The sequence below is a fragment of the Maribacter sp. 4U21 genome (assembly GCF_002742365.1).
Classification (GTDB): Bacteria; Bacteroidota; Bacteroidia; order Flavobacteriales; family Flavobacteriaceae; genus Maribacter.
Map to the genome: position 1 here is coordinate 1 of NZ_MDGN01000018.1, position 175,597 is coordinate 175,597.

132 protein-coding genes, 1 rRNA gene, 1 other RNA gene and 1 pseudogene are annotated in these 175,597 nt (G+C 39.4%); 79 read left to right on the forward strand and 56 right to left on the reverse strand.

The genetic code is table 11. The features are described 5' to 3' along the window. Positions 1 to 141, reverse strand: a pseudogene (locus tag BFP77_RS03180) (IS1595 family transposase); the annotation flags it as partial. A gap of 56 nt (positions 142 to 197) precedes the next feature. Between BFP77_RS03180 and BFP77_RS03185 the strand changes: the two are divergent. The 4 genes from BFP77_RS03185 to BFP77_RS03200 all read left to right on the forward strand — a co-directional run bounded on the left by BFP77_RS03185 (position 198) and on the right by BFP77_RS03200 (position 12,563). Then, positions 198 to 722, forward strand: a complete 525-nt coding sequence (locus BFP77_RS03185; RefSeq protein ID WP_099572627.1) for a class I SAM-dependent methyltransferase — start codon at positions 198 to 200, stop codon at positions 720 to 722. A 253-nt stretch (positions 723 to 975) separates the two neighbouring features. After that, positions 976 to 7,764, forward strand: a complete 6,789-nt coding sequence (locus BFP77_RS03190) for a type I polyketide synthase (RefSeq protein WP_099572628.1) — start codon at positions 976 to 978, stop codon at positions 7,762 to 7,764. 73 nt (positions 7,765 to 7,837) lie between these two features. Then, positions 7,838 to 11,815, forward strand: a complete 3,978-nt coding sequence (locus tag BFP77_RS03195; RefSeq protein WP_099572629.1) for a non-ribosomal peptide synthetase — start codon at positions 7,838 to 7,840, stop codon at positions 11,813 to 11,815. Next, positions 11,781 to 12,563: a 4'-phosphopantetheinyl transferase family protein gene (locus tag BFP77_RS03200; RefSeq protein ID WP_099572630.1), complete on the forward strand. Its 783-nt coding sequence runs from the start codon at positions 11,781 to 11,783 to the stop codon at positions 12,561 to 12,563. Before BFP77_RS03195 ends, BFP77_RS03200 begins: the two co-directional genes overlap by 35 nt. Positions 12,564 to 12,587: 24 nt before the next feature. Here BFP77_RS03200 and BFP77_RS03205 read toward each other — a convergent pair whose 3' ends face one another. The 3 genes from BFP77_RS03205 to BFP77_RS03215 all read right to left on the reverse strand — a co-directional run bounded on the left by BFP77_RS03205 (position 12,588) and on the right by BFP77_RS03215 (position 19,651). Further along, entirely contained in the window at positions 12,588 to 13,385 is a 798-nt protein-coding gene (locus tag BFP77_RS03205; protein ID WP_099572631.1) for a glycosyltransferase family 32 protein, read from the reverse strand. Positions 13,386 to 13,818: 433 nt separating this feature from the next. Beyond that, a complete protein-coding gene (locus BFP77_RS03210) occupies positions 13,819 to 14,463 on the reverse strand; it encodes a PKD domain-containing protein (RefSeq protein ID WP_143751836.1) in 645 nt (214 codons plus the stop codon). Next, the gene (locus tag BFP77_RS03215; protein ID WP_180272299.1) at positions 14,405 to 19,651 is read right to left on the reverse strand and encodes a PKD domain-containing protein; all 5,247 of its coding nucleotides are present in this window, start codon (positions 19,649 to 19,651) and stop codon (positions 14,405 to 14,407) included. Before BFP77_RS03215 ends, BFP77_RS03210 begins: the two co-directional genes overlap by 59 nt. Positions 19,652 to 20,117: 466 nt before the next feature. Here BFP77_RS03215 and BFP77_RS03220 point away from each other — a divergent pair, with 466 nt between their 5' ends. The 3 genes from BFP77_RS03220 to BFP77_RS03230 all read left to right on the forward strand — a co-directional run bounded on the left by BFP77_RS03220 (position 20,118) and on the right by BFP77_RS03230 (position 26,247). Further along, positions 20,118 to 21,662 (forward strand): FAD/NAD(P)-binding protein, encoded by a 1,545-nt coding sequence (locus BFP77_RS03220; protein ID WP_099572634.1) that lies wholly within the window; start codon positions 20,118 to 20,120, stop codon positions 21,660 to 21,662. Positions 21,663 to 22,042: 380 nt separating this feature from the next. Further along, the gene (locus BFP77_RS17450) at positions 22,043 to 25,729 is read left to right on the forward strand and encodes a PQQ-dependent sugar dehydrogenase (protein ID WP_099572635.1); all 3,687 of its coding nucleotides are present in this window, start codon (positions 22,043 to 22,045) and stop codon (positions 25,727 to 25,729) included. Then, a complete protein-coding gene (locus tag BFP77_RS03230) occupies positions 25,726 to 26,247 on the forward strand; it encodes a hypothetical protein (RefSeq protein WP_099572636.1) in 522 nt (173 codons plus the stop codon). The genes BFP77_RS17450 and BFP77_RS03230 overlap by 4 nt, the downstream gene beginning before the upstream one ends. 158 nt (positions 26,248 to 26,405) lie before the next feature. Here BFP77_RS03230 and BFP77_RS03235 read toward each other — a convergent pair whose 3' ends face one another. The 9 genes from BFP77_RS03235 to BFP77_RS03275 form a co-directional block, all read right to left on the reverse strand. After that, positions 26,406 to 27,587, reverse strand: coding sequence for an OmpA family protein (locus BFP77_RS03235; protein WP_099572637.1), 1,182 nt, complete (start codon positions 27,585 to 27,587; stop codon positions 26,406 to 26,408). A 122-nt stretch (positions 27,588 to 27,709) separates the two neighbouring features. Beyond that, on the reverse strand, positions 27,710 to 28,051 hold the full coding sequence (locus BFP77_RS03240; RefSeq protein ID WP_099572638.1) for a hypothetical protein: 342 nt from the start codon (positions 28,049 to 28,051) through the stop codon (positions 27,710 to 27,712). 76 nt (positions 28,052 to 28,127) lie between these two features. Further along, a complete protein-coding gene (bshA, locus tag BFP77_RS03245) occupies positions 28,128 to 29,267 on the reverse strand; it encodes an N-acetyl-alpha-D-glucosaminyl L-malate synthase BshA (protein ID WP_099572639.1) in 1,140 nt (379 codons plus the stop codon). 17 nt (positions 29,268 to 29,284) lie between these two features. Next, positions 29,285 to 32,194: a glycoside hydrolase family 3 N-terminal domain-containing protein gene (locus tag BFP77_RS03250; RefSeq protein WP_099572748.1), complete on the reverse strand. Its 2,910-nt coding sequence runs from the start codon at positions 32,192 to 32,194 to the stop codon at positions 29,285 to 29,287. A gap of 95 nt (positions 32,195 to 32,289) precedes the next feature. Then, the gene (locus tag BFP77_RS03255) at positions 32,290 to 32,772 is read right to left on the reverse strand and encodes an ABC transporter ATPase (RefSeq protein ID WP_099572640.1); all 483 of its coding nucleotides are present in this window, start codon (positions 32,770 to 32,772) and stop codon (positions 32,290 to 32,292) included. A gap of 23 nt (positions 32,773 to 32,795) precedes the next feature. Next, positions 32,796 to 33,587 (reverse strand): (Fe-S)-binding protein, encoded by a 792-nt coding sequence (locus BFP77_RS03260; protein WP_099572641.1) that lies wholly within the window; start codon positions 33,585 to 33,587, stop codon positions 32,796 to 32,798. An 11-nt stretch (positions 33,588 to 33,598) separates the two neighbouring features. After that, positions 33,599 to 34,924, reverse strand: coding sequence for a (Fe-S)-binding protein (locus BFP77_RS03265; RefSeq protein WP_099572642.1), 1,326 nt, complete (start codon positions 34,922 to 34,924; stop codon positions 33,599 to 33,601). A 3-nt stretch (positions 34,925 to 34,927) separates the two neighbouring features. Next, positions 34,928 to 35,893, reverse strand: a complete 966-nt coding sequence (locus tag BFP77_RS03270; protein WP_099572643.1) for an MlaD family protein — start codon at positions 35,891 to 35,893, stop codon at positions 34,928 to 34,930. Positions 35,894 to 35,950: 57 nt separating this feature from the next. After that, positions 35,951 to 37,267: an N-acetylmuramoyl-L-alanine amidase family protein gene (locus BFP77_RS03275; RefSeq protein ID WP_099572644.1), complete on the reverse strand. Its 1,317-nt coding sequence runs from the start codon at positions 37,265 to 37,267 to the stop codon at positions 35,951 to 35,953. Between the two features lie 81 nt (positions 37,268 to 37,348). On the opposite strand from BFP77_RS03275, the gene BFP77_RS03280 reads away from it, so the two are divergent. After that, positions 37,349 to 40,141, forward strand: coding sequence for a putative LPS assembly protein LptD (locus BFP77_RS03280; protein WP_373604813.1), 2,793 nt, complete (start codon positions 37,349 to 37,351; stop codon positions 40,139 to 40,141). Positions 40,142 to 40,151: 10 nt separating this feature from the next. Beyond that, positions 40,152 to 40,532, forward strand: coding sequence for a RidA family protein (locus BFP77_RS03285; RefSeq protein WP_099572645.1), 381 nt, complete (start codon positions 40,152 to 40,154; stop codon positions 40,530 to 40,532). Between the two features lie 261 nt (positions 40,533 to 40,793). Here BFP77_RS03285 and BFP77_RS03290 read toward each other — a convergent pair whose 3' ends face one another. From BFP77_RS03290 to BFP77_RS17565, 4 genes are all read right to left on the reverse strand, one after another. Beyond that, the gene (locus BFP77_RS03290; RefSeq protein WP_099572646.1) at positions 40,794 to 41,645 is read right to left on the reverse strand and encodes an N-acetylglucosamine kinase; all 852 of its coding nucleotides are present in this window, start codon (positions 41,643 to 41,645) and stop codon (positions 40,794 to 40,796) included. Between the two features lie 84 nt (positions 41,646 to 41,729). Continuing rightward, positions 41,730 to 42,731 carry a type I glyceraldehyde-3-phosphate dehydrogenase gene (gap, locus tag BFP77_RS03295; protein ID WP_099572647.1) on the reverse strand — a complete coding sequence of 334 codons (1,002 nt, stop codon included), beginning with the start codon at positions 42,729 to 42,731 and terminating at the stop codon, positions 41,730 to 41,732. A 23-nt stretch (positions 42,732 to 42,754) separates the two neighbouring features. Further along, positions 42,755 to 43,741, reverse strand: a complete 987-nt coding sequence (pfkA, locus tag BFP77_RS03300; protein ID WP_099572648.1) for a 6-phosphofructokinase — start codon at positions 43,739 to 43,741, stop codon at positions 42,755 to 42,757. Positions 43,742 to 43,910: 169 nt separating this feature from the next. After that, the gene (locus tag BFP77_RS17565) at positions 43,911 to 48,332 is read right to left on the reverse strand and encodes a translocation/assembly module TamB domain-containing protein (protein WP_257212844.1); all 4,422 of its coding nucleotides are present in this window, start codon (positions 48,330 to 48,332) and stop codon (positions 43,911 to 43,913) included. A 104-nt stretch (positions 48,333 to 48,436) separates the two neighbouring features. On the opposite strand from BFP77_RS17565, the gene tsaD reads away from it, so the two are divergent. Then, entirely contained in the window at positions 48,437 to 49,462 is a 1,026-nt protein-coding gene (tsaD, locus tag BFP77_RS03310) for a tRNA (adenosine(37)-N6)-threonylcarbamoyltransferase complex transferase subunit TsaD (protein ID WP_099572750.1), read from the forward strand. A gap of 15 nt (positions 49,463 to 49,477) precedes the next feature. After that, positions 49,478 to 50,188, forward strand: a complete 711-nt coding sequence (locus BFP77_RS03315) for a 16S rRNA (uracil(1498)-N(3))-methyltransferase (RefSeq protein WP_099572650.1) — start codon at positions 49,478 to 49,480, stop codon at positions 50,186 to 50,188. Positions 50,189 to 50,198: 10 nt separating this feature from the next. Here BFP77_RS03315 and BFP77_RS03320 read toward each other — a convergent pair whose 3' ends face one another. Next, positions 50,199 to 50,963 carry a DUF1223 domain-containing protein gene (locus BFP77_RS03320; RefSeq protein WP_099572651.1) on the reverse strand — a complete coding sequence of 255 codons (765 nt, stop codon included), beginning with the start codon at positions 50,961 to 50,963 and terminating at the stop codon, positions 50,199 to 50,201. 115 nt (positions 50,964 to 51,078) lie between these two features. Here BFP77_RS03320 and BFP77_RS03325 point away from each other — a divergent pair, with 115 nt between their 5' ends. From BFP77_RS03325 to BFP77_RS03355, 7 genes are all read left to right on the forward strand, one after another. After that, on the forward strand, positions 51,079 to 51,729 hold the full coding sequence (locus BFP77_RS03325; protein ID WP_099572652.1) for a DUF4159 domain-containing protein: 651 nt from the start codon (positions 51,079 to 51,081) through the stop codon (positions 51,727 to 51,729). A gap of 3 nt (positions 51,730 to 51,732) precedes the next feature. Then, a complete protein-coding gene (locus BFP77_RS03330) occupies positions 51,733 to 52,833 on the forward strand; it encodes an AI-2E family transporter (RefSeq protein ID WP_099572653.1) in 1,101 nt (366 codons plus the stop codon). Positions 52,834 to 52,840: 7 nt separating this feature from the next. Beyond that, positions 52,841 to 54,028 (forward strand): THUMP-like domain-containing protein, encoded by a 1,188-nt coding sequence (locus BFP77_RS03335; protein ID WP_099572654.1) that lies wholly within the window; start codon positions 52,841 to 52,843, stop codon positions 54,026 to 54,028. A 415-nt stretch (positions 54,029 to 54,443) separates the two neighbouring features. Then, positions 54,444 to 57,686 carry a SusC/RagA family TonB-linked outer membrane protein gene (locus BFP77_RS03340; RefSeq protein WP_099572655.1) on the forward strand — a complete coding sequence of 1,081 codons (3,243 nt, stop codon included), beginning with the start codon at positions 54,444 to 54,446 and terminating at the stop codon, positions 57,684 to 57,686. A 4-nt stretch (positions 57,687 to 57,690) separates the two neighbouring features. Next, positions 57,691 to 59,421: a RagB/SusD family nutrient uptake outer membrane protein gene (locus BFP77_RS03345; protein ID WP_099572656.1), complete on the forward strand. Its 1,731-nt coding sequence runs from the start codon at positions 57,691 to 57,693 to the stop codon at positions 59,419 to 59,421. 219 nt (positions 59,422 to 59,640) lie between these two features. Then, the gene (locus BFP77_RS03350) at positions 59,641 to 62,979 is read left to right on the forward strand and encodes a VCBS repeat-containing protein (protein ID WP_099572657.1); all 3,339 of its coding nucleotides are present in this window, start codon (positions 59,641 to 59,643) and stop codon (positions 62,977 to 62,979) included. Between the two features lie 67 nt (positions 62,980 to 63,046). Then, a complete protein-coding gene (locus BFP77_RS03355; protein WP_099572658.1) occupies positions 63,047 to 64,576 on the forward strand; it encodes an FG-GAP-like repeat-containing protein in 1,530 nt (509 codons plus the stop codon). A 49-nt stretch (positions 64,577 to 64,625) separates the two neighbouring features. On the opposite strand, the gene BFP77_RS03360 is transcribed toward BFP77_RS03355, so the two are convergent. Both BFP77_RS03360 and BFP77_RS17570 read right to left on the reverse strand, forming a co-directional pair. Further along, entirely contained in the window at positions 64,626 to 65,345 is a 720-nt protein-coding gene (locus BFP77_RS03360) for a dienelactone hydrolase family protein (RefSeq protein ID WP_099572751.1), read from the reverse strand. Positions 65,346 to 65,527: 182 nt separating this feature from the next. After that, a complete protein-coding gene (locus tag BFP77_RS17570; RefSeq protein WP_099572659.1) occupies positions 65,528 to 74,221 on the reverse strand; it encodes a T9SS type B sorting domain-containing protein in 8,694 nt (2,897 codons plus the stop codon). 141 nt (positions 74,222 to 74,362) lie between these two features. On the opposite strand from BFP77_RS17570, the gene BFP77_RS03370 reads away from it, so the two are divergent. Both BFP77_RS03370 and BFP77_RS03375 read left to right on the forward strand, forming a co-directional pair. After that, positions 74,363 to 75,484, forward strand: a complete 1,122-nt coding sequence (locus BFP77_RS03370) for a PQQ-dependent sugar dehydrogenase (protein ID WP_099572660.1) — start codon at positions 74,363 to 74,365, stop codon at positions 75,482 to 75,484. A gap of 6 nt (positions 75,485 to 75,490) precedes the next feature. Further along, a complete protein-coding gene (locus BFP77_RS03375) occupies positions 75,491 to 75,892 on the forward strand; it encodes a c-type cytochrome (protein ID WP_257212845.1) in 402 nt (133 codons plus the stop codon). Between the two features lie 7 nt (positions 75,893 to 75,899). On the opposite strand, the gene murQ is transcribed toward BFP77_RS03375, so the two are convergent. Both murQ and BFP77_RS03385 read right to left on the reverse strand, forming a co-directional pair. After that, on the reverse strand, positions 75,900 to 76,715 hold the full coding sequence (murQ, locus tag BFP77_RS03380; RefSeq protein WP_099572661.1) for an N-acetylmuramic acid 6-phosphate etherase: 816 nt from the start codon (positions 76,713 to 76,715) through the stop codon (positions 75,900 to 75,902). Between the two features lie 2 nt (positions 76,716 to 76,717). Further along, on the reverse strand, positions 76,718 to 77,467 hold the full coding sequence (locus tag BFP77_RS03385; RefSeq protein WP_099572662.1) for a DeoR/GlpR family DNA-binding transcription regulator: 750 nt from the start codon (positions 77,465 to 77,467) through the stop codon (positions 76,718 to 76,720). 204 nt (positions 77,468 to 77,671) lie between these two features. On the opposite strand from BFP77_RS03385, the gene nagB reads away from it, so the two are divergent. The 8 genes from nagB to acs all read left to right on the forward strand — a co-directional run bounded on the left by nagB (position 77,672) and on the right by acs (position 89,153). Next, entirely contained in the window at positions 77,672 to 79,606 is a 1,935-nt protein-coding gene (gene nagB / locus BFP77_RS03390; RefSeq protein ID WP_099572663.1) for a glucosamine-6-phosphate deaminase, read from the forward strand. A gap of 50 nt (positions 79,607 to 79,656) precedes the next feature. Further along, positions 79,657 to 81,186, forward strand: coding sequence for a glycoside hydrolase family 10 protein (locus tag BFP77_RS03395; protein WP_099572664.1), 1,530 nt, complete (start codon positions 79,657 to 79,659; stop codon positions 81,184 to 81,186). Then, the gene (locus BFP77_RS03400; RefSeq protein WP_099572665.1) at positions 81,170 to 82,441 is read left to right on the forward strand and encodes an MFS transporter; all 1,272 of its coding nucleotides are present in this window, start codon (positions 81,170 to 81,172) and stop codon (positions 82,439 to 82,441) included. The genes BFP77_RS03395 and BFP77_RS03400 overlap by 17 nt, the downstream gene beginning before the upstream one ends. A gap of 2 nt (positions 82,442 to 82,443) precedes the next feature. Continuing rightward, positions 82,444 to 84,015: a glycoside hydrolase family 3 protein gene (locus BFP77_RS03405; protein ID WP_099572666.1), complete on the forward strand. Its 1,572-nt coding sequence runs from the start codon at positions 82,444 to 82,446 to the stop codon at positions 84,013 to 84,015. Between the two features lie 15 nt (positions 84,016 to 84,030). Further along, entirely contained in the window at positions 84,031 to 85,107 is a 1,077-nt protein-coding gene (locus tag BFP77_RS03410) for an anhydro-N-acetylmuramic acid kinase (protein ID WP_099572667.1), read from the forward strand. Between the two features lie 30 nt (positions 85,108 to 85,137). Beyond that, complete coding sequence (locus BFP77_RS03415; protein ID WP_099572668.1) at positions 85,138 to 85,398, forward strand: DUF4212 domain-containing protein; 261 nt, start codon at positions 85,138 to 85,140, stop codon at positions 85,396 to 85,398. A 121-nt stretch (positions 85,399 to 85,519) separates the two neighbouring features. Beyond that, on the forward strand, positions 85,520 to 87,214 hold the full coding sequence (locus BFP77_RS03420) for a sodium:solute symporter family protein (protein ID WP_099572669.1): 1,695 nt from the start codon (positions 85,520 to 85,522) through the stop codon (positions 87,212 to 87,214). Between the two features lie 31 nt (positions 87,215 to 87,245). Beyond that, positions 87,246 to 89,153, forward strand: coding sequence for an acetate--CoA ligase (gene acs, locus BFP77_RS03425; protein ID WP_099572670.1), 1,908 nt, complete (start codon positions 87,246 to 87,248; stop codon positions 89,151 to 89,153). Between the two features lie 18 nt (positions 89,154 to 89,171). Here acs and BFP77_RS03430 read toward each other — a convergent pair whose 3' ends face one another. Continuing rightward, the gene (locus BFP77_RS03430; protein WP_099572671.1) at positions 89,172 to 90,389 is read right to left on the reverse strand and encodes a multidrug effflux MFS transporter; all 1,218 of its coding nucleotides are present in this window, start codon (positions 90,387 to 90,389) and stop codon (positions 89,172 to 89,174) included. Between the two features lie 106 nt (positions 90,390 to 90,495). On the opposite strand from BFP77_RS03430, the gene udk reads away from it, so the two are divergent. From udk to BFP77_RS17230, 9 genes are all read left to right on the forward strand, one after another. Beyond that, positions 90,496 to 91,110: a uridine kinase gene (gene udk, locus BFP77_RS03435; RefSeq protein WP_099572672.1), complete on the forward strand. Its 615-nt coding sequence runs from the start codon at positions 90,496 to 90,498 to the stop codon at positions 91,108 to 91,110. Beyond that, on the forward strand, positions 91,110 to 91,445 hold the full coding sequence (locus BFP77_RS03440) for an FtsB family cell division protein (protein WP_099572673.1): 336 nt from the start codon (positions 91,110 to 91,112) through the stop codon (positions 91,443 to 91,445). The genes udk and BFP77_RS03440 overlap by 1 nt, the downstream gene beginning before the upstream one ends. A gap of 165 nt (positions 91,446 to 91,610) precedes the next feature. After that, complete coding sequence (locus BFP77_RS03445) at positions 91,611 to 92,384, forward strand: ParA family protein (RefSeq protein WP_099572674.1); 774 nt, start codon at positions 91,611 to 91,613, stop codon at positions 92,382 to 92,384. Next, positions 92,385 to 93,290, forward strand: a complete 906-nt coding sequence (locus BFP77_RS03450) for a ParB/RepB/Spo0J family partition protein (RefSeq protein ID WP_099572675.1) — start codon at positions 92,385 to 92,387, stop codon at positions 93,288 to 93,290. Between the two features lie 127 nt (positions 93,291 to 93,417). Beyond that, on the forward strand, positions 93,418 to 93,918 hold the full coding sequence (locus tag BFP77_RS03455; protein ID WP_306475410.1) for a DUF5683 domain-containing protein: 501 nt from the start codon (positions 93,418 to 93,420) through the stop codon (positions 93,916 to 93,918). 2 nt (positions 93,919 to 93,920) lie between these two features. After that, the gene (gene dapB, locus BFP77_RS03460) at positions 93,921 to 94,622 is read left to right on the forward strand and encodes a 4-hydroxy-tetrahydrodipicolinate reductase (protein WP_099572676.1); all 702 of its coding nucleotides are present in this window, start codon (positions 93,921 to 93,923) and stop codon (positions 94,620 to 94,622) included. A gap of 108 nt (positions 94,623 to 94,730) precedes the next feature. Then, positions 94,731 to 96,449 carry a signal peptidase I gene (gene lepB, locus BFP77_RS03465; protein WP_099572677.1) on the forward strand — a complete coding sequence of 573 codons (1,719 nt, stop codon included), beginning with the start codon at positions 94,731 to 94,733 and terminating at the stop codon, positions 96,447 to 96,449. A gap of 6 nt (positions 96,450 to 96,455) precedes the next feature. Further along, positions 96,456 to 97,085, forward strand: a complete 630-nt coding sequence (locus BFP77_RS03470) for a WbqC family protein (RefSeq protein WP_099572678.1) — start codon at positions 96,456 to 96,458, stop codon at positions 97,083 to 97,085. After that, positions 97,078 to 97,401, forward strand: coding sequence for a DUF6122 family protein (locus BFP77_RS17230; protein ID WP_099572679.1), 324 nt, complete (start codon positions 97,078 to 97,080; stop codon positions 97,399 to 97,401). The genes BFP77_RS03470 and BFP77_RS17230 overlap by 8 nt, the downstream gene beginning before the upstream one ends. On the opposite strand, the gene BFP77_RS03480 is transcribed toward BFP77_RS17230, so the two are convergent. From BFP77_RS03480 to BFP77_RS03510, 7 genes are all read right to left on the reverse strand, one after another. Beyond that, positions 97,375 to 98,352, reverse strand: coding sequence for an endonuclease/exonuclease/phosphatase family protein (locus BFP77_RS03480; protein WP_180272300.1), 978 nt, complete (start codon positions 98,350 to 98,352; stop codon positions 97,375 to 97,377). The genes BFP77_RS17230 and BFP77_RS03480 overlap by 27 nt on opposite strands. A 56-nt stretch (positions 98,353 to 98,408) precedes the next feature. Beyond that, positions 98,409 to 99,287, reverse strand: coding sequence for a rhomboid family intramembrane serine protease (locus BFP77_RS03485; RefSeq protein WP_099572681.1), 879 nt, complete (start codon positions 99,285 to 99,287; stop codon positions 98,409 to 98,411). 3 nt (positions 99,288 to 99,290) lie between these two features. Continuing rightward, entirely contained in the window at positions 99,291 to 100,034 is a 744-nt protein-coding gene (locus tag BFP77_RS03490; protein ID WP_099572682.1) for a rhomboid family intramembrane serine protease, read from the reverse strand. Then, positions 100,035 to 101,891, reverse strand: coding sequence for a DNA mismatch repair endonuclease MutL (gene mutL, locus BFP77_RS03495; protein WP_099572683.1), 1,857 nt, complete (start codon positions 101,889 to 101,891; stop codon positions 100,035 to 100,037). It lies immediately after the preceding gene. A gap of 2 nt (positions 101,892 to 101,893) precedes the next feature. Continuing rightward, on the reverse strand, positions 101,894 to 102,190 hold the full coding sequence (locus tag BFP77_RS03500; RefSeq protein WP_099572684.1) for a riboflavin synthase subunit beta: 297 nt from the start codon (positions 102,188 to 102,190) through the stop codon (positions 101,894 to 101,896). A 119-nt stretch (positions 102,191 to 102,309) separates the two neighbouring features. Then, entirely contained in the window at positions 102,310 to 102,795 is a 486-nt protein-coding gene (ribH, locus tag BFP77_RS03505) for a 6,7-dimethyl-8-ribityllumazine synthase (protein WP_099572685.1), read from the reverse strand. Further along, complete coding sequence (locus BFP77_RS03510) at positions 102,795 to 103,562, reverse strand: tetratricopeptide repeat protein (RefSeq protein ID WP_099572686.1); 768 nt, start codon at positions 103,560 to 103,562, stop codon at positions 102,795 to 102,797. Before BFP77_RS03510 ends, ribH begins: the two co-directional genes overlap by 1 nt. A gap of 124 nt (positions 103,563 to 103,686) precedes the next feature. Between BFP77_RS03510 and recF the strand changes: the two genes are divergently transcribed. From recF to BFP77_RS03525, 3 genes are read left to right on the forward strand one after another with little or no spacing between them, the layout of a single operon-like run. Further along, positions 103,687 to 104,766, forward strand: coding sequence for a DNA replication/repair protein RecF (gene recF / locus BFP77_RS03515; protein ID WP_099572687.1), 1,080 nt, complete (start codon positions 103,687 to 103,689; stop codon positions 104,764 to 104,766). Between the two features lies 1 nt (position 104,767). Then, a complete protein-coding gene (locus BFP77_RS03520; protein ID WP_099572688.1) occupies positions 104,768 to 105,187 on the forward strand; it encodes a hypothetical protein in 420 nt (139 codons plus the stop codon). Beyond that, entirely contained in the window at positions 105,187 to 105,483 is a 297-nt protein-coding gene (locus tag BFP77_RS03525; RefSeq protein WP_099572689.1) for a DUF721 domain-containing protein, read from the forward strand. The genes BFP77_RS03520 and BFP77_RS03525 overlap by 1 nt, the downstream gene beginning before the upstream one ends. 81 nt (positions 105,484 to 105,564) lie before the next feature. Here BFP77_RS03525 and BFP77_RS03530 read toward each other — a convergent pair whose 3' ends face one another. Both BFP77_RS03530 and BFP77_RS03535 read right to left on the reverse strand, forming a co-directional pair. Next, positions 105,565 to 105,984 (reverse strand): nucleoside-diphosphate kinase, encoded by a 420-nt coding sequence (locus BFP77_RS03530; protein ID WP_099572690.1) that lies wholly within the window; start codon positions 105,982 to 105,984, stop codon positions 105,565 to 105,567. A 48-nt stretch (positions 105,985 to 106,032) separates the two neighbouring features. Then, positions 106,033 to 107,055 (reverse strand): alkaline phosphatase D family protein, encoded by a 1,023-nt coding sequence (locus tag BFP77_RS03535; protein WP_099572691.1) that lies wholly within the window; start codon positions 107,053 to 107,055, stop codon positions 106,033 to 106,035. 74 nt (positions 107,056 to 107,129) lie between these two features. Here BFP77_RS03535 and BFP77_RS03540 point away from each other — a divergent pair, with 74 nt between their 5' ends. Genes BFP77_RS03540 through BFP77_RS03550 form a run of 3 tightly spaced genes read left to right on the forward strand, consistent with a single transcriptional unit; the run spans position 107,130 to position 109,842 of the window. Then, a complete protein-coding gene (locus BFP77_RS03540) occupies positions 107,130 to 108,146 on the forward strand; it encodes a DHH family phosphoesterase (protein WP_099572754.1) in 1,017 nt (338 codons plus the stop codon). Then, on the forward strand, positions 108,143 to 108,703 hold the full coding sequence (gene gldI / locus BFP77_RS03545; RefSeq protein WP_099572692.1) for a gliding motility-associated peptidyl-prolyl isomerase GldI: 561 nt from the start codon (positions 108,143 to 108,145) through the stop codon (positions 108,701 to 108,703). The genes BFP77_RS03540 and gldI overlap by 4 nt, the downstream gene beginning before the upstream one ends. Beyond that, a complete protein-coding gene (locus BFP77_RS03550) occupies positions 108,703 to 109,842 on the forward strand; it encodes a peptidylprolyl isomerase (protein WP_099572755.1) in 1,140 nt (379 codons plus the stop codon). The genes gldI and BFP77_RS03550 overlap by 1 nt, the downstream gene beginning before the upstream one ends. A 55-nt stretch (positions 109,843 to 109,897) precedes the next feature. On the opposite strand, the gene BFP77_RS03555 is transcribed toward BFP77_RS03550, so the two are convergent. Beyond that, the gene (locus BFP77_RS03555) at positions 109,898 to 111,355 is read right to left on the reverse strand and encodes an aminoacyl-histidine dipeptidase (RefSeq protein ID WP_099572693.1); all 1,458 of its coding nucleotides are present in this window, start codon (positions 111,353 to 111,355) and stop codon (positions 109,898 to 109,900) included. A gap of 68 nt (positions 111,356 to 111,423) precedes the next feature. Here BFP77_RS03555 and BFP77_RS03560 point away from each other — a divergent pair, with 68 nt between their 5' ends. From BFP77_RS03560 to BFP77_RS03575, 4 genes are all read left to right on the forward strand, one after another. After that, positions 111,424 to 112,485, forward strand: coding sequence for a DUF3810 domain-containing protein (locus tag BFP77_RS03560; protein ID WP_257212847.1), 1,062 nt, complete (start codon positions 111,424 to 111,426; stop codon positions 112,483 to 112,485). Between the two features lie 197 nt (positions 112,486 to 112,682). Continuing rightward, positions 112,683 to 115,634, forward strand: a complete 2,952-nt coding sequence (locus BFP77_RS03565; protein WP_099572695.1) for an amidohydrolase family protein — start codon at positions 112,683 to 112,685, stop codon at positions 115,632 to 115,634. A gap of 28 nt (positions 115,635 to 115,662) precedes the next feature. Beyond that, a complete protein-coding gene (locus BFP77_RS03570) occupies positions 115,663 to 116,955 on the forward strand; it encodes an amidohydrolase family protein (RefSeq protein WP_099572756.1) in 1,293 nt (430 codons plus the stop codon). A gap of 223 nt (positions 116,956 to 117,178) precedes the next feature. Further along, the gene (locus BFP77_RS03575) at positions 117,179 to 119,584 is read left to right on the forward strand and encodes a penicillin acylase family protein (RefSeq protein WP_099572696.1); all 2,406 of its coding nucleotides are present in this window, start codon (positions 117,179 to 117,181) and stop codon (positions 119,582 to 119,584) included. A gap of 149 nt (positions 119,585 to 119,733) precedes the next feature. On the opposite strand, the gene BFP77_RS03580 is transcribed toward BFP77_RS03575, so the two are convergent. The 12 genes from BFP77_RS03580 to BFP77_RS03635 all read right to left on the reverse strand — a co-directional run bounded on the left by BFP77_RS03580 (position 119,734) and on the right by BFP77_RS03635 (position 130,381). After that, positions 119,734 to 120,144 (reverse strand): hypothetical protein, encoded by a 411-nt coding sequence (locus BFP77_RS03580; RefSeq protein WP_099572697.1) that lies wholly within the window; start codon positions 120,142 to 120,144, stop codon positions 119,734 to 119,736. A 633-nt stretch (positions 120,145 to 120,777) separates the two neighbouring features. After that, positions 120,778 to 121,968: a molybdopterin molybdotransferase MoeA gene (locus BFP77_RS03585; RefSeq protein ID WP_099572698.1), complete on the reverse strand. Its 1,191-nt coding sequence runs from the start codon at positions 121,966 to 121,968 to the stop codon at positions 120,778 to 120,780. 1 nt (position 121,969) lies between these two features. Next, positions 121,970 to 122,737: a sulfite exporter TauE/SafE family protein gene (locus BFP77_RS03590; RefSeq protein ID WP_099572699.1), complete on the reverse strand. Its 768-nt coding sequence runs from the start codon at positions 122,735 to 122,737 to the stop codon at positions 121,970 to 121,972. Next, positions 122,721 to 123,794, reverse strand: a complete 1,074-nt coding sequence (moeB, locus tag BFP77_RS03595; RefSeq protein WP_099572700.1) for a HesA/MoeB/ThiF family protein — start codon at positions 123,792 to 123,794, stop codon at positions 122,721 to 122,723. The genes BFP77_RS03590 and moeB overlap by 17 nt, the downstream gene beginning before the upstream one ends. A 92-nt stretch (positions 123,795 to 123,886) precedes the next feature. Then, complete coding sequence (locus BFP77_RS03600) at positions 123,887 to 124,483, reverse strand: NTP transferase domain-containing protein (protein ID WP_099572701.1); 597 nt, start codon at positions 124,481 to 124,483, stop codon at positions 123,887 to 123,889. Continuing rightward, a complete protein-coding gene (gene moaC / locus BFP77_RS03605) occupies positions 124,467 to 124,937 on the reverse strand; it encodes a cyclic pyranopterin monophosphate synthase MoaC (protein ID WP_099572702.1) in 471 nt (156 codons plus the stop codon). The genes BFP77_RS03600 and moaC overlap by 17 nt, the downstream gene beginning before the upstream one ends. 2 nt (positions 124,938 to 124,939) lie before the next feature. Beyond that, positions 124,940 to 125,923, reverse strand: coding sequence for a GTP 3',8-cyclase MoaA (gene moaA, locus BFP77_RS03610; RefSeq protein ID WP_099572703.1), 984 nt, complete (start codon positions 125,921 to 125,923; stop codon positions 124,940 to 124,942). 65 nt (positions 125,924 to 125,988) lie between these two features. Continuing rightward, a complete protein-coding gene (locus BFP77_RS03615; RefSeq protein WP_099572704.1) occupies positions 125,989 to 126,405 on the reverse strand; it encodes a molybdenum cofactor biosynthesis protein MoaE in 417 nt (138 codons plus the stop codon). Continuing rightward, the gene (locus tag BFP77_RS03620) at positions 126,405 to 126,647 is read right to left on the reverse strand and encodes a MoaD/ThiS family protein (RefSeq protein ID WP_099572705.1); all 243 of its coding nucleotides are present in this window, start codon (positions 126,645 to 126,647) and stop codon (positions 126,405 to 126,407) included. The genes BFP77_RS03615 and BFP77_RS03620 overlap by 1 nt, the downstream gene beginning before the upstream one ends. 1 nt (position 126,648) lies before the next feature. Continuing rightward, positions 126,649 to 128,919 carry a xanthine dehydrogenase family protein molybdopterin-binding subunit gene (locus tag BFP77_RS03625; RefSeq protein WP_099572706.1) on the reverse strand — a complete coding sequence of 757 codons (2,271 nt, stop codon included), beginning with the start codon at positions 128,917 to 128,919 and terminating at the stop codon, positions 126,649 to 126,651. 16 nt (positions 128,920 to 128,935) lie between these two features. After that, positions 128,936 to 129,400 carry a (2Fe-2S)-binding protein gene (locus BFP77_RS03630; RefSeq protein WP_099572707.1) on the reverse strand — a complete coding sequence of 155 codons (465 nt, stop codon included), beginning with the start codon at positions 129,398 to 129,400 and terminating at the stop codon, positions 128,936 to 128,938. Between the two features lie 186 nt (positions 129,401 to 129,586). Then, positions 129,587 to 130,381: a DUF6503 family protein gene (locus BFP77_RS03635; RefSeq protein WP_099572708.1), complete on the reverse strand. Its 795-nt coding sequence runs from the start codon at positions 130,379 to 130,381 to the stop codon at positions 129,587 to 129,589. 76 nt (positions 130,382 to 130,457) lie between these two features. On the opposite strand from BFP77_RS03635, the gene BFP77_RS03640 reads away from it, so the two are divergent. From BFP77_RS03640 to BFP77_RS03730, 19 genes are all read left to right on the forward strand, one after another. After that, the gene (locus BFP77_RS03640) at positions 130,458 to 131,267 is read left to right on the forward strand and encodes a TrmH family RNA methyltransferase (RefSeq protein ID WP_099572709.1); all 810 of its coding nucleotides are present in this window, start codon (positions 130,458 to 130,460) and stop codon (positions 131,265 to 131,267) included. A 48-nt stretch (positions 131,268 to 131,315) separates the two neighbouring features. Continuing rightward, positions 131,316 to 132,548: a M48 family metallopeptidase gene (locus BFP77_RS03645; RefSeq protein WP_099572710.1), complete on the forward strand. Its 1,233-nt coding sequence runs from the start codon at positions 131,316 to 131,318 to the stop codon at positions 132,546 to 132,548. 44 nt (positions 132,549 to 132,592) lie between these two features. After that, the gene (locus BFP77_RS03650) at positions 132,593 to 134,797 is read left to right on the forward strand and encodes a RelA/SpoT family protein (RefSeq protein ID WP_099572711.1); all 2,205 of its coding nucleotides are present in this window, start codon (positions 132,593 to 132,595) and stop codon (positions 134,795 to 134,797) included. Positions 134,798 to 134,845: 48 nt separating this feature from the next. Beyond that, complete coding sequence (locus BFP77_RS03655) at positions 134,846 to 135,301, forward strand: Fur family transcriptional regulator (RefSeq protein WP_099572712.1); 456 nt, start codon at positions 134,846 to 134,848, stop codon at positions 135,299 to 135,301. Between the two features lie 15 nt (positions 135,302 to 135,316). Further along, a complete protein-coding gene (locus BFP77_RS03660) occupies positions 135,317 to 136,588 on the forward strand; it encodes an adenylosuccinate synthase (protein ID WP_099572713.1) in 1,272 nt (423 codons plus the stop codon). A gap of 96 nt (positions 136,589 to 136,684) precedes the next feature. Further along, complete coding sequence (locus BFP77_RS03665) at positions 136,685 to 137,470, forward strand: 3-keto-disaccharide hydrolase (protein WP_099572714.1); 786 nt, start codon at positions 136,685 to 136,687, stop codon at positions 137,468 to 137,470. A gap of 9 nt (positions 137,471 to 137,479) precedes the next feature. Next, positions 137,480 to 138,940, forward strand: coding sequence for a Gfo/Idh/MocA family protein (locus BFP77_RS03670; protein ID WP_099572715.1), 1,461 nt, complete (start codon positions 137,480 to 137,482; stop codon positions 138,938 to 138,940). Positions 138,941 to 139,228: 288 nt separating this feature from the next. Further along, entirely contained in the window at positions 139,229 to 142,240 is a 3,012-nt protein-coding gene (locus tag BFP77_RS03675; RefSeq protein ID WP_257212848.1) for a PVC-type heme-binding CxxCH protein, read from the forward strand. A 7-nt stretch (positions 142,241 to 142,247) separates the two neighbouring features. Further along, the gene (locus BFP77_RS03680; RefSeq protein WP_099572717.1) at positions 142,248 to 143,231 is read left to right on the forward strand and encodes a ThuA domain-containing protein; all 984 of its coding nucleotides are present in this window, start codon (positions 142,248 to 142,250) and stop codon (positions 143,229 to 143,231) included. Between the two features lie 67 nt (positions 143,232 to 143,298). Further along, a complete protein-coding gene (locus tag BFP77_RS03685) occupies positions 143,299 to 144,993 on the forward strand; it encodes an OstA-like protein (protein ID WP_373604817.1) in 1,695 nt (564 codons plus the stop codon). A 7-nt stretch (positions 144,994 to 145,000) separates the two neighbouring features. Then, positions 145,001 to 146,182, forward strand: a complete 1,182-nt coding sequence (locus tag BFP77_RS03690; protein WP_099572719.1) for an aspartate aminotransferase family protein — start codon at positions 145,001 to 145,003, stop codon at positions 146,180 to 146,182. Positions 146,183 to 146,279: 97 nt separating this feature from the next. After that, positions 146,280 to 147,683, forward strand: a complete 1,404-nt coding sequence (locus BFP77_RS03695; RefSeq protein ID WP_099572720.1) for a tetratricopeptide repeat protein — start codon at positions 146,280 to 146,282, stop codon at positions 147,681 to 147,683. An 18-nt stretch (positions 147,684 to 147,701) separates the two neighbouring features. Continuing rightward, entirely contained in the window at positions 147,702 to 148,616 is a 915-nt protein-coding gene (locus tag BFP77_RS03700) for a DUF368 domain-containing protein (RefSeq protein ID WP_099572721.1), read from the forward strand. 13 nt (positions 148,617 to 148,629) lie between these two features. Then, positions 148,630 to 149,649, forward strand: a complete 1,020-nt coding sequence (locus BFP77_RS03705; RefSeq protein ID WP_099572722.1) for a DUF368 domain-containing protein — start codon at positions 148,630 to 148,632, stop codon at positions 149,647 to 149,649. After that, on the forward strand, positions 149,621 to 150,385 hold the full coding sequence (locus BFP77_RS03710) for a shikimate dehydrogenase family protein (protein WP_099572723.1): 765 nt from the start codon (positions 149,621 to 149,623) through the stop codon (positions 150,383 to 150,385). The genes BFP77_RS03705 and BFP77_RS03710 overlap by 29 nt, the downstream gene beginning before the upstream one ends. 157 nt (positions 150,386 to 150,542) lie before the next feature. After that, positions 150,543 to 152,651 carry a DUF349 domain-containing protein gene (locus BFP77_RS03715; protein WP_257212849.1) on the forward strand — a complete coding sequence of 703 codons (2,109 nt, stop codon included), beginning with the start codon at positions 150,543 to 150,545 and terminating at the stop codon, positions 152,649 to 152,651. 38 nt (positions 152,652 to 152,689) lie between these two features. Then, a complete protein-coding gene (locus tag BFP77_RS03720; protein ID WP_099572724.1) occupies positions 152,690 to 153,208 on the forward strand; it encodes a DUF3124 domain-containing protein in 519 nt (172 codons plus the stop codon). A gap of 1 nt (position 153,209) precedes the next feature. Continuing rightward, positions 153,210 to 153,824: a MarC family protein gene (locus BFP77_RS03725; protein WP_099572725.1), complete on the forward strand. Its 615-nt coding sequence runs from the start codon at positions 153,210 to 153,212 to the stop codon at positions 153,822 to 153,824. Positions 153,825 to 153,844: 20 nt separating this feature from the next. Continuing rightward, the gene (locus BFP77_RS03730) at positions 153,845 to 154,165 is read left to right on the forward strand and encodes a hypothetical protein (RefSeq protein ID WP_099572726.1); all 321 of its coding nucleotides are present in this window, start codon (positions 153,845 to 153,847) and stop codon (positions 154,163 to 154,165) included. Positions 154,166 to 154,210: 45 nt separating this feature from the next. Here BFP77_RS03730 and rny read toward each other — a convergent pair whose 3' ends face one another. The 4 genes from rny to BFP77_RS03750 all read right to left on the reverse strand — a co-directional run bounded on the left by rny (position 154,211) and on the right by BFP77_RS03750 (position 156,593). Next, positions 154,211 to 155,779, reverse strand: a complete 1,569-nt coding sequence (gene rny / locus BFP77_RS03735) for a ribonuclease Y (protein WP_099572727.1) — start codon at positions 155,777 to 155,779, stop codon at positions 154,211 to 154,213. Positions 155,780 to 155,827: 48 nt separating this feature from the next. Continuing rightward, positions 155,828 to 155,936: non-coding RNA, 6S RNA (gene ssrS, locus BFP77_RS03740), on the reverse strand. 59 nt (positions 155,937 to 155,995) lie between these two features. Further along, a complete protein-coding gene (locus BFP77_RS03745; RefSeq protein ID WP_099572728.1) occupies positions 155,996 to 156,289 on the reverse strand; it encodes a cell division protein ZapA in 294 nt (97 codons plus the stop codon). A gap of 13 nt (positions 156,290 to 156,302) precedes the next feature. Then, on the reverse strand, positions 156,303 to 156,593 hold the full coding sequence (locus BFP77_RS03750) for a hypothetical protein (protein ID WP_099572729.1): 291 nt from the start codon (positions 156,591 to 156,593) through the stop codon (positions 156,303 to 156,305). Positions 156,594 to 156,783: 190 nt separating this feature from the next. On the opposite strand from BFP77_RS03750, the gene BFP77_RS03755 reads away from it, so the two are divergent. Genes BFP77_RS03755 through BFP77_RS03765 form a run of 3 tightly spaced genes read left to right on the forward strand, consistent with a single transcriptional unit; the run spans position 156,784 to position 161,612 of the window. Continuing rightward, positions 156,784 to 158,475, forward strand: a complete 1,692-nt coding sequence (locus tag BFP77_RS03755; protein ID WP_099572730.1) for a M23 family metallopeptidase — start codon at positions 156,784 to 156,786, stop codon at positions 158,473 to 158,475. Between the two features lie 5 nt (positions 158,476 to 158,480). Further along, positions 158,481 to 160,946, forward strand: a complete 2,466-nt coding sequence (locus tag BFP77_RS03760; protein ID WP_180272301.1) for a TonB-dependent receptor — start codon at positions 158,481 to 158,483, stop codon at positions 160,944 to 160,946. A 9-nt stretch (positions 160,947 to 160,955) separates the two neighbouring features. Then, positions 160,956 to 161,612, forward strand: a complete 657-nt coding sequence (locus BFP77_RS03765) for a hypothetical protein (RefSeq protein ID WP_099572731.1) — start codon at positions 160,956 to 160,958, stop codon at positions 161,610 to 161,612. Position 161,613: 1 nt separating this feature from the next. Here the strand turns inward: BFP77_RS03765 and BFP77_RS03770 are convergent, their stop codons facing one another. Continuing rightward, a complete protein-coding gene (locus tag BFP77_RS03770; protein WP_099572732.1) occupies positions 161,614 to 162,762 on the reverse strand; it encodes a cysteine desulfurase family protein in 1,149 nt (382 codons plus the stop codon). Positions 162,763 to 162,876: 114 nt separating this feature from the next. Between BFP77_RS03770 and BFP77_RS03775 the strand changes: the two genes are divergently transcribed. After that, the gene (locus BFP77_RS03775; RefSeq protein ID WP_099572733.1) at positions 162,877 to 163,380 is read left to right on the forward strand and encodes a hypothetical protein; all 504 of its coding nucleotides are present in this window, start codon (positions 162,877 to 162,879) and stop codon (positions 163,378 to 163,380) included. A 9-nt stretch (positions 163,381 to 163,389) separates the two neighbouring features. Here BFP77_RS03775 and BFP77_RS03780 read toward each other — a convergent pair whose 3' ends face one another. After that, the gene (locus tag BFP77_RS03780) at positions 163,390 to 163,932 is read right to left on the reverse strand and encodes a Smr/MutS family protein (RefSeq protein WP_099572734.1); all 543 of its coding nucleotides are present in this window, start codon (positions 163,930 to 163,932) and stop codon (positions 163,390 to 163,392) included. 61 nt (positions 163,933 to 163,993) lie between these two features. Between BFP77_RS03780 and BFP77_RS03785 the strand changes: the two genes are divergently transcribed. From BFP77_RS03785 to BFP77_RS03795, 3 genes are read left to right on the forward strand one after another with little or no spacing between them, the layout of a single operon-like run. Beyond that, the gene (locus BFP77_RS03785) at positions 163,994 to 164,299 is read left to right on the forward strand and encodes a DUF2752 domain-containing protein (protein WP_099572735.1); all 306 of its coding nucleotides are present in this window, start codon (positions 163,994 to 163,996) and stop codon (positions 164,297 to 164,299) included. 16 nt (positions 164,300 to 164,315) lie between these two features. After that, positions 164,316 to 164,642: a CCC motif membrane protein gene (locus BFP77_RS03790; RefSeq protein ID WP_099572736.1), complete on the forward strand. Its 327-nt coding sequence runs from the start codon at positions 164,316 to 164,318 to the stop codon at positions 164,640 to 164,642. 11 nt (positions 164,643 to 164,653) lie between these two features. Beyond that, complete coding sequence (locus tag BFP77_RS03795; RefSeq protein WP_099572737.1) at positions 164,654 to 164,965, forward strand: CCC motif membrane protein; 312 nt, start codon at positions 164,654 to 164,656, stop codon at positions 164,963 to 164,965. An 86-nt stretch (positions 164,966 to 165,051) separates the two neighbouring features. On the opposite strand, the gene rocD is transcribed toward BFP77_RS03795, so the two are convergent. Further along, positions 165,052 to 166,329, reverse strand: a complete 1,278-nt coding sequence (rocD, locus tag BFP77_RS03800; protein WP_099572738.1) for an ornithine--oxo-acid transaminase — start codon at positions 166,327 to 166,329, stop codon at positions 165,052 to 165,054. 248 nt (positions 166,330 to 166,577) lie between these two features. Between rocD and BFP77_RS03805 the strand changes: the two genes are divergently transcribed. From BFP77_RS03805 to BFP77_RS03820, 4 genes are all read left to right on the forward strand, one after another. After that, the gene (locus BFP77_RS03805; RefSeq protein ID WP_099572739.1) at positions 166,578 to 167,747 is read left to right on the forward strand and encodes a mechanosensitive ion channel; all 1,170 of its coding nucleotides are present in this window, start codon (positions 166,578 to 166,580) and stop codon (positions 167,745 to 167,747) included. A gap of 158 nt (positions 167,748 to 167,905) precedes the next feature. Next, complete coding sequence (gene rlmD / locus BFP77_RS03810; RefSeq protein WP_099572740.1) at positions 167,906 to 169,318, forward strand: 23S rRNA (uracil(1939)-C(5))-methyltransferase RlmD; 1,413 nt, start codon at positions 167,906 to 167,908, stop codon at positions 169,316 to 169,318. Position 169,319: 1 nt separating this feature from the next. After that, entirely contained in the window at positions 169,320 to 169,826 is a 507-nt protein-coding gene (locus BFP77_RS03815; RefSeq protein WP_099572741.1) for a DUF6452 family protein, read from the forward strand. Beyond that, positions 169,807 to 170,568, forward strand: coding sequence for a DUF6048 family protein (locus BFP77_RS03820; protein ID WP_099572742.1), 762 nt, complete (start codon positions 169,807 to 169,809; stop codon positions 170,566 to 170,568). Before BFP77_RS03815 ends, BFP77_RS03820 begins: the two co-directional genes overlap by 20 nt. A gap of 232 nt (positions 170,569 to 170,800) precedes the next feature. On the opposite strand, the gene BFP77_RS03830 is transcribed toward BFP77_RS03820, so the two are convergent. After that, complete coding sequence (locus BFP77_RS03830; RefSeq protein WP_099572743.1) at positions 170,801 to 171,985, reverse strand: THUMP domain-containing class I SAM-dependent RNA methyltransferase; 1,185 nt, start codon at positions 171,983 to 171,985, stop codon at positions 170,801 to 170,803. A 90-nt stretch (positions 171,986 to 172,075) separates the two neighbouring features. On the opposite strand from BFP77_RS03830, the gene BFP77_RS03835 reads away from it, so the two are divergent. Both BFP77_RS03835 and BFP77_RS03840 read left to right on the forward strand, forming a co-directional pair. Next, entirely contained in the window at positions 172,076 to 172,747 is a 672-nt protein-coding gene (locus BFP77_RS03835) for a ZIP family metal transporter (protein WP_099572744.1), read from the forward strand. Further along, positions 172,748 to 173,170 carry a DUF4268 domain-containing protein gene (locus BFP77_RS03840; protein ID WP_099572745.1) on the forward strand — a complete coding sequence of 141 codons (423 nt, stop codon included), beginning with the start codon at positions 172,748 to 172,750 and terminating at the stop codon, positions 173,168 to 173,170. Between the two features lie 101 nt (positions 173,171 to 173,271). Here BFP77_RS03840 and trhA read toward each other — a convergent pair whose 3' ends face one another. The 3 genes from trhA to rrf form a co-directional block, all read right to left on the reverse strand. Continuing rightward, positions 173,272 to 173,904 carry a PAQR family membrane homeostasis protein TrhA gene (gene trhA / locus BFP77_RS03845; RefSeq protein ID WP_099572746.1) on the reverse strand — a complete coding sequence of 211 codons (633 nt, stop codon included), beginning with the start codon at positions 173,902 to 173,904 and terminating at the stop codon, positions 173,272 to 173,274. Between the two features lie 46 nt (positions 173,905 to 173,950). Further along, complete coding sequence (locus BFP77_RS03850) at positions 173,951 to 175,300, reverse strand: amidohydrolase family protein (RefSeq protein ID WP_099572747.1); 1,350 nt, start codon at positions 175,298 to 175,300, stop codon at positions 173,951 to 173,953. Between the two features lie 97 nt (positions 175,301 to 175,397). Next, a 5S ribosomal RNA gene (gene rrf / locus BFP77_RS03855) occupies positions 175,398 to 175,509 on the reverse strand. Between the last annotated feature and the right edge of the window lie 88 nt (positions 175,510 to 175,597).

Below are 175,597 nucleotides of genomic sequence, written 5' to 3' on the forward strand. Positions count from 1 at the left end.
TACCTGCGCTGCGACATGGTTACATTTGACGCATTTGAAACCCTCTTTCCATTTGATCCCGGCGAGATACTCCTTGCAGTCCAGATCCGTTTTGAAGCGATCGGAGAACTCTAGAAGGTTTTGACCCTTGAAAATATCCATATAAACCCTATATTTATTGAATTCAAAAGTATGAATTTATCTACTGACCTCTACAAATTTTAAAAGAAAGTAACCAATTTAACACCCTAGTTGAAATAGGAACCGGAGACGGGAGCGTATTGCATTTTTTAAGTTCTAAAATTCCTGAAATGATTAGAATGGTCGGCATTGATCTTAGTGAAATTCAAATAACGGCCGACATATCAAAATATAAAGAAAATCCTAAACTTGAGTTTGTTGTCGCAGATGGATTTCAATGGGTAGAACAGAACGGAAAATCAAATATGATTTTTGTTACCTTCAGAGGCGTATTGGAGTACTTTACCCAACAACGACTTCAGGGTTTTTTTAAGAAACTGGACTCGTTGGGAAACATACTCTTTTTTGCCGTGGAGCCCAATACACTTAGCCATAATTTTAATAGCAACCCTAATTCTGAAATCTATGGAAATGAATCTGCATTTTCGCATAATTGTGCAAAGCTTTTTGAGGATGCCGGATTTAGCGTATGGCATCTATCCAAAAGAATAGAGAGCGAACATCCAGATGTAACCTGTATTATTGGGGCCAAAAATTTTTAGCGAAATAAATACTCACAACAACTAAAGTTCTGCTGATTTACACTGATTTCTCTTGAAATTATTATTAATTTATAGTAGCACATAATTCGCCTTGTTAATGCTACATTTTCTTCTTATTAACGATTTTTTGAGGTATTCATACGATTATTATAATTATTTTGAATTCCCTACATTAACTTTACCAATGGTTTGAAGTTTTCATTTAATTGTTAATCAGCACGTACACGGACAATATTTTTAATACACCCTTTACATGGAGGCATCTCAAAAACAAATTTTAACATCATATAGCGAACTTAATAACACCGCTACATACTACCCTAACAAAACGCTTCATGATTTAATAAGCCAACAGGCCCTAAGTACACCACAGCGCATTGCCATAGAGTTTAAAGAACAGAAATTAACTTTTCTGGAATTAGAACATCGCTCTAATCAGCTTGCAAATTATCTAGTAGAACAAGGAACCAAAGAAGGAGACCTAATTGGTGTATGTTTACCCAGATCAAGCGACATTGTTATTACATTTTTGGCCATTATGAAATGTGGTGCCACATACATTCCATTGGACCCTGCGTATCCAATAGGACGTTTGGAATTTATGTTAGTAGATGCCAGAACTAAGTTTTTGTTGACAACAACCGGGTTAGCGGAAATGTTTTCTTTGAAACACGACAAAATTATCTATAGTTCTTCGTCACAAGAAATTCAGAAACAACCCAACACGCCTACTAAAATAAACGTAACGACAGACACGAACGTGTATATCATTTACACATCCGGTTCTACCGGAAAGCCAAAAGGTGTACCTATAAACCATATGAATTTAGTAAACTTTCTTTACAGTATACTAAAAGAACCTGGAATAGAAAAAGAGGATAGGCTTTTGGCTATTACCACCTTTTCATTCGATATTTCAGGTTTAGAAATTTATGCGCCTTTATTAAAAGGTGCTTGTGTTGTTATGGCAGATAACAATACTGTTGTAGATAATAAATTACTTTTAGAGATTCTTGAAAAAGAAAAAATTACAATTCTCCAAGCAACTCCTACGACATGGCAAATGATTTTGGACGCCGGATGGGAGCAATCTCTAAATTTAAAAGCCTTAACGGGTGGCGAACCTATTTCGAAAAAATTATCTGAAGAACTGCTAAAAAAATGTACTTCGTTATGGAATATGTACGGCCCAACAGAAACTACCATATGGTCATCCGTTAAGAAAATGGCTATAGAAGATACAACCGTTACCATAGGTAGACCTATTGCAAATACGTTTATCTATATTTTAAATGAAATGGAAGAATTAGTACCTCATGGTACTGTAGGAGAAATAGTAATAGCTGGAGATGGTACCGCAAAAGGATATTGGCAAAGGCCAGAACTCACTAAAGAAAGATTTATTACTAACAAGTTTGAAACAAAAAATGGAAAACGACTGTATAAAACAGGTGATTTAGGAAAAATTCTGTCTAATGGAGAAATCGAATGTCTTGGACGTATAGACCAGCAGGTGAAAGTACGAGGGCACCGCATAGAACTTGGAGAAATAGAAGCTGCAATAGATCAAATTTCTAGTATTCAAAAGTCTATTGTAACCGTAAATACTTCTCTGACAGGGCATCCTCAATTGGTGGCCTATATGACTACGAATAGCCTCGTAAACGACATGCCAGATTTACGCAAAAAACTCGGTAATCTACTTCCAGATTATATGGTTCCATCTTTTTTTATTCGCATAGACGAATTTCCAAAAACCGCCAATGGTAAAATAGACAGGAAATCCTTACCCGAGCCCAAATATGAACGACCAGAATTTTTGCCTCCCTTAGTTAATGCTACCACAAAAGAAGAGAAAATAATAGTTAAAGTTTGGCTTGAAATACTGCGGGTTCAGGCAATAGGAGTAGATGATAATTTCTTTGAAATTGGTGGAACATCAATACTAGGTCAAAAAACAGTTGCAATACTTCAGAAAGAATTAGAAGTAAGCATACCCGTGACTAAACTATATCAATTCCCAACTATTCGAAAGCTGTCCGAATATTTAAAAATTTCTAAACAATCTAACAAAAAACAAAAAATATCTAAAGTCAAGAATATATCTGGTAAGCTAAAAGATATTGCGGTGATAGGAATGGCCGGTAGATTTCCTGGTGCCAAATCCGTCCAAGAACTATGGGAAGTATTAAAAGAAGGAAAGGAAACTACTTCATTTTTTACAGCGGACGAATTAGATATACATATTCCAGAAGCGCACAGGAACGACCCATTATACGTTGGAGCAAGGGGTATAGTACCGTCAATAAAAGGATTTGATTCGAAATTCTTTGGATTTAATCCTAAATTGGTCTCGGCCATGGATCCCCAGCAAAGGTTGCTACTGGAGGTATCATGGGAAGTACTGGAACAAACGGGCTATTTACCTAGACACTATGATGGAAGTGTAGGTATTTATGCAGGTTGCGGTACAAATACATACTACATAAATAATGTAATCCCAAATAAGGAATTACTAGAACAGGTAGGGGAATTTCAGGCGACTACTGTAAATGACAAAGATTATATTGCTACCCGAACCGCGTACCACTTAAACCTAAAGGGACCTGCAGTAAGCGTTCACTCAGCCTGTTCCACCTCTCTTCTTGCCATAGCAGAAGCTGTAGAAGCACTTAGGAACGGGCAATGCGATGTAGCGTTGGCAGGGGCAGCAAGTGTTACATCACCTATGAACAGCGGTCATTTATATCAAGAAGGATCTATAAAAACACCTACCGGACACTGTAATCCGTTTGACGAAAATGGAAAAGGTACCGTATTTAGTGATGGTGCTGGAGTTGTACTTTTAAAAAGTTTGGAAAGTGCCAAAAAAGATGGTGACACCATTTATGGCATCATAAAAGGAATTGGCTTGAGTAACGATGGAGGTGATAAGGGTAGCTTCACCGCTCCTAGTGCCGAAGGCCAGGCAAGCGCAATAACTAAAGCTTTGGATGACGCTAATGTTTCTCCCTCAGAAATAAGTTATGTGGAAGCCCATGGCACCGCAACACCAGTAGGTGATCCAATTGAAATAGAAGGCCTTGAAATGGCATTTGGGCAACAAGAGCGAAAAAACTACTGTGCCATAGGGTCAATAAAAAGTAATATGGGGCATCTTACCTCTGCTGCGGGAGTTGCTGGTTTCATAAAAACCATTTTGGCAATGCAGCATAAACAAATACCGGCCTCTCTAGGTTATAGCAAACCAAATCCACTTATCGATTTTGAAAATAATCCGTTTTTTGTAAATAGTAAGTTAAGCAATTGGGACATTTCGGGGACTAGGAAAGCAGGGGTTAGTTCTTTTGGTGTGGGAGGTACCAACGTACATGTAATAGTTGAAGAATACCAACAAGAAAAAAAAGAAACTGATGTAGGCCGCCCATTGCAATTACTAGCATGGTCCGCCAAATCTGAGCATAGTTTAACAGGGTATCAAAAAGTATTGGCGGATTATTTAAACACTTCGCCCAACATTCCGCTAGCGGATATTGCTTATTCCTTAAACGTGACACGGGATGTATTTAACACTAGAAGTATTTTGGTGGCAGGCCAAACTGCAGTGGCAGCAGAGAAGTTATTAATCGAGAACAACCGGGACGTCAAAAGCAATACGCTTAGAAATATTCCTACTGAACTTGGTTTTCTATTTCCGGGGCAAGGTTCCCAATTCCTGCAAATGGGAAAGGAACTTTATGACAATGAAAAAGTATTCAAAGAGGCTGTAGATCATTGCGCACAGCTTTTAGAAAATGAGTTAGAATTAGATATACGTGATATCATTTTTCCAAAAGAAAACAGCACTGAGGCAGAGAACAGGTTAAAGGATACCCAATTTACGCAACCTGCTTTATTTGTGGTCGAATATGCACTTGCACAACTTTGGATGAGTTGGGAAATAAAACCTAGCTTTCTATGCGGCCATAGTATTGGTGAATTTGTAGCTGCCCATATAGCAGGTATCTTTACCTTGGCAGATGCCTTACACTTAATAACCATACGAGGAAAGCTGGTAAGCGAACTTCCGGGAGGTAGTATGCTATCTGTACGCGCAGCTGCGAATAGTTTAGGTACATTACCGGATACCCTATCTGTTGCTGCCATAAATTCTGATAATCTGTGCGTTGTCTCCGGTCCGGACAAAGCAATTACGGATTTTGCAATAGTGCTGAAAGAGAAAAGTATAGCTAATATGCTTTTAGCAACAAGCCACGCGTTCCATTCGACTATGATGGACCCCATCTTAGGTACATTTGAACAAGAAGTTAGAAAAGTTACCTTGAATACACCAAAGCTACCCATGATTTCTACGGTTACGGGTACTTGGTTAAGCGATGCAGATGCGACAGATCCAAAATATTGGACAGGTCATTTACGCGCCGCGGTACGTTTTTCGGATGCCATGGACACGGTAATAGGAATGGAAGAAGATGCCATACTACTAGAAATAGGTCCGGGGCGAGCGCTAACTACGCTGGCAATCCAAAAAAAGGGAGCAAAACCACTTACGGCAATACCAAGTTTGTCTGTTCCCAAAAAAGATGAGAATTCATATCATACCGTATTAACTGCGTTAGGACAATTATGGTTAAATGGAATAGAGCTGGACTGGAAAGCATTCAATGGTACACAATCCAGAGAAAAAGTAGTACTTCCATCTTATGTATATGACCGAAAACCTTGCTGGATAAAACCTCCAACAAGTGAAATGGCAATGGCAAACCTGCCGACTGAAACAACTATGGAACAAAATAATCCTGTAGCACTTAATACGGCAATCACAAACAATACTGTACAAAACGAGCTTACAAATACTACTTTAAACCCAAGTATTACCATTATGAGAAAGAATACTATCCTTGAAAAAATAGCGGAAATAATATCAAAAACCTCAGGAATAGATTTAGAACCAGCGGACAACAATTATAATTTTTTAGAACTTGGTCTAGACTCATTGGTGCTAACACAAATGGCATCTACTTGCAAGAAAGAATTTAACACTGCAATAACCTTTCGCCAATTAAGCGATGAACTAAGCACTCCGGAACTTTTAGCCACATATTTAGATGAAACCTTACCAAAAGATAGTTTTGCCCCGATACTGGTTAATGCTCCAACTCATCTCAACACGACTACCGCAGCTCCCGTTCAAACAGCTCCGATTGCGCAAACCAATATGGCACCCGTTATGCAACAGCCAGTAATGATGGCCAATCCTAACAATAATACGGCATTGGGCCTTATTTCTCAACAGCTACAATTACTGGGACAGCAACTTAATCTATTACAAGGTAACGGGGCTATACAAAATGTACAGGTATCGAATAACGATTCACAAGTACAACAATCACAACCAATAGTAACAGGAGATAACTCAATGCTACGCCCCAGTGTGTCAGCCACCCCTACTGACGAGCTATCAGAAGAAGAAAAAATAGAATTAAAAAAACCCTTTGGCGCATCTCCAAGGATTGAAAAAAAATCTACACAAGTAGATGGAAGGCACCATGCTTTTTTAAATAGCATCATACAACGCTACAATAAAAAAACCGCAGGTAGTAAAGCCTATTCACAGAGACACCGCGCCCACATGGCAGACCCAAGGGTAGTTTCTGGATTTAAACCAGCGACTAAAGAATTGGTATATCCCATAGTTATTGAAAAATCTTCAGGCAATCGCCTATGGGATTTAGATGGCAATGAATATATTGATGTTTTAAACGGATTTGGCGCAGGCCTTTTTGGCCATCAGCCAGATTTTATTAAAGAAGCCTTGCATAAGCAAGTGGACCTTGGTTTTGAGGTTGGTCCCCAACATCCGCTCGCTGGAGAGGTGTGCGAATTACTTTGTGAATTTACGGGCCACGACCGTGCAGGTCTTTGCAATACGGGGTCAGAAGCTGTGCTTGGAGCGGTTCGTATTGCAAGAACAGTTACCGGGCGTTCACTAATTGTAACCTTTGCGGGGTCTTATCATGGAATAAATGATGAAGCGCTCGTCCGAGGTTCTAAAAAACTAAAAACGTTTCCAGCAGCAGCTGGTATTCTTTCAGATTCTGTCCAGAACGTTTTGGTTCTGGAATATGGAACAGAAGAAAGCTTAAGGATAATAGAGGAACGCGCTAACGAGCTGGCAGCAGTTCTAGTGGAACCGGTACAGAGCCGAAGACCCGAGTTTGTACCTATAGACTTTCTGAAAAAGGTTCGCGAGATAACGAAAGCATCAGAAACCGTTCTTATTTTTGATGAGATTATAACAGGTTTTCGAATGCACCCGGGCGGTACCCAAACATTGTTTGATATCAAAGCAGATCTTGCTACCTATGGTAAAGTTATAGGGGGTGGTATTTCTATTGGAGCCATATTGGGAAATAAAGATTTGATGGATGCACTTGATGGTGGGTTTTGGCAGTATGGCGACGACTCTTTTCCAGAGGTAGGTGTTACCTATTTTGCAGGCACTTTTGTAAGGCATCCTTTAGCGTTGGCCACTACAAAGGCTTCTCTAGAATATATGAAAGAACAAGGACCATCGCTCCAAAAAAGACTTTCGGAAATGACGGAAGGCCTAGCCCTTGAATTAAATTCCAAATTCCAAAAGCGACATTTGCCTATTCAAATAAATTATTATGGCTCTTTATGGAGGCTGAAAATAATGGAAGATATCCCTTATTCCGAATTGTTATTTGTTTTATTGCGCGAAAAAGGTATTCATATTATGGATGGTTTCCCATGTTATATGACCGTGGCGTTCAATAATGAGGACATTAAAAAAATTATTGACTCGATTATGGAAAGTATCGATGAGCTTACGGATGTCGGTATATTTGAGATTAAGGATAATGGAAGTGTTAGGAAGCATTCAGCTGATTCTTCTATAAAATCATTAAATACGCCTCCCACAAAAGGAGCTAAATTAGGCATGGACGAATCTGGTAATCCAGCTTGGTTTGTAGCGGATGAAGAAAAAAATGGGTCTTACGTTAAAATCAATGTGTAGTGTACCTGGTGAATACCTGTTGATTAATTATATAACATACCCAGCGCTAACCTATATATAAACCAAACATAGAATGCAAAATAAAATTGCTTTTGATCCATTTGCAGGTCCTATCATAGAAAAAATTATTCCTATTGTCCAAGCTCAAGCCGAAGTTTGGATCGCATGTGCGATGGGAGGCGAAGATGCGAACAGGGCTTACAATGAATCTGTTTCACTTATTATCAAAGGTAAACTAAATACAATTGCCCTAGAGGATGCCCTTCTAAAATTGGTGGTTAGACATGAGGCTTTAAGAGCAACATTTAGTCCTAATGGTCTTTTTATGATGGTTTTTGAGGAAGTTCCAACTAAACCTTTTCATAAAGATATTTCAGGACTTAGCGCTGCAGACCAAAGTAAGGAGGTGAAAAATTATTTGTCCAAAGATGCCCATCATACTTTTGATTTGGTTAAAGGACCATTATTTAAAGTTGGTTTATTAAAACTTTCTGAGCTAGAACATCAATTGATATTAACAGCACACCACATTATATGCGATGGTTGGTCTATGGGTATTATGCTCGAAGAACTAGGTAGTTTTTATTCCGCCAATATATTAGGTAAAATACCAAATGTACCACATCCAGAAACCTTTAGTTCCTACGCAGAAGAAGAACAAGAATTCATAGCCAGTGCCGCATATAACCAAACAGAAAACTACTGGGTCAAACAATACGAAGGTTCCATACCAACAGTGAACCTGCCAACAGATTTTCCTAGACCAGAATTACGTACATTTAAGAGTAATCGCTTAGATTTTGCTATTGATAGCTACTTAGTCAGTGAATTAAAAAAAGTTGGAATTAAATCAGGGGCTAGTTTTGTAGTGACCTTAATGGCTGCTTTCGAGGTCTTCCTTTATCATCAAACAGGTCAAGATGACTTGGTTTTAGGTCTCCCAGCTGCTGGCCAGTCCCTTAGTGGAAAAAACCAGCTAGTTGGACACTGCGTAAATTTACTTCCCTTACGAAGTAAGATTAATGCTAGTATGCCATTCAATACGTACTTAAAAGCTCGAAAAGTTAAAGTTTTCGATGCCTATGAGCATCAACAGTTCAGTTTTGGCCAATTACTACAAAAGCTTGCGGTTGCAAGGGACCCTTCCAGAGTGCCATTAGTTCCGATTATGTTCAATATTGATATGGGTATGGCCAACGCAGTTGGGTTTGAAGGTTTAAGCTACAAATTAAAGAGTAATCCAAGAGCATTTGAAGCATTTGAACTTTTTTTAAACGCCACGGGTACAGAAAATGAACTCATTTTAGAATGGGCATATAATACTTCCCTTTTCAAACCAAGTACCATTGAGCAGATGATGGCTTCCTTTAAAGAAGTCCTAAATGCCATTGTAGCAGATCCAAGTATAGAGATTGGTAATATACTAAAGGTTGATAGTGCTGCATATTTGGATTTAAATAATACGAAAGTCTTCTTTCCTCAATTGCCCTTGCACGAACTATTGGAAAAACAATCGCGAATAACTCCTTTAAAAACTGCTATACAATTTGGCGACCAGGAAATTTCCTATGAAGATTTAGAAAAACAAGCAAATCAAACTGCTAACTATTTAATGGCACAAGGTGTCGCTAAAGGAGATTACGTAGCTGTGTCGTTACCAAGGTCTATTGAACTTGTGGTAACCTTGATGGCAATAATGAAAAGTGGGGCCGCCTATCTTCCATTAGACCCGAATTACCCCAATAAGCGACTAGAATTTATGTTGGAGGATTCCGAGGCAAAGTACTTAATTACCACTAAAAACTTAGCTGCAGCACTAAATTCTTCTTCCAAAAAACTATTATTAGAAACGATTATTGCAGACCTACCAAATTATACCAACAAGTTAGCACCAATAAAAATAACTAATAACGAAATAGCCTATTTATTATATACCTCTGGTTCTACCGGCAAACCTAAGGGCGTACCGGTAACTCATAAAAATCTGGTTAATTTTCTTTTCAGTATGTTAAATGAGCCCGGTATAGAAGAAACGGACAAGCTACTTTCCATAACAACCATATCCTTTGATATTGCAGGGCTAGAATTATATGTCCCTTTATTAAAAGGGGCTAAGCTAGTATTAACAACAGAAGAAACAGCAAAGGACAGTCGTTTACTATTAGAGCTACTACATCATGAAGCAATTACCGTGATGCAGGCAACACCAACGACATGGCAAATGTTATTAGATGCTGGCTGGAAGGAACCTTTACCTCTTAAAGCACTTTGTGGAGGAGAAGCGATGCCATTGGTCCTAGCCAAAAACATATTAGAAAGGGTAGATGAACTTTGGAATATGTATGGTCCCACAGAAACTACCATTTGGTCTTCGATAAAGCAAATTTCAAAGTCAGATAATCTAATTACCGTTGGGCAACCTATTGCCAATACACAAATGTATATCTTAAATGAGCAGGGCCAGTTAGTGGATGCAGAAAAGACAGGAGAACTCTGTATTGCAGGAGATGGTGTAGCCAAAGGATATTGGAAAAGACAAGACCTAACGGATGAAAAATTTATAGTAAATCCAATAGAATCTGAATTAGGACCAGTGCTGTATCGAACTGGAGATTTAGCAAAACTACTCCCTTCCGGAGAAATTCAGTGCCTGGGAAGAATAGATCAACAGATAAAAATAAGGGGACATCGTATTGAACTTGGTGAAATTGAACAAGCCTTGGATTCTCTAGAAGGAATAGAATCTTCAGTAGTTTTATTCCATGAAGATAAGTTAGTAGCAAATATTTGTACTACCATAGGAGATACCGCAAAGTATGAAGGCCAGCTTACTAAGTGGAAGGAAATCCTTAGAAACCAGTTACCAATGCACATGGTACCACAACAGTTCAATATGGTTTCTGAATTCCCAACCACGCTCAATGGTAAAATTGATCGCAAAAAACTGGCTGAAACCTTACCAAAAGAGAATCTGAAAACCGGATTTACCATACCAGCTAGCGCATCTGAAAAAATTATAGCAGAGGTATGGAAAAAATGTCTCAAACTTGATAAAATCGGCGTGGATAGCGATTTTTTTGAGCTTGGAGGTCATTCTGTTATAGCAGTACGGGTCATGACCATGTTGGAAGAAAAAACAGGAAACAGATTGCCTTTGGTAGCATTATTAAAACACCCGACAGTAAAAAAATTAGCTGCCTATATGGACAGTGAGTTTATTGTTTGGGATTCGTTAGTACCCCTTAAACCGGAAGGAACCAAGCCTCCATTATACATTGTACATGGAGCGCACCACAATGTATTGATTTTTAATGAACTGGCGCAAAACCTTGACAAAGACCAACCGGTCTATGGCCTACAGGCAAGGGGTTTAGATGGTGTTGCAGAACCACATGATTCCATGTACCAGATGGCTACGGACTATCTGGCGGAAATTATGAAGTCAAATCCAGATGGTCCTTATGCATTGGCAGGTTTTTCGCTGGGAGGAACCATTGCTTTTGAAATGGCTAGGCAATTAAAAGCCATGGGCAAAGAAGTTAAAATGGTTGGGGAATTTGACACGTACGTATTTCCCGATTATTATTATGAGAGCCCTATTAAGAAAAAAGTAGTTGATATTTTCTACATTTTAGGTAAAATAGTCTTTGTCACTTTTAACATGTTTACCAGTAAAAAGAACTTTAAGAGAAGAACCGGTCTATTTATGCTACACATAAAGGGAATATTTTTACGTTTAAAACATGGTAAAGAAAAGCAACATGAAATGCAATTTCATCGTGTTCTAAAAATGGAGCAAAATCATCTAAAAGCTACGGGCAATTATGTAATAAAACCACAAGATATTGTAATTGATTTATTCAAGGCAGAAGAGCAAATTAACTTTGTACACGACAACAAATTTCTTGGTTGGAAAAATATGGCGACCAAAGGTATAAGGGTACACATGGTTCCAGGAAATCATATAGACATGTTTGACAAAGGAAACGTAGAAGTATTTGCCAAAAGCCTTCAATATGTATTGGACAACCATAACGCTGAAAGTGTATAGTAGATTACTTTGCGCAACTATTGATACTCCAACCGAGGAGGTAACCGGTACGTTTACAAATACTTCAAAAATTAGACTATTCCAGGTAAAGCTCGCTGATTATATTGACTTTTTTCATTACTTACAAAATCATTTAAACGAGGCGGAACTAAAGCGGAGCCAAAAATATCATTTTAAAAAAGACGAACATAGATTCGTTATTTGCCGAGCTTTACTAAAAATTTCACTTGCTGCGCATGTTGGACTGTCCGTGGGTGAAATCACCATAGCTGCAGGTCAAAATAAAAAGCCCTACCTCCCCTCTCACCCAAAGGTATTTTTCAACGTCTCGCATACCAACAAGTACGCACTCATTGCAATAAGTGATGCCTTAGTTGGTGTTGATGTTGAGAGAATAGATAGGGAATATGATTATTCTGAAGTTGTGCCCACTGTATTCAATGATACCGATAGTTATAAAATAGCGTTTGCAGTCGATAAACCATATACCTTTTTTAAACTTTGGACCCGTAAAGAGGCTGTGGTAAAGGCGACCGGCAAAGGCATTGGTAAAAATTTCAAGGAAATCCCTGCCAGTGATGGAAAGCATATTTTACCTTCGGCACTTTTATCTAATGTACAAAATCTATCCGTACTTAGTTTTGATATGGGTAACGAACACCTTGCTTCTATTGCACTTGAAGGTACTAAAGACTCTTATGAAACGATACACTTTTCTAAATTACCTCAAGTAGATAGTGCTATTTAACAGGAATAGGTGTAATTATAATACTTACTTGGTATTGGATTTTGCCTCTATCTTTTTAAAGAACTGAAGCATCTTGTTCAACAAGGGATTTTTCACTAGCCTGTTGGTAAACTTGACACCTAAAATATTTTTAATTTTTCTCCTAATCCTAGAAAATTTGGGGAGCCAAGAACTATTAAAGTGATGTACCGTATAGGTATTTTTTGAAATATAGAATTTTCCGTCTCTAAAATCTTTAGGACTAAAGTAATCATATGGAAATAGGTACAAACAACTAGAATCGCTCAACACCGAGGACAGATTGTTTAATTCGTTATCATCCATAACTTTTACATCCCTGCTCTTTTGTACGCTCTTTTTAATTACAGCGGGAAGTACTGTTAAGTCGTAACTCCCATCGGGTAACACAAAAGATTTATCCGAATAATAATTTACACAATGGGTAACCCATTCAGCATTTTTCTCTGCGCCAATAATAGCTGCTTCAATGATAACCCCTGTTTTAGAATACTCTTCACCTATAAAATACGGCAAGTGCAGTAAGTTGTTAAAATTTTTTAGGACCTCTACGTCTAAATCCATATAAATTCCTCCATACTGCTGTAAAGCGAACATGCGAACATAGTCAGCAGCAAAGGCATATTTCTTTTTTTCAAAGGCCTGCTCCGCAAACTTATTCTGAGAAAGATTTATTTTGTTGGTATCCCACAAAATGAATTCATATTCTGGAAGCAACTTTTTCCATGATTGCAAATTACGCTTGATATCTACAGGAAATTCATCTCCACTCAACCAACAATAATGGATTATTTTAGGTATCATTAGTATCTAATAATTGTATTGGTATTTATAACTACTGCGCAAAACCTCAGCCTCAAAAATTTTTAAACTATACTTATTCGTACTCTTCTAAATTAACACAATAGTAAAGGTTTGGTTTACTCAGAATCACTATTTTCTGAACAAACTATTAACATTTAAATAAAAAAAAATAGCAGGTTCCTATTAATTTTATGACTTACTTATCTTGAGTTGATAAACCAAATATTTTTTGTTCTTTAACCATAATCCAAATTTCCCCCTATATAAATGTGTTCTACGCAAAATGTGATATAATCCAATACTTAAAACATTAAAAGTATGGCCAAACTAGAGTTTTTTTAATTTGTTTGGCCAGTGTTTCATTGCACTATTGAATTCTACACTACTTCAAAAAAACTTTTTCAGGAGACTCATTTACTTTTATTAATCTTAGTTATTTCCTAATAATGAGTCTTTTAGAAATAGGATCGTTATTGTTAAACATAGCTGTAATAACGTATATCCCGTTCCTGTAAACATTCACCGGTATACGCATATCGTTTTGAATCATTTCTTCTCGTGTAAATTGCCTAACCAGCCTACCTGAGGAATCATGAAGCATAAAACCTAGGATAATACTCGTATCAAAGTTATCCTCCATAATAATTTGAACAGCCTCCGTTGATGGATTCGGTGTTAGGATAAATTCAAATGATACCTCATCAGTAGGTTCATTTTCCGTTACTACCGAAATTTCAATGCTATCTGTAGCATCTAAACCTTCTGCATCGGTAACCGTTAACAAAACAGTATAAGTTCCGTCTGTAGTAAACGTATGCGTTGGGTTTGCTTCCGTTGCGATTTCACCGTCCCCGAAATCCCAAGAATAACCTACCACTTCAACATCATCGGTAGATTTATCCCCAGTAAAGTTGACTTCCAAAGGAGCTTGCCCTTGTATGATATCGGATGTGGCTATCGCAATGGGTGCCTCATTAGAAACCATAGGCTCCGTTACCGTTATGGTCACTGTCTCACTATCAATAAGTCCATCTGCATCGGTAGTTGTTAAAACAACCTCGTATGTTCCTGAATTCACAAAGGTATGTACTGGATTTACTTCTGAGGAAGTTCCTAACAGTCAATACAACAGTGTAGGTATCGGCCACAGTAAAGGTATGTGCCGGATTGGCTAGAGTAGAACTTGTTCCATCACCAAAATCCCAAGCATAGCCGACTACAACATCGTCATCGGTTGATTGGTCGCCCGTAAAGTTTACCTCAAGCGGTGCTTCACCCTGCATTACATCTGCACTTGCGACCGCTACCGGAGCAGTATTAGCTGCTACTACAATAGTGATACTTGCCGTATCTTGAAGTCCGGCATCGTCAGTTACGGTGAGTTCTACAGTATAGGTGCCCGCTGAAGCAAACGTATGTATTGGATTTTCTACCGATGCGTTGTTACCGTCATCGAAATCCCAAGCATGGGATAGTATTCCTACATCATCAATCGATTGGTTACCCGTAAATGCGACTTCTAATGGTGCGATACCACTAATAATATCTGCACCTACTACTGCTTCTGGCGCACCATTGACCGTGACCACTATACTATCACTTTCGTTCGTATAGCCGTCACCATCCGTTATTGTCAGCGTCACATTATAAGTACCACCTTGAGTATAGGTATACGCAGGATCAATATCTGTAGAGGTAGCACCATTACCAAAGTCCCACAGATACGCTTGAATATCATTTTTATCATCAGTAGACAGATTACCTGTAAACTGTATAGCCAGAGGAGCGTTACCACTGGTAACATCTGCGCCGGCAACTGCCTCTGGCTCGAAACCTGTTGGTCTAAAACCCCATTTCTGTGCGTTACTACCATCCGGCAGCAGTACAGCAATATTTCCATCGGGCTGTATGCCAAGATAGTGTCCGCTTAACTTGCTTATTAAATTGTAGCTACCATTTCCAGCATCCACAATTTCCCATTGTTGTACATCACCGCCATTCCCTATATATTGCCAAACATTGGTATTTGGTGCTGTACTTGCGAATTCTATATCCAAGTACTTATCGGTTGTGTGACCCGTACGGAGTTGATAAAAACCAGCTCCAGCAAATTCTAATACCACATGTTCGTTGTCAGCACCTGAGTAAGCACCTTGCCTTACGTTCTCCATTAGAGCATCAATAGCACTTGGGACTTGAAGCGTTTCTCCACTTTCGACATTTACCAAACGATATATACCTAATGGAGGAGGTGCAATAGTACCACCATCGTCATCGGAATTATTACCCTCTACCAGTACCTCAAAACCAAAATAGTCTGGATCGCTTCCTGAGGATACTACAGCTACTAGTATTTCAAAGAACTGAACACCGTCTAGATCTTGGTCGTCCAGACCTGTGACGGTCACTTGCTGCGGTGTATCCCAATTGGCTGCCGTAAAGGTCAGTTGTGTTTGGGACAATGAAAACTCATCACCATTTTCACTTGCGGAAAGATTCAAAATAACATCTGAAGATGGAGCACCTTCCAGCACAACGGTAAAGGTATCAGTGCCTCCTTCTTCTGAGGTGGACAGTACCGTAGGGCTCACCTCGATACCAAAAGGCACGGAAGCTTGTGCCTCCCTAAACTGCCATTTTTGTGCATCGCTACCGTCTGCTAAGAGTACTGCGATATTACCGTCTGCTTGTATTCCTAAGTAGTGTCCACTAAGTTTGCTTATGATATTGAAAGCACCTTCTCCAGCATCAACGATCTGCCATTGTTGTACATCACCTCCGTTGGAAGTGTATTGCCAAACGTTGGTATCCGGGTCAGTACTTGCCAAAGCAATATCCAAGTATTGATTTGTGGTGTGCGCCATACGCAGTTCGTAATACCCACCTCCCGAAAACTCTAAAGCTACATGTTGAAAATTAGCTGCCGTATAAGGTCCGTGGCGTACGTTTTGACTTTGGGCAATACCTCCGGTAGGCACCTGAAGCGTTTGTCCGCTCCCTACGTTCACTAGTCTGTATGTACCCAAAGCAGGAGGTGCTTCTGCCCCGCCATCGTTATCGGCATTAGTTCCTTCAACGATTTCCTCGAATCCGGCGTAGTCCGGATCACTAAGTGTATCGTCTACACTAATTGTTATTTCAAAATTTTGAACACCGTCCACTTCTACATCGTCCAAACCTGTTACTGTGACCGATTGAGGAGTATCCCAATTGACTGGTGTAAAAGTGAGTTGCGTCTCGGATAGTGAAAATTCGTCATCGTTCAAAGTAGCAATGACCGTAAGCACTACATCAGCCGATGGAATACCTTGTAATACCACCGTAAAGGTATCCGTAGCGCCTTCCTCGGAAGTAGATACAATGCCCGGTTCAACCACTAGACCAAAATTTGTGGAAGGTCCTGTTGCCCTAAATTCCCAACGTTGCGCATCACTATCGTCTCCAGTGAGTACTGCAATATTGCCGTCTGCCTGAATACCTAAATAATGTCCGCTTAACTTACTTATTATATTGTAACTACCATCTCCGGTATCAATTATTTGCCACTGCTGTACATCACCACCATTGGCGATATATTGCCAAACGTTCGTGTCTGGATCTAAACTTGCAAATTCTATATCTAGATATTTATCGGTTGTATGTCCCGTTCTTAGTTGATAATATCCATTACCCGCGTCCTCAAGTACAACATGTTGATAATCGTCTCCAACATAAGCACCCTGACGGACGTTCTCCATTATAGCATTACCAGCACTCGGAACTTGAAGGGTCTGTCCGCTCTGAACATTAACAAGCCTGTAGGTACCTAAAGCCGGTGGATTAGCTAATGGCTGTAACCCATTTATCCAAGCCTGAAGTAGCGCTACACCTTCTGTATCTATAATCCCTTTTGCCAATGGCGGCATCATAATTCCCGGGTCTTTACTATTGGTACGATGAAATAACTGAGAATTGGCTGCATCTCCGGGAATCAACACTCTCTGTCGCGAATCAAATCCAGGAATATCCCTACCAACGGCCGTTAAGAGTCCGGTTTGGGCCAGACTATTTAAAGGTCTTAAATCAAAAGCCGCATTATTTCCGGTTGCCGGTTGGTGACAATACGCACAATTGTTGTCCAGATAAGAACGCGCCCTTTCGTCCAGTGTAAAATTGATATCATCCGCTATTGGAGCGTGCGTATAATAAGACAGTGTATTGGCATCGGTGATTGTTTCGTCCAATATGCCCAGTTCACTCAGGGTAACTAGTTGGTTGCCAACTGTACCTCCTTTAGAGGAATAATCCAAATCCTTGTTCAAGAATCGTGTTCGAGGACCCAAACTACCACCAAGAGCAGGATTGTGACAGGCTATACATTGTGAATTTGAAGGATAGAGCCAACTTACTGTTTTACTCCCCCCACCGCTCGTCTGTACTGTAATGTCGACGTTGTCCCCGGTTGTCATGTCCACCAATTCTGCGTCGCTTTCATCGGGCAACCACTTATAGGTTAAAAAATAAAAGGTTCCGTCCGTTCCTTTAATAGAAAACCTTGTTTCAATTTTTCTAGTAATCGATAGATCATCCTCATCAGTGGGGTAATCAAAATGTTTCACCAATACAGAACCAACAGGAAAATCCCAAATTCCATTTTCCGACCACGCTATGCGCTCTGCATCCGTATCGTGACTACCATCATTAGGTATGGCCATAAATCGCGTTTTAATACCACCGTCGGACCAGAAAGGATCCACCATATCATAAGGTATGAAACCTTCAGAAACAGTTAAGCTTGGTAAATCAGAAAAAACACCTGTTTGCGATAACAAGGCAGGCGCAGCATTTAAGGCTAATGGTGATTTCAAACGATATAAATTAACGTTATCCCCATATTTTAAAAAATAGAGTTCCCCTTGTTTATCCTGACCAAAAGAAATAGCCTCGCCCGGATCAAAAGTACCCAGTAATTGCTTAGCACCAGTTGCAGTGTCCACATTCCAAATTTCGCTTCCAGTTCCAAAATCCGTGCAAATATAATCACCAACTAAATCAGGAATATTTGAACCTCTGTATACATATCCTCCAGTTATAGAATTGGCTTCCGATCTTTGAAACTCTACCAATGGCATAGTAGGCATCATATTCTGATACATAGTAACATTACAAGGCGTACCTGATTGTACTGGGATAGTAAAAGGCTCTGTTGCCTCAAACAAAGGCCAACCATAATTATTGCCGGCCCCCAATACGTTAATTTCTTCATGTCTATTTTGCCCTACCTCACCAATATAAAAAGTTCCGGTAGCACTGTCTTTTGTTAAACGGTGTGGATTTCTATGCCCCATGGAATAATACTCCCTAAATATAGAACCTGAGGGAACATCCTGAGCGTTAAAAGGATTATCGTTGGGAATAAAATAACCAACCCCTGAAATCTCATCTCCATCACCAGCTCCAGCGCCAGGAGAAGCCAAAGTCCTTATTGGAGCGCTACTTTTAGTTGTATCCATATCCACATCGATACGCAAGACACCCCCATCCATACTTCCAGCGATATCTTGGGCACTTGAATACGTGGCTTGATCTCCAGTAGTAATGTAAAGAAAGCCATCATCGCCAAACTCCATACCACCCCCTCTATGGGTGGTGTTGTACATTTGACGCCTATACATCAACACCCTAGAGTTAGGAATAGGAAGCATGGTAGTAGGGTCTACTTCAAATTTTTCTAAATGAATGTAATTGGAATGAAAGTTTTCAACACTACAAAAGAAAGCTGCATTGGTGTATAGCGTATTATCCCCAGTTTCAGATACCGTAGTGTAGTACATGAACATTTCATTCTTGCCAGCAGTTCCAAAATCAGGATGGATGGCCAAACCCAAAAACCCCCCATCACGAACCTCGCCCATGGTCTGATCTCCAACTTCATCTACTAATTCTATAATTTCATTCTTTACTGTTGCGTTATTATTATCATCGATCCAAAAAATGGTGCCGTCCAATTCAGCGATCACAATTCTTTGCTGCCCCGGTACAGGAACAAAGGCAATGGGGGAATCAAATTGTAAATTTGGGAAAGCAACCTCATAAGCATCCGCCGTGGTACCGCCCGTTGGAAAGGAGGTATCAGTGGCCAAATCAAATGATTCCGGTGTCGTGAGACCCGGCCCAATGAACATAGGTCCAAAACTCATAAAGGCAGCTACCGCACCAACAATGGTTGTCGTTAGTAGTGCATTTTTAAAAGTGGGTAATTTTGAGGAGTAATTTTTCTTCATCATAGCATTGTTAAAAGAAAATAGCATTCTATTTTGGACTTACAAAAAAAGTACAATAGAACCAGCAGACAGATTAATCTCGTTAAATAACCTATATATACGTTTAATTTCAATGGTGCAAATTTACTGCAACCAAAGGGTTAACGGAAACAAGGAAATCAAAAAACAAATGACTTATTAACAATATTATCAAGATAACTACGCTGGTCTTGAAAGAACTGCATATTTACGGGTACTACCTCTGGTTTTTAACCACTTTAAACAGATTTTGTTCTTATAAACTAAAGAACGTATGTAAGAATAATACTAGAAGACTCTACTTATTTTTTAATGTAGCCAAGGCACTAAGTTTTTGAAAATAGTAGATAAACGATAAATCTGTTTATTTGGTCATAAAAAGAACCAAAAACACGGGGAGTAACCCATTATTTTGTCATTTTTACATTTTAATAATCAATATTGCAACTCCATGTCAACAAAAATCGCATTTATCGGTGCCGGAATAGCCACAAGTTATACCTTAATTCCCTTCTTGGAAGAATTGAGCAATGACGTTTCAAAAGAAAAAATCACACTCTATATTATCGATAAAAGCAATGATTTTTTCAAAGGGATGCCCTACGGAGAACGCTCTGGAAAATCAGTTTTATTGATTCAGGATTTAAAGAATTTTATATCTGAACCACACCGAAGTCACTATAAAAAATGGCTTAACACTAACATTAACAAGCTTTTAAAAGAATTTTTAATCAACGGAGGTGAATACGCCAAAAAATGGGTTGATCACAATAAGATTGCTATTGAAAATGGGGATTGGGATGACCTATACGTTCCAAGATTCTTTTTTGGTCGTTATATACACAAAGAGGTCGTACAAAGAATTGAGGTCTTAGAGGCAACGGGCAGGTTAACACTCCAGTATATTCAAAAAGAAACTATTTCTCTATCGAAGAACAATGATAGTTTTAGACTTACCTTTTCCGATAATAGCGAAATACAGGCTAACAAAGTGGTTCTTTCCATTGGTTCACTTCCCTATAAAAAATTATACAATAAAGATTCTAGAGAAATTCTCAACACCCTTTATATCGATTCACCTTATGGCAAAGGTATGGAGCAGAATATGGCAAAAATAGCTCATTTCATTCAAGAACGGGAAAAGAATAACCTTCATACCAAAATTGCGGTTTTGGGAGCAAATGCCAGTGGGTTGGAGATGCTATACAAGATTTGTGACAAATTGCCTATAGATGAATACCGCACTTCGTTCAAAACACTTTCTTCACACGGAATAATGCCGGACGGGACTTTTGACCCCGTTAAAGCTAAAACGTTCAAGGCTAATCATTTGGAAGCACTTTCAGAATCAGAAATACTTACTGCAGAATTAATTGCTGAGGCCGCCCATAAAGATATAGACAGCGCAGAAAAACAACAGCTAGGTGCAGCTACCACCGTAGGCATAATATCTCAAGGTTTTGGAAGTCTATTGTCAAAATTAAGTAAAGAGCAACTACTTGATTTTGCTTGCTTCCATGGCAACCAAATCGGAAGAAGACAACGTTGCGCTGGCAATCATTACCTATCTGTAGTAGCCGATTTAACGGAGAAAGAAAGGTTTATACATATCAAGGGTAGGTTTGTTAACATCACCGAAAACACCGACGGCCTAATCCTTAACTACAAACCTACTGAAGCTGAATCCGAGTCCGCAGTGAGTTCGGAAACTTTTGATCTGATTATAAACTGCTTAGGGAGTATTAATCTAGCTTCTGAAGGTTTAACTCCGTTTTTAAGTAATCTAATCAATGATGGATTATGCAAACCAAATGCCTCTAATATTGGATTCCAAGTAGATGACCGTATGCAAGCATCTGAAAATCTATTCGTTGCTGGCCCCTTGCTAGCAGGAAACCAAATCGAAGATCGAATTTTCTGGCATTTAGAACACTGTATACGAATTATCTGGTCTAGTTCGGTGCTTTCAAAGAATTTAATAGCCAGTCTCAACTAGTGCCTTATTTAATATTTTTCAATCGAAATTAACTTTTCTGTTCAATACTATTCCAATACAAACTCTTTCTGTAATTTTCGTCTTGTAAAATTTTACAATTCAATAGCGGGTTGTTAATGATTTAATTTTAGTTTTCTATCGATTTCTGGTATAAAACATTATTATTTATAGCTCTAAGCAGTAAAACTTAACTATTTTGTATAGAGCTGATTTAAACGTTTTTCAGAAGCTGAATAAGCTCAATTAAAATTAGCGTCAATTTTCTATTTAGCTAATTAAAATTTACTTACTATTATGATTTTCAAAAATTTATGAAGATACATTTATGTGGCGAATTCAAAATTTAACTACATATATTTGCATTCCAAAAATTCGCCTACATGCTTTTATTATCCCCAATACAGGCTAAAACCCTTAATAACCTATTATTTATTGTGGTTATGTTCAACATTACCTATTCTCAAATAGGCTATCAGGAAGCCTACCCTAACCTATCATTCAATTTTCCAGTAGAAATTCAAAATGCATCCGATGGCTCAAATAGAATGTTCGTAGTGGAACAGTCTGGTTTGATCAAGGTTTTTCCAAATGATCAAGGTGTAACCAATGGGCAAGTAAGTACCTTTTTGGATATTTCACAAAAAATCGCCTATAATGCAGGTCAGGAAATTGGTCTTTTAGGTCTGGCTTTTCATCCAGATTTCGTATCCAATGGGTACGTATATGTATACTATATTGATGAACCCAGTAATTACAGAATCAATGTCGTAAGGTATCGGGTAAGCGGTGCCAATGCGAATTCAGTGGACACCTCCTCTGAAACTGTAATTGCTCAATTCACTAAAAACCAGGGAGAATCGAATCACAACGGTGGTAAAATTGCCTTTGGTCCGGATGGCTACCTCTATATTTCTATTGGTGATGGTGGTGGTGGTGGCGACCCACAAGGAAATGCCCAGAATTTAAATACTGTTTTTGGAAGTATTCTACGTATTGATGTAGATATAGATGGTAGCAATCCTATTGAAGAAAATCCAGAACTACCTAACGGTAATTATGAAATTCCTTCCGACAACCCGAGGAGGGGATTATCGGGTCTGGATGAGCTCTATGCCTGGGGCATTAGAAATACATGGAAATTTTCGTTCGATGAAACAGGGAGATTGTGGGGAGCGGACGTTGGACAAAGTGCTTTTGAAGAAATTAACCTTATAACGAACGGCGGTAATTATGGCTGGAACCGATTTGAGGGCAATTCCGATTACCATTCTAATATTTCATTGACCACTTCACCTGACACTAAACCTGTTTTTACATATGGTCACGGCAATGGGGACAAATCAATTACGGGGGGGTACATGTACCGTGGTAGTTTAAGCTCGGCTTCCTTGGTGAACAAATACATTTATGCAGATTTCCTTACTGGGAGAATTTGGGCCTTATCCTATAACGCTTCGGATGGCTCTGCAAGTTCTGAATTACTTTTTAGAGCCAATGGACAGGCTATTTCATCTTTTGGAGAGGATGAATCTGGAGAACTTTATTTTATTGGCTACGGTGCCAATGCCAAACTTTTTAGATTGACCGAAACCGTCAGCGAACCGGTAACCAATGTCGTTAACGGCGTGGGGGGCTGGCAAGGAGTTGCCAATGGTACCGATGGCCCTGTAACAACCATTGCGAGTGACAATAACGACACCAAATATATCGGCGGAAATTTTAGCCTTGCGGGAGAGCTCAACGTTTCAGATTTAGCGGTAATCTCACCAGACGAACAATGGGGCATCCTAGGTCCGGGGAGCAATGGAACCATAAACGTGCTTGCAATCGCTCCTAACGGAAATGTATTCGTGGGTGGTGAATTTACGGAAATTGGTGGTGTAAACGCTAATAACATCGCGTTTTGGAACGGGTCTAGCTGGTCGGCAATGGGTTCAGGGACAAATGGTGAAGTACAACAGTTAAAATTCGACCAGAACGGCGGTCTATTCGTTGCCGGTGTATTTACCACAGCAAATGGAATTACTGTTAACAATATTGCCAGATGGCAAAATAATTCGTGGTTTGCACTAACCGATAGTGCAACAAACCAGTCCGGAACGAATAACGAAATACGATCATTAGCCATCGATGATGAAAATAATCTTTACGTGGGTGGAAATTTCGATAACGCGGGGGGCATAAGCGCATCAAGAATCGCTAGTTGGAACGGAAGCAATTGGACAGGAATTGGGGATGGAACAAGTGGTTTCGTTCAGGCAATTACAGTAGGCGGAGATTTTTTATATGCTGCAGGTAATTTTGCTTTAGCAGGGAATACTACGGTAAACAGAATAGCAAGATGGAACCTGACAACATCTACTTGGGAAGCTCTGGGCAATGGATTGAGCGGAAGTGTAAATGCATTGGAATGGGATGGTGATTTTATATATGTAGGAGGTGATTTTGAAACGGCAAGCAACACTGAAGATATTAATTTGATTGTTAACAACGTAGCTCGGTGGAACCCCGGTTTAGGCTGGCAAGCACTCGGAACCAACACCCAAGTGGGCGTGAACGCTAGAGTAAATAGTCTTCAATTCTCCAATACTGATAATGAGCTTTTTGTAGGTGGCAGTTTTACTACAGCCGGTGATAGCCAAGCTAATAACATTGCTATTTGGAGTGAACAGTTTTGTTCTGAAAATAGTATCATACCAGAATATCAAGTAAATGGGGTCTGGGATAGTGGAAATGACACATTAACAATAACCTCTGGAGATACACTAACCTTAAGTATATTACCCAACGATACAGAATTTACCATTACACTTCCTAATGGAGAAACCTTTCCCAACGATTATGACCTAGGAGCAGTAAGTACAGACATGGCCGGCACCTATATCTTCACGTCTGCACAAGGTTGTACGGAAAGTTTCAATTTAATTATTAATGGAAACCCAACAGAGGAAGAAGATTCGGACAACGATGGCATATTTAATAATGATGATCTGTGCCCTGACACTCCATTAGGAGAAACGGTTGATGCTAACGGATGTTCGCCTTCTCAATTGGACGATGATAACGATGGTGTTTCCAATGCTGATGATATATGCCCCAATACCGCCGCCAATGCATCCGTAGACAATTTTGGATGTAGTTCTGCGCAAAAAGATATAGATGAGGACGGCGTTAATAATGCCAATGATCTGTGCAACGATACACCATCAGGTGAAACCGTAGATGCAAATGGGTGTTCGGGGTCTCAGCTTGATACAGATGGTGACGGAGTAAATAACAGTAATGATAATTGTCCTAATACGCCTGTTGGAGCAATCGTCAGTTCTGATGGATGTGAAATAACCGCATTACCATTAGATCAATTTTCAATAACGTCTAATGGAAATTCTTGTGTGACTACCATTGATGGAATAATTAATGTGGTTGCCAAGAGCACTGGTATTTATACGGCTCAGTTAATAACAAAAGATGAAAGTGATAGCTTCCAATTCACTGATTCGTTAGAAATTGAGGGATTAGTTCCAGGCGAATATACCCTTTGTATTACCGTCCAGGATTATTCGGATTACGAAAATTGTTCTAAAATAATAATTACGGCACCACAACCATTAACAGTGGAGTCTTCGATTAATAATGAAATCGAATTAAATAGTGTTACGCTTAAAATGTCTGGCGGAGCTACATATTCCATTTCTATAAATGGTAAAACCATAGAAACTGAGGATAACGAAATTACACTGGCGCTAACTAAGGATATAAACACTATTCGGGTAAGTTCCGAAATAAATTGCCAGGGTATTCATGAAGAAATCATTGCTTTGGATAATGCGGTAATGGCATATCCTAATCCAGCTACGGACTTTGTAACTATAGACCTAAGGAACATAGACTCCGAGACTGTCCGTATTACTATGTATGCAGAGTCCGGAGCACAATTATCATCGAACTTATTTAATACCGCAGCAGGAACCGTAACTTTAAAAACATCTCATCTGACGAAAGGAATTTATTTTATAAGGGTGAAAAATGATGTTATGGATAAATCTCTTAAACTAATCAAGTTATGAGGAAAGTTCGGTTTTTTTTGATTCTAATCTTAGCAGGTGCCTGCGGATTACATCAAGATTTGGTTGATGCACTCGTAGGACTTGAGGACGTGGAAATGTTATTTCCTGAAAATGTTCCTGAATGTACGGAGGGTACTGTTTTATCGGAAACTCAAAGTGAGGTCGTGTTCAGATGGTCCAATAATCAAGAAAATGTAACCTACCAAATAAATCTCACCAATCTAATTTCAGACTCAACGGAGCTATTTCATAGTAATAATACCGAACTACCCATTATTCTAGAACGAAGTATCCCCTACTCTTGGTTCGTTGCAGATTCCTTATCGAATAATCCAAGAAGTGAGGTCTGGACCTTTTACAATGCAGGTCCCGGGGTAGAATCCTTTATTCCTTTCACTGCTGAGGCCATAGCACCGGCACAAGAAGCTATTATTGAAACAGGATCTTCAGTAAACTTAATTTGGATTGCTAATGATTTAGATGAAGATGTCGCTGAATATGATGTTTACTTTGGTTAAAATGAAAATCTTCGTTGACTACAACAATCCGTGACCAATAGTTTTTTAATGATATCCCCATAATATCAGGTAACACCTACTATTGGAAAGTTATTACAAGGGATTTTATAGGTAATGAACAAATTCTGAGATATTCCGTTTTCAGGTCGAATAAGCTTCTAGTAGTTCAAAATTATAAATTCTGATCTTCTATTGATGCGGTGTTTTTCTTCAGTACAATACGTATCATCATCGCATTCGTTTAACAGTTTACGCTCTCCGTAAGCTTCGGAAACCAATCTTTCAGGAGCAATTCCAGAAGCAATTAGGTATTCCTTGGTCTTATCTACACGCTTTTGCGACAACCAATCGTTGTAATTTGAGCTTCCTCGGGAATCCGTATGTGATGCTATTTTCAATTTTAAAGTTGGAGTTTCGTCAAAAATTTTGACAAGAGAATCAAGTACATTTTTCGACGTTTTATTTAAGAACGAGGAGTTAAGGTCAAAATACACATATCCCAAATCATTAATACGATTCGTGATGTCTAGCTTTCTTTTATTTTCAGCGTCAACTTTTTCTTTTTCTGCTGCCGCCAGTGCTGCACGCTCCTTTTCCTCTTTCAACCTTTCAGCAAGCAGACGCTCTTCTTTTAATCGGTTTACTTCGTTTATAGAATCTTGTTGTCTTTGCTTTTCCTTTTCAATAGCGGCAAGTAACTCTAGCTTTTCTTCACCTCTTTTTGATAATCCTTTCTCTATACCAAACTGATAAACAACTCCAGCGGCATGCTGCAGATGGTTGGTAACGTTAATCTCGTTACCCATAGACCATTTACCTGTTGAATTGAGATCTAAACCCCATCTATCTGAAAACCATGTCCTAAAACCAACAACGGCATTATATGTGCCTCTAGGCTGGTCATTTGCATCGGTATATCCCAATCCAATACCTACATAGGGGTCAAACCAACCCGTTTGACCAATAATCTTATTTAAATCATAGGTTAGCCTGGCATCCAAACCTAAATAGTCCCTATCCTGGGTATTGACCAAGCCATCTATGATTTTTCCTTCCTTATACTTGTTGTAAGAACCTATAGCTTCTATCCCTAAGCCATTTTTAAAGTATCGTCCAATACTTATCCGAGAAGGATAAGGCAAAAGGTTCCATTCATCGGAAACATTGAACAGACCGTCAAAAACGTTTCCAGAATCATCAATGGCATTATAACCAAGACCAATTATCCAGGAACTTTGAACGATGCTGTCTTTAGCAGTTATTTGAAGGTTTTCTTGACCTGTGGCAAGGTTTATAACACCAACAGTCAGTATTAATAGGAGAAGTGAGGAAGTCTTCATAGTATAAAATTGGGTTTAAATTGTAAAATTACTTCTACAAAACGGAAGTGCCAAAATTATAACCGTGTAACGTAAGAATATTCGTTAGATAGATGAAGACAACTAATTTATCGTTATCCTACCTATTCTAAAACTATTTTTTTCTCTCTAATTGGAAGTTTATAGATACTGAAGGGACTAACCACAGCTTCAATTGCAGTCTTTTTTCTAATGCGTTTCTTTTTAAATACCAGCTCTTTATCTGTTTCTTTCTTCAAAACTAATGCAGGAGCTTGGGAATAAGCTTCGCCCGCACACCAAACAATGAGGTAGTCCTTGGTGAAATCTACAACCGGAACGGGAAGTCCAGGTTTTCGTGTTCTATTGATTTTGGCAAAAAAAGAGCTCAATGCTTTTTGATTTTTTATAGTCAACAATTCCTCAGCTACTGCTCCGCTATAGTTGTCCTGAATAATTAGTTCCATCTCTAATGGGTTTGAAATAGTTTGCGACTTACAGGAAAATAACACCATAGAGGTCAATAACAACAGAAGTATAGGCCTAGACATTTTTCAATCGTGCTTTGTAAGCCCTTTCATATACCTCTTCATAACGGGGTAATACTTTAAGGATGTCAAATTTTTGGGCTTCATTGACAGCATTCTGCTTAAAATTCTTTAAGGTTTCATCTTTTCCTAGAATTACCAATGCATTTTCAGCCATGTCCTCAATATCTCCGACATCACTTAAAAAACCTGTAACACCTTCCGTGTTCACCTCTGGGATTCCACCAGCATTGCTTGAAATTACCGGGGTCTTATTTATCATAGCCTCTAGTGCTGCTAGCCCAAAACTCTCTGATTCCGAGGGTAATAGAAATAAGTCGGAAAAGCACAGGATTTTATCGATTTCATTGCTGTTCCCTAGGAATATGACACTGTCCGAAATACCCAGTTTTTCGCATAAGATTTCGGCGCCGGCCTTTTCTGGACCGTCGCCGACCATTATTAGTTTAGACGGAATGGTCTTCTGTATCTTATGAAAGACCTTTATGACATCCGGAATACGTTTAACTTTTCTAAAATTACTGATGTGCGTTACTATACGTTCGTTATCTCTAGCCATATTGGTTCGCTGGCAATCAGTAAAAGAAGTACTGTACTTCTTTGCATCTATAAAATTTGGTATCACTTCAATCTCGCCCTTGATGTCAAAAATTTCTAATGTACGTTCTTTGAGGTTTTGTGATACAGAAGTTACAATGTCAGATTCATTGATACTAAAGGTAACCGCGGGTTTATAAAAAGGGTGTTTTCCTACCAAAGTTATATCGGTTCCATGCAGTGTGGTAACCATTGGCACGTACATACTTTCTTCCTCCAACATTTTTTTCGCCATGTAACCTGCATAAGCGTGTGGAATTGCGTAATGCACGTGCAACAAATCTATATGATGCAGTTTAATGGTATCTACCAGCTTACTAGAAAGTGCCAACTCATAAGGTTGGTACTGAAAAAGAGGGTATTCAGGAACGTGTACCTCGTGAAAAAAGATATTATTGTTCAATAATTCTAAACGAACAGGTTGTTTGTACGTTACAAAATGAACCTCGTGCCCCCTATTGGCTAGAGCTATACCAAGCTCTGTGGCAACAACACCACTACCTCCAAAAGTAGGGTAACAAACAATAGCTATTTTCATAGGTACAAAATTATGATTTAATTTAATATTGAATCATAAATAGCTTGTTGAATTCTAGTTCTTAAGCCAGATTTAACTAATAGTGTATTGGAAGCCGTTGGGTAGGTTCTATTTGAAAGGAAAACATAAACAATTTCCTCCTCAGGGTCTGCCCAGGTATACGTACCCGTAAATCCGCTATGTCCAAAACTCTTTCTTGAAACGCAACCGCAAGTAGGCCCGCTATTCTCTAGTTGTGGTTTATCAAAACCTACGCCACGTCTCACATTTTTATCGCAAAAGTAACAGGTGTTGAACTTTTTGACGGTTCTAGACCTAAAGAATCTTGATCCCCCGTAATAACCCTCCTGAAGGTACATCTGCATAATTTTCGCTACGTCATTAGCATTACTGAATAACCCTGCATGACCACCTACACCGCCCTGCATTGCCGCTCCCATATCATGAACATATCCATGAACAGTTTGGTAACGATAGTATTTATCCTCCTCAGAAGGAATGATTTTGTTTTTAGGAAACTTCTCTAAGGGATTATAACTCGTATGTTGCGCACCTAGTTTATCGTATAGAAAGTCTGACGTGAGTTTGTCCAAACGTTGACCATACGTATCCTCTATATATTTTTTCATTACATAGTAAGGCACATCGCTATATCTATAACGATTGGATTTTAAGTCTTGACGTCCTATACGGTTATAGATAGAATCTTTATATGTGTCCGTTAAATACAAGTTTTCTGCTACCTTATAAGAAAAGCCAGGTGTAGGAACTTTTCTGTAAAATTCCTCTGAAGGTTGTCTCTTTTTATCCAAGGTTCTCACATAAAAAGGAATCCATGCCGGTAATCTTCCGTAATGCGATAGAGCCTTTAAGACGGTAACATTTTTAATTTCCGTATTGGAATAATCCGGAACAAGTTCTTCAAAAGTATCGTTCAATCTAATTTTGTTTTCTTCGTCCATCTTCATGACCATGGGCAATGTGGCCAGGATTTTGGTTAGAGATGCCAAATCATAAACATCGTCCTCCTTAACCTTTCGGTTGGATTTATAGGTAGGTTTTCCAAAACTTTTGTTATATACAATTTTACCTTTTCTTGCCACCACTACTTGAGCACCAGGGTACATTAAACTATCTAGACCATTTTGCACCAAATGGTCTATTTTAGACAGCTTTAAAGAACTGAAACCAACTCTTTCCGGTATGCTATATCCCAAACGTTTTAAGGATTTTAATTGGACACCCGTTCCTGCCGGAAACTCCATATTTGTTGAAACTGGCAGTTTACCAACTGCTGGTATGGCTCCAAATAATAATTCGGCGGTTTTCTTTTGTGACAAACCACTATTTTGATACGACATTACCACTGCGTCTATATTCTGAAAGGTCGCCACTTCCTTCAGTGCATAGGGCTTTGCAAAAACACAAAGGATTAGATTAGAAAATCTAAGATTGGAAATTTCCTGCAGCCAAGCCAACTCTTTTTTAGAAAATTCGTATCCTTTCCAAGGACTCTCATTACTCTTATGATGTCCTATAATCACCAAATTATAGTCCGCCAATTTCGTCTTTAAGGTCGTTATATTCTCCCCGTTCACTTCCGTTACCTTTGCGTATTTATTTAAGCTCCTCAAAAATTCATCGTTGGGAGCATCACCAAATTTTACGTAGGCTATCTTTTTGTTTTGTAAATTTTGTATTCCTAATAAGTTGAATTTATTTTTTACTACCGTAATCGCATTTTCTATTGCCTCTTCGTATATCAAATCATCTTTCAAAGAATTTAAGTCTTGATATAGATTCGCTATTTGAATAGGTCTATAATTGTTAAGCCCAACCTTATATTTGGCCATCAATATCTTTTTAACGGATAGCGCTAGGCGTTGTTCGCTTATTTTTCCCTTATTATAAGCCTGTACAATTTTTTCTTTGGCGTCCGCTACGCTCTCTGGCATTAAGAGCATATCGTTACCAGCTATGAACGCTGCGAGCTCTACCTCGCCATCCACTCCGTATTTGGTGGCTCCTTTCATATTTAGAGCATCGGTAAAGACAAGTCCTTTAAAACCCATTTCTTCCTTTAATATTCCAGAAATTATCTGTTCTGACAAGGACGATGGCAAACCTTCTTTTAATTCCATCGACGGCACCTCCAAATGAGCTACCATGATACTACTAAGACCTTTCTTGATTAATTTTTTATAGGGATATAGTTCCACACTATCCAAGCGTTCCCTTGAAAAGGGAATTACCGGCAATGCATGATGGGAATCTACGGCGGTATCTCCGTGTCCTGGAAAGTGTTTTCCACTGGACAGTACTCCAACGCTTTCCATTCCTTTCATAAAAGCAATTCCTTTTGCAGTAACCGCCTCTCTGTCTTCACCAAAAGAACGATTGCCAATAATTGGATTCTCCGCATTGGTATTGATGTCAATATCAGGAGCAAAATTAATATGTACCCCTAAACGTTTGGCATGCTTCCCAACTTGACGTCCTACTTTTTCTACTATTTCGTCATTTTGAATAGCTCCCAATGTCATATTCCAAGGAAACGCATAAGTGGAATCTAAACGCATTGCTAATCCCCATTCCGCATCCATACCAATAAGAAGTGGTGTTTCTGAGAGCGATTGGTATTCATTACAGAGTTTAGCCTGTCTATTTGGTCCTCCTTTAGAAAATATGACACCTCCTATATGATGGTTCTTAATCAACTCCTTAATACGGTCCGTGCGCTGGTCACTTTCATCCGAAGCTACACTCACCATGAACAATTGACCTATTTTCTCGTCTAGGCTCATGGCATCGTACCTATCATTTACCCAAGTAGCCTGTAAAAGACTGTCAGTAGTAACCAAGGGGTTCTGGGCAAAAAGCCCTTGAAATTCTAAAAAGAAAAATAAACAATAAAGATAGGGGCGCATAGGTTTTACGTGTATGGAGATAACTAAAAACCATGAAAAATATTGCATTTCATCGATATAACCTAATAAATACGGTCATTAACCGCTTTGAAACTTTAAACAAAACGGGCGTGCCAACTTTCTGAAGCAGGTACCTCCCAATGCTCTTTGTACTCACCCTTGGTAGCTACCAAATTATTGAAGACTATGGTATTTTTAGAAATGGACTTCTGTTTGGCCATGGTCTTGAAATCCGTTAATTTTTTATAGGCCACAAACTCCCCTTGTTTATAGGATACGTTCATTTTGTCCAATAACTCCACGCCATACTTCTTTTCCAATTGCTGGATAAAATGTACTGAAGCATCAATAGAACAGCCTGTAGCCGATTGGGAACTCTGGTCAAGGGCAATTACGATAAACCTATTGTACCGTATTTCGTAACCTGCATTCAAATCGTTACCGTGTGCTGACCAATTTTGGATAAAAGCATCTAGCGCCCCCGTTATTTCGAGTAATTCGTTTTCTTTAAACGTTCTACTGGCCTGATATATCCATATTCTTGAAGAGTCGGGTAACGTATTAAAATCTACTAGCATTGATGATGTCTATTAACGAGTGGTTATAAATCTTGTGCAGTGGCAATAAGTTCAGCAATATCCATCACTGTAATCTCACCTTCCTTTTCTTTATTCTTAACGCCGTCCGTCATCATCGTATTACAGAAAGGACACCCAGCCGCTATAATTTCAGGTTTTGTTTCTAAAGCTTGTTCCGTTCTTTCGATATTAACATCTTTATCACCCTTTTCGGGTTCCTTGAACATCTGAGCCCCTCCGGCACCACAACAAAGACCTCGTTTTTTACAGTTCTTCATTTCCACGAGTTCTGCATCCAACTTACGGATTAAATCCCTTGGTGCTTCGTAAACATCATTTGCCCTACCCAAATAACATGGGTCATGAAAAGTGATTCTTTTTCCTTTGAAGGTACCACCCTCCAATACCATACGACCGTCGTTTAAAAGGGATTTTAAAAACTGGGTATGATGCACTACTTCATAAGATCCTCCAAGCCCGGGATATTCATTCTTTATCGTATTAAAGCAATGGGGACAAGCAGTGACCACTTTCTTTACGCCATAGGCATTCATTACTTCTATGTTAGTTACAGCCTGCATCTGAAACAAAAACTCGTTTCCTGCTCGTTTGGCCGGGTCTCCGGTACAACTTTCCTCAGTTCCCAATACCGCAAATGAAATACCTGCATTATTCAATATCTTCACAAAGGCTTTGGTAATCTTCTTTGCTCTGTCATCAAAACTTCCTGCGCATCCAACCCAAAACAACACTTCTGGCTGTTTACCAGCAGCGAATAGCTCCGCCATTGTGGGTACTTTTAGTTCGCTCGACATATTATAATTTTTTAAGATTCCTGACTCCAGTTGAGTCTATCCATCTGATTAAAAGGCCATGGGGCGCCATTATTTTCAATATTCCCCATCATGTTGTTCAAATCGGAAGGCGCTGCTGACTGCTCCATGACTAAATACTGTCGCATATCCATAATGATTGAAAGTGGGTCTATACTCACAGGACAAGCTTCAACACAAGCATTACATGAGGTACAAGCCCAAAGCTCTTCCCTTGTAATATAATCGTCCAAAAGCTGCTTTCCGTCATCCTTGAACGTTCCTTTGTTCAAATCTATATTCTTCCCAACCTCTTCCAGACGGTCCCTAGTATCCATCATAATCTTCCTAGGCGATAATTTTTTCCCTGTTTGGTTTGCAGGACATTCACTTGTACAACGACCACACTCGGTACAGGTATACGCATTCAACAATTGAACCCAATCCAAATCCTTTACATCCGAAGCTCCAAATTTCTCAGGAACGGGAGCATCTTCTGCAGGAGCTGCAAAAGGGTCCGCAGAGGGATCCATCATAAGTTTTACCTCGTTCGTAACAGCTTCTAAATTCTTAAATTGTCCCTTGGGCCTTAGTTTGCCATAATACGTATTAGGAAATGCCAATAGAATATGTAGATGCTTTGAATAGTACAAATAATTAAGAAAGAAAAGAATTCCGGATATATGCAACCACCAAGCAATCCTTTCGACCAAAATAAGGTTTGCTTCCGACATTCCCTGAAGTAATGGAGCTATTAAAGCACTTACTGGAAAAGCCCCAGCCTGGACATAATGTGCCGAACCAAGTTGCTGTAATTGAAAATCGGCCGCATTCATGGTCAAAAAAAGCAGCATTAGTACCACTTCTATGTACAGAATAAGATTACCATCTTTTTTTGGCCATCCCTCCATTTCTGGCTTTAAAAAACGTTGTAACCTTATTACATTTCGTCGTATCCAGAAAACTACTACGGCAATAATTACCAGTAAGGCCAAAATTTCAAAAGATGCGATTAGAAAATCATAGACTTTACCCAAACCGGCAAATATTCTGTGTGTTCCAAAAAGTCCATCAATGATGATTTCCAGTACTTCAATATTTATGATTACGAATCCTACGTAAACAATAATATGCAAAATACCGGGGATAGGACGGACAACCATTTTTGTTTGACCTAATGCAATTTTCGCCATATTTTTCCAGCGTAGCGGTTTGTTATCACTAACATCTACGTCCTTTCCAAGAAAAATATTACGTTTTAACCGTCCGACATTCCTTGCAAAATAGCCTATCCCGAATACCAGAAGAATCGCGAATATCACATTTGGTAAATACTCCATAAATTAGTTTTCTATTTTTTGAGCTGGATCGTCCTCAGGAACTTCGTATTCTTTCTGTTTCTTACCGAATACCGATACGTTCACATAGCGCTTGGGATTTAGCCTAAAATCTTGCAGCAGCAAATCTAGTTCTCGTGAGGCACTATTAAGGTTTGAGTATAATTCCTTATCGTTCATTAACTTACCCAAAGTACCATCACCCTTTTCTATTTTAGCCATCACTTTATCCAGATTGGCTACCGTTGATTCTAGACTAGATAGTGTCCTTGCTAAACCGGCATTATTTAGGGAATCGGATAGTTTGGCAAAATTAGCGGTAAGGGCCTCAAAATTTGTTAACGAGGCATCTAGTTTGCCTTCGTTGTTTTTTAAGATGGAATTCAAGGTCTGTGCACTACCATTTAGGCTGGCCATAAGGTCGCTTAATCCGCTTATTGCTTTCTGCAAGTCTTTCTTGGTTTTGGTGTCCAAGACATTGTTCACGTTCATCAATACCGAATCAGCATCAGTGACCGCAGATTCGAATTTTCTAAACAAGGGGGTTAATTTTTGCTGAGCAAGCTCTGTTAGCCCTGGACGTGTATCTGTTTGTAAGGTATCTCCCGATGTAGCGTTCGGAGAACCATCGAAAATAGGTGTTATCTGTAGCCCCTTGCCACCAATGATTCCTGTGTCATAAAGCTCTACCCTACTATTCTTTGAAAATTCGAATTCACTACTCACTGTAAACGTCACCAGTAAATTGCCTTGAGTATCAATGAACTTGATATCATTGACCTTACCAACGCCGAAACCGTTGATGGATACCACCGTACCTGCCTGTAAACCACCTACATTTGGATAAACAGCGTAAAGCGTTCTACTATTGTCAAAAAGAGGTGTTGATTTCAAATAACTGAATCCTAAAATAAATAGAAGAATGCCTCCTACTACGATAACACCAGTTTTAAGTTCCCTAGATAATTTCAAGCAAATAGATTTATGGTTACTAACAAAATTAGGAATAATTATTACACCAAAGTGGGTTTATTGTGCAACCTGTTTCAACGCCTCTTGAACTGAAATTCGTTCTCCGTCCTTATAAGCAACTATGTAAGCACTTGGATACCCTTTAATCGCAGCATTAGACTTCAGCATTTCTGCTTCTCTATGAGAAGCGGTCTCACCGTATAGATACCTGTATAAATTCTTATACGGCTCTTTGGAAAGCCTACCGAGCCCATTAAAATTAGCTGGGATTAAATCAAGGTTCTTTCCGCTTGCCATTAACTGAACTTTAAAAACTACAGTTGTGCCCCGCTTTTCAGAAACTACTTCTTTAAGGTCTTTTGACGTCTCTTTATTAGCAATGACGGGAGTAGGCATTTCTGGTTTTACCTCTTTGACTTCGCCGACTACCTCGGGTACTTCGTTCGGTTGTGATGGCGCGAGCTCTTCTGCTTTTTTAATTTGGGCCTCCTCTTTTACCTCGGCAGCTATTTCTTCCTGCTTTACAGCTACTTCGGTAGCAGGTTTATCCTCAGCAATAGTAGTTTCTTCCGCAATAACGCTAGGTGCCACATTGTTTTGCGTTTGCTCTTTATAATTTAATATAGCATTGGCAATTGCCGTTCCCATTTCTTCTTGCCCTTTTTTAGAGTTCAGGTAAGCGCCCTCATCCTTATTGGTCAGAAAGCCTGTTTCCACTAGTACACTTGGCATAAAAGTCTGGTGCAGAACTATAAAACCAGCCTGCTTTACTTTCCTGTCGGTCCTTTTCAATTTTTTTGAGAAGTTGTCTTGGATAATTTTAGCCAACGCTATACTCTGGTCCAAGAACTCTTCTTGCATTATGGTTAGACCAATGACCGACTCTGGTGAGTTGATATCATAATCCGCGTACCTAGTTTCGTAATTGTCCTCCAAATAGATTACCGAGTTTTCCTTTTTGGCGATCTCAAAATTCTGTTTGTTGGCATGTAATCCCAGCACAAATGTTCCCGCTCCATGAGCATCGGACGAATGCGAATCACAATGCACGGATACAAAAAGGTCTGCATTGGCCCTATTGGCGACCTCACCTCTAACAAATAAGTCAATAAAGGTATCGTCCTTTCTGGTATAAATTACTTTTATGTCCTTATTAGCACTCAAAATTTCACCAACTTTCAGTACTATGTTGAGTGCGATATCCTTTTCTAAGTATCCATTACCCAGATTACCTGGATCATGCCCTCCGTGTCCCGCATCTAAAACGACCACAAAAGGATCATCAGTTCTGGTGGCGTGCCCTGGGTTATGAAAGGAAGATACAAGTAAGAAAACTACGATAAGAAATAAGGTAGATAGCTGTTTAATTTTCATATTCCTGTGGGTTTCGAACGCCCTTGTCATGGTTAAAATTATGGTAATACCCTGCGAAGGGAATAAAAAATATATGTAAGTTTGACATCTGAAACCAATGGCTCATTGGACCACCAAACCTTTACAAAAATAGGATATATAGCCTTGCAATCAAATAAACAGTACTTACTTTTCCTGTTATTCCTTTTTGTTGGTGTAATATCATTGCAGGCTCAAGAGGATAAAATTGTACCGCTCCCTATTAAAGCACAAAAGGATACGATTATAGCGCCACTATTCCCCGTACCTGCAATGAGAGCCAGTGTAGCTGCCGATTCACTGGCCATTGACTCCCTGAATAATAAGCCGCCACTACTTCTTGATAAGATTACCTATAAAGCAAAAGACTACGTAAAACTCAGTCAAAAAGAGAACAAGATATACCTATACAACGAGGCAGAAATCTATTATCAGGACACCGAATTAAAGGCAGGTATTATCATAATGGACTATGTTAAAAACGAGGTTTATGCCGGCCGTATGGTTGATTCCTTGGGGAATTACACCCAACTACCTTATTTTAAACAAGGCTCAAATATCGTTATTCCAGATTCCATTCGCTTCAATTTCGACACTCAGAAAGCTTTAATATGGAACTCGCGCACAGAGCAACAAGCAGATGCCGGAGCCTTAGGTGGCGATGCCATGAAAGTTTATGCGGAAATCACTAAAAAGGAGAACGATTCCGTCTATTTTTTAAGTGAAGGCAAATTAACGACCGCATCCGATACCATAAATCCCGACTATTATATTAGGGTTCGTAAAGCTAAATTTGTACCCAAGAAGAAAGTAATTGCAGGCTTTAGTAATCTATACATATCGGATGTACCCACCCCGATTGCAATGCCATTTGCATATTTCCCCCTGTCGGTCGGGAGATCGGCCGGTATATTGATGCCTAACTTCGGTAACGACCCTAATACAGGCTATTTTTTACAGGACATGGGCTACTATGTTCCTTTGGGTGATTATGCGGATGTTACCTTTACCGGGGATTTCTATACTAACGGAAGCTGGGGTGTCAGGGCTACATCTATTTACACGAAGAGATATAAATATCGAGGAAACATCAATTTTAGATACGAAAACCAAGTTAGAAGTCAAAAAGGCTTCAGTGATTATAGCTTAACGCGGAACTACAACATTCAATTCTCGCATTCCCAAGATACAAAAGCGAGTCCAAATTCCAGATTCTCAGCATCTGTGAACCTAGGAAGTAGCGAGTTTTTTAGAAATTCTTTGCAACAACGAAATTTACCGAACACTCAAAACAATACATTGTCCTCATCCATATCGTATTCTAAGACCTTTCCGGCGTATCCTTCCGTGAATATGAGTTTAACAGCTACGCATTCGCAACTTACATCCCCCACGTCCACGGCTACTAATACGGATAATATAACTATGACATTGCCCACATTGCAAGCTAGTATGGAGCGGATTTTTCCTTTCGCAAAGCGGGATGGTATAAAAAAAGGGCTTATCCAGAACATAAACTTTCAATATGATCTAAACGCCCAAAACCGTCTTACGACCAACGATGAGGACTTCTTAACAGGGCGTATGTTCGATAATGCACGTGTGGGAGCAAGACACCGTATACCGATTAGCACCAATTTTAAAGTGGCAAAATTTTTCAGTGTGAGTATGGGTGCAAGCTATGAGGATGTTTGGACCTTAGAAACGTTTGACAGAAGTTTTGATGCGGAAACAAACTCGGTTGCCATAGACACTGTTAGCGGCTTTGACCGCTATAACCAATATAATTTCAGTGCCAGTATAGGTACAACAGTTTACGGTACCTTTAATTTTGGGGAAGATAAAAAGATACAAGCTATAAGGCATGTGATGCGCCCCTCCCTAAGTTATGGCTATGCTCCGTCTTTTGAGCAGTTTTATGACGAATACATTGATGGAAATGGAGAGGTTGTTGAATTCAGCAGATTCCAAGGAACATTGAACGGAGCACCGAGATTGGGTAAATCTAACAGCTTTAATTTTTCTCTGGCCAACACGCTTGAAGCAAAAGTAAGAGACAAGGACTCCACCAAATTAGAAGCGAAAAAGGTCCCGATATTAAGTAATTTTAATATCACTACAGGTTATAATCTAGAATCGGATTCCTTACGACTCAGCCCGTTAAATATTAATGGAGGCACCAATATTCTTGACAATAAAATGTCCATCAACTTTGCGGCTAGCCTTGACCCTTATGCCATAGACAATAATGGAAGGCGAATTAACACCTTTAATGTGGATAATGGTGGAAGTCTTTTAAGACTAACTAGGGCCAATGCAAACATCACCTACTCCATTAGTAGTGAAATGTTCGGTAAAAAAGATAAGGATAAGGAGGAGGAAGAAGAGGAAACGGATCCTTTTGATTATGTAGCTCAAAGTGGTGGACGAACCGATGACCTATTTGGACGCGCAGATAGTTTCTCCGATAATCCCGTTAGGAGGTCTAAAAAGGATGATGATATCGAAAATCCTATTTTCGGGACCAAGATACCCTGGAATTTTAGACTTGCATATTCTGCGAACTTTACCAACTCTGCCAGACAGAACGAATTTAGTAGTCACTCGCTGATGTTCTCCGGGGACATAGAGCTTTCCCCCCGTTGGAAAGTTGGCGGCTCTTCTGGTTACGACTTTAAAAATCAAGGATTTACCCTGACTCAATTACGGTTTGAGCGAAACTTGGGTAGTTTTAATATGCGTTTTAATTGGACACCCTTTGGGCAGTTCAAAAGATGGTACTTTTTTATAGGAATCGACGCTTCCATATTAAGCGACTTAAAGTGGGAAAACAGAAGTCAACCCATAAGAAATTAACAATACAAGTATGAAAAAAATTATAAACACAACAAAAGCGCCTGCCCCAATAGGTCCTTACAATCAAGCAGTTCTTAGCGGTAATACGCTCTATATTTCAGGACAAATACCGTTGAATCCTGAAACAGGATTATTGGTCCAAGGAGATATCAAGGAAGAAACCAAACAATCCATGGAAAACTTAAGGGTAATATTGGAAGAGGCGAAAATGAGTTTTGAGAACGTAGTAAAATCTTCGATTTTTTTAAGCGATATGAATCAATTCTCAGAGGTGAACGAGGTATACGGCACCTACTTTAAGGCAGATACTGCCCCGGCCAGAGAAACCGTTGAAGTAGCGAATTTACCAAAGTTCGTGAATATCGAAATTTCTATGATTGCAGTTCAGTAGTTAATAGTTAGTAGTTAGTTGTTAGTTGTTAGTTGTTAGTTGTTAGTTGTTAGTTGTTAAAATAAGATGTTCAGCTCTAACTACCATCCTTTCAATTTCGTTGAATAGTGAGAATTTAAATTTTAAAAATTTATTTCATTAAGTTCTTACAGGTAAACAACCTCAGAGTAGGCTCACAAGACATTGGAAGCAAACTCTACATTATTTCTTTGCAAGGGTCAAGGGTCGAAAGGATTATAAGTCTAGCTTATCAAGTAAAAACTACATATTATCCCGGTGAAACTCTACTAAACCTTCAATAGGTCGTTGTCTTATAACACCTACAATAAGATCGTTTCGTTTTAAGACGTTGATCAATTCTTCTTTCAAGTAATGCGCTATGCTACCAACAAAATTGATGGGCACTTTGGTAGCCAATTCAAATTGCATGACGTAATTATTGATAAATTGCTGAAATCCCTTATCTATTACCCCCTTTGAATAAGGATGATCTTTATTCTCAATTAAGAACCGTGCAAAAGTAGCAAGGTAGGTATTGGGGTTGGGCTGTTTGTACAGGTTTTCTTTAATAACATCCGCTTCAAGGTCGTATTGTTTAGCAAATTTTAGTCCTAAATCCTGAGGCATTTTGTGGAAATAATAGTCACGTATAAGTTTACGACCAAAATAATTACCACTGCCATCATCCATTGGAATATAGCCTAAGGAAGTTACTTTCTGAAATAACTGATGACCGTCATAATAGCTACAGTTGGATCCCGTACCTAGAATACAAACTATACCTTGGTGACCTATTTTTACTGTTGCGAATATAGCGGCATAGGTATCTTCCTTCACTTCGGCCTTTGCATTGGGAAAGAAATCACTGAATATATCGCGAAGGAACTTTTTCATACGATCTGTTCCGCAGCCTGCACCATAAAAATAGAGATGAGATACCTTCTCTTTGTTTTTAGAAAGCTCAAAATTGTTCGCCAAACGATCCTCGATTACCTCTCTAGTTAACACCTCCGGACTAAGTCCTAAAGTCTGTGTCAAAAAAAGCTGATTACCCTTATCATCCAATGCTATCCAATCTGACTTGGTTGCGCCACTATCAACAATTAAAACCATATGCTCATCTATTTAAAAAAGAATCCTGAAAATAAGGAAAAAATACCTCATTTTCAGGAAAATTCAATGTTAACTTTTTAGGTATTATAATGTATTAACGTGTTGAATCAAATCAACCATTTTGTTGGAGAAACCTGCTTCATTATCATACCAGCAGATCAACTTAAAGAACTTTGAGTTCAATTCTATTCCAGCGCCAGCATCGAAGATACTCGTTCTTGCATCGCCGATAAAATCCTGAGATACCAAAGCTTCTTCGGTATACCCTAAAACACCCTTTAATTCTCCTTCAGAAGCTGCTTTGAATGCCTTTTTAACTTCTTCGTATGAGGTCTCTTTTTCTAAACGTACGGTTAAATCAACGACAGATACATCTGCGGTTGGAACCCTAAAGGCCATACCTGTAAGTTTCCCCTTTAATTCTGGAATTACCTTGGTTACGGCCACTGCCGCACCTGTAGATGCCGGAATTATGTTTAGCATAGCACTTCTGCCACCTCTCCAATCCTTTTTGGAAGGACCATCAACAGTCATTTGTGTAGCCGTAGTCGCATGAACCGTGGTCATAAGAGCCTCTTCGATTCCGAAAGCATCATTCAATACTTTGGCCATAGGAGCTAAACAGTTCGTAGTACAAGAAGCGTTCGATACAATAGTATCGGAAGCTTTTACACCTTTGTGGTTTACACCCATAACAAACATAGGGGCATCTTTAGAAGGAGCAGAAATAACTACCTTCTTAGCACCACCATCTATGTGATATTGAGCAGTTTCCAGCGTAGTAAATATACCAGTACATTCCGCTACGGTATCCGCTCCAACTACATCCCATTTTATGTTCTTAGGATCTCTTTCTGCAGTGATACGGACTGTTTTTCCGTTAACTACTAAATGACCGTCCTTCACCTCAACAGTGCCGTCAAAATGTCCGTGAACGGAGTCATATTTAAGTAAGTAGGCCAAGTGCTCTACATCCAATAAATCGTTGATAGCAACTACATCTACATCACCTCTTTTTACTGTTGTTCTAAAAACCAGTCTCCCGATTCTACCAAATCCGTTAATTCCTATTTTTAAGTTTGACATTTTCTTGTTTTTATAAATTAAAATTATGTTGTCATTATTTCTGAAACCCTAATAAGTTCCTTGTCAATTTTTGTATGTCCTTTTATTGCCTTATTAATTGGTGTCAATATCAGCTTATTGTCCTGGACACCAACCATTAAGCTTGTTTTTCCTTCTAAAAGCGCTTCTACAGCCTTAACACCCATTCTGCTGGCTAAAACCCTATCGTAACAAGAGGGCGCTCCACCCCGTTGCATATGTCCTAATACTGAAACACGTACATCGTAGATTGGCAAATGCTCCTCTACATACTCCTTAAGTTCAAAAACGTTCTTTCCAGATTTATCACCTTCCGCAACAATAACGATACTTGAAGACTTACCGGACTCCTTACTCCTTTTTAAGGACTCAAGTAAACGATCCAATCCCAAGTTTTCTTCCGGTATTAATATTTCCTCAGCTCCTGCCCCTACTCCTGCATTTAATGCAATATGGCCTACATCCCTACCCATTACCTCAACAAAGAATAAGCGATTGTGTGAACTCGCCGTATCCCTTATCTTATCAATAGCCTCTACAACGGTATTCAATGCCGTATCAAAACCTAAGGTAAAAGTGGTTCCGAAAATATCGTTGTCTATAGTCCCAGGTATTCCTATTACGGGAAAGTCGTATTCTTGGTTGAAAATCATTGCTCCTGTAAAGCTACCATCACCACCTATTACAACAAAGGCATCTATACCTTCTTTGACCAACTGATCATAAGCCTGTTTTCTTCCTTCGGGATTTCTAAAATCTTCACAACGAGCCGATTTTAAAATAGTACCGCCCTTATTGATTATATTGTTAACGCTACGAGCGTCCATTGGCTTAAAATCTCCCTCTATCATCCCTTGATAGCCTCTATAAATTGCAACGCAATCTATCTTTAGATAAGCACAGGTTCTAACCACTGAACGAATGGCCGCATTCATACCGGGAGAGTCCCCACCAGAGGTCAATACCGCTATTTTCTTGATTTTTGTTGACATGAAAAAAATTAAGCCATCGAAATTACTAAAACTTATAGCAATAAAGAAATTTTACTGGCTTGCTTTTGGAACGAAAACGATAGAAAAGACTTTCATTACGTTATTTTAACGGTCAAACAACGATTCCTAACAATTTCCTAACCAAAAGCGACGTTTTATTACAATAAATTTATTGAATTGACTTAGGCTTTGCGTAAAAGTTAAGAAGACTATCCCTCCCCATGACGGTTGGAATTTGTAAGCTATCTTTTGGTATTTTCTTTTTTTCGACCTCGCTCCCTTGCTCCTTTTTTCGAAGTATTTTTCGAAACAGTTCCTTAAAACTATTGAAGTCTACCTCATAGGATAACCCTGCCCCTTGTGTAGAACCCTGTTGATCCGGTAAAAATGTTTGGATTTCGCTCTGACGGCTAAAAAATTTAGCGCTTAAAGTTCCTTCCTCGTTTAACAACACTTGTATTTCAAAATCCCCCGCGACAAGCGTTTCACTAGAAGCTCCTACCGGAACCCCTACTTTTCCATTAAACAGTACTCTGTCACTTATCTGGGTCGAAACCGTTACCCCAATACGATCATCTGTTTCTATAGCGGCGTTCCTATCCTGGAGACCCTGTTCATAGGAAAGGCCAAAATTCAATTTATCATCGCCCCCTCCTAGAATAGAATTAAGTATACCGGATGCACTTTGCACTAAATTCCCGGTAATGGCTTGCTGATTGATACCACTTTGATCATTAACAAAAGTTCCCTGAGCCAATAAGAATATGGCATTCTTTTCTTCCACTGTTGGGTCTTGCAATCTGTATTCCAATTCGGATTGTACAATGGAATTGGTGCCAGGGAAATCTATTCCAAAATCAATATCCGGATTTTCCAGTTCACCCGTTAATTTGATGACTACATTGGTCGGAATCCTTCTGGTAAACCCTTGGTCATCCAATAGAGGAGCGGGGTTGGCATTTAAAGCATAAACCGCCTCCATACTAAGATTGGCCTCCAATGGTTTTTGGTCCCAATTAATGGTACCCCCAGGTTTCACGGTAAACTTTTTATCAATAATACCTCCAAATTTATAGTTGAATTCTCCCGTTACTACAACAAAGTCTCCATACATCTCAAACTTACCATTGGTGTTGATCTGTATCAAAATAATACCTTCCCCAGTACCTTTCAATGAACTTCCCGTTTTGGTGTCCGTAACTATTTCTACCTCAGCTTCGGGCGTTACATCGAGATTAAATTCTAGCTCTAGTCCCTGATAATCTTTTAGTTGGCGTTGCTCAGCTATTGTTTTAAGATCGTTCTTCTCGATAAAATTGATGAAGGAATAGTCCCCAACACTAGCTACATCGCTCAAAGGTATTTTTAAAGAGGTACCCCTTGCGGTTTCTCCATCAACATCTATGTTCAATGCAGTCGTGGGGCCATAAATACGCCCGGTACCGTTAAGATAACCCGTGCCGTAATACAGGTCACCTTCCTCAAAATCTTTATTAAGGATAAGGAAACGATCATTGTTTGTATCTACGTTTAGATTAAGCACCCAATTATCAAAATAACTATGAGAAATGGTACCGTCCAAAGTAGCTTTTGTGCTATTGTACACATCTTGTAATGCTATATTTTCAAAGTTAAAGGTCTGATTTTCTAGTCGCACCCGTGATCTTGGACCAAAACCATAATCAACATTGAGATAAGGAATCGCGATACCCGCATCATCCAGGGTCAAAAGACCATTAAAATCAGGATTGTCCACCTCTCCCATAATATTGACCCTGCCGGACATATCTCCTCGAATATTATCTATAACACCTTCTCCCAAAGGGCTAAAAGGTTCTAAATCAAAATCATTGAAATTAGCGACCAAATTGGCCGTTGGCATTTTATTCGTATTATCCAACTTACCTACTGCGGCAAATTTTTCGACCCCGTTATCTGAAAGTTGAGAATTTACCTGAAACTCCGTTAAATCTCTATTACCCACAATACTAATAGCCAAATCTCCCAAGCTCATTCCGTTGATTCCAAAACCTTCAATATTAAGATTGGAAGAAGGTAAATAAATACCATCCTTTTGCAGCACGTTGAGATTTCCGTTGACCTCGCCCTGCAGTTTAAGGCTGTCTATGACCGGGGTTATTTTATTCAGGGAAACTATCTTAAACTGCAATTGCAAATCTTTGTAGGTAGAATCTGCCAATTGTCCTCTTAACCGTATCTGTTCTCGTTGCTCATTGTTCATTACGATTTCTTGTATGGTAATACTATCCAATGAGCGGTTTAAAATAACCTTGTTCTTGGAATCCCCGTCCTTATTAAGGACCCAAGTATTCCCCTTAAAGCTTACATCCGAGGTCTTTAGACCGATGACGGACTTGTTTTCTTTATTAAAAGTGTGATAAAAGTTTAGATTGTAACTATCATTGAACTCGCTTCCTCCTTTAAATTCTGATCTAAAGAATAAGGTATCTTTTAAGGTGGTATTGATGAGATTAAAATCCTTTAAATTATAATAAGGCGTATTTAGGTCACTTACGGTAACATAGGTGTTGAACAACGGATTCTTATTATCGATTTTAACTTCTATATTATCCGCACTGTTCCCGAATGCCTGTATACTCGGGGATTCAAAATTAAGTTTAAAATCTCCCTCATCCGCAACTATTTTACCTTTAATAAAAGTATTAGGGTCAAACTTTACTTCCGGAAAAAAAACATCGACTATTTTGTTATATATTTTAAAATTGAAGGTGAGGTTCTGACCGTCCGATATTTGAAAAGGTCTATAATTGGTATAGATACTACCCAAGGAATTCTGTACCAATTTCCCTAGCTCTTTTACTCTAAAATTGCCTTTCATAAACCCGGTTATGATATCGGGAGAATTAATTTTTATGATGCGGGTATTTGGGTTCTCAAAAGAGGAGGTCACCGAAAAATCATCAAAATAATATGTGTCGTTGGCATTCTGATAGTTAGTCTTACTGAAGTTGATATCACCCACGATATTGTCTAAAGTGGTTCCATTGATGTTCATGTCCACATTGCCTTTAAATATGGAAACACTGTCGTTGATAAAGTTCAATTTCTTAAAATCAGCATAGGCTACCGCCGCTTTGAAATTAAAGTTATTCCTAGTTTCACCAAAGTCCGCCAACCCTTTAAAATCGAACTTAATGTTCTCATCATTACTACTCAAAGACCCATCGAACAACTGTTCTTTTAGAATACCGGAGACTTTTAAATCCTTATAATTGTATCTGTTAAATTCAATGCTATATATCTGTCCTATAACCTCGGTGTTCAGTTTTTCTTTTACAAAACCTTTACCCTCCACATTAAAATCAAGACTGGTTTTTCCTAGACTTTTACTGTCCACGAAATCACCGAGGTCAAAATCTATCAAAGAAACAAAGCCTTTGTAGGCCGCATTATCTATGTTATTGAAGTCGGTTATCACCATATCGGCATAACTACTACCAACGGCGGTATTGAGATTTACTTTGGCATCGATGGATGAATCTGTTATCAATGCATTTCCTCTAATGGTAAACTGTCCCAATTTACTAAACGTAGAAGGCAAAGATTTACCTATTAAATTGGGTAACAATGCATTTAATTGATAGTAACTACTTGTTACGTTCTTCATCTTGGCATCTAATATGAAGCTTTTCTGTTTGTTGAAGAGGTTTTTGAAATTAAAATCCCCGCGAATACCCGTATTATCCGAAAACAAGAATAAATCGTCCGTATTAAGGTCATTAAGAACACCGTTGATATTTGTTGTTAATGTGGCTATTTTGCCTTTACCGAACTCGTTATAAATTAAATTGATTTCATCAAAAGCAACTACAGATTCTTGAAAAACTGCCTCTACGTTGACCTTATTTAGGAAATCCTTGAAATCTTCTCGGTTATAGTTAAATATTAAGTTGCCTTCCAGATTAGACAAGGGCGTTCTTATATGTAAAGAATCAAAACGCATTTGTTGCTTGGTATATTTAAAATCTGTCTTTAGCCGCTCTACCTGTAGTCCCCGTTTACTGTAAAAGGACATTTCGTCTATATCTGCAGAAACTTCTGGACCCAGTATTTGAAAGTCGTTTGCCTGTATGTTTAATTTCTTGAACAACAGTACCTCGGCATTCTCAAGATTATCGTCTATATATTGAAATTTACTACGCTTTATATCTACGGAAGAAGAAGAGAAGAAAAACGGCGGAGTTTCTGGATCCCTGGGTTTGCCATCGTCCAATTTATCTATAAATACTTCCAAATTGGTATTACGTTCGCCGTAGTAACTTTTAAGTTTAAAGTGAAGGTCATCAACATCGATATCTCCAAATTCCAATTTTCCTTTAACAAGGTTGCCAACACTGAGAATTGATGTTTTAAGTTCGCTAACGTAAAAAAGTGTGTCTTTTTGATAGTCTTCGATATAGACACCTCTTAAGGCGGTATCCCATGTAATTAGCGATACTCTTAACTTTTCAATATTAATATTGGTGCCAAATTCTTTGTTTATAGTAGTGGTAGCATAGTTTGCCAATCTGGTCTGCACCACTTCAAGGGAAAGTATTATGGTACCCAAAACACATATCAATATCAGCACTAACAAAGTCCTGATGAGTATTTTCCTTAGTTTTTTGATAGCGCTTTATGTTTTACCTTTATCATCCAATTTTTATTCCAAAAATGCTAGAAAGCAAAAATATTTATATCCTCGCCATAGAATCTTCTTGTGACGACACTTCGGCTGCAGTACTTCAGAACAATATTGTGCTAAGTAACGTGGTTGCCAATCAGAAAATACATGAGGAATATGGAGGTGTGGTTCCGGAGCTCGCGTCCCGTGCACACCAACAAAATATAGTTCCCGTAGTAAATCAAGCTTTGGCTAAGGCAAATATCGATAAAAAACAGTTATCAGCCATAGCATTTACAAGAGGCCCGGGTCTAATGGGTTCACTTTTGGTCGGGACCTCTTTTGCGAAATCCCTGGCATTAGGTCTGAATATCCCATTAATCGAGGTAAATCACATGCAAGCCCACATTTTGGCGCATTTTATTAAGGAAGAACACATGGCTGCACCCAGTTTTCCATTTTTGGCATTGACCATTAGTGGAGGGCATACCCAAATAGTCAAGGTAGAGGACTATTTTAAAATGGAAATTCTTGGTCAAACATTCGACGACGCCGTTGGAGAAGCCTTTGATAAAAGTGCGAAAATCTTAGGATTACCCTATCCAGGAGGACCCTTAATAGACAAGCACGCTTCTAAGGGAAATGCTTTGCGTTTCGAGTTTCCCCAACCAAAAGTGGATGGTGTGAATTTTAGTTTTAGCGGACTAAAAACAAGCATCCTGTATTTCATTCAAAAGAAAACAAAAGAGGACCCCAATTTTATCAAAGAAAATCTAACGGACATTTGTGCCTCCATACAGTATACCATAGTAAAAATATTGATGAGTAAACTTAAAAAAGCGGTGAAGCTAACGGGTATAAAGCAAGTTGCCATAGGTGGCGGGGTATCCGCTAATTCTGGAATTAGAAGGGCCTTACAAGAAGTAGAGGAGAATTTAGGGTGGGTAACCTATAGTCCTAAATTTGAATACTGCACGGACAACGCCGGTATGATAGGAATCGTAGGGTATTTAAAGTTTTTGAACAAGGATTTTTCGGCACAGCATATTACTGCGAAAGCCAGATATATTATCTAATTAAAAAAAGAAATTATGCAATTGTTTTTCAACGCCGAATTGACCAAAACCACCACAAGTTTTGAATTTGATGCCTTGGAGAGTAAGCACGTCATTAAAGTGCTTAGAAGAAAACGTGGTGACCAATTGCAGATCACCAATGGAAAGGGCAATATTTTTGAGGCAACTATAACCGATGACCACGTTAAAAAGTGCACCGTTACCATAACCAAGGTATCACATACCATTCCCAGAAAGTATTGGCTACATATGGCAGTTGCTCCAACAAAAACAAACGAGAGATTTGAATGGTTTTTAGAAAAGGCTACTGAAATTGGCGTAAATGAAATAACACCCATAATCTGCGAAAGGTCCGAAAGAAAAACAGTGAAAACAGAACGCTTAAAGAAGGTGGTGCAAGCTGCTATGAAACAGTCTTTTCAATCCTATTTGCCAAAAGTAAACGAACCCATTTCCCTTAAAGCATTTTTAGAACGTCCAAAAGAAGGCTTACTGTTTATTGCACATTGCGAAGATGATGTAGAAAAGTATGAACTTAAAAGAAGGGTGGCGCCAGACAAACCGGTAACCATCTTAATTGGGCCTGAAGGCGATTTTAGCTCTCAAGAAATCAAACAAGCCACTACGAATGGATTTCTACCCGTTTCCATGGGTAGAAATAGGTTGCGAACAGAAACGGCCGGCATCGTAGCATGCGCTACCATAGCCATGATTAACAATGGCTAATTGCCAAGGGCTAACTTAGCTCCTCCCGTAATATCAAGATTATGGTCCTGTACCAGTAGAAAGACAGAACTTTATCTTTACTTGTAACCATATCTGGAATCAAGACAGCACCTTCTCCATTTTCAACTGTTAAGGGAATTGTCTTCTCGCCTACTACTATGTTCGCGTTTTTTAGACTTCTATTTCTATTCTCACCCCTTTTTACCTGAGTAATACGTTCATTCAAAACCGTAACAAGTCGTAATTCCTTATCCTTCAAATTACCCTCAACTTCGTAACTAAAAACAAATTTATCATCTACCCTTTTCCCTTGAAAACTGATCGGATTTATTTGCTCTAGGTTCTTATACGAATCTATTTTATTAATGATTTTCGTTTTATGAGACCCTACGAGATGTTCCTTACCGTTAATGACCAATTGCAGTGTATAATTACTTCTACTTCTAAACTTGGTATTATAATTGCGCTGTTTTTGCGTATAATCACTTGAGCTAAAAGGGTCTTCCCAGCCGATGTAGTTCCAATAATCTACGTGATAGGAGAGCGCCAGCACATTGTCCGGATATAGATTTTGAACAACGTGCAGAAATGCATCAGCTGACGGACAACTAGAGCATCCCTGAGAAGTGAAAAGTTCTAAGACCACAAGACCGTTGGCCGCTTCAGACCTTTTCCATTCCTTCGTAAGAGTAGCCGCTTTTTCTGTATTGTAATCTTTAAAAGCCATTAGCACAAGTACTAAACTAAATATGACCGGAAGTATTAATTTTCTCATAACTGAATATTTAAAACTTGAACTATTTTAAAGCACTGGTCCAATTATCAACCGTACTTTTGATTTGTTTCAAAGTGATTATATGTAAATTTGATAAAGGATTATTCGAACGGACATGAAACACCTTACAGCCATTTGCATTTTTTGGCTTTCATTTATGAATTCGACAACAAATGCTCAGGATATTGCAATTTTAAAATATCCCGGTGGTGGGGACTGGTACGCCAACCCTACTGCTTTACCAAATCTTATTAAGTTTTGTAATGCCAATATCGGAACACAGATAAATGAAAAACCCGGAACTGTAGAAGCAAACAATAGTCTCATTTTTCAATACCCACTGTTACACATGACAGGACATGGCAACGTGGTATTTAGCGATGTTGAAATTCAAAACCTTAGACAGTATCTTTTAGGAGGCGGCTTTCTTCACATAGATGACAACTACGGAATGAAGCCTTACGTAATAAGGGAAATCGCTAGATTATTTCCGAGCAAGTCTTTGGAGGAATTGGGAGCCGAACATCCCCTATTTTCTCAAGAATTCAAATTCAATCAAGGGCTTCCCAAAATTCATGAGCACGACGGTAGCAGGCCACAAGCGTTAGGTATTTTTCATAACGATAGATTGGTGCTCTTACTTACGGTTGAGTCAGACCTGGGTGATGGCTGGGAAGATCCAGCTGTACATAACGATTCCGAAGAAGTTAGAGCTAATGCGCTGAAGATGGGAGCCAATATAATTTCCTATGTTTTTAAAAGTTAAACTATGACATCGAAAATTATTGCCAATGGCATATTAAAAGCAGTCGGGATTATTACTGGGGTTTTACTTCTTTTATACTTCCTCTATATCATTCGCTCCGTAATAGCATATTTGGCAATAGCAGCAGTGATCGCTTTGATAGGAAGACCTATTGTTATATTCTTGAGAAGAAAACTAAAATTCCCGAACATTTTAGCCGTTGTCCTGGCCATGCTTATTATGGTAGGGGTTTTAGCAAGTATTGTGGCCTTGTTCATACCTCTGATTTCCGAACAAGGCAAAAATTTATCCCTTCTAAATATAGATGAACTTCAGGATAGCATCAATAAATTGTATGACCAAATAACCCAGTATTTAGGGCTATCTTCTGAGGTGGTGGAAGATGTTATTGAAGATGCGAAAATTGAGAAAAATATCCTGGAGGGACTAGACCTAGGGTTTATACCAGATTTTTTGAACTCGTTTTTAGATGTTTTAGGAACAGCAAGTATTGGTCTATTTTCAGTTTTATTTATTTCTTTCTTTTTTCTTAAGGACAGTAAACTTTTTCAGAATGGACTTTTAACTTTTGTTCCAAAAACAAAAGAAGGAGGTACTATCAATTCAATAGATAAAATAAACAATTTACTTTCCAGATATTTTCTGGGTCTTCTCCTTCAGATATTTATTTTGTTCGTTATCTACACCATAGTCCTTTTGATTGTAGGTATTGAAAATGCAATAGTAATCGCTTTCCTATGTGCCTTATTTAATATCATTCCTTATATAGGGCCAATTATTGGAGGGGTTATTATGATTATGTTGACCATGACCAGTAATCTTGGTTCGGATTTCAGTACTATAATCCTTCCGAAAACAGGCTATGTACTCATAGGGCTGGTCATTGGTCAGTTAGTGGATAACTTTTTCTCTCAGCCTTTAATTTTCTCCAATAGTGTTAAATCACATCCGTTAGAAATATTCTTGGTGATTATCATTGCCGGACTTCTCTTTGGTGTGGTAGGGATGATAGTTGCCGTTCCAGGTTATACGGCTATTAAGGTTATTTTAAAGGAGTTTTTATCGGATAATAAAATAGTCAAATCCCTTACCCGGAATTTATAGCGTTAGAGTGAATTTAAACTTACTTAAACCGGAAGTACAAGACTATATAGAGGATCATCTTTATGACGATGTTACCAAAATAGTGCTCAAAAAGTCGCCCTTCCCAGGCTGTACATCACCAGAAATAGCGGTGCAAATTGAAGCAAAATCTAGAATCGCCAAGAAGCTGCCTTCTTGGTTTCACGAGAAAGGAATCTACTACGCCAACAAATTGAACCTATCACAGACTTCTTCTGAAGCTACGGCAACGTACAAGGCGAATATTGTAAAGGGTGAAACCCTGTTAGATTTAACCGCAGGTTTCGGGGTAGATAGTTATGCATTTAGCAAAAAAATAAATCAGGTTTGGCATTTAGAGAAGAATACGGAGCTTTCTCAAATTGCTACATATAATTTCAAAGTATTAAATGCAAACAATATTAAGTCGATACCGGAAGATGGTCTAAATTTTTTAAAAAAGACTAATCTCGTTTTCGACCACATTTATCTAGATCCTTCAAGAAGAAATGATTCCAAGGAAAAAGTTTTTTTCCTCTCCGATTGCGAACCGGACGTCACCGAACACTTAGAATTTCTTTTCACCAAATCCAATAACATACTCATAAAGACCGGACCATTATTGGATATTAAGGCGGGGCTAAATCAACTCAGGTATGTAAAAGCGATCCACGTAGTAGCATTGCATAATGAGGTTAAAGAAGTCATTTGGGAATTAGAAAAGGGCTTTACTGGCCAACCTCTTATCAAAGCCGTCAACTTAAGAAAAAATAAGAGCGATACCTTCATATTTAAGGAGCAGGAAGAGAAAGATGCGTTAGCTTATTTTTCTTCACCCTTAAACTATTTGTACGAACCTAATGCAGCCATACTGAAATCAGGCGCTTACAAATTAATCGGTGATCGTTTTAACATCAATAAGATTAGCCACAATGCTCATTTATATACCTCCAAAAGTTTAAAAGAGTTTCCAGGAAGAAGCTTTAAGATACTTAAAGTCTTGTCCTATAATAAAACTGAACTAAAGAGATTTCGTTCTACAAAAGCCAATATTACAGCTAGAAATTTCCCTGAATCCGTTTCGGAAATAAGAAGAAGATTAAAAATAAAGGATGGTGGAGAGAACTACCTCTTATTTACCAAAGATTTAAATGAAAGGCTTATTGTAATATGCTGCATCAAGACGGCTTCTTTCTAAAGCGGATGAAGCGGTAAAAAATTAACATAAAATTTCAAAAAAAATCAAAGCGCTCTATAACGTTATAGTAGGGTATACTCAAACGTTATAGAGACACCTAAAAGGGCCTTAAATGAATAACACTTTATCCGGTAATTGTTAAAAAAAGTAAATTGTCAAAATGACAATATTCTCCTTCCGAAATAACAAAAACTTATATTTTACAGGCACTACAGTGGTAATCCAATAAAATTTTAAGATATTATCCATATACCTCCATCATAAAAAATCAGTTGAAGTTGTCACTATTTTCACTTAATTGTATTATCATTATACTAAATTTTGTTTTTTTTAACACATCTGAGTGGTCAACAGATGAAGAAAAAATGACAAAATTTTAAAATTTTATTTTTAAACTAACAAACAACAAAAGATTATGAATCAAGAACATGATTACAAATCGGTAAAATCCCGAAGAAGAGGATTTCCTCTTAAAATGGGTCTTTTATCGATGCTCATTTGTCTAGGTGCTCAATTAGCGCAGGCAAATGAAGGAACTATTTTTCTTAACGAAACGCTTGACGTCAAAATGCAGTCCACGGTCACAGGAACAGTTACTGATGAAACGGGATCTCCATTGCCTGGTGCTAGTGTAGTAGTAAAAGGTACCACTAACGGTACACAAACTGACTTTGATGGTAATTTCACCTTGGACGTAAATGGTGACGCCACATTGATATTCAGTTATATTGGTTTTAAAAGTCAAGAAATTGCAGTTAGTGGTAATAGCGTCGTGAACGCGACTCTTTCAGAAGATGCAGCTGCATTAGACGAGGTTATTGTAACGGGTTATTCTACTCAAACTAGAGGTGACTTAACAGGTTCCGTAGCGTCTGTAGATATTTCAGAAGCTACAAAGCAACCACTTGTTAACGTAGCGGAGGCCCTAGAAGGTAGGGTAACTGGGGTAACCATTACCAATGCAGGAACGCCGGGTGGAAATCCAGTAGTACGTATAAGAGGTTTTGGTACGCCTAACAACAATAACCCGCTTTATATCATTGATGGGTTACAGACCACTGACCCTGGTATTTTGAATAACATAAACCCTGCGGATATCGCACAGATGAACGTTTTAAAAGATGGTGCAGCATCTATCTATGGTGCAAGAGCTTCTAACGGTGTAATCATTGTTACTACAAAAAACGGGGCTTACAATCAGAATAAACTATCTGTAAACGTTGAATTTTCTTCTGGATTTGCTACGGTAGCAAACCTTCCTGACCAAGTAAATGCACAACAACTGGGAGATGTTATCTTTGAGAGTAAAGTTAATGACGCCATCAGAACTGGAGGCGATGTAAACGCTGTTACACATCCGCAATACTTTCCTAACGGAGGTGCTCCTACAGTACCATCGCAATTATTAGGGGTTAGTCTTCAAGGTACTGGTGAAGCAGTGACGGCTGTTGTAAGACCAGGCGGTACAAGATGGTTAGAAGAAATTTTTAGGGTTGCGCCAGCGCAAAATTTTAGTGCTACCATTTCAAACGGTAACGAAAGCGGTAAATACTCTTTCAGTGCTGGTTACATCAATAGAGACGGTATTCAATTAAATACGGGCTTTAAAAGGGCACAACTTCGTTTTAACTCCGAGTACAAAATCGGTGACCGCCTTACCATAGGTGAGCATGCCAATTTATCCTTTAGTAACCAAAGAGTAGGTAATGTTACCGAATTGGCCCTTCGCATAAGTCCACTTGTTCCGATCAGAGATAGTGAAGGAAGATTTGCAGGAACTTACAATAATGCAAGGGGTCTTTCCAATGCGGAAAATCCGGTGGCAATATTGAATAGGGATGCGGACGATTTCAACAAGCAGACCCGTATTTTAGGAGATGTTTACGCTAATCTAGAATTGGCAGACGGTCTAAATCTAAAAACGGTCATAGGTGGAGATATCAGCCTTAACAATCTTCGCGATTTTAGAGCTACTGACCCAGAATCTGCGGAACCAAGAGCTACGAATAGTTTAAGAGAGCGTAACGCCCAATTCTATAATTGGACATGGACCAATACCTTGAATTATGTTAAAACTTTTGGCAAACACAATGTTAACGCATTATTAGGTTATGAGGCCAACAGTGTTACCGGTAAATCCTTAGAGGTATCCGCAACGGGCTTCTTGTTTGAGACACCGGATTTTTATCAATTAAGTAACGCGTCTGGTGCGCCAATTGTTAATCCTGGTGAAACTTTCGATTTTGAAAACACCTTATCTTCGATATTTGGTTCTGCCAATTACTCTTATGATAATAAATACCTAGTTACCGCTACGGTTCGTAGAGATCGATCTTCACGTTTCTTAGGAGATAACCAAAGTGGTATTTTCCCTGCCTTCAGTGCCGGTTGGATCATGAGTAACGAAGGCTTCTTCCCAGAGGATGGAATTATGAATAGATTAAAGCTTAAATTTTCTTGGGGTGCATTAGGTAATCAAGAATTACCTGTAAGCAATCCTACACAGAATATTTCTTCGCTGAACAATCAGCAGGCAAACTTTGCTTTTAATGGAACCGGGACAGCGGCAACTGGCGCTATTCTTTCTCAGGTAGGTAATCCTGATTTGACCTGGGAAACGAGTGAAACCTTAAATATTGGTGCAGAAATGGGCTTTTTTGATAATGCCTTGACCATGTCAGTTGAATATTTTAAACTGACCACTAATGACCTCATTGCACAAGATTTTACGGTTATTGGAGATACGGCTATTGATGCCAACCCTCCTTTTGTAAATTTAGGTTCGGTAGAAAATACTGGTGTAGATTTCAGCATTGCTTACCAAAATCAGGCAAATGATGATTTCAGCTACGGTGCTGCATTGAATATATCTACTTATAAAAATGAAGTTACGGAACTGGCAAGTGAATTTCAGTTAGGAAATGGTTTTAGAACGGGTGTTTTTAATAGAACACAAGTAGGTCAGCCATTGGCATCTTTCTTTGGTAGGGTCGTAGATGGTATTTACCGTTCAGAAGCGGAAGTAGCTGCAGGGCCAGACCAGGGCTTTCCAAATGATTTGGCCGGTGTGGGTCGTTTAAGGTACCGTGATTTAAATGGGGACAACGTTATCAACGATGACGACAGGGATTTTATCGGAAATCCGCACCCAGATTTCACTTTAGGTCTTAACTTAAATGCGAATTATAAAAATTGGGACTTTAGCGCATTTTTCTCTGGTCAAGTAGGAAATGATATCTACAACTTTGACAGAATCTATACCGATTTTGGAACCTTCCCTGACGGTAGCAGAAGTACGAGAGTGTTAGATTCTTTTAATCCAACGACTAACCCCAATGGTAACGCACCAGCCTTAAGCTTTGCTGTTTTGAACAGTGAGACGAATCCGAACTCCTTCTTTGTAGAAGATGGTTCTTTTGTACGTTTAAAAAACCTCTCTATTGGTTACAGCTTTCCAAATACTTTAACCGATAAGTGGGGAGTAGACAACGTTAGGTTATATGTAAACGCCACAAACCTATTTACGATTACGGGCTATAATGGGCTAGACCCAGAGATACGTCCAGGTAACGTTAATAATGGTTTAACTATTGGTGTTGATAATAATACCTTTCCTTTGTCTAAAATATTCTTATTTGGAGTTAATTTAAAATTGTAAAAAAATGAAAAAGAAATTTATTTATGTCCTTGCCGCTTTTGTAGGATTATATTCCTGCGGTGATGACTTTTCAGAGACCCCAGCAGTGGGTGCACTAAGTGATGATGCCTTGGCAAACACCACCGGTGTAGATTTATTGCTTACGGGAGCGTATTCCGTATTAGATGGGCAAAGAAATAATAGCCCTGGAAATCAATTTGGCGTTAGTGGCGATAATTGGTGGACGGATGTCATGTCTGACGATGCACACAAAGGAAGTAACGATGCAGATCAAGAAGAGCTGTTTCAAATGGAGACCAACGACATCAGAACTGGAAATGGGTACTTTAGATCTAAATTTGCCGCCTTGTATGCAGGGGTGAATAGAGCAAATGCTGCGCTTAATGTAATACAGAACATCGACACGAGCACCTTGCTGGAAGCGGATGTGACCAAACTAGCACAGCAAGAGGGTGAAGCTCGATTTTTAAGAGGTCACTATTATTTTGAATTGACCAAAATATATGGAAACGTTTCCATTATTTCAGTAGAAAATTTTCAAGAGTTGGCGTTTAATCAGCCTAATACTGGTCCGGCATGGGATCAAATCGAGTCAGATTTTCAATTCGCAGTTGATAATTTACCTGCTACAAGGGCAGATCAGCCGGATGCAGGAAGACCAACAGCCGTAGTTGCTAAAGCTTTCTTGGGAAAGGCTTTGTTATACCAACAGGATTTTGGTCCTGCACTGACACTTCTTAACGAGGTAATCAATAGTGGTGAGTTTGCTTTAGCTCCCGAATTCTTGGATAATTTTACTTCTGCCGGCGAAAACGGTCCAGAATCTGTATTCGCTATTCAGTTCGCAGCTGATGATGGTTTTTCTTTCAATGGAAATATTGGAAGTACACTGAACTTTCCAGGTGGTGGTCCTTTCGGTTCTTGTTGTGGTTTTTATCAGCCGACTATTGATTTGGCCAACGCCTTTCAAGTTGATGCTGATGGTTTACCATTCTTGGGCACAACGGACATACCTGTTTTCAAAAATGACTATAACATTCAGTCAGACGAAGCTTTTGACCCGGACACTACCACTCCTGTAGACCCGAGATTGGACTATACGGTAGGAAGACGGGGGATAGACTATAATGGTTTTGGAGTACATGTCGGAAAAGAGTGGATACGCGCAGCTCCTATTGCTGACATCTCCGGTCCTTATCTTCCTAAAAAGAGCGTGTATCAAGAAAGCGAAGTAGGTGTAAGCCGCGGTCAAGGAGACTGGGGACAAGAACGTTCTGGAATCAACTATAACATCATGCGCTATGCCGATGTACTTCTAATGGCAGCAGAAGCTGCGGTTGAGACCGGTGATTTAGCTACGGCTTTAAATTATGTCAACCAAGTTAGAAATAGAGCCGCTAATACCTCCGTGGTACAAGCTGTGGACGGAAGTGGTCCTGCCGCAAACTATGTGGTAGGTCTTTATCCTTCTTTTCCAGATGCGGAGTTTGCAAGACAGGCAGTGCGATACGAGCGCAGAATAGAATTGGGTATGGAAGGTCATAGACTTTTTGATTTAAGAAGGTGGGGCGTTACCACTACCGTATTGCCGCAGTATTACACCAATGAAACCAGAGTTATCGAAAACTTTGGTCCAAAGGTATTACCGTACCAAGCCACATTTGATTTAATTCCAATTCCGGTAGATGCTATTGATTTAAGTCAAGGCGTACTTACCCAGAACCCGGGGTATTAAATTGAAGTAGTTCATTAAATTTCAAAATTACTTGGACAGAGCGTTATCATAACGCTCTGTCCTTTTTTATAGCATTCCTACTTAAGTACATTATCACAGCTATTATACCTGCCATATATTTTTCTTTTAACTGCGTTTAACATACATTTATACGTCAATTATCCGCTAAGGATACCGAACTTCAATCACGATTTTATCTTAAATATGATACATATCGCTATGCGAAAAATACATCTAGGTTTTCTATTCTTGTTCATACTGGTAATTCTTTCCTGCAACCAAGAGGAAAAGAAATTATTTACAAGGATTTCCTCAAATGACACCAATATTCAATTTAACAACAACATCATAGAAACGGACAGTTTCAATATCCTCAATAGCGAGTATATTTTTAATGGGGGCGGTGTAGGAATTGGCGATTTCAATAATGACGGTAAGCCAGATATATTTTTTAGTGGCAACCAGGTAGCGAATCAACTTTATTTAAACGAAGGAGACTTCTCCTTTAAAAATATATCGAAAAAAGCAAATATCCAGGCAGAAGATAGCTGGAATACAGGTATCGCCGTTACAGATATTAATTTGGACGGCTTTTTGGATATATATGTGTGCTCTGCCATGCTTCCTTCCGACGAAGAGCGCAAAAACCTACTTTTCGTCAATCAAGGTTTGGATAAGGATGGCGTACCCATTTTCAAGGAAATGGCCGAGACATATGGAATTGCTGGTAGCGCAAATAGTATGGGAGCAACTTTTTTCGATTATGATAAAGACGGGCTTTTAGACCTCTACGTCCTTAATAACGTTGATATACATTTGCTTCCGGCCAACTACCGTAAAAAAATAACCGACGGAACCGCAGATAGCAATGATCGGCTGTATAGAAATAATGGGGATGACACTTTTACGGATGTAAGTAAAGAGGCTGGTATTCTGATAGAGGGTTATGGACTTGGCTTAGCAATAGCCGATATAAACTATGATGGCTGGCCAGACATTTATGTAAGTAACGATTACTTGAGTAATGACCTACTCTACATCAACAATAAAAACGGAACGTTCTCCAATAAAATCAGTACTGAAATAAAGCACCAAAGCAAGTTCTCTATGGGGAACGACATCTCCGATTTCAATAACGACGGTTATGTAGATATTATCACCTTGGATATGCTAGGAGAAACAAACCAAAGAACAAAAACTACGATTCCCAATACCAAATACGCCAACTATATATTTAATGACAAATTTGGCTACGAATACCAATACACTCGTAATATGTTACAGAAGGGAAATGGTCCTGATGTTCCTTTCAGTGAAATAGGCCTCATGGCCGGGATTGCAAGAACAGATTGGAGCTGGTCTCCCCTGTTTGCTGATATGGACAATGATGGCTACAGAGATCTTTTGATAACCAACGGATTTCCTCGAGATATTACGGATTTAGATTTTGGGGATTTTAAATTTAATGTAAGTCGATACTTAAATGAAAGTCAAATCCTAGATTCCATACCACAGATTAAAATACCTAACTATGCTTACCAGAACACTGGCAAGCCTAAATTTAAAGATGTTAGTAAAGATTGGGGACTAGACATCCCATCATTTTCTAACGGAGCGGCCGTAGTAGATCTGGATAATGATGGTGATTTGGACTACATTGTCAATAATATAAATGATAAGGCATTTGTTTTCAGGAACAACAGCAATGAAGTCAAGGAGAATAAAAATAACTTTTTAAGAATCTCTTTATCTGGTCCAGAAAAAAATCCTTCGGGAATTGGAACGAAAATAGTGGTTCGTTTAAATGACGGCACATTCATGTATCACGAGCATTATTTAAGTAGAGGTTATATGTCCACCATTGAAGAGGGTATTCATTTAGGACTTGGCAACAAAAAGGAACCGACCGCTATAGAAGTAGTATGGCCCGATGGAAAATATCAAAAATTAAATGACCTAGAAAAGAATTCATTTATTAAAATAGATTACGCCTCATCTGGTTCTATTTCGCCAGAACTATTGAAATTTCCGTTGGTTCCTAAAAAAGTACAGCCCTACTTTACTGAGGTTTCGAATATGGTCGGAGTTGACTTTTTACACCAAGAAGAAGATATCGTAGATTACAGCGTTCAACGCATACTGCCACATAAACTTACCCAAAACGGTCCAACGATTGTCAACGGAGACTTGAACAACGATGGCTTGGAAGATTTCATTGTGGGTAGTTCAGCTGGGTATTCGCCAAGCATATTCTTTCAAAATAAAAATGGGGGATTTAATGAGAAACCCCTATTTAGAGAGGAAAACCTTTTAACGTATGAGCAGGAAGGAATGGCGCTGTTTGATCTAGAAAACGATGGTGACCTCGATTTATATTTAGTTTCGGGAAGCAACGAATTTATGGTCAAGGATGATGAATTTTATACGGATATCCTGCTGATAAACGATGGTAAAGGAAGTTTTAAAGTGGCACCTAATTTGCACCCTAGAATAAAAGGGAGTGGTTCGGTTGTTAAAGCCATGGATTTCGATAAAGATGGTTACACGGATCTTTTCGTTGGAGGTCGTACACCCTTTGCGAAATACCCCTTGCCAGAAAAAAGCTATCTACTTAAAAACAATAATGGAAAACTGACAGACGTAACCGAAACAGTGGCTCCTGAGTTTAAGGAACTAGGTATGATTACCGATGCAGTTTGGAAAGATATTACCGCAGATGGCTTAGAGGATTTAATCGTAATAGGTGAATTTATGCCCATTACCATATTCCAAAACGAGAAAACCGGCCTTAAAAAGCTAGAGAATACTGGCTTAGAAGAATTATTGGGTTGGTGGGAAGTTATTGAGGGCGCAGATTTTGATAACGACGGCGATATAGATTTTGTTGTTGGTAACATGGGATCCAATAATCAATACCAACCGTCAAAAGAACGACCTGTTCATCTCATTGCTAAAGATTTTGATAACAATGGCAACATAGACCCTATACTATTTGCTCATAATCGCAGGGACTTCAATGACAATACCTTTGAATCTTTTCCTGTACATTTTTGGGGCGACCTTTACGGACAAAGCACACTTTTCCGATCAAGATTCAATTCTTACAAAAATTATTCAAAAGCCAATCTACAAACTTTATTTTCGAAGAAAGAACTAGATGGAGCACTCACACTAACGGGCAATTATGATAAGAGTATCTATATAGAAAATTTAGGCGAGGGTAATTTCTCCTACAAAAGCCTACCTTGGCAAGCACAAATAGGTCCAGTGAACGACATAGCAATTTCAGATTATGATTCAGATGGATATTTGGATATGTTGTTGGTTGGAAACGACTATGGCAATGAAACCTTTGTAGGGCGATACGATGCCCATAACGGACTATTTTTAAGGGGTAATAATAAAGGAGGTTTTGAGGCAATAGAAAGCAAGGAGAGTGGTTTTCTAGTTCCTGGAGACGCCAAGAACATAGTTTTAGTCAAGAGTGCAAATAGAGGCAAACCGTATATCATAGCCACTCAGAACAGAAATAAGCTCCTCGTTTTTCAGAAAAAATAGGCTTCACGATTATATTGAAAGTAAATATCAGTTTTAAAAATTACCAATTCTAAAAGTATTAAGAACAATGGGGTTTATTTTTTCAGAAAACATATATTCATATTGTTTTCTATTTCTTATTCTTTTTGGTTCGTGCGCTCCTAATGAGGAAAAAAGGGCATCCGAACTATATACCACGCATTGTGCTAGTTGTCATACATTACCGAATGTAGCAGATTTACCCAAAAATGTATGGGAGGAAGGTGTCCTGCCAGAAATGGCGGCGAGAATGGGCGTTATCTACGAGGGAAATAATCCGTATTTAAATCTTTCCTTTAAAGAGCAAGAGGCAAGAATGAAATCGGGCGTTTATCCGGCCAAACCTAAAATTTCCATGGAGGATTGGGATAATCTTAAGAGCTACATCCTTTCAATGGCCCCAGATTCCTTAATCAGTAATAAAACCAAGGCTCCTAAGGAGCTTGTACAGTTTCAAACTAAACAGGTTAACTTGGATAATAGAAAAGGAACCTTCGTCACTTTTCTAGAGTTCAACAAGAGTGATAAGAGCATTACTACTGCGGATTTGAATGGAACGGTTAACAAACTGAGCGCTCAGTCTGATAGCGTAAGTCAAACGTATCAAACAAAGAAAGCGATAACCTCCTATGTTGAAAAAAAGGAATTTTCCTATACCACCAGTGTAGGCTATCTAAATCCTTCGGAAATAGCTAGAGGCTACCTTGAGATATCAAACATAAATACAAATCATCGGCTACCTTTTACCTTACATAGACCGGTGCATACTTTAGTAGAGGATCTTAATGGAGATGGACGGGATGAAATAGTGATTTGTGAATTCGGACATTTGACCGGAGCGCTATCCCTTTTTGTAAAACAGGACAGCTTAAATTATAAAAAAGAGATACTCTTGGGTGTTCCTGGAACTACACGAACCATAGCAAGGGATATGAATAACGATAATAAGTTGGATTTGGTGGTACTCAGTTCTCAGGGAAGAGAGAGTATAACCATACTTTATCAAAAAGACAATCTTACATTTGCCCCCGAAACCGTTATACAATTTAATCCTGTATATGGTTCAAGTTGGTTTGAGCTTGTGGATTTTGACGGTGACGGTGACGACGATATACTTACAGTTCACGGAGACAACGGAGATAAGAGCTATGTCCAAAAACCTTATCATGGATTACGAATACATCTAAACAACGGGGAAAATAAATTTGAGGAACATTTTTTCTATCCACTGAACGGAGCTACCAGATTAGTCACCAATGATTTTGATGAGGATGGCGATTTAGATATAGCTTTATTAGCTACTTTTCCTGATTACGAGCATAAACCTAAATCCAGCTTTGTCTATTTGGAAAATTTGGATACAGAAAAATTTCGTTTTCAAGATTTCACTTTCGAGGATGCCAATTTAGGGCGATGGTTACTGTTAGATTCTGGGGATGTTGATCAAGACGGGGATGAAGATATTATACTAAGTGCTTTTACGTACGGTTTTACTCCGGTTCCCGAATACTTAGCAGATATTTGGGACAATAGTGATACGGATATCTTGATATTGAAAAATAATTTATATCAGAATTGATTCTTTAGTCCGTTGTTTCCTGTAAAGAAGGCTCAAATTGACTATAAAATCAATTTCCCGGTAACTTCTGCGCTACAAACCAATCATACAATTCTTCAGTATCATAAGCTTTGATCCAGGAATTATGACCTATCCCAGGATACTTGGTGAACCGAATGTCATATCCCATTTCTTTGAGTTTGTCAACCATTGTTTCAGATTCCGTAACAGGAATGGATTTATCTTCTTCACCGTGAAATACCCAAATGGGCATATCTTTATTTATCCAAGAAGCATAAGGCACAGGCGTCATACCACAAACTACGGCCATTGCCGCAAAAGTCTCCGGGTACTGCACAGCGAGTTCCCAAGCGGCACCACCTCCCCTACTTAAACCGGTTAAATATATTCTTCTCTTGTCCACTTTATTATTGGCGACAACAGTGTCCAAAAGCTGCTTTACCGCCCTGGTATTCCACCATTTTTTTTGATACGGATTTTGTGGAGCTAAAATTAAAAAAGGGAATTTTTTTCCTTGCACAATAAGCTTTGGAGGTCCATTTCTTTTAATGGTGACCAAACTATCGCCAGATTCTCCACCACCGTGCAAGAAAAGAAGAATTGGGTATTCCTTATCGGGTTCTTCCAGATAATCGTCAGGGTAATATAAATAATAACTCAGGTTTTCCTTGATGGTGGTTTCCATCTCCTCATCCACTAAATTTGGTTTAACTTGGGAAGCGCAGCTGGTTACTATCAGCACGATTAAAATATACCTTGAAAAATCCATTAATGAATTTAAATTTATTTTTGGCTCCAATATAAAGAAATCCGTTGGTTCTTTCTCCTTTCTATGTAGAATATGCAAATAGCCATTTCATAAAGCTTAGGTGTCTTTTTCATTCCCGAAAACACACAAAAAAGGAGGCTCTTTATTTGAGCCTCCTTTAGTATATTAAAAGATTCGTTTATCTATCTGTACAGTGTAAAATGCCCAACATAACGTTGTTGGCTTTTATCGTTGGCATTAACAACGTACCAATAATCTCCTGTTGGTACTTCCTTGCCCTCATACGTACCATCCCAATTGGTAATTTCATTAAGAATAGCCACTACCCTTCCATACCGATCATAGATTTTCACTTCTATGTTCGGAAAGAACTCCCTATTTTCCAGTGACCAAACATCGTTCAAATTATCTCCATCTGGTGTAAAGAAATTAGGTATTTCCAACATACCCGTAAATTCAAAGGGCACTTGAACCATGGCAACACAACCATTGGAATCTACCACTCTAACATTAACCACACCACTATCATTAGTAGTAAATACGGTTTCTTCTCCATAAGACTCACTATTGAAGAAATACTCATAACCACCAAATCCACCCTCGGCAAGTGCCGTTAGTTCATTAGGACCTGTTTTTGTCGCCGTCAGCACCAATGGGTCATACGCATCAATAGTGAATTCCACAAAGTTGGTACAACCATTTTGATGATATATATATACCGTATGATCACCAGCTGGCAAATCGCCCCAAGTATTCTCAACTCCTGCATTGGCGGTAATGGGGTCGGTAGGGTCCAAAGGATCCAAAGCGAACATTAAATTAGACATTAGGCTATTATCCAATACCTGAACGGTTACCGTACTGTTCGGAAAAATTCCTTCACAACCGTACTCTACTATTGGCTCTGCGGTTAAATCAACACCTATTTCTATAGTGAATACTGCGGTAGACAGGCACAAGTTAGCGTCTTGCGTGTATATGGCATAGGAAGCTCCTCCTTGCAGACCAGATATAACTTGACCATTATAAGGTGCAAAAACACCAGTGCCTGTTTCATCAATAGGATCTATCATCTCTATTTTATATTCAAAATACGGAGTAGGGCTTACAATTGGGTCTACAAAAGGTGTTCCTCCTGTAATATCAAAAATCACGGTTCCGTCATTAGCACCTATACATAATTCTGGTGTTGTCTGGATATTGACTATTTCTACCACATCCGGCTCTGTAACCGTAATAAAGTCTTTCTCAAAACAGCCATTTTCATCTTGAATCAATATCTCATAAGTACCCGCAGCAAGTCCATCAAAAGTGTAACTTCCCGGGTTGGTTGGCTCACTAAAGAATTCATTAAAATTAGGACCTATTGCAAATTGAATTAAGCCTATGCCTCCTGATAATACCTCAACGGTAATCGTTCCGTCTTGTTCACCATTACAGCTTGCAGGCGTAGGACTAGCATCAAAAGTGATGGGTTCTGGTCTTACAATTTCAAACGGCCCAGCAATATCCATACAGGTTGCCCCACTGGTGACAGCGATGTAATATGCCGTTCCAGCTGGTAAGCCTTCAAATGTTCCGTTCGGTTGAGGGCCCCTAAAAAGAGTTGCCGAAGCAGCCGGATTAAATGCATCTACGGGATCACCAACGTACAAATAAAACAAATCATCACCAACGCCACCATTTACGAAGGACTCTATTCTACCGTCCAATTCCGAAGCACAAGAAATATCATCCGGTAAATTAGGCAATAGGGTTATTCCCGTAGCATTGGTCATTGTTATACCATTTGACCTTACTGGTGAACATATACTCAATGTTGTAACTTTTCTAACATCGAATTGATAGGTTATTCCTTGAACGCCTGGAATTAAAACCGAGGTGCCCGCCATAGTTTGGTAAGGTCCTACCACTACACCATTTTCTACCGGTGCATACTCATAGTTAAATGAAGGGTCAGGATTTTCAATAGATAATCTCATTTCACCGTCGCCGCCACAACCCGGCACCCTAGTCTGCACCAATAAAGGGGCTACTGGTAATGGTGGATCTACAAAATAGGGCTCCGTAACGTATAGACAATCAAAACTTGACGATACTTCTATAGCGTACCATCCGGCACTTATAAAACCACCGCTTGTGCCAATGAAGGTTGGCGAATTCTGAAGCCCGCTGCTAGAAACTACATCCGTACGGTCATTACTATTTAAGTATAATAATCTATAGTTGTATCCAGCTCCAGGAAATCCACCGGTAGCACCAGCTATAGCGGAAAGTGCATCACCAGTGGTTGTATCATAAGCTTCTAAGACAGCATTATTTCCGTTTGGACAATCCAAACCTTGGGGCTCGCGAATACCAGCGTCAATTTGTGGTACCTCTTCCAATTCAATATCTACACTATTAATACAACCTTCTATATCCCTAATCTCAACTTGATAAAAACCGAATTCTAATCCCGTAAACTCGTTCGTATTTGAAAATGGGACTACTTCAGTAGTATGCGTAGCACCACCATCGGTACTGAACAATAATCTATAGTCGTAAGGGAAAGTATCCCATCCGCCTTGCCCAATAGCTTCTATCTCACCGCTATCATTACCACAGCCAACATTTCCGACAGGGGTCGCAGTCACTATTAAATCACCGTTAGGAGTTCTAATGTTAGCTACATTACTGTCGTTAGAACAAAATGGCATAGCATTAGCAACTACCTCTACTATTAAGTTGCCACCTGGAAGTCCCGTAATTCTGGCTTCATCACCATTGATATCGGGAAAATCCGTAGTCGCAAAATTACCTGTCGTTATCGGGGTAGATTTGGTGGTATCATCGGCCATATACACTGTATAGGAATAGTTACCTACATAATTGGTTACCTCTATAAATAATTCTCCATCGTTTCCTGGTGTAAAACAGCTTACCGGTTTGGCTTCCGTAATAGAAACAACTGGTTGTTCCGGTTCCAGCACCGTATGCGCGGGTAATGGATAGGTACAACCTCCTATATTATCCGTTATTTCAAATAAGTAGTCTCCAGATGCCGGCAAGAACACATCTACATAGTTATTTCCAGAAGTATTTGTAACCGGAGAAACAGGAGTCACTGAAACCGTAGAAATTGTAAAATCCGTTGTTCCAACTACTTGAATACGCACCCGCTCATCATCTCTACAGTTCAAAGGGTCTACCTCTATAATAGAAGGAACCACATCGGTTGGTGGATTTATCGTCGGTAAATCAAAGGTAGTCCTACAACCATTGGCGTCTATGGCGTATACGGTGATGTTCTGCGAAACTCCGGTATCCACGATTTCAAACATATGACCTGTAGCGGTATTCCCAATTTCATAATTCTCAAATCCAGTTATACTAAATTGATAATCCGTATTTAGCGTTCCAGTTCCCGGATTTGTAATAGTTACTACAATATCTATTGAACTAAATCTGTTGGCACCCGGCTCACAAGAAAAATCCGCTGCAGTAGCAGAGATCGTGAAGTCTAGAGGTTCAGTAATAGTTACATCTACCTCATGGGTACATCCTTTATCCGAAATCACTTGGGCGATATAGTTCCCAGGTGGAAAATTGTCAAATGATCCCGAAGTGTTGGTGAACAATGCCGTTGGCGATGGAGGTAGCGGAAGACTTCCAGAATAAATATTATATGCAGTAATACCATCGATATCCGTTCCCGGTGCTAAGGTGATATTGATACTACCATCGTCTGCACCATTACAGCTTACATTTGTTGCGCCATCATCTACAATCAAAGGTGCAGTAGGGATGGTACTAATGATATCCTCTACGAGAAAGGTACAATTATTCGTACCATCAGTAACCTGATTATCAGTAACCAAAACCTGATATTCTCCAGCCTCTATACCATTAAATACGCCGGTAGCGTTATTGGTTATGGCAACCCCGAGGTTATCCTGTAGTTCAAAATCAAAATCCCCACTACCGCCATTTGCAGTTATGGTAATGATACCATCCGGGTCTGTACAATTGGGTTCAAAACTAAATCCGCCCGAAGCCGATAATACTTGAAAAACCTCTGGCTCCGAAAATCCTGTACAGCCGTTCGCATCTATGACATCAACTCTATACGTTCCAATGCTCCCTACCGTAAACACAGCTTCCCATCTATTATCCCCGGCATCGAAAACACCAGATTGGGTCAACCCTCCAAGAGTAAAGCTAGGCGTATCTATATTCGCGGGCATATGAACCTCAATAGTAAAGGTTGCCGCTAAAACATCGCACTGATTACTAACATCAAAAGTTGGTGGTGGTAATGGTGGGTCTTCTGTAATTACCGCAGCCGAAATTCTATAGGCACAATTTCTGGAATCCCTCACCCAAATGTCATAATCTAGACCTGGAGCCGGAGCGCCTGGCAATATTACGGTGGATGCATCAGTAAAATCATCCGTAGGGTCACTCGGGGTAAGTGTTCCATCCTCGTCCACAGGATTTCCTGAAGGCACATAGGCATATTCATAAGGACTGCCCACAGCAAATGGAGTTCCGCCGCTACCACGAACGGTTAACTGACCATCGGCATTACAATTGGCATTTGTATTTTCAATAACATCTACCCTAGGTTCATTTAATGTTGCAACAGCATTGGCTCCGTCTGAACAATCGGTCCCGTTATCATATACCAGAATACTATATGCCCCTTCGGGTACTTGATATGTTCCCGTAGTCGAAGCGGTAGTTTCCGCTATGAAAAGGGCCCCAGTATCCGTATTCCTAACCTCTATATCATAAGGTCCAACGATAGCTGTTCCACTGATTACATAGTCCAAGTCCACCAAATTACCTGGAATACAGGAAGCATTGTCTATGGTCAGTGCCACATCTAAATCCGAAGGTCCGTCAGGAACCTCGATAACTTCTTGGTAAATACAGTTCGTAGCCGTATCAACCACCTCCACCGTAAATGTTTCTCCAAATTGAATATTACTGAAGCAGTATCTTCGTACTGGAGGAGCTCCACCTAAGGATATGTAGGTAAATGGAGAAGCACTGCCATCAACCACCCTAATATCGAAAGGACCTGTTCCCCCTGTAATATCTACACAATACGTGAAACCACCAGGAGTACAAACTAAAGGTAAAGTTGTGTTGTCCGGTATGATGTTCACTGCCGTACTTCCAACAGTTACCAAATCGGTTGTACTACAACCTCTAGCGTCAACGGTGATAACATTATAGTTACCGGGAACTATGGCTACATCGTACATATCAAGTGGATATGTCGTAGCACCGTCTGTAGTGATTCGTGTGATTTCTGTTCCAAGCGCATCTTCAACGATATATGTATATTCTGGAACACCATTGCTTACACCCGTAATTTGAATCCCACCAGAAACTACACTGGCGCTACAAGAAGCGTCCAATGGCAGTACAGTGGCATCCGGAGCTGGGTTGGTATCCGGCGCAATGACAACGTCTACAATTCCCGGTATTAAACAGCCCCTACTATCTTTTACAAGATACTCGTACGTTCCCACGGATAACCCGGAGTACACGGTTTGGGAAGAATAAGTAAATGCACCATCATCTCCCACTCCGTATGTAAGACTTCCATCTGGTCCAAATTTTATTTCGAACGGTGGAATACCTCCGGTAGCATCCGGCATTATTTGAACGAAACCACTATTAGGGTCACCACAGCTAGTACCTGTTGCGTTGTGTGTCGCAACAATATTAGTAGGCTCATCAAATGTTATGGGTTCAGACGTATCCGTACAAGTATTATTGTCTACGACAGAAACGGTATAGTCCCCATGCTCGCCGAAAGGAACGGTATAGGTAAACGTGTCCGATGGTAATGGTAACCCAGTAAAACCAAGTACTGCAATGCCATCCTTTACTATCGTATATGACGTATTGGACAAATCACTTATGTCCCCACCTGAAATGGCTATTCCCAAAGTTCCGTCACCCGCACATGGTATCTCATCAACAATGCTAAGTGTTACGTTTATAGCAGGTGGAATGGTAATCGATACTTGATTTGTACAATTATTATCATCCTCTACCTCAACGGTATAAGTTCCAGGAACTAGATTATTAAAGGTTGGACTTGCTTGAAGTGGTCCATTATTAATTCGATATTCATGACCGGGTCCGCCACCAGAAGACGTTGCGGTTACCGAACCATTATTAGTAGCCGAAAAACATAAATCCGAACTAACGACACTAATTGATGGTGGTACTCTTTCTTCTAAATCGAAAGTAAAGGTCGATGTACAACCTTCTGAATCTTCAACAGTTAGGGTATAAACATCAGATGGGTCTAAAGCATCGGTAGCTTCCGTTAAATTTCCGAAAAATCTACCTGATTTTGGTCCCACGGTGAGGCCAGAAGGGTATTCCAAACTGTATCTATTACCTCCCCAGCCACCAGTGGCGATGGCCTCTACCCTACCGGTATTATTATTATCACAGGTCATTGGGCTAACCGCACTCCCACTTAAATCCAAAATTGCCGCCTCGTTAATATCAAAAGAGGAGGTATCTGTACAACCGGTATCCGCATCCGTAACGGTAATAGTATATGTTCCTGCCCCGGACAAGGGTAAGTCTATCTCTGCATCGTTTTGAGGTCCCCCTGTATAAAGTCCGCCATTGATATCGTAGGTATAATTATTGGCAAAACCATCCACTATAAAAGTACCTGTGCCATCAGTAGCACCATTACAGACTCGTAAATCTCCACCGGATTTTACTCTTACTCGAATAGAACTGAGCACCGCTGGACTAAATCCTTCTGTATAAATACAACCGTTAGCATCCGTTACCTGAAAAATATAGGACGTACTTGTACTAAGACCTGTTATAACATTGTTGGTATTGTCCCCGTCCCCATCAAAACCAGGCGTGGGACTAATGACTTCATATCTCACTATGGCCGCATTTGACGTAGGTGTCAACGTAACGTCAGAAGTACCTGCCGCACAATTGACATTGCTCTGGATAAAATCAATATCCGTTGGTGGGTCAACGTCAAGTATATCTATAGGTGTCAGTTCTAAACGGCATCCCCCGCCATCTCTAATAATAGGCGTATAGGTTCCTGCCGATAAATTAGGATATGAGGTAATGGTGGTAAAATTAACTCCATCAATACTGAATACATAACCACTACCGGAACCACCAGAAAATGGTCCAACAAAATCGATTTGTCCTCCAATGGTTCCACCAGAACCGTCACAAGTTACGTCAGAAATTTTATTTGCCCCACCAGAAATTGCACCTACATTGGCAACGGTCACACTTGGCAAGTCCAAAGTACATTCAAAACCACCCTGTTGGTAACGAACTTCAATGTCATTATAACTACCTGCAGCAACCGATATTTGAGGCGTGGTAACCCAAGGGTCTCCAGTATTAACGCGATAGGACAGATTATAGCCTCTTGCGTCGTTCACCGTAAATTCAATCTGCGCACCTCCGTTACTGCACGTACCGTCAATACCACTTACATTTATATCCGGAGGCAGCAACTCCTCTACGTTAGAAGATGCAGAAATAGTACATCCGTTACTATCCGTTATAATAAAGTCATAGGTTCCAGCGGCGCTAACCGTATGCGTAGTCGTACCTGTATTACTTACTGCATCACCGAAAGATGGTTGAACGGGACCTCCATTAACGGTAAACGTATAAGGCGCTGAACCACCACTAGCATTCAATGTAATATCTACACTAGAAATTGTAGCACAACCAAAACTGCTATTAACCTCCGTGGAGGCATCCAAAGCGTTTAACCCGGCACCGATGATGATTTGGTTTCCGGAAGTGTCCAGACTTTGTCGTGGAGGATCTATCCCGTTCAAAGGGTCACCTGTACATTGTTGTGTTTCTACCTGAACGGTATACGTTCCAAAACCTACGGCAGAAAATGTATACGGATTGTCAGGTATAAAAGCGGTAAATTCTTGGGCTACACCACTAGAATTAAGGAGCGTATATTTATAGGGACCTGGAACATTGTTCGCAGTTACCGTTATACTACCCGTATCCCCGCTACATTGGGCATCTATAAAAGTTGCTTGGATATCAATATCCAATTGGTCAATTGTTATGGGTTCATAAGGATACTCACAGGTATTAGCGGTATTTCGCAACCGTGCCAGTATGTTGTATGTCCCTGAGGTAAGGTTATCAAAAATTGGTCCCTGCCATGAAGTACCTCCATCAATGCTAAATTCGTAAGCACTAGACAGGTTGGTAATCTGAATTCTTCCAGGTACCCCGCAAATATTATCCTGCTTAACAACGGTTTGGGTAATGGTACTCTTCTTTACTTTAAAATAAAAAATCTGACCATCTGCTACTACTCGGAACTCCGCTCCGGTCGTTGCTGGTACTGTACTTGCGTCTAAAGAAAAAGTTTGACCCGAGACCAAAGAATTATAGCAGGACCCGGTATTTGGACAATCCTCATTGATATCTGGAGTACAGCTCCCGCCTAAAACTTCCCAAGAAACAGAACCGTAAGGTCCTCCGGAAAGGCTTATTGTTCGATCATCGAAATCTCCGCATAGATTAAATCGGGCAACGGTAAATCCATTATCACTACAACCTACCTCTTCATCGGCACCTTGTATGATAGTCGTAAACATTGCTGGCGCTAGAGTACTATTCTCTTCATTGGTAAAAGAATAGTTGCTTGTGGCGGTATGTTCTTCACCTGTATTTGTATTCGAAGATGTCTTTTCAACAGCTTTTTCAAGCACATTTACAGCTTCAACAAATAGTACGGGAACATTTGAGTTTGCTATAGCTGTGGAACCGATTACCGATAAAACTACCAGTAATAGTGTATACAGCGTATACCTCGGTTTTTTTGAGAGCATAGGTTAAGTCGAGTTTTGGTAAAAACAATGAAGACTTGGGAATCCTCACTATTCTTTGGTGTAATTGTTTCTACTTATAAATTCTATTTATCTTTAAACAAATATTTTCATTACCATATAACATATTTCTAACGTAGACCTATGAAAAAAAGTGTCCTCTGTCTTCATATTTTCGTTGTAATGCTTAATTTTTCTTGTGGGCAAAACATTGAAAATAAAGTATTTACCCCTGAAACGATTCCATTTACAAGCGTGTTGTACGTCGATGAGCTACAGGTACCATGGGGCTTTACCTTTCTTCCTGAGGGAGGAATGTTAATTACAGAGAAATCAGGAAAATTAATCCATTTTTTAAGTGGAAAAAAGACGATTATCGGTAATATTCCTGAAATTTATCAGAGAGGTCAAGGTGGATTATTGGATGTTGAACTACACCCAAAATACAATGAAAACGGATGGATATATCTTACTTATGCTTCTCCAGAGGGGGATGAAAAAGGCGGTCATACCGCCCTAATGCGTGCCAAAATTAAGGACAATGCCTTGGTAGAAAAACAGCTATTGTATAAGGCGGGTCCTAATACCACAAAAGGACAACATTTTGGTTCTCGGATAGTCTTTGATGATAAGGGATATCTCTATTTTTCCATTGGTGAGCGTGGTGCCAGGGATGTAAATCCACAGGATATTAAAAGAGACGGTGGTAAAATATACAGATTGTTTGATGATGGACGTATTCCACCGGACAATCCCTTCGTAAATGAGAAGGGTGCAAAAACCGCGATCTACAGCTACGGACATAGAAATCCACAGGGATTGATAAAACATCCTGAAAACGGACAAATATGGGACCATGAACACGGACCCAGAGGTGGCGATGAAATTAACATCATTAAAAAAGGTGCAAACTATGGTTGGCCCTTAGTAACCTATGGCATTAATTATAGTGGAACTACAATTACGGACAAACAGGAGATGCCGGGTATGGAAGGACCGATTCACTATTGGGTTCCGTCGATAGCTCCAAGCGGAATGGCGTTTGTGACTTCGGACAACTATCCCGGTTGGAAGGGCAGTTTATTGGTCGGTTCCTTGGCATTTCAGTATTTGGAAAGATTAGAAATCGAGGGCACTAAGGTTATCCGTAGAGAAAAATTACTTGAAGGAGAAGGAAGAGTACGTGCGGTAGAACAAGGACCGGATGGTCTAATTTACGTTGCCGTAGAAGGTAAGGGCATCTATAAACTTGTTCCTAAATCATAACCTTCAATGAAAGCTACCATAACCGTGTATTTTTTAGTGGTAATATCCTTGGGATTTTCTCTTGTTCAAGAGTCACAATTAAAAGAAAGTATGCAACGTGGAAGTGAAATCTATGCGGATTTCTGCGTTACCTGTCATTTAGCCAACGGCGAAGGTGTGTCTCACGTTTTCCCTCCTTTGGCCAATTCAGATTACTTGGTCAAAAATAGGACTGCAAGTATTAAAGGAGTGAAATACGGACAGCAAGGAGAGATTACCGTCAATGGTGTAACTTATAATAGCGCTATGACGTCTTTAGGCTTAACGGATGACGAAGTTGCCGACGTGATGAATTTTGTCCTCAACTCTTGGGGAAATACCTCCGATAAGATGGTTACCACAGCAGAGGTGAGTGCAATTAAAAAATAAGGTGAATCTACTTTTTCCTACCCGCCTCTAAAGCTCTTTTAACGGAACCATGTTTCTTTAATAATTTTTCAGCTTCCCCATAGGTAACGCCTAAACCTTCCACGATATATCTGGTGCCTCTATCCACAAGCTTGTCATTACTAAGCTGCATGTTCACCATTTTGTTTCCTTTTACCCGACCAATACGTATCATTAGAGCGGTAGAAATCATATTAAGCACTAATTTCTGCGAAGTTCCACTTTTCATTCGTGTACTACCCGTTACAAACTCCGGCCCCACGTTTACCGCTATTGGAATATCGGCCAACTGGGCTAATGGAGAGCCTGGGTTGTTGGTAATACCTCCGGTCAAAATACCTCTTTCTTTCGCATCTTTAAGTCCTCCTATAACATAAGGTGTTGTACCTGAGGCTGCTATTCCTACAACCACATCGTTCGTAGTAATGGCATGTTCTTCCAAATCCAACCAAGCCTGCTTTGTATCATCCTCTGCGTTTTCTACTGCCTTTCTAATGGCAGTATCTCCACCAGCTATTAATCCCACCACGCGTTCGTGCGGCATTCCAAAAGTTGGCGGAATTTCCGAAGCGTCGAGAATACCCAAGCGGCCACTCGTTCCTGCCCCTATGTAAAACAGCCTACCTCCTTTTTCAAAACGATTGCTTAGTTCATCCACTAAAAGAGTAATTTGAGGTATGACTTCAGCCACTGCATGCGCTATTTTCTTGTCCTCATTGTTCATATTAACCAAAATAGTATTGGTATCCATGAGTTCCAAATCATTATGATTAGAAGGAGTTTCGGTAATCTTTTTGTAAGCCATGTTTATAGTATTCTAATATCGTTGTTCTTAAAAGCGGTAAGCAGCTTATCTTCCGGAGCGAGCTCCGTAATCATGGTATTAATCGTGTTGATGTCACAGGTTTTATAGCGATGTTGGGAATTCAATTTTTCAGAAATCGAAAGCAAGACCGTTTTTTTTGATGCCTTGATAACCGCCTTTTTGATTTGAACAATATCCCAATCAAATTCCGTAAGACCATACAGCGCATCTACATAACCGGTACCTATGAAAGAATAATCTACACGAATTTCAGATAAGTTATGTATGGCGTTTGCGCCAATTGAAATCTGTGCCTCTTTAGCTATCTGTCCGCCAATGGATATTACCGTAACGTTAGGTTTATTGGAAAGCTCCATAGCCACGGGTAAACTGATGGTAAAACAGGTAAGGTGTAAGGTATCTGGAATAAGTCTTGTCATTTCCAAACAAGTAGTACCACCATCGATAAAGATAACGGCACCGTCTTTTAACATGGTAATCGCTTTTCTTGCAATCGTCGTTTTATCCTCTAGTGCGTATATATTATTGTTTCGTGCACTGTTGGTAGTAAAACCCAAAGAAATTGCTCCCCCGTGAACTTTCCTTAACTTTTTCTCCGCATCCAATTCTTTAACATCCCTCCTAACGGTATCAATAGAAACATCTAGGGTCTCTGCAATGTCCGTTAGAAGAATTCTGTTGTGCAGTTCAACTTCGTTCAAAATAGTCTGCTGTCGTTCTTCTTTTAACATTTCTGGGGTCTTGTTCTTTACACTTATGCAAAGATAATCAAATAATTTACTTGCAGTTTTATACAGTTCTATGTAAACAAATGATTAAATTATTTTTAAATAAAGCAAAAAACAGCAATTTAAATGGCAAAAAACAGCAAAATTTAAATTTATTGCCTATATTTGCCTGAATTTGATTTATAACTAATCCGTTACGTATCTGGCATGAAAAGTATTGAAACTAAAGACCGTATTGCTATTGCTTATCAACCTGTAGGCCAATTCGAGGAGACTCGCTTTGAGAAAATACACAATGTAATTTTTTCGGATTCTAACGAGGCATCCATTAGAGTTGCTGAAGAAATAGCCGACCTCATCAGAAAAAAACAGGCACAAAATAAAAATTGCGTACTGGGTTTGGCCACAGGCTCCTCCCCTATTCGTGTGTACGAAGAACTTGTACGCCAACACAAAGAAGAGGGTTTAAGTTTTTACAACGTAATCACCTTTAATTTAGATGAATACCTACCCATGGAGAAAAGTAATATACAGAGTTACTATTACTTCATGCACGAGCACTTGTTCAATCATGTAGATATCCCTTCTGAAAATGTTTATATCCCGGACGGTACCGTTTCCAGTGATGAAGCAGTGGCTTACTGTCTCTCATACGAAAAGAAAATCAAGGAATACGGCGGACTCGATTTTCAACTCTTGGGAATTGGGCGTACGGGCCATATCGGTTTTAACGAACCAGGGTCTCATTTTAATTCCGGAACCAGGGTAATTACCTTAGATCACATCACCAGGGTTGATGCCGCACCATCATTTCTTGGGATTGACAACGTTCCGAGAAAGGCCATCACGATGGGAATTGCGACCGTAAGAAAGGCCAAACGTATTATGCTTCTAGGTTGGGGGGAGAATAAGGCAGGAATCATTAAAAAAACGATTGAGGGCACCATATCATCACAAGTTCCAGCAACCTATTTACAGGAACATAAGAACTGTACGTTTGTTTTGGATAAAGGAGCGGGAAGCGAGCTTACTAGAAACAAGACACCTTGGTTAGTGGACACTTGCGAATGGACAGAAGAGCTCATTTCAAAAGCTATAGTCTGGCTTTGTGAAAAAACCGGGAAGACGGTTTTGAGTCTAACCGACAAAGACTATAACGATAATGGTATGGCCGACCTATTGGCCTTGGAAGATTCTTATGATTTGAATATAAAAATGTTCAATAAGTTACAACATACCATCACAGGTTGGCCGGGAGGCAAGCCAAACGCAGATGATAGTAAACGTCCGGAAAGAGCTACCCCTGTAAAAAAACGTGTAATCATATTCAGCCCACATCCGGACGATGATGTCATATCCATGGGAGGAACTTTTGATAGGCTTGTAGAGCAAGGCCACGATGTGCATATTGTATATCAGACTTCCGGAAATATTGCCGTATCGGATACCGATGCACGAAAGTATGCCGAAATAGCCATGCAAATAAATCCCTCTGAAAAAGCACAGAAAATTATTGATGATATCTCTCAAAAAAATGAAAGCAAGCTAGATTCTAAGGAAGTAAGGCGGTTAAAGGGAAATATCAGAAGAGGGGAGTCTTACGCCGCAACGAGGTATATGGGACTAAAAGATGCCAATGTGCATTTCTTGGACCTCCCCTTTTATGAAACGGGTACCATCAAAAAAAATAACCTGTCCGAAGATGATATCATCCTTATGATGGATGTTATACAACAGATAAAACCGCATCAAATTTTTGCCGCAGGCGACCTTGCGGATCCACACGGAACACATAAAGTATGTTTAGATGCTGTTTTGGAAGCTATGAAAAGATTAAAGACTGAATCCTTTATGGACGAATGTTGGCTATGGCTGTACAGAGGCGCATGGCATGAGTGGGACATCAATGAAATTGAAATGGCCGTACCCATGAGCCCTAGCCAGGTTATGAAAAAAAGAAATGCCATATTCTGCCACCAATCGCAAAAGGACGGGGTAATGTTCCAAGGTGATGATTCCCGTGAATTTTGGATGAGGGCAGAAGAACGCAACAGGGATACCGCAAACAAATACAAAGCACTCGGAATGGCTTCTTATGCAGCTATGGAAGCATTTGTAAGACACAAGTTCGATTCAGAATAAAACCATTTTAAAAGGCTTATTTTAGCGATTAAATAGGCCTTTTTTATACTATGTCAAGACATTTTCAACTCCTTCTTTTCTTCCTAAGCCTTAGTTCCTGTGGTATTTTCAATTCTTTTGAAAAAAAACCAAAAAGAGAGTTCAGGGGAGTCTGGATAGCTACCGTGGTCAATATTGACTGGCCCAAAAACGGTAATGACAATGCTGAAAAACAAAAGACAGATTTTTTGAACATACTGAACTTTTACCAACAACTGAATTACAATGCCGTAATTGTACAAGTAAGGGCGGCCGGCGATGCGTTCTACCCATCTGAGTTTGCTCCGTGGTCTAGATTCCTGACAGGGCTTGAAGGTAAGAAGCCAGATTGGAGCGAGAACAATTTGGAGTGGATGATCTCAGAGACCCATAAAAGAGGTATAGAATTTCACGCGTGGCTCAACCCATATCGCGCTACTTTCGATGAGGATTTTGAGGTATTGAGTGAAACCCATGACTATTGTACCCATCCGGAATGGATGGTGCATTACGGTAAGAAAAACTACTATAATCCAGGGCTTCCAGAGGTAAGAGCCCACTTTTCGAAAATTATTGCCGAAATAGTCTCAACTTACGATATAGACGCCATTCATTTTGATGATTATTTTTACCCTTACAAAATAACAGATGTGGTTTTCGATGACTCTTTGGCCTTTAAAACCCATGCTCTAACAAACCAGTCATTAGACGACTGGAGACGTAGCAACATAGATTCCCTGGTAAAAGAAACGCATCGGACTATAAAATCCATTAAACCGTGGGTGCAATTTGGAATTAGTCCGTTCGGTGTTTGGAAAAACGATACAACCGACCCCAGAGGCTCCGACACCAAGGCCGGGCAAACCACTTACGAAGACCTCTATGCAGACCCCTTACTTTGGATGGAGGAAGGTTGGGTAGATTATTTGGCCCCACAAGTGTATTGGAGTATGGAGCTTCCCGTGGCCTCGCACAGAAAAATTGTAAACTGGTGGGCGAAAAATAATCATAATACCAATCTTTATATCGGTAACGGAGCTTATAAAATTAGGAATAACAGTGATGAAGCTTGGGCAAATAAAAAGGAACTACCGAACCAATTTAAACTGGCCAGGGAGATTCCCGAAATATCGGGAAATATCGTATTTAGCGCAAAATCGTTACTGAACAATAACCCTGATGTAACAAAATACATCAAAAGAAAACTATACAGTGAACCCTCCCTTACCCCTATCGCCGACAAAACCAACGAACCACCTCAGACTGCAAAACTAATGCTGCAATCACAAGATTCGGAAAATGTAAATTTTACGATTATTGACCAAGAAAAGTATCAATATGTCCTATGGTATACATCCGGACGAAACGTAAAATCTGAATATCCTATAGAAAAATTACAGGGGAAAATGCTGATTAACGAGAAATCTAAAATTATACAAATTCCAAAAAGTAATTTAAGGGGAAATTATTTTGCCCTATCATTTTTAGACAGATATGGAAGGGAAACCAAACCAGTTGTTTTACATTTAAAGGAAATTCTTCACGATGATTCAAAAAAATAAATGGGCATGGGCATGGGTCCCGTCACTATACTTCGCGCAGGGCTTGCCTTACGCTCTGGTGGTAACGGTATCCGTTATTATGTATAAAAGACTGGGTTTTAGTAATTCTGATTTAGGGCTATATACTAGTTTGTTGTATTTACCATGGGTAATTAAACCTTTGTGGAGTCCGTTTGTGGATATAAAAAGTACCAAACGAAATTGGTTTTTGGGAATGCAACTTTTGGCCTCGGTAGCACTTTTAGCTATCGGATTAACATTGCCTACAAACATTTTTTTCGTCACCAGTTTAGCGTGTTTCTGGATGGTGGCCTTTGCATCCGCAACGAACGATATTGCTACAGATGGTTATTACATGATAGGCCTTACGGAAGACAAACAGTCCTTCTTCGTAGGGATGCGGAGTGTATTCTATAAGCTGGCCAACGTTACGGGCCAGGGACTTCTTGTAGTACTAGCAGGATTTCTCGAAAACGAATATGGAGATAATACCAGGGCATGGTCATATACTATGATATGTGCAGGCTCAATTATGTTACTCATGACGCTGACCAACTTCATCGCTACGCCAAAATTTGAAAATTCTGATGCCATAGTCCTAGACAAACCAAAGGGTTTCTGGGAGGTCTTTGTTTCCTTCTTTAAAAAACCCGGAATGGGAATTGCCATCACATTTATTCTTTTCTTTAGACTTGGTGAGTCGCAATTGGTTAAAATGGCCTCTCCCTTTCTATTGGACCCGACGTCCGTTGGAGGCTTGGGATATAGCACTTCTGAGGTGGGAACAATTTACGGGACCATAGGTGTTATATTTTTGACCGTTGGCGGTATTCTAGGTGGTATTTTAATATCAAGACATGGTTTAAAAAAATGGATGCTACCGATGCTTATTTCCCTCAACGCTCCAAATGCACTTTACGCACTACTAGCAATAACTGGGACCACAGAGGCCTGGGCGGTAACCGGTACCGTAATCGTGGAACAGTTTGGTTATGGTTTTGGAATCGCAGGCTTTATGGTATATCTCATTTATATAGCAGAAGGGAATTCTAAAACTTCGCACTATGCCCTAGCCACCGGTTTTATGGCCTTAGGAATGATGTTGCCAGGATTAATAAGTGGTTTTATGCAAGAGTGGCTTGGCTACGACGGATTCTTTATTTGGGTAGTATTAGCTGCCCTACCTGCGTTTATTTTATTGAAGTTTATTAAATATCCCCCGAATTTTGGCAAGGCCAAAGTAGAAGCGAACTAGTTATGATGGATTTTATTAGTGCGAAAAGACAACTTTCATTAGAAGAAAAAGTAGGACAACTCTTTATGCCGGCCGCATTTATAAATGATACGGAAGCGGAAATACAAGAGCTCGAGACCCTGATAAAGAAACATGCCATAGGAGGAATCTGCTTTTTTCATTCAAGAGCTAGTGCGGCCACCAACTACGAAGGAAAAAAGCCCGTTGTATATAACGACAATAGCCTAGCGGTTCTAAAAACGCTTATCAACAGATATCAAAGGCTTTCAAAATATCCTCTATTAATCGCTATTGATGCGGAATGGGGACTGGCCATGCGCGTGGAAAATACCGCCCAATACCCTTATGCCATAACGCTCGGGGCAATCCAAGACGATGTATCGTTACTATATGAAGTAGGAAAAAATATTGCCCAAGATTGTAAAAGCGCCGGCATTCACTGGAATCTTTCACCTGTTGCAGATATCAATAATAACCCGGATAATCCCGTAATTGGTTATCGTTCTTTTGGAGATGACAGGGAGCGTGTCACCTCAAAATCCATCGCCTATGTGAAGGGCACCGAAAGTGAGGGAGTGTTAACAAGCATAAAACACTTTCCCGGTCATGGAGATACCGCAACGGATTCGCATTTGGGGCTACCCGTAATTAATAAATCTAAAGAGGAATTGCTTAAAAACGAACTCTATCCGTTTCAAGAATTAATAAATGAAGGAGTAGATAGCGTTATGGTAGGCCATTTATCCGTTCCTGCGCTTGCCAACGGAGAAAATATACCTTCAAGCATTTCAAAAAAAATCATTAAAGGCGTACTAAGAGAAGAAATGCAGTTTAAAGGCGCAGTCATTTCCGATGCCCTGAATATGCATGCTGTCTCCAAAAACTATCCTATACCTGGCGAGTTGGAATGGTTGGCCTTTGACGCCGGAAACGATGTATTATGTTTTGCGGAGCATACCAAAGAGGGTATTGAAAGGATATTGACCGAAGCCAACAGTAATCAAATTGATGAAAGTTTTGAACGTGTTTGGAAACTGAAGGAAAAAGCCATAAAAAATCTAAAAGACCACAACAATAACTCCGCCCCTTATTGGTTGGCCAAAAACCTTAATTACGCAATCGCGGAAAAATGCCTGACCATACTCAAGGGCTCGGACAAGGATATTGCTGAATTTAGAACTACGGATTTCTGTACCGTAACCTTTAAACGCTTTGTAGAAAATGAAACCCGCTCAGAAATCCTAGCGTCTTTAGCTTTACTGGAATCGGAGGTTTCGGAAGAAAATGAAGTACTGCTATTGTTAACACCCCCTAATGTAAAACCTGCTAACAATTTTGGTTTTTTTACTGAAGAAATCGATTTTATCAACAACTTAATGGATGAAAAAAAAGTAGTACTCTATCACTACGGAAATCCGTATGCGCTACAACACTTTAAATTTGACAAATCATTGGTAACTGTGGTGGTATATCAAGATTTTACTGAATTTCAAGAAGTGGCCACTGCCCATTTTTTAGGCAAGACCAAAGCACTTGGTAAATTACCTTTTAAATTAAAAACTAACGTAATTTAAATAGCCCTGACTCATATGAAAAATTATAAAATTCTAGGATTAATGTCTGGCACTTCTTTAGATGGGTTAGACCTTGCCTATTGCCATTTAGAGGAAGTGAACGAGGAATGGCAATTTAAGATTAAAAATACTAAAAGTGTAGACTACACCCAAGAAATGCAGTTGGCGCTCAAAGATTCCATTCATTTATCGGCGGAAGGTTTACTAGAGCTTCATAATACCTACGGTTCTTGGCTCGGCGAACAGGCAAAGAATTTCATCGACGAAGCAAATCTGGAAGTAGATTATATTGCTAGTCACGGACATACCTCCCATCACAGACCGGAATTGGGGCTAACTTTTCAAATGGGTTCGGGTCAGCATTTGGCCAATGCCTCCGGGGAAAACGTAATATGTGATTTTAGAACGAACGACCTGGCCTTGGGCGGTCAAGGAGCCCCCTTGGTACCCATTGGGGACCAACTTTTTTTCAGCGCCTATGATTTTTGTCTAAATCTGGGGGGTATTGGCAATATTTCATTTCAACTAAAAAATAAGCGTATTGCCTATGACATTGGTCTTGCTAACATGATATTAAATTATATTACACGAAAAATTAACCTGGATTATGACAACGGCGGCGAAATGGCAAAGGCAGGAAAAATTAATTCTGCCATGCTAATTGATTTAAATAATCTAAGATATTATGCACTGCCACATCCAAAATCTATAGGTTATGAGTGGTTTTTAGAAGAAGTAGCGCCAATCGTGGACCGAACAAAAGATAAAATGGAAAATCTTTTACATACTGCGATACATCATATTTGTGAAAAAGTTGCGCAACAAATACAAATCAACTCCAAAAAGGACGCACAACGCGTCTTGGTTACCGGTGGAGGGGCTTTAAATACGTTTCTTATTGATGTTCTAAAGGAAAAATTAGGAGACCGGACCGCCGTAGTTGTCCCAGAGCCAATTTTGATAGAATTCAAAGAGGCACTCGTATTTGCATTGATGGGTGCCTTGAGGGTAGAACGACAGATAAATGTCCTAAGTTCGGTCACCGGAGCAAGGAGAGATTCTTCCAGTGGAGTAATTTATCTTCCCAATTAAAGTATTTTAATTAAATTATAATAAAATTAAATGTTAGAAAAACAAAAAAAGGCAACAGCCTATTGGAAAGAAAACGTGAGATATCTTTTTATACTGCTGACCATTTGGTTTTTAGTTTCATACGGGGCAGGTATTCTATTTAAAGAGGCTTTGGACGGTATAAGACTAGGAGGCTTTAAACTAGGTTTCTGGTTTGCACAACAAGGATCTATATACGTCTTCGTCATATTAATTTTTGTTTACGTCCGGTTGATGAACAAACTCGATAAAAAATATGGTTATAACGAGTAGTTGACGGTCAGCAAAATAAATAATAATCAGCGAAGATAGAGGATACGAACCTCGAACAACCCACTTAAAGGCGCCAACCAAAAACGAATTATAAGCAACAACCAACTAAACCAATACCATTATGAGTGTTCAGACCTGGACGTATTTACTTGTCGGAATAACCTTTGCTCTTTACATAGGAATAGCAATATGGTCAAGAGCCGGCTCTACAAAGGAGTTTTATGTAGCTGGTGGTGGGGTATCCCCATTGGCCAATGGTATGGCTACCGCAGCGGATTGGATGTCCGCGGCTTCTTTTATTTCCATGGCCGGAATTATTGCTTTCGCCGGATATGACGGTTCTGTTTATCTAATGGGTTGGACCGGAGGTTACGTACTTCTAGCGCTACTCTTAGCTCCTTACCTTCGTAAATTCGGAAAATTCACCGTTCCTGATTTTATCGGTGACCGGTACTATTCTAAAACGGCGCGTATCGTTGCTGTTATTTGTGCGCTTATCGTCTCCTTTACTTATGTCGCAGGACAGATGCGAGGCGTAGGCGTGGTATTTTCCCGTTTTCTTGAAGTGGACATAAATACGGGTGTCATCATTGGAATGGTTATCGTATTGTTCTATGCAGTTCTTGGTGGTATGAAAGGAATTACATATACCCAAGTAGCGCAATATTGCGTGTTGATTTTCGCTTTTATGGTGCCCGCTATTTTTATTTCAATCCAAATGACCGGTAATCCTGTTCCACAATTAGGCATGGGCGCTACGTTATCTGATGGTTCGGGAACTTATTTATTAGATAAACTGGACGGACTTTCTACAGAACTCGGATTCAACGCCTATACCGATGGTTCAAAATCCGTAACCGATGTCTTTGCCATTACCTTGGCCCTGATGGTAGGTACGGCCGGATTGCCACATGTCATCGTTCGTTTTTTCACGGTAAAAAGAGTAAAGGATGCCAGAAAATCGGCAGGACTGGCACTTTTGCTAATCGCGATTTTATACACTACGGCACCTGCTGTTGCCGTGTTCGCCAGAAACAATATGATCAATACCGTAAGCAATAAGGAATATAGCTCCATGCCAGAATGGTTCAAAAACTGGGAAACTACAGGTTTACTGAGTTTCACCGATAAGAATAATGATGGAAAAATTCAATATGTGGCCGATACGGAAAAAAATGAACTAATCGTGGATAGGGATATCATGGTATTGGCCAACCCGGAAATTGCCAATCTACCCGCTTGGGTAATTGCGTTAGTGGCAGCTGGGGGCCTCGCTGCGGCATTATCTACGGCGGCCGGGTTATTACTAGTGATATCGGCATCCGTTTCACATGATCTGATAAAAAAAGTTTTTCGTCCTACTATTTCAGAAAAGGGAGAACTCTGGGCAGCAAGAGGAGCAGCTACCGTTGCCGTAGTCATTGCCGGATATTTCGGAATAAACCCGCCCGGTTTTGTCGCGGCAGTAGTAGCCCTGGCATTTGGGCTAGCGGCAGCTTCCTTCTTTCCGGCTATTGTGCTCGGCATCTTTTATAAAAAGATGAACAAAGAAGGAGCTATTGGAGGAATGGTCGTGGGCATTGTATTAATGCTGTTCTATATGACCAAGTTCAAATTTGGCTGGTTCGGTGGTGGAACGCAGGCAGATTGGTGGTTTGGCATATCACCCGAAGGCTTTGGCAGTATAGCCATGTTAGCCAATTTCATTGTTGCGGTGGTTATTTTACAATTCACCCCGAGTCCACCTGAAAATGTACAGGATATTGTAGAAAATATAAGAATTCCAAGTGGTGCAGGTGAAGCATCCGACCATTAATTATTATTTTAGTTGAAACCTTTGTTGAAAGATGAGTAATTACCATATAAAACACTTAGAAGAATACTATCAAGTATACCGCAAATCGGTCAGGAACCCTGAAGCATTTTGGGAAGAAATAGCCGAGGAACATTTTGTTTGGCGCAAAAGGTGGAACACCGTACTGAGCTGGGATTTCTCCAAACCTGAGGTAAAGTGGTTCGAAGGCGCACAGTTGAATATTACTGAAAATTGTCTAGACCGTCATTTACCGACGCGAGGCAGCAAAACAGCTATACTTTTTGAGCCTAATGACCCAAAAGAAGAAGCAGAACACATCACCTATCGTCAGTTACATGAACGGGTCTGTAGAATGGCGAACGTACTTTTGGAAAAAGGCATTAAAAAGGGAGATCGTGTTTGTATATATCTACCCATGATTCCAGAGCTCGCGGTATCCGTTTTAGCCTGTGCACGCATCGGTGCCATACATTCGGTTGTTTTCGCGGGATTTTCGGCAAATGCACTGTCTACGCGTATCAATGATTCGGACTGCAAGATGGTCATTACCTCTGATGGATCTTTTAGAGGTGCAAAAACCATCGATTTAAAAGGAATCGTAGATAAGGCGCTTGAAGATTGCCCAGGTGTAAATAATGTATTGGTAGCAAAAAGAATCAATAGCACTATTGCCATGAAAGAAGGTAGGGATGAATGGCTGCAACCTCTATTGGATGATGCCTACGCCGACCATGTTGCTGAGATAATGAATGCGGAAGACCCTTTGTTCATTCTATATACTTCCGGGTCTACTGGAAAACCAAAAGGAATGGTGCATACAACCGCCGGTTATATGGTGTATACGGCATATACGTTTAAAAATGTTTTTCAGTACAAAGAACAGGATGTGTACTGGTGTACAGCGGATATAGGCTGGATTACCGGTCACTCCTACATTGTTTACGGACCTCTGGCCAATGGAGCTACAACGGTAATGTTCGAAGGTGTCCCCTCCTACCCTGATTTTGGAAGGTTTTGGGAAGTAGTCCAAAAACACAAGGTTACCCAGTTTTATACCGCACCGACCGCCATACGGGCACTAGCCAAGGAGAACCTGGATTTTGTAGAGAAATACGACCTGTCCAGTCTAAAAGTTCTAGGTTCGGTCGGGGAACCTATTAATGAAGAAGCATGGCATTGGTACAATAACAATGTCGGGAAGAAAAACAGTCCTATTGTAGATACATGGTGGCAAACAGAGACTGGTGGTATCATGATAACACCTATACCCTATGTAACACCAACGACCCCTACCTATGCCACACTACCCTTTATTGGTATACAACCTGCACTAATGGATGAGCATGCGCAGGAAATCAAAGGCAACCAAGTAGACGGTAGGCTTTGCATTAAATTCCCATGGCCTTCCATGGCACGTACGATATGGGGTAATCATGAACGCTACAGAGACACCTATTTTTCAGCTTATGAAAACATGTATTTCACCGGTGATGGTGCCCTAAGGGATGCCGTTGGTTATTATCGGATTACCGGACGCGTAGATGATGTCATTATTGTATCCGGTCATAATCTGGGAACAGCACCGATAGAAGATTCCATCAACGAACACCCGGCTGTGGCGGAATCTGCAATTGTAGGGTTTCCGCATGACGTTAAGGGAAATGCACTTTATGGTTATGTGATTTTAAAGGAAGTAGGAGAAGATAGAAATAGGGATAACCTGAGAAAAGAAATCAACCAACAAATAACGGAACAGATAGGGCCTATTGCCAAGCTCGATAAAATTCAATTCGTGCCTGGATTACCTAAGACCCGAAGTGGTAAAATCATGCGCCGTATTCTGCGTAAAATAGCCAGTAAGGATACCTCCAACCTAGGAGATACGAGCACACTTTTAAATCCGGAAGTGGTCAAGGAAATTATGGATAATGCACTTTAACTTAAGAGATAATTCGAATCAATTATTGGCTTGCAACTGGTACTTTTTACGATTTGCAAAAACAATAAATATCAAAAGTGCCAATAATCCACAGCTACCAAGTCCAACAAAAAGTGGCCATACCGTATCTTGTACAAAACTACCAACATATAAGGAAATTGGTATGGACAGGATGGTGGATATAAATCCGGTTATCGCTGCGCCTATTCCGGCAATATGTCCAATAGGCTCCATTGCAATGGACCTTAGGTTGCCCCACACAAATCCAAGACAGAAAAACAAAAAAGAAAGAAACAGCACCAAAATACCGATACTAGGGTTGGCTTTACCCCAAAAGACCAGCACATAACTTAGTGCAATAAAGGTAAAACCGGACAATGCGAACAAAGCCAACTTTCGCATCCCGAATCGAAGCACTAAGGTGCCGTTTAAAAATGTAGATAGACCAATCGCAATCGCGAGGCCCGCGAATATATAAGGGAAGGATTCCTTCAACTGATATTGGTCTTCAAATACATGTTGTGCCGAGCTTAAATAAACGAGAAAGGAACCCGTAATCAAACCTGAAATTATGGTGCAGGACACGGTTTCCTTGTGCTTAAAAATCTCCTTGGTGCCTACTAAAAAAATAGCTCCGGTAAAAGGAACCTTATATTCCGGCTTTAGCGTCTCCGACTGTCTTTTCCAAAACCAAATCCCGATTAAAAGCGCAAAAAATAATTGCATGTAGAATATGGCCTCCCAACCCATACTGTCCAGTATCAATTTGCCAATAGCCGGGGCAACGACCGGAATTAAAATAAAAAACGCCGTAACAAAAGACATGATGCGAGCCATGTAATCACCGCTGTAAGTATCCCTGATGATGGAAATACTAATGGTTCTAGGTGCGGAAAGGCCAATGCCCTGTATAATACGTCCTACTACCATCCACTCTAAAGAAGGTGCCAAGACACATAGCATACTTGCCAAGGCAAATAAGACAAAACCAAAATAAACTACTGGCTTTCTACCATAACTATCAGATAAAGGACCGAAAAACAATTGACCAACACCAAGACCCAGAAAAATCATGATAATAAGTAACTGATTGTCGGTGGGATCTAAGCTATTGATAGAAACCCCAATCTCCGCAATAGCAGGTAATAGCGCATCTATAGCTAGTGCTACAATAGACATCAAAGAAGCCATTAAAGCTATAAATTCAAAATTTGGTCTTACCTGTTCTTTTTGCATTGGGCAAAAGTAATTCTAAACCCTTGAAAGGAGTTACAAAAGTTCATTTTTAAGTTTAGTAGAAAATTGTAGCGTTAATCTGTATTTTTGTTCAAAATAATGTTGGATGCTAATTATAGGAATTGCAGGTGGCACGGGTTGCGGAAAGACCACTGTGGTAAATCAAATCATCAACGAACTTCCCAATGAGGAAGTCGGTGTTATTTCCCAGGATTCCTATTATAACGACCTCTCTCACCTGAGCCTCGAGGATAGAAGAAAAACCAATTTCGACCATCCAAATTCTATTGACTTTGCTCTATTAACAGAACATCTGAAAAAACTGAAATCGGGAGAATCCATTGAGCAACCGGTTTATTCTTTTTTGGAATGTAATAGAACAAAAAAAACGATTCCCACCCATCCTAGAAAGGTTATGATCGTAGAAGGCATTCTGATCATGACCAATCCAGAGATTAGAAATATGTTCGACATAAAGATTTTTGTTCATGCAGATACGGACGAGCGTTTAATACGAAGATTAAAGCGAGACGTGAACGAACGCGGTTGGAACCTGGACGAAACCTTAGAAAAATACCAAACTGTAATCAAACCCATGCACGACCAATTCATTGAGCCTACAAAAGAATACGCTGATATCATTATTCCTAACAACAAATACAATACCGTCGCCGTGGAAATAGTGCGCAGTATCATTAACGAAAAATTAGCAGAGAACTAATGGGTTTGAAAGAACTTAAAGAGAAAAAATGGTTTAAGGTACTTACCAATATGTATGTATTGGTGCTTACCGCCTTTGTTATTTGGATGGTATTTTTTGACACCAATTCCCTGCTCATTCATCTAGAACTAAGGAAAGAGATTAAAAAACTGGAGAAGACACAGGACTTCTTAAAAAAAGAGATCAGTAAAGACAAAAAAATCATCGAAAAGCTATCGGACGAACAAGAACTCATGAAATTCGCAAGAGAGGAATATTATCTTAAAAAGAAGAACGAGGAAATTTACCTTATTGAATATCAAGATAGCTTAAAAGCTTCCAAGGAGAACCAATAGTCCTACTTTCAGCTTTGAAAAGACCACTTTTAACACTAAGTAGCTAAGGGCTAAACGTTTAACATCGTTTTTGGAAAAACACATCGGTTATTCACCTAGTGTTAACAAAATCCTTTCCCATACCCCGTAAATAATCGTATTTTTACAACCTAACTTACTATTAACATGAGCAAGATTATTGCTATTGCCAATCAAAAGGGTGGCGTAGGTAAAACTACTACCACCGTTAACTTAGCTGCCTCGCTAGGTGTGTTAGAGCAAAAGGTATTGTTAATCGATGCAGACCCCCAAGCTAACGCCACTTCTGGCTTAGGTATAGACGTGGATGGTGTCGAATTAGGCACGTATCAACTATTGGAACATACCAAAACGGCCAGGGAAACCATCATACAGACGACTTCTCCAAACGTAGATTTGATACCAGCGCACATAGATTTAGTGGCCATCGAGATTGAGTTGGTGGATAAAGAGGAGCGGGAATACATGATGAAGAAGGCTATTGTAGACCTTAAGAAAGATTATGATTATATTCTTATAGATTGCGCCCCATCGCTTGGCTTATTAACCTTAAATGCGTTAACGGCGGCGGACTCGGTAATCATACCGATACAGTGCGAATATTTTGCATTAGAAGGTCTGGGGAAATTATTAAATACGATTAAAAGCATACAACGCCTACACAATCCTGAATTGGATATTGAAGGCATGTTATTAACGATGTACGATTCAAGGCTACGCCTATCGAATCAGGTAGTAGAGGAAGTTCGCAAGCATTTTGGCGATATGGTTTTTGACACCATCATACAACGAAATGTACGATTGAGCGAAGCACCGAGTTATGGGGAAAGTATTATAAAATATGACGCTTCTAGTAAAGGAGCAACAAATTACCTTAACATGGCCAATGAGGTAATAAAGAAAAACAAGCAGACAGTTTAAATGGCAAAAGCTACTAAAAAACAAGCATTAGGAAGAGGACTCTCGGCCTTATTGAAAGATCCGGAAAATGATATTCAATCCGCTACGGATAAGAATGCGGACAAGGTAGTGGGGAATATCATTGAATTGGATTTAGCCCTAATTGAAGTGAATCCGTTTCAACCCCGTTCAAATTTTAACGAAGAAAATTTGCAGGAGCTGGCAACTTCTATTCGGGAACTAGGCGTTATTCAGCCTATAACGGTTAGGAAATTAAGTTTCAACAAATATCAATTAGTCTCTGGAGAACGAAGATTTAGGGCTTCTAAATTGTTGGGTCTAGAAACTATCCCAGCATATATTAGAATTGCCAATGATCAGGAATCCTTGGAAATGGCCTTGGTAGAAAATATTCAACGCCAAGACTTAGACCCTATAGAAATTGCACTTTCATACCAGAGGTTGATAGACGAAATAAGTTTAACCCAAGAAAAACTTAGTGAACGTGTCGGAAAAAAGAGATCTACCATTGCCAATTATCTGAGGCTTCTTAAACTAGACCCCATCATACAAACAGGTATGAGAGATGGATTCTTAAGTATGGGTCATGGACGAGCACTTGTAAATATTGATACGACCCAAGATCAAATAGCACTGTACGAAAAAATAGTAGGTCAAAATCTGTCCGTAAGGGATACGGAAAATGCCGTAAAGCGTTTCAAAGCTGATAAAGAAGAAGGGAAGGCCGTACCAGGGGTAGAAAAAACAACACCCAGTTATGTACACAAGGGGATGAAGGAATTGGCAGCACATTTGGCCGTTCCTGTAGATATTAATACTTCTGGAAATTCCAAAGGAAAAATAACCATACCTTTTAGATCTAAAGAAGAATTTGAAAGGTTAATTAATCTTATTACGGGTGAATAGGCTCTTAATAACTATAATTATTTTCTGTACTTTCTCTCAATCGATTTTTTCTCAGGAGGGTAATGAAGCAGAAATTCCATCTGAATCAGACAGTTTAAAAACCAATCTTAGACAAAGTGGAGTCATTATGCAAGACTCCTTATTCAAAAAGAAAAAAGTAATAAATCCGTTAGCCCCCAGTAAGGCGGCCTTCTATTCTGCCGCTATTCCAGGACTTGGTCAAATCTATAACAAAAGATATTGGAAAGTCCCTATCGTTTGGGGTGCTATCGGTGGTAGTATTTACCAGTATACCTTAAATAACAATAATTATCAAAGATTTAGAACGGCATTTATAAGAAGACAGGCGGGTTTTACGGATGATGAATTTAATGGAGAAGGAGAATTTCAATTTTTTGACTCGGATGTATTGGAAAATCAGCAGGAGCGATTCCAAGAAAACCGTGATCTTTGGTTGGTTGTTTCCATTGCGCTATATGCTTTGAACATTGTCGACGCCAATGTAGATGCCCATTTAAAACAATTTAATATAGATGATAATTTAAGCTTTGATTTTGAGCCGTATTTAGACCTGAACCCAATTACGAATGACCCTAATTACGGTATGGCACTAACCATTAAATTTTAAGAATGAAGATTGCGCTTTTCGGTTACGGGAAAATGGGGCAGATGATAGAACGGGTAGCACTCGGCAGAAATCATGAAATCACTGCTAAGATTGATATAGATACAACAGAAATCGATTTTTCCAATATAGACGTGGCTATTGATTTTAGCATGCCCGGAGCAGCGTTCGGAAACATTACTAAATGTATTGAGAATAATGTTCCCATTATATCCGGCACCACCGGTTGGTTAGACGATTATGACAAAGCAGTGCGTATTTGCAAAGAAAAAAAGGGTGCGTTTATCTATGCTTCTAACTTTAGTTTGGGCGTAAACCTTTTTTTTGAACTCAATGCCAAACTTGCAAGGATGATGCATCCACAAAAGCAGTACAACGTAAGTTTAGAAGAAATACACCACACCCAAAAATTAGATGCGCCTAGCGGAACAGCCATTACACTAGCAGAAGGTATCCTAGAGAATTCTGATTATAATGGATGGAAATTAGATACCGAAGAACCCGATTATATTCCTATACGATCAAAACGTATCGGAGACACCCCAGGAACCCACACGACGCAATATCAAAGTAAGGTAGATAGTATAGAGATAAAGCATACGGCCCATAATAGAGAAGGTTTTGCGGAAGGAGCGGTCATTGCGGCTGAATGGATTATTGGGAAAACCGGAATTTTCACTATGCAAGATGTGTTAAACCTTGGTTAAAAAAAGTAACTATTTTTACATTTTAAGACCTATGCGCCAATAACGTTTTCGATAATTTGACGAAATTTTCCGAAACGTTTAGTAGCCAAAAACTATAAAAAGATATTTATGAACGGTACCCAATGGATTATTTTTATTCTGATTGTCCAGGTCATCCATTTTTTAGGAACATGGAAATTATATGTAAAGGCAGGTAGAAAAGCTTGGGAGGCAGCTATTCCCGTCTACAACGCCATTATCTTAATGCAAATTATAAACAGGCCCAAATGGTGGGTCATATTATTATTCATTCCCATCATTAACCTTCTTATGTTTCCTGTAATCTGGGTAGAAACCATTCGCAGCTATGGAAGAAACAGTCTGTTGGAGTCTTGGCTAGTAGTGTTTACCTTAGGTTTTTACATCTATTATGTAAATTATGCCCTAGATATAAAATATATTGAAAATAGGAGCTTACAACCTAAAACAGCTTTAGGAGAATGGGTAAGCTCTATTGTTTTTGCAGTTGTTGCCGCAACACTGGTACACACCTATTTTATTCAACCCTACGTCATCCCAACAGGTTCCTTAGAACGAACGCTAAGAATAGGTGATTTTCTCTTTGTGAGCAAGTTTCATTACGGCGCTAGAACCCCGATGACCACGATTGCCGCGCCAATGGTCCATGACACCCTGCCTGTGGTTGGAGTTAAATCCTATCTGAACAAGCCGCAACTCCCCTATTTTAGGCTACCCGGATTTACAAAGGTAGACCGGAATGATATTGTAGTTTTTAGTTGGCCTGCGGATACCGTTCGCATATTCTTCAAAAAGGAAAAAGGTGTCAAAAAACCGATAGATAAAAAGTCCAATTATGTAAAAAGATGCGTAGGTCTGCCGGGTGATTCCCTAGAAGTACGTAACGGTTTTGTTTTTGTAAACGGAAAACAGTTAGACCTCCCCGGAAGTGCAAAAACCCAATACGACTACATGATTTACAGCTCTAAAGGAGTATCCTCTAGACTACTGGATAGGTTAGGCGTTACAGAATTCACTAGAAGATACCTGTCCAATCCGCTGAACCAAGAACAGGCTCAGGCCGTAAATCAGTATTTATTGGGCTATAACCAAGCGGAAAACGGTCAATTAGAACTGTATACCAAAGGCGGAGGTATTCCTGCAAATACCATTAAAAAATATGGTCTTGCGTTAAGAGAAGTTACCGATAGACAAAGACAAGCTACCTTAACCGCTGAGATGGTAGATGCTTTACGCAAGGAGACAACCATAGACTCTGTAGTGCAACAAATAAGTCCAAAGGGTAAGAGAGGCGTGAATCTGTTTCCTCAAAGTCCGGACTATCCATGGAACTACAGTCAAATGGGTAAATTATATATTCCGCAAAAGGGCGCTACGGTGGCCCTGAACCTTAAAGTCCTTCCCCTCTATAAAAAAATTATAAGGGATTATGAAAAAAATGAAATCAGAGTTTCCGGAAACCAAATAAGCCTTAACGGCAAGGTAGTGGACTCTTATACCTTTAAACAGGATTACTATTGGATGATGGGGGACAATCGTGATCATTCAGAAGATAGCAGGGCTTGGGGCTATGTGCCAGAGAATCATATCGTAGGCACCCCTATTTTCCTATGGATGAGTTTTGATAATTTTGTAGATAGTAAAGGTAACCCTAACGGTCCTTTAGAATGGAAACCAAGATGGGACCGGATTTTCACGACCGTAAATGGCGAGGGTCAGTCACAGTCTTATCTAAAGTATTTTCTAATATTATTAGCGGCTTATTTCGTCGGTAATTGGTTCTGGAAAAGAAAAAAATCGGAAAAGTAGATTTTTATGAAACTACTTCATCCAACGTATTTTCCGAACATTGCCTCTTTCAGTGTTTTACTATCGGATGATATTACATGGGAAGCTTTTGACAACTATCAAAAACAAACCTTTAGAAACCGGACCCATATTTGCACGGATAGAGGTTTACATGTACTAAGCATACCCATTGCCCATACAAAAGACGATAGTGGCAGACAAAGCTACCAAAACGTGAAAGTGGACAATACCTATCCTTGGCAACGCCAACATTGGAGAACTTTAGAAACGGCCTACAGAACCTCTCCATTTTTTGAGTACTATGAGGATGACATAAGACCGCTTTATGAGGCGAATCAAGAGTTCCTTATGGATTTTAACCTAAAGACCATAGCAACCGTATGCCAGTGTTTACAGATTGAGATTTCTGCTCATAGAACAAAGGAGTACATTCGTGAACCTCAGGATATGTTAGATTTTAGATTTTTGGCCAACGCCAAAAAAGTGTTGGATTTTAAGACTCCAGAGTATGTTCAAGTCTTTGGGGATAGACATGGCTTCATTCCCAATTTGAGTATTTTGGACCTCCTATTCAACCTAGGACCAGAATCAATCGCTTACTTAAAAAATTTGGTTTTGAAACCCTCCCATGCTTAGGTTTATTGCACATTACGGCATCCACTTTATCCTCCCATTGATTGTTGCATATTTCTTTTTTAAGGAGTATCGGTGGAAAGCCACTCTTATACTTCTATTAGGAATTTTATTGGACATCGATCATATATTCGCCAATCCCATCTTTGACCCTTCTCGATGCAGTATTAATTTTCATCCACTGCACAGCTATTGGGCGATTTGCTTTTACGTTATACTACTATTTTTTAGCAAAACCCGTCTTTGGGGTATTGCTTTTTTAATACACATACTGGCAGATGTTGTAGATTGCCTATTTCTTGGAGGAAAGTTTAATTGAAGCCATAACCGGTTCGTGATCGGATAGTTGTAAATCATAGTTTTGATGACCGGTTATTTCCATCTCAGGATCCGCCATAATAAAATCGATACGTAAAGGAAAGTGCCAAAAATTAATGGTCTTACCATACCCACTTCCCTTTTCGGAAAAACTATCCCTCATATCCCCTTTAATAATACGATAAGCGTTGGAAAATTGGGTATTATTAAAATCTCCACAAACAATTTTAGAATACTTGGAATCATTGGCGTTCTGTCTGAATATGGCAGCCTGTTCCTGTTGTTTAGAAAATGAATACCGTAAGCGTTTGAACAACCTGTCCGATCTTTCCTTTTTAAGCATCCTTGGTCTTACTTTTAAAGATTCTAGATGTAAATTGTAAATACGTACTGTATCTTCTTTAATAATTACATCACTAAAAATAGCATTGTTGTTTGTATCCGGAAAATCCAAAACGCCCCCATTAATAATAGGATATTTTGATAAAATAGCTAACAATACCCTACCTTTATTCCCTTCAGGACCTGTACTCATATATTGAAAAGGGAATTGATCAAAGTCACCACTATATTTCCTTCTATCATCAAATTCCTGAAAACAAATAATATCTGGTTCCTCCTTTCTGACAAAACTTACAATACCTTTTTGGTCGTCAGTATTTTTGGCATTTCCATAACCAGAAAAGCCTAAAGAATTGAAAGTCATTATCTTCAAAGCCTTATCCTCTTCTAATTTTATTGGTTTTCTAAATTCAATAAAGGAACCCAAGACAAAATACCCCACTAATAATGCTACTAATGAAGTAGCAAAAAGGTATTTTCTTCTTGAGATCCAGTAGAGAAGAAATAGGATGTTGAAGATAACGAGCAGGGGTACCACAAGACTCAAAAACGAGAAGCTAGGTAATGGCGTAAAGGGCACAATACAGGCTAGCAGTAACAGAACTGACATAAGAATGTTAAGCCCGTAAACTAATTTACCAAAAAATGAGAGCTTCTTCATGAAGTTTAGTTCTCCTTTCCTGCCTTGAACAAGAAATCCTTTTCCGATTTTGACAAGCTTTCATAACCAGATTTACTAATTTTGTCCAAGATAGCATCAATTTTTTTTTGATGGGTCTCCTTTTCGTAAGCAGCTTTAGGGCTTTTAGCAGTATTACTATTTTTTCTATAAGCCGTTTTCAGGGGAGCCTTCTTTTCACTCTTTTTAAAGAGATTAGCGATACCATCTATCAACTTTGAGAAACCTACACCAATATCGGTGCCGTTCAATAATTGCCTGGCGTACCAATAACCCAGCAAGGCACCTCCTAAATGTGCCAAATGACCACCGGAGTTGGTACCATAAGGAAGTTGAATTAAATCCATAAGAACTACGAAAGCTCCAATATACCAAAGCTTAACGTTGAAAAATATGAGCCTTACCTCTTGGTTGGGCATATAGGTACAAATAAAAATTAAAATAGCACTTGCACCGGCAGAAGCTCCTATTAAATAAGCATTGATATTGAAAAACGCCGGAAAGATATTGTAACCCAATACAAAAAAAACACCCCCAAGAATAACCCCTAAGAAGTAAACATTTAAAAAACGTCTACTATCAAATAGGTTCAAGAATATTCTGCCCACAAAATAAATGAGCAACATATTCCAAAATAAATGACCTAATCCACCATGAAAAAAAGAATAGGTAACTATGGACCAGGGTTGCACGAGAAAGTCGAAAAAATCGTTCGGCAATTCAAACCATTGTACTATGCTATTCTTGGATATCCCCAATAAGAAGGGGAAAAGACTATTAACGATAAAGACGGTAACATTTACGGCAATCAGTTTCTCCGCAATGTTGAGCCTATTGAATTGATATTTTAAATTTCCATCTGCCATCTGCTAATTCCATCTATTTTTATTAAACTGATTTTTTTTCCAGTACCACATCATTAAGAAACCAAATAGGGCTCCTCCAACGTGCGCAAAATGCGCTATACCTTGACCGAACAAACTATAACCCGTAACGCCGGAAAACAAATCCAATCCGATTAAAACGGGAATAAAATATTTTGCCTTAATAGGAACAGGAAGAAAGATCAAAAATAGTTCACTATTAGGAAAGGACATACCAAAAGCGACCAATACACCATAAATAGCGCCAGAAGCACCTACTGCCGGGGTATTATAGGCACTTAAAAAATTCTCTATCGTAGATTTCCCTGCGATGTTGTACCATTCAGGACTGTACTGTCCATTAGAAATTATATCCATAACCGAACTTTCCGACATACCCGCTTCCACTAGAGCTGACATCCCTTCATTAAAATGATAGTAATTTACTCCGGTATGAATAAGAGCCGCACCTAGTCCCGCTGAGAAATAAAAGAAAAAAAACTTATTTCTACCCCACATTTGCTCAAGTGGTGAGCCAAAGGCATATAAGGCATACATATTAAAGGCAATGTGCATAAACCCGCCATGCATAAACATGTGCGATACTATTTGCCATAGTCCAAAATTTTCGTTTTTAGGAAACCAAAGCGAAAACCACTGGTACATTTGGTCACCATATAAACTGGTAGCTACAAAAAATAAAATATTAATTATAAGTAAATGCTTAATGGCTTCTGTTAATCTACCCATCTATATAAATTTTCTTTCAATGTCATTTTCATTAATCGTAACATAAGTTCGCTTATTAAACGGACTTAATGTAGTTTCCTTACAGGCGAACAAATCGTTCACTAAAGCTAATTGTGAAGCTTCGTCTAGCTGCTCACCCGTCTTTACGGACAAGGTTTTGGAAAGCGTCTTGGCCAACATATCACTTTGAGAGAAACTATGATCTGAAATTTCCATCTGAAAATCGGATATCAACTGCTCCATCACCATTTGAACTTCACTTTCTGCCACTTGCACGGGTACCCCTTTCACTTCCACCGTTTCTTCGGCTATAGCCCCAAAAACAAAACCAACGGCACATAGATTTTCCTTTATCTCATTTAGAATGGCCAATTCCGCCGCAGAAAAAGATAAGGAAAGTGGAAACAATAATTGCTGACTTACCGCTTCTTTAATCGTAATATTCTTTAAAAATTTTTCATAAAGCACGCGTTGATGTGCCCTACTTTGATTGATGACCACCATTCCCGATTTTATGGTAGTGATGATATACTTTTTTCTAAGCTGAAAAGTAGTGGTAACAGCATCCTGTAATTCCTTATCAGCATCAAAAATAGTACTATTTATATGTTCAGATTCGAACGAAATGGTACTAGCCTTATGATTTGGAGTAGTTATTTCCAGTCCCTTGTACAAGTTTTCCCAACCTTTGGAATCCCTTTTTGCATACGAATTTCCGGCTCTGGTAGCGTTCCCAACACTTACAGCTTCTTTAAACGGATTAAAATCGGCATTTACAGAGACATGAGGAACGTTCGCTTCTTTACTCTTATAGGCGTAGGGCGTATTTAGATTTTGATCTTGCTCAAAATCTAGGGCGGGCACAACACTAAACTGCCCCAAACTGTGCTTTATGGTAGATTTCAAATAAGCATATAGGGTATGCTCGTCATCGAACTTAACTTCTGTTTTTGTAGGGTGAATATTGATATCGATAGTACCGGGGTCCACTTCTAGACATAGAAAGTAACCTGGATGCGTTCCTGGTTTTATGAGGCCCTCGAATGCCCCTAAAACGGCGTGATGCAGATAAGGACTTTTTATAAACCTATGGTTAGCAAAGAAAAACTGTTCTCCCCTACTTTTTTTGGCGAACTCTGGTTTTTGAATAAAGCCAGAAATCTTCACTACCTGGGTATCTTCCTGAACAGGTACTAATTTCTCGTTCGTTTTTCTGCCGAAAATATGTACGATACGTTTTCTTAAATCATTAGCGGGCAAATTGAAAACCTCTCCTCCATTGTTAAAAAACTGAAAACCTATCTGCGGATGCGCCAACGCCACTCTATGAAACTCATCTGTAATATGACGAAATTCTACCTGGTCGGATTTTAAAAAGTTACGTCGTGCAGGAATATTAAAAAATAGATTCTTTACTAGTAAAGAAGTACCCTTTGGAACAACAGCGACATCCTGGTCTATAATGGTGCTGCCTTCAATCTTAATATGAGTTCCTACCTCTTGAGCTGCCGTTCTGGTCTTCATTTCAACGTGAGCTATAGCAGCAATCGAAGCCAGCGCCTCTCCCCTAAAACCTTTAGTATTGAGATTAAAAAGGTCCTCTGCCCTAGTGATTTTTGAGGTGGCATGACGTTCAAAACTTAACCTAGCATCTGTAACGCTCATACCTATACCGTTATCAACGACCTGTATCAGTGTTTTACCTCCAGCTTTAACAATAAGTTTAATCTCGGTGGCCTTAGCGTCAATGGCGTTTTCCAATAGCTCCTTAACCACAGAAGCAGGTCTTTGCACTACTTCCCCGGCCGCAATCTGATTGGCAACATGGTCTGGCAATAATCTAATTATATCTGCCATGCTTAAGAAAAGAATATAGAAAGGTCAAAATCGATAATATAGAGAAATATAAAAACGAGGACCAAGATAATAACTGCCATACGAAGCCTAATATTACGATCACCTTTTCTCTTGGTATCGTCTAAGACATTATTGATTTTATTTTTTAACCCCCTTTGATTTGAAAGTGTAGTTCTATATTGGTCAAATTTAGTCTCGATTTTAAAGGGATTGCCCTTTCCTTTGTCGTCAAAATATCTTGGTTGATAACCGTACTGTCTATTTTTCCGTAACCTCGTTATTTTACTAAGAAAACCCATAGTTCAAAGTTACTTAAAATCGAAAAACGCCCGTGACCTGTAATGCCAAAATTTGTTAACAGAAAGCATCATTTGCCGGGAATAAGGCCCCAAGGCCATGAAAACAGAAGAAAACGCGTCTACAAATCCTTTAAAACCGCCATTTTAATGGCTGCAATAGCCGCCTCAGTACCTTTATTGCCGTACTTTCCTCCACTGCGGTCTAGGGCCTGTTGCATGGTATTATCCGTGAGCACGCAGAAAATAACTGGGACATCGGTCGCAACGTTCAGGTCCATAATACCTTGAGCGGTAGCACTACAAACAAAATCGAAATGTTTGGTCTCACCTTGAATGACACTACCTATAGCGATAACGGCATCCAAATCCTTTTTCTCGATAAGCCTTTTACAACCAAAAGTAAGTTCAAAACTACCGGGAACGTCCAATCTGTTGATGTGTGAAGGTAAAGCGCCACAATCTACCAAAGCACGATGTGCTCCTTCAAAAAGCCCTTCGGTTATTTTCGGATTCCACTCAGAAACAACAATCCCAAAGCGCAAATTCTTTGCGTTTGGGATTGTTGTCTTATCGTAAACAGATAAATTTTTTGTCGCAGTAGCCATTATGCCCCACTTTTTGCCATTCCTATGAACGCATCTATATTATTCGCTGTATCAGACTTAGAAAATTCGTCCTTAATTCGTTGAAAATAAGTTAAGGCCTTTTCTTTATTACCCATTTCCATTGCTGTAACACCTGCTTTGTACAGAAACTTCGGTGTCGTGTAATCGTTTGTACTATGCGCTATGGCCGCCTCATAGTATCCCAAGGCATCCGATGGTTGGTCTAACTGCATAAAAGCATCTCCGAGCCCACCTTTGGCCAAAGCCCCTAATATGGCATCATCTGAACTAAAATCCTCCAGGTAATTAATTGCCTCTTGGTAATTGTTCATATTCAAATAAGACATCCCGGCTGAATAATTTGCAAGATTGGCCGCTTTTGTGCCGCTGTACTCCGCTATAATATCCAAAAAACCATATTTACCTTCAGCACCTTCCAAAGCTAGCGTAAACAAAGAGTCCTTTGCGGTGGTCGCTGCCAATGCCTCATCAAAATACTGTTGTGGATAATACATTTCATTAGCGGCATTTGTCTCCCTCGGTTTCTGTACAAATTGATTGTACGCCAAATACCCCAATACCCCAATAGCAATTACTCCGATGATTCCTAAGATGTAATTTTGATTTTTAGAGACCCATTCTTCCGTCTTGGAAGCACCCTCGTCTAAAGTACTAAAAACCTCAGCAGTTGTACTTTCCTGCTCATCAAACTCCTGAGACTCTGCCTTTGTTTTAGGTTTAAATCCTCTTTTCTTATATGTTGCCATCTCTAATTTTATTAATCGCGCAAAAATAAAGTTTTTATTGAAATCCGTTAGGATATTTATTCGTTATTTTTGGATATTTTGAGTCTAATGGTATTATCCGAAACCAAAATTTCAAGAATTTTTAATGTTTCTTAAAAATTTATCCCTTATTAATTACAAGAATTTTGAGTCCAAAAATCTGGAATTCGACTCAAAAATAAACTGTTTTGTGGGTGATAACGGGGTAGGTAAGACCAATATTCTAGATGCCATTTACCACTTGTCTTTCGGTAAAAGTTATTTTAACCCTGTCGCCTCTCAAAATATAAAGCACGGCGAAGATTTTTTCGTTATCGAAGGTCTGTTCGAAAAAGAGAATAGGGAAGAAAAAATTGTCTGCAGTCTAAAGAGAAATACCAAGAAAATAATTAAACGGAACGGTAAAGCCTATGAGCGTTTTGCAGACCATATTGGTCTTTTACCCCTGGTCATTATTTCCCCTGCGGATAGAGATCTTATTGTAGAAGGCAGTGACGTTCGTAGAAAATTTGTTGATGGGGTCATCTCACAATCCGACAAATCCTATTTACAAGCACTCATCAACTACAACAAAGTGTTATCGCAACGAAATGCGCTACTGAAGTATTTTGCGGTCAATCATACTTTTGATGCGAACACACTAGAAGTGTACAATGAACAGTTACGGGAATACGGAACGGAAATATTTGAAAAAAGAAAACAATTCTTGGATATTTTCATACCCATTTTCAAAGCGCAATATAAAGCTATTACGGGCAACACAGAGGTGGTTAACCTAAGTTATGAGAGCAAACTTCTGAACGAAAGCTTTTCTGAACTCTTTCAAAAGAATCTGGATAAGGACAGGGCGCTACAATACACCAGTGTTGGTATTCATAAAGATGATTTACGTTTTTCCATTATGGACTACCCCATAAAGAAATTCGGAAGTCAAGGACAGCAAAAATCATTTTTAATAGCGCTCAAGTTTGCTCAGTTCTATTTTATGCAGAAATTATCCAAGACAACACCTGTTCTTATATTAGATGATATTTTTGATAAGTTGGATGAGAACCGAGTATCGCAAATAATAACTTTGGTTAACAACGAGAACTTTGGGCAAATTTTTGTGAGCGATACCCATGCAGAACGCACGGAATCAATTGTTAAGGACATTCATCAAACCTATAAAATCTTTAAACTATAGTATGAAACAAAGTGCCTTTTTATTTCTAATGTTCTTATTTCTATCCTGCGAAAATACCGTAGAAGAAGATGACCTTACTTTACTTAACGGATATTGGGAAATAACGGAGGTACAGTTCATGAACGGCGGTAAAAAGGAATATAAGATAAGTCCGGCCGTGGATTATATTCAACTAGAAAATTTAAAAGGATACCGTAAAAAAGTAAATCCTAAATTCGATGGTAGCTTTGAAACCTCCGATGATGCGGAACCCTTTGTTATCCAGAAAGATGGGGCCTTATTCCTTATGAACTATAAAAACAACCTAAGCGAATGGAAAGAGACACTCATTGATGTATCGGAAAACTCTTTTTCAGTAAAAAATGCTGAGGGAACATTATATCTCTATAAGCGTTTTGAACCTATTAATATTGAACCCTAATGGCCAAACGGGAAAATGACAAGTTAAACATGAAAGAGGCCCTTTCCGCATTTATTCAAAAGAATAATCTGCAGGGCGGGATGGACAAAATTGATGTGAAATCAGCTTGGTCCAGACTAATGGGAAATGGCGTTGATAATTATACTACTAGCGTAGAATTAAGGAACGACACGCTCTTTATATCCTTATCCTCATCAGTACTGCGTGAAGAACTAAGTCTTGGAAAAACCAAGATCATAACGATGATAAATGAAGAGCTGGGAAAAGAACTCGTGAAGAAACTCGTGTTGCGTTAAGCAGAATAGTTGCCTTCGTAACTAAAAAAGACCCGCAGTAGTAACTGCGGGTCTTTTTTGATATTACAATTTTTCTACCCCTTAAAAAATTTCTCTTCCAGCAAAGTGGAAAGCCCCTTCTATAGCGGCATTTTCATCACTATCGGAACCATGAACAGCGTTTTCCGCAATATCCGTCGCGAATAATTTTCTTATAGTTCCCTCAGCGGCTTCTGCGGGGTTTGTAGCACCGATTAAAGCTCTAAAATCTTCTACTGCATTGTCCTTTTCCAAGATGGCCGCTACTATAGGACCCCTAGTCATAAAAGTGACCAGCTCACCAAAAAACGGACGTTCTTTATGAATAGCATAAAATTCCTGCGCATCCCTAAGACTTAACTGAGTGTATTTCATCGCTACGATCTTAAATCCAGAAGCAGCAATTTTATCCAATATAGCGCCTATATGTCCGTTCTCAACGGCATCTGGCTTAATCATCGTAAACGTTCTATTCGTACTCATATCTAAAATTTTGCGCAAAAATACGGTTTTCCCTATAACCTACAACAATTAATAACTTTGATGTAGGCTTCCAAGAACCTTACCATTATCCCCGACCATCTTCAAGGTCACGTTATTTTTTTCAAAATTGAATTGTAAAAGTCCAAAACTTTCTGTGCTCACGACTTTACCTTCCCTGAAAGGATTGGGCTCGCCCTGAAAACGGTTGTAAGCATGTGTAAGTCCACTACTGGTAAAGTCGATTAAAGGGTAATTTAAATTTTCGACCTCGGTTCTTGAAAATTCAGAAATGTGCCTATCCCCCGATAAAATCAAAACGCCTTTAGCATTAGAATCGGCTATGGTGGTTTTTAGCTTGTCCACTTCATGCGAAAAATTCCCCCAACATTCAAAGCCATGTTCGTTGGATAGTACCTGAATACTGCTTACAATAATATTAAAATCGGCATTGGAATTTTTTAATTGGCTCGTTAACCATTTCCATTGTGTAGACCCAAGAACCGTTCCCTCCCCATACTTGTTTGGCTTGTTTCGCTTCTTGGTTTCGGTATCCGGTGTAAGTGCGGTCCTAAAATAACGCGTATCTAACACAATCACTTTAATACTTCCTCTCGGTGTATTGTAATCATGCACGTTATACACCCCTTCTTGCATCCTTCTGGGACTATTGGCCGGAACCTTCATAAAATCAAGGAATTCCACCTGACTCTCCTTTTTCGCCTTAAACTCTACACCGCCGTCGTTTACACCATAATCATGGTCGTCCCAGGTGCCTATTACCGGAATAGTGGTCCTCAAGGACTTATATCCTGGAACAGCGTCTTGAGCAGCGTACATGGCTTTCAGTTTTCCCATATCCTCGGTGTCCGCATAGATGATATCGCCTCCCCAGACCCAAACATCTGGTTTGGTATTCAGGACATCATCCCATAACAAATTAGGCAAAGATGCTTTATTACAAGAACCAAAAGCCAGCGTAAAATCCGCTTGATTCTGCGCGTTAGTAATTTCCCTGGTAGAAGAACAAGCCGTGGTCAGCACTAAAATGAATACTAAGAGTATGGTTTTCATTTGAATGTTTTTTGAGCTCTAAAATTAGTGCTTTCCTGTTAAAGTCTATGTTATTAAATTGTATCTTTGCGCCCATGAATTTTCAGCATATCAAAGCCTTAAAAGAACTGATTTCGTCGCCAAAGACTATTGCTATAATACCACACAAAAATCCTGATGGTGATGCAATCGGCTCTACCTTAGCATTATGGCATTACCTGCAAAATAAAGGTCATAAGGCAACTGTAGTAGCTCCTAATGATTCTCCCAAGTTTTTGAAATGGATGCCTGGGGCGGAGAAAATACTGAATTTTGAGAAGGACAATTCAGCGTCAAAAACGTGTTTAGAAGAGGCCGAAGTTATTTTCACACTAGACTTTAACCATCTGGGGAGAGTAGGCCAAATGACCGAATATTTAGAAAAGTCTACAGCCGTTTTCGTTATGGTAGACCATCATCAACAACCGGCGGACTATGCAAGAATCATGTATTCCGACGTGAACATGAGCTCAACCTGTGAAATGGTCTATGAACTAATTTCCTATTTAGATGATTTAGATGCCATCACCCCTGAAATGGCCAATTGTATTTACACAGGCATCATGACAGATACGGGCTCGTTTAAGTTTAAGGCAACGACCAGCAATACGCACCGTGTAGTGGCCGATTTAATGGACAAGGGTGCAGAGAATACGGCTATCCACCATAGAATATACGATACCAATTCTCCCAGTAGATTACACTTATTGGGTTGCGCATTAAACAATATGGTTATTCTTCAAGAGTATCATACGGCTTACATTACATTGAGCCAAGAAGAACTAGACCGTTTTAACTACCAAAAAGGAGATACCGAAGGTTTTGTGAACTATGGACTTACCTTAGAAGGAATTTGTTTTGCCGTTATTTTTATTGAGAACAAAGAAGAGGGTATCCTAAAAATATCATTTAGGTCGGTAGGCGATTTTTCCGTAAACGATTTTGCCCGCGCCCACTTTCAAGGAGGTGGCCACACCAATGCAGCTGGCGGCAAGAGTGATATGAACATTACCGATACTATAAATTATTTCACCTCGTTATTACCAACATATAAGAAAGAGTTGACCGCATGAAAAAAAGTGCTTTACTACTACTTTTAGTATTTGTTTTTAGTTGCGATGGTCCAGAGCCAAGAAAACCCGTTCAAAGAAAAAGCGGTAGTTTTTTCAAGGCATCCGTGGAGCGAAGCCGCAAGCTGTTAGAACTGGAAGAACGACAAATACAACAAATCATTGAACAGGATTCCCTTAAACACTATGAACATAGTGCTGCAGGTTCTTGGTATCATTACAACAGGGTAAACGACACGGCTACCTATACTCCAAAGACGGATGACCTAGTAGTGCTATCGTATAATATTCTTTCACTGAACAATGACACTATTTACTCCAAAGAAGAAATAGGCACCTTAACATATAAAGTAGACAAGCAGGAGCTTTTTCAAGGGCTTAGGGACGCCATAAAACTTTTGAAAGAAAATGAAAAGGCTACGTTTTTATTTCCTTCCTCCTTGGCTTTTGGATATCACGGTGATAACGACAGAATTGATAGTAACCTTCCTATTAAATCTACCATAGAAATATTTAAAATTGAACAAAAACAAGATAAAACAGAAAATTTGAAACCATGATGAATAGAATGTATATTTTAATCGTAATCGCTTTAGCCTTATCAAGCTGTAAGACCAGTCAGCGTGCAGATTTGGGAGATGGTATTTTTGCCGACATTAAAACCACGAAAGGTGACATCATCGTAAAACTTGAGCACGAAAAAACACCGGTGACCGTTGCCAATTTCATTTCCTTAGCCGAAGGAACGAATACCTTTGTCAGTGAGCAATATAAAGGTAAAAAATACTACGACGGACTCACCTTTCACAGGGTTATGAAAGATTTTATGATTCAAGGAGGGGATCCATTAGGAAGTGGTATGGGAAACCCAGGCTATCGATTTATGGATGAGTTCAACGACTCCCTAATTCACGATAAGAAAGGAATTCTCTCTTCTGCCAATAGCGGCCCTGCAAGTAATGGAAGCCAGTTTTTCATAACACACAAACCAACCCCATGGCTAGATGGCGTACACACCGTTTTTGGAGAAGTCGTAGAAGGTATTAACGTTGTGGACTCCATTGCCAACGTAGCGGTCACACCAGGTAGTAACAAACCTGTTGAGGATGTAAAGATGAATACGGTGGAAATTATACGCAACGGTAAAGAAGCTAGAAAGTTTGATGCGAATCAGGTTATGAGCGATTATTTTGCCAATGAAGAAGAACGCCTGGCCAAGTTAGAAAAGGAAAAAGCTGAAAAAGCGGCAGCAGTAGAGAAAATGAAGACTGACTTTGCAGCCGAAGTAGTGGCGCAAAAAGAAAAGGCAGAAGCTTTATCATCAGGTCTTAAAATGCTTTCACTTCATAAAGGAGACGGTGAGAAACCAAAAATAGGCTCCAAGGTTAAGGTAATGTATGCAGGATATTTGGAAGACGGCACCTTGTTCGACAGTAATTACGAAGAAATAGCCAAGGCATATAACATGTTCAATATTAAACGATTACAAGGAGGTGGCTATATGCCCGCTGAAATGGATTTTAGCCCGGATTCTAGGTTAATAGCCGGCTTTAAAGAAGGTTTAATGACCATGAACATTGGTGACAAGGTTCGTCTATTTATACCTCCTCACTTAGGTTACGGAGAACAAGGCGGTGGGCCCATACCTCCAAACGCCGGTTTAGTCTTTGATGTGGAAATCACCGGATTGGTAGAATAAACTGGTTCACGGCTTTACAAAACAGAGGAGGCCCCAATTCAAATGGGGCCTCTTTTTATTTAGAAGGTATCTCCTTTAGAATTTCCAACAGAAATTTCCAGAACTTTTGCACGGACGATACACTTACCCGCTCATCTGGGGAATGTGCTCCGCGAATGGTAGGTCCAAAGCTCACCATATCCATTTCGGGATAATTCTGCCCTAAAATACCACATTCCAGTCCGGCATGACAAGCCACAACCCGGGGTTCTTCAGAAAATAAACGGGTATAAACCTTTTCCGTAATTTTCAAAATTTCCGAATTCGGATTTGGATTCCAACCAGGATAAGCACCTGAAAATTCTACTTCAAATCCGGCGAGCTCAAAGGTCGCTTTTAAGGCTTGGGCTAAATCCATTTTAGCCGTCTCCACGGAAGAACGCGTTAAACAACCAATATGTATTTCTCCATTAGCTACCTTTACCTTGGCCAGATTATTGGATGTTTCCACCAAACCGGAAATAGCGGTACTCATAGCATAAACACCATTATGAGCGGCATATATACCTTTTATGAATTTCCCTTGAGCTCCTAGCCCCATTACTTTTTTAGACGGTTTTACTGCCGTTATATCCAGCCGTAGTTCTGGTTCTACATCGTGTAATTCCGCCTTTATATCGCCAGCAACTTCCTCAAAAGTAGCTAAGAAGCTTTTTTCTTGAGACTTGTTGATATTAATAAGCGCCTGACTTTCCCTAGGAATGGCATTACGCAAGCTACCACCATTCAAGGCTGCTATTCGCATATTATACGAGAGTCCGGCAAACAGTAAGCGATTCATTATCTTATTGGCGTTCCCCAATCCTTTATGAATGTCCATACCGCTATGGCCTCCTTTTAATCCGCTTACTTTAATTTCAAAACCGATATCTCCATGTACCGAAGACTTTTGATTATAGCTTCTTTTTGCGGTAACATCTATTCCCCCGGCGCAACCTATATCAATCTCATCATCTTCCTCCGTATCCAGATTTAAAAGGATATCCCCTTTGAGGATACCCCCTTTTAGACCAAAAGCCCCTGTCATTCCCGTCTCTTCATCAATGGTGAAAAGCGCCTCTAAGGGCGGATGCGCTATATCCGTACTTTGTAAGAGCGCCATAATGGCCGCCACGCCCATTCCATTGTCCGCCCCAAGGGTGGTTCCAGCTGCCTTGACCCAGTCTCCCTCTAGGTGCATTTGTATGCCTTGTACATCAAAATCAAACTCCGTTTCCGAGTTTTTTTGGTGCACCATATCTAAGTGAGATTGCAAGGTGACCATTTTTTTATTTTCGAAACCAGCACTAGCAGGTTTCCGTATGACCACATTACCTACCTCATCTTTTAATGTTTCCAAACCAAGGCCAGAGCCAAAATCCATCATAAAGGCAATTACACGTTCCTCTTTTTTTGAAGGCCTGGGAACTGCATTAAGCCTTGCAAAATTTGTCCAGACCAAGGATGGTTCTAATTGAGCGATTTCTTTATTCATGAAAAGGATTTTTAGAACCTCAAAAATACGGACAGAAAAAGGATTTCACTATTTTTGAAACAATGAAGATGCATTTAAAATCGGCCATTGCCATTTCACTATTCCCCCAGATTATTCTCGTGAAATGGCTCGGCAGTCACACCGACTGGATTGAGAATTACTACAGCGATGGAATTTACCCCTTCTTCTCTAAAATTTTCAGGACCGTTTTTGGCTGGGTTCCCTTTTCTGTGGGAGATATCCTTTATCTCATCTTAGGGATTTTAGCAATAACCTATGTCTACAGGAACCGGCGTAGAATTTGGAAAAACAAGCTACTTTTTATGAGAGATATCGTAATGGTGCTTGCCATTGCCTATTTTACTTTTCATCTCATGTGGGGGTTTAATTATTATAGAGAACCTCTTCGGTCCAAATTACAGTTAACGGAAACCAAAGACTATCAAGAACTGGTTGATTTTACGAGAAGATTAATCCAAAAAACGAATGAGGTACAGTTTAAGATTACCAAAGACACGGCCAAAATAGTTACCATTCCCTACACTCAAAACAAAATCATTGAGAAGAGCATAGACGGCTATGGCCAGCTTTCAGAAAAATATTCATTTTTTACCTATGAGCAACCGAGCGCTAAAACATCTCTTTTCAGCACTACTTTAACCTATATGGGGTATGCAGGATACTTAAACCCCTTTACCAACGAAGCTCAGGTAAACGCATTACTACCCAATTTTAGGTTTCCCGTGGTAACGGGACATGAGATTGGGCATCAACTGGGCTACTCCGCCGAAAATGAAACGAATTTTATTGGTTATTTAGTCACAGTGAATAGCGACGACGATTATTTTAAATACACTGGTTACGCTTACGCACTGGGATATTGCCTCAATGATGTACGCCGAGGTGATAGCGAAATTTTCAATACTTTATTAGGGGAATTAAATGGCGGAGTACAACTGAATTTTAAAGAAATGTCTAATTTCTGGAACAGTTATGAAAATCCTATGGAACCCTTTTTCAAGTCTATCTTCAATTCATTTTTAAAAGCGAATAACCAGTCTCAAGGCATAAAGAGCTATAATGCCGTGGTGTCTTTATTGGTAGCGTACCACCGCAAGAATCCCTTGTAGGCTCTACTTTTAAAAAATTAGGATTATCCATTGCTAAAATTGTCCTCGTTCTATTGAGTTACCTTATTAAACGAATTACAAAAGCCTTATTTAAATTATTTCTAAAAGAGTTTTTGTTTAGTGTTAAAGTGGTCGAAATTCCTTTATAATAGACGCACAAGCCTTATTTTTAAAAGGACTAATCCAAACGAACTGAAATGAAAAAAAGCATGCTCCTGCTATGCCTATTCTGGTGTAGCACTACAATTTTCGCACAAGACTACTTTCCTGAAAACGAAGGTGTTAAAGCGAACAACAATAATTACACTGCATTTACCAATGCCAAGATTTATGTAACCCCAACAGAAGTTGTTCAAAAAGGCACCCTGCTTATTCAAAATGGTAAGGTTGTTTCCGTTGGTTCCAACGTTACGGTACCTAAAAATAGTGTCGTGGTGGACCTAAGCGGTAAATCTATTTATCCGTCGTTCATTGATGTCTATTCCAAGTTTGGAGTAGAACAACCTAAAAGAAAACCAGGAGGTGGTAGAGCTGCACAGTATGAAGCAGAACGTGATGGTTTTTATTGGAACGACCATATCATGCCAGAAAATAATGCCATACAACAATTTAAATACGACGACAAATCTGCCAAAGAACTAAGGGAAGCTGGTTTTGGCGTGGTGAACTCTCATATTCATGACGGTATAGCAAGGGGAACCGGAGTTTTGATTGCCTTGAACGGGGATGGTACGGATGCCAATAGAATTCTGGACGATAAATCCGCACAGTACTTTTCGTTGAACAAAAGTGTACTCAAAAAGCAAGCCTATCCAACCTCCTTAATGGGAGCTTTAGCCTTGCTAAGACAGTTGTACAGCGATGCGGATTGGTATGCCAAAGGTAATTCCGACACCAAAGACCGGTCCTTGGAAGCACTGATTGAAAATAAAGGGTTGCCTCAAATTTTTGAAGCTAAAGATAAAGGTCACGCGCTGAGAGCAGATAAAATTGGAGATGCCAACGGCATTCAATATACCATCTTAGGAGGAGGAAATGAGTTTGAACGTATTGCAGAAATAAAAGCTACGAACGCTAAATACATCATTCCCATAAATTTTCCCGAAGCTTATGATGTATCAGACCCCTATCAGGCGGGTTATGTGTCCTTAAAAGATATGCGCTACTGGAACCAGGCACCATCCAATCCAAAGGTTTTAGCAGAAAATGAGGTTCCCTTTTCACTAACGCCTTATGACCTAAAATCTATATCCAAGTTCAAAAGCAACCTGATGAAAGCCATAGAATACGGACTTTCCGAAACCAAGGCGCTAGAAGCCTTGACCACCGTTCCTGCTCAAATTTTAGGTAAAACAGCCCAAATCGGGTCGCTTAAAGCGGGCACATATGCCAACTTTTTGATTACCTCAGGTCCTATCTTCGAAAAATCCACAACCCTTTATGAAAATTGGGTTCAGGGGAATAAAAATAGTATAAACAACAAGGATATAAAGGATATCCGTGGCGATTACAAGCTAAGTGTACAAGGTGAGTCTTACGACCTCTCTATTACAGGTGAAGTGGCCAAACCTAAACTAGAAGTAAAACAAGATACCTCAAAATTAAAATCCAAGTTAAACTACAAGGATAATTGGTTGACCATGTCCTTTGCGACAGACGAAGGTTCAGAAACCTATCGCATGATAGGAGCTGTGACAAAAGAGGCAGCAAACCTATCGGGGAGATTAATACTTCCAGACGGCACGGAAAGTTTCTTTACCGCTACAAAGAAGGCTGACTTTAATGAAAAAGATAAAGAGAAAAGTGAAATGGCTACTCCAACAGTAATGCCCGTTACCTATCCTAACGTAGGTTACGGTTTTACAAAGAAGCCCGAACAAGAAAACCTGCTCATAAAAAACACCACGGTATGGACGAGTGAAGCGGCCGGCATTCTTGAGAATACGGATGTCCTAATCAAGAACGGTAAAATAACAAAAATAGGGAAAGACCTTGGCGCAGGTGGCACTACCGTAATTGATGGTACCGGGAAACATTTAACCGCAGGTATTATTGATGAACACAGCCATATTGCAGCTTTGGCCATAAATGAAGCAGGGCATAACAGTACTGCGGAAGTTAAAATGGAAGATGTTGTGGACCCAGAACATATGGGCATCTACCGTTCACTTGCCGGTGGTGTTACCTCTTTACAACTATTACACGGCTCCGCCAATCCTATTGGTGGACGTTCTGCCATACTAAAATTGAAGTGGGGGGAAGAAGCTGACGGACTTATCTACGATAACACACCAAAGTTCATCAAATTTGCTTTAGGAGAAAATGTAAAGCAATCTAACTGGCAGAGTTTTTCTCGTTTCCCTCAGACACGTATGGGTGTGGAACAGGTATTTATGAACTATTTTCAACGTGCAAAAGAGTACGACACCAAAAAGAAAGCGGGAAAACCTTACCGTTACGATGAGGAGATGGAAGTATTGGCAGAGATTATCAACGGAGAACGTTTTATTAGTTGCCACTCCTACGTTCAAAGCGAAATAAATATGATGATGAAGGTTGCGGAAAAATTTGGTTTCCGAGTAAACACCTTCACCCATATTTTGGAAGGTTATAAGGTAGCGGATAAAATGGCAGAGCATGGTGTAGGCGCCGGAACCTTTAGTGATTGGTGGGCCTACAAATATGAAGTAAACGACGCGATTCCCTACAATGCGGCTATCATGCAAGCACAAGGAGTTACGGTAGCCATCAACAGTGATGACCGTGAAATGATAAGACGATTAAATCAAGAAGCGGCAAAAACCGTAAAGTATGGAGGAATGACCGAGCTGGAAGCTTGGAAAATGGTTACGATAAATCCAGCAAAATTATTGCATATAGATAATCGCGTAGGAAGTATCAAAGAAGGGAAGGATGCGGATGTAGTATTATGGTCCGGCCACCCCATGTCCATCTATACAAAGGCTGAAAAGACCATTATAGAGGGCGTTACTTATTTTGATTTAAAAAAGGACAAACAACAGCGCGAAGCCATTAAGAAAGAACGAAATGATTTGGTGAAAATGATGCTAAAGGAAAAAGCAGGCGGCGCAAAAATGCAAGCTCCAAAACAGAGTGTTAAAAGAAACTTTACCTGTGAGAGCCTTTAAAATGAAAAAACGACTTAAAAGATATAAGATGAAAAATAGTATACTAGTAATCGCTGTCATTGGCATCTTCTTTAAGGGCATAGCACAGCAGACTCCAGCTTCTGAACAAAAGGAAGCCATTTCCATAGAGGGTGCAACTGCACACCTCGGTAATGGAGAAATAATAGAAAGTTCTTTAATTATGTTCGAGGACGGTAAAATTACCTTTGTTGGAGACAGTAAAATGAAAATTGCCAGAAAAGGTAAGGTCATCGATGCTACGGGAAAACATATTTATCCTGGTTTTATAGCACCTGCGAAGACCTTAGGTCTGGTGGAGGTCAATGCTGTAAGAGCCAGTGACGATCAAGATGAGATAGGAGACTTAATACCACATGTCCGCAGTCTTATCGCTTATAACGCAGAATCCAAGGTGGTGGAAAGCATGCGCCCCAACGGTGTCCTGCTCGGGCAGATAGCGCCTTCGGGCGGTCGTATCTCCGGAACCTCGTCCATAGTGCAGTTCGACGCTTGGAACTGGGAAGACGCAGCCATTAAAGTTGATGACGGTATTCATTTGAACTGGCCCAGAAGCTTTCGTCAAGGCAGATGGTGGATGGGTGAAGATAGAGGCTATCGACCTAATAAAAATTACGGTGAAGAAACCGATGCAGTGGTCACTTTTATGAAAAACGCAATGGCCTATGGAAAATCAGAGCCCAAAGAAGTGAACCCCGCATTCCAAGCAATGCAAGGTATTTTTAGCGGGGAACAAAAACTATATGTGTATGCGGACGGTGAAAAAGAAATCATAGACGCCGTAAACACTCTTAAAGCCAATGGTGCCCAAGAAGTGGTATTGGTAGGCGGATATCAAGCCTATAAAATCACGGATTTTCTAAAGAAGAACAACATACCGGTCTTGGTGCAGTTTACGCATAACCTTCCTGTTTTTGATGATGACGATTATGACCTTCCCTTTAAACTGCCAAAACTTCTAATGGATGCAGGCTTATTGGTTGGACTTCAAAATACGAATGCTTCCAATTTTCAAACTAGAAACCTTCCTTTTTATGCCGGTCAAGTCGGTCAACAAGGTTTGGATAAAGAGAAAGCATTGCAGCTAATCACAAGTAATAACGCTAAAATTTTGGGCATCGATGTAGACTATGGTACTTTGGAAACGGGCAAAAGTGCTACTTTATTTATATCTGAAGGAGATGCGCTAGATATGCGTGGTAATCAATTAACATATGCGTTCATAGATGGTAGGGACATTTCCTTGGAAACACATCAAACAGAACTTTGGAAAAGATACATGAGCAAGTACGAAGGAAAATAAATTACCGATTACACTATAAAACTGTAATTTTAAACTGATTCGTAAGCGACCAAGCTTTTATCCAAAAGCGAATGGTCTTGATGCAAGCTCATAGGCGCAAGAAACAAAGCCAATATTTAGTTCGACGTAAGTATAGGAGTATTAAAATTTTGATTATCGAATAAAAAAATAAAAGCTCGAAGAAATATCGAGCTTTTTAAATACCAACAAATATTCATCTAGAATGAGACATCTATTTCTCTTAAGTATTATAACACTTCTATTTTCCTGTAAAGAATCTCAAAGGGTTAATTCAAATGAATTAATAGTTCCTGGACTTCAAGAACCTGTAGAAATTATTAGAGATGAATGGGGCATTAATCATATATATGCCAAAACCCAGCACGATTTATTCTTTGCCCAAGGTTATGCCGCTACTACAGATCGTCTTTTCCAGTTTGAAATTTGGCGTAGACAAGCCACAGGCACCGTAGCCGAAATACTTGGAGAACGCGAGCTCAAAAGGGATATCGGCACACGTCTCTTTAAGTTTAGAGGCGATATGACAGCAGAAATGAATCATTACCATGACGAAGGAATTGAAATTATCACTGCTTATACCGATGGTGTAAACGCATATATCGAGGAAATCCTTAAAACACCCGAGCAGCTCCCCATAGAATTTAAGATACTAGATTTAAAACCTCAAAAATGGACTCCCGAGGTCGTTATTTCAAGACATCAAGGTCTTCTAGGTAATATTGGAGACGAACTGACCATAGGACGTGCCGTAGCCGAGTTAGGCCCGGAAAAGACAAAAGATTTATTCTGGTTACACCCCAAGGAACCCGATTTGAACATAGACCCAAAAATTAATGTCGATTTACTATCGGATAATATTCTGGAACTATATGATGCCTACAGGCAAACCATAAAATTTAAAAAAGAGGATATTGTTTCCGAATATAAAAATATAGACCTAGAAGAAGAAGAAGTGCTCTCTGTAATCGAAGACAAAAACGATTCTTTGTCCATAGGCAGTAACAACTGGGTGGTAAAAGGTGAACTGATGGCAGATGGCAATACCTATATGGCGAACGATCCTCATAGAACCATAGCCGTTCCCTCACTACGCTACATGGTACATTTGGTAGCCCCTGGGTGGAATGTTATTGGTGGTGGTGAACCAGAAATCCCTGGAATCTCCATTGGTCATAACGAATACGGCTCATGGGGCCTTACTGTTTTTAGAACGGATGGTGAAGATTTGTATGTATATGAACTGAATCCTGAAAATCATACTCAATACAAACACAATGGAGCTTGGGTGAATATGACACAAATTTCAGAAACTATAAAAATTAAGGGCAAAGAAGACTACATTGCTCAATTAAATTATACCGTACATGGTCCTGTAACCCGTATAGATAAGGAAAATAATGTAGCCTATGCAGTACGGTGTGCTTGGTTAGAACCGGGAGGCTCCCCTTATTTGGCATCCTTACGCATGGACCAGGCCAAAACATGGGAGGAGTTCAGGGAAGCCTGTAATTACAGTCATATACCCGGAGAAAACATGATATGGGCCGATAAAGCAGGTAACATTGGCTGGCAGGCGGTAGGCATTGCCCCTATCCGCGGTAATTTCAGCGGACTTGTACCCGTCCCAGGAGATGGACGCTATGAGTGGGACGGTTATTTGCCCATCATTGAGAAACCAAACGATTACAATCCCGCTAAAGGTTATCTGGCCACGGCCAACCAAAACGTAACCCCGGAAAATTACACGCGCTGGGACGCTATCGGGTTTTCATGGTCCGACCCTTATCGTGGTAATCGCGTAGATGAAATTCTAAGTGATCGTACTAAAAAATTAACTATGGAAGACATGAAGGCACTTCAGACAGATTATCTTTCTATTCCTGCACGGATACTTGTTCCTATGTTAAAAGAGTATGATTTTAGCGATAAAGCGGCCGAAGCGAAAACTAAACTAAATGACTGGGATTACAGATTAGAAGCCAGTTCAGTACCTGCTGGCATTTACGTTGCCTGGGAGAATCAAATAAAAAGCATGGCCAATGATCGTTTTATTCCCGAAGAAGCAAAAGGTATCATAAAAACGCTGCAGATGAAGCGCATCATGGATTGGATTACCAAACCAGACAGTCATTTTGGAGCCAATCCCATCTTGGGAAGGGATAAGTTTCTAAAAGATGCTTTCATCAAGGCCGTTTCAGAATTAGAAATAAACTTAGGTTCGGATATGAGTCAATGGCACTATGGACAAGCAAAAAACAAGCATACCTATATGAAGCATGCCTTGAGCCACGCCGTCAATGATGCCACCCGTTCAAAGTTAGACCTTGGTCCACTTCCAAGAGGAGGTAATGCCTACACACCGGGTTCTACAGGCGGTAATTTAAGACAAAGTAGTGGCGCATCATTTCGTATGATTGTTAATACGGGAGACTGGGATGCGGCAATAGGAACCAATGGCCCTGGCCAATCGGGTAATCCCGATAGTCCATTTTATAATAATCTTTTTGAACCCTGGGCAAAAGACAAATATTTTCCCGTGTATTATTATCGAAATAAGATTGATTCTGTTGCCGTAGTTGCAAAAATACTGCGTCCGACAGAACAGTAACTCCCTAAAATTCGTTACACAAGAGAAGGTTGACTGTGCTCTAAACGCAAGTTAGATGTATTTTAACCTCTTCTTTACTAACTCCGTCGCTCTTAAAGCACAAGGAGAATTTAAGGCCAGCTTTATACATATTTACTTATGCCTTAGCCCTACTTACTTCCTGCCAATTTCCAACCCAAATATGCCATTGGAAAGTACGCAACTACTAAATCCAATGCATTAAACCACATTGGCCCTCCTAAGCTGCTAACACTTAAGGCCCCACCAATAAAGAAAAAAGCACCGACGATTAAGGCCATGAAAAAATTACGAGAAGCTGCAATTTCAGCAGCAACAAAAGCTCCGCCGAGTGTTCCCAATGCATGGGCTAAAAAGGGCATGATAAAATGTTTGGGTTCAAAAAGATGCATTGTAGCTTTTAATCCCTCCATGGTTGTTACGTCTCCACCTTCTGGAGGTGGTATTATTGAACCACTAAGTATGACTATCCCCATATTTACAAGGCTACCCACAATAAGACCAGCCAGCACGGCTAACATATTCTTTAGTACTGGATTCATAGTACGCTTGGATTAGTTGAAGTCTAATATATGTATAATATACTTTATTTCAAACACTTACATTTTATATTACCTCTACATATCTTAAATTCCTAGAGAAAGAATTTTTAAAGAATCAAAAACAGAAAGGTGTTAGTGTGTTGTTGTTTCTTAACTATAAAATATACGGAAAGGCAAGTTTAAAAATAATAGACCCTCCTACAATAGAAAAAGGGAGGACAATGTCCTCCCTTTTTCCATTTCTCTTTTCATACCTTAAGAGAACCGAATTAATTTTAATCCAGTATGTCTGCGATGCTCTCTCCAGCTCGAATGTCGGGTCAATGACCTATCTGAACTTGCTGTGTTTTTCGAATCTTGTTTTTTATAATTTTTCATGTTAATTTATTTTCTTGATTGTGATGAGTGAAATAATCACTCCTTTTTTCACACGGCATAAGACGTTTAAAACCCTGAAATATTACTTTTTTGGCAGGACTTTAACACTCAATAAATTTATATAAAAAACTAGCTGTCAATTAATTGAGCAGAATTCTAAGAATGTAACAAGTAGTATGGATCCAAAGATGTCGAAATCACAAAAAACAACTAGCAAAACACAGAATATAGTAATAGTAGCCTAATTAGTATAGTTCACCTTGTGGGAACGAAAATAACCAGTTCCCCTACATTATAAATAGCTTTTCTAGGCTCCAAACAAATAAAACCATCGGATTTTGCCAAACTGGTCAAATCCCCCGTGCCATTTTCACTCACGGGCGTTGAATGTAGGACACCATCTTTCCAATGGGTTTTAACCTGAATGAACCGAGTTAGTGGTGGATTGATCCGTAGCTCTTTGGCCAGTCTCGCAAAAGAGAGGTGTATCGGAAGATTCCAAGAAGTTTTTAGCCATGGAAGAAAATAAATATGATAATTCGCAAATGTCGACACGGGATTCCCAGGAAAAGAAAAAATAGCAGTATTGTGGTCTTCATGAAAACCAAACCAAAAAGGTTTTCCCGGTCTTTGTGCAACTCTATGAAAGACTTTTTCCACTCCCAATGCATCCATGACCTCCGGAATAAAATCGAACTTTCCCATGGAGACACCACCACTTAAAAGCAACACATCATTCTCCTGCAAAGCGTTTTCCAGTCCTTTTCTTATAGCTGTCTTATCATCCTCTAAATGAAATGCTGACGCTACTATTCCGAGTTTAGACAAAGCTACTTCCAGTGTAATACTGTTAGATTTTCTAATCTGATGTGGTTCTGGCGTTTCGTTTACATTAACCAACTCATCACCAGTTGAAATGGCACAAACCCTCGGTAAAGCTTGCACATTTATTTTATCGGCACCAACAGAAGCCATGACTCCAATTTCGGCAGGCCCTATAACGTGTCCCTTCTTTAAAATCACAGTCCCCTGAAATGTATCACTTCCTTGATAATGAATATTTTGTCCTTGAGTGACCGCTTTGTTAATTACCACCCATTCATCTTCAATAGTTAGCTGCTCGTACATAATTACCGTATCCGTTTTCAAGGGTAACACGGCTCCGGTCATTACCTCTAGGCAGGCATTTTCATCTTTTAAGCGTTGTTGCGGCATTCCAGCACTGGCAATACCTTCCATCCTAAACTTGGTAACACCGTTCGCAAGAGCAGCATATGAGATGGCAATACCGTCCTTAGTAACCCTATTAAAAGGAGGGAAATCACGGTCGGCCTTTATATCTTCCGCTAAAATTCTACCAGAACTATTCATCAGATTTACCTTTTCCACTCCTAAATCCATAGAATAGGAAAGCACTTTGTCATAAGCTTCTTTAAATGGTATCATACTATAGTTCCAGTCCGTTAATTACTAAAACACGCAAACCTACTATAAAGATAAGTAGTGCGGTAATACGTTTTATTCCCTTTGCGGACAACCGCTTTAAACTCATGCGAATGCCCAATTGTCCTCCCATGAAAACAGTGGCCGCCAGACATAAGGTTTCAATCCATGGTAATTCTAAAGTACCGCTATACAATAGCCCGATTAAGCCCGAAACAGAATTAACCAAGATAAAGAAACTGGCCAGGGCGGCAATTTTTATAGCCTTATCCCAACGTAAATGATTTAAAATGGGTGCTAGAAAAATACCCCCTCCAATGCCTACTAGTCCGGATAAAAAACCGATACCACTACCAAGAAGATAACTTAGGCGATTCGGATAGGTATTTGTTTCTATTTCCTTCAATTGAAACGTTTGAAGAGCCAAGGACAAAGCAGACACAATTAATGCAATTCCCAATATCGTAAAAAAGATATTTTCTTCTAAACGAAAGGAAGCCCCAAAGAAAGCTAAAGGAATACTGGTTAGCACAAAAGGAAGAAAATCCTTCAAAGTGGCATGATTATTTTTAATATAGAGATACGTGCTTCCAGATACTACTACTAAATTACATACCAAAGCAATGGACCTTATGGCAAAAAAACCGGATAAGAATATGGTCAGCAATGCCAAATAACTAGAACCACCACCAAAACCCACTGCGGAGTATAAAGTGGCGATTACAAAAAAGCCTAGGCACAACACTACAAGACTTTCAATGGGTATTTGCATAGGAATCTATCTTATTCATGCCGCCTTCCACTTGTACAAACTCTTTTTCAGAAAATAGTTCTTGCAATATAATCAACGCCTTTTGGCTTCGTTTACCAGATTGGCAAATGAGGTAAGTGACCTGGCCTAAATTTAGGTCATGGGCCTTAGCCTCTAACTCGTGTAAAGGTATATTTATGGCTTTCTTTAGATGATTCTGCGCATACTCCACAGTAGTTCTTACATCTAAAAGTTGGATGTCTTTATTTTTAAGTAAATCTGGAATTTTGCTAGCAGCAATGGATTTGACTGTTACTTCACAGGTAAAATCATAGCTACTTGCCAAAGCATTTATTCGTAAATTTTTTGGATCTTGCTTAAACTTTATTTTTTGGAAATGTTGCGCTAACCCATCGTACAAAAGCAAAGTTCCTGACAGCACATTCCCGATACCTGCAATAACCTTTATCGCTTCTAGTGCCTGAAGGTTTCCTATTATGCCTGGAAGTATGCCCAACACACCGTGCTCATTACAGTTAGGCACTTCATCAGCCTTAGGCATGGTAGGAAACAAACAGCGGTAGGTGGGGCCATTTTTGTAATTAAAAACACTGACTTGACCTTCAAAACCATGCAATGCACCATAAATAAAAGGTTTCTTCAATATTACACAAGCGTCGTTAATAAGATAACGCGCAGGAAAATTATCGGTGGCGTCTACCACCACATCATAATCCCTTATGATTTCTAGCGCATTGGAGGCTACCAAAAATGTTTTATGAACGATTATTGCTGTATTGGAATTTTGAGCTATTAATTGTTTCTTGGCAGCCTCAGCTTTTGATTGTCCTACCGTGTCTTCATTATATAAGACCTGTCTATGTAAATTGGATAGGGTAATATTATCATTGTCCACTATTCCCAAAGTTCCGATACCCATGGCGTTTAGATAGGTTAGTACAGGTACTCCCAAACCTCCTGCACCAATAATCAATACCCTAGCATCCGCGAGCTTTCTTTGGCCTTCTTCGCCAAAACCTTTTAAGATTGTCTGCCTTGAATAGCGGTTAAAATTCATTTGTCTAATATAGTGAAAAGCAAAAAAGCTAAGCTTGCCAAACAATAAGCTTTCTGTTAACAAAGTACTACAGCGAATGACTTGTAAAACTCTTAGCCCTTTGCCAGTTTTTCCAAAGCCATTTCATACTCCAACTTGGAGTTGGCGTTGAGTAATATTTCCTTTTTTTGAGGGTAAACCAATTGTACATCGTTATTTATAAGGAATTTTCGTGGACACGTACCGTTCCCTTCTTCCAAATAAGACAATGAAGTACGCAAAGCACTTGGCTCCCATATGGCGCAGAGCGGTTCCGGAAGGGGGTTTTCAATGTCTGCATAAGCGGTCGCCATCTTGTCCGCATCCCTATTGGCAATAAGCTTTTCTAAAGCCATCCTATCTATCAAAGGGAGGTCACAGGCCAATACCAGCCATGCTACATCAGGAAAAGCCTTATGCGCGGATAATAAACCGTTATAAGGACCACGGTACTCATTTTTATCGACTATAGTGTTAACCTCAGATGCAATTTCATCTTTTTGATTTTCCCGAATACTCAGATATGTGGCGTCACAGACTTGATTGAGCAATTGGTACAAATATTCTCTCTGTGCAATACCGTGATAGGAAATTAGACCTTTATCCTCCCCCATTCGGGTACTTTTCCCTCCAGAGAGTACAAGACCGTATATTTTAGCGTTGGAAATCATTTTTACCTCCTTTTTTTTGTTCTAAGCGCACGCTAGAGATTACAATATCCTGAGATAATGCCTTGCACATATCATAAATTGTTAAGGCTGCAATGGAAACACCCGTCAACGCTTCCATTTCTACCCCTGTTTTGCCATTACACTTTACTGTACAGGTAATTTGAAACTGATTCTCGCCCGGGGCAATATCCAGATGTATTTTTGTGAGATTAATTTGATGGCACAATGGTATTAGCTCCGCCGTTTTTTTAACACCTTGTATACCGGCAATGACCGCTGTATGCACGATACTGCCTTTCTTTCCTAAAAAATCCTGATCGGAAAGTGTTTGAAATACACTCGCAGGGAATGTTACATTGCCACTTGCGATAGCCACCCTAGCGGATGAGGTCTTATCGGAAACATCTACCATGGCCGCATTACCTTCCTCGTTTATGTGTGATAAACTTTTCATTATTACCCTCCTATTGATGTCATTGAATTGGAAAATACGTCTTTATGTTTTTCCTGAGCCTCAAATCCCGTTTTAGCCCTACTACCTACAGCCTTTAAAATTTCATTCTTTATTCTTTCTTCAGAATTGGCTCCTCTCAAAATTTCTCTAAGGTTTGCACTTGCTTTAGCGTAAAGGCAGGTGATAACATCTCCTGTAGCCGATATTCGTAAGCGATTACAGCTGCCACAAAATGTTCTGCTAAAGGAAGGAATTACACCAAAGGAACCTTTAAAACCGGGAATCTTGTAATTAATGGATGTAGATGTTTCCGGGGATATTAGCTTATAATAATCTGGATAGGCCTCTCTGATATGTTCTAAGATGCGTTTGTAATCCCAAGTAATGGACTGAAACTTCTTAGAACCGCCATTAAATGGCATTTCTTCTAAATAGCGAACGGCGACATCGTAATGCCTGGTAAGTTCCAAAATCGGTAAAATATCTTGCGTGTTTTGGCCATCCAGTGCTATAAAGTTAATTCTGACATTGAAACCTTCCGTTATTAAACGTATCAAATTGTTATGAACTACATCATATTGATTTCTCCTCGTAATACGCTCAAAAGTAGCTTTGTCAATGGCATCCAGGCTTACATTAATATTCTTGATACCCAATTCCTTAAGTTCATCGATATAGGGACCGATTAACGTAGCATTTGTGGTTATGGAGATATCCTCAAGGCCTTCCATATTGGCGAGCTGCGCCAACAAGACCATGACATCCTTCCGCACGAAAGGTTCGCCTCCTGTGATACGAATTTTATTGATACCCCGCGACACCAAAATAGCACTGAGTTTTGATAATTCCTCGATAGTGAAGAGTTTATCGTTCTTAGCAAAATTAATACCCTCAGAGGGCATACAATAATTACAACGCAAGTTACACCTATCGGTCACCGCTAAACGTAAATAATTAATGGTTCTATTATGATTGTCTACTAACATATATCTCTAGTACAGGTTCAGAAATCAAAATAACGGAACATGATTTCTATTTATCACAGCCTTGTTCATGGATGGGCCGATACCCAAACCGTTTTATTTTTAAAAATTTCTTTTTTCCAGATAGGAACCGTTTCTTTTAGGGTATCGATTAAAAAGCGGCAAGCCTCAAAACATGCTGACCGATGTGCAGATGACGCACCCACGATAACCACTGGTTCTTCTACACCTTTATGTCCTACGGCATGTTTCATTACAACCTTGTTCAGTTTCCATTTTTCAATAGCTTCATTGGCAATTTTGTCCATTTCCTTCAAGGCCATTTTTTTATACGTCTCAAACGCTAAGGCCACAACTTCTTCGTTCTTGGTAAAATCTCGTACGGCACCTATAAAAACACAAATACCTCCACTGTGCGGGTCCGATAACTCGGTATACACTTGGGAAGTATCAATGTGTTCTACAATTTCTATTCGCTTCTTCATTAGCCACCACTTACTGGAGGAATAACAGCTACTTCATCATTCCTTTTCAAAGGTACATTATCTTGGGCATATTCACTATTCACGGCCACGGCCATAGTCGTTAATCTAGAAAATTCCGGATACGTATGCACCAAATGTTTTTTTAGGGCCCCAACCGTTTCCGGAGCTTCAGATTCTGATGAAAATGCCATTTGTGAGGCGCCAACGATATCCTTTGCAATTCCAAAAAATAATACCTCCATATTATCCTAGAATTGGTTGAGCATTCATATTACTCACAAATGGTTGCTTGTACAGCCTATTACCGGTAGCTTTTTTAATCGCAATGGCAACTGCGGCCCCGGCAGGTGGTAATGTGGGTTCTCCCAGCCCCGTAGGGCTCAATGTATTTTTAATGAAATGGGTCTCCACTACTGGGGTTTCGTTCATCCGTATCAACCGATATCCGTCAAAATTCTTACTTTGTGGTTCGCCATCTTTAAAGGAAAAGTCTCCGTACATAGCATGACCAACACCATCAATGGCACCTCCTTCAATTTGATTTAACGCACCTAAAGGGTTCACCACTATTCCGCAATCTACCGCTACCGTAATTCTTTTCACGACGGGCGCATTCCCTTCCATAACCACATCTGCAGCCTCAGCGACGTGGGTATTGTGACAATAATAAGCACAAATCCCTTGGAAAACTCCCTCCTTATCCGTTCCATAACCCGATTTTTCTACAGCTAGTTGCAACACATCCTGCAATCTTTCCGCAGAATACTGAATACGGTCGTCAGTGGTGCCTTTTACCTTTTCTAACAAATCCATCCGCATTTTCACAGGGTCTTTCTCGGTCAGCTCTGCCAGTTCATCCAAAAAACTCTGCTCGGCATAGGAAAGGAAGTTGGTGTATGGCGCTCGCCAGGCACCTGTTGAAATATTGCTGTCGTAACTTGCTACATCTACTTGATAGTTCTCAATGGCACCCGCAGGGAAAAAGTTAGGTATCAGTCCGTACATATTACCGTTCACAGCGGCTTCTTTTAATTGATATCCCGTAATTTCACCATCCTTTACACTTGCTTTAATTCTGTATTTTATTGCAGGGCGATAGACTCCCGTGGTCATATCATCCTCTCGTGTAGAAACCATTTTAACCGGTTTTCTGATAGCATCCGAAATTTCAGCAGCTTCGTAAACGAAATCGCCATACAGGCGTCTTCCAAATCCACCGCCCATTCGCGTCATTTCTAAATGCACCTCTTCCATATCACGACCGAGTAATTCGACCACGGTAGAGGCCGCATCCGCCGGAGTTTGAACCGGACCTACCAAATGAATTTTCTCGTCCGTCACATCAGCAAAGAAATTCATAGGTTCCATAGTATTGTGCGGTAAAAAGGGGGATTCGTAAGTACGTTCTAGGATGATATCCGCAGCGGCAAATGCCTTTGTTACATCACCATCTTTACGTAGTGTTCTAAATTCTTTCCCATCTAATAGTCCCGTAAGTATTTTATCATGTGCCGCTGTGCTTTCTAATGGCGTACCATTTGACCACACCGCTTTAATCGCCTTTTTGGCTTTTATGGCACTCCAGGTATTTTCGGCGATTACCACAACTTTTTCCGTTGGGGCCAATTTTGCCGTCCAGTTCACCTGCTCCCCACTTAATAATTTTTTAGCTTTATCCCCTATTTTGATAACGTCTACAACACCGGGCATCGCCTTAGCATCGGTAGCATCAAAAGATTCCAATACTTGCCCAAAGGCAGGAGGTCTGAGTACTGTAGCATACAACATACCGTCAACTTTATAATCCAGACCAAAAAGAGGTTTACCGGTAATAATCTTATCAATATCAACATTGCCCCTGTCCGTACCGATTATGGTAAAATCTTCAGGGTCCTTCAAAACAATCTTTTCTATCGCTTCCTCGTTAGCGTCCCCTTCCACAATTTCGGCATAACTAGCGGCCCTTTCGCTCTCGAGAATTGCCGCTTCATTGGCAACATCCCCATAGGTTAATGTTTCACCTTTCGAATTCGTGATAACACCCTGCTTTGCGGTACATTCAGATGGGTCTACCCCCCAACGCGCCGCCGCGGCATTAACCAAAATCTGACGGGCCGAGGCTCCTGTTTCGCGAAGCGCATCCCATCCAAAACGAATGGACTGACTTCCGCCGGCAACTTGCCTTGTGAAATTCTTTGTATCCAAAGCACCTTGTACTACGTTCACGTGTTCCCAGGGTACGTCCAACTCTTCCGCAATAAGCATGGGCATTGCTGTTTTAACACCTTGGCCTATCTCTGGATTGGGAGAAAATATGGTCACCATACCTTCATTGGATATTTTAATGAACGCATTAAAATCATTATAGTTTAAAGACGCTATATCCACCGGCATTTTTACATTATCCTTACAAGCTGTAAACAAATTAAAACCGATAAGCATTCCGCCGCTAGCCAATGAGGAAGTTCTTAAAAACGACCTTCTACTAAATTTTGATGGGATTATTGTTGACATGATTTACGATTTTAGATTAGGTCAGTTTATTTTCAGCTGCCAACGCAACCGCTTTTTCGATTCTATTGTAAGACGCACAGCGACAAATATTACCGTGCATAGCCCCTCTTATTTCTTTGCTTGAAGGATTGGGATTTCTTTCTAAAAATGCCGATGCAGTCATGATCTGACCAGCTTGACAGTAGCCACATTGTGGAACATCTAATTCTTTCCAGGCTTCCTGTACGGGATGGGAACCATCTTCGGAAAGACCTTCTATAGTAGTGATCTCCTTGCCATCTAATTGTGAGACCGTAAGCTGACAGCTACGTGCAGCATTACCGTCCACGTGAACCGTACAAGCTCCGCATTGGCCTATTCCACATCCAAATTTGGTGCCGACCATATTCAATTGGTCGCGCAAGGCCCACAGCAAGGGCATATCATCCGAAGCCTCAAATTCTCGGGACTTCCCATTAATCTTTAAATTGTAAGTTGGCATAATTGTGTTGTTAGATGAGTATGTTGTTATCAATACTATTCCTAAAGAAAAGGAAATGTTAGGGTAAAATAAAAGCCCTTGTGTTCACAAGAGCTTCTAAGGTACTTATAATATTTCAGGATTTGATTTTCTCTAGAATTGATTTAACCTTTTTTTAAGTTAAATTTTAATCCTCTTCAACAAAAACTATTCTTTAGTCACATAGGCCGCTTCCTCAGGTTTTTGATAGAAAGTAGCTCCCTTCTTTTTAGTACTAAGTTCAATATTTTCAAAAGTCACCGTGCTTTTTTCTTCTTTGATGGTTTTACCTTCGTAGTTGTACCATGTTATTGACTTTGGCAAAACAATTCCGTTTATATCCATCCAATCGGCGTAACGAATCCATTTTACATTATCCGAAACTTCACCACTACGGTAAGTAACGGTATAACCTAGCCATTGCATTTGAAAGGTTTCCGGATGATAATGAAGGTAGTATTCATCCTTAGAAGACGCGCCCACACCATTATCATAGCTGATGCGTATACCTGGGTAGGAGACACCTTCAAATTCTAAATCCTCCGTGGCACCATAATTAATTCCGTCATCCGCCAAAACAAAAGGCATAGCATAAAAATAAAACATCAGATTATGATAAAATACGGCATCCCCGTTATAGCTCTTATCCATATCTAACAGCCATACATGCTGCCCATCAAAACCTATAGAAAAGTTGGTCGTGGTAATTTTATCTTTCCTCGAAATAAGATCCACGGTATGGGTTTCTCTGGCATCGGGTTTAGGTAAGTCAAAAACCAAAGTTCTTTGCTTCTCCCAGATATCCAATCCGCCGTGGGCGTCAAAGACCTTTCTCAATGCTTCTGGAAAATCATTTAAGGCAACTATTTCTTCTTTTTGCTCTTCTTGTTTTTCTACTGGCTTTACCTGCTCTTTACAAGCCAAGGAAGTAAGAAATAACACTACATAGACTATTTTTTTCATTTTGGTTGGATTTTTTATTAGAACATCTGTCGTTACTTTTTAAAATATTTAACATATTCCATTATTTTTACGGGCGATGCCAGAAATTAAACATATCTCCAGTACGCAAAATACCTTGGTCAAGAAGATAGTGCTCTTGCGAGACAAATCAAAGGAACGTAAAAACACAGGACTTTTTATATTGGAAGGCAAAAGGGAGTTAGTACTGGCCCTACAGTGCAATTATAGTTTAGATACGCTCTTATTTAACGAAAAGTTAGTAACGGCTTCCACCATTCAAGAGAACATTGATCTTCATGCTAAAACCGATTTGGTTTCGGTTTCACAAGAGGTTTATGATAAAATAGCATACAGAAATACCACAGAGGGTATTATTGCTATTGTACAAGGGAAACCTCACCACCTTGAACAGTTAAAACTGGGAACTGAAAATCCACTTATTTTAGTTGCCGAGGCTCCAGAAAAACCTGGAAATATTGGTGCTTTACTAAGAACAGCCGATGCCGCCAATATTGATGCTGTACTCATTGCCAATCCTAAAACAGATTTGTACAACCCTAATATTATACGTTCTAGCGTGGGCTGTGTCTTTACAGGTACTATTGCCACTGGCTCCTCCTCAGAGATTATAAGTTTCTTAAAGGCGAATAACATCGCTATTTTCTGTGCCGCATTAACAGCCTCCATGGACTATTCCAAAATAGATTACAAAGGCCCCACGGCAATAGTGGTAGGCACCGAGGATAGTGGATTGAGCGATGTATGGTTACAACAGTCCACCCAGAATATCATCATACCTATGGAGGGCCATATAGACTCTATGAACGTATCGGTATCCGCAGCAATACTTATATTTGAAGCGAAAAGACAGCGAAAAAGCCAATGACAACAAAAGAGCTAATCTGGCGTTTTCTTTTTAAGTTCAACCCAACCTATGAATAACACCCTCGTTTTTTACTGTATTTTAGGAATACTTATCCTTGAATTTGTAGTCTCTACCGTCTTAAACTATTTAAATTCAAGGCATTTCAAAGACGAGGTTCCTGAAGATTTGAAGGATGTTTATAACGAGGAAGAATATCAAAAATCACAAGCCTATAAACTAATCAACTACAGGTTTGGAATATTCACGTCGATTTTTTCCTTAACGCTTATTCTTTTGTTTCTGATGCTGGGGGGTTTTGGATGGGTAGACGATTTTGTGATGGACAAAACTGAAAATCCTATCCTCCAAGCACTTCTATTTTTTGGTATTATCATGATCGGTAGTGACATTCTAAGCACTCCTTTTGGTATCTATCAAACATTTGGTATCGAAGAAAAATTCGGATTTAATAAAACTACCGTCAAAACCTTTATACTTGACAAAATAAAAGGATGGGCAATGACCCTTATTATTGGAGGTGCCCTACTTGCTTTGGTGATATGGTTCTTTCAATTTGCGGGAAAAAACTTCTGGTTATATACTTGGGCCCTAATTGCAGTTTTTACGCTGTTCATTAACCTATTCTACAGCAAACTCATAGTTCCACTTTTCAATAAACAGGAACCCTTACCAAACGGGAGTTTAAAGGAGAAGATAGAGGGCTATGCTCAAAATGTAGGTTTTGACCTGCAACATATTTTTGTAATCAATGGATCTAAACGATCAACCAAAGCCAACGCCTATTTTTCGGGATTTGGTAAGGAGAAACGCGTAACCTTATACGACACCTTAATCAATGATTTGGATGAGGACGAAATAGTCGCAGTGCTAGCCCATGAAGTGGGACATTACAAAAAGAAACATATCATCTTTAATCCCATTACCTCTATCCTACTCACTGGTGTAATGTTATTTATACTCTCTTTGTTCATCAATAATCCGGATATCTCTTTGGCCATAGGTGTTAATAGGCCTAGTTTCCACGCGGCCTTAATAGGTTTTGGCATTCTTTACAGCCCTGTTTCAGAAATTACAGGTTTACTCATGAACCATTTTTCAAGAAAGTTTGAATATGAAGCGGACGATTACGCCAAAAACACATTTGCCGCACTCCCCTTGGTAAGTTCTTTAAAGAAGTTATCCAAAAATAGTTTAAGCAACCTCACCCCTCACCCAGCATATGTTTTTATGCACTATTCCCACCCACCTTTAATAGACAGAATTAGGAATTTAAAGGCTTAGTTTTTGTTGTATAGCAGCGTATATTGTGGTAATTTTAATCTAGAATGACACAAACCGCTATAGAAAAAGAAAATAAACTAATCGCCAAGCAATACAAAGAATTGCTGCGCATTAGCTACCAAACATTAACGGATGAGGATAAAAAACTTATTCGTAGTGCTTTTGAGATAGCGGTAGATGCCCATAAAGATCAGCGTAGAAAGTCCGGGGAAGCCTATATTTTTCATCCTATAGCAGTAGCAAAAATAGTGGCTTCCGAAATTGGTTTGGATGCTGTTTCCATAGCTTCGGCACTGCTGCACGATGTGGTCGAGGATACGGATTATACCTTGGACGATATTGATCGTATGTTCGGGGAAACCGTGGCAAGAATCGTCGATGGTCTAACAAAGATATCGCACCTTAAAAAAGATATGAATATCTCCCAGCAAGCGGAGAACTTCAGAAAAATGCTCCTTACGCTGAATGATGATGTACGTGTCATCATCATAAAAATTGCAGATAGATATCATAATATGCTCACCATGGACTCCATGCCAGAGCACAAGCAAGTTAAAATCTCTTCAGAAACCCTCTACATTTATGCGCCCTTAGCGCATAGAATAGGGCTTTACAACATCAAGACCGAGTTAGAAGACTTGAGCTTAAAATATACAGAGCCAGAGGTTTACAACTCAATTAAAAATAAGATTGAAGAAAGTAAAGAAGAGCAACAGGCTTATATTGATTCTTTCTCGGACGTCATAGATAATTCCTTGAAAAAGGAAGGTTTAAACTATACCATAAAGGGACGGATGAAATCTATTTTCTCCATGCGGCGGAAGATGAAAGCTCAAAATGTATCTTATGAAGAAATTTACGACAAGTTTGCCATACGTATCATTTACAAATCGGATGCGCAGAACGAAAAGTTTCTGGCTTGGAAAATATACTCCATTGTAACGGATCACTTTACCCCTAACCCGGTAAGATTGCGAGACTGGATATCCTCCCCGAAGTCTACAGGTTATGAGGCGCTCCATATCACCGTAATGGGACCGGAAGGAAAATGGGTAGAAGTACAAATACGAAGTGAGCGCATGCACGAGATTGCCGAAAAAGGATATGCAGCTCATTTCAAATACAAACACGGCGATCAAAAAGAACAGGGTATTGAAATTTGGCTCAACAAACTGCAGGAAGCCTTGGAGAACGCTAACACCAACGCGGTAGATTTTGTAGAGGAATTTAAATTAAATCTATATTCCAAGGAAATATTCGTTTTTACGCCTAAAGGAGAATTAAAATCCTTGCCAAAAGGAGCTACGCCGTTAGATTTTGCCTTTAGCATTCACACAGAGGTTGGTATGCGCACCCGCGGTGCAAAGGTGAACGGTAAATTAGTGCCACTTAATACTACTCTTAACAGTGGGGATAGATTGGAAATTATAACCTCCCATCAAGCAAAGCCAAATCAGAACTGGTTAGACTATGCAACTACAGCAAGGGCAAGGTCTAAAATTAAATCTGTCTTAAGGGAAGAAAAAAAGTCTATCGCGGAGGAAGGAAAAGAGATGCTAAGGCGAAAGTTGAAATCTCAAAAAATTACCCTGAACGAGGATTCGGTGAATAAGATGGTTACCTTTTTTAAACTAAAGACCAGTTTAGACCTTTTCTACCGTGTTGGGATGGGCTCTATTGATAATCAAATGCTTAAGAATTTTGCATCCAATTACAATAATACCTTTATAAGCTTCTTTAAAAATAAAATTAGGAGAACGCCGGCCCCCGAGGACGTTAATAAAGAAGAGATAACTTCCAAATACGACATGCTGGTATTTGGAAAAGAAGAAGAAAAATTAGACTATAAACTGTCTCAATGCTGCAACCCTATTCCTGGCGATGAGGTTTTTGGTTTTGTAAGCGTTTCCGAAGGAATCAAAGTGCACAAAAAAAACTGTCCTAATGCCATTTCCTTGCAATCAAACTATGCCTATAGAATCATAAGTGCTAAATGGGTAGACTCAACACAGGAAGAGTTTAAAGTAGACATACAACTCACGGGCATAGATAACCTTGGGTTGGTCAGCGAAATAACAGAAGTTATATCTGGAAATATGCACGTAAACATGCGGAACTTAAACTTTAGCACGGATGGCGGAACTTTTACGGGGCGTATAACCGTGGTCGTAAAGAACAATCATATTTTACAGAAACTGATCGGCCACCTAAAGGAAATAAACGGTATCGACAAAGTGGGTCGACTTTAGAAAATGAATTAAAATTTAAATGTACATTTGTACATTAACGCAATACATATGGCTTCCGACAAGAACCAAGAAATTGTAAAGAACGTATTTACTAGCTTTTTAGAGGATAACGGGCACAGAAAAACGCCAGAACGTTACGCTATACTTCAGGAAATTTACGAAAGTGATGATCATTTTGATATAGAATCGCTCTACATTAAAATGAAGAATAAAAATTACCGAGTAAGTCGGGCTACGCTATATAATACTATTGAACTTCTGCTGGATTGTAAACTGGTAAGAAAGCATCAATTTGGAAAGAATCAGGCTCAATATGAAAAGTCTTATTTTGACAGGCAACATGATCACGTTATCCTTACGGACACCGGTGAGGTAATGGAATTTTGCGACCCTCGTATACAATCCATAAAAAAAACGATAGAAGAAGTGTTCGACATTAAAATCAACACGCACTCGCTGTACTTTTACGGAACAAAGAATAAAACAGAAAAAACGAACGACTAACCAAGTATATTTTAAATGGCAGTAGATTTATTGTTAGGCCTACAATGGGGTGACGAAGGAAAAGGAAAAATTGTTGATGTATTAACCAAAAACTATGATATCATTGCACGCTTTCAGGGCGGTCCCAATGCCGGGCACACCCTAGAGTTTGACGGAATAAAACATGTCTTACACACCATACCCTCCGGAATTTTTCATAAAAATTCAATTAATGTAGTTGGTAACGGGGTTGTTATTGACCCGGTTATTTTTAAGAAAGAATTAGATGCGTTAAAAGATTTTAAATTAGACATTAAATCCATTTTATTAATCTCTCGTAAGGCTCATTTAATATTACCTACCCACCGCCTTTTGGATGCGGCTTCGGAAGCTGCAAAAGGAAAAGCCAAGATTGGTTCTACGCTTAAGGGTATTGGTCCAACGTACATGGATAAGACCGGAAGAAATGGCATGCGCGTCGGTGATCTTGAATTGAGTGATTGGAAAGAAAAATACCGCTCTCTCGCTAACAAGCACGAAGCCATGATAGACTTTTACGATGTAGATATCCAGTATAACTTGGCGGAGTTGGAGTCTGATTTTTTCAGTGCGGTAGAAGAGCTTAAGGAATTAACGTTCATTGATAGTGAAGAATATCTTTACCAAGCTCAAAAATCCGGTAAAAAGATTTTGGCCGAAGGTGCTCAAGGTTCATTATTGGACATTGATTTCGGGACCTATCCTTTCGTTACCTCTTCTAATACAACTGCGGCTGGTGCCTGTACCGGTTTGGGAGTAGCTCCTAACCAGATTGGCGAAGTTAAAGGTATATTCAAGGCCTATACTACCCGGGTGGGTAGTGGTCCTTTCCCCACGGAACTGTTCGATGAAGATGGTGCCACCATGGGTAAGGTAGGAAACGAATTTGGAGCAACCACTGGAAGACCAAGGAGATGTGGTTGGTTAGATTTAGTAGCCTTAAAATATGCGGTAAGAATTAACGGGGTTACCGAACTCATGATGATGAAAGGTGACGTTTTAAGCGGGTTTAAAAAATTAAAGGTTTGTACCGCCTACAATTATAAAGGTGATAAAATAGACCATCTACCTTTTAATATCGAAGCAGAAAATGTAACTCCCATATATACCGAAATGGAGGGCTGGGATGAAGATTTAACAAAAATGACCAAGGCAGCGCAATTACCCCGTTCGCTTAATGACTATATAGATTTCTTAGAAAAAGAATTGGAAGTGCCTATCAAAATAGTATCGGTAGGCCCGGACAGGACACAGACCATACACAGATAACCATATCATTTCGGTCACCGCGCAAATGGCGTTAAGCGAAAAAAAGCTTAACGCCATTATTTTTTTTATTAAGTTTCATCAATCAAACTACACAAAATGAAACATTTAAAAACGCTTCTCCTATTTCTGATACTGTTCACAGCCTGTAAGAATGAAAAAGAAACCAAAACACCCTCAACTACCGCAGTAGCCGAAACTGAAGAATGGATTATACTTTTCGATGGAACAAGTACGGATGGTTGGAGGGCCTATAACGGGAAAACCCTACCTCCGGGATGGGTGGCAAAGAATGGTGAACTCACTTTTGACACCGCTTTAGGCCTTGAACAAGATTATAAAGGAGGAAAAGATATTATCTATGGTCTAGAAGAATTCGAAAACTTTGAACTCCATGTAGAATGGAAATTGCCGGAAGGGGGAAACAGTGGAATATTCTATCATTTGAAAGAAGGATATGATAGTCCGCCTGAAGTTGCTCCGGAATACCAGCTCATAGACGATGAGAACTATGCGAAAATCCATGATTTAACGGCATACAATACAAGTTTGGGTTACACGGACAAACCGGAAGAGTTGAAACCCTTGCAACAAACAGCCTCTGACTATGCCATGCACGCGGCAAACCCGGTAGGCAAGGTACTTCATCCCGTAGGTCAGTGGAATGCAACCAAGATTGTTTTCACGCCGGAAAAAGTTGAACATTGGATAAATGGAAAAATGGTAGTATCTTTTGTACCCTGGTCTGAAGATTGGTACGAAAGAAAGAATTCTGATAAATGGAAAAATAGTAAAGACTATGGAAAATACAAATCTGGCTATATAGGTTTTCAAGACCACGCTAGCCCAATTTGGTTCAGAAACATAAAGATTAAAAAACTATAACCGCCACTTATGAAAAAAAGAGAATTTTTAAAAAAATCGGCCATACTGGCGTCCTCCACCGCTCTTATGCCTTCCTTTATTATGGCCTGCAAACAAGATAAACAAGTGGCCCCAGCGGCAAAAAAGTTGACCAGATTACGAACAGCTCATATAGGTGTGGGTAATATGGGCGGTGAAGACTTAAGGGATATTTCATCTCACGCTGATGTAGATGTTACGGCCTTATGTGATGTTGACTCCAATAACTTAGCAGCGGCAAAAAAACTACATCCTAATGCAAAAACGTTTACGGACTATAGGGTAATGCTCAAAGAAATGTCAGATGAGATTGATGCTGTAATTGTATCCACTCCGGATCATACCCACGCACCTGCGTCTATGATGGCTATGGAAATGAACAAATCGGTTTATTGTCAAAAACCCTTAACGCATTATGTTTCCGAGGCCCGTTCTATGAAAAAACTAGCCGCAGAAAAGGGCTTGGTCACTCAAATGGGAATACAGGTTCATTCGTTCTATGATTACAAATTGGCAACACTATTAATTCAATCAGGTATTATTGGAAAAGTACATACCGTAAGGGCCTGGTCACCTAAAAATTGGGGTTACGACGGACCCGTCCCGGAAGGCAAGGACGCTGTGCCAGATACATTGGACTGGAACCTTTGGTTGGGGACTTCGGCTGAAAGAGCCTATAAAGATGGAGTTTACCATCCTGGCAATTGGAGAAAATTGGTGGACTACGGCTGTGGCACACTAGGCGATATGGGAGTTCATATTTTTGACACGCCCTATAACGCTCTGGCTTTGGACGTTCCCATAACCATAAAGAATGAGTGCAGGGCTCCGAACGGTTTTGGTTTTCCGGAAAACAATAATGTCACCTACAAGTTTCCAGGTACGGAATATACCACGGAAACTTTAAAATGGATATGGCACGATGGTCCGGGTGCTCCAGACATGCACGAGGACCTTATATTACCTGGTGCCAATGGTACTAAGGTCAAAGATTTTAATGATAAGGATGACACAATGGAGGATAAAATGTCTCTAGAAACGAAGACAACCGAAGCTGGTCAACTACCGGACCAAGGTGCTATGTTCATTGGAGAAAAAGGCAGGTTATTGCTACCCCATTTTATGAAACTCCCTCAGAAAATTGTGGATGGTAAATATATTGACATTTCAGCCGAGATAACCGCTATTGAAAAAGCGAACAATATGGGCAAACCCATTAGGGATTATGCCTCTGAAGGACCAAAACATTACCATCAATTTGTAGATGCTTGTCTCGGAAAGGATGAATGTAGCGCACCATTTTCATATGCTTCTAGACTAACGGAGACTATTTTACTAGGAGTTATCGCAGGAGGATTTCCTAATAAAACATTGCATTGGGATAATGAAAAAGCTAGATTCTCCGAAGAAGAGGCCAATGCCTATTTAGCTGGAGATTACCGAGACTTCTAAACACATTAAAAACTTATCGTTCACTAGTTTTACAAAAATTCAGATGATATTTTAAAGCCACCAATAGGTGGCTTTTTTATCTTATATTTAAAGGAGTGTATGCTTTATGAATCGACGTATCGTAAATTAACACCAATGAGAATCAGCCTTAGAAGTTCCCATTTTTTTAATAGCTATTGGATTTTAATAGCGTGCGCGCTTGTCTCTTGCACGTCCAAAAAACAAGCAAAAGTTAATGTGACCCCTAAGGCAAACATAGCCTTAATAGGTAATAATTTAGGCTCAAGAATGATGAATTACGGATATTTTGAGACCGAAATGCACTTGCGCTTTCCCAAAGATTCTTTAACTATCCGAAATATGTGCGACGGTGGGGATACTCCTGGTTTTAGACCACATGCTTCAAGAAATACCCCATGGGCGTTTCCCGATGCAGAGCAATTCCAAACAGAACTTGCCAAAAATTCAGGTAGCGAAGGGGTTTTTGAATACCCGGATGAATGGTTGAATAGACTAAAGACCGATATTATAATAGCCTTTTTTGGTTTTAACGAGTCCTTTCAAGAAGAAAAGGGCCTTGAAAATTTCAAAAATGAACTTGAAGCTTTTATCACGCACACAAAAAACCAAAACTACAACGGAAAGAATTCTCCGGAATTAGTTCTGGTGTCTCCGATAGCATTTGAAAACTTATCCGATTTGTATGACTTGCCTGATGGAAAGAAAACGAACATAAACCTGAAAATGTACACCGAAACGATAGCCGCTATTAGTAAGAAACATCAAGTAGCTTTTATTGATGTATTTCATCCGTCTTTACAATGGTACGAGCAAGAAAACGAACTTACTATTGACGGTTTTCAAATGAACGAGAAGGGATATCAAATACTTTCAGATTATTTAGCCACTGAATTAACGGGAGAAAGCAACTATGAGGACACAGGTTTAAAAACAGCTGTCCTATCCTCCGTTAAGGAAAAAAACTTTTTCTGGCATAACGATTATAAAGTTCCCAATGGCGTGCACGTTTACGGTAGAAGGCACGCTCCCTATGGTCTGGACAACTATCCTTATGAAATTAAAAAGATACGGGAAATGACGGCCATACGAGATTCCGCCATTTGGGCAGCAGCACAGAACAGCAATTATGACGTTGTGGGTGCAGACCTTAAAACCACTACCTTACCTCCTGTAGAAACCAACTATAATTTGGGAGGGAAAGATGATCCTAAAAACTATCTCTATGGAGAGGATGCCATAAAAACCTTAAAAGTTCCTAAGGGGTACAAAGTAGCATTATTCGCCTCTGAAAGTGAGTTCCCGGACCTCGCTAATCCCGCGCAATTATCTTTTGACGACAAAGGCAGGCTATGGGTGGCGACCCTCCCCTCCTATCCGCACTACAAACCTGGAGATAAGCGTCCGAACGATAAGTTGCTAATTCTAGAAGATACCGATAATGACGGTAAGGCCGATAAACAGATTGTTTTTGCCGAAAATTTACATTTACCCCTAGGGTTCGAATTTGCACCAGAAGGGGTATACGTAAGCCAAGGCACAAATTTAAAATTACTTACGGACACCAACGGTGACGACAAAGCAGATACTGAAGAAATTATTTTAAGTGGCTTTGACGATCATGATACGCACCATAACATATCTGCCTTTTGTGCAGACCCTTCAGGGGCATTTTACATGGCGGAAGGCGTTTTTCTACATACGAATGTAGAAACTCCCTATGGCCCCGTCAGAGGAACCAACGGTGGTTTTTATAGATATAATCCCCAAAGGAAAAAATTGGATAGAACAGTGCAGGTAAGTATTCCTAATCCATGGGGAATAGCGTTCGATGAATGGGGACAGGATTTCTTTTTACATACTTCTGGCCCCACCGTTCAGTGGATGACGCCCAGTACATTAAAATCAATTTACGGGGTTGCCGCTCCTCTGACCAAAGATTTAATTGAGGATGCCCACAAAGTGCGCCCTACTTCAGGAATGGAGTTTGTTTCGAGCAGTCATTTTCCGGACAATGTACAGGGCGACATGATTTTGGCCAATTCCATTGGCTTTTTGGGAATGAAACAACATCAAATGATAGAGGACGGCACAGGATACCGAACAAAACACAGGCAAGACTTAATCGTTAGTTCCGATAAAAACTTTAGACCGGTTGATATGGAATTTGCTCCAGATGGCTCTTTATATTTGGTTGATTGGCACAATGTACTTATTGGTCATATGCAACATAATGCTAGAGACCCGTTAAGAGACCATGCGCACGGCAGAATTTACAGGATTACCTACCCCTCAAGACCCTTGGTAAAACCTGCCAAGGTAACGGGAGCCAATATTGATGAACTATTGAATAATTTAAAACTACCCGAGTATAGAACAAGATATCGCTCCAGAAGGGCATTGAGAAGCAAGGACAAAGATGAAGTACTTGCCAAGTTGAATACCTGGCTAAGCAATCTGAATGAAGATGACGAGAATTACGAACACCATAGACTGGAGGGTCTTTGGGTGAGTTGGGGACTTAATCAAGTTCATGAAGAATTACTTAAAGCCCTATTGAAATCAGAGGACCATAAGGTTAGGTCGGCATCAGTTAGGGTACTACGCTATATGCGGCATCAAATACCTAATAGTCTTGCATTACTTAAAGAGGCAGCGGCAGACGTCCATGGAAGGGTGCGGTTAGAGGCAATTACCGCAGCATCATGGCTAGATGATAAAGATGGTTTGGAAGTTCTTGCTGCAGCTAAAGAACATCCATTGGATGAGTGGATGCAGCCGGCATATGACTTTGCCATGAACAGACTTTCCGGTAATTTCCTATCCGAGGACGGCACCGGACTCATAGCTTCTCATTTAAAGGGTGATGATCTAAAAGCATTTACGAAAGGAAAGGCAATATATCAGACCGAGGGTTATTGTATCACCTGTCACCAAGAAAGCGGCGCAGGCCTGCAGGCATCGGGCTATCCTACTTTAGTAGACCAACAATGGGTGGTGGGTAGCGAAGAACGGCTTATTAAATTAGCCCTCAATGGTTTGTACGGACCAATGAGCGTTATGGGCAATGATTATGATGGCCAAGTACCCATGATGGCCTTCAGAGGTTTATTGAACGACGAGGAAATCGCCGCCGTACTTACTTATGTGAGAAATGCGTTTGGCAATAGAGCCTCTGTAATTGCCCCTGAAAAAGTAAAGGAAATCAGGGATGCCACCAAAGACAAAAAAGGCTTCTATACTCCGGATGAACTTTTAAAGCAATATCCATTAGAAAAATAGCGATACAATGATATGTAACAAAATAACAGTACTACTTAGCCTACTGCTTACAATGGCTTGTTGTGCTGAGAAAAAAAGTAAAAAACAAACGCACATAGACAATAAAGCCAGTATTGCGCCACACATTGTTTTTGTTAGTGGAGATGAGGAATACCGTTCTGAAGAATCCTTACCTATGCTGGCCAAATTAGCAAAGAGAGAATTGAACGCTAAAGTGACCGTATGTTACGCCTTGGATTCCACAGGTATAATAAATCCTAACAACACTAATCATATATCTAATCTAGAAGCCTTAGAAACTGCCGACCTCATGGTCATTTTCACGAGGTACAGAACATTGCCAAAAAAGGAAAGGGATTATATTGTTAACTATGCCGAATCGGGAAGGCCTATCGTCGGTTTCAGAACCGCAACGCATGCTTTCAAGTATAAAGACCCTAGCCTTGAATATTGGAACGATGAATGGCCAACAAAAGTTTTTGGACAGCAATGGATAACGCATCATGGACATTTTGATGATGGTAAATTTCCTGTAACCCGAATATCGGCTATAGCGAAAGAGCACCCAATTTTAAGAGGTTTTGATTCGTTCAAAGCCTATTCTTGGTTATATCATGTAGATGGTGGTGCATGGAAACTATTCGGTGATTCCAAGCCTATTTTACGGGGGCATTCCCTAAAATCAAAACATGAAATGGATGGTAAGCTTGATGAATTTCCGCTGACTAATCCCGTAGCATGGACCAAGAGTTACACTGGGTCGTCTGGAAAAAAAGCCAAGGTGTTCTTTACAACGCTTGGGCACCCCTATGACTTTAAACTCCCCGTCGTACGCAAAATTGCACTAAACGGCATATTCTGGGCCTTGGACAAAGCGCATGAAATTCCTTCAGATGGTTCTAATGTGCACCTAGATGAACCGTTTGAACCCAACAACTCGGGTTTCGGTACGGTTTACAAACCAAATCTTAGACCCAGAACTATACACTAACGCATATTAAAACTATCCCAAATTAGATAGCACTGCTCAAAATTATTCTATTTTTGAAAAAAAATAAATCTTGAGAGGACTTCTATTTAAACTCTTTCTGGTTTTCTTTTCTTTTTCTGTGTATAGTCAGGAAAATACGGAAGAACCGAAACAAATCAATATCGTTTACGGAGCAAATTTCACCAAGAACGAAAAAGAATATCCAGGAGCATCTATTTTTAGCAAGGACGAAAGACAAGTACAGTTTGAGCACCAAGGGGCAGATTTGTGGTGTGATATCGCCATATTTTTTCAAAAAGAAAACAGACTGGAGGCCAGAGGAAACGTGCTTCTAAAACAGGGGGATTCCGTGGAGATGGTAAGTGAAAGGATAGACTACAAGGGTGATATAAAACTAGCAAAGGCCTGGGGAAATGTGGTACTTACCAATTATGATATGACCCTGCGTACGGACACTCTACGGATGGACCGTGAAAAGCAAGAGGCGTACTATCAAGATAATGGCACTGTAATAGATTCTGCCAATACCCTTACAAGCAAAATTGGAAGATACTTTATGGAACTCAAAAAGTATCAATTTCTAGATAGCGTCCATATTAAAAATCCAGAATATATTTTGGATTCGGAACAATTGGACTATTATACCACCTCCAAAAATGCCTACATGTACGGTCCCTCTACCATTGTTGGTGAAACCTATACCATTTATTGTGAACGTGGTTTCTATGATACCAAAGTAGAAAGTGGATATGGCATCAAAAATACAAGGATAGACTATAACAATAGAATCGTGGAGGGGGACAGTGTCTATTTCAACAAAGCGAGAGAGTTCGCATCGGCCACCAATAACATCACCGTTACCGATACCATAAACAAAGGTATAATTCGTGCGCATTATGCCGAAGTGCATAAAGCCAAGGATTCCGTATTCGCTACAAAAAGAGCCGTTTCCATTTCCGTACAGGAATTAGACTCCCTTTATGTTCATGGAGATACCCTAATGATTACCGGAAAACCAGAGGCAAGAATCTTACGGGCATTTAGAAATGCTAAGTTCTTCAAGAAGGATTTGAGCGGTAAGTGTGATTCTATACACTCGGAGGAATTAAGCGGCATAACCCAACTAATTAAAAATCCTATTATTTGGAACGGTCCAAATCAAATGACAGGGGACAGCATTCACCTTAAATCTAATCTGGAAACCGAAAAATTAGACTCGCTTAAAGTGCTGAACAATGCTTTTGTCATCTCCTTGGATAGTGTGAGCATGGAAGGTTACAATCAGGCAAAGGGTAAAGACCTTTTCGGTAAATTCATTGAAAACGAACTAAAGCTTATAGACCTCATAAAAAATACTGAAGTAATTTACTATATGTATAACGATGATGATGAGCTTATCGGGATAGATAAAACCATTTGCAGTTCCATCCGTATTACTATGGAAAACAATGACATAGAAGACCTTACTTTTTTTACCAACCCTGACGGTGATATATTTCCTGAAAAAGATTTACCCGAAAATAGTAGAATTTTAAAGGGTTTTGTTTGGCGTGGTGACGAACGTATCCTAACCAAGAACGGTATTTTCGACGAGGACGACAACAACATTGAACTGGTAGCTATCAGAGGTATAGACAATCCTATAGATATCGATGCCGAAGAAAAAGAGCGCAGTCAAAATGAATCAGACCCTATAAACAACATTTCCAACAACAAAGCTACCGACCCCAAAAAACAAAAAATACCTCAAAAGGTAAAGTAGCACTTTCATGAATAAAGATTTCCTAAAATATCAGGCCCAGACTACGCCCCATCCTTTGGGAATGGAAGTTTCACACGCAAAAGGAAGTTATATATATGATAAGGAAGGGACTCCCCATTTAGATTTTGTAGCAGGCGTTTCCGCCTGTAGTTTGGGGCACTGCCATCCAAAGGTGGTTTCTGCCGTGCAAGAACAGGCAGAGAAGTATATGCACGTAATGGTTTACGGCGAATATATCCAAGACGCCACGGTAAATTATACTAAACTATTGGCGTCTAAGCTTCCCAAAAATTTGAATACCACGTATCTGGTCAACTCGGGAACCGAAGCTATTGAAGGAGCCGTTAAACTAGCCAGGCGATATACCGGTAGAACTCAAGTTATTGCTGCCCATAATGCCTACCATGGGAATACCATGGGTAGTTTAAGTCTAATGGGCTACGAAGAACGGAAAAGCGCATTTAGGCCACTAATACCAGATGTTTCCTTTATACACTTCAACATAGAGCGGGAACTAGACCATATTACGGAAAAAACAGCTTGTGTTATCCTTGAAACTATCCAAGGCGGGGCTGGATTCATAGTTCCAAGGAACCATTATTTAGAGAAAGTACGGAAACGCTGTACCGAAATGGGAACCTTGCTAATATTAGATGAAATACAACCCGGTTTTGGCCGCACAGGAAAACTTTTTGCCTTTGAACACTACAATTGCATTCCGGATATCTTGGTAATGGGTAAAGGTATGGCTTCCGGCATGCCAGTAGGAGCATTTACAACCGACGGCCCCATTATGAAGTCGTTACAAAATAGCCCTAGATTAGGACACATAACCACCTTTGGAGGAAATCCAGTTATAGCCGCGGCCTGTTTGGCCACCCTACAGGAACTCGTTAATACCAACTTAATAGATGCCATTGCGGCCAAAGAAAAACTGTTTAGACATCTGTTAACACATCCCTTGATAAAGGAGATTAGAGGTAAAGGTTTAATGCTGGCCTTAATCATGGAAAACGAAGGTTTGACCAATGAACTCGTGCTCAAGGCAAAAGAAAGAGGCCTCATTCTCTTTTGGTTGCTATTTGAGTCCAGAGCCGTACGGATATCCCCTCCTTTAACCATTTCCGAAGAAGAAATTGAGAAAGGTTGTCTTATGATTCTAGCCATATTGGAAGAATTGCAACAATAATTTGTTAACTAATTTGTTAATAATATAGGATGCGATTGGATATAAAAATAGTCTCAAAGACTTACTTTTAAATCCATAGTTTAACCAAAGAGTTCCTATGGCGTTAGAATCTAACGAAAGACCGGACAAGCCCGTAACCAAGTTTGAATCAATGCTTAAGACAGATGATGTCTATTTCTTTGATGCGGAAGATTTCGAAGATATTATTCATCATTACTTGAACAATGGTAAGATATCCCTTGCGAAGAAGGGAATTAAAATTGGACTTCAACAACACCCCGCCTCTATTGAACTGAAGCTTCTCAACGTTGAAGTAATGGTCTTTGAGAACAATTTGGAGGCAGCCGAAAAACATCTTGACGAATTACAGAATATAGATGCTCATAACGAAGAGATTTATATTCAACGTGCAAATATCCTATCAAAAAAAGATAACCACCAAGGTGCTATACATTTACTACAGAAAGCATTGGAGCTTTCCACCAATAGTTTCGACATACATTCCCTAATGGGTATGGAATATCTTTTCCTAGACGATTTTAAATTGGCCAAAGAGAGCTTTATGCGCTGTGTAGCCTTTGACAATCAAGACTACTCCTCGCTCTATAATGTCATTTATTGTTTTGAATTTCTAGAAGACCATGATGGTGCTATACTGTATTTGAACGACTATCTGGACGCTAGCCCTTACTGCGAAGTGGCATGGCACCAATTAGGAAAACAATATTTTGCAAAGGAAATGTTCCAGGAAGCCCTGACCGCTTTTGATTTTGCAATCATCTCTGACGATTCTTTTATCGGGGCCTATTTTGAAAAGGGAAAAGTACTGGAAAAACTGGGCAAATATGAAGATGCCATAGAAAATTATGAAACTACGGTAAGTATCGAAGACCCAACATCACACGCTTTTTTAAGAATAGGGAAATGTTATGAAAAGCTTGGTAATGACGATATGTCCAAATACTATTTCTATCAAACCGTGCATGAAGACCCTTTGTTGGACAAGGGCTGGTTGGCCATTACAGATTTTTATATCAGAAAAAGAAAGTACGAAAAAGCTTTATACTACATCAACAAGGCATTGAACATTGACGGAGGTAATCCTAATTATTGGAAGAAATCGGCAAGAATTCATGTGGCGCTCAAGAATTATGACCAAGCTGATTTTTCCTTTAAACAAGTTGTAGATTTAGGAAACTATGAGTTGGATACTTGGTTAAAATGGGCGGACATCGTTCAAATTAGTGGAGATACCCAAGCGGCCATCCAAATTCTTTTGCAAGGCAAGGAATTTTATCCTGAGAATCTCAAGATCATCTATAAAATAGCTGGTTTTCAACTCGTCTTAAACGACCTTATCAATGCGAGAATAACTATGCTAGATGCCCTAAAGTTGGACAAGAGCGCTAAAAAGCTACATCTTTTTTACAAACAATTCCCAGAATACGGCAATTCCGACTGGGTTAAGACTATCTTAGCCGACCACAAAAAAGCATCTTGATTTCTTGTATCTAAATTTATGGGGGAAAGAAAATTTATCCATTACCTATACATCACCTTAAAAGGAATGGCAATGGGCATTGCCGAGTTAGTGCCAGGCGTTTCAGGCGGTACCATAGCCTTTGTAACCGGCATTTACGAGGAATTCATATCCTCAATTAACAATGTAAATATTGCCACGTTCAAAACCTTGAAAAATGATGGTTTTAAGATGTTTTGGAACCAATTGAACGGCAACTTTCTATTAGCGCTGTTCGTGGGTATGATGTTGAGCATACTATCATTGTCCAAAGTTATTTCCTGGCTTATAGAAAACCACCCCATACCGGTCTGGGCATTCTTTTTTGGACTGGTTTTAGCGAGCGTCATTTTTGTAGCAAAGGCTATTGAAAAATGGAATTTCTTGTCCATAGCACTGTTCATCATAGGTGCCATCACCGCATACTATATTACCACCCTACCGCCCTCCGCGAACACGGACAGCCTTCCGTTCCTATTCTTTTCCGGAGCTTTGGCCATTTGCGCCATGGTACTGCCCGGAATTTCGGGTTCTTTCATATTGGTACTTCTGGGTTCCTATAAAACGGTCCTAGATGCGGTTAATAATCAGGATTTTAAAATAGTTATCGTCGTAGCATTGGGAGCGGTCTTTGGAATTTTGAGTTTCGCTAGGGTCCTGAAATGGATGTTCGCCCACTACAAGAATGCAACACTTGCTATTCTCACCGGTTTTATATTAGGTTCCTTGAATAAAATTTGGCCGTGGAAAAAAGTTTTGGAGGTAATTAAAATAGGAAAGAAAGAAATTATCATTGATGAAAATATTTCTCCGTTTGCATTTGAAGACGATAATCAATTAACCTTTGCTATAATTACTGCTATCATAGGTTTTTCTCTTATTTTTATACTTGAAAAAGTAGCTTCTAAAGAATAAGAACCTTCGCTTAATGCATGAACATCGTTCCCTTACCGATAAGATTTTCTTAGTTATCAAAGGAATATGTATGGGAGCTGCCAATAAAGTACCCGGAGTTTCCGGAGGTATTGTCGCTTTTGTGGGTGGTTTCTACGAAGAGTTTATCTATTCCCTTCAAAAAATTAACATCAAAGCTTTTAAATTACTATTCAACGGAAGGTTCAAAAGCTTTTACAGGTATTGCAACGGTCCTTTTTTAAGCTTGCTCCTATTTGGTATGTTGGTAAGCTATTTCAGCGTCTCTAAGGTGCTAGACTATTTTTTGGAGCAAAAGGAACTCTATGTCTGGTCTGCTTTCTTTGGAATGATTTTAGGCTCCATTTATTATATAGGAAAGGATTTCTCGCATTGGAAAAAGAAAACCTTATTTGCGGCTGTCATTGGACTGGCCATTGGTATCGCCATTAGCTTTTTGAGTCCAGCAAAAGAAAATGATAATTTATTATTTATCTTTTTTTGCGGAATGATAAGTGTTTCAGGCATGGCACTGCCTGGCCTTTCTGGTTCATTTATATTAATTCTACTTGGCAATTACGTGCTGCTCTTAGTAGATTCCGTAAACGCGCTTTACGATACTTTTTCAGAAATACTACTAGGAGATTTCAGTTTTACCGATAATACGGAACGTATACATACACTAAAAATCCTAGTGGTCTTTACCCTAGGTTCCGCTACCGGTCTTGTTAGCCTTTCGCATATACTAAGCTATGTTTTAAAGCATTTTAAGCATGTTACCACCGCCGTAATTTTAGGGTTCATAACTGGATCTCTCGGCGTGGTTTGGCCATGGAAAAAAGCTATATTCAAAACAACCGAAAGCGGTGATTTGGTATTTGACACGAATGGAAAGGAGATAATTACAAATTATGAACGTTTTTGGCCTACTATTACGAGTACGGAAACGTGGTGGGCGCTATTCTTCGTTATCTTAGGCATCAGTATTTTATTACTTCTAGATTGGTATGGAAAAAACAGAAAAACAACCGTTTAAATTCGGGTTAGTAGGCAAAGCTATTTCCTACTCCTTTTCAAGAGGATATTTCGAAGAAAAATTTAAAAACTTGGACTTACCTCATCATAGTTATAAAAACTTTGATTTGGATACGATTGAAGAGTTCTCCGCACTATATGCTAATACACAATACTTAAAAGGACTAAATGTGACCATTCCGTACAAGGAAGCAGTTATTCCGTATTTAGACGCTCTAGACGATTCTGCAAAGGAAATAGGTGCTGTAAATACCATTAAAATCACCAAAAAAGGATTAAAGGGCTATAATACTGATGCTTACGGTTTTCAAATGTCGCTGGAACCCTTCTTAAAAAATCATCATGACAATGCTCTGATATTAGGTACGGGAGGTGCATCAAAGGCGATTGCCTACGTGCTTCAAAAACTAGATATCAACTTCAAATTTGTTTCAAGAACCGGAAAAAATAGTGGTTTAAGTTATGAGGACCTAAACCCAAAAATCATTAATGAAAACGCTTTAATCATTAATTGCTCACCCGTTGGAACATACCCTGATATTAAAGCAAAACCAGCAATTCCGTACTCTGGTATCTCCAAAAAACACCTACTTTATGATCTTATTTATAACCCAGAGCAAACAGCGTTCCTTACCGAGGGAAAAAAGCGAGGTGCACAAATTTGCAATGGGCTTCGCATGCTAGAGCTTCAAGCAGAAAAAGCTTGGGAAATTTGGAACGAACGCTCCCAATACTAGAACAATAGATATCCCGTAGGCAGCGAATGGTCTGGTACTTCTAATTTTTTGGTATTGATGAAGGGGACTTTGCCGTTGGCATCTGCCTAAAAAGAAGATGCTTATTCTTTGCCATTCCTAAGGTTGTTACTATCTTGTAAAAACCTAATCAAGGAAGATGTCAGAAGACAAAGAAAAAGAGCCCAATAACGAAGTAACGGAAAACAGTCCAGAAACTCCTGAAATGGATAAAGAAATCCCAGCGAAGACTGCTGAGGAGGGAAAGACTGCGCCGACTGAGGAGAAAGTTGAATCCATAGTTGGAGAAGAAAACGTATCGCCTGGGGGTAACAATGTCGAAAAAGCGACTCTAGTTGAGACTGTTGAAGAAACGGAAATAGAAGTCGTTGCCAATAAAGAGGAAGAAACTTCGGAACCTGATGTAATCAAGGAAATTGAAGATACCAATGCCGAAGATGCAGAGGATAAGGATACAGGAAAAAGACATGAAATTCCGCTACTGGACTATCATTCCATGTCCATGGAAAATCTTGTAGGAGAGCTTCAAAAACTCGTAAAAAATGAAAAGGTGCAAGCCATCAAAAAGCATGTTGATGGCATACGCGAAGAATTCAACCTAAAATATCAGGAATTCATTGACCAGAAAAAAGAAGATTTTGTGGCCAATGGTGGTAATGAGATAGATTTCAGGTATAATTCTGTCACCAAGAGACAATTTAACGAAGTATATAATGATTATCGCGATAAGCGCAATCAACATTATAAAAGTCTGGAAAAGAGCCACAAGGAAAACTTAGCCTACAGACTTGAGCTTATAGAAGAGGTCAAAGGTTTGGTGAATGTTGAGGAGGATATAAATACCACCTATAAGAATTTTAAGGACATTCAAGAAAAATGGCGTAATGCGGGACCAATTCCAAGAGCAAATTATAATGATGTATGGAAAACGTACCAACATCATATTGAAATTTTCTATGATTTTCTTCATATAAATCGTGAGCTTCGGGATTTAGATTTTAAACATAATCTGGAAGAGAAACTTAAGATTGTGGAACAAGCCGAGGCACTAGCTGAAGAACCCGATTTAAATAGGGCATTCAGGGAACTACAAGTGCTGCATAAACTCTGGAAAGAAGACATTGGACCCGTTGGAAGGGACCATAGGGAAGAAATTTGGGAGCGTTTTAGCGCGGCCACCAAGACTATACATGAACGGCGTCAAAGTTACTTTAAAGAACTGGACAAGATCAGCGAACAGAATCTTGAGACAAAGACTGCCATTATCGCGGAGATACTTACGCTATCTGAAAGTGTATCGGACAAACATGCCACCCTCCAACAACAAATCAAAAAATTAGAGGAACTTAGAGAGGCTTTCTTTAAGGCGGGCAAGGTACCTCAAAAGGATAACGAGAATACGTGGACTTCCTTTAAAAATGCCGTGAGAGCTTTTAATAAAGGTAAGAACGCCTTTTATAAAAACTTAAAGAAAGAGCAGCAGAAAAATCTGGACAGTAAAAGAGCTCTATTAGAAACGGCCTTCTCCTTAAAAGAAAGTGATGATTGGGATGTTGCTACGGCAGAAATGAAAAGAATCCAGAGCGAGTGGAAAAAAATTGGCCATGTACCGAGAAAGTACTCGGACAAACTTTGGAAGGAATTCAAGGCAGCTTGTAATCACTATTTTGACCGATTGCATGCCACAAAGAACGATGGCTTTAAAAAAGAGCAAGAGAATTTAAAGCTTAAAGAAGACTGTATGGCCCGCCTAAAAGAGTTTCAGTTAAGTGGTAAAAAAGAAGACGACCTGAAGGTCATTAAAGAATTTGTTTCTGAGTGGAAGACTTATGGTCATGTACCTTACAAGCAAAAAAGTATCAATCAAAAATTTAATAGGATTATCGATGCCCTTTTCAACAAATTAGGGGTAAGTGCTCAAGAGGCGGATTTACTAAAGTACGGCAACAAAATTCAGCGCCTAAAGAATGATGATAATCAAGAAAGGGCCATTCAAAATGAACGTAGTTTTATTCGTAAAAAAATAGATGAAAGCAAGAATGAGATAAGGCAATTGGAAACCAATTTACAGTTTTTTTCCAATGCCTCCGAAAGCAATCCTATAGTGCAGGAAGTAATTAAGAAAGTTGAAGTTCAGAAGGAATCTCTGGCCTCATGGAAGGCAAAACTTAAAAAGTTGAATGTCTTAGAGCACAATCTGAATAAAGAAACCGAGGAAGAAAGTACTAGTGCTAACGAAGAGGAATAATTTATATTTAGTAAAATTCCGTCATGATCTTAAATCCAATGAGAGTTATATTTTACGCCGGTTGTCTACTTTTCGTTCTAACTATCCTGAGCTGCGCTAACGTTGAGAAGAAAACAGAGGTATTAAAAGCAATAGATTGGTCCGCTAAGGAGGTTACTATTCCCAAAACGGACTCACTGGATTACGGCAAGTCTTACCTTTCCGTATATTCTCAGGTCTATAGCTATACAGAACATACCGCACTAGACTTAACAGCGACCGTAAGTATCCGGAATACGAGTGAAACGGAACCAATATATCTTATAAAGGCAGATTACTTTGATACAAAAGGAAATGCTATCCATTCTTATGTAGACCAACCCATTGCTTTGGATAAAATGGAAACCTTGGAAATTGTAATAGCAGAATTCGACAAAAAAGGTGGCACGGGCGCCAATTTTATTTTTGAGTGGGGAAAGAAGAAATCAACCACGACCCCACTTTTTGAAGCCGTGATGATATCTACCTACGGACAGCAGGGATTATCCTTTACGACACAAGGAAAGAGAATAGAATAACATGACGGAGATTTTCACCACTATTCTATTTTTAATCGCAGTTATAGACCCCTTAGGCTCGGTACCTGTCTATTTGGAGGCCACCAAACACTTTGATAAGGCCCATAAAAAGAAAATAGCCATAAGGGCCTCTATTGTAGCATTCTTTATTTTACTTTTCTTTATCGTGATAGGGCAATTGATTTTGGAAGGAATGGATATTTCTTTGGATGCCTTTCAGATATCAGGTGGTGTTATTCTATTTCTCTTCGCGCTGACCATGATTTTTGGTGATGGAAAACCAGAAACGGAAAAGCATCTTATTTCGGATTACAAGCATGTAACCATATTTCCTGTGGCCATCCCATCCATAGCCTCCCCAGGAGCTATAATGGCCGTAGTATTAATGACCGATAATCATGTCTATGGCATAGAACAACAAGCCCTGACAACTGCCCTTGTTTTGGTAGTGATTGGTCTAACCAGCTTGTTACTGCTTGCCGCCAATTATGTTCAGGAAAAAATAGGAGAATACGGAATTACGGTCATCAGTAAAATTATGGGGCTTATTCTTGCCTCTTATGCAGTGCAAAGTATCTTAAGTGGTTTAAAAGATTTCTTCGTCCTTACCAATTAAAAAAGTAATAAACGTTTGCTATGAGGTATTATATTCTTTCACTTTTTGTCTTAAGTGTATTGGACATTGAACCAAAAGCGTATGAGTACAATCCAGTTGACCAGGAAAAAATTCAAAAAGAAAAGGCCTTCAGAGTTTTACAGACAAAGTGTAACGTTTGCCATGCTATAAAAAAGAGAGTGGACATCTTTACTTTTGAGAATATGGATAGCTTGGCTTACGATATCAACAAACAGGTGTTCATAAAGAAGAAAATGCCCAAAGGAAAAAAAATAAAACTAACCACTTCCGAAAAAAATGACCTAAGCCTTTGGATTGAGCAAACTAAAAACAAGGCATAAAAAAAAGAGCTATTTCTAGCTCTTTTTAATTGATTATTCTAAGGTCTATTTCGCTACATTAACCGCACGAGTTTCTCTAATAACGGTAACTTTAACCTGTCCCGGATACGTCATATCCGTTTGTATTTTTTGTGATATTTCAAAGGAAAGCTCCGAAGCTTTATCATCGCTAACCTTTTCACTTTCTACAATGACCCTAAGCTCTCTGCCGGCTTGAATAGCGTAGGCCTTCTGTACGCCACTGAATGCAAATGCTATTTCTTCCAGATCCTTAAGACGTTGTATATAAGAATCAAGCACTTGCCTCCTTGCACCGGGTCTTGCTCCGCTAATAGCATCACAAACCTGAACAATAGGAGAGATTAATGTCTTCATCTCTATCTCATCGTGGTGAGCACCTATGGCATTGCAGACTTCTGGTTTTTCTCCAAATTTCTCCGCCCACTGCATTCCCAATATTGCATGCGGTGTTTCTACCTCGGTCTCCGTATTAGGAACTTTTCCGATATCGTGAAGTAGTCCCGCTCGCTTGGCTATTTTTGGGTTGAGCCCTAACTCAGAAGCCATAACACCACATAATTTGGCCACCTCCCTAGAGTGTTGTAATAAGTTTTGCCCATAAGAAGAACGGTATTTCATTCTACCTACCGCTTTTATCAGTTCTGGATGTAATCCATGAATACCTAGGTCTATTACGGTTCTTTTGCCTATTTCAACGATTTCCGCTTCAATCTGCTTTTCTGTCTTCTTTACAATTTCTTCGATTCTTGCTGGGTGAATTCTACCATCGGTAACCAGTTTATGTAAAGACAAACGCGCTACTTCTCTACGCACGGAATCAAAACAAGATAATATAATTGCCTCTGGTGTATCATCCACAATAATCTCTACTCCTGTGGCCGACTCCAGCGCTCTGATGTTTCTTCCTTCCCTGCCTATAATTCTACCCTTGACATCATCGGACTCGATATTAAAAACAGAAACACAATTTTCAACAGCTTCCTCGGTACCGATACGCTGTATGGTATTGATAACTATCTTACGGGCCTCCTGTTGGGCTGTCAGTTTGGCTTCCTCCATGGTTGCCTGTACATACCCCATGGCATCGGTCTTTGCGGTTTCCCGAAGACTCTCTACCAATTCGTTCTTAGCATCGTCAGCGGACAATCCGGAAATTACCTCTAACTGCTGCACTTGGCTTTTATGAAGTTTTTCTAGCTCCGATTGTTTCTTTTCATAGAATTCCTTCCGCTGTTCTATATCCTTGAGTCTACTATCCAACTGAGCGTTTAGCTTTTTGTTCTTGGCCAGCTCATTACTAATCTGAGATTCTTTATCCCTAGTCCTTTTTTCGGCCTCATTAATCTTCTTGTCCTTATTGATGATTACTTTCTCATGTTCCGCTTTCAACTCTAAAAATTTCTCCTTTGCTTGAAAAATTTTATCCTTTTTTATGCTATCACCTTCCGTTTGTGCCTCTTTAAGAATTCTACTGGCATCTCTTTTTGCATTTGCAATGGTTTTGGACGCCTTACCCTTCTCCATAAATTTTGCTATAGCAAAGCCTATTGCTAAACCAACAATACCCGCTATAATTATCATTGTACTATCCATAGTTTGAAATATTTATATAAAAAAGCCCACATTGGAGAAGTTTTGTACAAACTCCAGAAAACAGGTTTAGGGCTAACAGACTGATCAAGGATCCTTAAACGAGAAGGCCTGCTTTTACAATCTAAACTCACCCTTTTTAAACAAATTAATGTTGAGTTCGTCAAAAGGTATTACCAATGTGGGCAGTAACTTAATGTATTTAAAAGAACGTATTTCTTAAGGAGCAAGCTTGGCATTTACCAATTCCTCGAGCGCTTTTAACCGCTCTTCGGCTTCTTTGGTTCCCTCCGTTTGTTCTATACCTCGCTGTTCGATTTTAGAGGCAAATTGCAAGGCGCACATCGCCAAAACATCTTGCTTATCCCGAACCGCATAATTCTGCTCAAATTTTTTGGCCAACTGTTCAATATTCTTGGCCGCTTTCCTTAAACCCTCCTCTTGGGACGGCTCTATTGTTAACGGGTATACCCGATCTGCAATAGAAAGCTTTATTTTGAGCTTTTCTGACATAGTATTTAAAACGTTACTCCGAAAGTTGTGCTATACAATAATCCAACTCCCGTATTAACGTATTTATTTTAAGCTTAGCTTCTGTCTTATTTGTATTACTGCCAAGCATAGAATTTGCAAGTTTAAGCGAGTTGTACTTCTCTTCCCAGTCCGACACCGTTTTGCTTGCGTTTTCCTGTTTGGATTTAATCATCATCAATTCATTTTCCAGATTCCGGTTTGCATCACCGAGCACTTCTAGTTTATGAAGTAACTTACTGACCTTGTTTTCTAAGGAATCTACTATTTGAATCAATTCGCCCATACTTAAATTCCATGCGATATACACAAAGTTAACATTCGTAAGAGACTTAACCATACTTTTCACGAATAATCTTTAGAACCGAGATACGTATCAAACAAAACGCAGGGGAAACGTGTGGCATACAAATTGACTACAACAATCTTCAAGAATTAATAGCGTTTAATTATTTTCGTATTACCTAAAGAAAGCTATGAAGAAAATTATCCTAGCATTACTCCTATTAGCGAGCATTTTATCACAAGCCCAAGAAAATTATCCCCAAGATGCATTTAGGCCACCTTTGGATATCCCAATAATTTTAGCGGGCACCTTTGGTGAATTGCGCTCCAATCATTTTCACTCTGGAATCGATATTAAAACACAGCAACGTCAAGGGCTTCCTGTTTTTGCCATAGGAGATGGTACGGTTACACGAATAAAAGTATCCTTATGGGGTTATGGCAAAGTTCTTTATATAGCGCATCCTAACGGTTACACATCTGTTTACGGGCACCTTCAGAAGTTTTCGCCCGAAATAGAGGCCTATATTAAAAAAATTCAGTATCGAAAAAAATCATTTGAAGTAGAGGTGTTTCCCGATTACGGTGAGCTTAAGGTTTCCAAAGATGACCTTATAGCCTACAGTGGCAATACAGGAGGTTCTTCAGGGCCGCACTTACATTTTGAGATTAGAAGCAGTATTTCTGAAAAGCCTACAAATCCCTTACTTTACGGTTTAGATGTGGCAGATGCAACGAATCCCACATTAGAAAAATTATTTATCTATCCGCTTTCCAATACATCAGTAGTAAATCAAAGTCAGGAAAAAATTCAGGTTAATTTTTCAAAACAATCGGATGGTAGTTTTCTAGCGGACAAGGTAGAGGCCCTAGGAAAAATAGGAGTTGGTTTTATAGGTTTTGATAGGCAGGACATGGCAGCGAACAGAAATGGGGTCTATTCCGTTTCCCTTTCTGTTAATGGTAAGGTCTATACGGCATATGACTTTGAGTCTTTTTCATTTGGAGAAACGAGATACATCAACACCTTGGTAGATTATGACCATTTAGGAAAGTATAGGCAACGCATTCAAAAATGTTTTAAATCTCCAGGCAATAATTTAGGCATCTATAGCGAAATGTATAACAAGGGCGAGATAGCCATTAGGGAAGGGCTAAGCTACACTATAGAATTACTGATTAAGGATTTAAAAGGCAATAAGGTTAAGCTAGTGGTTCCCGTAGAAGGAAAGAAATCTGAAGTGAAAATTAAAAAAGAGCTGAAAAAAACTCCCTATTATGTGGTTGCCAACAAACCCAATAACTTTGACCTAACCGCGGCAAAGGTTTATTTCCCGAGCAACACTTTCTACGAGGATTTTTATCTAGACCTTGAGAAAGGGGAAGATACGGTTAAAATACATACCAATACCGTTCCCGCCCACCGTAATTTTACCATCACTTTCGATGCCGCTAAATACACGGAGGAAGAACGGAAACAATTGTTTATCGCAAGACTGGATAGTAAGTTAAGGCCTAGCCATTTAAATACGTACAAGCGTGGAAACACCTTTACGGCAAGAACTCGTAATCTTGGTACATATACCTTGGCAAAAGACTCAGTTGCACCAAAAATCGAAACCAAAAACTTTAAAGAAAAACAGTGGCTCAATAATTATAAATACCTCAGTGTTTCCATTTCTGATGATTTAAGTGGAATAAATACGTATAGTGCCACTTTAAACGGCGAATGGATACTCATGGAATATGAACCTAAAAAGAATACGTTGACCTACAATTTTGACGATAAGATATTAGAGAAAAAGCAATGCGTTCTTAAAGTTACCGTTACAGATAATGTAGGTAACCAAAATACACTTACTGCGCCTTTCTATAGAAATTAGACCTTTTGAGATTTTGTAAATTATTTTTACTTTTTTTTATAACCTGCCATTTTAATGGTAGGGCTCAGAACGCTGCAATAACGGGCATTGTTCTAAACGAACGTAACGTCCCCTTGACAGATGTTAACATTTCCGAAGGGGTATTGGGTACAACTACGGATAAAGATGGCTTTTACATTCTTCAGATTACTGCCGACACGGAAACCGACATCGTTTTTACCCATATAGGACATAAAGAGGTTAGGTTAGAAAATTTAATTCTTACTACGAACGAAACCTATGAATTCAATCCGGTATTACGAAATGATGTTATTCAGGTCGATGGTGTTACCGTAACCCCCCGAGGAGAAAAAGAAGCAAGTGGTATTCTCTCTATTTCACCAGAAAAAATCAGGAAAATACCAGGTGCCAATGCAGGTGTGGAAAATATTTTGAAGCTCTTACCTGGTGTCTCTTCGAATAACGAATTAAGTACCCAATATGCTGTTAGAGGAGGTAATTATGATGAAAACCTTGTTTATATCAATGAGATTGAAGTGTACCGTCCTTTTTTGGTGCGCTCTGCGCAACAAGAAGGTTTAAGTTTTGTAAACAGTGATTTGGTTCAGAACGTAAAATTTTCGGCTGGGGGTTTTCAAGCCAAGTATGGAGACAAACTTTCTTCCGTGCTAGATATTACGTATAAGAATCCGGTTACGTTCTCGGCTCAGGGAGATTTTAGTTTACTGGGAGCAAGTGCCAGTCTGGAAACCATGTCCAAAAATAAAAAACTAAGCAGCATTACCGGCGTTAGATATAGAAACAATAGTCTTTTAGTTAACTCGCAACAAACGACGGCAAATTTAAATCCTTCTTTCACGGATGTACAGAGTTATCTAACCTACAGAATCTCCAACAAGTTCAATTTAAATTTCCTTGGAAACCTTTCCGTAAACAATTACCGAAACGAACTTTTGAAAAGAGAAACAAATTTTGGTACTATTGATGAGCCTAGGGCTTTAGTTGTTTTTTATGAGGGTAGAGAAAATAATAGATTCGCAACTGCCTTAGGTGCCGTCAAGGGTAATTATTATTTAAATGATAAGACCACACTAAAATTAATCACCTCTTTATATCATACGACCGAGGAGGAATATTCCGATGTAATAGCGTCTTACGAATTAGGAGATGTAGATAGTAATTTAGGTAGTGAAAACCTAGGCAAAATTCAAAATGCCAGGGGAATAGGCTCACAATTCAACAGAACTAGAAATGATTTGGATGCCTTGATATTCAATGTAAATCATAGCGGCGTTCATAAGAATGGGAATACCGTTTTAGAATGGGGTCTAAAATACACTCATGAGGATATCAGGGACCAATTTAGGGAATCTGAATTTATTGATTCCGCCGGATTTTCGGTACGCCCTATAAATCCTGCATTCGTTAACAATCAACCAGAAACACCTTTTAATGCACCATTGTTACCGTTCACAGGTCTTAACGCCACTAATTTTGTTAAGACAAATAGATTTTCTGGCTTTGCCCAAATGGCAACACAAAAGAAATGGAACACAAACGACCTCTACTATAATATAGGTGTTCGTGCGCATTATTGGACGGTAAGTGGCACCAACGTTGAGAAAGTATCGCAAGTAGTACTCAGCCCAAGGGCACAAATAGCATTAAAACCCGATTGGGATAAAGATATGCTGTTTCGGTTTTCCACAGGCTTATACCACCAGCCGCCGTTCTACAGGGAGTTAAGAGACCTAACGGGAACCATTAACCCCAATGTAAAGGCTCAAAAATCGCTTCATTTTGTTCTTGGAAATGAGTATAGTTTTCTATTGTGGAATAGACCCTTTACCTTAATTAGCGAAGGTTATTATAAAAATCTAGACAATGTAAACGCCTACACCTTAGAAGATGTTCGCATACGATATGCTGCAGACAATGATGCAACCGCTTATGTTTATGGTGCAGAGCTAAGGCTTAATGGAGCATTTGTACCCGGTACGGAATCCTGGGTAAGTCTAGGGTATCTAAAGACCGAGGAAAATAGGAATGGTAGAGGTTTCATTGCCAGGCCAACGGACCAAAGAATTAAGATAGGCATCCTTTTTCAAGATTATGTCGCCACCATTCCAGATTTAAAGATGTATTTGAACCTGGTATACACGACAGGTGTACCCGGTGGTTCTCCGAACAATGCCGACCCCTATCTTTTTCAGAATAGATTAAGAGACTATAGGCGTGCTGATTTGGGAATTTCCTATATTTTTGCAGGAAAGGATAAAACTTATGCTAAAAACCATTGGTTGTATTCCTTTAAAGAATTTAGTTTAGGCTTTGAAATTTTTAATCTTTTCAATAACCCGAACGCTATCACAAATACTTGGGTCAGGGACGTGGACAGTAAAAATGAGTTCGCCGTACCAAATTTCCTAACCTCAAGAGTTTTAAACTTAAGACTTAGAGTACGTCTTTAAACCAAAAAAATGCTTAGAATTTTAATTTTTCTACTTCTCGCAACCAGCTTAAACCTTAGCGCACAAAAGAATATTTATGAAAGTGCCAGATTTGATGAATTAAGCGATGACCATGAAGTCCTGGCCATTTTACCCTTTTTGACCAACCTAGACCTCAAAGACCAGGTTTCTAAGGAAGAATTAGGGGTATTAAAAGAAAAAGAGGGGTATGCCGTACAAAATGCCTTTGAGACCTATTTTTCTAAACGCAAGAAAAAGAAAAAACTACCGGTCGAATTTCAAAATACAAAAAACACAAAAGCAATTCTGAGCCAAAACGGTATAAATTATCAAAATATAGATGTGTATACCGTTAAGCAATTGAGCGAGATTTTGGGCGTGGACGGTATCATCAGTGGAACTTTGGACCTCAATGTTTTATTATCAAAAGGAGTTCCTACCGAGTTCAGTTTTACCGATTATTTTTCCGGAGGTGCCAATTACGGACGTATCGGCGTAAAAATTAGTGACGGGGACACTGGCAAATTACTATGGAAGTACGAAAAGCAAATCAACAAAAAAACCGGAAAAAACACGACCGACCTTATTGATAGGATGATGAAACTTGCCATAAGAAAATTTCCCTATGAAAGAGAGCGCAAAAAAGACAGAAAAAATAAGAATTAAGTTATTGAAGCGTAAATTCCTTTAGCGCACCTACCGTATAATCGATATCTTCTTTAGTATTGTATTTTGAAAATGAAAAACGTAGGGACGGCTTTTTTAAATCCTCGTCAGAAAGAATCTCGGAAAGTACGTGAGAGCCTTTATCACTCCCGGACTGGCAAGCACTGCCCTTAGAGCAAGCAATACCCTTCATATCCAAATGAAATAATAACATGAGTGCTTTTTCAGCACTAATGGGCAAACAAGCATTCACCAAGGTATAGGTACTTTTGTCTAAATCTCCAGAATGTCCGTTGAACTTCACCTCTGGAATCTCATTTTTAATGGTATCTATGAAATACTTCTTAAGACCTTTGACGTAGCTTTGTTCTCCCTGCAAATTATCGTACGCCCTAACAAAAGCCTCTTCTAGACCTACGATATTGTGAAAGGATTCGGTTCCTGCTCGGTAACCGCGTTCTTGAGAACCACCTGAAATCATACATCCAAGGCCAGAATTTTTCCTTATAAAGGCAAAACCGATACCTTTTGGCCCATGGAATTTATGTGCGGCAGCAGCCATAAAGTCAATCGCAACATCCTTTACATCCCATGGATAGTGACCAATGGACTGTACCGTATCCGAGTGCACTAATGCATCATGAGCTTTGGCCAGTTTCGTGATGGCAGCAATATCTATCTTATTTCCAATTTCGTTATTTACGTGCATTAGGCTCACCATTTTTTTTGAATCGTCCTTTTTGAGCAAGGTTTCCAAATGGTTCTTATCAGGATTGCCAAACACATCAAGTTGCACAAAAGACAAATTTACAAGACCTTTATGCGCCAGTTCCTCTACCGTATGCAATACCGCATGATGCTCAATCTTGGAAGTAATAATAGTCTTAACGCCTAGATCCGCTACGGCACACCTCAAAATCATATTATCGGCTTCCGTACCTCCAGAAGTAAAAATTATCTCAGATGGTTGGGCATTTAAGTACTTGGCAATGGTCTTTCTGGCACTTTCTATGGCCGTTTTGGCAGTTCTGCCGTAACTATGTGTAGAAGACGGGTTGCCATAGGAATTTGCCAGTGCATCTTGCATTTTTACGATTACCTCCTCACGAACCTGAGTGGTAGCCGCATTGTCTAAGTAAACATTTCTCATGATAACCTAATCTGAAATAAATAATCCTCAAAAATAATCCAAATTAAGTTAATTTGCACTTAAATGAATGACTATGGTCAGAGGCATATGTAATATTTAATTTAAATTTGAAGGATGAAGAAATACCTGCTTTTTGCAATCGCTTTAATTCAATTTTCCTGTAATGACGGTGACCTTCAAATAGAAACGGTTGATTTTGATAGTATTGAGACGGTTCAGTTTTGCGAAACCGTGGTCGTAAACGCTGAAAATCTGTTATTTAAAATTAATGGTGATGAGGCATTGATTATTGAATTACCAAGTAACCTACTTAAAAACGAAATAACTACTACGGATATAACAAGCCAAGTACCTTCCGCTACCCAAATTACGTATCGTATTTTTTCAGATAATGTTTCTAATAATTACTTCTGTGACGCGATACCTCCTTTAACACCTAGCGTTATAGAAGAGATAGGGGCCCAAGACGGCCAAATTTTCATTACCACGGTAGCTGGTGAGGGAGACACTTTTGTACATACCATAAGACTCAGCGGTATTTCGTTTGTAGCGGAAAACGGCAGTAGAATCACCAATCTAGAAATTAACGAATTTGGTACCGTAACCACTTCGCTTTAACTCAGGTTTCTAAGCATTCTGATAAATATATATCTCTGTGGCACCTAGCCCATATTTTTGATAATCGGCATCATAATATTTGATATTATCGTACTTTCTAAAGAGGTACTGCAATTCTTCTTTTAAGACCCCTGCTCCTACACCGTGAATAAATACAACTTTTTGAATGCGTTTGGCTATCGCAAAATCTAACTGTCTTTTGGCGGTATCCATTTGTAGGTTAAGCATTTCATAGTTTCCCATATTCTTAGGATTTTTAACCAATTGATTAATGTGAAGGTCCACTTCCATTTTTGGTAAATTCCTTTCTTTTGGTTTTGGTATTGGTCCTCTTTTCTTTTTAGGTTCTTCTTTTTCCTTTTTTACTTGTGCTACTTCGTAGTTACTGACCTTAATATCATCGGCAATCTTAACCAACTCCCCTTTATCAAAACTTAAGGGAAATCCGTCATCGGTATCCACGGTTACGGTATTATCGTCTATCTGAGTAATAAAACCCTTTACGACATCGTCTACGGCCTCTACCCTATCTCCTATTTGAAAATCTGACATGAATTTATTTTAATTCCACAAAAATAATGGTATTTTTCTGCTTGAGTTTGAGAACGACCTAATGAGGTATTTAGCTTTTATTTTTTTTCTAGGCATAGAAAACTATATGCTACCCTGTTTTACCAAAAAACTTTTTGGTTTTGATTGTCCCGGATGCGGTATTCAAAGATCACTTCTACATTTGGCACGTGGAGAGTTTGGGGCCGCTTTTGAAATGTATCCGGCCATTTATCCCATGTTATTATTATTTATTTTTTTGGCGGCAGACAAATTTTTCAATTTTAAAAACTCCAATACAATTTCACTAGTACTCATGGTGACCACTGTTGGCACTTTATTAATCAATTACATATTAAAATTCATTTAACTAAACCTTTTAATTTATGGAACAACAAAAATTACCCAATGTTACCATTGCCATGGTATTATCAATTTTAGGATTTTTATGTTGCTGCGTGGCTGGTCTGCCTGGAATCATACTGGGTGGAATTGCCCTATTTCTTGTAAGTAAGGACGAAAAGTTGTACAAAGAAAATCCTGAGGATTACTCAAATTATAGTACCTTAAAGACTGTGAAAATTATTTCCATTATTGTATTGATTTTGGGATTAATTTATTTCATAATGAATGCATGGACCATTTATCAAACAGGGTGGGATGCGCAAATCGAACAGTCTCGTGAGCTTTTAGAACAATTAGGAATAGAATAATCTATTAATTCATGAATCAACCCCTTCCTGAAGCAAGTAATGCCCTAACATTCGGAATTCTATCCATAGTCCTGACTATTTTCTGTTGTGGCCCTTTTGGCGCTATCTTTAGTTTTATAGGACTAAGTAGTGCAAGGAAAGCTGAACAAGCGTATCAATTGGATAGGGAGGCCTACTCCGGATATGACAATGTTAAAACTGGCAGGATTCTATCCTATATTGGTTTAGGTATTGCTGGGGTGTATCTTATCTTAGGGATAATTTATTTTGGCGCAATAGGTGCCATCATATATTCCGCAGCTTCTGAAGGAGGTTTTCAATAATTATTGATGCCATTATCATAAGAAAGTCCCGTTTCAGTTTTGAAACGGGACTTTTTTTATAATCAAAATAAAATATCCTATAGTGTTTATTTAAACTCTTCCAATGTCCTTTGGATAATAGCGACACAGTCCAATAATTGCTCTTTGGTCATCACCAAAGGAGGTGCAAAACGAATAATGTTTCCATGCGTTGGCTTGGCCAACAACCCATTCTCCTTTAAAGCCATACAAATATCCCACGCCGTAGAACTTTGCTCGGTATCGTTGATTAAGATAGCGTTTAAAAGTCCCTTTCCACGTACACTAAGTACCAAATCGCAAGACGGTATAAACTTATTTAGTTCTTCCCTGAATAGTTCTCCCAATTCAGAAGCGTTCTGTGCCAACTCTTCTTCTTTCACCACTTCTAAAGCGGCCATACCAACAGCGGCGGCAATGGGGTTGCCACCAAAAGTACTTCCATGATTGCCAGGACGAATCACTTCCATTACAGGATCATTGGCTAAAACCGCAGAAACAGGGTAGGCCCCACCGGACAATGCTTTTCCAAGGATGAGAATATCAGGTTTTACCTCCGGAGTTCCGCTACAGTGCTTGTCGCTACAGGAACAATTACCACATGTGGCCAACAGACGCCCCGTTCTAGCAATACCGGTCTGCACTTCATCTGCAATTAAGAGTACGTTATATTTTTTACAAAGGGCCTTTGCTTTACTTAAATATCCTTCAGATGGAACATATACGCCCCCTTCGCCCTGTATGGGTTCGACCATAAATCCTGCGACGTTCGGATTACTTTTTAGAGTATCTTCAAGAGCAGCTAGATTGTCATATGCAATCTTGATAAATCCGTCCGTATACGGCCCAAAATTCTTACGTGCAACAGGGTCGTTAGAGAAGGAAATAATAGTTGTAGTACGTCCGTGAAAATTATTTTCGCATACAATGATTTGGGCATTATTTTCCGCAATGCCTTTCTTTTCGTAAGCCCATTTTCTACATATCTTCAGTGCAGTTTCCACGGCTTCGGCTCCAGTATTCATAGGCAAAAGCTTATCAAAATGAAACGTTTCGGTGGCATACTTCTCGTATTTTCCCAACATATCATTATAAAATGCCCTCGAAGTCAATGAAAGTGTTTCTGCTTGCCTAGTCATGGCTCCCACTATTTTAGGGTGACAGTGTCCTTGGTTTACCGCTGAATAAGCCGAAAGAAAATCGTAATACTTTTTTCCCTCTACGTCCCAAACATGAACGCCTTCCCCTCTACTTAAAACTACGGGCAGTGGGTGGTAATTGTGCGCCCCGTGTTTGTTCTCTAATTCAATTGCTTGCTGCGATGTTAATTGTTCTAAAACAGCCATTTTAATAAAAATTTAAATTAAAATAAAATAACCATTCCTTCTGTACCTTTATCCTTTCAAATCCCGAACCGTCGGGAGAAAATTCAGCGTAGGAGAGAAATCATCCTTAGTAGAGCTGCGAAATTAATAAAATTTGCCTTAAGAATATGTTTCTCCCTACGGTTTGAGATTATAAAGTTTTGCAATAGTAGTGACCTTTTGTATCAATTAGGTGTCCTAATTAGAACACTAACACTAAAAATAGTAAGATGGAAGTATTTCAAAACATGCTTAATAGCATAAGTAATTCAGCAGGAGATTTTTTGCCAAGCACATTGGGAGCACTATTAATATTGATTATAGGGTGGTTCATAGCAGGTTTCCTAAAACGTATCATCTGCAGATTGATTAAAAAAAGTGGTATCGATGAACGAATTAAAAGTGATAAAATAACGATATCCAAGTTTATTGGTAAGCTCGTATATTTTTTAGCCATGATATTTGTGTTTACCCTAGTTCTTGAAAAGTTAGGTATGCAAAGCGTTCTTGATCCAGTAAAAAATCTACTTAATGGCTTCCTGGCCTATATCCCAAATATAATCGGAGCCGGATTAGTTGGTTATATTGGTTATATGTTGGCCACCATGGTTTCTGAGCTTGTAGGTCTCTCTGGCGATACCATTAAATCATTTCTTCCTAAACTTGGTATTTCAGAAGGTTTTGATTTGGTGGGCATCCTTAAGAAAGTAGTATTCATATTTATCTTTATCCCACTCCTTATCTCGGCATTGAATATCCTGAATATGGATACCATTTCGGAGCCTGCAACAGCAATACTTACACAATTCTTCAGTGCGGTCCCCAAGGTGCTTTTAGCCGCATTTATCTTAATTCTATTTGTCGTTGGTGGAAAGTTTATCTCACAGATGGTTAGAGACATTTTGGATAAAATGAATTTGAATAAACTAGTTGGTCAACTTCACTTAGGAGATATGACAAAAAATACGGACCTATCTAAAACTATAGCCAACATTGCTTACTTTTTCATCATTATTTTTGGCCTGTTGACAGCATTGGAAAAATTAGAATTTGCTCAACTCACAGAGATTATACAAACGGTTACGGCTTTATCGGGTAAAATTTTATTTGGACTCGTTATTATTCTCATTGGTAATTGGGTAAGTATCATGGCTAAAAATGCCTTCGGTAAAAATCAATCCAATGGTTTTGTGGCATCAATAATCCGAACGGCAATATTAGCTATATTCTTGGCAATGGGCCTAAAGACAATGGGTATGGCAGATGACATTATTAACATGGCGTTTGGTATCACCTTGGGTACCATAGCCGTGACGGTAGCCCTATCCTTTGGACTAGGAGGTAGAGAAGCCGCAGGTAAACAAATGGGCAAAATTCTAGAAAAATTCAATAGTAAATAATATACAAGGAATAGGTTAGGTTTTTTTGGGAACGCTTTATAAGCGTTCCCATTTTTATCTTCAAAAAATCTAAAATCAGGTTATTGCACAACTTAAATTATGAGTTATTATTCTCTTAAAACCCGCTACATATCTATAGTGATTGCTATTTTTGTTCAATGCGAAAAAATAAGAGACGTCAGGTTTTTGAAAATGTTGAGGTACTGGATGCAGGTGCTAAGGGAAAAACTATAGGTAAAGCTCCTGACGGACGCGTAATTTTCTTGACCAATGCCGTTCCTGGTGATGTTGTTGATGTCCAAACGACCAAAAAACGAAAGGCATATTTTGAAGGAACGGCCACGGCCATCCATACCAAATCCGATAAAAGAGTACAACCAGAATGCAAACATTTTGGTGTATGCGGTGGGTGTAAATGGCAGAATATGGGCTATGAACATCAGCTCTTCTACAAACAAAAAGAGGTTGAGAACAACCTAAAAAGAATAGGTCACTTGGAGCTTCCGGTAATTACACCCATAAAAGGTTCAGAAAAAAAATATTTCTATCGCAACAAGATGGAATTCTCCTTTTCTGACAGCAGATGGCTAACACTGGAGGAATTACAGTCGGATACTATTTTTGAAGACAAGAATGCACTTGGCTTTCATATTCCCGGAATGTGGGATAAAATTCTAGACATCAAAAAATGTCATCTACAGGAGGACCCTTCAAATGCTATTAGATTAGAAACCAAGGATTTTGCCCAAAAGAAAGGGCTTACATTTTTTAATCCAAGAAATCAATACGGGATGTTGCGTACTTTAATGATACGCACGTCTTCTACGGGAGAAATTATGGTATTGATTCAGTTTTATGAGGATAATGAAGCAAAAAGAAATCTGCTTTTGAATCACCTTTCGCAGACCTTTCCACAAATAACGGCGTTACTTTATGTAATCAACCAAAAACAGAACGATACAATTTACGACCAAGATATTATCTGTTATAAGGGAAGGGACCATATTTTTGAGGAAATGGAAGGTTTACGGTTTAAGATAAATGCGAAGTCTTTCTATCAGACCAATTCGGAACAGGCTTACGAACTTTATAAGATTACTAGGGATTTTGCTGGCTTAAAGGGTGATGAACTGGTTTATGATCTGTACACGGGTACAGGTACTATAGCGCAGTTCATCTCAAAAAAGGCAAAAAAAGTAGTAGGTATAGAAGCTGTTCCTGAAGCAATTTTGGATGCAAAAGAAAATGCAGAGCGAAATAATATTACTAATGCAGATTTCTTCGTAGGTGATATGAAAAATGTTTTTAATGAAACGTTTATCGCTGAAAATGGTATTCCCGATGTTATTATTACTGATCCACCTAGAGATGGTATGCATAAAGACGTAGTACAACAAATACTAACTATTGCTCCAAACAAAATAGTTTACGTAAGCTGTAATTCGGCTACACAGGCTAGGGATTTGGCACTCATGAAAAAGCTGTATGATGTAACTAAAGTGCAACCCGTGGATATGTTCCCACAAACGCACCACGTAGAAAATGTTGTACTTTTAGAAAAGAAAAAATAGCATGAAAATTTTTAGAATAGCTTTTTTTACGCTGCTTTGTTTTATTGCTTTTGCTTCTTGCGAAAAAGATGACATTTGTGTGGAGGGAGATACGCCTTTAATGGTTATAGAATTCTTCAATATTGATGATACTACCGCACTAAAGAACGTAACGGCATTAAGAGTCGTAGGACAAGGGCAAACCGTAACCGTAAACACGGTTGCAGATAGGTCTAATCTAAATACCATAACCATTCCTTTAAAGACTGCAGAGGATACCACGAATTTCTTGCTCATTTCCAATTCTGCCTCGGACGATAATGGCGCAGAAACAGGGAATATTGACACGGTAAATTTTTCGTATTCCAGATTAGAAGATTTTAAATCCCGTGCCTGCGGTTTTGTTATCAACTATGATAACCTAGATGCAAATTTAACGACTGACACGGACAATTGGATACAAGGAATAGAAATTACGCAGACCCAGATTATTAACGCAGACTCTACACATGTCAAAATCTTTCATTAGCACCTTTTTATTCTTCAGCTTTATAACGGTTTTTGGCCAGAGCAAACCTATTGATACAAAGCCAAAAGATACTGTGGTGTACGAGCAATCCTATGGTCTGCGGGCAGGTATAGATTTAAGCCGGCTGATCTTAACCAGTTTAGATGATAATTATACGGGTTTTGAAATTGTTGCCGATTATAGGCTTACCCAAAAACTATACATTGCTGCTGAACTCGGAAACGAAAAAAGAACCAAACAAGAAGACCTTTACAACTTTACGACATCGGGTAGCTATATAAAAGTTGGGGTGGACAATAATACCTATGCGAACTGGTACGGAGAACAGAACTCAGTTTTTATGGGAGCTAGACTTGCCTTTAGCACATTTGAGAACACTCTGAACAATTATCAACTTTTTGACTCTAACCGGTACTGGAACCCCGAGGGTTTTGCGCCAGGCTCAAATGAACCAGAACAGTTTAGCGGTCTCAATGCCGCCTGGATAGAAGCACTATTCGGAACTAAAATAGAATTATTTTCAAATATTTTTTTAGGTGCAAGTATACGCTTGGGTTTTCTTTTTACAGATGCGCAGGATGGCCGCTTTCCTCTTTTATGGGTTCCGGGATTTAATAAGGTCACCTGGGATAGTAAATTTGGTGTAGGTTACAACTATTCCATATCCTATTTTCTGCCTCTGTATAAGAAGAAAAACAGGGCAAAGAAAAAAATAGAGGAACTTGAAAACGAAGAAAAATAGCTTATAATTCTTTTACACCTTTTAAGAATATCCACTTCATCACCAAACGCCGACCCTCGGCATGTACCACGGCAAATTTAGGAGCCAATACCGTGGCGATAACGGCTTATAAAAGTGCAAGTAACAATCTATGGAGTTCTAAAAAATAGGCAAGAGTAAACCGAGCTACAAGAAAAAGTACGGCGAATCCGATAAAATTAAATAACAGTGCCTTATTTTTCAAAGTCATACCTTAATCCTGTTTGTTGTATTTCGCTTTTTTACTTCCCTCGTACATGACATACTGTACCAATCGCGATTCTAAATGACTATTGAAGACTTTTATTTTTCTAGAGGGACGTAATCCCACAAATTTTAAAGCCTGTAGATTAGAGGTAATGAACCAAGCATTAGTTCCAGGATATCCCTGTTTTAAAGTATCTCCGATATCCGCATAAAATTCCTCCACATCAAAATCCGAATCTAGGTCGGAACGGTCCAACCGCTCCCCATAAGGTGGATTAAAACACATGTGCAACGGGCGTTCACCTTCTTTATCCGTCTTAAAGAAATTAGCCCTTTTAAGTGTAATATATTCCTCTAAGTTGGCATTTTCTATATTCTCATGCGCTTTTCGAATAGCTGAGGGTGCTTTATCATAACCGGTAATTTTATGATGGAATTCCCTCGTCTTCTTTAAACTAGAATCTATAATTTTTTCATAGAGCTCTTCGTCAAAATCAGGCCATTTTTCAAAAGCAAAACCCTTTCTATTGATGTTCGCAGGAATATTACAGGCAATCATAACGGCCTCAATAAGCATGGTACCACTGCCACACATGGGGTCTAAAAAATCGCACTGTCCGTCCCATCCACTTAATAATAATAAACCAGAAGCCAAAACTTCATTGATAGGAGCTATATTGGTAGAAATGCGATAACCTCTATGATGTAAGGAACTTCCAGAACTGTCCAAAGAAACATTGCAGGTATTGCTGTGAATATGCATGTTGATACGCAAATCTGGATGTTTAACGTCAACATCGGGTCTTTTCCCTTCGGTATCCCTAAACTTGTCCACAATAGCATCTTTCGTTTTCTGGGATACATATAAAGAGTGTGTAAAAGCTTCAGAATTTACCGTAGAATCAATGGCAAAAGTATCTTCAACAGAAAGGTATTCCGTCCAGTCCATTTCATAGATTTTTCGATACAAATCCTTCTCATTGCCCACCTGAAAGGATTTTATGGGCTTAATTATTTTAATGGCCGTCCGCAAACAGAGATTGGCCTTGTACATGAATCCGGTATCACCATCAAAGGCTACGTTTCGCACACCCTCCTTTACATTGCTCGCTCCAAGGTTACGCAATTCTTTTGCCAGAATTTCTTCAAACCCGAAAAGGGTCTTGGCCACCATTCTAAAATTATTACCCATCAGCTATTTTTAACCTACCACAAAAATACGTTAATTTTGATGCCGAAAAGGAAAAACACCAATTCCTTTCTAATCACCTTACTATCATAAATGATATACCTATTACCCGTACTTGGAGTTCTTCTCAGTTTTATTTTAGTCCTAATACTAAAGCCTAAGAATAAGGAGCATTTTAAACTGTTACTTGCATTTAGCGGTACATTTCTATTGGCACTTACCATTTTTGAGCTGCTACCAGAAGTTTATGATAACTCAGATACCAAAACAATTGGGGTGTTTATAATGCTCGGCATCCTACTACAGATTTTTTTGGAATTCTTTTCCAAGGGTGCGGAACATGGTCATGTTCACCTATCAAGTCAGAGTGAAGTGTTCCCTTGGCTCCTGTTCCTAAGTCTTTCGCTACATTCGCTTTTAGAAGGTGTCCCCGTCCTGACAAATGAAACAATGGTATACGCTATTTTAATTCATAAAATACCCATTGCTCTTATACTTAGTCTGTTCCTTTTGGGCTCTAAACTTAAGACCTTTTATGCCGGTTTATTTATAGTAATCTTTGCCTTCATGACTCCCTTAGGAACATTTTTAGCTGATAATATAGCTCTCATTGAGGACTATTCCGTTTATTTGAATGCCATGGCCATCGGCGTGTTTTTTCATATCTCTACCGTAATATTGTTTGAAAGTTCTGAAGGACATAAGTTTAACCTTAGGAAATTATCGGTAATCATATTAGGAGTAGTCATTGCATATTTTTTGTAAATGTTCAGTAAAGAAGAATCTAGAAAACTAAGAGAAGCGTTTTGGATAGCCTTTGGAAAATCCTATCCTAGAAAATGGATTCTATATAAAACGGGTAAGAAGGGTTTAGATTTTAAATTTCATTTCAATTTAAAAAGCGCTATGGTCTCGCTAGATGTTACTGGTAATTTAGAACAGCGCATTGAAATATGGGAAAAACTAAATTCATTGAAAAGTATACTCCTAGCGGACTACCTGCCCAACTCCATTTACGAAGATTATTACCTTTTAGAAAACCAAAAGGAAATTTCTCGTATCTATGTAGAACGACAAAATGTTTCCATTCATAATAAAAAAACCTGGCAGGAAACCATGATTTTTCTTCAAGATACCATGATTAGCTTCGAAGACTTCTTTTTAACCTACGAAGACATCCTAAAATAAGGCGCAGCATATGTTATACTGATAGTGCGCTACTAAGAAAACCAATTAAATCTTCCCTGTTTAAGGAACATTACTATAAAACAGGTATTGTTTTCTTTGCACTATATCACATCTAAGAATATAAAAAGCCAGTGACTTATAGCTCCAGCAAGGACAAATAAATGCCAAATAAAATGATTGTAAGGTATCTTATCTATAGCGTAAAAAATAATTCCAGCAGTATAGAATCCACCTCCTATAAACAATAGCCTAATTCCAAATTTTTCGGTATAATCTAAGAGATTTTGAAAGTCCAATACAATTAACCAACCCATAGCCAAATAGAGGAGTAATGAAAAAAACTCATATTTTCCAGTAAAGAATAATTTCAATAAGGCACCAATAGCCGCAATGGACCATACGTAAACAAAAATATCCCAACCATTTCCGTTAATCAAAGTAATCAAAGCAACAGGGGTATAAGTGCCTGCTATTAAAAGATAGATACAGATATGGTCCAGAATTCTTAGCCTGTTTCTGAAACGAGCAAAAGAAACCTGATGATAAAGAGAGGAAGCCGTAAACATTAGTATGAAAGTGAAACTATATACTATAATGCTAAAAGTTGCATAGTCGGTTTTATGAGAATTTTTATTTAGCAAAAAATAAAATCCCATTACCCCGAACAAAGCACCTATCAAATGAGAAATTGTATTGAGTCTTTCTTCTTTTTGAATAACAGTAGGTTTAGTCATTAAGAATTATGGGGTTATATTTAATCTAAATGAATACATGTATCCATCATTTATATTGTTTCCCATGTTTAATAACAATATCCACATCCTGTAAAAGGCTTATATATCTTAGCACGTCTCCTTTGACCGCTATGATATCTGCATATTTGCCAGGAGTCACCGTTCCCACTTCGTCCGAAACACCCATCCATAAAGAGGGCCAATACGTTGCCGCCCGTATGGCATACATGGGGTCTATCCCAAATTCATTTACCCAAACGTCCAACTCGTTCCAAGTAGACTGACTATGAAATTTCATAGGAATACCACTATCCGTACCTATCATGAGTACTACCCCGGCGTCTAATAATTGTTGAATTTTAGTTTTTAGAGTAGGCTTTCTGACAGGTGTTAATTGAAAATAAGGGAGCTGGTCCGGATGCTTTATGCTATTTTTTATGTCCGTAACCACCGTATCAGGTAGGCCTCTGTGCCAAGAATCATTATCCAATACTTCAGGATTGTCCCTAGTATATTCATAGTTATACAATCCTTCTACGGTTGGACACCAAAACAAAGGACCTGAGCTCATATCCGCAGTTCGTTCCCTTATCATGTCCATTATATCATCCGGATATCTGGGAGCTGAAGATAAACCTGTATGCTCAAAACAATCTGCCCCTACTTTAAGTCCTCTTCGTATTTCTTCAGGCCTATGGCCATGTACAACGACCTTCAAATTATTCTTATGTGCCTCGTCTACTATAGCCGATAATTCTTCCATGGACATTTGGTCTTGGTCAATCAACTTAACAACATCCACACCAGCCTTTGCTAATTTTTTAATTTTTTTACGTGCATCATCAGGACCGTTAACTCCCCATCTAAAATCCTCAGTTCCAGGGTACGGTTTCTTTTGAATGAAAGGACCTGATACGTATAATGTAGCACCGGGAATGTCACCATTATTAATAGCATCTCTTACTGCAATACTCTCCGCTAAGGGCGCCCCCAGGTCACGAGCACTAGTAACACCTGCCATTAATAGTTGCTCCGCAGATGACGGCATAATAACATCTCCTAACAACGGTGGATAGGTTTTATCCCAGTATGCATAGTCAGCATGACCGTTAATCATGGTATGCACGTGCATATCCCATAATCCCGGAAGTACGGTCATACCTTCAGTAGATATTATTTCTGCATTATCTGGAATTTTAACTGTAGTAGTGGTCCCTACCGCTTTAATCTTTTCCCCCTCCACAAGTATAACGCTATTGGCGACAGGTTTAGAACCATAGCCATCAATTAAGGTTCCGCCTACTAGTGCCTTAAGATTTGAGTTTTGAGAAAAAGTAACAGTTGAAATTAGTAGTAGTAGTAGTAGTAGTACTAAAAGGAATATTTTATTGACCATATCATTTTATTTATGATATAAATATACCATTAAAGGTATTTACATACATCTTTCCCATAAAAAAACCCCCTTCACTTATAGTGAAGGGGGTTTCGAAGTAAGGCGGCTACCTACTCTCCCACTTGGTATAGCAGTACCATCGGCGCAAACGGTCTTAACTTCCCTGTTCGGAATGGTAAGGGGTGTGCCCCGTCGCCATGGCCACCTAAAAATTGAGTTGTCGGTTCTTGGTCCGTAGTGAGTCGTAGATAGGCTACCGACAGCTATGGACCGTCAACCGTCAACCGCGGCATTGCC

Excerpts from the sequence above, each read along its gene's own strand:
- gldI (WP_099572692.1), top strand. The coding sequence starts at position 108,143 with ATGAAAAAAAGTGCTTTACTACTACTTTTAGTATTTGTTTTTAGTTGC.
- BFP77_RS03275 (WP_099572644.1), bottom strand. The coding sequence starts at position 37,267 with ATGAAAATTAAACAGCTATCTACCTTATTTCTTATCGTAGTTTTCTTA.
- BFP77_RS03690 (WP_099572719.1), top strand. The coding sequence starts at position 145,001 with ATGAATAAAGATTTCCTAAAATATCAGGCCCAGACTACGCCCCATCCT.
- BFP77_RS03340 (WP_099572655.1), top strand. The coding sequence starts at position 54,444 with ATGAATCAAGAACATGATTACAAATCGGTAAAATCCCGAAGAAGAGGA.
- pfkA (WP_099572648.1), bottom strand. The coding sequence starts at position 43,741 with ATGTCAACAAAAATCAAGAAAATAGCGGTATTGACCTCTGGTGGGGAC.
- BFP77_RS03600 (WP_099572701.1), bottom strand. The coding sequence starts at position 124,483 with ATGATTTCCAACGCTAAAATATACGGTCTTGTACTCTCTGGAGGGAAA.
- BFP77_RS03290 (WP_099572646.1), bottom strand. The coding sequence starts at position 41,645 with ATGGTTTTAATTGTTGATAGTGGCGCAACCAAGTCAGATTGGATAGCA.
- BFP77_RS03375 (WP_257212845.1), top strand. The coding sequence starts at position 75,491 with ATGAAAGCTACCATAACCGTGTATTTTTTAGTGGTAATATCCTTGGGA.
- BFP77_RS03520 (WP_099572688.1), top strand. The coding sequence starts at position 104,768 with ATGAAACAAAGTGCCTTTTTATTTCTAATGTTCTTATTTCTATCCTGC.
- BFP77_RS03440 (WP_099572673.1), top strand. The coding sequence starts at position 91,110 with ATGGGTTTGAAAGAACTTAAAGAGAAAAAATGGTTTAAGGTACTTACC.
- BFP77_RS03645 (WP_099572710.1), top strand. The coding sequence starts at position 131,316 with ATGAATAACACCCTCGTTTTTTACTGTATTTTAGGAATACTTATCCTT.
- BFP77_RS03410 (WP_099572667.1), top strand. The coding sequence starts at position 84,031 with ATGAAAAATTATAAAATTCTAGGATTAATGTCTGGCACTTCTTTAGAT.
- BFP77_RS03265 (WP_099572642.1), bottom strand. The coding sequence starts at position 34,924 with ATGGAGTATTTACCAAATGTGATATTCGCGATTCTTCTGGTATTCGGG.
- BFP77_RS03755 (WP_099572730.1), top strand. The coding sequence starts at position 156,784 with ATGAAGAAAATTATCCTAGCATTACTCCTATTAGCGAGCATTTTATCA.
- BFP77_RS03240 (WP_099572638.1), bottom strand. The coding sequence starts at position 28,051 with ATGGAACTAATTATTCAGGACAACTATAGCGGAGCAGTAGCTGAGGAA.
- BFP77_RS03535 (WP_099572691.1), bottom strand. The coding sequence starts at position 107,055 with ATGAAAACCATACTCTTAGTATTCATTTTAGTGCTGACCACGGCTTGT.
- BFP77_RS03785 (WP_099572735.1), top strand. The coding sequence starts at position 163,994 with ATGAGGTATTTAGCTTTTATTTTTTTTCTAGGCATAGAAAACTATATG.
- nagB (WP_099572663.1), top strand. The coding sequence starts at position 77,672 with ATGAAAAGTATTGAAACTAAAGACCGTATTGCTATTGCTTATCAACCT.
- BFP77_RS03630 (WP_099572707.1), bottom strand. The coding sequence starts at position 129,400 with ATGCCAACTTACAATTTAAAGATTAATGGGAAGTCCCGAGAATTTGAG.
- BFP77_RS03835 (WP_099572744.1), top strand. The coding sequence starts at position 172,076 with ATGATATACCTATTACCCGTACTTGGAGTTCTTCTCAGTTTTATTTTA.
- BFP77_RS03320 (WP_099572651.1), bottom strand. The coding sequence starts at position 50,963 with ATGAGAAAATTAATACTTCCGGTCATATTTAGTTTAGTACTTGTGCTA.
- BFP77_RS03660 (WP_099572713.1), top strand. The coding sequence starts at position 135,317 with ATGGCAGTAGATTTATTGTTAGGCCTACAATGGGGTGACGAAGGAAAA.
- BFP77_RS03770 (WP_099572732.1), bottom strand. The coding sequence starts at position 162,762 with ATGAGAAATGTTTACTTAGACAATGCGGCTACCACTCAGGTTCGTGAG.
- BFP77_RS03670 (WP_099572715.1), top strand. The coding sequence starts at position 137,480 with ATGAAAAAAAGAGAATTTTTAAAAAAATCGGCCATACTGGCGTCCTCC.
- BFP77_RS03550 (WP_099572755.1), top strand. The coding sequence starts at position 108,703 with ATGAATAGAATGTATATTTTAATCGTAATCGCTTTAGCCTTATCAAGC.
- BFP77_RS03850 (WP_099572747.1), bottom strand. The coding sequence starts at position 175,300 with ATGGTCAATAAAATATTCCTTTTAGTACTACTACTACTACTACTACTA.
- BFP77_RS03470 (WP_099572678.1), top strand. The coding sequence starts at position 96,456 with ATGAAACTACTTCATCCAACGTATTTTCCGAACATTGCCTCTTTCAGT.
- BFP77_RS03215 (WP_180272299.1), bottom strand. The coding sequence starts at position 19,651 with ATGATGAAGAAAAATTACTCCTCAAAATTACCCACTTTTAAAAATGCA.
- BFP77_RS03815 (WP_099572741.1), top strand. The coding sequence starts at position 169,320 with ATGAAAATTTTTAGAATAGCTTTTTTTACGCTGCTTTGTTTTATTGCT.
- BFP77_RS03820 (WP_099572742.1), top strand. The coding sequence starts at position 169,807 with ATGTCAAAATCTTTCATTAGCACCTTTTTATTCTTCAGCTTTATAACG.
- rocD (WP_099572738.1), bottom strand. The coding sequence starts at position 166,329 with ATGGCTGTTTTAGAACAATTAACATCGCAGCAAGCAATTGAATTAGAG.
- BFP77_RS03480 (WP_180272300.1), bottom strand. The coding sequence starts at position 98,352 with ATGTCAGTTCTGTTACTGCTAGCCTGTATTGTGCCCTTTACGCCATTA.
- BFP77_RS03580 (WP_099572697.1), bottom strand. The coding sequence starts at position 120,144 with ATGAATCCAGTACTAAAGAATATGTTAGCCGTGCTGGCTGGTCTTATT.
- BFP77_RS03775 (WP_099572733.1), top strand. The coding sequence starts at position 162,877 with ATGAAGAAATACCTGCTTTTTGCAATCGCTTTAATTCAATTTTCCTGT.
- rlmD (WP_099572740.1), top strand. The coding sequence starts at position 167,906 with ATGCGAAAAAATAAGAGACGTCAGGTTTTTGAAAATGTTGAGGTACTG.
- rny (WP_099572727.1), bottom strand. The coding sequence starts at position 155,779 with ATGGATAGTACAATGATAATTATAGCGGGTATTGTTGGTTTAGCAATA.
- BFP77_RS03200 (WP_099572630.1), top strand. The coding sequence starts at position 11,781 with ATGTATTGGACAACCATAACGCTGAAAGTGTATAGTAGATTACTTTGC.
- BFP77_RS03765 (WP_099572731.1), top strand. The coding sequence starts at position 160,956 with ATGCTTAGAATTTTAATTTTTCTACTTCTCGCAACCAGCTTAAACCTT.
- BFP77_RS03725 (WP_099572725.1), top strand. The coding sequence starts at position 153,210 with ATGACGGAGATTTTCACCACTATTCTATTTTTAATCGCAGTTATAGAC.
- BFP77_RS03325 (WP_099572652.1), top strand. The coding sequence starts at position 51,079 with ATGAAACACCTTACAGCCATTTGCATTTTTTGGCTTTCATTTATGAAT.
- BFP77_RS03430 (WP_099572671.1), bottom strand. The coding sequence starts at position 90,389 with ATGCAAAAAGAACAGGTAAGACCAAATTTTGAATTTATAGCTTTAATG.
- moaA (WP_099572703.1), bottom strand. The coding sequence starts at position 125,923 with ATGTTAGTAGACAATCATAATAGAACCATTAATTATTTACGTTTAGCG.
- BFP77_RS03710 (WP_099572723.1), top strand. The coding sequence starts at position 149,621 with ATGGAAAAAACAGAAAAACAACCGTTTAAATTCGGGTTAGTAGGCAAA.
- BFP77_RS03675 (WP_257212848.1), top strand. The coding sequence starts at position 139,229 with ATGATGAATTACGGATATTTTGAGACCGAAATGCACTTGCGCTTTCCC.
- BFP77_RS03665 (WP_099572714.1), top strand. The coding sequence starts at position 136,685 with ATGAAACATTTAAAAACGCTTCTCCTATTTCTGATACTGTTCACAGCC.
- BFP77_RS03750 (WP_099572729.1), bottom strand. The coding sequence starts at position 156,593 with ATGGGCGAATTGATTCAAATAGTAGATTCCTTAGAAAACAAGGTCAGT.
- BFP77_RS03560 (WP_257212847.1), top strand. The coding sequence starts at position 111,424 with ATGCATTTAAAATCGGCCATTGCCATTTCACTATTCCCCCAGATTATT.
- BFP77_RS03840 (WP_099572745.1), top strand. The coding sequence starts at position 172,748 with ATGTTCAGTAAAGAAGAATCTAGAAAACTAAGAGAAGCGTTTTGGATA.
- BFP77_RS03260 (WP_099572641.1), bottom strand. The coding sequence starts at position 33,587 with ATGTCGAGCGAACTAAAAGTACCCACAATGGCGGAGCTATTCGCTGCT.
- BFP77_RS03680 (WP_099572717.1), top strand. The coding sequence starts at position 142,248 with ATGATATGTAACAAAATAACAGTACTACTTAGCCTACTGCTTACAATG.
- tsaD (WP_099572750.1), top strand. The coding sequence starts at position 48,437 with ATGCTAGAAAGCAAAAATATTTATATCCTCGCCATAGAATCTTCTTGT.
- trhA (WP_099572746.1), bottom strand. The coding sequence starts at position 173,904 with ATGACTAAACCTACTGTTATTCAAAAAGAAGAAAGACTCAATACAATT.
- BFP77_RS03525 (WP_099572689.1), top strand. The coding sequence starts at position 105,187 with ATGGCCAAACGGGAAAATGACAAGTTAAACATGAAAGAGGCCCTTTCC.
- BFP77_RS03695 (WP_099572720.1), top strand. The coding sequence starts at position 146,280 with ATGGCGTTAGAATCTAACGAAAGACCGGACAAGCCCGTAACCAAGTTT.
- BFP77_RS03395 (WP_099572664.1), top strand. The coding sequence starts at position 79,657 with ATGTCAAGACATTTTCAACTCCTTCTTTTCTTCCTAAGCCTTAGTTCC.
- BFP77_RS03585 (WP_099572698.1), bottom strand. The coding sequence starts at position 121,968 with ATGATACCATTTAAAGAAGCTTATGACAAAGTGCTTTCCTATTCTATG.
- BFP77_RS03780 (WP_099572734.1), bottom strand. The coding sequence starts at position 163,932 with ATGTCAGATTTTCAAATAGGAGATAGGGTAGAGGCCGTAGACGATGTC.
- BFP77_RS03620 (WP_099572705.1), bottom strand. The coding sequence starts at position 126,647 with ATGGAGGTATTATTTTTTGGAATTGCAAAGGATATCGTTGGCGCCTCA.
- BFP77_RS03510 (WP_099572686.1), bottom strand. The coding sequence starts at position 103,562 with ATGGCAACATATAAGAAAAGAGGATTTAAACCTAAAACAAAGGCAGAG.
- BFP77_RS03540 (WP_099572754.1), top strand. The coding sequence starts at position 107,130 with ATGAATTTTCAGCATATCAAAGCCTTAAAAGAACTGATTTCGTCGCCA.
- BFP77_RS03360 (WP_099572751.1), bottom strand. The coding sequence starts at position 65,345 with ATGGATTTTTCAAGGTATATTTTAATCGTGCTGATAGTAACCAGCTGC.
- murQ (WP_099572661.1), bottom strand. The coding sequence starts at position 76,715 with ATGGCTTACAAAAAGATTACCGAAACTCCTTCTAATCATAATGATTTG.
- BFP77_RS03625 (WP_099572706.1), bottom strand. The coding sequence starts at position 128,919 with ATGTCAACAATAATCCCATCAAAATTTAGTAGAAGGTCGTTTTTAAGA.
- BFP77_RS03355 (WP_099572658.1), top strand. The coding sequence starts at position 63,047 with ATGGGGTTTATTTTTTCAGAAAACATATATTCATATTGTTTTCTATTT.
- BFP77_RS03650 (WP_099572711.1), top strand. The coding sequence starts at position 132,593 with ATGACACAAACCGCTATAGAAAAAGAAAATAAACTAATCGCCAAGCAA.
- BFP77_RS03405 (WP_099572666.1), top strand. The coding sequence starts at position 82,444 with ATGATGGATTTTATTAGTGCGAAAAGACAACTTTCATTAGAAGAAAAA.
- BFP77_RS03420 (WP_099572669.1), top strand. The coding sequence starts at position 85,520 with ATGAGTGTTCAGACCTGGACGTATTTACTTGTCGGAATAACCTTTGCT.
- recF (WP_099572687.1), top strand. The coding sequence starts at position 103,687 with ATGTTTCTTAAAAATTTATCCCTTATTAATTACAAGAATTTTGAGTCC.
- BFP77_RS03455 (WP_306475410.1), top strand. The coding sequence starts at position 93,418 with ATGCAAGACTCCTTATTCAAAAAGAAAAAAGTAATAAATCCGTTAGCC.
- BFP77_RS03250 (WP_099572748.1), bottom strand. The coding sequence starts at position 32,194 with ATGCGCCCCTATCTTTATTGTTTATTTTTCTTTTTAGAATTTCAAGGG.
- BFP77_RS03555 (WP_099572693.1), bottom strand. The coding sequence starts at position 111,355 with ATGAATAAAGAAATCGCTCAATTAGAACCATCCTTGGTCTGGACAAAT.
- BFP77_RS03230 (WP_099572636.1), top strand. The coding sequence starts at position 25,726 with ATGAGGAAAGTTCGGTTTTTTTTGATTCTAATCTTAGCAGGTGCCTGC.
- BFP77_RS03715 (WP_257212849.1), top strand. The coding sequence starts at position 150,543 with ATGTCAGAAGACAAAGAAAAAGAGCCCAATAACGAAGTAACGGAAAAC.
- BFP77_RS03415 (WP_099572668.1), top strand. The coding sequence starts at position 85,138 with ATGTTAGAAAAACAAAAAAAGGCAACAGCCTATTGGAAAGAAAACGTG.
- BFP77_RS03565 (WP_099572695.1), top strand. The coding sequence starts at position 112,683 with ATGAAAAAAAGCATGCTCCTGCTATGCCTATTCTGGTGTAGCACTACA.
- BFP77_RS03570 (WP_099572756.1), top strand. The coding sequence starts at position 115,663 with ATGAAAAATAGTATACTAGTAATCGCTGTCATTGGCATCTTCTTTAAG.
- BFP77_RS03490 (WP_099572682.1), bottom strand. The coding sequence starts at position 100,034 with ATGGGTAGATTAACAGAAGCCATTAAGCATTTACTTATAATTAATATT.
- mutL (WP_099572683.1), bottom strand. The coding sequence starts at position 101,891 with ATGGCAGATATAATTAGATTATTGCCAGACCATGTTGCCAATCAGATT.
- BFP77_RS03640 (WP_099572709.1), top strand. The coding sequence starts at position 130,458 with ATGCCAGAAATTAAACATATCTCCAGTACGCAAAATACCTTGGTCAAG.
- BFP77_RS03370 (WP_099572660.1), top strand. The coding sequence starts at position 74,363 with ATGAAAAAAAGTGTCCTCTGTCTTCATATTTTCGTTGTAATGCTTAAT.
- BFP77_RS03445 (WP_099572674.1), top strand. The coding sequence starts at position 91,611 with ATGAGCAAGATTATTGCTATTGCCAATCAAAAGGGTGGCGTAGGTAAA.
- BFP77_RS03730 (WP_099572726.1), top strand. The coding sequence starts at position 153,845 with ATGAGGTATTATATTCTTTCACTTTTTGTCTTAAGTGTATTGGACATT.
- BFP77_RS03350 (WP_099572657.1), top strand. The coding sequence starts at position 59,641 with ATGCGAAAAATACATCTAGGTTTTCTATTCTTGTTCATACTGGTAATT.
- BFP77_RS17570 (WP_099572659.1), bottom strand. The coding sequence starts at position 74,221 with ATGCTCTCAAAAAAACCGAGGTATACGCTGTATACACTATTACTGGTA.
- dapB (WP_099572676.1), top strand. The coding sequence starts at position 93,921 with ATGAAGATTGCGCTTTTCGGTTACGGGAAAATGGGGCAGATGATAGAA.
- BFP77_RS03745 (WP_099572728.1), bottom strand. The coding sequence starts at position 156,289 with ATGTCAGAAAAGCTCAAAATAAAGCTTTCTATTGCAGATCGGGTATAC.
- BFP77_RS03205 (WP_099572631.1), bottom strand. The coding sequence starts at position 13,385 with ATGATACCTAAAATAATCCATTATTGTTGGTTGAGTGGAGATGAATTT.
- BFP77_RS17230 (WP_099572679.1), top strand. The coding sequence starts at position 97,078 with ATGCTTAGGTTTATTGCACATTACGGCATCCACTTTATCCTCCCATTG.
- moeB (WP_099572700.1), bottom strand. The coding sequence starts at position 123,794 with ATGAATTTTAACCGCTATTCAAGGCAGACAATCTTAAAAGGTTTTGGC.
- BFP77_RS03830 (WP_099572743.1), bottom strand. The coding sequence starts at position 171,985 with ATGGGTAATAATTTTAGAATGGTGGCCAAGACCCTTTTCGGGTTTGAA.
- BFP77_RS03720 (WP_099572724.1), top strand. The coding sequence starts at position 152,690 with ATGAGAGTTATATTTTACGCCGGTTGTCTACTTTTCGTTCTAACTATC.
- BFP77_RS03705 (WP_099572722.1), top strand. The coding sequence starts at position 148,630 with ATGCATGAACATCGTTCCCTTACCGATAAGATTTTCTTAGTTATCAAA.
- BFP77_RS03330 (WP_099572653.1), top strand. The coding sequence starts at position 51,733 with ATGACATCGAAAATTATTGCCAATGGCATATTAAAAGCAGTCGGGATT.
- BFP77_RS03190 (WP_099572628.1), top strand. The coding sequence starts at position 976 with ATGGAGGCATCTCAAAAACAAATTTTAACATCATATAGCGAACTTAAT.
- BFP77_RS03500 (WP_099572684.1), bottom strand. The coding sequence starts at position 102,190 with ATGGGTTTTCTTAGTAAAATAACGAGGTTACGGAAAAATAGACAGTAC.
- BFP77_RS03635 (WP_099572708.1), bottom strand. The coding sequence starts at position 130,381 with ATGAAAAAAATAGTCTATGTAGTGTTATTTCTTACTTCCTTGGCTTGT.
- BFP77_RS03285 (WP_099572645.1), top strand. The coding sequence starts at position 40,152 with ATGAAAAAAATTATAAACACAACAAAAGCGCCTGCCCCAATAGGTCCT.
- BFP77_RS03385 (WP_099572662.1), bottom strand. The coding sequence starts at position 77,467 with ATGTTAAAAGAAGAACGACAGCAGACTATTTTGAACGAAGTTGAACTG.
- BFP77_RS03315 (WP_099572650.1), top strand. The coding sequence starts at position 49,478 with ATGCAATTGTTTTTCAACGCCGAATTGACCAAAACCACCACAAGTTTT.
- BFP77_RS03575 (WP_099572696.1), top strand. The coding sequence starts at position 117,179 with ATGAGACATCTATTTCTCTTAAGTATTATAACACTTCTATTTTCCTGT.
- BFP77_RS03530 (WP_099572690.1), bottom strand. The coding sequence starts at position 105,984 with ATGAGTACGAATAGAACGTTTACGATGATTAAGCCAGATGCCGTTGAG.
- BFP77_RS03255 (WP_099572640.1), bottom strand. The coding sequence starts at position 32,772 with ATGCTAGTAGATTTTAATACGTTACCCGACTCTTCAAGAATATGGATA.
- BFP77_RS03485 (WP_099572681.1), bottom strand. The coding sequence starts at position 99,287 with ATGGCAGATGGAAATTTAAAATATCAATTCAATAGGCTCAACATTGCG.
- BFP77_RS17450 (WP_099572635.1), top strand. The coding sequence starts at position 22,043 with ATGCTTTTATTATCCCCAATACAGGCTAAAACCCTTAATAACCTATTA.
- moaC (WP_099572702.1), bottom strand. The coding sequence starts at position 124,937 with ATGAAAAGTTTATCACACATAAACGAGGAAGGTAATGCGGCCATGGTA.
- BFP77_RS03655 (WP_099572712.1), top strand. The coding sequence starts at position 134,846 with ATGGCTTCCGACAAGAACCAAGAAATTGTAAAGAACGTATTTACTAGC.
- BFP77_RS03220 (WP_099572634.1), top strand. The coding sequence starts at position 20,118 with ATGTCAACAAAAATCGCATTTATCGGTGCCGGAATAGCCACAAGTTAT.
- acs (WP_099572670.1), top strand. The coding sequence starts at position 87,246 with ATGAGTAATTACCATATAAAACACTTAGAAGAATACTATCAAGTATAC.
- BFP77_RS03590 (WP_099572699.1), bottom strand. The coding sequence starts at position 122,737 with ATGCAAATACCCATTGAAAGTCTTGTAGTGTTGTGCCTAGGCTTTTTT.
- BFP77_RS03235 (WP_099572637.1), bottom strand. The coding sequence starts at position 27,587 with ATGAAGACTTCCTCACTTCTCCTATTAATACTGACTGTTGGTGTTATA.
- BFP77_RS03700 (WP_099572721.1), top strand. The coding sequence starts at position 147,702 with ATGGGGGAAAGAAAATTTATCCATTACCTATACATCACCTTAAAAGGA.
- BFP77_RS03615 (WP_099572704.1), bottom strand. The coding sequence starts at position 126,405 with ATGAAGAAGCGAATAGAAATTGTAGAACACATTGATACTTCCCAAGTG.
- BFP77_RS03400 (WP_099572665.1), top strand. The coding sequence starts at position 81,170 with ATGATTCAAAAAAATAAATGGGCATGGGCATGGGTCCCGTCACTATAC.
- BFP77_RS03195 (WP_099572629.1), top strand. The coding sequence starts at position 7,838 with ATGCAAAATAAAATTGCTTTTGATCCATTTGCAGGTCCTATCATAGAA.
- BFP77_RS03345 (WP_099572656.1), top strand. The coding sequence starts at position 57,691 with ATGAAAAAGAAATTTATTTATGTCCTTGCCGCTTTTGTAGGATTATAT.
- BFP77_RS03450 (WP_099572675.1), top strand. The coding sequence starts at position 92,385 with ATGGCAAAAGCTACTAAAAAACAAGCATTAGGAAGAGGACTCTCGGCC.
- BFP77_RS03795 (WP_099572737.1), top strand. The coding sequence starts at position 164,654 with ATGAATCAACCCCTTCCTGAAGCAAGTAATGCCCTAACATTCGGAATT.
- gap (WP_099572647.1), bottom strand. The coding sequence starts at position 42,731 with ATGTCAAACTTAAAAATAGGAATTAACGGATTTGGTAGAATCGGGAGA.
- bshA (WP_099572639.1), bottom strand. The coding sequence starts at position 29,267 with ATGAAAATAGCTATTGTTTGTTACCCTACTTTTGGAGGTAGTGGTGTT.
- udk (WP_099572672.1), top strand. The coding sequence starts at position 90,496 with ATGCTAATTATAGGAATTGCAGGTGGCACGGGTTGCGGAAAGACCACT.
- lepB (WP_099572677.1), top strand. The coding sequence starts at position 94,731 with ATGAACGGTACCCAATGGATTATTTTTATTCTGATTGTCCAGGTCATC.
- ribH (WP_099572685.1), bottom strand. The coding sequence starts at position 102,795 with ATGGCTACTGCGACAAAAAATTTATCTGTTTACGATAAGACAACAATC.
- BFP77_RS03790 (WP_099572736.1), top strand. The coding sequence starts at position 164,316 with ATGGAACAACAAAAATTACCCAATGTTACCATTGCCATGGTATTATCA.
- BFP77_RS03805 (WP_099572739.1), top strand. The coding sequence starts at position 166,578 with ATGGAAGTATTTCAAAACATGCTTAATAGCATAAGTAATTCAGCAGGA.